This is a genomic window from Micromonospora trifolii (assembly GCF_050516465.1).
Taxonomy (GTDB): domain Bacteria; phylum Actinomycetota; class Actinomycetes; order Mycobacteriales; family Micromonosporaceae; genus Micromonospora; species Micromonospora trifolii.
Genome location: NZ_CP191526.1, coordinates 5,162,002 through 5,390,063, shown reverse-complemented (window position 1 = coordinate 5,390,063; position 228,062 = coordinate 5,162,002). Strand labels below are relative to the sequence as shown.

The following is a 228,062-nucleotide window of genomic DNA, read 5'->3' as shown; positions in this document are numbered from 1 at the left end:
CTGTGGGGTTCGAGTGTCCGGGGTCGCCGGCAGTGCGCCGTCCACGGCCCCGCCGAGCAAGGCCGCCACGACGAAGGCCCCGCCCAAGGCCCCGCCCAAGGCCGCGACGGTGCGGAGCGGCTCCGGTTCGGGCGGCGGCGCGTCGAAGGCCAAGCCGCCGAAGCCTGCGAAGGGTCCCGCGAAGCCGAAGGCCTCAGGTGGTGGTTCGGGAAAAGCGGGAAAATGACCAAGGGGCCGGGTGGTCACCGGAAGAAGTAGGCAGGCCACACCGCGTCGCCATGCTTCGGTGCCGTCGGACCAGTTGGTCCGTCTGCCCCGACCGGTCCGGCAGCAGGGTCAGCGCATCCCCGCGAATTGCTGCACCTGGTCGATCCCACCCTCGACGATGAGCACCCCGCCCTGGGGAAGCGCTGTGTCGTCGGAGGTGTACCGGAAGCGTTCTCCCGGCAGCTTGGCGCCGACCACGCGTACCCCGAAGCGCTCCTCCGGTCTCAGGTCGAGCAGGGTGCGCCCGACCAGGGACTCCGGCACCCGGACGGTGGCGATGGCGAAGTCGTCGTCGAACTCGATGAAGTCGAGCAAGCGGCTGACGATCAGGTGCGCGACCCGGTCCCCGGTCTCCGCCTCCGGGAAGATCACGTGGTGCGCGCCCACCGACGCCAGGATCTTGGCGTGCTTCTGCGAGGTGGCCCGCGCCCAGATCTGGGGCACACCCAGCTCGACCAGCGCCAACACGGTGAGCACACTCGCCTCCACCGAGGCCCCGATGGCCACCACCGCCCGCCCGAAACTGGTGATGCCCAGCTGCCGCAGCGCCCCCTCCTCGGTCGCGTCGGCCTGAACCACCCGGTCGAGCTGCGCCGACCAGCGCTGCACCTTCGCCGGGCTGCGGTCGATGGCCAACACCTCGCGGTCCATCCGGGTCAGCGACCCGGCCAGGTGGCAACCGAATCGACCCAGCCCGATCACCACGATGCCGCCGCTGTCCGCCCGTCTAGCCGACACCTCGGCCCTCCCTGCTTCCATGGGCGCGTTCCCGACCTGCGGGCCGGCCGACACTTTCGAAACACGCCCTAGCCGACAATGGGTTGCTCCTGGGGATAGCGGTAGAGCCGGCGTCGGGTGTTCAGGGCGATCGCCGACCCCAGGGTGAGCGTCCCGACCCGGCCGATGAACATCAGCACGGTCAGCGCCAGTTGGCCGCCGGCCGGCAGTTCGGCGGCCAGACCGATGGTCAGACCGGTGGTGCTGAACGCCGAGGTGATCTCGAACAGGGCCGCGACGAAGCGGACGCCCTCGGTGAGCAGCAGCAACAGCATGGTTCCGGCCATCACCAGCGCGACGCTGAGCAGCGCCACGGTGATCGCCTGCCGTTGGCTCGCGGTGGCCACCCGGCGGTGCCCGATCGTCACGTCGGGCTCACCCCGCAACTCCGCCCAGATGGTGAACGCCAGCAGGAAGAACGTGGAGACCTTGATGCCACCGGCCGTGCTGGCACTGCCGCCGCCGATGAACATCAGCACGATCAGCAGGGGATAGCTCTCCTCCTGGAGAGCGGCGATGTTCAGGACGCTGTAGCCGCCGGTCCGGCTCAGCGCGATCTGGGTGAACGACGCGAGAATCTTCCCGGGTACGTCGTACTGGCCGATCGTGCTCGTGTTGGTCCACTCGGCGGCGAGCAGGCCGGCGAAGCCGACCAGCAGCAGCACCGCGCTGCCCCAGATGGTCAACTTCGTCGCCACCGCCCAGTGCGCCAGCTGACGCCACTCGCGGACCGCCTCGAAGAGCGCGGGAAACCCGAGACCGCCGATGATCGCGCCGAGCGCCAAGGGCAGCGACACCCACGGGTCACGGCTGAAGGCCAGCAGACCGTCGGTGTAGAGCGCGAAGCCACCGTTGTTGAACGCCTGCACGGCGTGGAAGACGCCCGACCAGAGGGCCTGCCCGAAGGGGTAGTCGTAGGTCAGCCAGAGCCGACCGGCGACCAGCACGGTCATCACCGCCTCGCAGGCGAAGACGGTCAGCGCGATCCGGCGGAGCAACCGGCCCACGTCACCGATGCCGAACTCCGCCGTCTCGGCCTGCACCAGCAACCGGTTGCGCAGCCCGAGCTGACTGGAGACCACCAGGATGACTAACGCCGCGACGGTGAGGATGCCGAGTCCGCCGAGCTGAGTGAGCAGGGTGATCACCACCAGTCCCGCGCCGGACCAGTAGTTCGGCGTGTCGGTGATGGCCATGCCGGTGACCGACACGGCCGAGGTGGCGGTGAAGAGCGCGGTGACCACGGGTGGGCGTACGTGTTCGGCAGTCGCCCAGCGCGCCATGAGCAACCCGGTGCCGAGCAGGATCGGCACCAGGAACGCGAACGGCACCAGCCGCACGGGATTGCGGAAAAACCGGCGCACCAGACAATCTTCCTGTCCGCCCGCGACCCTGGAGTGGGAACGGGCATTCCGGAGATTCATCTGCCGGCCAGCCATCGACCAACTCCTGGCAAATCACGGGCGGTCTGCTTACCCGGACCATCGATGACAGGAGACGGCGTTGCGACGTACCCTCTCGACCCTCGGCGTGGCCAGCGTTCTGCTCGCCGCCGCCGTGGCCCTGCCGACCATGGCCGCGGCCGAACCAACCGCCGACGCGGACCGCTCCCGGGCCAACGACCGACCGATCGTGATCGGTCACCGTGGCGCCAGCGGCTACCGGCCGGAGCACACGCTGGAGGCGTACCGGTTGGCGATCCGGATGGGTGCCGACTACATCGAGCCGGACCTGGTCTCCACCTCCGACGGCGTGCTGGTCGCCCGGCACGAGAACGAGATCTCCGGCACCACCGACGTGTCGACCCGCCCGGAGTTCGCGGCCCGCAAGGCGACGAAGACCATCGACGGTGTCGCGGTGACCGGGTGGTTCACCGAGGACTTCACCCTCGCCGAGCTGAAGACGCTGCGGGCCAAGGAGCGGCTGCCGCAGGTACGCGTGGCGAACACCGCCTTCGACGGCCGCTTCGAGGTGCCCACCCTCCAGGAGGTCATCGACCTGGCCCGGACCGAGGGGCGGGCACGGGGCCGCACCATCGGGATCTACCCGGAGACCAAGCACCCGAGCTACTTCGCCTCGATCAAACTGCCGTTGGAGGAGCCGCTGCTGCGGGTGCTGCGGCAGAACAAGCTGGACCGGAAGAACTCACCGGTCTTCATCCAGTCGTTCGAGACGGCCAACCTGCGCCGCCTGAGCCGCCTGACCGACGTGAAGCTGGTCCAACTGCTCGACGCGACCGGCCGCCCGTACGACTTCACCGCCGCCGGTGACACCCGCACCTACCAGGATCTGGTCACGCCGGTCGGGCTGAAGTGGATCGCCGGGTACGCCGACGGCATCGGCGCGAACAAGAATCTGATCGTCCCCCGGAACGCCGCCGGCGCCCTGCTCGCCCCAACCAACGTGGTACGCGACGCGCACCGGGAGCACCTGCTCGTGCACTCCTGGACGTTCCGCGCCGAGAACCAGTTCCTTCCGGTGGACTTCCGGATCGGCGCCGACCCGAACGCGCGCGGCGACATCACCGCCGAGTACGAACTCTTCCTTGGCCTGGGCCTCGACGGTGTCTTCAGCGACCACCCGGACACTGCCGTCGCCGCCCTCGCCGGCCGCTGATCCAAACCTCGGCCCGGAGCTGATCCGCTCCGGGTCGACCACCGGGCCGACCACGCCCGGCCCACACGCTGGCCCGTCGTCCGCCACCCGGACGGCGGGCCAGCGGCACGCATGGGCGGGGTCCGTCGCAAGATCGTGCTCGATCCAGGATTCAGTTCTGTCGTGGCCGCCCGAAGCCACTACAACCAGGATCGAGCACGATCTTGAAGGGGTAGCCCTGACCGAACCGGGCGAATGGCGCGGGGCGACACACGGCTCGGGCGGTCCGTGGGGGTTCGGGCCATCGAGGGCGTGGGCTCGCGGCTGGTAGTGCGGCCCGTTGTAACCTCCGGCCACCTCATTCCTGTTACTTGTGTGTTTCCGCCACATAGCTCGTGGGTGACGTCACTTCTAGCGTGAGCCGTCACGAAGAAGTTCTCTCCCTCTGAGTCCTCATGTGGAGTCGCAATGACGGTCCGGACGACGCGGCGGGCGTTCCTCTCCGCCGCCACGATGATGGCCGCGGCGCTGGCCGCCACGGCCTGTGGCAGCCCGCAGGACACCGCCACCGGCGGCGGCGACAGTGCCGCGCCGGTCAAGGTCGGCCTGGTGTACTCCCAGTCGGGAGCCCTGGCCAGCTACGGAAAGCAGTACGTTGAGGGTTTCAAGGCGGGGCTGGACTTCGCCACCAAGGGCACCGGCAAGGTCGGTGACCGGAAGATCGAGTTGACCGAGGTCGACGACGCGGGCGACCCGGCCAAGGCGGTCTCCGCCGCGAAGGACCTGATCGGTAAGGGTACGAAGATCATCGCCGGCTCCACCGCCTCCGGTGTGGCGCTCCAGGTCGCGCCGATCGCGGCGCAGAACAAGGTGCTGTTCATCTCCGGCCCGGCCGCCACAGATGCGGTGACCGGCGCGAACAAGTACACCTTCCGCTCCGGTCGGCAGTCCTACCAGGATGTGGTGACCGCCAAGTCGTTCATCGGTGACCCGACCGGTAAGAAGGTAGTGGTCTTCGCTCAGGACGGCGCGTTCGGTGACGCCAACGAGGCGGCCGTCAAGGCCGTCATCGGCACCGCGGGTGCGACCGTGAGCAGTGTCCGGGCCCCGGCCAGTGCCACCGAGTTCACCCCGTTCGCCAGCCAGATCAAGGCCGCCAAGCCGGACCTGCTCTTCGTGGCGTGGGCGGGCACGACCGCCCCGGCCATGTGGCAGACCCTCGACCAGCAGGGCGTCCTCTCGTCCACCACTGTCGTCACCGGCCTGGACATCCGCGCCTCGTGGCCGACCTTCGGTGCAGCCGGCGCGAAGATCTCCTTCCTGTCGCACTACTTCGACGGTGCCAGCGACACCGAGGCCAGCAAGGCGCTGAAGGCCAAGGTGAACACCATCGACCTGTTCCACCCGGACGGCTTCGCCGCCGCGCAGATGGTGGTCCGTGCCGCGCAGGAGGGCGGGGAGGACGTCGACAAGATGGTCACCGCCCTGGAGGGCTGGAGCTTCGACGGGGTCAAGGGCAAGATGACCATCCGGGCCGCCGACCACGCGCTGCTCCAGCCGATGTTCCAGGCCAAGCTGACCGGCAGCGGCACCGCGTTCACCGCGACCGCGCAGAAGAGCCTCACCGGTGACGAGACCGCGCCGCCGGCCGTGGCCATGAAGGGCTGACCATGCTCGCCACCCGCGGTCTGACCTGGCGGATCGGTGAGGTCGCCATCGTCGACAGCGTCTACCTCGACCTCGCGCCCGGGGAGTTCCTGGGCGTCATCGGGCCGAACGGCGCCGGCAAGACCTCACTGTTCAACCTGATCACCGGCCTGCGCCGGGCCACCGAGGGCCGGATCGTTCTGGACGGGCAGGACATCGGGGCGCTCCCGCCGCACCGGCGGGCCCGCCTCGGTCTGGGCCGTACCTTCCAGGCGTCCTCCGTCTTCGGCTCGCTGAGCGTGCGGGAGAACGTTCGGCTCGCCGTGCAGGCGCACCGCGGGGGCTCGATGGCACTGTGGCGGCGGGCGGCGGCCGACCGGGAGGTCGCCGCCGCCGCCGACGCGGCGCTCGACCGGGTCGGCCTCGCACACCGGGGTACGGCCCTCGCCGGCACCCTGGCCCACGGCGAGAAGCGCAAGCTGGAGATCGCCCTGCTGCTCGCCGGTGAACCGCGGGTGATGCTGCTGGACGAGCCGATGGCCGGGGTCAGCGCCGAGGACGTGCCGGAGCTGGTCGCCGTCATCAAGTCGTTGACCGGCGACAGCGGCCGGGCCGTGCTGATGGTCGAACACCACATGGACGTCATCCTGGAACTGGCCGACCGCATCGCCGTCATGCACCACGGCGCGCTGCTGGCCTGCGACACCCCGGAGACGGTGATGGCCAACCCCACAGTGCAAGAGGCCTACCTGGGGGAGTCGCTCTGATGGAACCGATCCTCAGTGTGGAGGAGCTGTCGGTCCGGATCTCCGGGCTGCACATCCTCCAGGGGGTGTCCTTCACTGTCGCCCCGACCGGCGTGACCGTCCTGCTCGGTCGCAACGGCGTCGGCAAGACCACCACGCTGCGCGCCATCGTCGGCCTCACCCCGCCCGCCGGGGAGGTCCGCGGCACCATCCGGATGGGCGCGCAGAGCCTGCTGGCCCGGCCGACGCACCGGCTGGTCCGCGGCGGGCTCGGCTACGTGCCCGAGGACCGCTGCGTGTTCGCCGGGCTCACCGTCGCGGAGAACCTGCGGCTCGCCGAGCGGCGCGGCACCACCCCGGCGTACGACAAGGTCTTCGCGCTCTTTCCGGAGCTGGACCGGCGCGGACGGCAACGGGCCGGTTCGCTCTCCGGCGGGCAGCAACAGATGCTCGCCATCGGTCGGGTGCTGCTCAACGACAACCGGCTGCTGCTCGTCGACGAGCCGACCAAGGGGTTGGCGCCGAAGGTGGTGACCGAGGTGGCCGAGGTGTTGGAACGGGTCGCGGAGTCGGTGCCGGTGCTGCTGGTCGAGCAGAACCTGGCCGTCGTACGCCGGCTGGCTCGCGACGCGGTCGTGTTGGCCGCCGGCAAGGTGGCCTGGACCGGCGACGCCCACGAGTTGCTGTTGGAGACCGCGTTGACGAAGTCGCTGCTCGGGGTCGGCTCGGCGGAGGTGTCTCACTGATGGGCACCGTGATCCTGTTGGCGTTGACCGGGCTCGGCCTGGCGGCGTTGTACTTCCTGGTCGCCTCCGGCCTGTCCCTGGTCTTCGGCCTGGCCGACGTGCTCAACTTCGCGCACGGGCTGTTCCTCGGCGTCGGCGCGTACGGGACCTGGTGGGCGGCGGGCAACCTGCCGGGCGCCGGCCCGGACGGGTTCGGCTTCGTGTTCGCTGTCGCCTTCGGGGTGGCCGCCGGCACGCTGGTGGCGATCCTGGTCGAGCTGGTGCTGATCCGCCCGCTGTACTCCCGCACCATCGAGCAGGTGCTGGTCACCGTCGGGCTGTCGCTGGCCGGGGTGGCGTTGCTCCAGGCCACCTGGGGTGCGGACGCCCGGCCGTTCCCGCGTCCGGACTGGACCCGGCAGGTGACCGGGATCCTCGGCGCGCAGGTGCCCAACGGTGGCCTGCTGCTGATCATCGCGGCGGTGCTGGTGCTCGGCGCGATCCTGGCGTTCCTGCGTTGGACGCGGTACGGCCTGGTGATCCGGGCCGGGGTGGAGAACCGGGAGATGGTGACCGCGCTGGGCATCGACGTCCGCAAGGCGTTCACGCTGGTCTTCGCGATCGGTGGGGCGGCCGCCGCGCTCGCCGGAGCGCTCGGCGGGGTCTACTTCGGCACCGTTTCGCCCGGGCAGGGCGGCTCGCTGCTGATCTTCGCGTTCATCGTGGTGGTGATCGGCGGGATGGGCTCGGTGGTCGGCTCCGCGTACGCGGCGGTCGTGGTCGGGTTGGTGCAGCAGTTCGTCAACTACTACGGCACGTCCGGGCTGGGCGACATCTGCGTGGTCGGGCTGCTGGCCGTGGTGCTGCTGCTGCGCCCGCAGGGCATCGCCGGAAAGGTGGCAACGGCATGACGGTGATCGACGCGCCTCGCGCGCAGGTGCCCGACGAACTGAGTCCGCAGCGGGGGCGGTGGCACCGGGTCCGCCCGTTCCTGCCGCTGGTCGCGCTGGTCGTGCTGGCGATCCTGCCGTACTCGACGATCTCCCTGCCGGGGATCTTCGAGGGACCGGTCAACTCACCCGGCACCCTGCAACTGCTCGCCATCTGCCTGATCTTCGGCGGGCTGGCGGCCGGGTACGACCTGCTGTTCGGCCGGACCGGGATGCTCTCCTTCGGGCACGCGCTGTACTTCGCCGCCGGTGTCTACGGCACCGACATCCTGGTCACCCGGGCCGGTCTGCCGCTGTGGCAGGCGGCGCTGCTGACCATCACCGGCGGCACCATCCTCGCCGCGCTGCTCGGCGCGGTGGCGCTGCGGACGGTGGGCATCGCGTTCGCCATGGTGACGTTGGCCTTCGCCCAGGTCGGGGCGATCCTGGTGGCCCGGGACTTCGGCGGGCTCACCGGCGGCGAGGAGGGCCTGCCGCTGGACGTGTCCGGGCTGCCCGCCGGGCTGGTGGGGGTGACGAACACGGTCAACCTGTACTGGTTGGCGCTGGCGTACCTGACGCTGGTGGTCTTCGTGGTGCACCGGGTGAGCGGGTCACCGACCGGTCGGGTGCTCGCCGGGTTGCGCGACGACGAGCGGCGGATCGGTGTGCTCGGGTTGGACCCGTACCGCTACAAGCTCGTGGCGTTCACCCTGGCCGGCGGCTTGGCGTCGGCGGGCGGGGTGGTCTACGTCCTGATCGTGGGGGGCGCGTCGCCGCACATCACGTCCTCCGAGCTGACCCTGTCGCTGCTGGTCATGGTGGTGCTCGGTGGGCCGGGCACCCGGTGGGGTCCGGTGCTCGGCGGTGTCCTCTACATGTATCTGGACCACCGGCTCACCGCCTTCGGTACGAGCGACGCGGTGGACAACCTGCCGGCCGTCCTCAGCCGTCCGCTGAGCCAGCCGCTGTTCGTCCTGGGCACTGTCTTCATCCTGGCCGTCTACTTCTTCCCAGGCGGCCTGACCAGCCTGGCCCCCCGCCTGTCCCACCTGACCCGGTCCCTCCGCCCCCCACGCCGCTGACCCCGCCCACCCCCTTTCGCACTCCGCTCACCCCGTCGATCATGAAGTTACTGTCATGACACGCCGTGTTGATTGGCGATAACTTCATGATCGACGGGGTTCTTCGCACGGGAGGTCGGGAGATGGACTCGCGGGTTGCGGTTGTTAGCGGGGGCGGGACCGGGATCGGGGCGGCCGTGGCGGGAGTGCTCGCCCACGACGGTTACGACGTACTGATCGTCGGGCGGCGGGCGGACGTGTTGACGGCCGCCGCCGAGCAGCTCGCCGCGGACTGCGGGCGGCCGGGCGCGGTCACCGCCGTGACCGCGGACCTGACCGATCCGGAGCAGCTCGCCACGGTCCTCACGGCGGTTGGTGACCGGCCGGTCGACGTGGTGGTCAACAACGCGGGCGGCTACCTGGCCGGGGACACCGGCACGTTGGCCGGGACCGCCGCACACTGGCGGGCCAACCTGGACGCCAACGTGCTGACCGCCGTGCTGCTGACCGAGGCGCTGCGGCCGGCTCTGCGGCGACCCGGCGGGCGAGTGATCCTGGTCAGCTCGATCTCCGCCCAGCGCGGCGGCGGTGGGCCGTACTCGGCGGCGAAGGCGGCCCTGCACGGTTGGGCGTACGACCTGGCCGCGCAGCTTGGTCCGGAGCAGATCACGGTCAACGTGGTGAGCCCCGGCTACGTCGCCGAGACCGAGTTCTTCGGTGACCGGATGACCGCCGAGGGGCATGCGAAGCGGGTGGCGGCGACCCTGGTCGGACGCGCCGGGCTGCCGGACGACATCGCCGAAGCGGTCCGCTATCTGGCCAGCCCGGCCGCCGGCTTCGTCACAGGCCAGATCCTGGGCGTAAACGGCGGCTCAGTCCTCGGCCGCTGACCCCCGCCATCCCCGTTGATCAAGGGGTTTGCGTCAGAATCCGGCCGAATGGTGACGCAAACCTCTTGATCAACAGGGGGATGACGGACGGCGCTGGTAGAAATGCCGGGTGGAGACAGCAGAGCGGGCAGCGGTACGGGAGCGGGCCGAGGCGGTGCTGCGCCGGCTGGCCGGTGACCACGCCAGGCTGCGCGAGGATCAGTGGCGCGCCATCGAGGCGCTGGTCGTCGACCGGCGGCGGGTGCTCTGCGTCCAGCGCACCGGTTGGGGCAAGTCGGCTGTCTACTTCGTGGCCACCGCCCTGCCCCGGGACCGCGAGCAGGGCCACCAGGCCGGGCCGACCGTCATCGTCTCGCCGCTGCTGGCGTTGATGCGCAACCAGGTCGAGGCCGCCGCTCGCGCCGGCATCCGGGCCCGCACGATCAACTCGGCGAACCTCGACGAGTGGGACGAGATCACCGCCGAGATCCAGACCGGCGCGGTGGACGTGCTGCTGATCAGCCCGGAACGGCTCAACAACCCGGACTTCCGCGACGGCGTCCTGCCGAAGTTGGCCGCGACCACCGGCCTGCTGGTGGTCGACGAAGCGCACTGCGTCTCCGACTGGGGGCACGACTTCCGGCCCGACTACCGGCGGCTGCGGACGTTCCTCGCCGAGCTGCCCGAGCGCACCCCCGTGCTGGCGACCACCGCCACCGCCAACGCCCGGGTCACCCAGGACGTCGCCGAGCAACTGGGTGACGCCCTCATCCTGCGCGGCACCCTGGACCGCGAGTCGCTGCGCCTCGGGGTGCTCGACCTGCCCAGCCCGGCGCACCGGCTGGCCTGGCTCGCCGACCACCTGGATCAGCTGCCCGGCTCGGGCATCGTCTACACGCTGACCGTGGCGGCAGCGGGGGAGACGGCCGAGTTCCTGCGCTCCCGGGGCTACCCGGTCGCCTCGTACAGCGGGCAGTCCGACGACGCCGACCGGCGGGCCGCCGAACAGGACCTGCTCGACAACAAGATCAAGGCGTTGGTCGCCACCAGCGCCCTCGGCATGGGCTTCGACAAACCCGACCTGGGCTTCGTCGTGCACCTCGGCGCACCACCCTCACCGATCGCGTACTACCAGCAGGTCGGCCGCGCCGGTCGCGCCGTCGAGCACGCCGAGGTGCTGCTGCTGCCCGGCGTCGAGGACGCCGCGATCTGGCGCTACTTCGCCTCGCTGGCGTTCCCGCCGGAGCAGCAGGTCCGCGCCGTGCTGGCCGCCCTGCACACCGACCGCCCGCTCTCCACCCAGGCGCTCGAACCCCTCGTCGACCTGCGCCGGGCCCGGTTGGAGCTGATGCTCAAGGTGCTCGACGTGGACGGCGCGGTCCGCCGGGTGCGCGGTGGTTGGCTCGCCACCGGCGAGCAGTGGGTCTACGACGAGGCCCGGTTGCGCCGCGTCGCCGAGGCGCGCACCGTCGAGCAACAGGCCATGCGGGAGTACGCGACCACGTCCGACTGCCGGATGCGGTATCTACGGGAACGCCTGGACGACACCGAGGCGGCTGACTGCGGCCGATGTGACAGGTGCGCCGACCCACTCTTCGCCGCGGACGTGTCGACGGCCGCGCTCGCCGCCGCGCAGACCTTCCTGGGCCGACCCGGCGTGGAGATCGCGCCGAAGAAGCTCTGGCCGACCGGCCTCGACGCGGTGGGCGTACCCCTCAAGGGCCGGATCGCCCCCGCGGAGCAGGCGCTGCCGGGCCGGGCCGTCGGGCGTCTCTCCGACCTGGGTTGGGGTGGGCGGCTGCGTGCTCTCGTCGGCCCGGAAGCCCCGGACGCACCGTTGCCCGACGACGTCGCCGGCGCGGTCGTGGAGGTGCTGAAGGCGTGGGCGCACGGCGACGACCCGTGGCCCCGCCGGCCGGTGGCGGTGGTCGCGGTCGGTTCCCGGCGGCGGCCCCGGCTGCTCGGCTCGCTCGCCGAGCGGATCGCCACCGTGGGCCGGCTGCCGCTGCTCGGCGAGGTCACCGCGGCCGGTCCCGACGGCCCGGCCGGGCCGCGCGGCAACAGCGCCCAACGGGTACGCGCGCTGCACGACAGCTTCACCGTGCCGACCGACCTGGCCGACGCCCTGGCCGGGCTGGACGGCCCGGTGCTGCTCGTCGACGACCTGATCGACTCGGGCTGGACGATGACGCTGGTGACCCGGGCCCTGCGCCGGGCCGGCGCGAACGACGTGCTCCCACTCGCCCTCGCCGTGGCCGGCTGACCCGCTGCCCCCACGTCGGTCGCGAGGCCGGTCCTCGGCGCTACTGGGGTCTGCGCCGCCTGCCGTGCTCGGTCGGGGCGTGACCCGGCGCTGCGGCGCGGTCTGCGCCGGTCGGGTGGGGAAAGTTCCCAGGCGGGGTCGAGTGCGACCGTCGCCACGCTCTGCGGGCGTCGGCCCGGCGCGGCCGGACGCGGCGGTACCGTGGGCGGCATGACCGACCAGCAGCCCGTCACCCGTGCGCGCACCGTTGCGGGCAGGACCGCTGGCGGCGAGGCCGGCCCGCGGGGCGTCGGTCGTGGCTGACCAGGGTCCCGCCGGGCCGGACCGGAGCACTCTCCGGCTGGCGCTGGTGGTCGGCGGGCTCGTGCTGGCGGTGCTGCTCGGCTTCGGCCTCGGGCGGCTGAACTCCAACGGTGCCGCCACCGGCAGCCCGTCGTTGGCCGCAGAGCACACCGACCCACCGGGCGTCGCGCCGCACAACCATGGCGGCGCCACGGCCACCGATCAGGGCGCGGCCACCGAGCCGGGCGGTCTGGCGGTCAGCTCGGCCGGGTTCACCCTGACCCCCCTGGCCACCGAGTTCGCGGCGGGTCGCCCCGGTCAGCTCCGTTTCCAGGTGCGCGACGCGCAGCGCCGGCCGGTGACCCGGTTCGCCATCGTGCACGACAAGCCGATGCACCTCATCGTCGTCCGGCGGGACCTGACCGGTTACCAGCACCTGCACCCGACCATGGGGGCGGACGGCACCTGGTCGGTGCCGTTGACCCTCGCGCAGCCCGGCCTCTGGCGCGCGTACGCCGACTTCACAGTTGTCGCCGACGACGGCGCGCAGACCGCTGTGACCCTCGGCACGGACCTGGTGGCGCCCGGCGACTACCGACCCCGTCCACTGCCGGGGCCGGCCACCTCGACGGCCGTGGACGGCTTCACCGTCGGCTACCAGGGCACTCCGCAGGCCGGGGCGACAGTGCCGCTGACCTTCCGGGTCGACGGTGCTGGCGGTGCAGCCTCGCTGGAGCGGTACCTCGGGGCGTACGGGCACCTGGTGGCGTTGCGCGAGGGCGACCTCGGCTATCTGCACGTGCACCCGGAGACCGAGCTGGTGGACGGTCAGATCAAGTTCTGGTTGACCACCCCCGGCCCGGGCCGCTACCGCCTCTACCTCGACTTCCAGGTGAACGCCGAAGTTCGAACCGCCGAGTTCACCCTGACCGTCCCCTAGGCCGCGGCCCCACCCTCTCCCGTTGATCATGAAGTGGATCCCGCGATTACGGCCGCTGGCGGAAGTTGATGCGCATCAGCCGGCTTTCGGCCCAATCTTCGAGCCGTGTCGGCCGGATGGTCCCGGGGTCGTGGGGCTGATTGAGATCCGCGACGATTTCCGCCAGCACGGCCTGACGCTCGGCTGGGTCGGTGACCGGCGTGGCCCGTGCGGGCAGACTTGCGGCGATCCCGTTCTTGAGATGGAAGGTGAAGTTGGGATTGGCGAGAAGGTTCGCGTGCCAGTCGGTCGCGGCGCCGCCGGCGCCGCTACACAGGTAGGTTGCGCCTGCGGCTCGGTAGAAGAAGATCTCGATGCGGCGTGGCCGGCCGGTGCGACGCCCCAGCGTCGTGATGTCGATGATCCGTTCCCTGGTGCCCGCGGCGGGTGTGATCTCGATGGCTCGCCGGATCGGATCGGGCAGATCGGACAAAGACGCGTCGGAGTCGTTCGATCCGGTCGTGTCTGGAGTGCTCATGCGGTCTCGTTCTGGAGAGCGGGGCCGAGGAGGAGCCCACCGTCGATGACGTACTCCGAACCGGTGATGAACGACGCTTCCGATGACGTGAGGAAGAGGAGAAGACGGGTGACGTCGGTCGGCTCGCCGAGGCGGGGGATGGCGAACGGCTCGGGTGAGTAGAAGTCGGCGATTGCTGCGGTGGCGCCAGCCGCTGGTTCCTGGATGAAGGACGTCGCGATCACGCCGGGGTGGATGGTGTTCACACGGATGTGGTCGCGGCCAAGTTCGAGCGCTGCCGTTTGGGTGAGTCCTCGCACCGCCCACTTGCTGGCGACGTAGGGAGCGTAGTGAGCCGTGCCGCCCAGGCCCATGGTCGAGGCGATGTTGACGATGGCTCCCCCTGCCGCGCGGCGCAGGGCCGGGGTGGCGACCTTGATGCCGAGGAAGGTCCCCGTGAGGTTGATGTCGAGGATGCGCGACCAGGTGGCCTGGTCCGTGTTCTCGATCGGCGCCGGCGGGTTCTGGACACCCGCATTGTTGACGAGCACGTTCAGGGCGCCGAAGGCGCTTTCGGCGGCTAGCACAGCGGCGGACCACGAGCTCTCGTCGCTGACGTCGAGGCGGGTGAAGCGAGCACGGGGCCCGATCTCGTCGGCGAGAGCTGCGCCGCGCTCGGCGTCGATGTCGCCGATCACCACGTTCGCTCCCTCTGCGTGAAAGGCGCGTACGTGGCTCGAGCCCTGGCCGCCGGTCCCACCGGTCACGAGCACTGTCTGGTTGTCGAAGCGGTTCATCAGATGTTCCTTCGGCACGGGGGGTCTGACCGGGATCATCGCCGATGAACGCCGGCCGGTGGTGAGCCGGGCGACTCACCATTGCCCCGACGCTACGTCGGCGGCAGTGGCGAGTCAAGCCACTCACCTCGTATGCTCGGTCCATGAACAGGGTCGTGACGACGTACCACCAGCGCGTCGCCCAGGAGAAGCGCGCGCTGATCGTGACGGCCGCGACCGCACTGTTCCTCGAGTTGGGCTACGACCGGACGTCGCTGGCGCGGATAGCGGAGCGCTCGGGCGTTTCGCGGGCCACCTTGTTCAAGCAGTTCCCGAGCAAGGCTGCCCTCTTTGACGCCATCGTCACCGGGTCCTGGTCAACCACTGACGAGGTGGAGCCTCCGCCAGCAGGCAACGTCGTTGCCGGGCTCGGTGCCATCGGTCACCGTTACGCCGAGCTGTTGAGCCGACCCCAGATGACCGACCTGTTCCGGATCGTCATCGCCGAGCTGCCACGGTTCCCCGAACTGGCCCACGCGCAGTTCTCGCACGGGAAGATGCCCTACTTTGAGTCCGTACGCGGCTACCTTCTGGCCGAGCACAAGGCGGGAACGGTGCGGATTGAGGACGTGGACGTCGCAGCCACCCAGTTCCTGGGCATGATCTCCAACTACGTCTTCTGGCCGAAGCTACTCGTGCCGGACTGGGAGGTGAGCGCCGTACGCATCGCGCAGGTGGTCGACGAGGCCGTCAAGACCATCGCCGCACGGTACGGCGCGACCGGCGCATCAGGCGAATGACGTTCCCGGCGCCTTTCGTCAACGATCAACCGCTACTCGATCGGCAGGACACGCCCTAGCCGGCTCGGCGGATGGGGCGGCGGGCCAGGTAGCGGAGCAGGTCGCGGATGTGGTGCTTCTCCTCGGCGGGGACCGTGGGGTCGGCCAGCCGGTCCAGGATGGCCCGGACGTCGGCCTCGACCGGGCCTTCGTCGTGGCGTCGGCGGGTTGCGGGGCCGGCGTCGGGCAGCCCGAGCGCGCGGAACGCGGCGGCGACCGGCAGATCCAGCGCGGCGCAGAAGCCGCGCACCTTGGCCAACTCGGGATAATCCTGCCAGTCACCGGCCAGCCAGCGGAACACGGTGGAACGACCCACGCCCGTGTGTGAGGCAAGATCAGTCACGGTCCAGCCACGTTCGTCGCGAGCGTCATCGATGGCGCGCCGGACGAAGCGGGCGAAGGCCATCTGCGGTGATACGTCGGCTGATCCCATCCCTGTGTGTCTTCCCCTCCTGCCGGAGCACCGGGACGATGCGCCTTCCGAGGGTAGTACGCCAGGAGCCGGAAACAATTGACTGACCGCACAAACTGTCCCGTGGACGAGACTTTTCTCTGGAAGCGTGTGTGCAGAACGAAAATTGCATCGAGCGATCTTCATCGTTCTTCCATTAAGCTCGGTGCCCGTCCCGACATCGCGTCTGTCGCCTGCCGCCGCCGACCGGACCACCGCCGAGGAGCACCATGGCCGAATCGAGCCGCCCCCAGCCGTACCAGCCCGGTGCGGTGAGCCTCTTCTTCGTCGCCAAGGCCGGCGTCTTCGCCGCCGCGTTCTGGATCTGGTTGCTGGTCCTGGTGCTCCGCACCGACTCCGCGACCGGTCTCCAGGTGCTGGCCGCCACCGGCACCATCACCACCACGCTCGTCGCGGTAGTGCTCGGTGCCCGGATGGCGTTGCAACACAACGCCGCCATCCGGCACGCCGAGGTGAAGAAGCTGCTGGTCGACATCTCCTGGAACGCCTTCGCGGCAGCCGGCAACGCCGAGACCGAGGGCAAGGTCGTGCCATTCCCGACCGCCCCGGGCGACGGTGAGCGGGCCGCCCAGCGGCCCGCCGCCGACCGGGTGTCGGTCCTCGACCGTGGCCCCAGCGAGCGCACCGGTGGCCGGGACCGCCGACGCTAGCCCGCCCAGGAGTTAGGGCGTGTGTCGAAGCCCCTTGCCGGACCGCCGCCTGGACTCCGCCTCGGCTCGACCGAGGACTTCGACACACGCCCTAGGCGGCGGACGCCTCTCCGGCGGCCAACAGGGCCTCCAGCCGGGGAGTGACCTGCCACTGGTCCACCAGCTCGCGGTACTCCGCGCGCTGCGGCTCGGTCGCCCCGGCACCGGTACGACGGGCGCGGATCAGCAGGTTACGCGGGGTGTGCTGCGAGTCCACGAACTCCACCACCTCGGTCCGGTACCCGTGCACCCGCAGCAGCCCGGCGCGCAGCGCGTCGGTGAGCACGTCGGCGAAGCGCTCGCGCAGAATGCCCTGCCGGGTCAGCAGCTCGTACGGGGCCGGGGCGGGGTGGGCGCGGAGCTGCTTCGCCAGATCGTGGTGGCAGCATGGCGCGGCCAGCACCCAGCGGGCCTCCCAGCGCACCGCGCGGGCCAGCGCCTCGTCGGTGGCGGTGTCGCAGGCGTGCAGCGCCAGCACCAGGTCGGGGGCGGGGTCGACGACGGCGTCGGCGATCGTCCCGGCCACGAAGCTGACCTGGTCGGCCCAGCCCAGCCGCTGCGCCAACTCGGTGTTGCGCCGTCGCTGGTCCTCCCGGACGTCCACGCCGACCAGTTGGACGTCGAGCCCCCGACTCGTCAGATAGCGGTACGCGGCGAACGTCAGGTAGGCGTTGCCGCAGCCCAGATCGACCACCCGTAGCGGACCGGTCAGGTCGTCGGGCAGGGTAGCGGCCAGGGCCCGCAGGAACGCGTCCACCTGGCGGCGCTTGGCCGCCGAGCCGCCGATCTCCGCGAAGATCGGGTCACCGGGGTCGAGCAGGTATTCCTTCGTCCGGTCGTTCCCGGTGGGCGCCGCCGCCGGACGGGAGGTCGCGGCCCGGTGCACCTGCGCCTCGCCGGACTTGGTCACCCGCAGTTGGAGGGTCGCGTCGGCCGTCTCGACGTGCCAGTTGCCGAACGGCTCGGCGAGCAGTTCGTCGATCGCCGCAGCGGCCTCGGGGCCGGAGGCGAGGTTGCGGGTGTACGGGCGAGCGCCGTCGGACGTGGTGATCTGCATCCGTGGCCCGGCCTTGAGCCGCACCGGCCGCAGTTCGGCCCGCTCAACGGTGGGGCGGCGGCCGCGTCGACGTCCGGCGGCGACCGCCCGGGTCAGCGCGGGGTCGAGCAGCAGCGCCCGAACCTCGGTCAGGGCGGCGTCCAGTGGTTGCGGCATCGTTCCATCTTCGGCAGGTGGGGTGGGAGAAGGGAACATCCCCCGCACCGCGCGAGGCGGTGCGGGGGATGTCAGGTGTGGCTGGTGGTCAGTCTGCGGTCGCCTCGGCCGGCGTACCCGCACCGGAACCGCCACCACGGCGGCGGCGTCGGCGGCGCGGCTTGGACGCCTCGCCGTCGGCGGATGCGGCGGCCGGCTCGGCGGGGCCGGCGTCGGCGGAGATCACCGCGGTCGCCTCGCCCGCGACCACCTCGCCGGCGCGGCGGCGACGCCGGCGGCGGGGGGTACGGGCGCCTTCGTCGGCGGCGTCTGCGGCGTCGGCCGCAGGTGCCTCGGCGACGGCCGGCGTGCCGGCCTCGGAGCGGTCGCGGCGGCCATCGCCCCGGCCACGGCGCTCGCCGCGACCCTCACCACGGCTCTCGCCGCGACCCTCGCCACGGCTCTCGCCGCGTCGGGGGCCCCGACCACCGCTGTCGCCCCGACGGGAGCGGGTCGTCCCACCCAGATCCTCTTCGATCTCGGCGGACAGCCCGGCCCGGGTGCGCTCGGCCGTGGGCAGCGTGCCGCTGACCTCGGTGGGGATGTGCAGGTCCGTGTAGAGGTGCGGCGACGTGTGGTACGTCTCCGGCGGCTCGGGCATCTCCAGACCGAGGGTCTTGTCGATGATCCGCCAGCGCGGCATGTCGTCCCAGTCGACGAAGGTCACCGCGACACCCGTCGCGCCGGCCCGGCCGGTACGACCAATCCGGTGGGTGTAGGTGTCCTGGTCTTCCGGGCAGTCGTAGTTGATGACGTGGGTGACGCCGGTGACGTCCAGCCCACGGGCCGCCACGTCGGTGGCGACCAGGATGTCGATCTTGCCGGCCCGGAAGGCCCGCAGCGCCCGCTCGCGGGCACCCTGGCCGAGGTCACCATGCACCGCGGCGACCGCGAACCCGCGGAAGTCGAGATCCTCGGCGACCCGGTCGGCGGCCCGCTTGGTACGCGTGAAGATCATGGTCAGCCCACGCCCCTCCGCCTGGAGGATGCGCGCCACCACCTCGACCTTGTTCATCGAGTGGGTGCGGTAGACCAGCTGCTGGGTCTGCGGCGACGGGCCGGTCTCGGCGGTGTGGCCGGCGTGGATCGTCATCGGCTGGCGCAGGAAGCGCCGCGACAGGGTGACGATCGGGTCCGGCATGGTGGCCGAGAAGAGCATCGTCTGCCGGTCTTCCGGAAGCATCGCCAGGATCTTCTCGACGTCGTCGAGGAAGCCCAGGTCGAGCATCCGGTCGGCCTCGTCGAGGACGAGTGCGTGCACCCGGTCCAGACGGAGGTGCTTCTGCTTCTGCAGGTCCATCAGTCGGCCGGGCGTGCCGACCAGGATCTCGACGCCCTTGCGCAGCGCGTCGATCTGCGGCTCGTACGCCACGCCACCGTAGATCGGCAGCACCCGGACGCCACGCGTCCGGCCGGCGGCGGCCAGGTCCTTGGCGACCTGGATGCCCAGCTCACGGGTGGGGACGACGACCAGTGCCTGGGGGACGCCGTCGCTGCCCTCGCCCGGGGCGAAGACCCGGTCGAGCAGCGGTACGCCGAAGCCGAGGGTCTTGCCGGTGCCGGTGGGCGCCTGACCGATCAGGTCGACGCCGCGCAGCGCGATCGGGATCGCGTACTCCTGGATGGCGAATGCGCGGGTGATGCCGGCCGAGGCCAGGGCCTCGACGGTCTCGGCACGGGCGCCGAGTGCGGCGAACGTGGGGGCCTCCGGTCGAACCGGGGCGGTGGGGGCCAGTTCCTGGCCGTCCAGCAAATCTTGAGTCAGGTCGCTCATGTGGATGTGGGGGTGCCCTCTCGTGGGTGCGCCCGTCATGTCCTCAGGGCGCGTTCGGTATGACGCGGGCCACACGGTCGGCGGCAGATTGCCGAGCCGGACCGGGCCGCACGCGCGCCGCGGGCTGAGCTTCGATCAGATCGGCGCCCACGGCAACTGCTCCATGTTACCTGAACAGGCATGCCCCCGTCCCGATTCCCAGTCGGCCACCCGCCACGCGGGGCAAGTAAATGTGACCCACGCCACACGGGCTAGGCGCCCGCCCATCTCGTCGACCTTGATCGTGAAGTTGGGCTGGGGTGCGATGTGCGCGGGACGCGCGCGGGGGTCGGCGCGCGGTAGCCTGCCGCTCGTGTCTGCTTTCGCCGTCGCTGACCTGTTGGGTCTCGTCGCCTTCGGCGAGCTGCTCGCCTTCGAGCGGATGGCGGGCGATGCCCGGCTCGCTCCTGACCTGCGCCGCCGGGCCGCGCTGAACGAGATGGCCGCGGCCGAGATCGCCAACTACCGGCGCCTCGCCGACCGACTGACCGCGCTGGGCGTACCGCCGGAGGATGCGATGGCGCCCTATGTCGAGCCGTTGCAGGCGTACCACGACTCGACCGAGCCACGGGACTGGGCGGAAGTGGTCACCAAGGCGTACGTGGGCGACGCGATCACCGACGACTTCGTTCGCGAGATCGCCGATGCGCTGGAGGAACCGGACCGGGCGCTGGTGCTGGACGTCCTGCACGACTCCCGGTACGCGGACTTCGCCGCGGCGGAGATCCGGGTGGCCGTCGCCGACGACCCCCGGATGGCTGGCCGACTCTCGATGTGGGCCCGCCGGCTGGTCGGCGAGGCGTTGTCCCAGGCCGGCCGCGTCGCCGCCGAGCGGGCCACCCTCACCGCGCTGATCGCACGCGACGGCCGGGTCGACGTGCCGGGGCTGTTCGGCAGGCTCACCACCGCGCACACCGCGCGGATGGCCACCGTCGGGCTGAACAACTGACCACCCGGCCGGGTCGGCCGGTGCCGGCCTGCGGCAGGCGGGCCGAGTGCCGACCTGCCGCGATGGCCGGACCGGTCAGCGGACGGTGAACCCGACCGCCCGGGACGACGCCTCAGCGATCTCGACGTAGGCGACCTTCTCGACGGGAACGATGACCCGCCGGCCCTTCTCGTCGGTCAGGGAGAGCGTGCCGCCGTTACCGGCGAAGGCGTCGGTCACGATCTGCTCGATCTCGGCCGGCGACTGCGCGCTGTCCACTACCAGCTCGCGCGGCGCGTACTGCACGCCGATCTTGACCTCCACTGTGCCTCCTCAACTGGGGCGAAAGAACCGCCCTGCGAAGGCTATCCGATCACGGGGTCGGCGGTCAGGCTGACTCACCTTGCAGCGGGAAGCTCGCGATGCCCCGCCACGACAGCGCGGCCACCAACGCCTCGGCCTCGGCCTTCGGCACCTGCCGGCCGCCGGCCAGCCAGAACTGCGCGGCCGTCTCCGCCGCGCCCACCAGCCCGGAGGCGAGCAGCTCGGCGTGCGCCCGGCTCACCCCGGTGTCGGAGATGATGGTGTCGGTGATCGCCGCGATGCAGCCCTGCTCGACCCGCTCCACCCGCTGCCGCACCGCCGGGTCGTTGCGCAGATCCGACTCGAAGACGAGCCGGAAGGCCTCGCTCTCGTGGTCGACGAAGTCGAAGTACGCCCGTACCGACGCGCTGACCCGCTCCTTGTTGTCGCTGGTGCCGCGCATCGCATCCTGCACCTGAGCGACGATGGCGTCACAGTGCGTGTCGAGCAGCGCCAGGTAGAGATCCATCTTTCCGGGAAAGTGTTGGTAGAGCACCGGCTTCGAGACCCCGGCCCGCTCGGCGATGTCGTCCATCGCGGCGGCGTGGTAGCCCTGCGCGACGAACACCTCCTGCGCCGCAGCGAGAAGCTGCTTACGACGCGCGGAGCGGGGCAGGCGGGTGGGCCGGCCGGCGGTCTGTGCACCGTTCCCCGCAGCGGTCATGGGATCCTCCGAGTTCTCCGTACGAGCCGGCATTTTCCCCCCAGACCGGGCGAGGCCCGTGACCTCGGTCGTGGAAATGGCCCGCCGCTGTAACTTATCGCCACTCTCGGCACACGGTAGCCTCAGCGGGGGCGACCAAGGAGCGCGCGGTGAGTGAAACAGGGCAACCCGGAGCCGCCACCCCGGGAGAGCACGGTGACGGAGCGGGTCAGCACGACGACCCGAGCCGTTCCGTCAGTGGGTGGGCGCCTCCGGCGGGTGGGTGGCCCCGAGCCGCCGACCGCGAGGACGCCCGGGACGAGGCGCCGCGCTGGCAGCCCGACCCCGCGTCGGGCTGGCGGACGTCCTCGACACGGCACGGCGACCTGCCATCGCCGCTGGTCGGGCGGTCGGGCGACCCGGAGTCTCCGGCCCGCACCAACGGCCACCACGTCAACGGCGCGCACCACCCGGACGACGTCAACGGCGTCCACCACCCCGGCCTCGAACCGCCCGCGGGACGCCCCACCCCGGTGAGCGCACCGCCCGGGCTGCCCGCCGAGGGCCGCCCCGGGGCGGCCAGCGACCGGCTCGTGGTGCCCGCCCAACGTCCCGCACCGCCAGCGGAGCAGGGTGCCGTCGAGCCCGACCCGGGCCCCGCCCCACACTCCACCGTCGATCCGGCTGCCGCGCACCGTGCCCGCTGGGCCGAGCCCGGCTTGCCCACCTCGGCCCCGCCGGCCGTCCAGGTGCCGCCCGTCGGCACCGCGGCGTCGGGTTTCGAGGTGCCGCCCGGCTTCCACGCGCCGACCGGCGAGCGGCTGGCCGCCGACGAGAATCCGACCGCGCCGCGCGACTGGCGGGACCCGCTCGCACCCGAGCACGCGGCGACCTCAGGACGCACCCCGGGCCCGGCCGGGCCCGCCGACGAGGGCGAGCCCGGTCGCGCTGCCGAGGGTTCCCGGCCGGCGGAGACACACCGCGCGGCGGACACGCATCGCAGCGGGGACGCGCACCGGCCCGGCGAGACACACCGGGCCGGGGAGTCGTCGGCCATCGAGCCCGACTGGTCGGGGCCGAGCTGGAACCGTCCGAGCTGGGGTGGCGGGTGGGCCCCGCCGTGGTCCCGCCAGGACGACGAGCCGGCTGGCCCGGCAGCACGGGACGAGTCGGCCCCGGGCTGGGTCGCCGAGCCCCACCAGCCGTACGAGCCGGTGCGCGCCGAGGTGCCCCGCCCGTACGAGCCGGTGCGCGCCGATCCGCCCCGGGCGTACGAACCCGGCCGGGGCGAATCCGAGTCCACGCCGGAGCTCCCCGCCGAACCGACCAGCGCACCGCCCGCCGATCGTCCGTCGTGGGCTGGTGGTGCGTCGCCGACCAGTGGTCCGCCCGCCGACCGTCCGTCGTGGGCTGGTGGTGCGTCGCCGACCAGTGGTCCGCCCGCCGACCGTCCGTCCTGGGCTGGTGGTGCGTCGCCGACCAGTGGCCCGCCCGCCGACCGTCCGTCCTGGGCTGCGTCCGGGGCGACCGGCGGACCCCGGGCCGACCGTCCGTCCTGGGCCGGCGGGGGCGACCCCGACCCCAGCAGCGCGTCGCCTGCGCGGCCGTCCTGGGCTGGGGGGTCCGATCCGACGCCGACCAGCGTGCCTCCGGCGCGGCCGTCCTGGGCCGGCGGGTCCGAGGCGGCGACCAGCGTGCCGCCGGTACGACCGTCCTGGGCTGGCGGGTCCGAACCGCCCGCGACCAGCGCGGCGTCGATGCGGCCGTCCTGGGCCGGCGGTGCCGATCCGGCACCGGCCAGCTCCCCGCCGACGCGACCCTCCTGGGCCTCCGGTCCGGCACCGGTCGACCCGCCCGCACCGGCCGAGGCGATACCTTCGGCACCCGCCGGGCCACCTCCGGCACCGGCCGGGCCACCTCCCACGCTGACCGACGCGCCACCGGCACCGGCAGGCCCGTCGCTGGTCGCGGAGCGTTCGTCCTGGACCGGCGGTTCGCCGACGGCGAGCAGTTCCCGGGCCGAGCGGCCGGACTGGTCCGAGGGTCGGCTCCCGGCCACCCCGGTCGAGCGCCCGTCGTGGCCGGCCAGCCGGTCGGCCAGCGCCGGTGGGGGCGACGGAGGCGAGACGCCCGGCCGGTCCCGGCCCGACGTCCGGCCGACCGCGCCGTTCCGGCTCCGTCCGGCGACACCCGAGCCCGGCCCGTCACCCGTCGAGTCGCCCCAACCGGCCGCGCCGGTCAACGACTCGCCTTCGACTGACGCCACCCCGTCCTCCACCGCAGCGGTCCCGCCCGCCGCCACGAAGGGTTCCGGCCGCCGCGATCAGCCCGCACCGGTGTCCGCCTCCGCCTACGCGGCGCGCCGATCCGCTCCCGACCCGACGTCGCCGGCCGACGATGGCCGACAGTCGGCCCCGAGCGCGGTGGTGCTGCCGCAGCGCGTCCCTGCGGAACCGGACGTGCCCGTCGTGCCGGAGCCGCCAGCCGTGGAGCCACCCGCCGAAACCCCGGAACTCGCCCGCATCGCCACCCACTTGCGTCGGGACGACGAGCCAGCTCCACTGCGGGAGCGCCCCGAGGGGTTCGATGTCAACGCCATCCTGGACGCCGTCCGGGAGGTGGCCGGTGTCCGCGACGCGGCCCTGCGCCGTACGCCGGCGGGGGCGCACAGTCTGCGACTGGACCTGGCCGACGGCGCCGACCCGGCCGAGGTGAGCCGGCAGGTGGCCCGGTTGCTCCAGGAGAGGATGGGGTTGGCCGCGGCCCCGCAGAACGTGCCCGGCCTGCCCAGCACGCCACCTCCGCCGGTGCGCCGTCGCGCAGCCGAGCCCGCCGAGCGGCGTACCCCGGAGACTCGAAACGCGGCTTTGCGCGATCCCGGCGAGGTTCGGGCGGCCGAACCGCCGACGGTCGTCCGTCCGCCCGGTGGTCGGGCCGAGGCCCCGCCGGCCGGCCCGGAGCAGCGGACCAGCACGGACCCGACGCGCCGCCGCCGGTCGAACGCCCCGCACCGGGGGCGCGCCACGGTGGAGGAACCCGGGTCGGTCTCGGCCGCGCCGGCCGGCGGCGCGACCGGTAGCCCGGCGACGCTGGGTACGTCGTACTCCGGTGGTCAGGTGACCACGACGGAGTCGGCGCCGTCCCGGCCGCTGGAGACCGGCGGTACGCCGGGGCCCCGGGTGGTGATCGACCACGTGCAGGTCAGCACCTTCGGCTTGGACGCGAACGTGGAGGTCCGGCTGCTGGCCGGCGGCGACAGCGCCTCCGGGTACGCCACCGGGCCGGCGGTGGACGGCTACGTGTTGCGGCTCTGCGCGGTGGCGGCGGCCGCCGCCGTGGACGAGTTGCTGCGGGGCGCCGAGAACGCCGAGCAGGGGCGCTGTTTCGTCGAACACGCGGCGGTGGTGCCGTTCGGCAATTGCGAGGTGGCCACAGTGGTTGCGCTACTGGTCTGTGAGGGCTGGGTCGAGCAGCTCGCCGGGTCGGCTCTGGTCGCGGGTGATCCGCGTCAGGCGGTGGTCCGGGCGACGCTGGCGGCGGTCAACCGTCGGCTGGAGGCGCTGCTGTCCTGAGTGGTTCGAGGCAGACTGGAGCAATGAGACGCGCCACCCTCTGGCCGGACCACCTGCTCCCCGACGACCGCGTTCCGCCGCCCTGGCCGGGCCGGGAAGTCCGCCTCGACGGACGGGTCACGTACGTGCGGGACACCCCGGCCACCGCCGCTGGCGCGGAGCCGGCGCTGTACGTGCACGGGTTGGGCGGGTCGTCGCAGAACTGGACCGACCTGGCCGGGCTGCTCGCCGACCGGCTGGACGGTCAGGCCATCGACCTGCCCGGCTTCGGCCGTAGCGAGCCGGGCCCGAGCTACACGATTCCGGCCTTCGCGGATCTGGTCGTCCGCTGGATCGAGCATTCCGGTCGAGGGCCGGTGCACCTGTTCGGCAACTCGCTGGGTGGCGCGGTCGCGGTCCAGGTCGCCGGGCTCCGGCCGGATCTGGTCCGCACCCTCACCCTGGTCTCTCCGGCGCTGCCGTTCCTGGATTTCCGGCGTTCGTTGCAGGGGCGGATGCTGCCGGTGCTCGCCATTCCCCGAGGTGAGCGGCTGGTCGCCCGGCACCTCACCCAGCTCGCGCCCGAGGTGATGGCCCAGCAGGTGCTGGAGGCGTGCGTCGCCGACCTCAGCCGGATCTGCGATCAGCGTCGGGCCGAGGCGCTGGAGGAGATCCGGGTGCGGTACGAGGCCGAGCACTACGCAGCCGCGTACGTCCGGACGTTCCGTGGGCTGGTCTCCAGCTTCCTGCGGGCGTACCTGCCGGGGCCGAGGTCGCTGTGGCGCCTCGCCGAGGCGGTACGCGCACCGACCCTGGTGGTGGGCGGTCTTCAGGACCGTCTGGTCGACGTGCGGGTCGCGCCGCAGACCGCCCGGGTCATCCCGGACAGCCGATTGATGATGCTCGAGGGCGTCGGCCATGTGGCGCAGTTGGAGGTTCCCCGGCTGGTTGCCCGGGCGGTGGTCGGCCTGCTCGCCGAAACGGAGGACGCCGCGGAGCGGTCTGATCTGGCAGGCTGACCTGGATGCCCAGCTCAGCCCGCCATCCTGCTCGCCGTCGGCGACGTTTCGCGCTGTTCGCCCAACTGGTGGCGGTGGTGGTGGCCGTCGGTGCGGCGGTGACCGTGATCGCCGAGGGGCCGGGTGGGCATCCCGGCGCCGACCGGTTGGCCGCCGAGGAGATCGGCGCGCCGCCGCCGCTGGTGGCCGGGCCGCTGCCGCCCGACCCCTCGCCCTCGGACGCGGTTCCGTCCAGCCCGCCCCCGGTGTTGCGGGTGCCCGGCGCGGTCCCGAGCGCCGGCACGGGCGGGTTCGGTTACGACGCCCGCTCGGGTCCGGTGCTGGGTCGGGCGGGTGAGCTGCGGCGTTACCGGGTCGCGGTGGAGTCGGGCAGTGACGAGGACGCCGCCGAGTTCGCCCAGGCGGTTGAGACGGCGCTAGCCGGGCCGGGCAGTTGGGTCGACAGCGGCAGGTTGCGGCTACAGCAGGTGCCGGGGGCTGCGCCTCGGGACTTCACCGTCTACCTGGCCACCGCCCGCACCGCGGGTCGGATGTGCGCGAGGGGCGGGGTGGACATCCGGATCGGCGGTCGCCCGTACACGTCCTGTCGGGCGCCCGGCCAAGTGATCATCAACCTGGATCGGTGGCGGTTGTCCGTGCCGCACTTCGTCTCGGCCGGCGTGCCGTTGACGGTCTACCGGACGTATGTGATCAACCACGAGGTGGGTCACCAGCTCGGGCATCGGCACGAGCGCTGCCCCGGTGCGGGCCGGCCGGCGCCGGTGATGATGCAGCAGACGCTCTTCCTCAACGGCTGCCGGGTCAACCCGTGGCCGTACCTGAACGGGCGTCGATACACCGGTCCCGCCCTGTGAGGTGATCGACCCGACACGACGACCATGAACCCTCCATCAGGCGTCTTGCGGCAATAGCTATGAAAACGGAGAAATGCCCGAATAATCTGGCAGGCTTGCTGTCATGACGCCGTCGTCCCCTCACGGCCCGCCCCGGCCGCCCGACCCTCGGTCGGCGTTACGGGGCGTACGTCCCGCGTTCGTTCGGATGCACCGGCGTCGTCGCCGCAGCATGCTGCTCGGCCTGCTCGTGCTCGCCGCCGCCATCGGCGTGACGGTCACCCGGGGCGGCGAGCCGTCAACCGAGCCTCCGGCCACCACCCAGGGCGGAATGGGCCATGGCGGTGGGGTGGCCGCGCACCCGGCGCCCACCGGCTATCCGTCGGTCGGAGCGGGACGCTTCACGGCAGCCGACGGCGAGACACCCGTGCACGGCACGGACGGGCCGCTGCACCGGTACCGGGTCGTCGTCGAACGCGGCGCGGGCCAGGACGCCGACGCGTTCGCCGCCACCGTGGACGAGGTGCTGGCCGACCCGCGCAGTTGGATCGCGTCCGATGAGCTGCGGGTGCAACGGGTGGCCGACGCCGGCGCCGCCGACTTCACCATCTACCTGGCCACCCCGGTCACATCCGAGCGGATGTGCGCCGAGGGCGGGTTGACCACCGAGCGCTACACCTCCTGTCGGCTGCCCGGTCAGGTCATCATCAACCTGGCCCGCTGGATGGAGGCGGTCCCCGACTACGGCGCTTCGCTGGACACCTACCGGACCTACGTCATCAACCACGAGGTGGGCCACGAGTTCGGCGAGGAGCACGAGGCGTGCCCCGGCCCGGGGGAGCCCGCTCCGGTGATGCAGCAGCAGACGTACGGCCTGCACGGCTGCGTCGCCAACGCCTGGCCCTACCTCGACGGCCGTCGCTACGCGGGGGACATCGTCCCCTGATCGACCGGGTAGTCGGTTATTCCCGCTCCCGCATACCGGACCACGTGTCGTCCCTCATGGCCGAGGGGGGCTCCCGCGAGCAACAATGGCGCGGTTCACACCGCCGATCCCGGGGAGTCCACCGTGTCGTTGCCCCCGCTCGTCGAGCCCGCCGCCGAGCTGACCGTAGACGAGATCCGCCGCTACTCACGTCACTTGATCATTCCGGACGTCGGGGTGACCGGCCAGAAGCGGCTGAAGAACGCCCGGGTGCTCTGTGTCGGCGCCGGTGGCCTCGGGTCGCCCGCTCTGATGTACCTCGCCGCGGCCGGGGTCGGCACGCTCGGCATCATCGACTTCGACACCGTCGACGAGTCCAACCTCCAGCGTCAGATCATCCACGGCGTCTCCGACATCGGCCGGTCCAAGGCCGAGTCCGCCGCCGCGTCGATCCGCGAGATCAACCCCCTGGTCAACGTGGAGATCCACAACACCGCGCTGGACCGCGAGAACGTCCGCGAGATCTTCGCCCAGTACGACCTGATCGTCGACGGCACCGACAACTTCGCCACCCGCTACATGGTCAACGACGCGGCGGTGCTGCTGGGTAAGCCGTACGTCTGGGGCTCGATCTACCGCTTCGACGGCCAGGCGTCGGTGTTCTGGGCCGAGCACGGCCCCTGCTACCGCTGCCTCTACCCGGAGCCGCCGCCGCCCGGCATGGTCCCCTCCTGCGCCGAGGGTGGCGTGCTCGGGGTGCTCTGCGCGTCGATCGGTTCGATCCAGGTGAACGAGGCGATCAAGCTGCTCACCGGCATCGGTGAGCCGCTGGTCGGCCGCCTGATGGTCTACGACGCCCTGGAGATGGAATACCGCAAGATCAAGGTCCGCAAGGACCCGAACTGCGCGCTCTGCGGCGACAACCCGACGGTCACCGACCTGCTGGAAGACTACGAGGACTTCTGCGGCGCGGTCTCCGAGGAGGCCCAGGAGGCGACGCTCGACTCGACCATCACCGCCCTGGAGCTCAAGGAGTGGCAGGACGCCGGCAAGGACATCTTCCTCGTCGACGTACGGGAGCCGGCCGAGTACGAGATCGTCCAGATCCCGGGTGCCACCCTGATCCCCAAGGGCGACATCATCTCCGGTGAGGCCCTCGCGAAGCTGCCGCAGGACCGGCAGATCGTGCTGCACTGCAAGTCCGGCGTCCGCTCGGCGGAGGCGCTCGCCGCGCTCAAGGCGGCCGGTTTCAAGGACGCCGTGCACGTGCAGGGCGGCGTGCTCTCCTGGATCAAGCAGATCGACCCGTCGCTCCCCGCTTACTGACGATCGGGCCGGGGCGGCCACGCGGCCGTCCCGGCAAATCGACGCAGATGACGCCGAGCGGCCGTGCGGCCGGAGCGACGCAGCCATTCCGGGCTGGCCGATTCTCCGAGGCGGCATCGCGTCTGCGCAGGTAGCGTCTCCGCCGTGGTCGACTTGGAAGCCGCGATCGGGTTCGTCGTGGCGCATGGGGATGCGGTGGAACGCGCCCGCCTTTCCTGGCTCCGCAACGGCACCGCCGTGCCCGCCGAATTGCTGGAGACGGCCGAGGTCGGCCAGTCACCAGACGGCGGTTGGCCGGCCACCTGGGGCGGCGAGATCGCCTCTATCGACGCCACCTGCTTCCGGCTCGCCGAGCTGGACGACCTGGGCGCGCTCGGCCGTCCCGCCGCCCGCCGCGCACTGGACTGGCTGGCGTCCCGGCAGCAGGCCGACGGCGGTTGGGAAGAGGACGCGTCGCTGGCCGACTCGGCACCGGAGTGGGCCCGGCCCGGCGACCCGGAGGCCGGGTTCCTCGTGTCGGCCAACGCCGGCTTCTGGCTCACCGTCGCCGGTCTGGACGCCCGGGCCTCGGGCCCGCTCGACCATCGGGTCGGCGGGGCGTACGCCGGGGTGGTGCAGGCGGCGGCCCACTCGCTCGCCGCGCGGCTGCGCCCGGACGGTAGCTGGCCGTCGTACCTCGCCGCCGGCTGGCTGAGCGCGGCCGTGCTGCACCGGCAGGAGATGTTCCAGGAGTCCGCCCGGATCCAGGTGGTGCTCGCCGAGCGGATGCCGAAGATGTCCTCCGGGGACGTGGCGTGGCTGGCGGCCACGTTGCGCCGCGCCGGCGTCGACCCACAGGACTGGATCATGGTGCGGGCGCTGCGCCGGCTGACCGAGACCCAGCGCAGCGACGGCGGCTGGGAGAGCGACGACGGCCACCAGTTCGACGTACACGCCACCCTGTCAGCGATCCGCGCGGCCCGCCCCAAGCCCAGCTGACCCCCGCGCGCCCCCGTCTGCGGCGACCTTGCAGTAGCTGTCGCCGATGTGCGCCGAATGCACCTTATGTCGACGCAGTAAGTGCAAGATCGCCGCGGGGGGTCAGGCGCGGGGCTTAGCGCAGGTGGCCGTCGCCGGTGACGACGTACTTGGTGCTGGTCAGCTCGGGGAGGCCCATCGGGCCGCGGGCGTGCAGCTTCTGGGTGGAGATGCCGATCTCCGCGCCGAAGCCGAACTCGCCCCCGTCGGTGAACCGGGTCGAAGCGTTCACCATCACCGCCGCCGCGTCCACCCGCGCGACGAAGTCGCGGGCCGCACTCGCCGAGTCGGTGACGATCGCCTCGGTGTGCCCGGTGCCGAAGCGGCGGATGTGCGCGACCGCCGCGTCCAGTGAGTCGACCACCGCCACCGAGATGTCGGCGGACAGGTACTCGGTGGCGTAGTCCTCCTCGGTCGCCGGCACCACGGCGGCGGAGTGGGCGGCCACCTCGGGTGAGCCGTGCACGGTCACCCCCGCCTCGGCGAACGCGGCCAGCACCGGCGGCAGGAACGCGTCGGCGATGCCCGCGTGCACCAGCAGCGACTCGGCGGTGTTGCAGGTGGAGAGGCGTTGCGTCTTGGCGTTCAGCGTCACCGCGACGGCCTTCGCCAGGTCGGCGGCGGCGTCGACGTAGACGTGGCAGTTGCCCACCCCGGTTTCGATCACCGGCACTGTCGACTCCTCGACCACGGTGCGGATCAGCGACGCGCCACCGCGCGGAATGAGCACGTCGACGAGCCCTCGGGCGCGCATCAGCTCCTTGACCGAGTCACGGGAGCTGGCGTCGAGCAACTGCACCGCGTCGGCGGGCAGACCGGCCCCGGCGACCGCGTCGCGCAGCACCGCGACCAGCGCGGCGTTCGAGTGCGCGGCCGACGACGACCCGCGCAGCAGCGCCGCGTTGCCGGACTTGAGGCAGATCCCGGCGGCGTCCACTGTCACGTTGGGCCGCGCCTCGTAGATGATGCCGACCACACCGAACGGCACCCGGATCTGGCGCAGCTCCAGGCCGTTGGGCAGGGTGGACCCGCGGACCACCTCACCGACCGGGTCGGGCAACGCGGCCATCTCACGCAGCGCGTCGGCGATGCCGGCAACCCGACCCGCGTCGAGCGCGAGCCGGTCCAGCACGGCCGCGCTCAGCCCGGCCTCACGGCCGGCCGCCAGGTCCGTCTCGTTCGCGGTCAGGATTTCCGGGGTACGCGCCACCAGCGCGTCGGCCATCGCCACCAGCGCGGCGTCCTTGACCGTACGCGTGGCCACGGCCAACTCCGCGGCGGCGTCCCGCGCCCGTCGCGCCTGCTCAACGACGCTCATGCCAGCACTCCTCACAGCAGGACGAGGTCGTCTCGGTGGACGACCTCTCGTTCGTACGCCGGGCCGAGCGCCGCGGCGAGTTCGGACGTGGAGCGGCCGAGCAGCCCGGGCAGCTCCACCGCGTCGTAGTTGACCAGCCCTCGGGCGACCGATGCGCCGGCGGTGTCCACCAGGTCCACCGGGTCGCCGGCAGTGAACGTGCCGTCCACGGCGGTGATGCCGGCCGGGAGCAGCGACTTGCGCCGCCCGACGACGGCGGCGACCGCGCCCGGGTCGAGGTGCAGCCGCCCTCGGGGCGAGGTGGCGTGGGCCAGCCAGAACAGCCGGGCCGTCGGGCGTTGCCGCTGCGGGTGGAAGAGCGTGCCGACCGGTTCGCCGGCCAGCGCCGGCGTGGCCAGGTCGGCGGCGGTGAGCACCACCGGGATGCCGAAGCCGGTGGCGATCCGGGCCGCCTCGACCTTGGTCACCATGCCGCCGGTGCCAACGCCGGACCGGCCGGCCCCGCCGATGGTGATGCCGGCGAGGTCCGCGTCGTCGCGCACCTCGGCGATCCGGGTCGAGCGCGGATTGGTGGGGTCGCCGGTCCAGAGCGCGTCCACGTCGGAGAGGAGCACCAGCAGGTCGGCGTGCACCAGCGCGGCCACCAGGGCGGCCAGCCGATCGTTGTCGCCGAACCGGATCTCCTGGGTGGCCACCGTGTCGTTCTCGTTGACGATCGGCACCGCCCGCAGGTCGAGCAGCTTGCGCAGCGTCCGGTACGCGTTGCGGTAGTGCGCTCGCCGCGTCACGTCGTCGACGGTGAGCAGCACCTGCCCGACGGTGCGGCCGTGTCGGGCGAAGCTGGCCGCGTACCGGCCGATCAGTAGCCCCTGCCCGACACTGGCGGCGGCCTGCTGGGTGGCCAGGTCGCGCGGGCGTCGGGACAGCCCGAGTGGGGCGAGCCCGGCGGCGATGGCGCCGGAGGAGACCAGCACCACCTCTCGCCCTTCGGCGGTGAGCCGACCGAGGGTGTCGACCAGCGTGTCGACGCGCTCGTCGGCCAACCCGCCGGTGGCGGTGGTCAACGAGGAGGATCCGATCTTGACGACGACCCGCCGGGCCGTCGTGACTGCGTCGCGCACCCGACCATTCTGCGTGGTCACGGCCGCACCGCCCGGCGGCGTTCCCATATGGTGGCGGATTGTGACTCCTGACGAGTACGTCGAGGCGGTGCTCGACCTGGTCGAGCGGATCCCGGAGGGCCGGGTCATGTCGTACGGCGGGGTGGCCGACGCGCTGTCCGAGCGCTCGGGACGTGCCTCGGCCCGGCTGGTCGGCAACATCATGGCCCGGCACGGGGGCTCGGTGCCCTGGCATCGGGTGGTTACCGCGAGTGGTCGACTGCCGCCGGGGCACGAGCGGGAGGCGCGGGCCCGACTGCGGGCCGAGGGAGTGCCGCTGCGCGGCGAGGGGGTGGACATCGCGGCGGCGGGCTGGTCGCCGGAGGAGGGGTTGTGATCACCGGCGGGCGTGACCGGTGACGGGCAGGACGTGCGACGGTGCCCCGCCCCGGCAGGGGACGAGGCACCGTGCTGTCGTTCAGAGTGGCAGTGGGGATCGCACCTCGTTGTCGGTCCGTTTCAGGTCGGGCCACCAACGGTCCTGTGCGTCGCAGTGGGCGACGAGGAACCTCCGGGTGATCGCGTCGGGCCCCGGCTGGCCGGGCACCAACTGGACGAACGTGTAGCGGCGCGATTCACCGACCGGCACGCCGGGCAGCAGGCACGACGGTTGATCGGCCTGCGGCGCCGGGTCCGGGTCGCACCGGGACCAGTCTCCGCCGGCCCGCTCGCCGCCCTCGATGGAGTGGAACGCGACCTGGGCCGCCTCGACCGGCCCGGCGTTGGTCACGGTGAAGACCGTTGTGAGTTCGCGTCGGGTGTCCGCTCCCGGAACGTCGACGAGCTGGTGGGTCATGGTCATCCGTAGATCGGTGAGCCGGGGGTCCTTGCCGAACGTCGTGGGGCCGTCCGTCTGGCTGAACCGCTGCCCGTTCCATCGGTACGTCCGCACCTGCTCCCGCCGCAGGTACTCAGGGATGCGGCAGCACGGCACGATGTCGGCCACCTGCACCTTGACCGACCCGGCCGGGGTGGTCTCCACCCCGAGAATGTCGTCGAACCCGTCGCCGGTCCGGACCACTCGGCCCACCGTCACGATCCGGCCGTCCCGGGCCCGGTCGAAGGCCACCACCTGCTTCGCAGACGCCTCCCCGTACCGGCAGGCGACGATGGCGATGGTTTCGACGGCCCCGTCACCGTCGACGTCACCATGCTCGAACGCGTCGTCGGTCAGCATCGACACGTAGATCTTCGTCGTGTCGGTCTGCAGACGTACGTTCGAGGTGGCGCAGCCGCCCGCCGACATGCCCGGCGGCCAGCTCGGCAGGTCGATCCGGGCGGCGAGCAGTTGGGCCCGACTGATTCGCCCGTCGGGGCCGGCCGGGGCATCGGTGCTCGGCGTCGGCGATCCGGTCGGCGGTGGCGTCGGCGGTGCGGAGGTCGGCGGGGCGGTGGGTTGGACGGACTCCGCCGGCACGGGCCTGTTCTGGTCATGGCGCAGTGCGGCGTTGGCGACGACGGGGGCCACCACCAGGACGACCGCCGCAGCGGCCACGGCCGCCACCGTCATCCGTCGGCGTCGGCGGAGGAGCTGCCGGGCCTGGTCGGGGCCGGGGCCACTGACCTTAGTGACCACGTCATTGCGGTACGCGGTGAACCGCTCGCGCAGTCGCGGGTCGAGGTCAGACATCGCACACCCCCTCGGTGTTCTCGTCGAGCAGTCCGGCCAGGGTCGTCCGGCCACGGTGCAACCAGGACTTCACGGTGCCCTCGGCCACCCCTTCCTGGGCGGCGATCTGGCTGACGGGCAGGTCGGCCAGGTAGTGCAGGATGACCGCTCGGCGATGGTTGGCGGGTAGCTGCGCCAGCGCCGCGTCGATCGCCACCCGGTCGGGGGTCGGACCGGCCACCTCCGCCTCGGCGCGTCGCTGCCGTAGCAGGTGGTTGCGGGCGGTACGCAAGCGTCGCCAGCGGCTCCGGGCCAGGTTCCAGGCGACCTGCCGGACCCAGGCCACCGGGTCGTCGTAGCGGACCAGGCGGTCCCAGCGGGCCAGCGCTCGGTAGAACGCCTCCTGGGCCAGGTCCTGCGCGTGTCCCAGATCCCCGGTGTACGCACACAGTTGGGCGGTCACGCTGCCGAAATGCGCGTGGTAGAAGTCGTCGAAGGTGATTGTCGCCGCGACCACTCCACCGGCGGTCCGTGCCGCCGGTGGCTCATTGGCGCGGGCTCCCATCGTTGCTGCCACTGCCCCTCCCCGTTGCCGCCAGGCTGGTCTGCCCTGGGCACCGGTAACACTCCGACACAGTGACGGCGGTTGCGGGCCGGCGCTGCCGTCAACCTGACTGTTCGGCCGTGCGCACCAGGGCCGGCAGGTTGGTCAGCCTTCGACAGAACGTGAGTAACATTCGGGCCCATGAAAACGCCGCCGGGCGCCGGCTCGTCAGCCAACGGCCCGCTGCCCCGATCGGTGCACGCCGGCTACGCGCTCGGTTCACTGGCGACCGGGGCGTTCGGCACCGTGCCCGGCCTGCTGTTGCTGCCGTACCTGACCGACACGCTGGGCGTGGCCGCCGGGCTGGCCGCCCTGCTGGTGTTGCTGCCCAAGGCCTGGGACGTGCTGGTCAACCCGGTCGCCGGGCGGATCTCCGACCGCACCCGGTCGCGGTGGGGAGCCCGCCGGCCGTACCTGCTCGTCGCCGGCCTCGCGCTCGCCGTCCTGTTCGCGTCGATCTTCGCCGCGCCCTTCGGCAACGGTCCGGCCGCCGTGGCGTACGTGGCGTTCGCCTTCCTCGCCACCGCCACCGCGTTCGCCTTCTTCCAGGTGCCGTACGTGGCGATGCCGGCGGAGCTGACCGGCGACTACGCCGAGCGCACCCGGTTGATGACCTGGCGGATCGCGGTGCTGGCGCTCGCCATCCTGGTCTCCGGCGCTGTCGCGCCGCTGGTGGTGAGCGCCGGTGGTGACGGTGTGGCCGGGCACCGCTGGATGGGCCTGTTCGTGGCGGTGCTGATCGCCCTCGGCGCCCTCGGCGCGTTCCTGGGCACCCGGTCCGCGCCGACCGGCACTGTGGGCGAGAGCGAGCCGAGTCTGCGCGCCCAGCTCGCCGTGGCCGGTGCCAACCGTCCGTTCCGGGCACTGCTGATCTGCTTCGTGGTGCAGTCCGCCGGGGTGGCGACGATCCTGGCCGGGGTCAACTACTTCGCGGGGCAGATCCTGCGCGACGAGGAGAGCGGTCCGACAGTGCTCTTCGTCTGCTTCGTCGGGCCGGCGCTGCTGGTGATGCCGATCTGGAGCCGGATCGGTGCCCGGCTGGGCAAGCGGACTGCGCTGGTGGTCGCCTCGCTGATCCTCGCCGTCGGTGCGTTCGCCCTGGTCGCCGCGCCGGTGCTGCCGTCGGTCGCCGTCTATCTCGTGGTCGCGCTGATCGGCGTCGGGTACGCCGGGCAGCAGGTCTTCGCGCTGGCGATGTTGCCGGACTGCATCGCGCACGAGACGGCCCGCACCGGTCGACGGCAGGCGGGCGTCTTCACCGGGGTGTGGACCGCCGGGGAGACCTTCGGCCTGGCGCTCGGCCCGGGCATCTACGGACTGGTGCTCCAGCTCTCCGGCTACGTGTCCTCCGACACCGGCTCGGCGGCGGCCCAGTCCGACACGGCGAGGCTGGGCGTGCTGCTCGGCTTCACGCTGATCCCGGCCCTGCTGATCGCCCCTCCGATCCTCCTGCTCCGCCAGTACACCCTCACCGCTCACAGCGACCTGGTCGGTCATGGAGTTGTGTCGGGGGACGAAAGCCGTGACCGTCACGAGAAGGGCACCGTAACTCCATGATCGACGAGAACAGGGTTGAGGCTGGGGCGCTTTCCGCTACCGGGGTTCCGGCGGAACGGGTTCTTGAAGAGGTACGGGAGCTGCGGGCGAGTGACGCGCCCACCCACGGGGGACGGCTGTTCGCGTACGTCTACGACCCGGCGGTGCCGGGGCTGGACGAACTGGCCGCCGCCGCCCACCGGGAGAGCGCGCACGTCAACGGGTTGGACCCGACCGCGTTCCCGTCCCTGCTGGCCATGGAGAACGCGCTGGTCGGCGCCGCCGGCCGGGTGCTGGGCGCCGGCCCCGGGACCACCGCCCCGGAGGTCGTCGGCAGCGTCACCAGCGGCGGCACCGAGTCACTGATCCTCGCCGTCAAGACCGCCCGCGACGCCCACCCGGAGATCGCCGCACCCCGGATCGTGGTGCCGTCGAGCGCGCACGCGGCATTCGCCAAGGCGGCGCACTACCTGCGGGTGGCGCTGGACGTCGTGCCGGTCTCCCCGGAGACGCTGCGTCCCGACCCGGCCGCGATGGCCGCCGCGATCCGCCCGGAGACGGTGCTGGTCGCCTGCTCCGCGCCGTCGTACGCGCACGGGGTGGTGGACCCGGTCACGCAGATCGCGGCCGCCGCCGCCGAGGCCGGGGTGCGCTGCCACGTGGACGCCTGCTTCGGCGGCTGGACCCTGCCGTACCTGCGCCGGCTCGGGGAGCCGGTGCCGCCGTTCGACTTCGCGGTGCCCGGGGTCACCTCCATCTCGGTCGACCTGCACAAGTACGCGTACGCGCCGAAGGGGGTGTCGGTGCTGCTGCACCGCGACGCCACGCTGCGCGCCCCGCAGTACTTCGCGTACGCCGACTGGCCCGGCTACACGATGATCAACCCGGTGATCGCGTCCACCCGCTCGGGCGGCCCGATCGCCGCCGCGTACGCCACAGTGCGGCACCTCGGCGACGACGGTTACCTGCGGCTCGCCGCCATCACCCGGGACGCGGTAGCCGGGCTGGCCGATGCGGTCCGTGCCGTCGACGGGCTGCGGCTGATCGCCGAGCCGGAGTCGACAGTCGTCTGCTTCACCGCCACCGAGGGTGGCCCCGACCTGTTCGTCCTGGTCGACGAGCTGACCGCGCGGGGCTGGCACACCCAACCCCAGCTGTCGTACGACGGCCTGCCCGCCAGCGTGCACCTCACGGTGACCGCCGCGGTCGCGCCCCGGGTCGCGGAGTTCGGGCCGGACCTGACCGACGCGGTGGCCGCAGCCCAGGCGGCCGGTCCGGTCGCCCTTCCGCCCGAACTGACGGCGCTGGCGACGTCGCTGACCCCGGACGCGCTGACCCCGGAGCTGGTCGCGGGCCTGGCCGCCGGGCTGGGCATGGGCGGCGAACCCGACGGTGCGCCGCTGCCGAAGCGGATGGCGGTGGTGAACACGCTGCTCGACGCCGCGCCGCCGGCGCTGCGGGAGCGGCTGCTGGTCGAGTTCGTCGGCCTGCTGCAACGTCCCACCTGGTGACCGGAGCGCCGGCCGCGTCGTACGCCCCCGTGACGTACGTCGCGGCCGGCGACCGGAGCCTCACCGGTAGGTCATCCGCACCTGGTTGTCGGCGTCGTTGATCTCCAACAGGTTGCGGAATCCGGCGTCCATCGCCCAGACACGCACGTCGGCCTTCCCCGTGCCCAGCGCGACCCCCTCGGCCACCCGGAAGCTGAGGTCCAGCCGCACCTCCGCCCCCGCTGCCAGCCGACCGAGGAGGCAGGTCACCGGCTCGCTGGAGTGCTGGGGCTCGCCCCCGCACGGGGCCCATCCGTCGACGTCCGGACGCACCGCCGCGGGTACGCCGAGCTGTAGGTCCACACGTTCGACCGGCTTGGTGCCCCGGTTGCGAACCCGCACTGTGGCCGTACCCGTGCGGGAGCCGTCGTCCGCCGTGGTCAGCACGAGGTCGGTGGCGGTGACCGAGACGTCCGCCGAGTGCGGATTCTGGCCGAAGGTCCTCGGCCCGGAGACCTGGGCGAAGCCGTCGCCGTTCCAGCGGTAGCCCCGCCACTGCCGCTGCGACCACTCGCCGGGCCAGCCACCCCCGGGAGCGATGTCACCGACCTGCACGCGGACCGTGCCGTCGCTCACGGCATCCAGCGCGAACAGCCACTGCGGCTTGTCGATGGTGGTCGCGACCACCCGGCCGAGCGTGATCACCTTTCCTTCCTCGTCGCGGTCGAAGGCGACCACCTGCATCGGCCCGCGGGTGCCGAGCACGCACTGGACGAGCGCCACCGTCTCCACCGCGCCGTCCCCGTCGAGGTCGCCGTGGTCGAGTGCCAGGAGCGAGTTCTCGCCCTCCCGGCCCTCCGCGGTGAGCCGAGTCTGCGACGTCGGACAGCCTGGTCCGGCCCGCCAGGCCGGCAGGTTCACCGGTGCCCCCAGCAGTTGGGCCCGGCTGAGCCGGCCGTCCGGCACGGTTGTGGTCGGGCTGGCACTGGTCCCGGCAGGGCTGGGGGTTGGACTCGGCGGCGGCGTCGGCGTCGGTGACACCGAGATGCTCGGCGTCGGATCGACCGGACCGGGCCGGTGGTCCGGCCCGCTCAGCGCCGCGTATCCGACGGCCGACCCGCCGAACAGAGCGAGCGCCGTCGTGGCGGTGGCAGCCAGCCGACGCCGGCCGCGGCCTCGTACGGTCCGTCGAACGGCGGCGGGTCCCGGCGCCTCGACCTCCGCCAGCGCGGTACGGCGGTAACTGGCGAACGCTTCGGCGAGGTCAAGGGTCTCCTGCTCAGACATCCCGCACCTCCTCGTTGGTGTCGCGTAGGTAGGTGGCGAGTGCGGTTCGGCCCCGGTGCAGCCAGGACTTGACCGTCCCTTCGGCGACCTGTTCCTGGGCGGCGATCTCCGCGACCGTCAGGTCGGCGAGGTAGTGCAGTACGACGGCCCGCCGCTGCTTCGGCGGCAACTTCGCCAACGCCGCGTCGACGGCGACCCGGTCCGGGCTCGGCTCCGCAACGTGTGTCTCCCGCTGCCGCAGCAGCCACAGCTGGGCGGTCCGCAGCCGCCGCCAGCGGTTGTGGCCCAGGTTCCAGGCGACCTTCCGGACCCAGGCCAGGGGGTCCTGGTATCCGGCGAGCCGGTCCCAGCGGGCGTACGCTCGACAGAACGCCTCCTGAACCAGCTCCTGCGCCTGCCCACGGTCGCCCGTGTACGCGGTCAGCTGCACCACCAGGCCGCGAAAGTGGGCGTGGTAGAAGTCGTCGAAGACCAGCTCTGCCGGCGCGGAGGTTGCGGTTCCCGGTGGGTCCGGCGGGCGTCCACCCACCCGCACATCGCGTGTCACAAGCACTCGTCCTCCCCGTGGCGACTGCGGGCGGTGTGTTCGCCAGCACCGGTCACACAAGCGAGCCAGCCGGTAGGTTGCGCGTCAATCGGCGCCGATCCGTTGTCGGGTACGGGACAACTGGCCCGCGCCACCAGAGAGGCTCCGGCGGCGCGGGCTTTGAACCGGCGGGCCCGGCGACGGTTGCAGGCAATAGGCCCCGTCGGGTTGTCAGGTGCGTGACAGGCGGCGAGACTCCGAGCGCCGGCGGGGATCGTGACCGGCCCCAACGGGTACGCGCCGGAGCTGTGATTGACTGTTCGACGGGGGCAGGAGGGAGGCGGTCGTGCAGCTGCCGGCAGTGCTCGGTGAGCCGATCCGGTTCGTGCTGAACTGGGGGCGCCGCTACTCGCTCTGGGTTTTCAACTTCGGTCTGGCCTGCTGTGCCATCGAGTTCATCGCCACCAGCATGGGTCGGCACGACTTCATCCGACTCGGCGTGATCCCGTTCGCCCACGGCCCCCGCCAGGCCGACCTGATGGTGGTCTCCGGCACGGTGACCGACAAGATGGCCCCGGCGATCAAGCGGCTCTACGACCAGATGCCCGAGCCGAAGTACGTCATCTCGTTCGGCGCCTGCTCCAACTGCGGCGGCCCCTACTGGGATTCGTACTCGGTGACCAAGGGTGTCGACCAGCTCATCCCGGTCGACGTGTACGTGCCCGGTTGCCCGCCCCGGCCGGAGGCGCTGCTGCACGGCATCCTGCGCCTGCAGGAGAAAATCGCCGCCGAGCAGTCCGGCATCGGGGGTGTGCCGCAACGGGACGTGCTGGCCTCGCCGCTGGACGCCCCGCCCCGCGAGGCCGCCGCACCACGCTCGGTCGAATCGCTCACCGCCCCACCGGTACGCCCACCCACCGCGAGCTGAGGGCGGAAAGCCGCCACCCGGCGTTGATCCGGGCGCCGGCCGTCCGCTGGTAGGTCAGCTGGTCGGCAAGGCCAGGCTGAACGTGACGGTGTTGTCGCTCGGGTCGACGTCGGGGATCGTTTCCATCCAGTACCTGTCGCCCGCTCTTGGCAGCGACGCGATCGACCAACGTGACAGTGGTGTCCGGGCCCCCGCGCCGTGACCCAGACAGCATGATCGATGGATGGGCCGTTCGCCGCCCAGTTGTGGACCCGCCGCACTAGCCTGCGCACTATGAGCAGCTCAGCGGACCAGCGGTCCACCCACATCGTCGACGTGCTCACCGAGGAGTTCGGCGCGTCGATGGCGATCGACCCGGCCGCCTTCCGCCGCAAGTTCCGCAAGATGGCGGCTTCGCCGTTCGCCTTCTACCGGGGCAGCGCCGCGCTGTTCTACGCCGACCAGCTCGGCGACTTCGCCGACGACCGGTTCTCCGACGAGCAGACCAGCCGGGTGTGGATCCACGGTGACCTGCACGCGGAGAACTTCGGCACCTACATGAACGCCTCCGGGCAGCTGGTGTTCAACGTCAACGACTTCGACGAGGCGTACGTCGGGCCGTTCACCTGGGACCTGCGTCGGCTCGCGGCCAGCGTGGCGCTGCTCGGCTACGGCAAGGCGCTCTCCGACACGGCCATCGGGGAGCTGGTGGCCGGGTTCGCCCGGTCGTACCTGACCGAGCTGCGGGCCATCGCCGCCGGCGGTGACGACGCGATCGGTTCGATCACCCTGGACAACGCCGACGGGGTGCTGCGCCGGGTTCTCCAACGGGCCCGGCTCAATACCCGCGTCGACCTGCTCGCCGCGCAGACCACCATCGACAACTACGAGCGACGCTTCTCCATCGGCGACGGGGTCTTCGAGATCGACGACGCCACCCGGGACCTGGTCAGCGTCGCCTTCCAGGACTACCTGGGCACCCTGCCAACCGCCTCGACGCAGCTGCGCCCGGTGGCGGCACGGATCAAGGACGTGGTGCTGCGCAAGGGCGTGGGCATCGGCTCGGCCGGGCTGCCGTCGTACAACCTGCTGCTGGAGGGGCACACCCAGGCGCTGGAGAACGACGTCGTCATCTACATGAAGCAGGCGCAGGTGCCGGCCGTCGCGCGGTACGTCACCGACGAGTCGGTCCGCGGCTACTTCCAGCACCAGGGCCACCGGACCGCCGAGTCGCAGCGGGCGTTGCAGGCGCACGCCGACCCGTGGCTGGGCTTCACCGAGCTGAATGGGACCGGTCAGCTGGTCGCCGAGGTCTCCCCATACGCCGCCGACCTGGACTGGTCGGACGTGAACGAGCCGGAGGAGCTGACCGGTGTTCTCGTCGACCTTGGCCGGGCGGTGGCCCGGATGCACTCGGTCGCCGACGACGAATCCAGTCACGACCTGGTGGACTACTCCACCGAGGAGGCGATCGTCGCGGCGGTGGACGCCGACGAGGCGGGCTTCGTAGCCCACCTGGTGGATTTCGCGCACGCGTACGGGGTGCGCGCCCGCCAGGACCACCAGCTCTTCGTCGACCTGTTCCGCAACGGTCGACTGCCGGGCATCTGAGCGGGCGCGGCCTCGCTCAGGACGCGAACTCCAGCACCACCTTGATGTCGTCCGGCCCGGGGGTGTACGCGTCGGCGTACCGGTTCACCGGCACCCGCCGGGTGATCAGCGACTCGAGCCAGATCTGGTCGGCGCGGGCGAGTGCCTGCGCGGCCATGTTCCAGTGCCGCCGGTTGGCGTTCACCGAGCCGAACACCACGTTGTTCTCCAGCACCAGTGCCCGGTTGAGAGCCCCGGCGTCGAAGTCGATGCTCCGGCCACCGCTGGACACCCCCGCCAGGCAGACGATCCCGGTCGGCGCCGCCTTGCACATCACGTCGAGGACCACAGTGGGAGCGCCCGTGCACTCGATCACCACGTCCGGCTCGAAGGGCAGGTCGTTGACCGGCACCGTGTGGTAGGTGGCGCCGAGCCCGGCGACCAGCTCCGGCTTCGGTCCCTCGGTGTTCCGGTCCAGCACGTGGACGGTGAGCCCGCGCTGGGTGCCGAGCAACGCGGCCAGCAGCCCGATCGGCCCAGCCCCGGTCACCAGGACGGTCTGCGGCTGCCACTCGGCCCGGTGCCCGATCCGCTCGATGTGGTCCCAGGCCTTCGCCACCACACTCGTCGGCTCCAGCAGCACGCCCACCTGGGCCAGTGCCGGGTCGAGCCCGACCGCGAATTGCGGCTCGACCCGCCAGCGGTCCCGGGCGAACCCGGCCAGGCCCTTGATGCCGTGTTCGGTGTACTGCCCGTTGCGGCACATGTCCCACTCGCCGACGGCGCAGTTCGAGCAGGGCACCGGGTCGGGGTACCGGACGATCCCGGCCACCAGGTCACCGGGTTGCAGGGTGCCGCTGGAATCCTCGATCACCCGGCCCAGTGACTCGTGCCCGATGACCAGTCGGTCGGCACCCGGCGGCGCCTCGCCGTACTCCCCGGCGATGATCTCGTGGTCGGTGCCGCAGATCCCCACCGCCAGCGCCTCGACCAGGACAGAACCCTCCTCGGCGGCCGGCTCGGGCTGATCCTCGACGAGGCTCAGCGAGTTGGCTACCCCAGGTCTCACCGTCACAGCGCGCACGCCCTTATCTTTCCCCGCCGAGGCGTGCGCCGCGCCCAAAGCCGGCAGATCGCTGGGCATCGGCGGCGCCCAGGCGCGGGCCCGGCCGGCACTAGGATCAGCGGCATGACTCCCGAAGAGGTCGGCGCTCGACTGGTCGCGCTGCTCGCGCCGGTTGAGGCGACCCCGTCGGTCTCCGGCGGGCAACGGTTCGCCCGGGCCACCGTCGATGTGCCGCCCGCGAGTTGGCTGACAGCGGTTTCCGCCGCCCGTGACGACGCCGAGCTGGCCTGCGACTTCTTCGACTGGCTCTCCGCCGTCGACGAGTTGGCCGAGGGCTTCGACGTGGTGGCGCACCTCTGGTCGACGCGACTACGGCACGGCCTGCTCCTGCGTACCCGGTTGCCGCGCGGCGCGCCCACTGTCGCCTCGGTGGTCGACGTCTACCCCGGCGCCGCCTGGCACGAGCGGGAGACGCACGAGATGTTCGGCATCGACTTCGCCGGGCATGGAGAGCTGCTGCCGCTGCTGCTGCCTCCGGAGTTCGAGGGTCACCCGCTGCGTAAGGAGTTCGTGCTGGCTTCCCGGGTGGCGAAGCCCTGGCCGGGCGCAAAGGAGCCGGGCGAGTCCGAGGCCGGCGGCGGACGTCGACCGATCCGCCCGCCGGGCGTTCCCGCTCCGGGCGAGTGGGGGCCCACGCCCACCCCGGCGGGTGCCGGTGGGGTGGGGGAGGGCCCGCGTGGCGGCACCCCGGCCAGACCGGCCCGTGAGCGTCCGGCGCGGCCCGCCCCGGGGGCCCGTCCGGCGCGTACTCCCCGGCCGGCCGGCCCCGCCGACGGCCCGGCCCTGGCCGACCAGCCCGTGCCCGGCGCGGGCCCGGCCACCGAGACCGTGCCCGGCGTTGGCCCGGCCAACCAGCCCGCGCCCGGCGCCGCCGCACCTGACAAGCCCGACGCCGGCCCGGCCGTCGAGCCCGCGCTCGATGCGGGCCCGGCCGCCGAGACCGTGCCCGGGGTCGACCCGGCCGACCAGACCACGCCCGGCGCCGCATCGGACAAGCCTGGCGAGGGCCCGGCCGCATCGGGTGGCGAGCCGATCGCGGACCCGCCGGGCCGCGCTGGCCGGGGCGACCACGACGGGGGTACGGCCTGATGCCGCTCTGGGTGGAATTGGTGCTCCGGATCGGCGGCGTGTTGGTCGCGTTCCTCACCCTGCCGTTGCTTGTCGGCCAGGCCGAGCACAAGGTGATGGCGCACATGCAGGGCCGGCTCGGCCCGATGTACGCGGGCGGCTTCCACGGCTGGGCACAGCTCGTGGCCGACGGGGTCAAGTTCGTGCAGAAGGAGGACATCACGCCCCGCGAGGCGGACCGGGCGGTGTTCCGGTTGGCGCCGGCGGTGGCCCTGGTGCCCTACCTGCTGGTGCTGCTGGTCATTCCGCTCGGTCCGAACGACCTGGTCGGGCAACCGTTGGACATCGGCCTCTTCTTCGTGCTGGCCGTGGTCGGCGTCGGGGTGGTGGCGGTGCTGATGTCGGCGTGGGCGTCGGCAAACAAGTACAGCCTGCTGGGCGGGTTGCGGGGTGCCGCCCAGTTGCTCGGTTACGAGCTGCCGCTGGTGCTGGCCGCCGCGTCGGTGGCGATGGCGGCCGGCACGCTCAGCCTGTCGGGCATCGTCGAGGCGTGGCAGCCGTGGTGGCTGCTCTGGCAGGCACCCGCGATGATCATTTTCTTCGTCGCCGGGCTGGCCGAGATCCGTCGGCCACCGTTCGACATGCCGGTGGCCGACTCGGAGCTGGTCTTCGGCTACATGACCGAGTACACCGGACTGCGGTTCGCGTTCTTCCTGCTCGCCGAGTACGTCGGCATCGTGGTGATCGCCGCGCTGACCACTGTGCTGTTCCTGGGTGGTTGGCAGGGTCCGTTCGCCGACGACCAGCTGGGCTGGCTCTGGACGCTGCTCAAGATCTTCGCGGTGTCCTTCGTGATCATCTGGCTGCGGGTGTCCTACCCCCGGCTACGCGAGGACCAACTCCAACGCCTCTGCTGGCTGGTCCTCGTGCCCGCGTCCCTGGCCCAACTGGTCCTAACCGCAGCCGTCCGCGTAGCCCTGTAGACGACCCCGCGACCGCCCCGCGCCCCGCGACCGCCCGGACCCGACCCGCCCCGACCCGCCGCGCGTCGATCATGGAGTTGTGGTGCCCAAAATGTAGCGGACAGCACCGTTTTGTCACCCACCACAACTCCATGATCGACGCGGAGCAGGCGGGGCTGGGCGAGGGCGGCGGGTCAGCGCAGCGGGGTGTGTGCGGGGTCGACGGGCTCGGCGGGGGGTGGGGGCGGGGTGCCGTCGCCGAAGGGGCGGCCGCCCAGCGTTTCCCGGCCGTGCGGGGTGAGCCAGTTGGACAGGTCGGGGCCGAGCGGCACGATCCCGGTCGGGTTGATGTCGCGGTGCACCTCGTAGTAGTGCCGCTTGATGTGGTCGAAGTCGATGGTGTCGCCGAAGCCGGGAGTCTGGAACAGGTCCCGGGCGTACGCCCAGAGCACCGGCATCTCGCTCAGCTTCTGCCGGTTGCACTTGAAGTGGCCGTGGTAGACCGGATCGAAGCGGACCAGCGTGGTGAACAGCCGCACGTCGGCCTCGGTGATGGTGTCGCCGACCAGGTAGCGCTGGTCGGTCAACCGCTCGGTGAGCCAGTCCAGCCGGTCGAAGAGCTGGTGGTACGCCTTGTCGTACGCCTCCTGGTTGCCCGCGAACCCGCACCGGTAGACGCCGTTGTTGACGTCCCGGAACACCATGGCGTTGACCTCGTCGATCTGCTCCCGCAGGTGCTCGGGGTAGAGCTGCGGGGCGCCCTCGCGGTGGTACGCCCTCCACTGCGTGGACAGGTCCAGGCTCATCTGCGCGTAGTCGTTGGTCACCACCTGCCCGGTCGGCACGTCCACCATCGCCGGCACGGTGATGCCGCGCTCGTAGCCGGGGAAGCGCTTGAAGTACGCCTCCTGGATGCGCTCGATGCCGAGCACCGGGTCCCGGCCGTCCGGGTCGAGGTCGAAGGTCCAGCTCCGGGCGTCGTGGGTCGGGCCGGCCACCGCCATCGAGATGGCGTCCTCCAGACCGAGCAGCCGCCGCACGATGATCAGTCGGTTGGCCCACGGGCAGGCCCGGCTGACCGCCAGCCGGTACCGGCCCGGCTCGACCGGATAGCCGTCGCGCCCGTCCTCGGTGATCCGAGTGGCGATGTACCGCTGGTCGCGGGTGAACTCGCCGCCCGGCTCGACGTACTTGCCGCCTTTTTCCTCGCCCACGTCGCCCTCCCGGTCTGGTCAGTGTCTCTACCCAATCCTCGCGGATCTACGGCGCACAGTGGTCCCGGATACCCTGCCGGCATGACGGATGTGGAGGCGGCGGCCCGGCGGTTCATCGCCGATGTGTGGAATGCCCGCCAGGAGGAGTCGGCGTACGAACTGGTCGCCGAGGAGTGCCCGGGGCTGGGCGGCACCGGGCCGGAGGCGACGTTGGCCTGGCACCGCGAGCGCCGGGCGGCCTTCCCGGACCTCCGCTACAAGATCGTCGACGTGGTCGCGGCCGGCGAGCGGGTGGCCGTGCACTGGCGGGCCGCCGGCACCCACGCCGGGCAGTTCGGGCCGGTGCCGCCGACCGGGCAGGTGGTCAGCTACTCGTGGGCGACGTTCCTGCGCTTCGACGCGGCGGGCCGGATCGTCGAGGTGTGGAGCTGCAACGAGCTGTTCCAGTTGCTGCAACAACTCGGCGTCGAGATGCTCCCACCGGCCGTCGTCAGCGGACCCGGGGCGTGATCCGGCTGATCGGCAGATTGATCGGGAAGGGCTCGCCGGTGTCGACGAACTTCGTCCACCGCCCGGTCTCGGTGTAGACCTCGTTCACCGCGTCGATCCGGTAGGTCACGATCTCCAGCGCGCCTTCGGTCTCGATTCGCCAGTAGAAGGGGATGCCGGCCTGGGCGTACAGCGCCGGCTTCAACACCCGGTCGATCGAGCGCGTGCTCGGCGAGACGATCTCGATGGCAAGGACCACCTCGTGCGGCTCGTACTTCGACGGCTCCCGAGCCGCCGCGGCAGCCGTGGTGATCAGCACGTCGGGGATGAAGGACCGGGTGCGGTTGATTCGCACCTCGACCGCCTGGGTCACGTCGTAGCCGTCGGGGCAGTCTTCGTCGAGCGCGACGCCAAGACGCATCGCGATGGTCTGGTGGGTGCGGGTGGGGGAGGGGGACATCAGCAGCACTCCATCGAGCAGTTCCCGGCGGCGGCCATCCTCGGGCAGCGCATCCAGATCGTCAGTCGTCCATCCGCTCTCGGGCGGGTAGTCGCTCTGCAGCGCGGCGGTCATGGCAGGTCCTTCCAGGTGCGTTCGTTCTCCCCGCGACCACGGTACCGCCGTCGACCTGTGGGTGGTGGTCGCGCGCGCCGTGGCCACAGGGCAGGATGGTCGACATGAGCGACCCCAGCGAGCGCGGCGACACCAGCGAACGCGGCCTTCCCGGCGCGGGCCTGGTGAAAGGGCTGGCGGTCACCCTCAAGACGATGACCAGCCGTTCGACCACCCAGCAGTACCCGGACACGGCCCCCGACCTGCCGCCCCGCTCGCGCGGCGTGATCGCCCTGTCCGAGGAGAACTGCACGGTCTGCATGCTCTGCGCCCGTGAATGTCCGGACTGGTGCATCTACATCGACTCGCACAAGGAGGAGGTGGTGGTGCCCGGCGCCGCCCGCCCCCGCCAGCGCAACGTGCTCGACAAGTTCGACATCGACTTCTCGCTCTGCATGTACTGCGGCATCTGCATCGAGGTCTGCCCGTTCGATGCGCTCTACTGGTCGCCGGAGTTCGAGTACGCCGAGTACGACATCAAGGACCTGCTGCACGACAAGGACCACCTCGGTCAGTGGATGGCCACCGTTCCGCCGCCGCCCGCGCACGACCCGAACGGCGAGCCGGCCAAGGAGGAAACCTCCGCCGCGCGCAAGGCGGCCGCCGCACGTCCCGCTCCGCCAGCGGTACGCCCCGACACCGACCAGGACCCGGCGTCGTGAGCGCCCGCGCCGGAAGGACGCCCCGGTGACCGGGGCGGACGTGCTGCTGCTCGCCCTCGGCGCGGTGGCGGTCGGTGCCGGCGTGTTGGTGGTGACCACGAAACACCTGGTCCGGGCCGGGCTCTACCTGGTGGTGTGCCTGGGCGCTTTGGCGGGCGACTTCCTGGTGCTCAGCGCCGAGCTGGTGGCGTGGGTGCAGGTGCTGATCTACGTGGGCGCGGTGGTGGTCCTGCTGCTGTTCGCGGTGATGCTGACCCGGGCCCCGATCGGCGCCTCCGACGATTTGGACCGGCCCGGCTGGCCGGCCGCGCTGATCGGTGGCGGCTCGGGGCTGGGGCTGACCGCCCTGCTGGTCGACGCGTACCGCTGGAGCACCGTCACCCTGCCTGACGCCGGCACCGCCGAGCGGCTGGGCGAGCAGATCTTCCAATCCTGGGTGCTGCCGTTCGAGGTGCTCTCGGTGTTGCTGCTCTCCGCGCTGGTGGGCGCGATCGTGCTGTCCCGGCCGGACATCGGCCGAGCCGCCCCGCAACGCGACGGCACGGCGGCCGACCTGGTCGACAGCGAGCCCGGGGGGCGCCGGTGAGGCCGGTCATCCCGTACGTCACCGCCGCGCTGCTGTTCGGCCTCGGCGTGTACGGCGTACTGCGCCGACGCAACGCGGTGCTGGTGCTGATGTCGGTCGAGTTGATGCTCAACGCGGTCAACCTGATCCTGGTCACCGCGGACACCACCGCCCGCGCCGTGCTCCCGCACTCGGGGCAGGTCTTCGCGCTGTTCGTCATCGTCCTCGCCGCCGCCGAGATCGGGGTGGGGCTGGCGATCGTCCTTCAGCTCTACCGGCTGCGGGCGACCGTCGCCGTGGATGACGTGCCGCTGACCGAGTCGCCGGATTCCGTCGGTGGACGCGAGCCGGCCGTCCTGGACTCGGAGGCGGGCCGGTGACCGGGCTGCTCGGGGCGCTGCTGCCCGCCGTACCGCTGGTCGCCGGGCTACTCGGCCTGCTGCTGCCACCGGCCCCTCGGCGGGACGGCGCGACCGGCGGCGACCGGGCTCGGATGGTCGCCGTGACGCTCGGCGTCACCGGTGCGGCCGGCGCGCTGGCGCTGGCCGTCGCGCTGCTGCTCACTGTCGACGGGCCGACGGAGACGTCGGCCACCTGGGTCGACTTCGGCGGGCTGATGGTGACCCTCGGCGTACGGCTGGACGGCGCTGCCGCGCTGGTCGCGGTGGCGGTCACCGCGGTCGCCTTGGCCGTGCAGGTCTACTCGATCGGCTACCTGCGGCGAGGTCCCCACGACGACGTCGACGTGGACCACCGCTACCCGCCCTACGCCGCCCAGATCAGCCTCTTCACCGGTGCCATGCTGCTGGTGGTGGTCGCCGGCGACCTGATCATGCTGTTGGTCGGCTGGGAGGTGATGGGCCTCTGCTCGTACCTCCTGATCGCCCACGACCGCCGACTCGCCGGCGCTCCCGCTGCCGCCATGAAGGCGTTCCTGGTGACCCGGGTCGGTGACGTCGGGTTCCTGCTGGGCATCGCGCTGCTGGGTGTGTCGACGGGCAGCTTCCGGATCGCCGACGTGCTCGCCCACGAACACTCCGGCGCGACGTTGACCGCCGCTGGCCTGCTGCTGCTCGCCGGTGTGGCCGGCAAGAGCGCGCAGTTCCCGCTGCACACCTGGCTGCCGGACGCGATGGCCGGCCCGACCCCGATCTCCGCGTTGATCCACGCCGCGACGATGGTCGCCGCCGGGGTGTACGCGGTGGCCCGGCTCTACCCGCTGTTCACGGCCGCGCCGGTGACGCTGACCGTGCTGGGGGTGCTCGGCGCGATCACGCTGCTGCTCGGCGCGCTCGCCGCCACCGCCCAGGACGACATCAAACGCGTGCTGGCCTGGTCGACGGTTTCCCAGCTGGGTTACATGACCGGCGCGCTGGCGGTGGGCTCACCGTCGGCCGCACTGTTCCACCTGCTCACCCATGCCGCCTTCAAGGCGCTGCTGTTCCTCGCCGCCGGCGCGGTGATCCACGCCGTCGGCACCACACTGATGTCGGAGATGGGCGGGCTGCGGCGCAGCATGCCGGTGACGTTCTGGTGCACTGTGGTGGGCCTGGGCGCGCTGGCCGGGGTGCCGCCGTTGGCCGGTTTCTGGAGCAAGGACGGCGTACTGACGGTCGCCGAGTCGGCCGCGCTGGAGGGCACCGGCGCGGCCCCGTCCTGGGTGGGCTGGATCGTCTGGGTCGCCGGGCTGGTCGGCGTGGCGGTCACCGCCTGGTACGCAGGTCGGCTGCTGCTGCGCGCCTTCTTCGGCGCTCCGCGCCTGCCCCTGGTCCAGCCACACGACCCGCCGGCGGTGCTGCGCTGGCCGGTGCTGCTGCTGGCCGTGCCGGCCGCGCTGCTCGGTCTGGTCGGGTTCCTCGGGGCGTTCGCCGACCGCCTGCGGTTCCCCACCGTCCCGGTGGCGGGCTCCGAGGACGGCCTGGTCCACCTCGGGCCCGGGGTGCTGCTGCCGCTCGCGTTCCTGCTGTTCGGCGCCGCGCTGGTGACGCTGGGCTGGCGGCGCGACCCGACCGCCGACCCGGCCGCCGCGCTGGGTCCGCTGCGGCCGGTCTTCGCCCGCGCGTTCCGGCTCGACGACGTCCAGCACACAGTTGTGGTACGCCCCGTCGGCGCGCTGGCCCGCGCCGCGCGCACGAGTGACGAGGTGGTGGTGGACGGCGCGGTCGAGGGCAGTGGGCGAGCCGCGTCCGGTCTGGGCGCGGGGCTGGCCGCGCTGCACCGCGCGGCGCTGCCCCGGGCCGCCGCCGGCGTCCTGGCCGGCGCGCTGCTGATCGGCCTGGCCGCCGCCCTGGTTGGAGTTAACCAGTGAGCGCGAGGAGTGAGCCGGGTTTGCGAGCCCCGCAGTCGCGAACAGAGGCGGTCCAATGACGTTTGGGCAGGGGTTGCTGGTCGCCGTCCTGGCGGTGCCGGCGCTGGGTGCGGTCGCGGTGGCGGCGACGCCCCGGGACCGGGCGGCCCGGTTGGTCGGCACGGTCGCGGCGGCGCTGACCCTGCTGGCCGCGGTGCCGCTGGTGTTCGGCGGTCGGGGCTGGGTCGCCTGGTCGGCGGACGCGCCGGCGGTGCGCCCGTGGCACGAACTGGACCTGCCCTGGGTGCCCGGTCTGGAGTTGCGCTTCCACCTCGGCGTCGACGGCATCTCCTGGCCGCTCGTGGTGTTGACCGCGCTGCTCACGTTGCTCTGCTGCGCGTACACGATGTGGCGGGTGCCGGACGGCGGCAGCGGCCGGGCGCTCGTCGCGCTGCTGTTGGTGGTCGAGGTGGGCATCCTGGGCACCTTCCTCGCCCTGGACCTGGTGTTGTTCTTCCTCTTCTTCGAGGTCGTCCTGCTGCCGATGTACGCGATCATCGCCGGCTGGGGTGGCGCGGACCGGCGTCGGGCGGCCCGGAAGTTCGCGCTCTACACGCTGTTCGGCTCGGTGCTGCTGCTGGTCGGCGTGTACGTCGTGGTCGCCGCCGCCGGCACCGCCGACCTGGTGACGCTGACCGGTGGCGCGGGGATGTCCAGGGGCACCCAGTTGGCCGCGTTCACGCTGCTCGCGTTGGCGTTCGCGGTGAAGAGCCCGCTGTGGCCGTTGCACTCCTGGCTGCCCGACGCGCACACCCAGGCACCCACTGTGGGCAGTGTGGTGTTGGCCGGTGTGCTGCTCAAGATGGGCACGTACGGCCTGATCCGGGTCGCGGTGGGGGTGGCGCCGGAAGGCGCCCGTTGGGCGGCGCCGGTGCTCGGCGTGCTGGCCGTCGCCGCGATCCTGATCGGTTCGCTGGTCTGCCTGGCCCAGTCGGACGTGAAGCGGCTCATCGCGTACTCCAGCGTGGGGCACATGGGCTTCGTGCTGCTGGGCGTCGCCACGCTGACCGCCACCGGCATCCAGGCGGCGTTGATCGGCAACGTCGCGCACGGTGTGATCACCGGCTTGCTGTTCTTCCTGGCCGGGGCGGTGAAGGACCGTACCGGCACGGGCACCCTCGCCGAGCTGTCCGGGCTGCGGGAGACCGCGCCACGGTTGGCGGGGCTGCTCGCGTTCGCGGCGATCGCGTCGCTGGGCCTGCCCGGGCTGGCCGGCTTCTGGGGCGAGGCGTTCGCGGTGATCGCCGCCGTGCAGGTGGGCGGCCCGCTCTGGACCACCCTCGGGGTGCTGGCGGCGGTCGGTGGGGCGCTCACCGCCGCGTACTTCCTGCGGTTGCTGCGCCAGGTCACCCACAACCGGCCGAGCCCCGCCGTCGGTCCGGTCGGCCCCGGCCTGGCCGGTGCGGAGCTGACCGCCTGGGTGCCGCTGGTGCTGCTCGCGTTGGCCATCGGGTTGGCGCCGACGCTGGTCCTCGGCGTCGCCGAGGCCCCCGTCGACGCCCTGATCGGAGTGGTTTCCCGGTGAGCGCGAGGAGTGCAGCGAAGCGGAGCCCCGCAGTCGCGAACGAAGGCGGGCTCAGATGAACGTCGTGCAGAGCGTGGACAGCGTCGCGCTGCTGCCGGCCTACCTGGCCGCCGGCACGGCCGTACTCGTACTCATCACCGATCTGCTCGTGGCTCGGCCACGGGCCACGATCGCGGTGGCCGCGCTCGGCGCGCTCGGCACCGCCGTCGGCTCCGCGCTGGTCGGGGCGGGTGCGGAGCGGCGGACGTTCTGCGTGGGCGCCGACTGCTCCTGGATCTTCGGCGGTCGCGCGGCCCTGGTCGGCGTGGTGGTCGCACTGCTCACCCTGGGCGTGCTCGGGCTGTCGGTGCCCGCGCTACGGGCCGGGCGGTCACCGGTCGGGGAGTACGCCTTCCTGCTGGCCTGCTCGATGACCGGCGGCGTGGTGCTCGGCGCGGCCGGCGACCTGATCACGCTGATCGTCGCCCTGGAGACGCTGACCCTGCCGCTGTACGTGCTGGTCGGCCTGCGCCGGGGGAGTCTCGCGAGCGCCGAGGCGGCGGTGACCTTCTTCGTGGTCAGCGTGGTGGCGACCACGCTGACCCTGCTCGGTGCGGCGCTGCTGTACGCGGTGACCGGTGGGCTGCACCTGGACCGGCTCGGCACGTTGCTCGCCGAGCAGCCGGAGCTGCGGAACCTGCCGTTGACCACCGCCGCGGTGGCGGTGCTGCTGGTCGGCCTGGCCTTCAAGGTGGCGGCGGTGCCGTTCCACGCCTGGGCGCCGGCCACCTACGACGGCGCGCCGCTGCCGGTGGCCGCGTACCTGTCCACCGCGTCGAAGCTGGGCGGCCTGGTCGCCCTGCTCGCCGTGGTGCAGCGGGCGCTGCCGGCGGACCAGACCGGTCCTGTGCTCGCCCTGCTCGCCGTGCTCACCATGACCGTCGGCAACCTGGTCGCCCTGCGTCAGCGGCGGACCGTCCGGCTGCTCGCCTGGTCGTCCGTCGCGCAGGCCGGGTACATCCTCGCCCCGCTGGGAGCGTTGGCGCTGGCCGCCGGGCGCATGGACGAGGCACGATCCGCCGCGTACGCGGCCGCCGTGGCGTACGCCGTCTTCTTCGTGGTGTTGGAGCTGGCCGCCTTCGCCGGTGTGACCGCGCTGCGGCCGGCGGGTGCGGACGGCGGCACGCTGGACGACCTGCGCGGGGCAGCCCGGCGGCACCCGTGGCGAGCTGCGGCGTTCGGTCTCGCGCTGGTGGGTCTGGCTGGTCTGCCGCCGGGGCTGGCCGGCCTGTTCGCGAAGGTGACAGTGGTCCGGGCGCTGCTGGACGGTGGCGCGGCCTGGCTGGCGCTGGTGGTGGCGCTGAACGCCGTGATCGGGCTCGCCTACTACCTGCGGGTGACCGCCGCGCTCTGGGCGCCGGCCACGACGCCCGGCCCGGCCGCGGCGCTCGCCGGTGGCGGAGCGTCGGGCGTGCCCGTGGTGGGTGTGGTGGCGGTGGTGCTGGCGGTGGCGACGGTGGCCGCCGTGGTGCTCGGCGTCGCCCCGCAACTGGTGCTCGACCTGGCCGGCCGCTGACCCCACCTGGGCCCCGGTTTCAGTCAACTCTCAGCGTTGAGACGGATGGTTGGCGGGTACCGGGTTGTTACACCGGTCAGCGGATCCCGGCGATCCGTGCACCGAAGGAGACATCGTGCACCACAACCGTCTGAAGACCGCAGCGCTGCTTGGCCTGCTCAGCGCCCTGATCCTGGCGGTGGGCTACTGGTTCGGCGGCAGCGGCGGCCTGGTCATCGCCGTCCTCGTGTCTCTGGTCATGAACGGCGTCACCTACTTCTACTCCGACAAGCTCGCACTGCGCTCGATGGGGGCGCAACCGGTCACCGAGGCGCAGTTCCCCGAGCTGTACCGGATGGTCCGGGAGCTGGCCACCGATGCCCAGCAGCCGATGCCGCGGCTCTACGTCAGCCCCACCGCGCAGCCCAACGCGTTCGCCACCGGTCGCAACCCGCAGCACGCGGCCGTCTGCGTGACCCAGGGCATCACCGAGATCCTCGACTACCGCGAGCTGCGTGGCGTGATCGGGCACGAGCTGTCCCACGTCTACAACCGGGACATCCTGATCTCCAGCGTGGCGGCCGGCCTGGCCAGCATCATCACCCTGCTGGCGAACCTCGCCTTCTTCATCCCGCTGGGCGGCGGGGACGACGAGGACCGACCCAACCCGGCTGTGCTGCTGCTCACCCTGATCCTGGGCCCGATCGCGGCCACGGTGATTCAGTTGGCGATCAGCCGGAGCCGCGAGTTCCAGGCGGACGCCTCCGGCGCCGAGCTGAGCCGCGACCCACTGGCCCTGGCCAGCGCGCTCCGCAAGATCGACGCGGGGGCCCGACGTCGGCCGTTGCCGGCCCAGGGCCAGCTCACCAGCACCGCCCACCTCATGATCGCCAACCCGTTCCGGGGCGGCGGCATGGCCGCGCTCTTCTCCACCCACCCGAAGATGGAGGACCGCGTCGCCCGGCTGGAGCAGATGGCACGCAACTCGGGGCCGGTGCAGTTCCAACGCTGATCCGCTGATCCACCGCCTCCGCCCGCACCCGGCCGCGCCGGGTGCGGGCGGATCGCTGTGTCGAAGACCTATTCCGCTGTCTTCGTGTCAGGCGGCGGCGTTAGGGTCATAACGGCTCACGCTCATTACACCCTCGGGAGGTTCACGGTGACCGCGCTGCGTCAGTACCTGGGTGTCTGGCGGATCCCCGGCGCGCCCATGCTGCTGATCACCGGCATCATCGGGCGGCTCGGAATCGGCATGACCCCGCTGGCGCTGCTCCTCGTGGTCGAGCAGGTGACCGGGCGCTACTCGCTGGCCGCCATCGCCGGCGGCATCTACGCCCTCGCCGGTGCCGCGCTCAGCCCGGTTGCCGGACGGATCGCCGACCGGGTCGGCCCCAGCCCCGTCCTGCTGCTCACCGCAGTGGCCCACCCGCTGGCGCTCATCGGGTTGCTGCTGGCCAGCCGCTCCGGCGACGACGCTCTCCCCGCTATCTACCTCGCCGCAGGCGTCGCCGGCGCCACCTACCCGCCGCTCACCGCCGCCATCCGAGGCGCCTGGAACGACCTGACCGGCCCCAACTCCGGCCGGTACCACCTCCGCAACACCGCCTTGGCCGCCGAGACCACGCTGTTCGAAATCGTCTTCGTCCTCGGCCCACTGCTCGTCGCCGGCTTCGTACTCGTCGCCGACGCGGCGGCCGCGCTGATCGGTGCGGCCGTGGTCACCCTGGTCGGCACGACCGCCGTGGCCCTCGGCCGGGTAATGCGCGGCTGGCGTCCGCACCCGCAGGAACACCACGCCCGCGGGCTCGGCCCACTGCGGGTCCCCGGCTTCCCGGCCCTGCTGATCTGCGTGGCCGGTCTGGGCATCGCCTTCGGAGCCGCCGGAGTGATCGTGCCGGCGTTCGCGAGCGACCACACCACCGACGACCCGGAGAGCCTCGCCGGAGTGCTGCTCGCGGTCTGGGGGGTCGGCAGTGCCATCGGTGGGCTCTGGTTCGGCGTCCGCAAGCCGGCACCGAACATGACCCGGCAGTTCGCCCTGCTGCTCGCCGCGCTGGCCGCCACCTTCGCCGTGTTCGCGGTGATGCCCACCCCACTCGCGCTGGGTGTCGCGCTGGTCGCCGGCGGGGCCACCATCGCGCCCGCGCTGACCCTGGAGAACACCCTGGTCGGCCGGATCGCCCCGACCGGCATGTTGAACGAGGCGTACACCTGGGTGGTCACCGTCGCGGTGGCGGCGAGCGCCGCTGGCGGCTCGGTGGCCGGCGTGATCGTGGATCACGCCGGCGGCGTCCGCTGGGCGTTCCTGTTCGCCGGGGCGGCGGTCGCCGTCGGGGCCGCGGTCGCCGCACTGCCCGCCGGGCCCATCGCCCGAGCGGAAACCACTGCGGTACGCACCGAACACCCCGTCACCGTCTGACCGCGCAGGCCGGTCGCCTCGTCCTTGATCGACTCGGGTTCCTGAAAGTCGCGGTATCCCAGTCGCCCGGATGCCCCGACTTTCAGAAACCCGAGTCGATCTAAACCGAGACCGGACCGCTGGTGGGGCCGAGGTGGGTGACCCTCAGCGGTAGTTGTTGAACTGGAGGGCGACGCCGAAGTCCTCGCCCTTGAGCAGCGAGATGACGGCCTGAAGGTCGTCGCGCTTCTTGCCGGTGACGCGCAGCTGGTCACCCTGGATCTGCGCCTGCACGCCCTTGGGGCCCTCGTCGCGGATCTTCTTGCTGATGGCCTTGGCCTTGTCCGTCTCGATGCCCTGGATCACCTTGCAGTCGATCTTGAAGATCTTGCCCGACGGGCGCGGCTCCCCAGCATCCAGCGACTTCAGCGAGATGTTCCGCTTGACGAGCTTCTCCTTGAACACGTCCAGTGCGGCGCGAACGCGCTCCTCGGTCTCCGCCTGAAGGCCGATCGCCTCCTCGCCGGACCAGGAGATCTCAGCGCCGGTGCCGCGGAAGTCGAACCGCGTCGCAAGCTCCTTCTCCGCCTGACGAAGGGCGTTGTCGACCTCCTGGCGGTCAACCTTGCTCACGATGTCGAACGACGGGTTCGCTGCCATGTTTCTGCTCCTGCTGTCCGGCGGTCTGGGCCTGCCGTCGGCCGCCGACCAGCGGCACGACCCCCTGACCGTACCCGGTTGCATCGGCACCGGGGGGAGCCGCTATTCTTGCTTCCGCCGCCGCGTTGCGACGCGGTGGGGTGCCCTGGCGGGTTGCCCGAGCGGCCAATGGGAGCGGACTGTAAATCCGTCGCGAAAGCTTCAGAGGTTCGAATCCTCTACCCGCCACCAGGTGCAGACACGGCCCCTGACCAGCAGAGATGCTGATCGGGGGCCATTGTCGTTGATCTAGCCGATTCTGGCTCAGTCCAGCCGATGCGAGACCGAAGGGTGGAGGGCAGCCTGAAGGTGGCGTCGATTCTGAGGCCGGGCCCGCAGCGCCAGGTCAGGGCTTGCCTCGTCGCGGCTCGAAAGGGACGCAATCCGCCACCTTCGATGCCGTGGGCAAGTTGAGCTGCGCTTACGATGCTCGTAGTCTGACTTCGCGCCGGTCGTCGTCCATCTGAAATGAACCCGACGAAGTGCTGCCGGGATGGCGCGGAGCCGGTATGGTGGTCGATGGCCGAGCCGAGGCGTACGTGGGGCGCGCGCTGTATGAATATTACTGAGGGTGATTGTCGGAGCAGGCGTGGCGAGTGTTTACAACTGGACCCGAATTGTGTTGAAGGTCGTATTCGACGCTGCGTGAAGCGGTGAACTGCCCCGCAAGCTCGTGATCTGGCCCGGTACGGCGAGGGCGGTAGGCCGAACGGCGGGAAGTAACAGACGGTGGGGCTAGTCGGGCGACCACCACTTCTCTGGCTGCCCGCACTGTGGCACGATCGTGGAACCTCCACCACCCCCACGAGACCTTCCGACAGGAGCAATCTTATGTCTGGTCGTAGGTTGGGCCGGCTGTATGGCTCGCTCCTCATCCTCGCTGCCGTCGCCACCATGGTCATCGGTAACCACGGTGTCCCCGCCGACCTGAACCTGGGCGACATCATTTGGGTCTGACGGCCCCTGTCTGACGGGTCGCCGGCTTTCAAGGACACGCCACGCAGGCAGGGAGCGGGATGATCGCGCGGGACCAGTTGAGGCGTAGGTCCTCGGAAGACGCCTGGATCATCACCGCTCCGCTGATCCTTCTCGCTGTTACCTGCGTGATCCTCACAGGTCTGGTCGCCGATCAGTCGTTCGGTGACTGGCACTGGGCCGCGCTTCTTCTCGTGGCGATGATCGCCGCGGGCCTTCCGTTGCTGGTGCTGGTCGTCCGCCGGCAGTCGGTGGCCATGACGCTTACCGAGCTGCCGCTCGTACTCGCGTTCTACTTCCTGCCGCCACTGACCGTCGTGGTCATCTACACGCTCGCGTCCCTGGTCACGCAACTGCGGCATCGGATAACGGCGCCAAAGGTCTGGTTCAACGTCGCGCGCGCGGCCGCCGGGACGTCGCTCGCCACACTGGTTCTCCAGGCGTTGCCGCCGAGGTCGGGTGTCGGCCCGGCGACCTGGGTGAGTCTGTGTTGCGCGATCAGTGTGGTGATCCTGGTCAGCCTTACCGGCGTCGCTTCGGTACACACCCTCCTGCAGGGCTGGCAGGCCGGTCGGGAGACGCTTCGCGCAGTGCCGTCGCTGCTCCTGACCGCGGGTATCAACGTGGCCGCCGGCCTGATCGTCCTGATCCTGATCCGGGAGTCTTGGTGGTCGCTGGTGCCGCTGGCCGCGTTGGCGGCCGGCCTCGCGCTGGTCTACCGCTCGTACACCCAGTTCTTCCGCCAGCACCGCACGCTGACCGACATGTACGAGTTGAGCAGGGCGGTGGCGGCCAGCGGACAGGACGGAACCCTTGTCGACGCCCTCCTCGGTCGGGTGCGCGCGTTGATGCAGGCCGAGTACGCCACCCTCTGGCTGCCGGCGCAGGGGCGGCATCCCGAGATTCTGCTCACCGCGAGGGTCGAGGATTCTGGTCTGCTGGACCTGTCCCTGACCCCGTCGGCGTTGCGGGAGAAGGTGCTGGAAACGGCCCGCCCCGTGACGGTCGGCCGTGGAGTGACGAGCGATCCCCAGTTCCGGGCCAGCCTCGCCGAGAGGGGGGTCAAGGACACCGTTGTTGTTCCCCTCCGGTCGGGCGGGGTGGTGATCGGGACTCTCGAGGTCACCAATCGGCTCGCCGACCCGCTGTACTTCACCCAGCGCGACATCTCGGTCTTCGAGACGGTGGCCGCGCACGCGGCGGTGGCGTTGGAAAACTCCCGGTTGGTGGAGCGGTTGCGGCACGACGCGTACCACGACGCGCTGACCAAGCTGCCCAATCGTCGGCGGATCACCGGCGCACTGGACGAGTCGGTCAAGATTCGTCTGCCCGGCGAGGTGGTGGCGCTGCTGCTCTTCGACGTCGACGGTCTGCGCCAGGTCAACGAGTCCCTCGGTCACGCAGCCGGGGACAAGGTCCTCACCGAGGTCGCCAACCGGTTGCGGGCCAGCGCGCCGTCGTCGGCTCTGGTCGGCCGGGCCGGCGGGGACGAGTTCCTGGTGACGCTGCGGTTGGAGAGCGCCGAGGCAGCGCTCGAGTTGGCCGCTCAACTGCGCGAACAGATCCGCGACGAGATGGTCTTCGACGCGCTCACTCTGAATGTGGACACCGCTGTCGGGGTGGCCGTACACCCGGATCATGGCAGCGATGCGGCCACCTTGCTGCTGCGGGTCGACCTGGCCACCACGGCGGCCAAGTCGGTGCCGGGCAGCGTGCAGTTGTTCAGCCCGGGCCTGGAGTCTCGGTCGCTGCGCCGGCTGGGTCTCGCCGGCGACCTGCACCAGGCGCTGGATCAGGGAGAGCTGGAGGTCTACTTCCAGCCCAAGGTGACATTGCGGGACCGTCGCCTGGTCGGCGTCGAGTGCCTGGCCCGCTGGGAGCATCCGACGCACGGCACCGTCGCACCCGAGGACTTCGTGGCGGTGGCCGAGCACACCGGCCAGTTGAGTCGGCTCACCGAGGTGGTGCTCCGGGAGGGGCTGCGCCGCAGCCGCGACTGGGCCGAGGCCAACCAGCCGTTGCCCATCGCGGTGAACCTGGCCGCCCGGACGCTCACCGACCAACACTTCCCGGATCGGGTGCAGGAGCTGCTGACCGAGTACGGGGTGCCGGCGCAGCGCCTCACCCTGGAGATCACCGAGTCGGGGGTGCTGGACGGCACGGACCGGCCCATCCCCACCCTGCAACGGCTGCGGGATCTCGGCGTACGGCTGTCGGTGGACGACTTCGGCACCGGCGACTCCTCCCTGGCACACCTGCGCCGGCTGCCGGTGCACGAGGTGAAGGTGGACCGTTCCTTCGTGCAGGGCATGGCGACCGATCCGGGGGACCTGGCGATCGTCAACGCGGTGGTGACCCTCTCCCAGCAGTTCGGGTTGGCAGTGGTGGCCGAGGGTGTGGAGAGCGAGCTGACTCTCGAGCTTCTGCAGGACATCGGCTGCGAGATCGGGCAGGGCTTCCTGTTCAGCCGGCCGCTGCCGTACGAGCGGTTGGCCGCCTGGTTCGGTGCCCAGGTGGACCCGGAGACGATCTCCAGCGGAGAGCTGCCGCGCCTTCGTGTCGTGCCCTGAGCAGGGCGCGGACGATCACCGGGGATCCGATTTCACCTGTCGAGCCGGGCCGTGTACTCTTACTCCTGCGCGCCCCACGGGGAGATCGCGCAGGCCCCCTTAGCTCAGTCGGCAGAGCGTCTCCATGGTAAGGAGAAGGTCTACGGTTCGATTCCGTAAGGGGGCTCGAGGGTTCAGCTGGACCCATCGCAGCGGTGTAGCTCAGATGGTAGAGCAAGCGGCTCATAATCGCTGTGTCGCCGGTTCAAGTCCGGCCACCGCTACTCTCGTCTTCCGGGCTCGTTGCCGGTGGTCGTAAGAAAATGGGCGCTTCTGGCGCCCACTTTGCATGTCCGCGCTGTCAGCGTCTAGGCTGGCGCGTCGTAGTTGTTTCCGTTAGCGAGGAAGGCACTCCGCCGTGGCGAAGGCTACCGATGTCCGGCCGAAGATCACTTTGGCGTGTGTGGAGTGCAAGGAGCGCAACTACATCACGCGCAAAAACCGGCGCAACGACCCCGACCGCATCGAGCTGAAGAAGTTCTGCCCGCGTGACGGTCGGCACACGGTCCACCGCGAGACCCGCTGACCGCTGGCGGCTTCAGCCGGCCGCTGTCGAAGCTTTTCAATCGCCGATCTGACCGGTTTGGCGCGGCTCCGCCGCCGCCTACCGATCAGGTCGGCGATTGGGCTTTCCGTGTAGGTTCGCGGCATGCCTCTGGACCCTTCCTTTGTCGGCCGGACGTATCCGCCGACCGCCCCCTATCAGGTGGGCCGAGAAAAGATCCGCGAGTTCGCCAGCGCCATCGGCGCCACCGATCCGGCCCATCACGACCCGGAGGCCGCGCGGGCGCTGGGCCACCCCGACGTGGTGGCCCCGCCGACCTTTCCGGTGATCGTGACGATGGCCGCGAGCAGCCAGATCATCGAGGACCCGGCCCTGGGTGTCGACTACAGCCGCCTGGTGCACGGCGACCAGCGGTTCGCGTACACCCGGCCGGTGGTCGCCGGCGACGAGCTGGTCTGCACCAACACCATCGAGGACGTCAGCACCAGGGGTGGGCACGGCTTCCTGACCACGCGCACCGACGTGAGCACCGTCGGCGGGGAACCCGTGGTCGCGGTCTGGGCCAGGTACGTCATTCGCGGGGAGGCGTGAGATGGAGTTGCCAGCACAGACGTTTCAGGTGACCCGTGCGGACCTGGTCCGCTACGCCGGCGCCTCAGGCGACTTCAACCCGATCCACTGGAGCGACCGGGTGGCCACCAAGGTGGGTCTGCCCGGGGTGATCGCCCACGGCATGTTCACCATGGCGTTGGTCGGTCGGGCGGTCACCGAGTGGGCCGGGTCGCCGGACGCGGTGGTCGAGTACGGCGTGCGTTTCACCCGGCCGGTGGTGGTCCCCGACGACGACCAGGGGACCGAGATCGAGGTCACCGCGCGGGTCCGTGAGGTGACCGAGGACGGTCTCACCCGACTCGAGGTGACCGCCACCTGTCTGGGCGAGAAGGTGCTGTCCCAGGCGCGGGCAACCATCCGGACGGCGCGCTGAACCGAGCCCGCCACGCGTGGCGGAGAGACCGGTTGGGAAAGTCGGGCGGCTACCCGTACACTGGTCCGCCGTGGGGCAAGTGACCCCTGCTCGGTCGTCTGTGGCCGCGTGGGGCGAGTGTTGCCACATAGGGGTGTAGCTCAATTGGCAGAGCAGCGGTCTCCAAAACCGCAGGCTGCAGGTTCAAGTCCTGTCACCCCTGCGCCTCAGGCCTGACCGTTCCCGTGGGTCGCGCCGCCAGCTTGGCGGCGTCCGGCCCGTGGTGGTGGAATCGGCGGGGTGGTCCGAGGCAGTCGGGCCCTCCGGGTGATCCACCGGCCGCGGCCCGTCGCGGGACGGTTGGGTCCGGCCGGCGTGACCAGCGCCGCGTACGCCGCTCGGCGTGCGACCCCAGATTCCGCGACGGAGGGCGAAGTGGCCGACAACAAGCGGCGCGACGACGACGGCGACGATCGTCTGGACGACGAGATCGTCGACGACGTGGCCGACGACGACGCCTCCGGCGCGGACGAGCCGGTTTCCCGGGGAGGCACCGCCACGCGGTCCCGCGCCCGGGCGGAGTCGGCGGACAGCCGACCGACCACGCGGTCGGAAACGGGTCGGGTGGGCGTCTTCGGCCGCATCGCCCGGTTCTTCCGCGAGGTCGTAGCCGAACTGCGTAAGGTCATCTGGCCGACCCGCAAGGAGTTGCTGACCTACACCGCCGTGGTGGTGGCGTTCGTCGCGGTGATGCTGACGATCGTGGGTGTGCTGGACTTCGGCTTCGCCAAGGTCGTGTTGTTTGTCTTTGGCAACTCGGACTGACCGGCTGCCTCCAGCCATAGTGACGGAAGTGAGCGAGCGTGCCTGAGTACGACGAGACCGCCGGACCGGTGGACGAGCAGTCCACGGTCGCGACGGCGGCTGGTGACGAGTCGGTTGAGGCCGCCAGCGAGCCGGAGTTCCCAACGACCGAGCCCGCACCGGACGAGGACTACGACCCTGTCGCGGAGCTGAGGCAGAAGCTGCGCTACGCGCCGGGTGACTGGTACGTGGTGCACTCGTACGCCGGCTACGAGAACAAGGTCAAGACCAACCTCGAGACCCGGATCACGAGCCTCGACATGGAGGACTTCATCTACCAGGTCGAGGTGCCGACCCGGGAAGAGGTCGAGGTCAAGAACGGTAAGCGTTCGCAGATCCAGGCCAAGGTCTTCCCGGGCTACATCCTGGTCCGGATGGAGCTGACCGCCGAGTCCTACTCCTGTGTCCGGAACACCCCGGGCGTGACCGGCTTCGTCGGCGCGACCGACCGGGCCGACCGGCCCGCTCCGCTCTCGCTCGACGAGGTGCTGAAGTGGCTGGCACCGGCCGTCGAGACCGAGCAGAAGAAGTCGAAGCCGGAGATCAAGGTCCTCGACTTCGAGGTGGGCGACTCCGTCACTGTCACCGACGGCGCGTTCGCGTCGCTGCCGGCCACGATCAGCGAGATCAACGCCGACCAGCAGAAGCTCAAGGTGCTGGTGTCGATCTTCGGTCGCGAGACTCCGGTGGAGCTCAACTTCAACCAGGTCGCCAAGATCTGATTGGTCGTCGGCGGCGGGCCCGGCCCGCCGCCGACGTCGGCGTACGCGCTCTCGCTCGACCTCGGCGGACGAGTGGGCTGCGGCCTGCGCTACTCTTGAATGTCGCCGCTGTCGCACCGCGCTGACCGTGCGCGCCCGAGGGCGGCGACAGCCGCATTTTCCCAGCTCCAAGCCCCAGGAAGTGACATGCCTCCGAAGAAGAAGCTCGTCAAGACGTTCACGCTTCAGTTGCCGGCGGGCCAGGCCACGCCGGCGCCGCCGGTCGGCCCCGCGCTGGGCCAGCACGGCGTGAACATCATGGAGTTCTGCAAGTCCTACAACGCGCAGACCGAGTCTCAGCGGGGCGACATCGTCCCCGCCGAGATCAGCGTGTTCGAGGACCGGTCCTTCACGTTCGTGCTGAAGACCCCGCCCGCTGCCCGGCTGCTGATCAAGGCTGCCGGTGTGCAGAAGGGCTCGGGTGTTCCGCAGTCCGAGAAGGTCGGCTCGGTCAGCCGCGCCCAGCTGCGTGAGATCGCCGAGAAGAAGATGGCCGACCTCAACGCCAACGACATCGCCCAGGCCGAGAAGATCATCGCCGGCACCGCCCGGTCGATGGGCATCACCGTCAACGACTGACGTCGGCCCCGGCCTTCGACCCGACCGTGGGAGGGCTCGCGCCGAGCGAGCCCGCCAGAGACCACAGGAGTAATCAGCAATGCAGCGCAGCAAGAGCTACCGCAAGGCCGCCGATGTCATCGACCGGTCGAAGCTCTACACCCCCACCGAGGCCGTGAAGCTGGCCAAGGAGACCACCAACGTCAAGTTCGACGCCACGGTCGAGGTCGCCATGCGCCTCGGCGTCGACCCCCGCAAGGCGGACCAGATGGTCCGCGGTGTGGTCAACCTGCCGCACGGCACCGGTAAGACCGCCCGCGTGATCGTGTTCGCCAGCGGCGCGAAGGCCGAAGAGGCCGCCGCCGCGGGTGCGGACGAGGTGGGCACCGATGAGCTGGTCGCCCGCATCCAGGGTGGTTGGCTCGACTTCGACGCGGCGATCGCCACGCCGGACCAGATGGCCAAGATCGGCCGGATCGCGCGGATCCTGGGCCCGCGCGGTCTCATGCCGAACCCGAAGACCGGCACGGTGACCATGGACGTCACCAAGGCGGTGTCGGACATCAAGGGCGGCAAGATCACCTTCCGGGTGGACAAGCACTCCAACCTGCACCTGATCATCGGCAAGGCCTCCTTCACGGAGACCCAGCTGGTGGACAACTACGCTGCGGTGCTCGACGAGGTGCTGCGTGCCAAGCCGTCCGCGGCCAAGGGCAAGTACCTCCGCAAGGTCATCCTGACCACCACGATGGGCCCGGGCGTCCCGGTCGACCCGAACCTGGTGAAGAACCTTCGGGAGGACCAGGCCGACGCCTGAGCCGACAGTTCGCTCCGCCGGGGCGCCGCCACGACCGTGGCGGCGCCCCGGCGCGTTCGAGGTGTGGCAGGCTCGACGTCATGCGGCTGGAGAACGTCTGGTTGCGGTACCACCGGCGGAGGCCGTGGGTGCTGCAGGGCATCGACGTGCGGATCGGTCCCGGCGAGGCCGCGATCGTGCTGGGTCGCAACGGGGTGGGCAAGTCGACTCTGCTTCAGGTGGCCGCAGGGGTCCTCCGGCCGGGCCGGGGCCGGGTCACCGACCGGCCGGCGCGGGTGGGCTGGGTGCCGGAGCGTTTCCCCGCCGACCAACCGTTCACGGTGACCCGCTATCTGACCGGGATGGCCCGGGTGGCGGGGCTGGGCAGGGCTGCGGCCGACGAGGCGGTGACCTTCTGGACGGACCGGCTCGGGCTGTCCGGCTTCCGCTCGGTCCGGTTGCCGGAGCTGTCCAAGGGCACCGCGCAGAAGGTCGGCCTCGCCCAGGCGATGCTGCGCCCGCCGGGCCTGCTGGTGCTCGACGAGCCGTGGGAGGGGCTGGACGCCGCCACCCGTGAGTTGGTGCCCGAGCTGATCGCCGAGGTGCTCGCCGCCGACGGCTCCGTCCTGGTCAGTGACCACCGCGGCGAGACGGTCCGGCTACCGGCCGCGCGCCGCTGGTTGGTGGCCGACGGTTCGCTCTCCGAGGAGACGTCGTCGACGGACGAGACGATCGCGGTGGTCGAGGTCGCGGTGCCGGCCGCGCGGGTCGCCGGCACCGTCGCCCGGTTGCGCGCCGAGGGCCACCAGGTGCTGCGGGTACGCTCCGACGCCTCCACCGCCGCACCCCAGGCCCGACCCGCCGAGCCGATCCGGTCGGCCGGTGCCGCCCGACCCGCCGAGCCGTCGCTCGGGGTCGCCGGGGAGCTGGTAGCGGACCAGCCGGAGGCCGCCGACGCGGTGGTCGAGCCGGCAGCGGGGGAGACCCGGTGAGCGCCCTGGTCCGGATGCGGTTGGCCGGTTTCCTGCGAACCGGCCGGGCGTTGGCACCGTTGCTCGCCGGCCTGATCACGCTCGGCACCCTCTACGGCGGTGGCCGCGCCCAGCCGGCGGAGGCGTACGGGGTCTCCGCGGTGGTGCTCTTCCCGGTGCTCGCCTGGCAGACCAAGATCCTGTTGGACGTCGAGCCGGACGTGCAGCGCCGGCTGGCGCAGGTGACGGTCGGGGTGGCCCGGGAGCGGTTGGCCGGGCTGCTCGCCGCCGCGGGGGCGGCGCTGGTGACGGTGGCCGTCGCGCTGCTCTTTCCGTGGCTGGTCGGCGGGGTGTCCGGCCCGGTCGACCCGGGGGACCGGTCGATTCCGGTCGGGCTCGCGCTGGGATTGTGGGCGCACCTGCTGGTCGTACCCGCTGCGGTTGCCCTCGGGGCGCTGGCCAGCCGGGCGTCGGTGGGCGGCGCCGGGTACGGCGTCGCGGTGTTGGCCCTCGGCGGGGTCGGCGCGGTGGTGTTCGGCCTGACCGGCTCGGTGGCCCCCTGGCTGGCACCGCCGATCATGGCGGCCGCTCGCACCACCGCCGGCGACGCCGCCGCGCTGACCCTGCTGGGGCTGAGCGGGTGGGCGCTGGCCTGGAGCGCTGCGGTCGTCGGCGGCTACCTGTGGCGGCGGCGGGCCGAGGGCTGACCGGCGCAGGTACGGGTGACGTGGCTCACCGGGCGCGATTTGGCGCCGCTGGCCGGTGCGCGTACTCTTCAACCGTCATCCGTGTTCTCATGGATGAGGAACCACCCAGAGACCGCTGGTCACCGTGCTTCGGCACGGTCGAAGGTCCCGCGACAACGGGCGACCCGCGTAGGGCGGCAAGCGTAACTCGGCAGTGAGCATGGTCCGCCGACCATGACGATCCGCCGGCCCTCGCCCCGTGCGCCCTGCGCCGGGGCTTTTTCGTTGTCGCGCTGCCTCCGCCTCCGTTCCGGCTTCGGCCGAGACGGGGACCAGCCTCGAGTAACGAGAGAGGAGGGACATGGCGGACAAGCCGATCCGGGCCGACAAGGCCACGGCCGTCGCTGAGCTGACCGAGAGCTTCCGCAGCTCGGGCGCCACCGTGCTGACCGAGTACCGCGGTCTGACGGTTTCCCAGCTCACCCAGCTTCGGCGCTCGCTCGGCGCCGATACCAGCTACACGGTCGCGAAGAACACGCTGGCCAAGCGTGCTGCGACGGACGCGGGCATCACCGGCCTCGACGAGCTGTTCACCGGTCCTACCGCGCTGACTTTCGTTTCGGGCGACGTCGTCGAGGCGGCGAAGGGGCTTCGCGACTTCGCGAAGGCCAACCCGAAGCTCGTCATCAAGGGCGGTGTCTTCGAGGGCAAGGCCATCACCGCGGCCGAGGTCACGAAGCTCGCCGACCTTGAGTCCCGCGAGGTGCTGCTGGCCAAGCTGGCCGGCGCGATGAAGGGCAACCTGAGCAAGGCCGCGGCCCTGTTCCAGGCCCCGCTGTCGAAGACCGCCCGTCTGGCGGCTGCACTGCAGGACAAGCGCGAGAAGGAGAGCGCCGAGGCGGCCTGAGGCCCCCACGGCGCACCAGTTCTTACTTAACAGAATCAGGAAAGGACGCCAGATATGGCGAAGCTCAGCACCGACGAGCTGCTCGACGCGTTCAAGGAGATGACGCTGATCGAGCTCTCTGAGTTCGTGAAGCAGTTCGAGACGACCTTCGAGGTCACCGCTGCTGCTCCGGTCGCGGTTGCCGCTGCCGGCGGTGGCGGTGGCGCTGCGGCCGAGGCCGAGCCGGAGCAGGACGAGTTCGACGTCATCCTCGAGGCTGACGGTGGCAAGAAGATCCAGGTCATCAAGGTCGTGCGTGAGCTGACCGGCCTGGGCCTCAAGGAGGCCAAGGACGCGGTCGAGTCCGCGCCGAAGGCCATCCTGGAGAAGGTCAACAAGGAGACCGCCGACAAGGCGAAGGCCAAGCTCGAGGGTGAAGGCGCCAAGGTCACCCTCAAGTGACCTGACGTTCCACCAACGCGTACCCGGCTCGTGAGCTGGGACACCATCGCGTCGCGGCGGGCGGTGATCCGACACGGATCACCGCCCGCCGTATTGGTGGATCTGGCTGCGACCGGTCCTGAGCTGGGCTCCGACCACGCGTACCCTTGACTCGAACGAGCGTGGCGGGTCGCCCTCCAGTGGGAAACAAGGGACAACCCGGATACCGGCCCTTGACGCGGCCCGGGGCTGCCAGGCACGCTGACACCAGCAAGACACCGCGCTTGCGACGGCCACGACGTGGGTATGACAGCGGCGGCACCATCGGCCGCTGTAACCCGAGCGGCCCAGTGGGGAGTTGCGTTCTGAGCGGCCCGGCAGACCCCGGTTGACGGGGGCCGAGGCGCGCTCCGCAAACAACCTGCGGGGTGGGCTGGACAGCGGTTAGCCTCTCGGCTACACTGCTAGTTTGCGCTGCCTTCCGACTTGACCCCTGCTCGGAAATGTCCGTTTACGGATATTTCTGGTGGGGTCATTGGAGTGCACGCGTACCAGCCGTTCTGCAGCACCGGTCCTCGGAAGGACGCATCTTGGCAGCTTCCCGCCCTGCGAAGACCAGTCGTACGTCGAGCGCATTCGCTCCCCGCCGAGTTTCATTCGGCAGGATCACCGAACACCTCGAGGTCCCCAACCTCCTTGCCATCCAGAACGAGTCCTTCGACTGGCTCGTGGGCAACGAGGCTTGGCAGGGCCGGTCGGCGGACGACCCGCACGCACGATCGGGTCTCGCGGAGATCCTTGAAGAGATCAGTCCCATTGAGGACTTCTCCGGCACCATGTCGCTCTCCTTCTCAGCGCCGCGCTTCGACGAGGTCAAGGCCTCGATCGAGGAGTGCAAGGAGAAGGACCTGACCTACTGCGCTCCGCTCTTCGTGACCGCGGAGTTCACCAACAACACCACTGGCGAGATCAAGAGCCAGACGGTGTTCATGGGTGACTTCCCGATGATGACGCCCAAGGGCACCTTCGTCATCAACGGCACCGAGCGCGTCGTGGTCAGCCAGCTCGTCCGGTCTCCGGGCGTGTACTTCGACAAGCAGCCGGACAAGACCTCCGACCGCGACCTCTCCAGCGTCAAGGTCATCCCGAGTCGGGGTGCCTGGCTGGAGTTCGACATCGATAAGCGCGACACGGTCGGTGTACGCATCGACCGCAAGCGTCGGCAGGCCGTCACCGTCCTGCTCAAGGCCATCGGATGGTCGGCCGAGCGGATCCGTGAGAAGTTCGGCTGGTCCGAGCTGATGATGACCACGCTCGAGAAGGACCACATCGCCGGCGCCGACGAGGCTCTGCTCGATATCTACCGCAAGCTGCGCCCTGGCGAGCCGCCGACGCGCGAGAACGCCCAGACCCTGCTCGACAACCTCTTCTTCAACCCGAAGAGGTACGACGTCGCCAAGGTCGGGCGCTACAAGTTCAACAAGAAGCTCGAAGTCGGCGTACCGATCACCACCGGCACGCTGACCGAGGACGACATCGTCGCCACCGTGGAGTACCTGTGCCGGCTGCACGCCGGTGAGGACGGCTACGAGGCCGACGACATCGACCACTTCGGCAACCGGCGCCTCCGTACCGTGGGCGAGCTGATCCAGAACCAGGTTCGGGTCGGCCTTTCCCGGATGGAGCGTGTCGTCCGCGAGCGGATGACCACGCAGGACGTCGAGGCGATCACCCCGCAGACCCTGATCAACATCCGCCCGGTGGTGGCGGCGATCAAGGAGTTCTTCGGGACGTCCCAGCTGTCCCAGTTCATGGACCAGACCAACCCGCTGGCGGGCCTGACCCACCGGCGTCGGCTGAGCGCGCTCGGCCCGGGTGGTCTGTCCCGGGAGCGGGCCGGCTTCGAGGTCCGCGACGTGCACCCGTCCCACTACGGCCGGATGTGCCCGATCGAGACGCCGGAAGGCCCGAACATCGGCCTGATCGGCGCGCTGTCCACCTTCGCCCGGGTCAACCCGTTCGGCTTCATCGAGACGCCGTACCGGAAGGTCGTCGAGGGTCGGGTCACCGACCAGATCGACTACCTGACCGCGGACGAGGAGGACCGGTTCGTCAAGGCCCAGGCCAACGCGCGCCTGAAGGCTGACGGCACGTTCGCCGAGGACCGGGTGCTCTGCCGTCGTAAGGGCGGCGAGACCGAGGACGTCGTCCCCGGTGCCGTCGACTACATGGACGTCTCGCCCCGGCAGATGACCTCGGTCGCGACCGCCATGATCCCGTTCCTCGAGCACGACGACGCCAACCGGGCACTGATGGGCGCGAACATGCAGCGCCAGGCGGTGCCGCTGGTCAAGGCCGAGGCGCCGCTCGTGGGTACGGGCATGGAGTACCGGGCCGCGGTCGACGCTGGCGACGTGGTGGTCGCCGAGGTCGGCGGTGTGATCGAAGATCTCTGCGCCGACTACGTCACCATCCACCAGGATGACGGCCACCGCCGGACGTACCTGCTGCACAAGTTCCGCCGCTCCAACGCCGGCTCCTGCGTCAACCAGAAGCCGGTCGTCTTCGAGGGCGACCGCGTCGAGGCCGGTCAGGTCATCGCCGACGGTCCGTGCACCGACGAGGGCGAGATGGCGCTCGGACGCAACCTGCTGGTGGCGTTCATGTGCTGGGAGGGCCACAACTACGAGGACGCGATCATCCTGTCGCAGCGCCTCGTGCAGCAGGACGTGCTCACCTCGATCCACATCGAGGAGCACGAGGTCGACGCTCGGGACACCAAGCTCGGTCCGGAGGAGATCACCCGCGACATCCCGAACGTCAGCGAGGAAATGCTCGCTGACCTCGACGAGCGCGGCATCATCCGGATCGGTGCCGAGGTCGTCCCCGGTGACATTCTGGTCGGCAAGGTCACGCCCAAGGGTGAGACCGAGCTGACCCCGGAGGAGCGCCTGCTCCGCGCGATCTTCGGTGAGAAGGCGCGTGAGGTTCGGGACACCTCGCTGAAGGTGCCGCACGGCGAGACCGGCACGGTCATCGGTGTGCGCACGTTCTCCCGCGAGGACGGCGACGAGTTGCCGCCGGGTGTCAACGAGCTGGTCCGGGTCTACGTCGCCCAGAAGCGCAAGATCCAGGACGGCGACAAGCTCGCCGGCCGGCACGGCAACAAGGGCGTCATCTCGAAGATCCTGCCGATCGAGGACATGCCGTTCCTTGAGGACGGCACCCCGGTCGACATCGTGCTCAACCCGCTCGGTGTGCCGAGCCGGATGAACATCGGCCAGGTGCTGGAGACCCACCTCGGTTGGGTCGCCAAGACCGGTTGGAAGGTCGAGGGTGACGACGCCGACTGGAAGCGCCAGCTGCGCTCGATCGACGCGCACGAGTCCGAGGGCGACACCAACGTGGCCACCCCGGTCTTCGATGGTGCTCGCGAGGAGGAGATCTCCGGCCTGCTCGAGTCGACCCTGCCCAACCGGGACGGCAAGCAACTGATCGGGCGTACCGGCAAGGCGCAGTTGTTCGATGGTCGTTCCGGCGAGCCACTGCCGGACCCGATCGCGGTCGGCTACGTCTACATCCTGAAGCTCAACCACCTGGTCGACGACAAGATCCACGCTCGTTCGACCGGTCCGTACTCGATGATCACGCAGCAGCCGCTGGGTGGTAAGGCGCAGTTCGGTGGTCAGCGTTTCGGTGAGATGGAGTGCTGGGCGATGCAGGCGTACGGCGCTGCCTACGCCCTGCAGGAGCTGCTCACGATCAAGTCCGACGACGTGCTCGGCCGAGTGAAGGTCTACGAGGCCATCGTCAAGGGCGAGAACATCCCGGAGCCGGGCATCCCGGAGTCGTTCAAGGTGCTGCTCAAGGAGCTGCAGTCGCTGTGCCTCAACGTTGAGGTGCTCTCCAGCGACGGTGTGGCCCTGGAAATGCGCGAGACCGACGACGAGGTGTTCCGGGCCGCTGAGGAGCTGGGCATCGACCTGTCCCGGCGCGAGCCGAGCTCGGTCGAAGAGGTCTGAGGTGAGCGGTCGGGGGGGGGGGGGGCCCCCCCCCCCCCCCCCCCCCACCCGAGAATTAGCAGTACAGACGACGACATAGGGGACATAGTGCTCGACGTCAACTTCTTCGACGAGCTGCGCATTGGTCTCGCCACCGCCGACGACATCCGTCAGTGGTCGCACGGCGAGGTCAAGAAGCCTGAGACGATCAACTACCGCACCCTGAAGCCGGAAAAGGACGGGCTCTTCTGCGAGAAGATCTTCGGTCCGCAGCGGGACTGGGAGTGCTACTGCGGTAAGTACAAGCGCGTTCGGTTCAAGGGCATCATCTGTGAGCGCTGCGGCGTCGAGGTGACTCGCTCCAAGGTCCGTCGTGAGCGGATGGGGCACATCGAGCTCGCCGCTCCGGTGACCCACATCTGGTACTTCAAGGGCGTTCCGAGCCGGCTGGGTTACCTGCTGGACCTCGCCCCCAAGGACCTCGAGAAGATCATCTACTTCGCCTCGTACGTCGTGACGAGCGTGGACGCGGAGTCGCGTCACCGTGACCTCTCGACGATCGAGAACGAGATCCTGGCCGAGAAGCGGCAGTCCGAGAACAGCCGCGACTCGGAGATCGAGAAGCGGGCCGCCAAGCTCGAGGCCGACCTGGCCGAGCTGGAGGCCGAGGGTGCCAAGGCGGACGTCCGGCGCAAGGTCAAGGAGGGCGGAGAGCGCGAGATGCGCCAGATCCGCGACCGGGCCCAGCGCGAGATCGACCGCCTGGACGAGGTGCTGGACACCTTCCGCAAGCTGGAGCCGAAGCAGCTGGTCACCGACGAGCTGCTCTACCGCGAGCTGCGCGACCGGTTCGGTGAGTACTTCACCGGTTCCATGGGCGCCGAGGCGATCAAGGCGCTGGTCCAGAACATGGACCTCGACGCCGAGGCCGAGAGCCTGCGGGAGACCATCCGCTCCGGCAAGGGTCAGCGGAAGATCCGGGCGCTCAAGCGACTCAAGGTCGTCGCGGCGTTCCTGAACACCCGCAACTCGCCGCTCGGCATGGTGCTGGACTGCGTCCCGGTCATCCCGCCGGACCTGCGCCCGATGGTGCAGCTCGACGGTGGCCGCTTCGCGACCTCGGACCTGAACGACCTGTACCGCCGCGTGATCAACCGGAACAACCGCCTCAAGCGGCTGATCGACCTCGGCGCGCCCGAGATCATCGTCAACAACGAGAAGCGGATGCTCCAGGAGGCCGTCGACGCGCTGTTCGACAACGGCCGTCGCGGCCGGCCGGTCACCGGCCCGGGTAACCGCCCGCTCAAGTCGCTGTCCGACATGCTCAAGGGCAAGCAGGGCCGGTTCCGCCAGAACCTGCTGGGCAAGCGCGTCGACTACTCCGGCCGTTCGGTCATCGTGGTCGGCCCGAAGCTCAAGCTGCACCAGTGCGGTCTGCCCAAGCAGATGGCGCTGGAGCTGTTCAAGCCGTTCGTGATGAAGCGGCTGGTCGACCTCAACCACGCGCAGAACATCAAGTCCGCCAAGCGGATGGTCGAGCGTCAGCGCCCGGTCGTGTGGGACGTGCTGGAAGAGGTCATCGGCGAGCACCCGGTGCTGCTCAACCGGGCACCGACCCTGCACCGCCTGGGCATCCAGGCCTTCGAGCCGCAACTGGTCGAGGGCAAGGCGATCCAGATCCACCCGCTGGTCTGCACCGCGTTCAACGCCGACTTCGACGGTGACCAGATGGCGGTGCACGTGCCGCTGTCCGCCGAGGCTCAGGCCGAGGCGCGGATCCTGATGCTGTCGTCGAACAACATCCTCAAGCCGGCCGACGGTAAGCCGGTCACCATGCCTACCCAGGACATGGTCATCGGTCTGTACCACCTCACCCACCTCACCGTCGGTGAGAAGGGCGAGGGCCGGGCGTTCAGCTCGGACGCCGAGGCGCGGATGGCCTTCGACAACGGCGAGCTGCACCTGCAGGCGCCGGTGAAGATCCGTCTCCGTGGCGTGGTCGGGGTCGACAACGGCAACGGCTCCGAGGCGTGGAGCGCCCCGGAGGGCTGGGTCGAGGGTGACCCGCTGACCGTGGAGACCACCCTGGGTCGGGTGCTGTTCAACGAGACGCTGCCGCAGGGCTACCGCTTCGTGAACTACGAGATCCGCAAGGGTCAGCTCTCCGCGATCGTCAACGACCTCGCCGAGCGCTTCCCCAAGGTGGCGCTGGCCGCCACCCTGGACGGGCTCAAGGAGGCCGGTTTCCACTGGGCCACCTGGTCCGGCGTGACGATCGGCATGGAGGACGTCATCGCTCCGCCGCGCAAGGCGGAGATCCTGGCGAAGTACGAGAAGGACGCCGACCAGATCGACAAGCAGTACCAGCGTGGTCTGATGACCGCCGAGGAGCGTCGCGGCGAGCTCATCGAGATCTGGACCAAGGCGACCAACGAGGTCGCCAAGGAGATGGACACCGCGCTGCCGCAGGAGAACCCGCTGTGGAAGATGATCAACTCGGGTGCTCGCGGTAACCTGCTCCAGCTCCGGCAGATCGCGGCGATCCGTGGTCTGGTGGCCAACCCCAAGGGCGAGATCATCCCGCGGCCGATCAAGGCCAGCTACCGGGAGGGTCTGTCCGTGCTGGAGTACTTCATCTCCACGCACGGTGCCCGTAAGGGTCTCGCCGACACCGCGCTGCGGACCGCCGACTCGGGTTACCTGACCCGTCGTCTGGTGGACGTCTCGCAGGACGTCATCATCCGCGAAGAGGACTGCGGCACCGACCGGGCGATCCCGATGCAGATCGGCGAGAAGCTGGACGGCAAGCTCGTCGTCCACACCCACGCCGAGACCAGCGTGCACGCCCGGACCCTCGCCGACGACATCAAGGGGCCGGACGGCACCGTCGTCGCCGAGCGCGGTCAGGACATCAACTCCATCGGGGTCGACAAGATCGTCGCCGCTGGTGTGGAGACGGTCCGAGTGCGCAGCGTGCTCACCTGTGAGTCGAAGCTGGGCGTCTGCGCGGCCTGCTACGGCCGGTCGCTGCCGACCGGTAAGTCGGTCGACATCGGCGAGGCGGTCGGCATCATCGCCGCCCAGTCCATCGGTGAGCCTGGTACGCAGCTGACGATGCGTACCTTCCACACCGGTGGTGTCGCGGGTGAGGACATCACCCAGGGTCTGCCGCGTGTTCAGGAAATCTTCGAGGCTCGGGTCCCGAAGGGTAAGGCGCCCATCGCCGACACCCCCGGTCGGATCCGGATCGAGGACGGCGAGCGCTCGCGCAAGATCATCGTTGTGCCGGACGACGGCAGCGAAGAGATCGTCTACGACAAGATCTCGAAGCGCGTCAAGCTCCGTACCCACGACGGTGGTCACGTCGCGGTCGGCGAGAAGCTGACCGAGGGCACCATCGACCCGCACGAGCTGCTGCGGATCATGGGTCCGCGGGCGGTCCAGGTCCACCTGACCAGTGAGGTCCAGGAGGTCTACCGCTCGCAGGGTGTGCTCATCCACGACAAGCACATCGAGATCATCATCCGCCAGATGCTCAAGCGGGTGACGGTCATCGACTCCGGCTCGACCGAGTTCCTGCCGGGCGTGCTCGTCGACCGGGCGCTGTTCGAGTCGGAGAACCGCCGACTCGTCTCGGAGGGTGGCGAGCCCGCCGCTGGCCGTCCGGTGCTGATGGGTATCACCAAGGCCTCGCTGGCCACCGACTCCTGGCTCTCGGCGGCCTCCTTCCAGGAGACCACCCGGGTGCTGACCGACGCTGCGATCAACTCGCGCAGCGACTCGCTGGTCGGCCTCAAGGAGAACGTGATCATCGGAAAGCTCATCCCGGCCGGTACCGGCATCAGCAAGTACCGCAACGTCCGGGTCGAGCCGACCGAGGAGGCCAAGGCCAAGGTCTACTCGATGACCGGTTACCCGGAGACCGACTACGGGTTCGGGCCGGCCAGCGGGCAGGCCGTGCCGCTGGACGATTTCGACTTCGGGTCGTACCGCTAAGCACCAGTCACACGACGAGGCCCCCGGTGAAAGCCGGGGGCCTCGTCGTGTCCGTGCCCACCCACCCCTGGGCCGGGTTCGGCATGATGGGGGGATGACGACCGCACCCGGGCAGGTGTCCGTCGCCCAGCAGGGCGTACGCCACCCGCTGGACCCGGACCCGGCCCGCGCCACGAAGGCACGGGCGGTCTTCGCGCTGGGCCTGCTCGGCATGCTGACCGGGCTGTTCATCGGTGGCGTGGTGCCGGCCACGGTGGCCCTGCAACTGGCCCGGCAGGCGCGCCGCGAGGCGTACGCCTCGGGGGGCTTCCTGACCGGCGGCGTCTGGCTGCGCCGGGGGGAGTGGATGGCCTGGACCGGCCTGGTGCTGGTCGCGGTCAGCGTGGTGGCCGCCGTGGTCATCGGGGTGGTCCGGTTGGCCGGCGCCCCGTTCGGCCACGACTACCCGGCGAACATGGACTGAGCCACCGGTGGCCCCGCCCGGCGCGGGCGGCGGTGCTCGCGGCGGTAGCCTGGCCGGTGTCCGCCATGTGGCGGTGGCGGCCTTTCGACAGGAGGACCTCGTGACGGAACCGGCGCGGCCCCCTGCGGACGAACCGGCCGGCCCGCCGGACCCGCCGGCTCCGCCATGCGAGCCGAGCGACTGGGCGCGACCCGGTCCGAGCGGCGAGCCACACCCACCGGTGTCCACCCCGAGCCCGCCGCCCTCTGCGGCGCCGCCCCCCGGTTGGGGTGCGAACGGCTGGGGCACGACCGAGGCGCCCGGCTCCGGCCAGCCGTACCCGGTCTCCAGCGCACCGACCTCGACGCCGCAGGGCTGGGGCCCGCCGACCTCCGGGCCGGGTGTGCCGCCTGGCTGGGGCCCGCCGGCGGCTGCTTCGGGAGTGCCGTACGGCTGGGGTCCGCCCCAGTCTGTGCCGGCTGGGTGGGGTCCGCCCTCGTCTGGGCCGAGTGTGCCGCCTGGGTGGGGTCCGCCCTCGTCTGGGCAGGCTGCGCCGTACGGCTGGGGTCCGCCGTCGTCCGGACCCGGGGCGCCGCCCGGCTGGGGTCCGCCACCCCCGGGGCACGGCCCCGGGTGGGGTGGCACGCCGGGGCGTTCGGTACCGCCGCCGCCGACCGACGACCAGCGCCGGCCGCCGAAGCGGGTGGAGTCGGTTTCGGGTACGCCGTTCGGCGTCGTGCACCTGGACGTGGCACCGGTCACCTCCGGGCTGGCCATCGGGGCGCTGGTGGCGGGGATCGCGTCGGTTCTGGTCTCACTGCTGGTGATCTGCTTCGGAGTGGCCTTCAAGAACGACGGCGGGGCCTGGGCCTCCGGGGCGTTCGCCGCGCTGGGTGTGCTGGCCGGTGGGGCGGCGGTCGTCATCGGGCTGCTCGGCCGGCGGCAGATCCGGCGGCCGACGGCGCCCTCCGCGGTCCAGTTCACCGGCCGCGGGCTGGCGATGGCCGGGGTCAGCTGCGGCGCGGCGGGGGCACTGCTCAGCCTGCTGGGCCTGGGTCTGGCCCTCCTTCTCACCCTGACGTGAGGGTGATCACCGATAACTCCGGCGCCTGACGGGGGTCTCCCGCGGAAGGCTTCCGGTCACCCCGGGGGCGATGGGTGCTTCTGCGGGGAAGCCGGTACACTTGTATTCGTAGGTGCCCATCGCGGGCGACGGGGCAGGACGAGATCCGGCTGGCGGTTGTGAGACGGTCGCCGGGCCATTCCGTTTTGACCTGGGCGGTTGTGGTAGGTACTCTTTCCCCTTGTGCCCGGGCATGCCCGGGCAACTCGTGCGTGCGCTGTTTCCGGCTTACGGGCGGCGGCACGACAAGCCAAAGATCCGGGGCGGGGCGACCCGCGCGCCGGTGACAAAACCCGGTACGCACGCGAGAGCGTCGCAACGGGGCCGTGACGAGGGCGACACGCCCGACCGCGGGTGCCGGGGTCTCCGCAAGGCGACCCTGGTCGGAATGTAGGAGAGCCGGTCATCAGGCCGGCTAACGAGCAGACGGCGCGGCCGCGAATGCGGCCGAAGGGAGCGGAGAAACCCGGTGCCCACGATCCAGCAGCTGGTCCGAAAGGGCCGCCAGGCGAAGACGACCAAGACCAAGACCCCGGCGCTGAAGGGTTCCCCTCAGCGGCGCGGCGTGTGCACCCGCGTGTACACCACCACCCCTAAGAAGCCGAACTCGGCGCTGCGCAAGGTCGCTCGCGTGAAGCTCAGCAGCCAGATCGAGGTGACCGCCTACATCCCCGGCGTCGGTCACAACCTGCAGGAGCACTCGATCGTGCTCGTTCGCGGCGGCCGGGTGAAGGACCTCCCCGGCGTGCGTTACAAGATCGTTCGCGGCTCGCTGGACACCCAGGGTGTCCGCAACCGCAAGCAGGCGCGCAGCCGTTACGGCGCGAAGAAGGAGAAGAGCTGACATGCCGCGTAAGGGACCCGCTCCGCGGCGGCCACTGGTCGCTGACCCGGTGTACAACTCGCCGCTGGTCACCCAGCTGGTGAACAAGATCCTGCTCCGCGGCAAGCGTCAGCTCGCCGAGTCCATCGTGTACGCGGCCCTCGAGGGCTGCCGCGAGAAGTCCGGCACCGACCCGGTCGTCACCCTCAAGCGGGCGATGGACAACGTCAAGCCGACCCTCGAGGTGCGCAGCCGTCGTGTCGGTGGCGCCACCTACCAGGTTCCGGTCGAGGTCCGCCCGACCCGGGCGACCACCCTGGGCCTGCGCTGGCTGGTCACGTACTCCCGCGCCCGGCGCGAGAAGACCATGGTCGAGCGGCTGATGAACGAGCTGCTGGACGCGAGCAACGGCCTCGGTGCCGCCGTCAAGCGGCGCGAGGACACGCACAAGATGGCCGAGTCGAACAAGGCCTTCGCGCACTACCGCTGGTAACACCCTGGTTCCGGCGCCTCCGGGCGCCGGAACCGCCACCAGTTGAGTCGAGACGACGATAAGTAGGGATTGAAGTGGCCGCCGCAGACGCGCTCGCCAAGGTACGCAACATCGGCATCATGGCGCACATCGATGCCGGTAAGACCACGACCACCGAGCGAATCCTGTTCTACACCGGCATCACGTACAAGATCGGTGAGGTCCACGAGGGCGCTGCCGTCATGGACTGGATGGAGCAGGAGCAGGAGCGTGGTATCACCATCACCTCCGCTGCTACCAAGTGTGAGTGGAAAGACCACACGATCCAGATCATCGACACGCCTGGCCACGTCGACTTCACGGTCGAGGTCGAGCGGTCGCTGCGGGTCCTGGATGGTGCGGTCGCGGTTTACGACGGTGTCGCCGGCGTGGAACCGCAGACGGAGAACGTCTGGCGGCAGGCCGACAAGTACAACGTCCCGCGTATGTGCTTCGTCAACAAGCTCGACCGGACCGGCGCCGACTTCTTCCGCTGCGTGCAGATGATGATCGACCGGTTGAACGCCACCCCGCTGGTGCTCCAGATCCCGATCGGGCTCGAGGGTGACCACATCGGTGTCGTCGACCTGATCGGCATGCGCGCGCTCACCTGGCGCGGGGAGACCCAGAAGGGTGAGGACTACGCGGTTGAGGAGATCCCGGCCGAGCTGGCCGACTCCGCAGCCGAGTGGCGCGAGAAGCTGATGGAGACCCTCGCCGACGTCGACGACGCGGTGATGGAGAAGTACCTGGAGGGCGAGGAGATCCCCGCCGAGGAGATCAAGGCCGCCATCCGGCGTGCCACCATCGCCGGCAAGGCCAACCCGGTGCTCTGCGGCTCGGCGTTCAAGAACAAGGGCGTTCAGCCCATGCTCGACGCCGTGGTCGACTTCCTGCCGTCGCCGCTGGACGTTCCGGCGATCGAGGGTACGGCCACCGACGGTGAGACCCCGCTGCTGCGTAAGCCGTCCAACTCGGAGCCCTTCTCCGGCCTGGCCTTCAAGATCCAGACGGACAAGCACCTGGGCAAGCTCACCTACGTCCGGGTCTACTCCGGCACGCTCGATTCCGGTTCCCAGGTGGTCAACTCCACCAAGGACCGCAAGGAGCGCATCGGCAAGATCTACCAGATGCACGCCAACAAGCGGGAAGAGCGTCCGTCGGCGCAGGCCGGCGACATCATCGCCGTGCAGGGTCTCAAGCAGACCACCACCGGCGACACTCTCTCCGACCCGGCGAACCCGGTCATCCTGGAGTCGATGACCTTCCCGGAGCCGGTCATCTCGGTGGCGATCGAGCCGAAGACCAAGTCCGACCAGGAGAAGCTGGGTACTGCCATCCAGCGCCTGGCCGAGGAGGACCCGACCTTCCGCGTCCAGCTGGACGAGGAGACCGGTCAGACGGTCATCTCCGGCATGGGTGAGCTGCACCTGGACATCCTGGTCGACCGCATGCGCCGCGAGTTCAACGTCGAGGCGAACGTCGGCAAGCCGCAGGTGGCGTACCGCGAGACCATCCGCCGCAAGGTGGACAAGGTCGAGTACACCCACAAGAAGCAGACCGGTGGTTCCGGCCAGTACGCCCGCGTGATCGTGAGCGTCGAGCCGCTTCCGCTGGACAACGACTCGCCGACCTACGAGTTCGCCAACGCCGTCAGCGGCGGCCGCATCCCCCGGGAGTTCATCCCCTCGGTGGACGCCGGTGCGCAGGACGCGTTGCAGTACGGCATCCTCGCGGGCTTCCCGCTGGTCGGCGTGAAGCTGACCCTGCTGGACGGCCAGTACCACGAGGTTGACTCGTCGGAAATGGCATTCAAGATCGCCGGCTCGATGGTGATGAAGGACGCGGCCCGCAAGGCCGATCCGGCACTGCTCGAGCCGATGATGGCCGTTGAAGTCACCACTCCTGAGGAGAACATGGGTGACGTCATCGGTGACCTCAACTCCCGCCGCGGCATCATCCAGGCGATGGAGGAGCGCAGCGGCGCCCGCATCGTCCGGGCCCTGGTGCCGTTGTCGGAGATGTTCGGCTACGTCGGCGACCTGCGGTCGAAGACCCAGGGCCGGGCTAGCTACAGCATGCAGTTCGACTCCTACGCCGAGGTTCCGCAGAGCGTCGCGAAGGAGATCATCGCCAAGGCAACGGGCGAGTAACGCCCTGAGCAGGTGATTCGTGGTTGGTCGCGGGAGGGTTCACCCGCCCGCGACCACCACGATCGGATCGCGTGAGACCGGGCCTGTAGGCTTCATCGCCGCAGAACCCACAAAGGCTCTCCGGCCGTCAGGCCGGAAAGGCTGTCGACAGAGTCCTAAGCGCCGACCGGCGCGCCGGGCGTACGAACCAAGAAGTCCACAGGAGGACACCAGTGGCGAAGGCTAAGTTCGAGCGGACTAAGCCGCACGTCAACATCGGCACCATTGGTCACATCGACCACGGTAAGACGACGCTGACGGCGGCCATCACCAAGGTCCTGCACGACCAGTACCCGGACCTGAACCCCTACACGCCGTTCGACGAGATCGACAAGGCGCCGGAGGAGAAGGCCCGCGGCATCACGATCTCGATCGCACACGTCGAGTACCAGACCGAGTCGCGGCACTACGCGCACGTCGACTGCCCTGGGCACGCCGACTACATCAAGAACATGATCACCGGTGCCGCGCAGATGGACGGCGCGATCCTGGTGGTCGCGGCGACCGACGGCCCGATGCCGCAGACCCGCGAGCACGTGCTGCTGGCCCGTCAGGTCGGTGTGCCGTACATCGTCGTGGCGCTCAACAAGAGCGACATGGTCGATGACGAGGAGCTCCTGGAGCTCGTCGAGCTCGAGGTCCGTGAGCTGCTCTCCTCGCAGGAGTACCCGGGTGACGACCTGCCGGTCGTTCGGGTTTCGGCGCTGAAGGCCCTCGAGGGTGACCCCGAGTGGACCGGCAAGCTGCTGGACCTGATGACCGCTGTCGACACCTCGATCCCGCAGCCGGAGCGCGAGGTTGACAAGCCGTTCCTGATGCCGGTTGAGGACGTCTTCACGATCACCGGTCGTGGCACCGTCGTCACCGGTCGCGTGGAGCGCGGCGTTCTCCTGCCGAACGAGGATGTTGAGCTCGTCGGTATCAAGGAGAAGAGCTTCAAGACCAAGGTCACCGCGATCGAGATGTTCCGGAAGACCCTGGACGACGCCCGCGCAGGCGAGAACGTCGGCCTGCTGCTGCGTGGTACCAAGCGCGACGAGGTCGAGCGCGGCATGGTCGTCGTGAAGCCGGGCTCGAACACCCCGCACACGGAGTTCGAGGCGACGGTCTACATCCTCTCCAAGGAGGAGGGTGGCCGTCACACCCCGTTCTTCCAGAACTACCGTCCGCAGTTCTACTTCCGGACCACGGACGTCACCGGTGTCGTCACCCTCCCCGAGGGCACCGAGATGGTCATGCCGGGTGACAACACGTCCATGTCGGTGAAGCTGATCCAGCCCATCGCCATGGAGGAGAACCTCAAGTTCGCGATCCGCGAGGGTGGCCGCACCGTCGGCGCCGGGTTCGTCACCAAGATTAACAAGTGAACTAGGTAACCCCGATTAGACCCGCCGCCGGTCGTGCGGCATACTAGTCAGGTTGCGTAACGACAGTTCGTCGCCTGTGTTCGGCTTTCGCTGAACCTCCGGGTGGCGAGGCAGTCGAGCGTAGGGTGGTTGGCGGCCCAGTCGCCAACCACCCTCGCACGGCGTTCAGGTCGCGGTAATGCGATCGGCGCCTTGACCCCCCGTGCGGTCAGCACCACTCCGGTACCTAGGGGCGGAGCTCGGCCCGAGGGCGCGACACGCCCGACCGCGGGGGTCGGCGAAGTGGGCCTGTGCCAGCCGGTACAGGCGCCCGCAACACAGCGGCATCGAGAGAAGGAACAGAAGCCACCATGGCGGGACAGAAGATCCGCATCCGGCTCAAGGCCTATGACCACGAGGTCGTCGACTCCTCGGCTCGGAAGATCGTCGAGACGGTGACGCGCACCGGGGCGCAGGTCGCGGGCCCGGTGCCGCTGCCCACGGAGATCAACCGTTTCTGCGTTATCCGCTCGCCGCACAAGTACAAGGACTCGCGCGAGCACTTCGAGATGCGCACGCACAAGCGGCTGATCGACATCATCGACCCGACCCCGAAGACGGTCGACTCGCTCATGCGCCTCGACCTGCCGGCTGGCGTCGACATCGAGATCAAGCTGTAGGGACCGGACAAATGGACAGGCAAGTCAAGGGGATCCTGGGCGCCAAGCTCGGCATGACCCAGGTCTGGGAGAACAACCGTGTTGTTCCCGTGACCGTGGTCGAGGCCGGCCCGTGCGTCATCAGCCAGGTTCGTAGCGCCGAGAAGGACGGTTACTCCGCGGTCCAGCTCGCGTACGGCACCATCGACCCGCGCAAGGTCAAGAAGCCGATCAGCGGGCACTACGCCAAGGCGGACGTGGCGCCGCGCCGGCACATCGTCGAGCTGCGCACCACGGACGCTGGGGAATACTCGCTCGGCCAGGAAGTCACGGTCGAGGAGTTCCCGGCCGGCGTCACCATCGACGTCACCGGCAAGACCAAGGGCAAGGGCTACGCCGGCCCGATGAAGCGGCACGGCTTCCACGGCCTGGGCGCCGGGCACGGCGTCGAGCGCAAGCACCGCTCGCCCGGCTCCATCGGCGCCTGCGCCACTCCGGGTCGTGTCTTCAAGGGCACCCGGATGGCCGGCCGTATGGGTGGCGTGCGGTACACCGTGCAGAACCTCACCGTCCAGGCGGTCGACACCGAGAACAACCTGCTGCTCGTCCGGGGTGCCATTCCTGGTCCCAAGGGCGCGCTCGTTCTGGTCCGTACCGCGGCCAAGAGCAAGGTGAAGAAGGGCGGTGCGGCCAAGTGACCACCGTTGACGTGCGCACCGTCGAAGGCACCACCAGCGGCTCCGTGGAGCTGCCGGAGGACATCTTCGACGTGCAGGCCAACGTCGCGCTGATGCACCAGGTCGTGGTGGCCCAGCTCGCGGCGGCCCGACAGGGCACGCACAAGGCCAAGACCCGCGGCGAGGTCGCCGGTGGCGGCAAGAAGCCGTACAAGCAGAAGGGCACCGGTCGCGCCCGTCAGGGCTCGATCCGCGCGCCGCAGTTCGCCGGCGGTGGCGTCGTGCACGGTCCCGTGCCGCGCGACTACAGCCAGCGGACCCCGAAGAAGATGAAGGCCGCCGCTCTGCGGGGTGCCCTCTCCGACCGGGCCCGCGCCGGGCAGGTGCACGTCGTCGAGGCGTTCGTCTCGGGCGAGAAGCCGTCGACCAAGGCCGCTCTGGCCACGCTGACCAAGCTCACCGAGGCCCGTCGGGTCCTGGTCGTGCTGAGCAGCACCGACGAGCTGAACTGGGTGTCGCTGCGCAACGAGCAGCGGGTGCACCTGATCGAGTCCGGCCAGCTGAACACGTACGACGTGCTGGTGGCCGACGACGTGGTCTTCACCAAGGACGCCCTGGACGAGTTCCTGGGCGTGCCCGCCGAGACCACCGAGGAGGGTGGCAAGTGAGCACGATCGCCGACCCGCGCGACATCATCGTGGCGCCGGTCGTCTCGGAGAAGAGCTACAGCGAGCTGAACCGGAACTGGTACACCTTCCTGGTGCACCCGGACGCGAACAAGACCGAGATCAAGATCGCTATCCAGCAGATCTTCAACGTCCGCGTCCTGACGGTCAACACGCTCAACCGCCAGGGTAAGCGCAAGCGCACCAAGACCGGCTTCGGTCAGCGCAAGGCGACCAAGCGGGCGATCGTGAAGCTGGCTGACGGTGACCGCATCGAGGCCTTCGGCGGCCCGGTCAGCTGAGGGGTGTAGACAATGGCTATCCGTAAGTACAAGCCGACGACGCCGGGCCGACGTGGCTCGAGTGTCGCTGACTTCGCCGAGATCACCCGGTCCACGCCGGAAAAGTCGCTGCTGGCTCCGTTGCCGAAGAAGGGCGGGCGTAACGCCCACGGCCGGATCACCACGCGGCACCACGGTGGCGGTCACAAGCGTCAGTACCGTCTGATCGACTTCAAGCGGGTCGACAAGGACGGCGTGCCGGCGAAGGTCGCTCACATCGAGTACGACCCGAACCGCACGGCGCGCATCGCGCTGCTGCACTACGCCGACGGCGAGAAGCGGTACATCATCGCGCCGAAGGACATGAAGCAGGGCGACCGCGTCGAGTCCGGTCCGGGCGCCGACATCAAGCCGGGTAACAACCTGCCGCTGCGCAACATCCCGGTCGGTACCACGATTCACAACGTGGAGCTGCGTCCGGGTGGCGGGGCCAAGCTGGCCCGTTCCGCCGGCGTCGGCATCCAGCTGCTCGGCCGTGAGGGCGCGTACGCGACCCTGCGTATGCCGTCCGGCGAGATCCGGCGGGTGGATGTGCGCTGCCGCGCCAGCATCGGCGAGATCGGCAACGCCGACCAGTCGAACATCAACTGGGGTAAGGCCGGCCGGATGCGGTGGAAGGGCAAGCGCCCGACCGTCCGTGGTGTCGCCATGAACCCGGTCGACCACCCGCACGGTGGTGGTGAGGGTAAGACCTCCGGTGGTCGCCACCCGGTCAACCCGCAGGGTAAGCCCGAGGGCCGCACCCGCCGTAAGGGCCAGCCGAGTGACCGGCTGATCGTCCGCCGCCGCTACGCCACGCGTAAGCGCGGCTGAGGGAGATAAGACATGCCTCGCAGCCTGAAGAAGGGCCCGTTCGTAGACGACCACCTGCTCAAGAAGGTGGAAGTTCAGAACGACAAGGGCTCCAAGAACGTGATCAAGACCTGGTCGCGGCGCTCGACGATCATCCCCGAGATGCTGGGGCACACGATCGCCGTGCATGACGGACGCAAGCACGTCCCGGTGTTCGTGACCGAGGCGATGGTCGGGCACAAGCTCGGCGAGTTCGCGCTGACCCGCACGTTCAAGGGTCACGAGAAGGACGACCGGAAGAGCCGTCGGCGCTGACGCCGCGGGCATACGGATAGAGGGAACAAGGGGTTACAGCGATGCCAGGAAAGGGCGACGCTCCGGTGCTTCCGGGCGCGCGGGCGGTTGCGCGGCACGTGCGCATCTCGCCGATGAAGGCGCGCCGGGTGGTCAACCTCGTCCGCGGCCTGCCCGCGAAGGAGGCGCTCACGGTGCTGCAGTTCGCGCCGCAGGCTGCGAGCGAGCAGGTGTACAAGGTGCTCGCTAGCGCGATCGCCAACGCGGAGAACAACGAGCGGCTGGACCCCGACGCGCTGCTCGTCAGCGAGGCCTTCGTGGACGAGGGCCCGACGATGAAGCGGTTCCAGCCGCGGGCGCAGGGTCGGGCGTACCGAATCCGCAAGCGCACCTGCCACATCACTGTGGCGGTCGAAGCGGTCGCGCCGGCAGCGCCGAGGAAGGCCGCGGCGAAGAAGGCCGCCCCGGCCACGGAGGCCGCACCGGCCGAAGCGCAGAGCAAGACGGAGGACGCCGAGTAATGGGTCAGAAGGTTCACCCCACTGGGTTCCGGCTCGGCATCTCGACCGACTGGAAGTCCCGCTGGTTCGCGGACAAGCTCTACAAGGACTACATCGGCGAGGATGTCAAGATCCGCCGCATGATGTCCAAGGGCCTCGAGCGTGCCGGGATTTCCAAGGTCGACATCGAGCGCACCCGCGACCGGGTCCGGGTCGACATCCACACCGCCCGGCCGGGCATTGTCATCGGCCGTAAGGGTGCGGAGGCCGACCGGATCCGCGGCGAGCTTGAGAAGCTCACCGGCAAGCAGGTTCAGCTGAACATCATCGAGGTGAAGAACCCCGAGTCGGACGCTCAGCTGGTCGCGCAGGGCGTGGCCGAGCAGCTGTCCAGCCGGGTCAGCTTCCGTCGGGCGATGCGCAAGGCCATGCAGTCGGCGATGAAGAACCCGGTCTGCAAGGGCATCCGGGTTCAGGTCTCGGGTCGCCTCGGCGGCGCCGAGATGAGCCGGACCGAGTTCTACCGTGAGGGCCGGGTTCCGCTGCACACGCTGCGGGCCAACATCGAGTACGGCTTCTTCGAGGCCCGTACGACGTTCGGTCGGATCGGTGTGAAGGTCTGGATCTACAAGGGCGACGCCGTCCCGGGCCGGGAAGCTCCGGCCGAGGCCGGTCCGTCCCGCCCGCGTCGTGGTGAGCGCGGCGACCGTCCCGAGCGTCCGCGCCGTGGCCGGTCGGGTTCGTCCGGCACCACGGCTGGTGGCACCGAGGCCGGTCGGGCTGCTGCGACCACCATCGCGCAGCAGGCCGAGACGCCGAGCGGCGAGCCGGTCGACAGCGCAGCTGTCGCCGCCACTGCTGCTCCGGCAGAAACGCAGCAGGAGGGCTGACAGATGCTGATGCCGCGCAAGCCCCCGAAGGGCTTCCGCAAGCCGCACCACCCGGACCGCAGTGGCGCGTCCAAGGGTGGTAACCGGGTGGTGTTCGGCGAGTTCGGGATCCAGGCTCTCGAGCCGGCGTACGTGACGAACCGGCAGATCGAGTCGGCACGTATCGCGATGACTCGCCACATCAAGCGTGGTGGCAAGGTCTGGATCACGATCTTCCCGGACCAGGCCCTCACCAAGAAGCCTGCCGAGACCCGGATGGGTTCCGGTAAGGGTTCGCCCGAGTGGTGGGTCGCCAACGTCAAGCCGGGGCGGGTTCTCTTCGAGATGTCCTTCCCCAACGAGCAGACCGCGCGAGAGGCTATGCGTCGCGCGATCCACAAGCTCCCGATGAAGTGCCGCATTGTTACGCGCGAAGTGGGTGAATCCTGATGGCAGCGGGCGTTAAGGCGACCGAGCTGCGTGAGCTCTCCGAAGAGGAGCTGGTCACGAAGCTGCGGGAGGCCAAGGCGGAGCTGTTCAACCTCCGCGTGCAGGCCGCAACCGGGCAGCTGGACAACAACCGGCGGTTGCAGGTCATCCGTCGGGAGATCGCCCGGATCTACACGATCATGCGTGAGCGTGAGCTGGGGCTCTCGGCCGCGCCGACTGAGGTGACTGCATCATGACCGAAGAGACCGCCACCGCCGCCGCGCGGTCGCGCCGCAAGGTCCGCGAGGGCCTGGTGATCAGCGACAAGATGGACAAGACCGTCGTGGTCGAGGTCGAGGACCGGGTTCGGCACGCGTTGTACGGCAAGATCATGCGCCGTACGGCCAAGCTGAAGGTGCACGACGAGCAGAACGCCGCTGGCACCGGTGACCGGGTTCTCATCATGGAGACCCGGCCGCTGAGCGCCACCAAGCGTTGGCGGATCGTGGAGATCCTGGAAAAGGCCAAGTAGCGAAGGCTCGAGCTCGCCCGGCGTTGCGTCGGGCGTAGGTTCCGCCAGGCTCCGGCCGCTACGGCGGCCGGAGAACCGGCAGACATAGGAGATAGACGTGATTCAGCAGGAGTCGCGACTGCGCGTCGCCGACAACACGGGTGCTCGGGAGATCCTGTGCATCCGGGTTCTCGGCGGCTCGGGTCGGCGCTACGCGAGTATCGGCGACGTCATCGTGGCCACGGTCAAGGACGCGATCCCGGGTGCCGGTGTGAAGAAGGGCGACGTCGTCAAGGCTGTCGTCGTTCGCACGGCCAAGGAGAGGCGGCGTCCGGACGGCTCGTACATCCGCTTCGACGAGAACGCCGCCGTCATCATCAAGGACGGCGGGGACCCGCGTGGAACCCGTATCTTCGGCCCGGTGGGCCGGGAGCTGCGGGACAAGCGGTTCATGAAGATTATTTCCCTCGCGCCGGAGGTGTTGTGACCGTGAAGGTCAAGAAGGGCGACACGGTCGTCGTCATCGCCGGCAAGGACAAGGGTGCCAAGGGCAAGGTCATTCAGGCCTTCCCGCGGCAGGACAAGGTCCTGGTCGAGGGCGTGAACCGGGTCAAGAAGCACACCCGCATCAGCACCACCCAGCGTGGCGCCAAGACCGGCGGCATCGTCACTCAGGAGGCCCCGATCCACGTCTCGAACGTGCAGGTCCTGGACTCCGACGGCAAGCCGACCCGCGTCGGTTACCGGATCGACGACAACGGCCAGAAGGTCCGCATCGCGCGTAGCACCGGTAAGGACCTGTGATGACCACGGCTACCGAAAAGACCCTGCCGCGCCTCAAGGAGCGGTACCGCAACGAGATCGTGGCCCAGCTGCGTGAGCAGCGCAGCTACGGCAACCCCATGCAGGTGCCGCGGCTGGTCAAGATCGTCGTCAACATGGGTGTCGGCGAGGCTGCTCGCGACGCCAAGCTGATCGACGGCGCGGTCCGCGACCTCGCCACGATCACCGGCCAGAAGCCGCAGGTGCGGCGGGCGACCAAGTCCATCGCGCAGTTCAAGCTGCGCGAGGGCATGCCGATCGGCGCGAAGGTGACCCTTCGCGGCGACCGGATGTGGGAGTTCATGGACCGGCTGCTCTCCATCGCGCTGCCGCGTATCCGCGACTTCCGCGGCCTGGACGGGCGCAAGCTGGACGGGCACGGCAACTACACGTTCGGTCTGACCGAGCAGTCGGTGTTCCACGAGATCGACCAGGACCGGATCGATCGCCAGCGGGGCATGGACATCACGGTGGTCACGACCGCCACGACCGACGACGAGGGCCGGGCGCTGCTCAAGCTCCTGGGCTTCCCGTTCAAGGAGAACTGAGATGGCCAAGAAGGCGCTGATCATCAAGGCGGCCGCGAAGCCGAAGTTCTCGGTTCGCGCGTACACCCGCTGCCAGCGGTGCGGGCGTCCGAAGGCGGTCTACCGCAAGTTCGGGCTCTGCCGGGTCTGCATCCGGGAGATGGCTCACCGCGGTGAGCTGCCGGGCGTGTCCAAGGCTTCCTGGTAAGGGCGACCGCGTCCCGGCCGTCGGCCGGGAACTCCTGCACCGATTAGGTATTGCTCTTCGCCGTAGGCCCGGGGCTGATGCCCCGGGAACCCCGGCGAGAAAGGCTGACGAAATCCATGACGATGACCGACCCGATCGCAGACATGCTCACGCGTCTGCGTAACGCCAACCAGGCGTACCACGATCAGGTGAAGATGCCCTACTCCAAGATCAAGGCGAACATCGCCGAGGTCCTGAAGGCCGAGGGTTACATCGCCACCTGGTCGGTCGAGGAGCCCGAGGAGGGCGCCGTCGGCAAGCGACTGGTCGTCGAGCTGAAGTACGGCCAGAACCGCGAGCGGAGCCTGGCCGGCATCAAGCGCGTGTCCAAGCCCGGTCTCCGGGTGTACGCCAAGTCGGACGGGCTCCCGCGGGTGCTCGGTGGGCTGGGCGTGGCGATCATTTCGACGTCCCAGGGGCTGCTGACCGACCGGCAGGCCCGCAAGCGGAGTGTTGGCGGGGAAGTCCTCGCCTTCGTCTGGTAACGGGAGACAGGTAGAAATGTCGCGAATTGGACGTAAGTCGATCCCGGTACCAGCCGGCGTCGACATCACGATCGACGGGCAGACCGTCAAGGTCAAGGGCCCCAAGGGCCAGCTCCAGCACACCCTCGCCGAGCCGATCACGATCGAGCGGGCCGAGGATGGGCAGCTGAGCGTCAACCGGCCGAACGACGAGCGCAAGGCCAAGGAACTCCACGGCCTGAGCCGTACGCTGGTTGCCAACATGATCGTCGGGGTCACCGAGGGCTACCGCAAGAGCCTGGAGATCGCCGGCACCGGTTACCGGGTCACCGCCAAGGGTTCGGACCTCGAGTTCGCGCTCGGGTTCTCGCACCCGGTGGTCGTCCCCGCCCCGGCGGGCATCACCTTCACGGTGGAGCGGCCGACCCTGTTCCACGTGGCTGGCATCGACAAGCAGCAGGTCGGTGAGGTCGCCGCCAACATCCGGAAGATCCGCCCGCCGGAGCCCTACAAGGGCAAGGGCGTCAAGTACCAGGGCGAGGTCATCCGCCGCAAGGCTGGAAAGGCAGGTAAGAAGTGAGCGCCACGCTGCTCAAGCGCCGCCGCGGTGTCGCCGCCAAGCGCGCCGTTGGGCGTGCGCGTCGACACTTCCGCGTCCGCAAGAACGTCAGCGGTACGGCCGAGCGTCCGCGCCTGGTCGTCACCCGCTCGCTGCGGCACATGGTCGCCCAGGTCGTCGACGACACCAAGGGTCACACCCTGGCGTCGGCGTCGACCCTGGACGCCTCGCTGCGCGGTGCGGAGGGCGACAAGAGCGCCCTGGCTGGCAAGGTGGGCGCGCTGCTCGCCGAGCGGGCCAAGGCCGCCGGCGTCTCCAAGGTCGTCTTCGACCGCGGCGGCAACCGGTACGCGGGGCGAGTCGCCGCGCTTGCCGACGCCGCCCGCGAAGCCGGGCTCGAGTTCTAACAACCCCGTCACGAGAGAGAAGGAAGGCTGCTGATGCCAGGTCAACAGCGCCGTGGCGGCGGGTCCGGTGGCAACGAGGGTGGTCGCCGCGACAACCGCCGTGAGGGCGGCCGCGGAAACGCGCCCGTCGAGAAGACCCCGCACCTTGAGCGGGTCGTCGCGATCAACCGCGTCGCCAAGGTCGTGAAGGGTGGTCGTCGCTTCAGCTTCACCGCCCTGGTGATCGTGGGCGACGGCGACGGCACGGTCGGCGTGGGCTACGGAAAGGCCAAGGAGGTGCCCGCGGCCATCGCCAAGGGTGTCGAGGAGGCCAAGAAGCACTTCTTCAAGGTTCCGCGGATCGGTCAGTCGATCCCGCACCCGGTGACGGGTGAGGACGCCGCTGGTGTGGTGCTGCTCAAGCCGGCCTCGGCCGGTACGGGTGTCATCGCCGGTGGACCGGTGCGTGCCGTGCTGGAGTGCGCTGGGATCCACGACGTGCTCTCCAAGAGCCTCGGTTCGTCGAACCCGATCAACATCGTGCACGCCACCGTGGCGGCCCTGAAGGGGCTTGAGTCCCCCGAGCAGGTCGCGGCGCGTCGTGGTCTGCCGGTGGAGGACGTCGCGCCGGCCGCCATGCTGGCGTCGCGTGCGGGGGTGGCGCGCTGATGGCACGCCTGAAGGTCACCCAGCTCCGGTCCGGTATCGGGACCAAGCACAACCAGCGTGAGTCGCTGCGTTCGCTCGGTCTCAAGCGGATCAACGACGTGGTGGTCAAGGAGGACCGGCCCGAGATCCGCGGCATGATCTTCACTGTGAGCCACCTCGTGAAGGTCGAGGAGGTCGAGTAATGACGATCAAGGTGCATCACCTGCGCCCGGCGCCCGGTTCCAAGACCGCGAAGACCCGTGTGGGTCGCGGTGAGGGTTCCAAGGGCAAGACCGCTGGTCGCGGTACCAAGGGTTCCAAGGCCCGCAAGAACATCTCGGCGGCGTTCGAGGGTGGGCAGATGCCCATCCACATGCGCCTGCCGAAGATGAAGGGCTTCAAGAACAAGTTCAAGGTGGTCTTCCAGGTGGTCAACCTGGACCGACTCGCTGAGCTGTTCCCGAATGGTGGTCAGGTCGGCCCGCTGGAGCTCGTTGAGTCCGGCGCGGTCCGCAAGGGTCACCCGGTCAAGGTCCTCGGCACCGGGGATCTCGGCGGTGTGGCGCTCCAGGTGTCCGCGCACGCGTTCAGTGCGTCGGCCAAGGAGAAGATCGCTGCCGCCGGTGGCTCCGTCACCGAGCTGTAAGGCGTACGACCATGGCGCCCGTCCAGTTGAGAGCAACTGGCGGGCGCCATGGTCTGCCTGGGGCCTGAGCGCCCGGTAACATCGGAATCGATTTATGTAGTCGGGCGCATCTGCCCGGACCGGGGTGAGGCTGTTAGAGTCCCATCCCAGCCATGGATTGCGGGCACTCGCCCGTGATCCACCCCGACCCGCCAGGGATCACCGGCGGCCCGCCTCGCGCAGGAGGAAGAAGTTGCTGTCCGCCTTTCTCAGTGCGTTCCGTACGCCTGACCTGCGCAAGAAGCTGCTGTTCACAGTAGGCATCATCGCGGTCTACCGGCTGGGTGCAACGCTCCCCAGCCCGGGCGTCTCGTACGGCAACGTGCAGAAGTGCCTCGACACCATCCAGGGCGACACCACCGGGGTGGTGAACCTTCTCAACCTCTTCTCCGGCGGAGCGCTGCTACAGCTCTCGGTCTTCGCGCTGGGCATCATGCCCTACATCACCGCGTCGATCATCCTGCAGCTGCTGACCGTCGTGATCCCCCGCCTGGAGCAGCTCCGCAAGGAGGGCCAGGCCGGTCAGGCGAAGATCACCCAGTACACCCGCTACCTGACCCTCGGTCTCGGTGTGCTGCAGGCTTCGGCCTTCGTGGCTCTGGCCCGCTCGGGCCAGCTGTTCCAGAACCGCTGCGACCAGTTCCCGATCATCCCCACCGGCACCGGCATCCCGGACTGGCTGACCCTGACCATCCTGGTGATGACGATGACCGCCGGCACCGGCATGGTCATGTGGCTCGGTGAGCTGATCACCGACCGCGGCGTCGGCAACGGCATGTCCGTCCTGATCTTCACCTCGATCGCGGCGCGGCTGCCCAGCGAGGGCTGGCAGATCAAGACCAGCAAGGGCTGGGACATGTTCGCCCTGGTCATCGCGCTGGTCCTGGTGGTCATCACCGCTGTCACCTTCATCGAGCAGGCGCAGCGCCGGATCCCGGTGCAGTACGCCAAGCGGATGATCGGCCGGCGGATGTACGGCGGCACCTCGACCTACATCCCGCTCAAGGTCAACCAGGCGGGTGTGATCCCGGTCATCTTCGGCTCGTCGCTGCTCTACCTGCCGCAGTTGGCGCTGCAGTTCTTCGACCAGACCGACCCGGGCAAGACCCAGTCGTGGATCCAGAACAACCTGGTCAACCCGAGCAGCCCGATCTACATCGCGGTCTACTTCCTGCTGATCATCTTCTTCACGTACTTCTACGTCTCGATCACGTTCAACCCGACCGAGGTCGCGGACAACATGAAGAAGTACGGCGGGTTCGTGCCGGGCATCCGCCCGGGCAAGCCGACCGCCGACTACCTGGACTTCATTCTCAGCCGGATCACCCTGCCGGGCGCGCTCTACCTCGGCGTCATCTCGATCCTGCCGAACTTCTTCTTCATCTGGCTGGACAACCAGCAGTACCAGAACTTCCCGTTCGGCGGCACCGCTGTGCTCATCATGGTCGGCGTCGGTCTGGAGACCGTGAAGCAGATCGAGAGCCAACTCATGCAGCGGAACTACGAAGGGTTCCTGCGGTAGATGAGACTCGTTCTGGTTGGCCCGCCGGGCGCGGGCAAGGGCACGCAGGCCGAGTTCATCGCCGCGCACCTCTCGGTGCCGAAGATTTCGACCGGAGATATCTTCCGGTCGAACGTCACCCAGGGCACGCCGCTCGGTGTCGAGGCGAAGCGGTACATGGACGCGGGCGAGCTGGTTCCGGACGAGGTCACCATCAACATGGTCCGGGACCGGCTGGCCGAGCCCGACGCCAGCGAGGGTTTCCTGCTCGACGGCTTCCCGCGGACGACTCCGCAGGCGGCCGCACTGGACAAGCTCCTGGCCGATCTGGGCACCGCCCTGGATCTGGTCCTGGAGCTGGTCGTCGACGACGACGAGGTGATCCGGCGGCTCTCCGGCAGGCGTACCTGCCGGGGCTGCGGCAAGATCTGGCACGTCGAGTTCGACGCCACCACCCGGCCCGGCATCTGTGACCGGTGCGGCGCCGAGCTGTTCCAGCGCGACGACGACAAGCCGGAGACGATCGCCACGCGGCTTCGTGAGTACAGCGAGAAGACCGCACCCCTGGTCGACTACTACGGCGCCCAGGGCAAGCTGGTCGGGATCGACGCCACCGGGCCGGTGGAGGACGTCACCACCCGGGCCATCGACGCGTTGCGGTCGTACGGCGGCTGAGGTCCGGCCGGGCCACGGCGGATAGAGTGCGAACAGCGGGGTACGCGTTATGTGCCCCGCTGTTCGGCAACGAAAGGTAACCGCTCCATGCGTCGTCCCCAGCTGGACATCCAGCTGAAGACCCCTGACCAGATCGAGAAGATGCGGGCCGCCGGACTGGTGGTGGCCGAGGCGCTGCGCAGGATGCGGGAGGCTGTCGCCCCCGGTGTGAGCACCGCCGATCTGGACGCGATCGCCGAGTCGACCATCCGTGAGGCGGGTGGCGTTCCGTCGTTCAAGGGCTACCACGGTTTCCCGGCGTCGATCTGCTCCTCGGTCAACGAGCAGATCGTGCACGCCATCCCGTCGCCGAAGCAGGTGCTCCAGGCCGGTGACCTGATCTCCATCGACTGCGGTGCGGTGCTGGACGGGTGGCACGGCGACTCCGCGATCACGGTCGCGGTCGGTGACGTCGACCCGGCGCTGCTGAAGATGGCCGAGGTCGCCGAGGACGCGATGTGGGCCGGCATCGCCGCCGCGGCGCGTGGCGCGGCCAGCGGCAAGGGCCGACTGACCGACATCTCGCACGCAGTTGAGACCGCTGTCCGCAAGGGCGGCCGGTACGGCATCGTCGACGGCTACGGCGGGCACGGCATCGGCACCGAGATGCACCAGGACCCGCACGTGCTCAACCACGGCCGGCCGGGTAAGGGTCCGCGGCTGGTTCCCGGAATGGCCCTGGCCATCGAGCCGATGATCACCATGGCGTCCCCGCGTACGGTCGAGTTGGCCGACGGGTGGACGGTCGTCACCCGGGACGGCTCGGTGGCCGCGCACGTCGAGCACTCGATGGCGCTGCTGCCGGACGGCGTCTGGGTGCTCACCGCGTTCGACGGTGGCCGCGCCCGCCTGGGCGACCTGGTAACCGCTCGCCAACCCGCAGCCACAAAGACCCCCTGATTCCACCCGGCCCCACTTCGCCCCGTTGATCATGAAGTCACTGTTCTGACACGCCGGCGAGGCGGGCAACAACTTCATGATCGACCGATGGTCGGGGGTCGGGCCGGAGTGGCGCGACGGTGGCATGCTTGCCGGCATGGACGGGCGCGACGGGATGCGAGCCGCGGACTCGGACCGTGCGGCGGTGGCCGACCGGTTGCGGGTCGCCCTCGACGAGGGTCGACTGGATCTGCACGAGTACGACGAGCGGTTGCAGCGGGCCTACGCGGCACGCACGTACGCCGACCTTGAGACCCTGCTCACCGACCTGCCGCCGGTGACCCCAGCGCAGCGGTCGGGCCTGGCGCCGGCCGCCGGGTCGACGGTGAGCCAGCTGGGTGACCAGCTTGGTCCGGCCCCCACCGGGGGCGTCACCGCCCGCTGGTTGGCTGAGGTGTGGTTCCCGTACCTGCGGGTGATCGCCATCGTGGTGACCATCTGGGCGGTGACGTCGCTGCTCAGCCAGGACCTGCTCTACTTCTGGCCGGCCTGGGTGGCGGGGCCGTGGGGCGCGGTGCTGATGGTCCGCACGGTCACCGGGCTGGCCGGGAAAGAGCCCCAGCGCCAGGCCGTCAAGCGCCAACGCCGCCGAGAGCGCAAGCAGGCAAAGCGCGCCGCCGAATCGGACGACCTTCCCCCAACCCTCTGATCCGCCCAACCCCCACCCAGCCCCGTTGATCATGAAGTTGTTGCCGTCGGCTCCGGCGTGTCGGGACAACAACTTCATGATCAACGGGCCTGGGGACGGGGCCGGTTGGGGCGGCGCGCCGGTTGGTGGGTGGCCGGTTTGGCGGGGGACCGCGGGCCGGCGTACACTTTCAGATCGGCGCACAGCGTCCACTCCGGCATGCCCACCCTGCGCTTCGGTGGGAGCTGGAGCCGCGGCTGGCGCGGGCTTCTGATTCTGATCAGATTTCCGTGTAAGACGTTGTGGGCCGCCCGGAGCAATCGACGTCAGGACAGCGGAGGACATGCCGAAAAAAGACGGAGCCATTGAGATCGAGGGTCGGGTCATCGAGCCCCTGCCGAACGCCATGTTCCGGGTGGAGCTCGCGAACGGCCACAAGGTGTTGGCTCACATCAGCGGCAAGATGCGGCAGCACTACATCCGCATCCTTCCGGAGGACCGGGTCGTCGTCGAACTTTCGCCGTACGACCTGACCCGCGGGCGCATCGTCTACCGCTACAAGTAGTCCTGACGACGGCCGGGAAGTCCCGTGTCCGTCTTCGACGTCCGGTGTCGCGCAGAGCGCGTCCCCGGGCCAGATGGGAAGTAAGGCAACCGTGAAGGTCAAGCCGAGCGTCAAGAGGATCTGCAACAAGTGCCGGGTTATCCGCCGGCACGGCCGGGTCATGGTCATCTGCAGCGACCCGCGCCACAAGCAGCGCCAGGGCTGACTCAGCCCGTCCGGCCGGAGCACGGCCGGGTGGGTTTGGTCCAGGCAGATCCCCAGCGACACACACATCACACATGCTCGTCCCAGCCACGAGCGGTACGCCAGTCGTACCTCTGCGTGGCTGACCCCCGGTCGGAGGCCGGGGCCCGCTCGGGCAGCGACCGATCCCGGTCGCCGGCGCTCACCGCGTCGGAAAGACGGGACGGCCGGTAGCGGGGTGGGACGGGTCCACACCTCCGCCACACATCACGAGGAGTACGCCCGCACATGGCACGTCTAGTCGGCGTGGATCTCCCCCGCGAAAAGCGGTTGGAGATCGCGCTCACCTACATCTTCGGGGTCGGTCGCACCCGCGCCCTGGAGACACTCGCCGCCACCGGCATCTCGCCGGACAAGCGCGCTCGGGACCTCACGGACGAGGAGCTCGTGCAGCTCCGCGACCACATCGAGGGCAACTACAAGGTTGAAGGCGACCTGCGCCGCGAGGTCGCCGCTGACATCCGCCGCAAGGTTGAGATCGGCTGCTACGCCGGCATCCGGCACCGCCGGGGCCTGCCCGTGCGTGGCCAGCGGACCAAGACCAACGCCCGGACCCGCAAGGGCCCGAAGCGGACCGTCGCCGGCAAGAAGAAGCCCGGCAAGAAGTAGTTCTTGACCGGATGACGGGGTCGGCCGCCGCCGAGGTGGGTCAGGCCGCAACCCAATCCGGAAAGTCAACTAGGAGCGCACAGACTTATGCCACCGAAGGCTCGTGCCGGAGCCGCTGTAAAGAAGGTCCGGCGCAAGGAACGCAAGAACGTCGCCCACGGGCAGGCGCACATCAAGAGCACGTTCAACAACACCATCGTGTCCATCACGGACCCGACCGGTGCGGTCATCTCCTGGGCCTCCGCTGGCCAGGTCGGCTTCAAGGGCTCCCGCAAGTCGACTCCGTTCGCTGCGCAGCTGGCCGCCGAGGCTGCCGCGCGTCGCGCCATGGAGCACGGCATGCGCAAGGTCGACGTGTTCGTCAAGGGCCCCGGCTCCGGCCGGGAAACCGCCATCCGTTCGCTGCAGGCCGTGGGCCTCGAGGTCGGCCAGATCGCCGACGTCACCCCGCAGCCGCACAACGGATGCCGTCCGCCGAAGCGTCGCCGGGTCTGAGAGGTAGAGAGAGATGGCTCGTTACACCGGTGCAGACTGCCGCCGTTGCCGGCGGGAGAAGATGAAGCTGTTCCTCAAGGGCAGCAAGTGCGATGGTCCGAAGTGCCCGTTCGAGTCCCGGCCGTTCCCGCCCGGGCAGCACGGCCGCGGCCGCACCAAGGAGACGGAGTACCTGCTCCAGCTCCGTGAGAAGCAGAAGGCCCGTCGGGTTTACGGCGTGCTGGAGAAGCAGTTCCGCGGTTACTACGAGGAAGCCGTTGGCAAGCAGGCCAAGACCGGTGAGGTCCTCCTGCAGATCCTCGAGTCGCGGCTGGACAACGTCGTTTACCGGGCCGGCTACGCCCACTCGCGGGACATGGCCCGCCAGCTGGTCAAGCACGGTCACTTCACGGTGAACGGCAAGAAGGTCGACATCCCGTCGTACCGCGTCAAGGAGCACGACATCATCGAGGTTCGGGGCAAGAGCAAGGAGCTCACCCCGTTCATCGTCGCGCAGGCTCAGGCCGGCTCGAAGACGGTTCCGGCGTGGCTTGAGGCCATCCCGAGCCAGATGAAGGTGCTCGTGCACTCCCTCCCGGCCCGGCAGGTCATCGACACGCAGGTCCAGGAGCAGTTGATCGTCGAGCTCTACTCCAAGTAGTCCGAGCTCGTTCGGTGGCCCGCCCTTCGGGGCGGGCCACCGGAACAGTTTGTGTCGTGGGCGTCAAATAGCGGGCGCCCCGGAAGAGAAGAGAAAAGATGCTCATCAGCCAGCGACCCTCCCTCTCCGAGGAGTCGATCAACGAGACCCGGTCCCGGTTCGCCATCGAGCCGCTGGAGCCGGGCTTCGGCTACACCCTGGGTAACTCGCTGCGGCGTACGCTGCTGTCGTCGATCCCGGGCGCGGCCGTCACCTCGATCAAGATCGACGGTGTGCTGCACGAGTTCACCACGATCCCCGGTGTCAAGGAGGACGTGGTCGAGCTCGTCATGAACATCAAGGAGCTGTGCGTCAGCTCCGAGCACGACGAGCCGGTCAGCATGTACCTGCGTAAGCAGGGCCCGGGCGATGTGACCGCGGGCGACATCCAGCCGCCGGCCGGCGTCTCGGTGCACAACCCGGATCTCAAGCTCGCCACCCTGAACGGCAAGGGCCGGCTCGACATGGAGCTGACCGTCGAGCGGGGCCGGGGCTACGTGACGGCGGCGCAGAACAAGCAGTCCGGCGCCGAGATCGGCCGGATCCCGGTCGACTCGATCTACTCGCCGGTGCTGAAGGTGACCTACCGCGTCGAGGCGACCCGTGTCGAGCAGCGCACCGACTTCGACCGGCTGATCATCGACGTCGAGACCAAGCCGTCGATGGGTCCGCGTACCGCGCTGGCCTCCGCCGGCTCGACGCTGGTGGAGCTGTTCGGGCTCGCCCGGGAGCTGGACGAGACCGCCGAGGGCATCGACATCGGGCCGTCCCCGCAGGACGCCCAGCTGGCGGCGGACCTCGCTCTGCCGATCGAGGAGCTGGACCTCACCGTCCGCTCCTACAACTGCCTCAAGCGCGAGGGCATCAACTCCGTTGGTGAGCTCATCGGGCGTACCGAGGCCGACCTCCTCGACATTCGCAACTTCGGTCAGAAGTCGATCGACGAGGTCAAGATGAAGCTCGCCGGGATGGGTCTCGGGCTGAAGGACTCGGCTCCGAACTTCGACCCGGCGCACGTCGTGGACACCTTCGGCGAGGCCGACTACGACACCGACGACTACCGCGAGACCGAGCAGCTCTAGTCCGCGCTGCCGCCACAACTGAGGAGCACCAAAAATGCCCACGCCCACCAAGGGCCCCCGCCTCGGCGGCAGCCCCTCGCACGAGCGGCTGATGCTGGCCAACCTGGCGACCGCGCTGTTCCAGCACGGGAAGATCCAGACCACCGAGACGAAGGCCCGGCGGCTGCGCCCGCTGGCCGAGCAGCTCATCACCAAGGCCAAGCGCGGTGACCTCGCCTCGCGGCGTCGGGTGCTGGGTGTCGTCAAGGACAAGGACGTGGTCTACGCCCTGTTCGACCAGATCGCGCCCCGGTACTCCAACCGCCCCGGCGGTTACACCCGGATCGTGAAGACCGGTCCGCGCAAGGGTGACAACGCGCCGATGGCCATCATCGAGCTGGTGGAGGAGCTTCAGGTCGCCGAGCCGAAGGCGAACAAGAAGACCGCCGCCCGCAAGGCCGCGCAGCAGGACAAGGTCGAGGCGCTCGCCCCGGCCGACGAGGCCCCGAAGTCGGCTCCGGCCGACCAGGACTCCGAGGCGCCGGTGTCGGCGTCCGGTGACACCGACGCCGCCCGCGAGGACAGCGACGAGGCCACCGAGAACAAGGCCTGATCAAGGGCATTGTCGGGCCCGGCACCCCATCGGGGGTGTCGGGCCCGACCCGTAACAGGAGGTACGAGGTGGACGAGCGGATCCGGCTGCGGCTGGACGTCTCGTACGACGGCACCGACTTCTCCGGCTGGGCAGCCCAGCCGACCAGGCGCACCGTCGCGGGGGTGCTCGTCGAGACCCTGGACCTGGTCCTCGGCGCCGGTACGGCCACCGGGCTGACGGTGGCCGGGCGGACCGACGCGGGCGTGCACGCCACGGGGCAGGTGTGCCACCTGGACCTGCCCGTGGACGTGTGGCGGCAGCACGAGGGACGACTGCTGCGTCGCCTGGCCCGGCTGCTCCCCACCGACGTGCGGGTACGGGCGATGACCGAGGTGCCGGCCGACTTCGACGCCCGGTTCTCGGCCACCTTCCGGCGCTACGAGTACCAAGTCACCGACGCGCCCTTCGGCGCCGAGCCGCTGCGCCGCCACGAGGTGCTGGCCTGGCCGAAACCGTTGGACCTGGCCGCGCTGAACGTCGCCGCTGCCGGGCTGGTGGGGGAGCACGACTTCGCCGCGTACTGCCGGCGCAAGGAGCACGCGACCACGCTGCGCGAGGTGACCCGGCTGGACTGGCGTCGCGACCCGGACGGCATTCTGGTCGCCACCGTGCAGGCCGACGCGTTCTGCCAGGCGATGGTGCGCAGCCTGGTGGGGGCCATGCTGGTGGCCGGGGACGGCCGCCGCCCGGTCGAGTGGCCGGGCACTCTGCTCACCCAGCGGGAGCGGTCCAGCGAGGTGACAGTGGCCCCCGCACGCGGGCTGACCCTGGTCGCGGTCGGCTACCCGGCGGATCCGGCCGAGTACGCCCACCGCGCCACCCTCACCCGCCGGTTGCGGGTCCCGGTCGAGGGCTGACCGCCCGCGGGGTCAGTTGCCCGGCAGATCGCCCTGGTTGGCGTTGCTGCCGGTCGGTGCCGCGGTCGGTTGCGCGGCGGTGCCACCGTCGGCCCGGCTCTGCAGCACGCCCCGGCTGAGGTGCAGCTCGATCATGTCGAACAGGATCTCGCGGACCTTGGCGTCACCCGCCTTGACCGCCGCCCCGTCCTTGCGGACCACCAGCGCGTACGCCAGATAGTGGCCACGAACCTGCCAGCCGACGCGTGCCGGAGCGCTGGCCAGGACATCGGTGCCGTCGCCCTCGTCGGCGGTGAGGCCACGGAAACGGCCCTGCCGCTCGTCGAGTAGTTGCCGGAGCCGGTCTCGGGCTCGTTCCGCGCTGACCTTGTCGGTGAGGTTGAACAGGCCGGCGGTGACCAGGTGGCTGTCGTCGGGGGTGCTCAGCGTGGCCCGGACGACCTGGTTGCAGCCGAGCCGGACCAGCAGGTCGGCGACCTCGTCGGTGGCGGCGACGGCGCAACTGCCGCTGGACTGTGTCTTGAGCACCTGGTAGCTCGGTTGGCCGTCGGTGAGCTTCAGTTCCTTGCCGGGGAAGAGTTCCTTGGCGGTGAGCGGGGCCTGGTCGGTGTCCCGGGAGTCGAGGGCCAGCCGTTCCGCCGGTGCCGATGTCGGGGCGGCGTTCGGCTGGTACGTCGGGTTGCTCTGCGGCTGCTCGTTGCGGTTGGTGAGCAGCGCGGCGGCGCCGAGGCCGCAGAGGGCGAGCAGCACCAGGACGGCTGTGCCGCCGATCAGCACCTGCCACAGTCGGCCGCCGCCGCGCCGGGTGGGCGGCTCCACCGGCGTCGACGAGGTGTAGATCTGGCTGCGCGGCGGGGCGGGCGGGATGTCGGCACGACTCGGCAGTGGCTGCGGCGCATCGGCGCGGGCGGCCGGCCTGGGCTGCGACACGCCGGCACGAGCCGGCGCGGGCTGCGACGAGGGCAGCGAGAGCTGGTTCGGCCGGGGCAGCGACGGCGTGGGGAAGCGCGACGGAGAGGGCCCTGCCGGCGGGGGCGGACCGGCGCCGAGCACCGACAGGTCGGACCCGGGCTCCGGGTACTCCTCGAAAGCGTCCTCATCGGACTGGTACCGATACACCATGTCGCCCAGAGTAGGAGTCATTGTCCCTTTAGGGGGTAATATCGGGGAAATGTGCGTGTGGGTCGCGTCAGGTCCGCCCCGGACCGATGCGAGAATTGCCGGGTGACCGGCGACCACTACTTCACCGCTCAGCCCACCAGCGACGCCCCGGCGCGCGAGGTCGAGTTCTCCGTCGCCGACCGCGACTACCGGCTCACCTCGGCCGGCGGAGTCTTCTCCGCCAGCCGGCTCGACCCGGGCACCGCGGTGCTGCTGCGCAAGGCCGAGTTGCCCGCCGCCGACACCACCGGCGACCTGCTCGACCTCGGCTGTGGGTTCGGACCGATCAGCTGCGTGCTGGCCGACCTCGCGCCCGCCAGCACCATCTGGGCCGTCGACGTCAACGCCCGGGCCCGCGAGCTGACCGCCGCCAACGCGGCCCGGATCGGCGCCGCGGACCGGGTCCGGGTAAGCGCGCCGGACGACGTTCCGGACGGCGTCCGCTTTGCCCAGCTCTGGTCGAACCCGCCCATCCGGATCGGCAAGGACGGGCTGCACGACCTGCTGCTGCGTTGGCTGCCCCGACTCGCCCCGGACGGCGTCGGCTGGTTGGTCGTCGCCCGGCACCTCGGCGGCGACTCGCTGCAACGCTGGCTCACCGAGCAGAGCTGGCAGGTCGAGCGGTACGCCAGCCAAAAGGGCTTCCGGGTGCTGCGCGTCACCCGGTAATTGGATATACCCCCGCCCCTCCCTGGGGCAGGATCCCGGCGTGGGATACGTGGACGTGGCAGCGGTCGGGCACATCCTGCCCGACGGTCGGGAACTCTTCGCCGACGTGTCGTTCCGGGTCGGGGAGGGCAGCAAGGTCGCCCTGGTCGGGCCGAACGGCGCGGGAAAGACGACGCTGCTGAGGATGGTCGCCGGCGACCTGCCGGTGCGCAGCGGCGTCGTCGCGCGGGCCGGCGGGCTGGGCGTGATGCGCCAGTTCATCGGCATGATCGGCGACGAGTCGACCCTCGCCGACCTGGCGTTGTCGCTGGCCCCACCGGCGCTGCGCGACGCCGGCCGCCGCCTCGGCGAAACCGAGGCGGCCATGCGGGCGGCGGAGGCCCACGGCAAGTTCAGCAACGCCGCGGGCAAGGCCCAGCTGGCGTACGCCGATGCGCTCGGCGCCTGGGGCGAGGCCGGCGGGTACGACGCCGAGGTGCTCTTCGACACCGTCGCGACCATCGTGCTCGGCAAACCGTGGGACGCCGTCCGGGACCGTCCGGTGCGTACCCTCTCCGGCGGCCAGCAGAAGCGCTTCGCCCTGGAGTTGCTGCTGCGCGGCCCGGACGAGGTGCTGCTGCTCGACGAACCGGACAACTTCCTCGACGTGCCCGGCAAGCGCTGGCTGGAGGCGCGACTGCGCGAGTCGACGAAGTCGGTGCTCTACGTCTCGCACGACCGCGAGCTGCTGGCTCAGAGCGCCGACCGGGTGGTTGCCGTCGAGGGTGGCAGTGCCTGGGTGCACCCGGGCGGCTTCGCCAGCTGGCACGAGGCTCGGGTGGCTCGGCACGCCCGCCTCGACGAGCTGCGTCGGCGCTGGGACGAGGAGCACCAGAAGCTGCGCGAGCTGATGCTGATGTACAAGCAGAAGGCCGCGTACAACGACGGGTTGGCCTCGCGTTACCAGGCCGCGCAGACCCGGTTGCGCAAGTTCGAGGAGGCCGGGCCGCCGCCCGTACCGCCGAAGGACCAGGACATCCGGATGCGGCTCAGCGGCGGGCGGACCGGCAAGCGCGCGGTCGTCTGCGAGCAGCTGGAGCTCGACGGCCTTACCTTCCCCTTCGACCTGGAGATCTGGTACGGCGACCGGGTGGCGGTGCTCGGTGCCAACGGCACCGGCAAGTCGCACTTCCTGCGGCTGCTGGCCCGCGGCGGCACCGACCCGGACCCGGCGAACGGGCCGGTCGACGGCGCGGGCGCGCTCACTCCGGTGGCGCACGACGGCTCGGCCCGCCTCGGCGCCCGGGTCCGTCCCGGGCACTTCTCCCAGACCCACGACCGGCCGGAGCTGATGTCGAAGACGCTCGTCGAGATCCTCTGGCGGGGTGACGAGCACCGCACCGGGATGGACCGGCACGCGGCGATGGGTGTGCTCAGTCGCTACGAACTGGCGGCGCAGGGCGACCAGCGCTTCGGCACGCTCTCCGGCGGGCAGCAGGCCCGGTTCCTGGTGCTGCTGTTGGAGCTGTCCGGGGCGACCCTGCTGCTGCTCGACGAGCCCACCGACAACCTCGACCTGGCCAGCGCGGAAGCGCTCGAAGCGGGCCTGGACGCCTTCGCGGGGACGGTGATCGCGGTCACCCACGACCGTTGGTTCACCCGCTCCTTCGACCGGTTCGTGCTGTTCCGAGGCGACAGCGAGGTGGTGGAGACCCCGGAACCGGTCTGGGACGTCGGGTGAGCGGTCCCCGGCGGCGGTGCGTCCGGCCGGCATAGGGTGGATCTCGTGACTGAGATGACCTATCGCCGGCTGGGCGACTCCGGGCTCGTGGTGTCCGTGGTCGGCATCGGCTGCAACAACTTCGGCCGGAAGCTCGACCTCGACGGCACGCGCGCGGTGGTGGACGCCGCCCTGGACGCCGGGATCACCCTCTTCGACACCGCCGACATCTACGGCGAGCCGCAGGGCAGCTCCGAGGAGCTGCTCGGGCAGGCGCTCAAGGGTCGCCGGGACGACGTGGTGGTGGCCACCAAGTTCGGCATGGACATGAACGGCCTCAACGGGCCCGACTACGGCGCGCGGGGTGCGCGGCGCTACATCGCCCGCGCGGTGGAGGCGTCGCTGCGCCGGCTCGGCACCGACCACATCGACCTGTACCAGATGCACGAGCCCGACCCGGGCACCCCGATCGACGAGACCCTCGCCGCCCTGGACGACCTGGTCCGCGACGGCAAGGTGCGCTACCTGGGCAACTCCAACTTCGCCGGCTGGCAGATCGCCGACGCGGACTGGGTCGCCTCGTCCAACGGCCGGTCCCGCTTCATCAGCGCGCAGAACCACTACAGCCTGGTGGAGCGCTCGGTGGAGGCCGAGGTGATCCCGGCGTGTGAGCGGTTCGGCCTCGGCATGCTGCCGTTCTTCCCGCTCGCCAACGGTCTGCTCACCGGCAAGTACAAGCGCGAGGCTCAGCCGCCGGCCGGCAGCCGGCTCTCCGGCGGTGGCCGGTACGCGGAGCGGCTCGCCGCTGCCGACTGGGACACCATCGAGGCGATCGAGGCGTACGCGGCCGAGCGGGGTCTGACGATGCTCCAGGTGGCGATCGGCGGGCTGGCCGCCCAGCCGGCGGTGACCTCGGTGATCGCCGGTGCCACCACGCCCGAGCAGGTGCGTGCCAACGCCGCCGCCGGCACCTGGGAGCCCAGCGACGACGATCTGGCGGCGCTGCGCGCCGTCCTCTGAGCCGCCTGATCCGCTCGCGTTCCTTGAAATCGGGGTGACCTGCGGTCGGGGAAGCCCCGACTTCAAGTATGTCGAGACGATCACTCGTCGATCAGACGAGACCGGGCCGGGCCGCTCGTCGCGGCCCGGCCCGGTCGTTGGATGCTGTTTGGTCAGTCGGTGCGGCGGCGGCCGAACAGCATGGCCACCCCCATCGCGGCGGCGACGAGCACGAGGCCGACCGCTCCGACCGGCCACCACCAGGTGAGCCCCTCCCCGCTGCCACGGTTGGCCGTCGGCGAAATCGAGGACGATTGCGTCGGGGCCTGCGCCTGCGGCTTGGCCTGCACCGTTGCGGTGGCCTTGCTCTGAAGCGGAGCGGGGGAGTTCACCGACACCTTCCACGTGCCGGTGGAGAGCACCGGGCCGCTGCTGTAGAAACCCTGTCCCTCGGGCTGCGGTTCGAGCTGCACCGGCCCGACCCGCTGCCCGTCCGGGCCGGTGGCGGTGAGGACCAACCGCACCACCTGCTCCAGCCGGCGGCCATCGGCGTAGGTGGCCTGGATGGTGACGCCCTGAGCCCCGTCACCGGCCACAGTGAGTTTGAGCTTGTCGGCCTGCGCCGCCGGGGCGGCCTGCGCGGCCTGCGCCGCCGCCGGGGCGGCGGCGGACAGGGTCAGGGCCAGTCCGACGAACACGGCGGCCAACACCTTGCGGATACCCGTCACGGACATCCCCTGCCTATCGAAGAGGGAGGCCCCTCCCCGACGCCGCAGCGCCGGGGAGGGGCCTCGTCGGATCAGAGCTGGCGACCGGGTGCCAGCCGGGTGGCGTCGCCACCGAGCCGCCCGGTGCCCTTGACCGGGTCACCGTCGTTCGCCTTGACCCCGGCCTTGCTGGCCGCGCCGCCGAGCCGAACGATCATGGCGTCGGCGTCCCGGATCAGGACGTCCCGGACCTCCGCCTCGGACACCAGCGTGGCGTCGCTGGCGAGCGTCCGGAACGCGGTCAGCTGCCGGACGGCAGCCTTGTCGTCGCCGGCCGCCTCGGAGGCGCGAACAGCGTCGAGCTTGTTCGACAGCTGCTTGTGCGCCTTGGTCGAGAGCCGCCCCGTCGCCTTGAACCGGTCCAGCAGACTCTGCATGTCCCGGAACGAGGTGGTGACGAAGAACCGGACCGTCGAGGTGGTCTTGTTGCCCGCCTTGTCGGTCGCGGTCACGGTCAGCTCGTGCAGGCCGAGCGACAGGTCGTACATGGCCTGCAGAGTGCCGCTGGCGTACGCCTGGCCGTCGAGCTGACCGACCACGCTCGCGATGCCCGAGGTCGGGTCGACGGCCTGCCAGGCCACCCGGACGTCCTGACTGTCGCCGTAGAGCTGGCCGTCGGCCAGCCCGGACACCAGCAGCGTCGGCTTGGTGCCGTCGATGCGCAGCACCGCCGACTTCAGCGTCTCGACGTTGCCCGCCTTGTCCGTCGAACGGAACAGCAGCTCGTGCTGCCCGTCACCGGTCACCTCGACCGGCGTCGAGTACGGCGTCCACGCGCCACCGTCCAGCGACCACTCGACCGTCTTGACGCCGGAACCGGCGTCGGTCGAGGTCAGCACGACCGGGATGGTCCCGTTGTGCCAACCGGCGTCGTTCGCCGGAGCGAACGTCGCCGAGGTCACCGGCGCGGTGGCGTCGATCTTGACGGAGACGGTCTTCGTCGCCTCCACGTTGCCGGCCTTGTCCGTCGAGCGGAACCGAAGCTCGTGCTCGCCGTCCCCGCTGACCGCCACCGGAGCGGTGTACGCCGTCCAGGTGGTGGCCCCATCCAGCTGGTACTCCGTACCGGCGAGCCCGCTACCGCCGGCCTCGTCGGCACCGGTGAGCGTGATCGTCACCGGCCCGGTGTGCCACCCGTCGGTCGGGGTACCGGACACCGCCGCGGTGGTCACCGGCGCCGTCTCGTCGGCCACCTTCGTGCTGAGCCGGAAGTAGTCGAACGAGGCGGTCTTCGACGCCGTTTGGTTGGCGCCGAGGGTGAACAGCCCCACCTTCGGGGTTGCCCCGACCGCGCTGTTGGTCAGCGCCGTCAACGCGGTCCAGGTCGTCCCGTCGGCCGAGTACGACGCGGTGAACGTGTCGCCCGTGCGGGCCAGCCGCAGGTGCCACACCGCCGAGGTCAGGTTGCCCGCCTCGGGCTGCGGGTTCTGGACCACCCCGGCGATCTCGCTGCGGAACTCGATCCGCCGCGTCACCGCCTGGCCGGCCTGGTTGTCCGCGATGAAGTCGAGCTTCAGGTAGTTGTCGTCGTCCGCCTGCACGAGCAGACCGGCCTGCTGGTACTGCTCGTTCAGCAGGCTGCCGTCGACCTTCGTCTCCAGGGTCCAGTCGCCGGACGGCGCGGTCTGGAGGATGAAGTTCTTCGGCCCGGTGTTGTCGGTGCCGTAGATGTCACCGTTGGGCACGTCGATCCGCAGCGCGCCATCGGTGACCCGGTAACCGCTCGGGTCCTCCCGCGTCACGGCGTCCCACCGGCACTTGTCCAACGTGCTGCCGGCGAACTCGTCCGACGGGTCGACCGGGCCGGCCGGAGCGTCCGGCGTGACCTGGAACGAGTCGAACGCGGCGTCGACAACCGGCGCCTCGGTGCCTCCGTTGAGCGCGAAGACCCCGATCCGCGGGTTGGTGATGCCATCGAGCGCGGCCGAACGGCCAACCGGGGTGAAGGTCTGCCCGTCGCCCGAGGCGGACGCGGTCAGGTTCGTCCCGTCGCTGGTGATCCGCAGGTACACGGTGTCACCCGCCGGTGCGGCGGCGCTGTCGGCGGCCTCGTTGCGAGGCGTGGCCGCCGCCTCCCGGATGAACTCCACCCGCCGGCTGCCGTTGTACAGCAGGTCCAGCTTGGCGTAGTTGTCGTCGTCGCCGTACACCAGGACGCCGGCCTGCTGGTAGTTGGCCGTCACCGGCAGGGTGACCTTGGTGGTCATCTCCCACGCGCCGGTCGGGGCCGCCTGGAGCACCAGGTTGGTGGCGTCGTTGCGAGCGCCGTAGAGGTCACCCACGCCGGTGGGCAGCCGCAGCGCGCCGCCACTGAGCGAGTAGAGCTGGTTCTCCCGGATGACGCTGGTCCAGCGCTCCTTGTCGAGGCTGTTGCCGTTGAAGTCGTCCGAACGCGCCCCGAAGCAGGACGTGTCCGGCGCGTCCACCCGCACCGGCACTGTGGCGTAGGACTTGGCGCCCTTGCTGTCGGTCACCGTGAGAGTGGCCGTGAAGGTGCCCGGGCTGGTGTAGGTGTGGCTGGCGTCCAGTGTGGTCGCCGTGCCTCCGTCACCGAAGTCCCAGGCGTACGTCAACGGGGTGTCGCCCTCGGCGTCGGTGGCCGTGCCGTCGAAGGCGACGGTGACCGGTGCGGTGCCGGTGGCCGGGGTGGCCGTGGCGCTGACCACCGGCGGCCCGTTCTCGGTGACACCGCGGCCGACGAAGTCCATCCAGTTGACGTTGAACAGCGAACCCGTTCCGCCGTTCGGATCGCGGGCCAGGAAGTACAGCGAGCCGCTCGCGGCGCCGGTGACCGGTGCGCTCACGTCCGTGTACGTCTGCCACGCGCCGGTCGACGGTACGACGGCCGTGGCGACCACCGGTCCGTCAACCGCACCCGCGCGAACCTCGATCCGACCGCCAGCGGCGGCGGAGGCGGCCCGGAAGCGGATCTCGGTGATGTTGGTCAGGTCCGCCGGAGCGACCGACCACCAGTCACCATCCTCGATGAAGGCGACGCTCTGGCCGCCACCGGCGGTGTCGGCGCCGGCCTCCCGCTGCACACCGGGGTCTCCACCGCCGGTGCTCACCGGGGCACGCCCGGTTGCGGTGAAGTACTCGGCCTGCTTCTGCTTCGGCTGGAGGATCTCGATCTGCCGGCCGGTCAGGGCACCGGAGCCGCCAGCACCACCCTTGTCGGTGTAGGTGGCCTCGAAGACCGCGAAGACGTTCGCCTCGGCGCCGTGCCCGGAGGCGAGCGACGTCTGGACGGTGCCGGTGCAGCCGGTGTGCTGCTCCAGCGGGTGGGCGTGCTCGTCGTGACCGAGCAGCACCTGAAGCTGCACCCGGTCACAGTCGATCTGCCCGTCCTCGGGGTCGGTCACCTTGATCGAGTAGCGGACCTGGTCACCCCAGTTGAAGAAGCCGCCGTCCGGTGGGAACTCGATGGAGACCGTCGGCGCGGTGTTGCCCACGGTGACCGGCACGTTGGCCACCGCGGTCCGGCCCTTGGGGTTGGTGACGGTGAGCTGGGCGGTGTAGTTGCCCGCCGTGGCGTACGTGTGGGTCGGGTTGGCCTCGGTCGAGGTCTGCCCGTCGCCGAACGTCCAGGCGTAGGTGAGCGTGCCACCGTCCGGGTCCCGGGAGCCGGCGCTGGAGAAGGTCACCGTCAACGGCGCCGGACCCGAGGTCGGGTTGGCGGACGCCGCCGCGATCGGTGCGCGGTCACCGGCGGTGTAGTCGATCCGGTAGACGCCGGAGTTGTCGTTGTTGCCGCCGAAGCCGCTGCCCCACTCGATCAGGTACAGCGCCCCGTCCGGGCCGAACTCGAAGTCCATCGGCCGGACCATGCTCATGCCGGTGAGCAACTGGTTGATGTCCACCAACGACTTGCCGTCGGGGGTCAGCTGCATGGTGTACATCTTGTTCTGGTTCCACTCGCCGAGCAGAGCCTTGCCGTCGTAGTACGCCGGCCACTTGCGGTTCGAGTTCAGGTCGGCGTCGTAGCGGTAGACCGGGCCGCCCATCGGGGCGCCGCCGCCGCCGATCTCCGGGTAACGCGCGTCACCGGCGTACCCGTAGTCGACGGTCGCCGGGACCACCGGCGGGAGATTGGTCAGGCCGGTGTTGTTGGGCGAGTTGTTCACCGGGGCGGCGCAGTCGAACTTCGCGCCGCTCGGGCCGGACGGGAACGTGTAGTCGTTGTACGCCTCGTTCGTGCCCGTGCAGTACGGCCAGCCGTAGTTGCCGGGGGTGACGACGTTCCACTCGACCAGACCGCGGGGGCCCCGGTTCGGGTTGTCCGCGTTGGCGTCCGGTCCGTAGTCCGCGACGTACAGCGTGTTGGTCTTCGGGTCGGTGCCGATCCGGAACGGGTTGCGGAAGCCCATCGCGTAGATCTCGGGACGGGTCTTCTCGGTGCCCGGCGCGAAGAGGTTGCCCGCCGGAACGGTGTACGTCCCGTCGTCCTCGGGGTGGATCCGGATCACCTTGCCGCGCAGGTCGTTGGTGTTGGCGGAGGTGCGCTGCGCGTCGTAGTCCTGGCGGCCCGACCGCTCGTCGATCGGCGAGTACGAGTTCGACTCGAACGGGTTGGTGTTGTCACCGGTGGCCAGGTACAGGTTGCCGTCGCCGTCGAAGGCCATGCTGCCGCCGGCGTGGCAGCAGGTGTTGCGCTGGGTGTCGACCCGCAGCACCTGCTTTTCGCTGGCCAGGTCGATGGTGTCGCCGGTCACCGTGAACCGGGACAGCAGGTTGCGGGTTACCCCGTCGTTCGGGGCGTAGTACAGGTACACCCACTTGTTGGTGGCGAAGTCCGGGTCGAGCCGGATGCCGATGAGGCCGTCCTCGTTACCGGTGAAGACGTCCAGGTCGACGGCGGTGACGGTGTTGCCGGTGTCCGGCTTCACGATCTGCACGCGACCGTCGCGCTCGATGTAGAAGACCCGCCCGTCGGGGGCGACGTCCAGCTCCATCGGGTTGCTGGTGTTGCTGTCCAGCGCGACCTTCTCGAAGTTCGAGGTCTTCGAGGCGCCGCAGTCGGCGTTCTCGACCCCGGCCGCGGTGCGGATGCCGCCGAGCAGGTGGGAGAGGAACTCGGGCTCGGCGTACGACTCCCGGGTGTGCCCCCCGCCGGTGTACCAGGAGCGGCCACCGTCGTAGTCCTGACACCAGGCGATCGGGTGGTCCGCACCCATCGCGCCGGCACCGGCGGTGTAGCTCTTCTCGTCCAGGCTGGCCAGCACGTGCACGTCCGGCCGAGGGTTGGTCTGGTAGTTGTACCACTCGTCGAACCGGGACCACCGGTCCGGCAACCCGGCCGTGGACGGGTGGGCGTGGTCCTCCACCTTGACCGTGGCCTGCTGGTTCTGCGGGTGGTTGGCGAAGTACGCGCCGACCAGGTCGCCGTACCAGGCCCAGCTGTACTCGGTGTCCGACGCGGCGTGGATGCCGACGTAACCGCCGCCGGCCTTCACGTAGCGCTCGAACGCCGCCTGCTGGTCGGCGTTGAGCACGTCACCGGTGGTGGAGAGCCAGATCACCGCCTTGTACTTCGCCAGGTTGGCGTCGTTGAATGCGGCGCCGTCCTCGGAGTTGTCCACGGTGAATCCGTTGTCGACGCCGAGCTGTTGGATGGCGGCGACGCCGGTGGGGATGGAGTCGTGCCGGAAGCCGGCGGTCTTGGAGAAGACGAGGACGGAGAAGGGATCGGCCGCGGCCTTTGGCGCCTTCGGCGCCACCTGGCTGACCGGGGCTGCGGCTTTCGCATCCCGTGGGGGGACCTGGGCGGCCGCCTGGGCGGGCGCGCCGAACAGGGTGGTCGAGGCCATGGCCAGGGAGATCAGGGTTGCGGTGATGGGTACGCGGGCACGACGAGAACGGGACACGCCGCCTCCTGTGTCGTAGTGACAGAGCTCGCGGGAGTCGGCTCGCCGAAGGCCGTCCCTGATGGAGCCGGTGTTCACACCGTGCCAGGGTGCCCCCACCGACATTTTGTCGAATCGCTGAACAAATTAATTCGGCTGGCTCGATGTCGGGCAAGATGCGGACGGGTAACGGTTCTGCAACGGGGGGCGACATTCCGAACAGGACCGTATGAAGTGCCCCATGGATCTCGGTCGTTCTGGTGCGACCCGGTCCGCCGGCCACCGCCGACCCCGCGCCTTGGCAGGCCGGCGGATCTGTCGTACGGTGACACGCAAGTAACCCACGGGAGCCCGGTGTACCGGGCTGAGAGGGGGGCTGACAGCCCCCGACCGTTGAACCTGATCCGGGTAATGCCGGCGCAGGGAGGAGCGTTGCCGTGCCGTCCCTGGGGCGATTGCATCTCATCACCGACACCCGACCCGGTCGCGACCCACTCGCAGTGGTTCGCGCCGCCCTCACCGTGGCCCACGCCGACCTGGTGGTGCAGGTCCGGGTCGAGGATTCCGCCACCGACCGCGAGGCGTACGACCTGACCCGGCGGGTGCTCGCGCTCTGCGCGTCGTACCAGGCGACCTGCCTGGTCAACGACCGGTTGCACGTGGCGCTGGCGGTGGGCGCCGCCGGTGGGCACGTCGGCGCCGACGACCTGCCGGTCGCCGCCGCCCGCCGGGTGCTCGGCCCCACCGGCGTGCTGGGCGCCACCGCCCGCGCGCCGGGCCCGGCGCGCGAGGCCGTCGCTGCGGGCGCCAGCTACCTCGGCGTCGGGCCGTGTCACACCACCAGCACCAAGACCGGTCTGCCGGACCCCATCGGGCCCGCCGGCGTACGCGCCGTCGTCGACGCCGTCGACGTTCCGGTCATCGCGATCGGCGGAGTGACAGCAGCCCGGGTGCCGGCGCTGCGGGCCGCCGGGGCGTACGGGGTGGCGGTGGTCGGCGCCGTCTCCACCGCCGCCGACCCGGCACGGGCTACCGCCGAGCTGATCGAGGCCCTGACGTGCTGACCGGCCGGTCCCCGTCACCGCCGTCGAGCGACCGGGTCCGGCCGGACGTGGCGGTGGTGGGGGCGGGGCCGATCGGGTTGGCGATCGCCTGGCGTTGCGCCGCGCAAGGGCTGCGGGTGGTGGTGCACGATCCGGCGCCCGGCTCGGGGGCGTCGGCGGTGGCCGCCGGCATGCTCTCGCCGGTCGCCGAGGCGTACTTCGGTGAGCGGCAGCTGACCGGGTTGCTGCTGGCGTCCGCGGCCCGCTGGCCGGCGTTCGCCGCCGAGTTGACCGAAACGACCGGAGTCGAGATCGGCTACCGGACCGAGGGCACCCTGATGGTCGGGCTCACCGGCGACGACCTGGCCGAGGCGCGCCGGCTGTGGGCGTACCAGCAGGGGTTGGGCCTGCCGGTGACGCCGCTGCGCCCCAGCGAGCTGCGCGACCGCGAACCGGCGCTCGCCCCACGGGTGCGCGGCGGCGCGCTCGCGCCCACCGACCACCAGGTCGACCCGCGGCTGCTGGTGCCGGCGCTGCGCACGGCAGCACAGCGGGCCGGCGCGGTGCTCGTGCCGCAGCCGGTCCGGTCTCTGTCCGACGTGGACGCGCCGGTCACCGTGGTCGCCGCCGGCTGCGGGGCCGCCGCGCTCACCGGCCTGCCCGTGCGGCCGGTGAAGGGCCAGATCCTCCGGCTCCGCGCGCCCGACGGCGTCGCGCCGGGCTTCCGGCACGTGATCCGGGGGTACGCCGACGGTGAGCACGTCTACCTGGTGCCCCGCGCCGGCGGTGAGGTCGTGCTCGGCGCGACGGTCGAGGAGCGCTCGGACACCACTGTCACCGCCGGCGCGGTGCAGCGGCTGCTGCGCGCCGGGGTCGACCTGCTGCCCGAACTGGCCGAGTACGACCTGGTCGAGGCGGTCGCCGGGCTGCGCCCGGGCACCCCGGACAACGCGCCGATCCTCGGGCCGCTGCCCGACCGACCGGACGTCCTGGCCGCCACCGGGCATCACCGGCACGGCATCGTGCTCACCCCGATCACCGCCGACCTGATCGCCGACCTGGTGCTCGGCGGCGTACCCGACCCGCTGCTCGCGCCCTTCCGGGCCGATCGCTTCGGCGGTGCCGCGCTGGCCGCGTCGGGAGGACCTGAACCGACGATGGAGGGGGACCTGTGGAGTTGACGGTGAACGGGGCCGGGCGCAGCGTCGCAACTGGCGCGTCCGTGGCGGACCTGGTCCGCGACATCGTGGCGCAGCCGCGTGGGGTCGCGGTCGCGGTCAACGGCGAGGTGGTGCCCCGAACCGGCTGGCCGGCCCGTGCGCTGCGCGACGGTGACCGGGTCGAGGTGCTCACCGCGGCGCAGGGCGGGTGAGCGGCGTGCCGTTCGAGCTGGGTGGGGAGACCTTCACCTCACGCCTGATCCTCGGTACTGGCGGCGCCGCGAACCTGCACGTCCTGGAGCAGGCGATCCGGGCGTCCGGCACCGAGCTGGTCACCCTGGCGCTGCGCCGGGTGGGCACGGCGCCGGGCTCCACCGGCGGGCTGCTGGAGCTGCTGGACCGGTGCGGCGTACGCCTGCTGCCGAACACCGCCGGGTGCCACACCGCGACCGAGGCGGTGAAGGTGGCCCGGTTGGCCCGGGACGCGTTCGACACCGACTGGGTCAAGCTGGAGGTGATCGGCGACGAGCGGACGCTCCTGCCCGACGGGGTGGAGCTGCTCCGCGCCGCCGAGGAGTTGGTCTCCGACGGCTTCACCGTGCTGCCGTACACCAGCGACGACCCGGTGCTCGCCCGTCGCCTCGCCGACGTGGGCTGCGCCGCGGTGATGCCGGCCGGCTCGCCGATCGGTTCGGGGCTCGGCATCGGCAACCCGCACCACATTCGACTCATCCGGCAGGGCGTGGACGTTCCGGTGATCCTCGACGCCGGCATCGGCACCGCGTCCGACGCGGCGCTGGCCATGGAGCTGGGCTGTGACGGGGTGCTGCTGGCGAGCGCTGTCACCCGGGCGGCCGACCCGGTGGCGATGGCCACCGCGATGCGGTACGCGGTCGAGGCCGGGCGCCTGGCGGCCCAGGCCGGCCGGATCGAGCGCCGCTTCCACGCGCTCGCCTCCACCCCCGACGAGGGAAGACCCGAGCTGTGACCCCGCCGTCCGGGGTTGTCGTGTTGACCGACCGGCTCGTCGCGCGGGGCGGGCTCGACCGGGTGGTGGCGGGCGCCGTGGCCGGGGGAGTGCGTTGGGTGGTGCTGCGGGAGAAGGACCTGCCCCGTGCCGAACGCGCCTCCCTCGCCGCCGACCTGCGCGCGATCCTCGCCGAAGTCGGCGGAACCCTCATCGTGGCCGGCCCCGACCCGCTCGGCGGCGACGCCGTGCACCTGCCCGCCGCCGGCCCGTACCCACCGCCAACCCACGGCTTGGTTGGTCGCTCCTGCCACCACCAGACCGAGCTGAACCGTCTGACCACCGAGCACTACGCCACCATCTCCCCGGTCTGGCCCACCAGAACTAAGCCCGGCTACGGCCCACCGTTGCTCGTTGCAGGCCTGGGCAGCCTGGTTCGCGCCAGCCCGGTGCCCTTGCTGGCCCTCGGCGGAGTCGAGACACCGGAACAGGTGACTGCCTGCGTCCAAGCAGGAGCCGTCGGAGTAGCCGTACTGGGCGCACTGATGCGAGCAGAAGACCCCGCCGAGGCAGCGGCGAGTCTGACCAGCGCTTATGTCGAGGCGGTCACACCCAAGCTCTCAAAACCCAGCGCGGAGGCAGCCAGGTCCCCACGACGAGGGCTGCGGCCGACCGTGCCCACGCAGGGATCAAGCCTGACCGCCCGGAGTGGGCACGGTCGGCCGCAGCCCCAAACCGCAACCAAAGAGGCCACATGACCCCGCGCACAATCCTCACCATCGCCGGATCGGACTCCGGCGGCGGCGCAGGCATCCAGGCCGACCTCAAGGTCTTCGCCGCGCTGGGCGCGTACGGCACCAGCGTCCTCACGGCGGTCACCGCGCAGAACACCCGGGGTGTCGACGCGGTGCTGCCGCTGCCCCCGCGCACGGTCACCGAGCAGTTGGACAGCGTGCTCACCGATTTCGCCGTCTGCGCGGTGAAGACGGGGATGCTCGGCACCCCGGCGATCGCGGACGTGGTGGCCGAGGCGGCCCGGGACGGCCGGCTGCCTCAGCTCGTCGTCGACCCGGTGCTGGTCGCCACGAGCGGTCACCGGCTGGGCGTGGTGGGCGCGGTGGAGCGGCTGCTGCCGTACGCCAGGGTGGCGACCCCGAACTGCGCGGAGGCCGCGGCGATCACCGGACGCCCGGTGGACGACGTGGCCGCGATGGTCGTGGCCGCCGAGGCCCTGGTGGCCGGCGGCCCGGAGTACGTGGTGGTCACGGGCGGTGACCTGGACGGGGGCGAGGCGGTCGACGTGCTGCACGGCGGCGGCGTCACCACCCTGTTGCGCGCACCCCGGGTGACCACCCGGCACACCCACGGCACCGGGTGCTCGTTCTCGGCGGCGATCGCGGTGCGGCTCGGCCTGGGCGATCCGGTGCCGGCCGCCGTGGGGGCCGCCAAGGCGTACGTGCTCCGTGCGCTGACCGGCGCGCGGGGCTGGGAGCTGGGCGCGGGACGCGGGCCGCTGAACCATTTCGGTTGGTCCGCTTGATCACCAGGGAGGCTGTCATGCACGCACGAGGCAAGGTGTACGTCGAGGGTTCGCGGCCGGATGTCCGGGTGCCGTTCGCGGAGGTGGGGCTGACCGGGGACCTGCCGCCGGTGCGGCTCTACGACACGTCCGGCCCTGGTTCGGACCCGGAGGTGGGGCTGCCGCCGCTGCGCGGGCCGTGGATCGCCGAGCGGGGTGACGTGGCCCCCGTACGGGGTGCGGGCACGCCGCTCGCCGGGGTGGACGGTCACCGGCCCACCCAGCTCGCGTACGCGCGGGCCGGTGTGGTGACGCCGGAGATGGAGTTCGTGGCGATCCGGGAGAACGTCGACCCGGAACTCGTGCGGGCCGAGATCGCCGCCGGTCGGGCGGTGCTCCCGCTCAACGTCAACCACCCGGAGTGCGAGCCGGCGATCATCGGTAAGGCGTTCCTGGTCAAGGTGAACGCCAACATCGGCACCTCGGCGGTCAGCTCGTCGGTCGCGGAGGAGGTGGAGAAGCTGACCTGGGCCACCCGCTGGGGCGCGGACACCGTGATGGACCTGTCCACTGGTAAGCGGATCCACGAAACCCGTGAGGCGATCGTGCGGAACTCGCCGGTGCCGATCGGAACGGTGCCGATCTACCAGGCGCTGGAGAAAGTCGGCGGCGACCCGGTGAAGTTGAGCTGGGAGGTGTTCCGGGAGACCGTGATCGAGCAGGCCGAGCAGGGCGTGGACTACATGACGGTGCACGCCGGGGTGCTCCTGCCGTACGTGCCGCTGGCAGTGGACCGGGTGACCGGGATCGTGTCCCGCGGCGGTTCGATCATGGCGGCGTGGTGCCTGGCGCACCACGAGGAGAACTTCCTCTACACCAACTTCGAGGAGCTGTGCGCGCTGCTCGCGCGCTACGACGTGACGTTCTCCCTCGGTGACGGCCTGCGCCCCGGTTCGATCGCCGACGCCAACGACGAGGCGCAGTTCGCCGAGCTACGCACCCTCGGTGAGCTGACGAAGATCGCCTGGGCGTACGACGTCCAGGTGATGATCGAGGGCCCCGGTCACGTGCCGATGCACAAGATCAAGGAGAACGTGGACCTTCAGCAGGAGTGGTGCCACGAGGCGCCCTTCTACACGCTCGGTCCGCTGACCACCGACATCGCGCCCGCGTACGACCACATCACCTCGGCGATCGGCGCCGCGATGATCGGCATGTTCGGCACCGCGATGCTCTGCTACGTCACGCCGAAGGAGCACCTCGGCCTGCCGGACCGGGACGACGTGAAGGCGGGCGTGATCGCGTACAAGATCGCGGCACACGCGGCGGACCTGGCCAAGGGGCACCCCGGCGCGCAGGCCTGGGACGACGCGCTCTCGAAGGCGCGGTTCGAGTTCCGCTGGGAGGATCAGTTCAACCTCTCGCTGGACCCGGAGACGGCGCGCTCGTACCACGACGCGACCCTGCCCGCGGAGCCGGCGAAGACCGCGCACTTCTGCTCGATGTGTGGCCCGAAGTTCTGCTCCATGAAGATCACCCAAGAGCTCAAGGAGTACGCGGCGCGCGGCATGAAGGACAAGTCGGAGGAGTTCGTCTCCGGCGGGAGCCGGGTCTACCTACCGCTCGCCTGACCCACAGTGTGCGTCATCCCGGGGCGTCCGTCTGGGGTCGCGGGGTGATCGACTCGGGTTCATTGGTGTCGGGGTGTCTAGCAGCTCGGGACAGCCCGGTTTCAATGAACCCGAGTCGATCAACGGCGATCGGTCGTGCCTGAACGTTGGGTGGTGAAGTCAGTCGGGGTGGGTCAGTCGCGGTGGTGCCGACCGGTGGAGCGCAACGACCGGCGGCCGTTCTCCTGCTCGGGCTCATTGTCCGACACCGGCTTGCTCAGACCGGCGACCCAGTCGACGAACTCCTCGTCCTGGGTCGCCAGCGGCTCGGCGGCGTCCGACGTCTTCGGGCTCTCCTCGTCGGCGCGGGACCGGTTGCGGCGGAACAGCCCGCCGAGCCGCCCTCGCCGGGAGGGCTGCTCTGCCACCTTCGGAGGCGTCGGCGTTGCCGACGTGGCGTCAGCAGGCGTCGGATCGCCGGTGCCGGTGCCGGTGCCGGTGCCGGTGCCGGTGCCACTGCCGCTGTCGCTGTCGCTGTCGGCGGTGGCGCTAGTGGTGGTGGCGCTGGTGGTGGCGGAACCGGAGGGCGCGCCCGCCGTGCCCGGGAACTCCGTTGGAGCCGGGTATTCGGCCGGAGTGGTGGTCTCGCTGGCTTCGGTCGGTGCTGTCCGTGCCGTCGAGCTGTCCTGCGATCCCGCCGACCCGCGGCGCCGGGAGGTGTCGAATGCGTTCCAGGTGCCGGCCCGGCTCAGGTCCGGCAACGGTGCCCGATGGCGGGGCCTGGGCGTCGGCCCGGTCGGCTCGTCGGGATTGCTGGACCCCTCAGATGCGGTTGCCTCCGGCTCGGAGGCCTGGGGTGGCACCGTCCATGTCGGGGCGACCGGCCAGGCCGACGGCGCGGGCGTCCACCGCTCCGCGTCCGGGTCACTGGCGGCGGTGGCCCCGAACAGCCCGGCGGTGGGAACGTCCTCGGCGGCGGGCCGCGCGCTGTCGGTGCCACGAGCCCCGGCGATTGCAGAATCGCTTGTCGCCTCGGCCGGTGCTGCCTTGCTGCCCGTGCCGGCCTTCGGGACGCGCGGGGTGGCTTCCGCACCAACCTGGCCGGCCGCGCTGGTCGGCGCCGCCGCTCGCGTCACGCCGGTTGCGGTGCTCGGTGCTGGTGTCGCCCCGGTCGCGGTGGTCTGGGTGGCCGGGGTCTGTGTGGCGTCGGTTGCCGTGGTCGGGGACTCCGGGTTGGTTGGCACCTGCGTCGCGGGGTTGGTTGGCACCTGCGTCGCGCCGGTTCCGGCGGTCGTCGAGGTGGCCGGTGCTCGCTTCGAGCCGGTGACGGGGGTGGCCGGTGCTCGCTTCGCGCCGGTAGCGGATGTGCCCGACCCGCTCGTCGGCGTCGTGGTGGTGGTCCGGGCCGCTGCCGTGCCGGCGGCAGCAGCCGAGTCGACCTCGGAGGTCGAACTCGACCGCTCACCCAGGCTTCCCCGGCTGGGCGCCGGAGTGTCGGCGACCGCGTCGGAGCCGGTGCTGTCGGCGGACCTCCCCGGCCGGGTGCCCTTCGTGGCGCGGCCGGTGGTCGTCTCGCGCGCGGGCGTTGCGTCGGTGGTCGTCTCGTTGGTGGTCGTCTCGTTGGTGGTTGCCGAACCGGCGGGGGACGTGTCGTCAGCCACCCCGGAGGCGGTGGCGCCCGGGTTGACTTTCGACTTACGGCTGCGTCGCGGCTTGATCGTCGGCGGCGCCCCGGGCGTGTCCTGGTCGGCCGTGCCCGCGCTTGTCGCCTCCGTGCTCGCACCCGTGCCGCTCGTGCCCGTGCTGCTCGTGCTGCTCGTGCCTGTGGCGGCGGGACTGGGAGCGTAGGCGCCAGTCGGGACTGTGCTGGTCGCCTCGGTGTCGCTGCCCGTGCTGGTCGCGGCTGCGCTGCTCCGGGCGGTGCTGCCGGTCGCGGGGATGGGCGTGTCCGAGCTGGTCGGAGCGCTGGTCGCGGCCGTGCTGGTCGTGCCGGAACCGGGTGCACCCGTGCTGCTCGGGGTGGCGGCGGACTTGCGGGTGGTGAGCCCATCGGTCGGCCTGCCGCTGGTCGCCGAGCTGCCGCTCGTGCCCGTCGCGGTGCTGCCGCTCGTGCCCGTCGCCGAGCTGCCGCTCAGCTCGTCGGCCGCTCGGCCGCTCGTCGGGGTCGCGGCGTCGACGCGTCCGGCCGTGGTGCTGGTCGCGGTGCCGGTCGCGGAGGCGTCGGTGGCGTTGCTGACGTCGGTGCTGGCCGAGGGCTCGGTCGTGGCCGGGACATCATGTTGGCGTGGGAGCGTGTGCCCTGCGGCGGTGAACTCACCGGTCGGCGCGGTCAGCCAGGTCGCGGGCTGAGTCTGGGCGGCGGGAGTCGGGGCGGCGGGAGTCGGGGCGGCGGGAGAAGCAGTGGCGGGAGCCGGACCGTGCTGTCCGCTCGCTGTGGTCTCCGGCCAGTCCCAGTGAGCCGGGACGGTGCGTACGGGATCGGGGTCGCCCGCCGCCCACGGACCCGCAACGACGCCGCCAGGCTGCGCGGTGGCCAGCTCGGCGTTTGTCGTCTCCGTGTCGGTGCGCTCGGCGCTGTCCCGGTCGTTCGCCGCGCCGGGCAGCGCCGGGCCGGGGGGCAGCGGGCGCAGGATGGCGGTGGGCTCGATGGCCTGCGGATCGGCCGCACGGGTGCCCGTCGGCCAGCGCAGCAGCGCGGCGGCGGCCGCGCCGAGTGCTCCGGCGAGGATCGCGATCAACGAGCCGTAGTAGGGGGCGGTCTGGTAGCGGTCCACCGCGTCGCCCGGGCCGGCGGTCAGGTAGGCGAACGCCACCAGCACCGGACCGGCTACCCCGGTGGCCCCGCTGACCAGTGGTGCCTGGCCCCGCCAGCGAGCCAGCCCGGCGGTCGCCGCGCCGGCCAGCAGCGCCACGATGGGCAGCAGGAGCAGCGCCAGCCGCTGCGCGGCGGCGTCGTCGAGCCAGCTCGGCTCCAGTACGCCGAGCCGGACCGTCGGCAGTGGGCCGACCGTGCCGAGCGACGGTAGGACGGAGATCAGCGCCAGCAGCCAGACCGCGCCGGCCACGGCCGCCATGTTCCAGCCCAGCTCGGGCCGGAACAGGACGGCGATCGCTGCGCCCGCCCCGATCACCGCACCGACCATGGCGCAGATGCCCACCGCCCAGACCGGGTCAACGGAGATCAGCTCCGCCGCGCGGGCGGGCTGCATGCAGAGCGGGGCGATGACTGTGGCGCCGAGCGCTGCCGCGCCACCGACCGCCAACTGCCGGCCGGTGCTGGTCGCCTGAGTGTCGCGGCGAGCGAGGCGTCCGGTCAGGACGGCGCCGGCGACGGCCGCGTTCGCGGCGAACCAGCCCACCCAGACGAGCTGGGCCGGCCACTGGTTGACGGTCGTACCGGTGAAGGCGCCGGTCAGGCGGACGATGCCGAAACCGTACGCGACGCCGAGCTGGCCGGCTCCGGCCAGCACGCTCACCCCGAGCGCCGTGAGCAGCAGTCTGCCCCAGGTCCGAAAGGCCATGTCCGGCACGTTACGCACCCGGTACACCCGATTGCCACCGGCGCGCCGCGCGGCACGCCGGTGGCAATCGGCGGGTCTACTTGAGTTCGACCAGCCGGGCCACGTAAGTCGTATCCCCGACATTGGTCAGCATGTGCACCGCGCCCGGGTCCCGGTAGACCACTCCACCGGTGGGCTCGTCGGCGTCGATCCGGGTGCCGTCGATGGTCTGTACGACGTTCTTGGCGCCCTCGATCGCCACCACCAGGTAGGGGTGGTCGTGCCGGTGCAGCGGTTGCCGCTCGCCCGGCTCGAGGCGGATGTGCCACACCCGGACCCGGTCGTTCTCGTACACGATCTCCTGACCCACCGGTCCGAGTTCGGTTCCGTCGATCACGTCGGTCATCGTGCTCCGTCCAGTTGGGGCAGCACCTCGGCGGCGATCAGCTCGAGGTGATCGAGATCATCGAAGTCGATCAGGCGTAGGTGGACCCGGGTGGTGCCGATCGCGGCGAACTCACCGATCCGCTGCGCGAGCTGCGCGGGGGAGCCGACCACCGGGTCCTCCGGTGGCAGGGCGCTCTTCTCGTGCAGAGGCGCGGCCCGACGCTGGGCCTCCGCGTCGGTCCGGCCGATCGCGACGACGATCCCGGCGGAGAGCACCAGCGGGTCGCGACCGGACTCCGTCCGTCCGGTGCGCTCACACGCCTCGCGCACCCGGTCGTACGCCTCGGCGGTGGCCGCCACGGACTTGAACGGCATGTTGAACTCGTCGGCGTACCGGGCGGCCAGTTCGGGGGTGCGCTTGGGGCCGCGTCCGCCCACGATGATCGGCGGGCCGGGCACCTGCACCGGCTTGGGCAGGGCGGGGGCGTTCACCAGCCGGTAGTGGTCGCCGGTGAAGCTGTAGGTCTCGCCGGACGGGGTTCCCCACAACCCGGTGATCACCTCAAGCTGCTCGGCCAAGCGGTCGAAGCGCTCGCCGACCGCCGGGAACGGGATGCCGTACGAGGTGTGCTCGCGCTCGTACCAGCCGGCGCCGATGCCGAGGTCGACCCGGCCGCCGCTCATCTGGTCGACCTGCGCGACCATCACGGCGAGGGGGCCGGGCAGGCGGAACGTGGCCGACGTCACCAGGGTGCCGAGTCGGATCCGCTCGGTTTCCCGGGCCAGCGCGGCGAGGGTCAGCCAGGCGTCCGTGGGGCCGGGCAGGCCCGGGTCGGCGCCCATCGACTGGTAGTGGTCGGCGCGGAGGAAGCCCTCGTAGCCGCAGGCCTCGACCAGCCGGGCGAACCGGAGCTGGGTGTCGTAGCTGGCGCCACGGTTCGGCTCGGTGAAGACCGACACCCGCATGGTCAGTGTCCTTCCGCGCCGGCGGTGGCCGGCTGCTCGCGTTCCATCAGCAGTTCGTGCAGGTCGGCGCTGACCTGGGCGACGTCGGCCAGGTGGGCGTTGCGGCCCAGGGTGCGGGGCCGGGGGATGGTCACGTCGACGACCTTGCGGATCCGGCCGGGGCGGGGGCTCAGCACGACCACCCGGTCGGCGAGCAGCACCGCCTCGTCGATCGAGTGGGTGACGAAGACGATGGTCGGCTTGTTCTCCATGTGCACCCGCTGGAGTTCGCCGGAGAGTTCCTCGCGGGTGAGCGCGTCCAGCGCGGAGAACGGCTCGTCCATCAGCATCACCCGGGGCTCACCGATCAACGACCGGCACAGCGACACCCGCTGCTGCATGCCGCCGGAGAGCTCGTGCGGTAGCCGCTTCTCGAAGCCGGCCAACCCGGCCACGTCGAGCAGTTGCCGGGCCCGCTCCCGGTGCTTGGCGCGGCTCCAGCCGAAGATCTCCACCGGCAGCAGGACGTTGTCCAGCACGGTGCGCCAGGGCAGCAGTGCCGGCTTCTGGAACAGCATGGCGATGTCCTGGCGGGGGCGGGCGATCGGCGTACCGGCGACGGTGATCTCACCGGCGCTCAGCGGGAGCAGCCCGGCGATCAGCCGCAGCAGTGTGGACTTGCCGCAGCCGGAGCGGCCGAGCACGGCGACGAACTCGCCCTCGGCGACGTCGAGGTCGATGCCGCGCAGCGCCTCCACCCGGCCGGAACGGCCCTCGAAGGTACGGGACACCCCGGACAGTCGGATCATCTCCGGCGCACCTCCGCTGAGTGGACGGTCAGGAATCCGACAAAGGCTAACTGCCCTGTCGAGGTATGACACCGGCTGGGGTGGTCGTCAGGTTGTATCCGTTCCGCAACCCGATACGCCTGGCGTCACAACTGTGGGTTTCTCGTACGCTGTGCCCGCGAAGAGTCCCCTCACGACGGCGGCGCCCGGCTTCCACCCCTCCCGCCGGCCCGTCACGACAACCCCCTCCGGTGGCCTGCCGGCCCCGGTCGGAAAGGACATGGTGCACTGATGAGAAGGCTGACCCGTACGGTCGCTACGGCCGCGCTGGCCACCGCCCTCGCCCTTGTCTCCGCCTGCAGCAGCGGGTCGGATTCGGCCGACGATGCCAAGGGCGGCGACGGCAAGACGCTGGAGAAGGTGACCTACCTCACCTCGTTCGGTAACTTCGGCCGTGACTCCTACGCCTGGGTGGCGAAGGACAAGGGCTTCTTCAAGGAAGCCGGCTTCGACGTCGAGATCAAGGCTGGTCAGGGCACCGGTGGCGTGATCCAGACCGTCGTCGGCGGCCAGGCCGACTTCGGCCCGATCGACCTCACCGGCGGTCTGCTCCAGCTCGGCAACGGCCAGGCCAAGGACTTCACCGCGGTGGCCGCGATCCAGCAGCGCACCATGGCGGGCATCGCCACCGTCGAGGGCAAGAACATCAGCTCGCCGAAGGACCTGGAGGGCAAGAAGCTCGCCGACACCCCCGGGTCCGTGGTCCGCAACCTCTTCCCGACGTACGCCCGGCTCGCCGGGGTGGACGCGACCAAGGTGACCTGGGTCAACGGTGAGGCGCAGAACCTGATCGGCACGCTGGCCGCGGGCTCGGTCGACGGCATCGGTCAGTTCGTCGTCGGTCAGCCGACCATCGAGGCGGTGGCCAAGAAGAAGGCCGTCATGCTGCCGTACAGCAACGTGATGCAGGACCTCTACGGCAACGTGCTGATCACCTCCTCGAAGATCGCCAAGGAGAAGCCCGAGATGGTGAAGAAGTTCACCGCGGCGCTGCTCAAGGGCCTGGAGTACAGCCTGGCGAACTCCAAGGAGGCCGCCGACATCCTGAAGAAGAACGTCGACGCCACCAACCCGGTCTCCGCCGCCGCCGAGCTGGAGCTGATGGCCGCGTACGTCCGTTCCGGCAACACCGGCACCGCGATCGGCACCCTGGACAGCGGTCGGGTCGCCAAGAGCATCGCCATTCTGCAGGGCGCCGGCGCGCTGAAGCAGAACATCACCCCCGAGCAGATCATCGACTTCAGCCTCGCGCCGAAGGCCTGATCGTCCGGTCGTCATCAGGGGGTACGTCCCGCCGATCCCGGTGGGGCGTACCCCCGTCGCTCGTCGGCCCCCGGCGGGCCGTGGGATTTCGAGGAGGACAGAGATGACCGACGTCCGGTCAGCGGACCCGGTGGTGGCGGAACCCGTGCCGCCGAGTGCCGGCCCCGAGGCGGGGCGCACGGGTCGAGGTGCCGGTCTGCGGGCCGGGGCCGAGGCGGTGCTGCCCGCGGTCGGCATCCTGGTCGCGCTGGCGGCGTGGTGGCTGATCGCCCGGCTGGAGCTGGTTCACCCCGCAGCCCTGCCCCCACCCGGCGACGTGCTCACCGCGTTCGTCGACAAGCCGGCGCAGCTGCTGGAGCACACCTGGGACACCACGTTGGAGATCCTGACCGGGTTCGCCCTGTCGGTGGCCGCCGGTGTGCTGATCGGGCTCTCCCTGGCCAGCTCCCGCACTGTGGAGCGGATGTTCACTCCGCTGCTGGTCGCTGTGAACGCGGTGCCGAAGATCACGCTGGGCCCGCTGCTGGTGGTGGCGCTCGGCTGGGGCCAGAAGCCGATCCTGACCATGGTGTTCCTGCTCTGCTTCTTCCCGATCGTGCTCTCCACCGCGACCGGGTTGACCACCACGCCGGCCGACCTGGCCGAACTGGTGCGGTCCTGGAACGCCTCCCGCTGGCAGGCGTTCCGCAAGGTGCGCTTCCCGGCCGCGCTGCCGCAGATCTTCGTCGGGCTCAAGGTGGCCATGCCACTGGCCGCGATCGGCGCGGTGATCGGTGAGTTCCAGGCCGGCGAGAGCGGCCTCGGCTACGTCATCACGCAGTACGCCGGCGTCGGCGACACCGCCACCGCCTGGGCGGCGATCATGCTGGTGGCGCTGGTGAGCATCCTGCTCTACTCGGCGCTCCTGCTGATCGAGCGCTTCGCCCTCCCCTGGGTACGAGAAACCACCAGCAGCCGCTAACCCAACAGAAGAGCTCAACCACAAGAAACGCGAAGGGCCGGCCTCCCACTGGGAGGCCGGCCCGTCTTGTCGACGCTGCTGACGCAAAGGGTGTGGCCTACCGTGCCCGGCTGAGGGATCAAGCCTGACCGCCCGGAGCCGGGCACGGTAGGCCACACCCGCACCCGGCACACGACGAAGAGCGCCGGGACGAAAGAACACAGCAGGCCCGAGCGTTTACCCCGCCAACCGCCAGCGACCGTTGCGGGCGACCAGCGTGGTGAGCGCCTGCGGCATCAGGCCGCTGTGGTTGTCCGGCGTCATGCGGATCGGGCCGGAGAGGCCGTCCATCTGGGACGTCTCCAGCACGTCCCGGATGCCGTTGCGGTCCACCTTGCCGATCTCGCCACCGGCGCGCAGTTCGGCGTCGGCGATCAGCTGGACGGCGTCCGCGGCGAACGACGAGGACCCGTTGTAGCCACCGAAGCGTGCCGTGTAGTCCTGGAACCACTGCCGCCGGGCCGCCTTGGCCGGCGTGGTCGCGATCACGTCGTCGATCACCATGGTCTGGGTGAAGATCAGCGTGGCCTTCTCGGTCGCCTTGGCCGCCGCGCCGAGGAAGAGGTCCCCGGCCGCTCCCGCGTCGAAGTAGATCGACCCACGGAAGGTGGTCTGCTGGGCGCTGGTGGCGGCCAGTGTCGCCTGCTCCGGCGGGGTCCAGAAGACCATCGCGTCGGGCTTGCCCGACGCGAGCTGCTGGACCTGCTGGCTGACGTCGGTCTCGGTGGTCTTGATCCGCTGCTGTCGGAGCGTGATCTTGGCCTTGTCCAGTTCGTTCTTGAGCGCGGTCGCGCCCTCCTGGCCGTAGTCGTCGTCGCTGACCAGCATCCCCACCTTGCGGACGTTGTTGCGGCGCAGTTCGGTGGTCAGCGCGGCGGCGCTGTCCGGGGCGTTGGGGCCCAGCTTGAACACGTAGCGCCGTTCAGCGGCCGGCGCGGCGATCGCGCCGGAAGCGGCTAGCGCAATGGTGGGAATCCGCTTCTCGTTGATGGTCCCGACTGCTCCGACCGCGCATTCGTTGCAGCCGCCCATGATGATGGCGCTGACCTTCGAATCGCTGCTGAAGTCAACGATGTTGCGAAGTGACTCGGCCGAGTCGGAACGGTTGTCCTTCACCTTCAGGTCGATCTTCCGGCCGTTCAGTGCTCCGGAGGAGTTCAACTGCTCGACCTTGAGTTCGAGGGCTCGCTGGTATGTCCGGCCAACAGTGGCCGCGGCGCCGGAGAGTTCGAGATCGGCAGCGATCACGATCGGACTCGTGTCCTTCTCCGCCTCGCCAAACTGGCAGCCGGTGAGCGTGGTGGCCACTACGGCCGATGCGAGCGCCGCGATGGTCGCGGAGCGGATGGGGCTCAACTCAGTCCTCCAGGTGCGGGCGCGGGCGCTGCCCGGTCACCGCCGCTAATCCGTCCTCAGTGGAGGACGGGATCTCCTCTGCCGTACGGTGTGCGCGAAGCCTGCAAAACCTTGCCAATGGCCGGCGCTGTGGTCAAGCGCGGACCCCGGCAGCATTTTCGGGACGGCCATCCCACATGCTGGGGTAACGCAATGTTTGCAAAAGCTCACTTTGCATACACGCGTGACCACTCTGGAGTTACATGCCCTGTTCAGGGGCTTGCGGAAATGAAGGTATCAGTTGCCCGGATCACGGGATGCGCTCCGTCCGACCGTTTCCTACCTCACTGCGGCTTCCCAAACACGATCATCTCTGATGAAATCGCGGCCGTGCCGCGCGTGGTCCCCTCCGCTTACGGCATGGCTCGGCGGCTCAGGCGGGGAAGAAACGACGGAGGCGATGTCGTGAGCACCGGACCGACGACCCTGCCCGCGCTCGGCGATAGCGGTCGGCGTGCGCGCCGACGGATGCCGAGACTGCGTGACGCCCGGATCCGGTCCAAGTTGGCGTTGATTCTTGTCGTCCCGGTGGCGGCGGTGATCGCGCTGGCCACGGTCCGCCTGATCTCCGTCGGCGAGGGCGCGTTCGACGCCACCCGGGCCCGGTCACTGACGGCCCTCTCCGTCGACGTCAGCGCCCTCACCCAGGACCTCCAGGCCGAACGGATGGCCGCGGCCGCCTACCTCGCCGCTCCGCAGCAGCCGGCCGACGCGTACAACCTGCGGGTCCGCCAGACGCAGCAGCAGGTGGACGAGTACCGCGCCGAGCGGGGCCGGATCGGCGACGTGCCGACGGCCCTGCGGGACCGGCTGGCCGCCATCGACGACCACCTGGCCACCCTGGACAGCACCCGTCAGGAGGTGCTGGACCGCCGGCAGATGGCGGTCGCCGAGGCGGTGCTCCGCTACGGAGTCATCCTCACCGACCTGGTGTCGTACGGTGACGGCCTGGCCCAGCTGCCCGGCGACGAGAGCCTGTCGGACAGCCGCCGCGCGGTCGCCGCCTTCGCCCGCGCCAAGGCTTCCGTCGCCGAGGAAGAGGCCGTCGCCTTCACCGCGCTGACGGCCGGCCAGCTCGACTCGGAGCAGTTCTCCTCCTTCGTGGCAACGTTGACCGGCCAGCAGGAGGCCCTGGTCGCCTTCTCGCTGGCCGCCGACCCGGTGCAGCGCGCGCTGGTCGACAGCACGGTCTCCGGCGACGCGGTCGGCCTGGCCGACCGGGTTGCCACCGACATCACCCGCTCGGTCGGGCAGCGCCCCCTGGTCACCGCGCAGGACGCCACCGCGGCCATCGGCGCCGTGAACGACCTGATGCGCTGGGCCGAGATCCAACTGCAGGACCGACTGCTCCAGCAGGCCGACCAGGCCCGCTCGGACGTCATCCGGCAGGCCGTGGTCGAGTCGATCCTGGTGCTGCTGACCCTGATCATCGCCGTGTCGCTGGCCGTGGTGCTGGCCCGCTCGCTCAACCACTCGCTGCGCCGACTGCGTGAGGGCGCGCTCTCGGTGGCCAACCACGACCTGCCCGACGCGGTGCAGCGGCTGCAGAACATGGGCAGCGTGGGTGACGGCGGGGTGGACGAGATCGTCCGCCAGGTCCGGGACCCCATCCAGCTCAACACCCGCGACGAGGTCGGTCAGGTGGCGCTGGCCTTCAACGTCGTACACCGGGAGGCGGTGCGGGTCGCCGCCGAGCAGGCGGCACTGCGTACCAGCGTCTCGGCGATGTTCCTCAACCTGGCCCGCCGTAGTCAGACCCTGGTCGACCGGATGATCGGCGAGTTGGACGCGATCGAGCGCGGCGAGGAGGACCCGAAGCGGCTCGCACAGCTCTTCGAACTGGACCACCTGGCCACCCGAATGCGCCGCAACGACGAGAACCTGCTCGTCCTGGCCGGTGCCGACTCCGCCGCACCGCGTCACGACAACGCGCTGGTGGTGGACGTGCTGCGCGCCGCCCAGTCCGAGGTGGAGCTCTACAACCGCATCGAGTTCGGCACGGTGGACACCGACATCTCGGTGGCGGCGCACGCGGTCAACGACGTGGTACGCCTCGTCGCCGAGCTGCTCGACAACGCCACCCGGTTCTCGCCGCCGAACACCACTGTGGTCGCCGACGGTCGCCGGATCCGCGACTACGTGCTGATCCAGATCGAGGACCGCGGACTCGGCCTCACCGACGACCAGCTCGACTCGCTCAACCGGCGGCTGGCGGCCCCACCGAGCGTGGACGTCGCCGCGTTCCGACTGATGGGTCTGGCCGTGGTGAGTCGGCTCGCCTCCCGTTACGGCATCCGGGTGGAGTTGCGCCGCAACGTCGAGGGCGGCACCGTCGCCCAGGTGACGTTGCCCGCCGCCACCGTGGTGCTGCCCAGCAACCGGGGCCGCGAGCAGGTGCTCACCCGGCCGCGTCAGCCGATGGCCGTGGAGCAGGCGCCGCTCACCCCGGCCGGTCACGCCGAGCAGTTCGCCGGTGCCGCCACGTCGGCGGCGACGCTGCCCGACCAGTGGCGGACCAGCACGCCGACACCCGCCCAGTGGCAGTCGCCGCTGGACTCGCGGGACACCACCCCGGCCGTACAGGCCGGTGGCTACACCGGCCCGCGCTCGACCATGCCACCCGCACCTGCCGCCCCGGCACCCGCCGCCCCGCTCCCGCCGGCCCGGCCGGCCTACAGCAACGGTGCGGGCGCCTCGCTGGGCAGCCCGACCGTGGCCTACCCGACCGTCGACCCGCTGCCTCGGCGTGGCACCACCCCGGACGCGGCGGACACCGCGGATGGGCGCGGCGCTCAGGGCCTCCCGGTCGGGCCGGTCGCCGGCCCGGGCGCGGTGGCACCGCCGGCCGTTCCGTCGGTGCCCGCCGCACCGGTCAGCACCCGGCCCGACTTCCCCGCAGAGGCTCCGATCTTCCGGGAGATGGAGGCGGTCTGGTTCCGGTCGCACGGCGACGACGCCACCGCGATCTTCACCCGGCCCAACTTCGACGAGCCGCCCGCGCCCGCCACCATCGCTGCGGCCGACGCTGGCCTGCGCACCGGCAACGGCGGCCAGCCGAGCGCCGGGTCGGTGCCGGCAGCGTCGCCGGCCCGACCGAAACTGCCGACCCGTACCCCGGGCAGCTCCGGCACCGACGGGACGACCACCCCGGGCGCCGATGGCCTCGGCGCCACCATGGACGGGTTCGGGGCACGGCCGTCGGCGCCGCCGACGTACGCCCCGCCCCCGGCCGGTCGGACGGCTCCGGCCGCACCCGCACCCGCACCCGCCGCACCCGCACCCGATCCGGGGGCATGGCGTACGGCGGCGGACGAAGGCTGGTCCCGGGCCAGCCGGGCTGCCGAGCCGGCTCCCGCCGGGACCACCCGCTCCGGGTTGCCCAAGCGGGTGCCGCAGCAACAGCTCGTGCCGGGTGGCATCGAACCGAAGAGCGGCCGGGACCGCAGCCGGCGGACCCCGGATGAAGTACGTGGTCTGCTGTCGGCCTACCACCGCGGTGTGCAGCGCGGCCGGACGGCCGGAACGGACCTGAACAGCACCTCGACCAAGGAGAGCCGATGAACAGGCCAGCTGCCATGCAGGACATGGGTTGGCTGCTCACCAACTTCGCCGACAGCGTGGCGGGAATCGCCCACGTGGTGGCGGTGTCCGCCGACGGGCTGCTGCTCGCGTCCTCCCGGGATCTGCCGGGGGACCGGGCGGACCAGCTCGCCGCGATCACCTCCGGGGTGGTGAGCCTGACCGAGGGCGCGGCCCGGATGTTCAGCGCGGGCGGGGTGTTGCAGACAGTCATCGAGATGGACAGCGGGTATCTCTTCCTGATGTCGATCAGCGACGGCTCCTCGATGGCCGTGCTGGCCGCGCGCAGCTGCGACGTGGGTCAGGTGGGCTACGAGATGGCGCTGCTGGTCGAGCGGGTGGGTGCCGCGCTGGTGCCGCTGCCGCGAGACGCGGTGCGCTCTTAGCACCGGAAGGCGGCGCTCGTTCCGAGCGCCGGACCAGGGACGAGAGGCGGCACAGTCCGGCTCAGCAGGGAACGAGGAGGTGATCGGGAATGGACCAACGACGCGCTGACCCGCGTGGCGCGCTGGTGCGTCCGTACGCGGTCACCCGTGGTCGTACCGAGCCCCGGCAGGACATCGCCCTCGAGGCCGTCCTCACCGCCTCTCCCACCCAGGTAGCCGAGTCCCGCTTCGCCGGGCACGACAAGCACCGCATCGCCACGGTCTGTGAGGGCCGAGCACAGTCGCTGGCGGAGATCGCCGCGTATACCCGGATGCCGCTGGGCGTCGCCCGGGTGTTGGTCGCCGACATGGTGGCCGAGAGCCTGCTGACGTTACACACTGCTGCTCCCGCCGAGGGGTTCGAGGAGCGGATGGAACTGCTTGGAAGGGTGCTAAGTGGACTTCGCAGGCTATGACCCCGCAGGGGGGCGGCCGGGCCGGGGAATCGTCTCCGCGAAGATCGTCGTCGCGGGCGGCTTCGGCGTCGGTAAGACGACACTGGTCGGGGCGATCTCCGAGATCACACCGCTGACCACCGAGGCGTTGATGACCGCGGCGGGCGTCGGCATCGACGATCCGTCCAAGGTGCCGGGCAAGGAGACCACCACGGTCGCCATGGACTTCGGCCGCATCACCATGGCCCAGGACCTGATCCTGTACCTCTTCGGTACACCGGGTCAGACTCGGTTCTGGTTCATGTGGGACGAGATCATCCGGGGGGCGGTGGGTGCCGCCGTGCTGGTGGACACCCGCCGGATCACCGACGCGTTCGCCCCGCTGGACTACTTCGAGAACCGCAACCTGCCGTACGTGGTGGCGCTGAACAAGTTCGACGGCGCACCGCAGTACGAGGCCGAGGAGGTCCGCGAAGCGCTGGCCATCTCGCCGCAGGTGCCGCTGGTGATGACCGACGCCCGGCAGCGGGACTCGGTCAAGCAGGTGCTGGTGACTGTGGTCGAGCACGCCATGCTCCGGCTCCAGTCCGAGCACGGACGGGGCTTCCCGACGCCGGTCGGCTGAACCGTCGCGTCACGGCCGGCTCGCGACGGCCGGCCGTGACGCCCTCAGTCGACCCGGAGCCGGTAGCCGCGCTTCACCACTGTCTGCACCACGCGGGGCGCGCGTAAGCCGGCCCGGAGCCGGGCGACGGCCATCTCCACGGCGTGCTCGTCCGCGCCCCGGGGCAGCGTCCGCAGCAGCGCCGTACGGGACAACACCCGACCCGGGGACTGGGCCAGCGCCCGCAGCACCGCCATCGGCGCGGGCGCGAGTGGCCGCAACTCGCCGTCGATCACCGCGGCATGCCCGCGCAACGTGAGCAGATGCCCGCCGGCCTTGAACGTCACGGTCCGGCGGGGCAGCTCGTCGACGATGGTCCGCACCAGCGCGCCCAGCCGGGCCCGACCGGGCGCGCTCACCGGCACCCCGTGCCGCAGCAGCGGCTCGGCGGTCACCGCGCCGACGCAGCTGGCCAGCACGTCGCTGCGCAACGCGGACAGCACCGCGTCGGTGCGGTCACCGGCGGCCCGCAGCAACGCCTCGGCCGCCGGCGCCGAGGTGAACGTCACCGCGTCCACCAGCCGGCCGGCGATCAGGTCGATCAGCCGGTGCAGCGGCGCCGGGTCGGTCGGCGGCGCCCAGCGGTAGACCGGCACCTCGATGACAGTGGCGCCCGCCGCTTCCAGCGCGAGCGTGCACTCGGGCTGCCGCTCGCCGTGCAGCTGCATCGCGATCACCTGCCCGGCCACGCCGCGCCGGCGCAGGTGGTCGACCACCTCGTCGCAGCTCTCCGAGGCGGGCGACCACTGGTCGTGCAGCCCGGCCGCCCGGATCGCGCCGCGTGCCTTCGGGCCGCGTGCCACCACGTACGAGCTGGCCAGCACGGAGCGCAGCGGCTCGGCCAGCCCCCAGCCCTCGGCCGCCTCCAACCAGCCGCGCATGCCGATGCCGGTGTTGGCCATCAGGATGTCCGGCGGCTGGTCGAGGCAGGCGCGGGTCGCCTCGCGCAGCTCGGTGTCGTCGGACAGCGGCACGATCCGCAGCGCCGGGGCGAGCACCACCCTGGCGCCCCGTCGTTCGAGCAGCGCGGCCAACTCGTCGCGCCGCCGATCGGCGGTCACCCCGATGGTGAAGCCCGCCAGTTCTTCCCGCATCAACCCTCCTGTCGCAGCCGCACCTCGACCCGCCCGTTGCGGCAACGTGCGTCGTGTCGGGCCACGGCCACCCCGGGCAGGTCGAGGCAGTGCCCGCTGCGCAGGTCGTACACCTGCTTGTGCAGCGGTGAGGCGACCGTCGGCACTCCGCCACGGCTGCCGACGATGCCCCGGGACAGCACGTACGCCCCGGAGACCGGGTCGCGGTTGTCGATCGCGAACAGCTCGTCGGCGGTCCGGAAGAGGGCGATCTGCACCCCGTCGACCAGGGCGGCGACGCCCCGGTCCGGTTCCAACCGGTCGAGCAGGCAGACGGTGGTCCAGGTCAGCGTGAGGGTCTGGGTCATCGCCGTACCTCCGGTAGGCCGAGGGTGACCGGTTGCCGACGGTGACCATTCGTCGGCTCGGATCCGGTCGAGGACTGGTCGCGTACGGGGACCGGCTGGCCGCGTTCCCGGGTGAAGGTGATCGACGGGTCGGGTACGTCGGGGGCGTTGACGAAGGAGGTGTAGCGGCGCAGCCGATCAGGGTCGTCCAGGACGTCGCGCCACTCGTCGGAGTACGACGACACGTGCCGGGCCATCGCCGCGTCGAGGTCCTCGCAGAGCCCGAGCGAGTCGTCCACGATCACCGAGCGCAGGTGGTCCAGGCCGCCCTCCATGGCCTCGATCCAGCCGGCGGTGCGTTGCAACCGGTCGGCGGTGCGAATGTAGTAGATCAGTAACCTGTCGATCAGCCTGATCAGCGCGTCCGTGGACAAATCAGTGGCGAACAGGTCGGCGTGCCGGGGCCGGAAACCACCGTTGCCTCCGACATAGAGATTCCAGCCGGTCTCGGTGGCGATGATGCCGAAGTCCTTGCTGCGCGCCTCCGCGCACTCCCGGGCGCAACCGGAGACCGCCGACTTGAGCTTGTGCGGAGCACGCAGCCCGCGATAGCGCAGCTCCAGCGCGACGGCCAGCCCCACCGAGTCCTGCACCCCGTACCGGCACCAGGTCTCGCCCACGCACGACTTCACCGTGCGCAGCGCCTTGCCGTACGCGTGCCCGGACTCGAAGCCGGCGTCGACCAGCCGCCGCCAGATCTGCGGCAGCTGCTCCACCCGCGCCCCGAACAGGTCGATCCGCTGCCCACCGGTGATCTTCGTGTAGAGCTGGAAGTCTCGGGCGACCTCGCCGATCACGATCAGCTTCTCCGGGGTGATCTCGCCGCCCGGGATCCGGGGCACCACCGAGTAGCTGCCGTCGCGTTGCAGGTTGGCCAGGAAGTGGTCGTTGGTGTCCTGCAACGATGCCTGTTCGCCGTCGAGCACGTGCCCGCTGCCCAGCGAGGCGAGGATGGACGCCACCACCGGCTTGCAGATGTCGCAGCCGCGGCCCCGACCGTGCTCGGCGACCAGCCGGGAGAAGGTGCGGATACCGCGGACGCGGACGATCTCGAACAGCTCTCGTCGGCTGACGTCGAAGTGTTCGCAGAGCGCGCTGGACTGCGCCACCCCGGCCGCGTCCAGGAGCTGCTTCAGCATCGGCACGCAGGAACCGCAGCTGGTGCCGGCCCTGGTGCACGCCTTCAACGCCGGCACGTCCGCGCAACCGTCGGCGATGGCGGCGTCCACGTCGCCCCGGGTCACCGCGTTGCAGGAGCAGACCTGCGCGGCGGCGGGCAGCGCCCCGGCGTCCGCCCCGCCGCCGTCGGGGGCGAGCAGCGCCAGCGGCGCGGCCGGCAGCGGGCCGCCCACACTGGCCCGCAGCGTCGGGTACGCGCTGGCATCACCGACCAGCACCCCGCCGAGCAGGGTGTGCGCGTCGTCGGAGAGGACCAGCTTCGCGTAGACCCGGGTGGCCGGGTCGGTGAACGTGACGTCGAGGCAGCCCTCGGTCGTGCCGTGGGCGTCGCCGAACGAGGCCACGTCGACGCCGAGCAGCTTGAGTTTGGTGGCGGTGTCCGCGCCCGGGAAGGTCGCCGCGCCGCCGACCAGCCGATCGGCCACCACCTCGGCCGTCGCGTACCCCGGCGCGACCAGACCGTGGCAGGTGCCGTCGACCGCCGCGCACTCGCCGACGGCCCAGATCCGCTCGTCGGCGGTACGACAGGTCGCGTCGACCAGCACCCCGCCGCGCGGGCCCAACGGCAGACCGGCGTCCCGGGCCAACTGGTCCCGGGGCCGGATACCGGCGGCCACCACCACCAGCTCGGCGTCGAGGGCCGTGCCGTCGGAGAGTTCCAGGGCCGCGACGCCACCGTCCGGGCCGGGACGGATCGCGGTGGTCGCCACCCCGAGATGGGTCCGTACGCCCAACTCGTCGACGTAGCGGCGGAGCATCGCGCCGCCGGCCTGGTCCACCTGCACCGGCATCAACCGGGGCGCGAACTCGACCACGTCGGTGCTCAGGCCGAGCAGTCGCAGGGCATTCGCGGCCTCCAGACCGAGCAGCCCACCACCGATCACCGCGCCGACCCGCCGGCCCCGCGCGTACGCCCGGATCGCCGCCAGGTCGTCCAGGGTCCGGTAGACGAAGACCCCGGGCAGCTCGGTGCCGGCCACCGGCGGCACGAACGCGTACGACCCGGTGGCCAGCACCAGCGCGTCGTAGCGGTATTCGCCGACGGCGGTGGTCACCACCTGCCGGTCCCGGTCGACGGCGATGGCCGGCTCGCCGAGTCGCAACCGCACCCCGTCGTGCGGGGTGTGCAGGTTGAGTTCGCTCTCACTCACCCCGTCGAAGTACGCCGAGAGCCGCACCCGGTCGTACGCCGGGCGCCCCTCCTCGGCCAGCACTGTCACCCGCCAGTTGCCCTGTGGGTCACGGGCGCGCAGCGCGTCCACGAAACGCTGCCCGACCATGCCGTTGCCGATGACGACCAGTTCGCCGCCGCTCATCGCGTCACCTCCACCGATTCCGCCTGGCTCAGCCAGTCGACGATGCCGCTCACCGCGTCCCGGCATCCGCCGCATCCGGTGCCGGCCCGGGTCGCGGCCACCACCGCATCGACCGTCCGGGCGCCGGAGCGCCAGCTTCTGACGAGTGCGCCCTTGCTCACCGTGTTGCACTGGCAGACCGTGGCCGCGTCCGGCATCAGCGCCGGTGAGGCGGCCGGGGTCGCGCCGACCGTGCCGAGTGCCCGGCCGAGCAGCAGCGCCCGGCGGTCACTCGGCACCGGCTGACCACGGTCGAAGAGTTGGATCACCGTGCCGACCGCCGGGTTGTCGCCGAGCAGGATCGCGCCGATCAGCCGCTCGTCCCGGATCCGCAACCGGGCGTACGTGCCTCTGGTCGGATCGGCGAAGGTCAACTCCTCGCCCGGCCCGCCACTGGCCGCGTCACCCATCGACGCCAGGTCGATCCCGGCGGCCTTCAGCCGGGTCACCACCGGCCGGGGCCGGTACCGGACCAGTGGGTCCGTCCCGGTCAGCACGTCCGCGAGAACCTGGGCCTGGGCCCAGGCGGGCGCGACCAGCCCGGTGAGCACGCCGTCGTGCTCGGCGCAGTCGCCGATCGCCGAGATGGACCGGTCGCTGGTGCGCAGCCGGTCGTCCACCACCACGCCGCGCCGCACGGTCAGGCCGGCGGCCTGCGCGAGGGCGGTGTCCGGGCGTACGCCGCAGGAGAGCACCAGCAGGTCGGCGCGGAGCGATCGGCCGTCGGCCAGGTCGAGGCGGACACCGCTGGCGTCCGCGGCCACGCCGGTCGCCGACACCCCCAGTTGGACGGTGACGCCGAAACCGGCGAGCGTGCCCGCGAGCACCGCGCCGGCAGTCGGGTCCAGTTGCCGTTCCATCAGGTGCTCTCTGGGGTGCACCACCGTGGTGGCCAGCCCCCGGGTGGCCAGCCCCCGGGCGGCCTCCAGACCGAGCAACCCGCCGCCGAGCACCAGCGCGCTGCGGGCGCCGTCCGCCGCGGCGAGGATCCGCCGGCAGTCGTCCAGGGTCCGGAAGGGGACCACCCGCTCCGGCAGGTTCGCCGGGTCGAGGCCGGGCAGTGACGGCACCACCGCGCGGGCGCCGGTGGCGAGCACCAGATGGTCGTATCCGATTCGTTCGCCGTCGTCGGTGCGGACCTCCCGGGCGGACCGGTCGACGGCGGTCACCGGTACGCCGCTGCGCAGGTCGACGCCGTGGCCGGCGGCTTCGGTCAGCTCCACGTCCGGCTCGTCGATCCGGCCGGCCAGCAGGGTGGAGAGCAGGATCCGGTTGTACGCGCGGTGCGGCTCGGCCCCGAGCACTGTGACCTTCCGGTCTCCCTCCCGGGCGTGCAGCTCACCGGCGAGGCGCGCGCCCGCCATCCCGTTGCCGACGATGACCACCCGGGCGGTCATGCCTTCTCCACCCGGACGGCGCAGATCTTGAACTCGGGCATCCCGGAGATCGGGTCCACCGCGTCGTTGGTCACCGAGTTGGCGCGTCCCGCCCCCGCGTAGTGGAACGGGGCGAACACGGTGTCGGGTCGGATCCCGGCGCTGAGCCGGGCCGGCGCGCGGAACTCACCTCGGCGCGAGGTGACCCGCACCGGGTCGCCGTCGTCGATGCCCAGCCGGGTGGCCAGGTCGGGGTGCAGTTCGACGAACGCCTCCGGGGCGGCGCGGCGCAGCGCGGAAACCCGTCGGGTCTGGGTGCCCGACTGGTACTGGGCCAGCACCCGACCCGTGGTGAAGTGCAGCGGGTACGTGGCGCAGACCTGCTCGGCGGCCGGCCGATGGTCGACGGGGTGGAAGCGGGCCCGGCCGTCCGGGGTGGCGAACCGGTCGGCGAAGAGTCGGGGCGTGTCCGGTCCGTCCTCGGTCGGGCAGGGCCAGTAGACCCCGTCGTCGGCGTCGATCCGCTCCCAGCTGATGCCGGCGTAGTCGGCGGCCCCACCGGCTGAGGCGCGGCGCAGCTCGGCGAAGACGGCAGCCGGGTCGGCCGGGAACCGAGCCGCCGCGACGGCGGCCGGTCGCACGCTGGCCGGGCTGGCGTCGACTGGGTCGACGTCCGTCGACTCGGCGTCGGCCAGCCGCACCGCCAGGTCGGAGATGATGGCGAGGTCGGTCCGGACACCCGGCGGGGGCGGCCGTAGCGCGCGCCGACGCAGCACCCGACCCTCCAGGTTGGTCATGGTGCCGTCCTCCTCGGCCCACTGCGCGGTGGGCAGCACCACGTCCGCCAACGCGGCCGTCTCGGAGAGCAGGAGGTCCGCGACGACCAGCAGGTCGAGGTCGCGCAGGCGGCCCTCGATCCGGGCCGCCCGGGGTGCCGAGACCACCGGGTTCGACCCGAACACCAGCAACGCGCGCGGGCCACCCGGCGTGCCGAGCGAGTCGAGCAGTTTATAGGCGGGTACTCCCGGGCCGGGCAGTTCGTCGGCCGGCACGCCCCAGACCCCGGCCACGTGCTCCCGGGCCGCCGGGTCGTCGATCCGCCGGTAGCCGGGGAGCTGGTCGGCCTTCTGCCCGTGCTCCCGCCCGCCCTGGCCGTTGCCCTGGCCGGTAAGGCAGCCGTACCCCGAACCGTCGCGGCCGGGCAGACCGAGGGCGAGGGCGAGATTGACGTACGCGGTGACGGTGTCCACCCCCTTGGCGTGCTGCTCGGCGCCGCGCGCGGTCAGGATGATCACGCGACCGCCGGTGCCCAGCGCTCGGGCGGTCGCCTCCAGGTCGGCCACCGGCACCCCGGAGAGCTGTTCCGCGCGGGCCGGCCACCAGGCGGCGACCCCTCGGCGGACCGCGTCGAATCCGGTGGTGCGATCGGCCACGTAGGCCCGGTCGACCCAACCCTCGGTGAGGGCAATGTGCAGCAGCGCGTTGGCCACCGCGAGGTCGGTGCCGGGCAGCGGTTGCAGGTGCAGGTCGGCCTGGCGGGCGGTGGCGGTGACCCGGGGGTCGATGACGATCAGCTTTCCGCCGTTGCGGCGCTGCTCGGTGAGCCAGCGCACCAGCGGCGGCATGGTCTCCGCCGGGTTCGCTCCGACCAGCAGCAGGGTGTCGGCCCGGCCCAGGTCGGCGAGGGGGAACGGCAGCCCGCGGTCGATGCCGAAGGCGCGCATCCCGGCGGCTGCCGCCGAGGACATGCAGAACCGTCCGTTGTAGTCGATGTGCCTGGTGCGCAGCCCGATCCGGGCGAACTTTCCCAACGCGTACGCCTTCTCGTTGGTCAGGCCACCACCGCCGAAGACGGCGACCGCGTCCCGGCCGGCGTCGTCCTGGACGGCGCGGATGCCGGCGACCACCCGGTCGAGCGCGGTGTCCCAGCTCGCCGGGTGCAGTTCGCCGGTGGCCGGGTCGCGCACCAGCGGGGTGGTCAGCCTCTCCGGGTGGTCGAGCAGTTCGGCGGCGGTCCAACCCTTCTGGCAGAGCCCGCCCCGGTTGGTGGGGAACTGGCGCGGGTGAACCGTCACCCCGGCGTCGTCCGCGCGCAGCGTCATTCCGCACTGCAGTGCGCAGTACGGGCAGTGCGTCGCCACTTCCCGGGGCGTCAGCCCCGGCGGAGTCGCTGACCGTGCACCGTCTGTCATGTCGGGAAAGCGTGCCGCCGGGCGGTTTCCGGTCCGGGTCCCTTCTGTTTCGGTCCTGTCAAGTGGGGCTCACACCGCACAGGGGCAGCGCGTGTGACGGGTGGATGACGGCGGAGATCTTGGACAGTTTCCGTTCCCTCGGTGGGCCCTCCCAACGGAAACTGTCCACGATCTCGGCAGGTCAAGGGCGGCCCCGGCACGAACGCGTCCGCCGGGTTCTGTGGTGCCGTCATTGGCTTATAATGTGGGAAATCTGTCTCAAAAAGTGGGAGTCTGCGATGGGCGTGACGGACGTCTTCGACGCGGTGGCCGGCACGTACGACGAGGCGCGCAGGCGGCTGGTGCCGTGCTTCGACGCCTTCTACGGCACCGCCGTCCAGGTGGCCGCGCCGCCGCTGCGCGCCGCGCTCGCCGCCGGACGTACCCCGGCGGTGTTGGATCTGGGCGCGGGCACCGGTCTGCTCTCCCTGCTGCTGTCCGCCGCGGTGCCCGGAGTCCGGCTGACCCTGGTGGACGGAGCGCAGGCGATGCTCGCCCGCGCCAGCGACCAGTTGGACGCGCGGTCGGTGCCACACCGCACGGTCCACGCCGACCTGGCCGACGAGCTGCCGCCGGGCCGGTACGACGCGGTGGTCAGCGCGCTGGCCATCCACCACCTGGACGACGCCGGCAAGCGCGCGCTCTACCGGCGGGCCGCCGCCGCGCTGGCGCCGGGCGGCGTGTTCGTCAACGCCGAGCAGGTCGCCGGCCCGACCCCGGAGCTGGACCGGCGCTATGACGAGGTGTGGCTGGAGCGGATCACCGAGCTGGGGGCGTCCCCCGACGAGATCGCGGCTTCCCGGGAGCGGATGCGCCACGACCGCCCGGCGACCGTGACCGACCAGTGCCGGTGGCTCGCCGAGGCGGGCCTGGCCGACGTCGACTGCTACTTCAAGGAGTGGCGCTTCGCGGTGTTCGGCGGCCGGGCCGGGTGAGACCGGCGGAATGTGCGTTTCGCCTCCCGGGTGCGAGCCGGCAAGCGCGGGGATGACTGTTGGTCACACCGGTGGGTAATCTGCTCGGCATGACTGCCAAGGTGACTCTCTCGTTCACGGACGAGACGATCGAGGAGGCGCGGCGGTTCGCCAAGCGCGAGGGGCTGTCGCTCTCCGCGTGGATGGACCAGGCCGCCCGGGAGAAGGCGCTGCGCGAGGTCTTCACCGCGCACGCCGCTGCCGTGGGCCGCGCCAGCCTGGACCTGGAGTCCGCCGCGCTCGCCGACGCCCGCGAGGTGGGCATGGTCAACGACCTGTTCTCCGGCGGACGGCCGCGTGCTGCGTAGGGGTGAGATCTGGCGCATCGAGGGCGCCCGGGAACGCCTCGGTCTCGTGATCAGCTCGGACGTCTACAACTCCACCGACGTGCCCATCGTGATCGTGGTCGAGGTGGTCGAGGAGTCACTCCTGCGGGACTCGCCGCTCGCCGTGTCGATGGGCCGGTTCGTGGTGATGCCCGACCGGATCTCCTCGCCCATGAAGAAGTGGTTCACCGCGTGCGTGGACGTCGCCGACACCGACACCATGCTCCGGGTGGGCCGCGCGCTGCGCATCCTCCAGCAGCTCTGACCGTAAGGGCAGCTCGACCGCACGCCCCCGGTGGCGTGCTCACCATCGCCGCCGGCCCGTGGTGCGATCCCCGTTTCCGGCCCGACCCGCGACGGGCACTGCCAGGTAACCGGGCGTTCCTACCGTTTCCCCTCGTCACATCGACGAGGAGGAGCCGCCGTGAGCACGCTCACCAGCACCGTAGTCACCGCCGAGCCGCCTGCCGTCACCGGTCGCCGGCAACCGCTGCACGACTGGCGCCCCGAGGACCCGGACTTCTGGCAGGCCACCGGCGCGCCGATCGCCCGGCGCAACCTCTGGGTCTCGATCTTCGCGGAGCACGTCGGCTTCTCGGTGTGGAGTCTCTGGTCGGTCACCGTGCTCTTCCTCGGCCCCGCGTACGGCATCGATCCGGCCGGGAAGTTCCTGCTCACCGCCGTGCCGGCCGCCCTGGGCGCGGTGCTCCGGCTGCCGTACACGCTGGCGGTGGCCCGCTTCGGCGGACGACGCTGGACGACCATCAGCGCGCTGTTGTTGCTGGTGCCCGCGGTGCCGATGACGGTGCTGCTGGAACCCGGGGTGTCCTACACCACCCTGATGGTGCTCGCCTGCCTCACCGGGGTCGGCGGTGGCAACTTCGCCTCCTCGATGGCGAACATCAACCTGTTCTACCCACAGCGCCTCAAGGGGCGGGCGCTCGGGCTCAACGCCGGTGGCGGCAACCTGGGCGTACCCGCCGTGCAGTTGGTCGGCCTGGCGGTCCTCGCCACGGCGGGCGCCGCGTACCCCCGGTTGGTGCCGGCGGTCTACCTGCCGCTGATCGTGCTGGCCGCGCTGGCCGCGGCCCGCTGGTTGGACACCGTGCCCGGGGCACGCAACGAGCCGGGCGCGTTGCGGGAGGCGGCCCGCGACCCGCACACCTGGGTGATGTCGCTGCTCTACATCGGCACCTTCGGCTCGTTCATCGGCTTCGGTTTCGCCTTCGGTCAGGTGCTCCAGCTCCAGTTCGCCGAGCGGTTCCCCACCCCGGTCGACGCCGCCTGGCTGACCTTCCTGGGCCCGCTGGTCGGCTCGCTGATCCGGCCGCTGGGCGGGCACCTCGCCGACCGGTTGGGCGGGGCCCGGGTGACCTTCTGGAACTTCGTGGCGATGGCGGCCGGGGCGAGCACGGTGCTGTACGCGGCGCGGGAGCGTTCGTTCGGGCTCTACCTCGCCGGGTTCCTCGCCCTCTTCGTGTTCTCCGGCGTCGGCAACGGCTCCACGTACAAGATGATCCCGGCGATCTTCCGGGCCCGGTCGGCGGACGCGGTGGCCACCGGTCAGCGTGATCCGGAGGCCGCCGCGCGGTGGGCGCGGCGGATGACCGGCGCGTTGATCGGCATCGCGGGTGCGATCGGCGCCTTCGGCGGGGTGCTGGTCAACATCGCCTTCCGCCAGTCGTTCCTCAGCTCGGGCAACGCCGACGCCGCCTACCTGGCCTTCATCGGCTGGTACGCGTTGTGCTTCGCGGTCACCTGGGTGGTCTACCGCCGTCCGAGGGTCGGACGACTCGCCAACGTGTGAGCTGAGCCACCCTCGGCGCGTCGCCGCGCGGGACCGCACCCCCGTTTTGACCTGCGGACGGGGCGCCGGGTATCGTTGCCTGCTGTTGTACGACATCCAGAAGCGTGCCCCATCAGGTACGCTTGGTCGTTCGTGCGCGCTGGTCCGGCCTGCTAGATCTGGTCACCTCGGCGCGCGACCCCAGACCGACGACGAGACAAGGTAGACCTGTGCGTACGTACAGCCCGAAGCCGGGTGAGATCGAGCGTCAGTGGCACGTCATCGACGCCTCTGATGTCGTGCTGGGCCGCCTGGCCACCCACGCCGCCACGTTGCTGCGTGGTAAGCACAAGCCGACTTTCGCGCCGCACGTCGACACGGGCGACTTTGTCGTCATCGTGAACGCGGGCAAGGTTGCGTTGACCGGCAACAAGCGCCAGACCAAGGTCGCTTACCGCCACTCGGGTTACCCGGGTGGTCTGAAGCAGATCGGCTACGACGAGCTGCTGACCAAGCGTCCCGAGCGGGCCATCGAGCTGGCCGTGAAGGGGATGCTCCCGCACAACAAGCTCGGCCGTCAGCTGATCAAGAAGCTGAAGGTCTACGCCGGTGCCGAGCACCCGCACCTCGCGCAGCAGCCGGTGCCGTTCGAGATCAAGCAGATCGCGCAGTGAGCGCGGGCGAAGGAAGCAGCATGACCGACATCATCGAGACCGAGGTCGCCCCGGAAGCCCCCGAGGCCCCCGAGGCCACCGAGGCACCGGCGCCCGTTGCCCGCGCGCCTCGTGGTGACCGGCCGATCCAGACCGTGGGCCGCCGCAAGGAGGCCATCGTCCGGGTCCGCATCGTCCCGGGCACCGGCAAGATCACCTGCAACGGCCAGGACCTCGAGGCGTACTTCCCGAGCAAGGTGCACCAGCAGCTCATCAAGGACCCGCTGGTCACCGCCGAGAAGCTCGAGCAGTTCGACGTCATCGCGAACCTGCGTGGCGGCGGCACCACCGGCCAGGCCGGTGCGCTCCGGCTGGGCATCGCCCGTGCGCTGATCATCAACGAGCCGGACGACCGCCCGGCCCTGAAGAAGGCCGGCTTCCTCACCCGTGACGCCCGGGTCAAGGAGAGCAAGAAGTACGGCCTCAAGAAGGCCCGTAAGGCTCCCCAGTACTCGAAGCGCTGATCTTTCCCAGCGCGTTGTACTTCTGACGGACGGCCGGTCCGCCTCCCCCTCGTCGGGGGGAGGTGGATCGGCCGTTCCGCTTTCTCCTCACTGGCAGTGCTCTATCGGAGGTTGGCGGGTATGGGTCGGTTGTTCGGCACGGACGGCGTACGCGGGCGGGCAAACGCGGATCTCACCCCGGAGTTGGCACTGGCGCTCGCGGTGGCCGCCGCGCACACACTCGCCGAGACGGACCGCAGTCATCCGCCGCTCGCCGTCGTCGGCCGGGACACCCGCGCCAGCGGTGAGATGCTGGAGGCCGCCGTGGTCGCCGGGTTGACCAGCGCCGGCGCCAACGTGGTGCGGGTCGGCGTGCTGCCCACCCCGGCGGTGGCGTTCCTCACCGCCGAGGCCAAGGCCGACCTGGGTGTGATGCTCTCCGCGTCGCACAACCCGATGCCGGACAACGGCATCAAGCTCTTCGCCGCCGGTGGGCACAAGTTGCCCGACGAGATCGAGATGCAGATCGAGGCGGCCGTCGAGACGAACGCCACCACCGCCTGGGACCGGCCGATCGGTGCCGGTGTCGGCCGCGTGCACGACCTGCTCGACGGTGCTGACCACTACGTCCAGCACCTGGTGGGCACCGTTCCGCACCGGCTCGAGGGGATCAAGGTCGTGGTCGACTGCGCCAACGGCGCCGCCGCCGAGGTCGCCCCCGTCGCCTACCGGGAGGCCGGCGCGGAGGTCATCGCCATCCACGCGCAGCCCGACGGGCTGAACATCAACGACGACTGTGGCTCCAACCACATCGAGGCGCTGCGCGCCGCAGTGGTCGAGCACGGCGCCCACCTGGGCATCGCCCACGACGGCGACGCCGACCGCTGCCTGGCGGTCACCGCCGACGGCGACGAGGTGGACGGCGACCAGGTCATGGCGATCCTCGCGCTGGCCATGCGGGACGCCGGCACGCTCACCCAGGACACCCTGGTGGCCACCGTGATGAGCAACCTCGGGCTGCGGCTCGCGATGTCCGCCCAGGGCATCCGCCTGATCGAGACCAAGGTCGGCGACCGGTACGTGCTGGAGGAGCTGCGCGCCTCCGGGCTGGCGCTCGGCGGTGAGCAGAGCGGCCACATCGTCATGCCCGCGCACGCCACCACCGGCGACGGGGTGCTCACCGGCCTGCACCTGATGGCTCGGATGGCGGCCACCGGCCAGTCCCTCGCCGAGCTGGCCTCGGTGGTCACCAAGCTGCCCCAGGTGCTGATCAACGTGCCGGTCGGCGACCGGACCGTCGGCGCCGCCGCCCCAGCCGTACGCGCCGAGGTCGAGCGGGCCGAGGCGGAGCTGGGGGAGACCGGCCGGGTGCTGCTGCGCCCGTCGGGCACCGAGCCGCTGGTCCGGGTGATGGTCGAGGCGGCCACCGAGGCGACCGCCCGTGAGGTCGCCGAGCGGATCGCCGAGCTGGTCCGCACCGCGAGCCCGGTCGCCTGAGACCACCTCGGGACGGCGTCACAACCGCAGTTGGGCCGCCCGCTCGTACGTGTCGGCGGGGTCCTCGCCGTCGGTGAGGTCGAGGTCCTCGGTGACGCGTCCGTCGGTCAGCCGGACCAGTCGGTCACAGCGGGCAGCGATGGCCTGTTCGTGGGTGGCGAGCAGGATGGTCATGCCGTGCCGGTCACGGAGGTCGAGCAGCAGGTCGAGGATCTGCCCGCCGGTGGTGGAGTCGAGGTTGCCGGTGGGCTCGTCGGCCAGCAGCAGGCCCGGTGCCCCCATCAGGGCGCGGGCGATGGCGACCCGTTGCTGCTGGCCACCGGAGAGCTGCGCGGGCAGGGCGCGGTCCCGACCGGCCAGGCCGACCGCGTCGAGCAACTCGCGGGCTCGGGTCGCGTGATCGGCCCGGCCCCGGCGGGGGAGGACCGGCGCGATCACGTTGTCCAGCACGGTGAGTGCGGGCAGCAGGTGGTAGCGCTGGAACACGAACCCGACCCGCTGCCGGTAGCGGGCCAGCGCGGCCCGGCGCATGTCGCTGACCACCACGTCGTCGACGGTCACGCTGCCCTCGTCGGGCTGCTCGATGGCGCCGATGAGGTGCAGCAGCGTCGACTTGCCCGACCCGCTCGGCCCGGTAAGCGCCACCACCGCTCCGGCCGCGATGGTCAGGGACACGTCGTCGACGGCCGTCAGTCGGTCCGCGCCGGTGCCGAATCGTCGTGTCAGGTGGTCGACCGAGATCGCGCTGCCGATCTGCTCGCTCATGACTGCTACTCCTCTGCCAGAAGTCGGGCGGGTCGTAGGCGCGGCAACAGGGCGGCGGGCACCAGCGCGGCGACGGCGCTGACCAGCGCGCCCGCCAGCGCGACCAGTGCGGCCACCAGGAGCAGTGCGCCGGGGAGGGCGCCGATCAGCCAACCCGCGCCGGCCAGGCCGACCGCCGCGCCGGTCGTCGAACCGACGAGCCCCAGCGCCAGCCCTTCGTAGCCGATCAGCCGGCCGAGCTCGGCGTCGGTCCAACCGATCGCCCGCAGGGTGGCCAACTCGGCGGCCCGGTCGCGGATGTTCAGGTAGAGCACGTCCGCGACCGCAGCGGCACCGAGCAGCACGGTGGCCGCAGCGGCCACGGTGTCCGCGCCGCGCACGCTCAGCGAGACCACGTCGCCGAGCAGACTGCCGACGATCGCGCCCCGGAAGGCCCAGGCGGCGGCGGTGACCAGCGTCAGCGCGGCCACCCCGATGGCCAGCGCGCCGGCGCCGAGGAGCGTGCGCCCGGGGGTGCGGGCCAGATTCACCAGCGCCAACCCGAAGAGGGTGCGTGGCCGGCTTACCCAGCCGGCGGGAGCGACGATCGGGCGGAGGGCGGCGGCCGGGTGGGCGCGCGCGGCCCGCAGCGCCGGCACCAGGCCCGCGGCCAGCGCGAGCAGCAGGGCGATGGGTACGGCCAGGGCCGACCGCCGCCAGTCGACGTCGATGCCGAGCGCGATTCCGAGCGGCACCGCGAGGGTCAGCGAGAGCAGACCGGCGATGAGCCCGAGCAGGGCGACCTCGCCCAGGATCAGCGCCGCGATGCGGCGGACCGGCCAGCCGAGACAGGAGAGCACCGCCAGTTCGGAGCGCCGGTCCCGGACAGCGGCGCTGACCGCGTTGCCGAGGAAGAGCACGCAGACCACCAGCACCAGCACGAAGAGCACCAGGCTCTTGCGGTCCACCGCCTGGGTGATGATCGAGGCCACGCCGAGTGCCGACCAGTTCTCGGTCAGCCGCAGCATCGGCCGGCCGAACGAGCCGGCGGGCAGTTCCACTGTCTGCGGCGCGCCCGACGAGCCGAGGGTGATGTCGACGTCCAGCCCGGTGCGTGCCGCGATCTGCTCGGCGACCAGTCGGACCCGCTCGGCCGATCGCTCGTTGTAGCCGCCCACGTCGGCCACCCGTACCCGGATCGCGCTGATCGGGGCCTTGGCCTGTGGCCCGCCGCCACCCTGCAAGATTTTCGACACGCTGCCGAGGTTGGTGAGGAGCAGCGGCGGCGCGGAGAGGTAGCCGGCGGGATTGCCGCTGGGCGCCAGCGGTTGACCACCCAGCGCCGCCCGGCTGCGCTCGTCGGCACCCTGTGCCGTCGGCGCCTGGTAGGTCTCCAGCGGCAGTTGGCCGAGGTCACTGAACCCGGCCAGTCGGCCCGGGTCGAAGACACCGACGGCCCGCCAAAAACGATTGGCGGTGTTTGCGCCCACGGGTAGCGGCAGCGCCCGTATCGATCGGGAACCGGTGTCGTCGGCGAGCCAGGGTCGGGGCAGCGGGTTGAACGCCTCCATCTTGCCGTACACCTCGGGGTCGCCGGGCGGTTGCTGGCGGGCCCGCAGGCTGCCGTCGGGTAGCCGGTCGTACTGCACTTCGGCCGACTGCACGACCGTCTGAAGTTGGCCGTTGCAGCACCCGGCCAGGGAAAGCTCCTCGGTGAGCATCGCCTGGTGCCCGGCGGTGAGGTCGTACCGACCGGCCCCGGCGGGAGTCCCCCCGGGGCGGCTCAACGTCTTCTCCAGGTCGATCGCCTCCACCCCGGCGGGGCTGATCGCGAGCCGGGTGAACCTGGCCGCCAGCGACTCGTCGATGAAGGGTCGGTTGGTGACGAGAACCGGGACCTCGTGGTTGTCCGCTGAGCCCCGGCGGTTGACGGCGACCGTGTCGTCGGTGCGGACGGCTCGACCGGTGACGACGGCATCGTCGAGTCCGACGAGGTGTTCCTCGGCCGCCGGGTCCACAGCGGCCAGGAGGAACGGCACGGTCAGGTCGTACGCCATCACCAGCCGGTCGGTGGGTGTAGCGGAGCCGTCCCGGTCGGTCGCGAGGATGTAGGAGTCGGCTTGGAACCGGCCGTCGGGCAGCAGTTGGACGGCGTGCAGGGACCAGTCCTCGCGCTCGGAGTAGGTGCCCGGGTTGCCCAGCAGCGCGTATCCCGGATCGCAGATGGGCAGGCTGCGCCCGTCCGGCTGCACCTCGCGGGGGGTCGGGCCGCAGGTGTCCGACCAGGAGTAGGACCGCCCGTCGGAGTACGGCACGGCGTCACTGTCGGTTTCCCAGTCGATCCTGGGGTAGATCAACGGCTTCTTGGTCACGTACACGTACCGCGGTTTGCCCGGTGCGCTGGAGAGACCGCGTTCGGCGTGGAAGGTTGGGTCGACCCGGATGACCTGCTGGTCCAGCGAGCGGTCGACGGCGTCGGTGAGGTCGATCGGCGTCGGTAGCAGGGTGGTGGAATAGCCGAGCATCGCGATCGGGGCCGCCACCTCGATGCCGGGAACTGTCATCACCTGCTCGTACTGCTGGTTGGTGATGCCGCCGAAGAGCCCGGAGAGATAGTTGGGGCGGACCAGCCCACGCTCGGCTTCCAGCGGGGTGCGGGTCCCCTTCGGACGGACCAGGATCTCGTAGGCGACCTGGGTGTTGCGCTCGACGGTGCCGGTGACGTCCAGACGAGAGGTGGTGGTGGCGCCGGTCAGGACCACGAAGCCGGTGGTGGCCACCAGCACGCCGACCAGCAGCGCCACCGACCGCCCAGCACGGCCGCGCAGCTGTCTCCAGATGAAGCCGAGCATCGCGCCTCCCCGTGTGCTGTCTCCCACTCTGCGCGATACATTGTGACAATGCAAGACCCGTACCGGAGGTGACATGGCGATCCAGCACGCTGTCCTCGCCCTGCTCGCTGGTGGCCCCAGCCACGGCTACCAGCTCAAGGGCGCGTTCGAAGCCGCCGTCGGCCCGCAGTGGGGGCCGCTGAACATCGGCCACCTCTACCAGATCCTCGATCGGCTCTCCCGGGACGAGCTGGTCGTCGCCGAACGGCAACCGCAGCCGATCAAGCCGGACCGGGTGGTCTACGAGATCACCCCGGCCGGCCGCGCGGAGTTGGCGCGGTGGCTGGCCGAGCCGAGCCCGCGCAGCGGCGGATTCCGGGACGACTTCTTCCTCAAGGTCACCGCCGCCGCCCGGTCCGGCTCCGCGGCCACTGTTCGCGCGGTGCTGAGCAACCAGCGTGGGCACCTGCTGCGCGAGCTGCGCAATCTGGACGGCCTACGGCGGGCCGCCGAGGACCCGGTGGTCGGGTTGCTGCTCACCGCGGCCAGCCGGCACGTGACCGCGGACCTGTCGTTCGTGGACGACGCCGAGGCGGTGCTGCTCGGTGACGAGGGTCAACTGCTCACCCGACTCGCGACGTCGACAGCGGATCAGTCGGCGACCGACCCGGGGTCGACCGGCTCCGGGCGGGTCAGCGGCTCGGGCCCAGAGCGTGCAGCCGGCTGACCGCCTCGGTCAGCACCTCCGGGCGCTTGCAGAAGGCGAACCGGACCAGCCGCCGGCCCGCTTCGACGTCGTCGTAGAAGACCTGGGTGGGCACCGCCACCACACCGCAGCGCTCCGGCAACGAGCGGCAGAACTCCACCCCGTCCCGGCCGCCGAGGGCGGTGATGTCGGCGGTGACGAAGTACGTCCCCTCCGAGTCGAGCACCTCGAACCCGGCGTCGGTCAGACCGCCGACGAGCTGGTCACGCCGCTGCTGGAGACTGTCCCGGAAGCCGGTGTAGTAGTCGTCCGGCAGGGCCAGCGCCACGGCCACCGCCGGTTGCAGCGGCGCGGCGTTGACATAGGTGAGGAACTGCTTCACCCGGAGCACCGCCGAGACCAGCGCCGCCGGGCCGCTCGCCCAGCCGACCTTCCACCCCGTGCAGGAGAACGTCTTGCCGGCCGACGAGATGCGCAGCGTCCGCTCCCGCATGCCCGGCAGGGCCGCCAGCGGCACGTGCGGGCTCGCCGCGTCCGTGAAGACCAGGTGCTCGTATACCTCGTCGGTGACCGCGTACGCGCCGAACTCCTGGCACAACTCGGCGACCTGCGCCAACTCGGCCGGGGTGAAGACCTTCCCGGTCGGATTGTGCGGTGAGTTCAGCAGCACCAGCCGGGTGCGCGGGCCGAACGCCGCACGCAACGCCGCCGGGTCGAAGGCGTACCGGCCGTCGGCAGCGGGACGCAACGTCACCGGCCGGCGGACCGCGCCGGCCAGCGCGATCGAGGCGGCATACGAGTCGTAGTACGGCTCGAAGCAGACCACCTCGTCGCCCGGTTCGCAGAGAGCGAGGATGCTCGCCGCGACCGCCTCGGTCGCGCCCGCCGTGATCACGATTTCGCCGTCCGGGTCGTACGCCAGGTCGTGGAACCGCCGCTGATGTGCCGCGACGGCCGCGCGCAGGGCGGGGATCCCCGGGCCGGGCGGGTACTGGTTCTGCCCGTTGCGCAGCGCCTCGGCGGCGGCGGCCAGCATCTCCGGCGGACCGTCGGTGTCGGGAAAGCCCTGGCCGAGGTTGACCGCGCCGGTGCGTACGGCGAGGGCGGACATCTCGGCGAAGATCGTCGTGCCGAACGGCCGCATCCGGGCCACCAGCGGGTCGACATCGGTGCTCGTCGTCACCTGCGCCAGCCTACGGCCACCCGCCGCCCGAACCCCAGCGCCGTTCGGCCTCAGTCGACCCGGCAGGTGGTCCGCCAGTACCCCTGCGTCTTGTCGACTACCGGTTTGCCGGCGCCGGTGACCGTGACCGTGCAGTCGAGTGGCGCGGGGTGATCGATGTCGGGCCAGGTGGCCTCCACCATCACTCTGCTCTTGCCGTTGGTTCGGATGGTGGTCCGCCAGGGCAACTTCGCGTTGTCGACGTGCATGAGATCGCTCTCGGCGTCGTAGTACGCGATGTCCGCCGTACCCGAGCCGGTGACCTCGTAGACCACCGTCAGGGGTGCCGGCCCTGACGTAGGTCGAGTGACCGGCTTCTTGCTGGGGGTGGGAGACGCGGGGGGCGGCGGCGCGGTGGGTCGCTCGGGGATGAGCGGCCCGGCGGTGGGCTCCGTCCAGTCGTCGTCGGGAGTGCCGAAGGGTTGCTCGGCGAACGGGTCCGGGTCGTTCCCGTCGAGTACCAGGCTGGCCGCGCAGAGGCAGCCGCAGACGGTCAAAACCAGCGCCACCAGGACGGCGATGACGATCCCCACGGCCCGGCCGCTGTGCGTGGCCGGGCTGCCCCCGGGCTGCGGATAGCCGGGGTACGCGTACGGCGGCGGATAGCCGGGCGGCGGCGATCCGGCTGACGGCGACCACCCTGCCGGCGGCGGTCCGGCCGGCGTGGACCACCCGCCGGGCGTGGGCCAACCCGGCGACGGCGGTCCGGCGGGCGTCGAGCCGGAGGCGTCGGGTGGGGACGACGGCGTCCACGGGGCTGTCGACGAGTCTGGCGTCCACGGCGTCGCGGGCGGTTGGGGCGTCCACTGGGTCGCGGGCGGGGGAGGCGCCCACGGCGCGGCCGGCGGTGCCGGTGCCCACGGTGCCGGCGGTGCCCAGGGCTGGCCCGGGGCCAGCGGGTCGGGTGCCGGGAACGCAGCCGAGGGCGGCGCCGTCGGATCCGGTCCCGGAGCGCCCGTACCCGGCGAGTACGGCTCGGCCGGCGGCCCCGACGCGCCGCCAGCTGACGGGTCCGGTGAGGTGGAGGGGGACGGATCGGGCGGGGACGCGTCGGACATGGCTGCTCCGGGCGGGAGTGGGTATGGGACGAACGAGCCGAGGACGGGCGCGCCGAACCCGCCGAGAGACTGTCGTACCCGAAGGCGTGCCGCAACCCCGTCGTCCCGGACGGACCAGGAGTGGGCCGCGAAGCTCGTCCCGGTTGCGGCCTCCCAACCACCGATCGCTCAGATTCCGTGATTGATAACCCGACTTTCGAGCACCCATCATGAGTGAAACTGGGTTAGGCTGCGGGCCATGTGTGGAATCGTGGGATACGCGGGCGCGCGCCCTGCACTCGGCATCGTCCTCGACGGGCTGCGGCGGCTGGAATACCGCGGCTACGACTCGGCAGGCGTCGCGATCGTCTGTGCCGACCAGCTGCTGACCGAGAAGAAGGCCGGCAAGCTGGCCAACCTGGAGAAGGTGCTGTCCGAGCGGGCCGCCGACGACCCGACCTCCTGCGCGGCCAGCCCGATCGGCATCGGTGACGGCACCACCGGCATCGGGCACACCCGGTGGGCCACCCACGGCGGCCCGACGGACCGCAACGCCCACCCACACGTCGCCCCCGACGGGCGGGTCGCGGTGATCCACAACGGCATCATCGAGAACTTCGCCAAGCTCCGCGCCGAACTGGAGGCCGACGGCGTCCAGTTCACCAGCGACACCGACACCGAGTGCGCCGCGCACCTGCTCGCCGCCGCGCTGGCCGACCTGCGCGCCGCCGGCCAGCCGGACAGCCCGCAGCTGCTCGCCGCCGGCATGCGCGTTGTCTGCCAGCGGCTGGAGGGCGCGTTCACCCTGCTCGCGGTGGACGCCGCCGTGCCCGGTGCGGTCGTCGGCGCCCGGCGCAACTCGCCGCTGGTGGTTGGCCGCGGCGATGGGGAAAACTACCTGGCCAGCGACGTGGCCGCGTTCATCGAGCACACCCGGGAAGCTGTCGAGCTGGGCCAGGACCAGATCGTGCTGATCACCGGTGACAGCATCGAGATCACCGACTTCGAGGGCCAGCCCGCCGCCGGCAAGGACTTCCACATCGACTGGGACTCCTCGGCCGCGGAGAAGGGCGGCTACGACTGGTTCATGCTCAAGGAGATCGAGGAGCAGCCGCAGGCCATCGCCGACACGCTGCTGGGCCGGCTCACCGAGAGCGGTGAGATCGCCCTCGACGAGGTTCGCCTCAGCGACCAGGATCTGCGCGACGTCGACAAGATCTTCATCGTGGCCTGCGGCACGGCGTACCACGCCGGCATGGTCGCCAAGTACGCCATCGAGCACTGGACCCGGATCCCGTGCGAGGTGGAGCTGGCCAGCGAGTTCCGCTACCGCGACCCGGTGCTCGACCGGTCCACGCTGATCGTGGTCATCTCGCAGTCGGGCGAAACCATGGACACCCTGATGGCGCTGCGCCACGCCAAGGAGCAGAAGGCCCGGGTGCTGGCGATCTGCAACACCAACGGCTCGACCATCCCCCGCGAGTCCGACGCCGTGCTCTACACCCACGGTGGTCCGGAGATCGCCGTCGCCTCCACCAAGGCGTTCCTCACCCAGGTCGTCGCCTGCTACCTGATCGGCCTGCACCTGGCCCAGGTGCGCGGGATCAAGTTCGCCGACGAGGTGGGCGCGGTGGTCGCGCAGTTGCAGGAGATTCCCGGCAAGCTGCGTGAGCTGCTCGACCGGATCGAGCCTGTCCGCGAGCTGGCCCGGGAGCTGAAGTCCGAGCCGACAGTGCTCTTCATCGGCCGGCACGTCGGCTACCCGGTGGCCCTGGAGGGCGCGCTGAAGCTCAAGGAGTTGGCGTACATGCACGCCGAGGGCTTCGCCGCCGGTGAGCTGAAGCACGGCCCGATCGCCCTGATCGACAAGGGCACCCCGGTGATCTGCGTGGTGCCCTCCCCGGTGGGCCGGGGCATGCTGCACGACAAGGTCGTCTCCAACATCCAGGAGGTCCGGGCGCGGGGCGCGCGGACCATCGTGATCGCGGAAGAGGGTGACGAGGCGGTCGTCCGGTACGCCGACCACCTGATCTACGTGCCGCGTACGCCCACCCTGCTGGCCCCGCTCGTCACCACGGTGCCGTTGCAGGTGCTCGCCGCCGAGATCGCCGCCGCCCGGGGGCACGACGTGGACCAGCCCCGCAACCTGGCCAAGTCGGTCACGGTCGAGTAAGCCTCAGCGGCCCAGCACGACCCGGGCCATCCCGTCCAGCGCGGGATTGCCCGGGTCCCAGTAACCGGTGTGCCCGCCTCGCCCACTGCCGAAGACCCGACCGCCGAACCCGGGATCCGACGGGTCGCGCCCGAACCACAGCTCGTGCCCGGTGCGGTCGGGCCAGCCCAGCACGGCGGCGAGTGGAGCCGCGCCGAGCAGGGCGCGTCGGCCCAGCTCGTCCGCCGGGCGGGCGGCGCGGATCACGTCGTCGGGGGCGCTGCTCGCCCACACCTCGCCGGGTGGCACGCCCAGCTCGGCGACGTGCGACGCGCCGACACCGGGAGAGCCGACGAAGACCAGCGCGTCGGCGGCCAGGCCGTGCTCCCGGGCGGCCACCCCCACCACCAGCGACCCGTAGCTGTGCCCGAGCACCGTCTGCCGGGCCGGCGGCCCGTCGTGGCTGACACGCAGCCCCTCCTGAAAGCGGTGCAACGCCGGGCCGGCGTCCCGGGCCTGACCCGCCGAGGCGGCCTCGGTCAGCAGATCCGGGGCGTCGTAGTCCAACCAGAGCACCGCCGCGCTGCGCTCACCCGGGGCGAGCGCGGCGCACCGCTCCAGCACCCGGGCCGCTCTGCCCAGCTCGCCGGAGGCGTCGTCCAGGCCGGCGGTCATCCCCGGCACGTAGGTCAGCACCCGGTCGGCGTGATCCGGGTCGCCGAGCGCCACCACCGCCCGGCCCTCACCCGCCGGATCCAACCCGAGCAGGTACGCCCGCGGCGCCCCGCCGGACGTCAGCCGCCCGACCAGCGCGTCCAGGCCGGCCAACCGTCCGGCCACCCCGCGCAGCCGGATCGACGCGAGCGGCCCCGGCGGCACCCGGGACAGCAGCCGTCGCCGCTCGGCCAGCAGCTCCGCACGCCAGGCGTCGAGCCGTAACCGGTTGGCCTGGTCGCGGGCGGCCACCGGCAGCCCGTCCAACCGGCCGACCAGGGCTGGCTCGCGCCCGATCAGCCACCGTCGCTGCGCCGGGGTCAACCCGGACCACCAGGCGCTGACCAGCGCGGGCGCGGCACCGAGGGCCGGTCGGCCCGGCGGGGGCGGGGACGCCCAGCCGGTGCCGGCGGCCCTGGCGAGGTCATCCAACCGGTCGGCCGCGACCCGGTCCGCGGCGGCTGCCCCGTCGAGCGCGGCCCGCAGGGCGGCGGCCACCCCAGCCGCTGCCACCCCGGCCCGCTCGGTGGGCCGAACCCGGGCGGGATCGACCCGCACCCCGCCCGAACGGTCCACCAGCAGGCCGGCCGCCTCCGCCTGGGCGACCGCCTGGGAAAGCCGCGCCTTCGCCACCGCCAGCCCACCGGCCAACTCGGCCAGCACCTGGTCGACCTCGATCAGCGCGGGTGCGATCGAGGCCAGCTCGTCACGCAGACCGGCGAGCCGAGTGTCCGCCGCCGTGGCTGCCGCACCCGACCAACCGAACCGCAACCGCCCGCCGGCCGCGCGCAGCCCGCCCACGCGACGATCGAGCGGCCCGACCAACCCCGCCCACGCCGCCCCGGCGGCCCGCCACCCGTCCGGATCGGCAGCCCACAGCTGTCGGTAGCCGACGCTGCTCACCTGGGCAGGGCGGCGAACCGGCCGGCGGCCCGGTCGTCCACCGTCTCGTACGACTCGGCCGCCACCCGGACCCCGCCGGAGGTCGCCGCGACCCGGGCACCCAGCCGGCAGCACCAGGCGTGCCCGGCGGCCTCCAAGCCGGCCAGGGCCACGCCAGCCCGCCACTCGGGCGCCGCCACCACCAGCCCGGGCAGCCCCGCGAGGCCCGACGCCAACCGGCGCGCCTCGTCGTCGAGCAGGACGGCGACCGCCCGCAACTCCTCCGGTTGGACGGCGAACGGCTCGTCGGTCATGACCACACCCCCGTGGACGATCGGCATCGACGCGCTGACGCTAGGCGGGTACCGGAGGTCGCGCGGTGCCCTGTGGACAGCCGACGTCGAGGCGTACCCCGGGGTGTCCACAGGCGTTGCCCAGCGCGAGCCCGACGGCTAATCTGCGGCCTCGACCGCCGGTAGGGTGGTGTGGTGATCGTCGCTGTCGGCATCGACGTCGTCCTGGTCGACCGGTTCGCCCGGGCCCTGGCACGGACGCCGCTGCTCGCCGACCGGCTGTTCACCGAGGCCGAGCGGCACACCCGCTCCGGCAGCCCGCGCTCGCCCGAGTCGCTCGCCGCCCGGTTCGCCGCCAAGGAGGCGGTGGCCAAGGCGCTCGGCGCTCCGGCCGGGCTCAACTGGCACGACTGCGAGATCGTGCCCGACCCGGATGGCCGCCCCTGGCTGGCCGTCTCCGGCACGGTCGCGGCGGTGGCCGACGCACGTGGGGTCAACCACTGGCATCTCTCGTTGTCGCACGACGGCGGGATCGCGTCGGCGATGGTGGTCGCGGAACGATGACGTCGGCCGGGAGGGCCGTCAGGTCCGCCCGCTAACGGAATGGGACACGGTGGCATGAGATCGGTGTGGCGGGTGGCCGACGTACGGGCGGCCGAGGCGGGGCTGATGGGCACGCTGCCGGACGGGACGCTGATGCAACGGGCCGCCGCCGGTCTGGCCCGCCGCGCCGCGCTCCTGCTCGCCGAGCGGGGCGGCGTCTACGGGGGCCGGGTGCTGCTGCTGGTCGGCTCCGGTGACAACGGCGGCGACGCGCTGTACGCGGGGGAGCGGTTGGCCCGCCGAGGTGTCCAGGTGTCCGCCCTGCTGCTCACCCCCGGGCGGGCGCACGCCGCCGGCCTGGCCGCGCTGCGAGCCGCTGGCGGCCGGCTGGTGCCGGATCCGACCGGCCCGGTCGACCTGGTCCTCGACGGCATCGTCGGCATCGGCGGCACCGGCGGGCTACGGGCGAACGCGGACGAGGTGGTCCAGCGCCTCGGCGAACTGCGCGGACGCGACGGGGAACGGGCCACCGTGCTGGCGGTCGACGTGCCCAGCGGGGTCGCGGTCGACACCGGCAACGTGCCGCTGTCCGCGTCCGGCCGGCCCAACGCCGTCCGAGCCGACGTGACGGTGGCCTTCGGCGCGCTGAAGCCCGCCCTGGTGGTCGGGCCGGCCGCCGCGCTGGCCGGGCAGGTCGAGTTGGTCGACATCGGGCTGCGGCCGTGGCTGCGCGGCACCCCGGCGCTGCGGGTCACCGAGTGGTCCGACCTGGTCGACTGGTGGCCCCAGCTGGGCCCGGCGTCGGAGAAGTACACCCGGGGCGTGGTGGGGGTGGCGACCGGCTCGGCGACCTACCCCGGCGCGGCGGTGCTCTCCGTGGGCGGCGCGCTGGCCGGGCCGACCGGCCTGGTCCGCTACGCCGGCAGCGCCCGCGCCGAGGTGCTGCACCAGCACCCCTCGGTGATCGCCAGCGGGCGGGTCGCCGACGCGGGCCGGGTGCAGGCCTGGGTCTGCGGCTCCGGGCTGGGCACCGGTGCCGACGCGGCGGCCGAGCTGCGTGCCGTACTGGCCGCCCCGGTGCCGGTGGTGCTCGACGCCGACGCGCTGACCCTGCTGGTGGACGGCTCGCTCGCCGACCGGCTGCGGGGTCGGGACGCGCCCATCGTGGTCACCCCGCACGACCGGGAGTTCACCCGTCTCTGTGGGGAGGAGCCGGGCGCCGACCGGGTCGGCGCCGCGCTGCGACTGGCCGCCTGGATGAACGCGGTGGTGCTGCTCAAGGGCGACCGCACGGTGATCGGCACGCCGGACGGTCGGGCGTACGTCAACCCGACCGGCACCCCGGCGCTGGCCACCGGCGGCACCGGCGACGTGTTGGCCGGGCTGCTCGGCTCGCTGCTGGCGGCCGGGGTGCCCGCCGATCGGGCCGCCGCCTCGGCCGCGTACCTGCATGGGCTCGCCGGACGGGAGGCGGCCCGGGGTGGGCCGGTGACCGCGCCCGACGTGGCGACCGCGCTGCGTCCGGTGCTGGCCCGGCTGGGCTGAACGGGGCGGTTCGGGTGCGATGACCGGATCGCCGCGTCGGGACGTGCGTCGCCGCCCGCGGTGATCACGGCGGAAAGTAGGCTGGGCGCATGTGGCAGGCCGAGGTACGCGTCGATCTTGACGCCATCCGCGAGAACGTGAGCAGGCTCCGCTCCGGCACCACCGCCGAGTTGATGGCGGTGGTGAAGGCCGACGGGTACGGCCACGGCATGCTTCCGGCCGCCCGCGCGGCGCTCGACGCCGGCGCCGACTGGCTCGGCGTCTGCACCCTCGACGAGGCGCTCACCCTGCGGCGGGCCGGAGTGACCGTGCCGGTGCTGGCCTGGCTGCTCGCCCCCGGGTTGCCGCTGCACGAGGGGGTCACCGCCGGGGTGGACCTGGGCGCGGCCAGCCTGGCGCAGCTGGACGAGATGATCGAGGCGAGTCGCCTCGCCGGGCGTCCCGCCCGTCTGCACCTCAAGATCGATACAGGGCTGTCCCGGGGCGGAGCGACAGTCGCCGACTGGCCCGCGCTGCTGGACGCCGCCGCGAAGGCGCAGGCCGACGGCCTGGTCGAGGTGGTCGGCGTGTGGAGCCACTTCGTGTACGCGGACTCGCCCGGCCACCCCACCACCGACCGCCAACTGGCCGTCTTCCACGAGGGGCTGGCCATGGTCGAGCGGGCCGGGCTGCGACCGCGCTGGCGGCACCTCGCCAACTCGGCTGCCACCCTCACCCGCCCGGACACCCACTTCGACCTGGTCCGCCCCGGCCTGGCCATCTACGGGCTCTCCCCGGTCGCCGGCGAGACGTACGGGTTGCGGCCGGCGATGACCGCCCGGGCCCGGGTGATGCTCACCAAGCGGGTGCCCGCCGGCACCGGTATCTCCTACGGGCACGCCTACACGACGGAAGCCGACGCGAACCTGGCCGTGGTGCCGCTCGGGTACGCCGACGGAGTCCCCCGGCACGCGTCCAACACCGGCCCGGTGCAGCTCGGCGGCGTACGCCGGACGATCTCGGGGCGGGTCTGCATGGACCAGTTCGTGCTCGACTGCGGCGACGACCCGGTGGCCGACGGCGACGTGGCGACGCTCTTCGGCAGCGGCGTCGACGGCGAACCGACCGCGGACGACTGGGCCGAGGCGGTCGGCACGATCAACTACGAGATCGTCACCCGGTTCGGCGGCACGCGGGTGCCCCGGGTCTACGACGGCGAGAAACCATGAGTTATCGCATTCCGCGTCCGCGGACGGCCGCCGGCCGGGTCGCGGGGATCGTCGGCGCGGCGGTGGGGGTGGCCGCGGCGGGTCTGGCGGCCGGCGTCGCGACCGAGCGGACCCTGGTCCGCCGGCTCAAGGCCGACCCGGCCGACCGCTACGCGCACGAGACGTTCGACCAGCAGCGGTACGACGAGGCGTTCCGCCTGGAACTGCCGGACGGCACGGACATCCACGTCGAGGTGGTCGAGCCGACCCGACCGGTGCCGGGGCGCCCGACGGTGGTGCTGGTGCACGGCTTCTGCCTGGACATGGGGACGTTCCACTTCCAGCGCCAGATGCTCGCCGCCCGCGGCGACTACCGGATCGTGTCGTACGACCAGCCCGGTCACGGCCGGTCCGGGCGACTGGAGACCGGGGAGTACGACCTCGCCGTGCTCGGCCGGACGCTGCGCCAGGTGATCGACCGAACCGCCCCGGACGGGCCGCTGGTGCTGGTCGGCCACTCGATGGGCGGCATGACCATCATGGCGTTCGCCGAGCTGTTTCCGGAGCTGTTCGGTGACCGGGTGGTGGGCACCGTTCTGATGGCCACGTCGGGCGGGCTCATCGCGGAGACCAAGCTGGTCGCACCCGCGCTGCTCGGCCGGGTCGGTGGCCCGGTGCTCTACATGGTCAGCAACGCCACCCGGTACGGCGGGCCGGTGATCGACAAGGCCCGCAAGTCGACGTCGAACGTGGCCTGGCTGCTGACCCGCAAGTACGGTTTCGGCACCCGCAAGCCCAGCCCGTCGCTGGTGTCCTATGTGGAGACGATGAACTCCCGGACGTCGGCCGACACGGTGACCCGCTACCTGCGGACCCTGGCCACCCACTCGCGCTTCCCGGCGCTGGCGGCGCTGGCGGCGACTCCGGTGCTGGTGGTGGTCGGCGACAAGGACATGATCACGCCGGTGACCCACTCCGAGGAGATCGTCCGCCGGTTGCCGCACGCCGAGTTCGTGAAGATCAAGGACAGCGGTCACGTGGTGATGTTGGAACACGCGGACGAGGTCAACGCCGCCCTGGCGCGGTTCCTGGAGTCATTGCAGAGCGTGGAGGAACGGTGAGTCACGTCGTCAAGCTGCCGACCGTCGAGGACACTCGGGACTTCGGCCGGCGGCTGGCCGGGCTGCTGCGCGCCGGCGACCTGGTGCTGTTGACCGGCCCGTTGGGCGCCGGCAAGACCGCGCTCACCCAGGGCATCGGCGCCGGGCTCGGTGTTCTCGGGGACATCACCTCGCCGACCTTCGTGATCGCCCGGGTGCACCGCCCCGATCCGGCCCGGGGCGGCCGGGTGGCGCTGGTGCACGCCGACGCGTACCGGTTGGGTGACGCCACCGACCCGCGCGCCGAGATCGACGACCTGGACCTCGACGCGTCGGTGGACGACTCGGTGACCGTGGTGGAGTGGGGTGAGGGCCTGGTGGAGCAGTTGGTGGACGCGCACCTGCGGGTTCGCATCGACCGCCGCGACGACGACACCCGCATCGTCGAGCTGGACCCGATCGGCGGCGACTGGGCCCGGCGGCTCGCCGACCTGGGCTAGGTCGGCGGCTGTCGTACCCGATGCCTAGAGTGCGGGAGACCGACCCGCGCTGTGAGAGGTTCCTGATGCCCGACGACGCCCCCGCCCTGGATCTGCTGGCCCTGCTGCCGGAGCAGTGGCGCACCGCGCTCACTCCGCACCTCGACCCGGCACGCACCGCCGCGCTGGGCGAGTTCGTCGCGCGGGAATACGCGACGCAGACGGTCTTCCCGCCGCTGGAGGATTTGTTCTCGGCATACCGGCTCTGCCCGCCGCAGGGCACCCGGGTGCTCATCCTCGGGCAGGATCCCTACCACCGGGCTGGGCAGGCACACGGGTTGAGCTTCAGCGTCCGCGACGGTGTGACGGTGCCGCCGTCGTTGCGCAACGTCTTCAAGGAGCTGGGCGAGGACGTCGGCGTCCCCAAGCCGCGCAACGGCAACCTCGACGGGTGGGCCGCCCAGGGGGTGCTGCTGCTCAACGCGGTGCTGACCGTCCGGCAGGCCACCCCGGGCTCGCACGCCAACGCCGGCTGGGAAGAGTTCACCGACGCGACGATCCGGGCACTGGACGCGGCACCGGAACGGGTGGTCTTCCTGCTCTGGGGTGGCTACGCCCGCAAGAAGGCCGCGCTGGTCACCAATCCGCAGCACGTGGTGCTGGAGGCGGGTCACCCCAGCCCGATGAACCCGCGCGGCTTCCTCGGTAGCCGCCCGTTCAGCGCCGCCAACAAGGCACTCGCCGACGCCGGCCTGCCCACCATCGACTGGGAGCGCACCGCCGGCTGAGCCGGCACTCGGGCCGGCAGTTGGCTCAGCTGTCGCTGGTCAGCTGCCGGTTCCGGTAGCGGCGTAACAGTTCGGCGGCACGCGGCTCGCTCAGCTCCAGCTCGACGAGCGGCATCACCTGGTAAGTCCGCCCGCCGTGCCGCACCTCGATCGTCTCGGGCAGCTCGTCGCACATCGTGGCCCTGATCTCCCCGTACCGGGTTGACCACCGGTGTTCGCCCGGCTCCTCGGGCTCCAACCACACCCCGCCGAACTCGCCCCAGCGGGCGTTCCACCGCTGCCCGTAGTTCGTCTCCAGCCAGCGGGTGAACGGTTTGGAGTCCTGCCAGCGCAGGGCGATCTCCAGCGCGTCGACCGGCACCGGCGCGCCCTGCAACAGCGCCGCGGTGCTCCCGGTGATCGCCTGCGGGAAGTCGGTGAGCTGGTCCAGCAGCTCATCCAGGCCAAGCTCGTCGATCCGCTCGGCGATCGGCCGGGTTGCCAGGTCGTCGATCCGGGCGTCGAGGTGTGCGTCCAACGGCTCAACCCCGACGACCAACTGGACATCCATCGCGGCGAGCAACCGCTCCAGCACGGCGATGCTGGGCGCTCGATCGCCGCCTTCGATCCGGGCGACCGTCGCCTGGCTGACTCCGGCCAACCCGGCCAGCTCACATTGGCTCAGCTCGCGCGACTGCCGTTGCTCACGGATGGCGGCACCGAGTAGACCGGCGAGACGCGTGGATGGCATCCCGGGATGGTGGACCAGGCCGCGCGTGGCCGAAACCGCTGAGGCGGATTCACGACTGGTGGCCTCCGCCCCGCTCTGGAAGCCCGAGGGCGACGTGCCGCCAGCGACCGGGTCTTTCTCTGATGAGCGGTATACCTGTGAGTCATATTTATGACTCACAGGTATACCGCTCACTAAGGAATGCCGCCCGTCACCTCCCAGGTCGGGCCGCCCGGTCGAGCCCTGCGGCAGGTGTGGTGTGGGCGCGCCGAGGGGACGGTGGGGGCGGTTCGTGTGGGTGGGCGTGACCGTGGGTGGTGGCGGGGGCGGGGCGTGACCGGGGCGCGAGGCGGGGCGGCTAGGCTGGCTTACCGTGCTCGTACTCGTGGTGGACAGCTCGACCCCCGCGGTCACCGCGGCGCTGGTGGAGGTCTCGGCAGACGGCGTGGCGTCGCGGGCGCACCGGTGCACTGTCGACGCCCGCGCGCACGGTGAGCTGCTCGCGCCCCAGGTGGATGCGGTCCTCGCCGACGCTGACGCGCGCCCGCGTGACCTGGCCGCCATCGTCGCCGGGCTCGGCCCGGGGCCGTTCACCGGGCTGCGGGTCGGCCTGGTCACCGCCGCGACAATGGGTCAGGTGCTCGGCATCCCCACGTACGGCGTCTGTTCGCTGGACGCCATCGGTTACCCGGCGGCGTCCGGCGCGCCGGTCCTGGCCGCCAGCGACGCCCGGCGCAAGGAGCTCTACTGGGCCGTCTACGACGGCGCCGGCCAGCGGATCGTCGGGCCCGAGGTGTCCGCGCCGGCGGTCGCCGCCGCGCGCGCCCGCGAACTGGGCGCGACGATCGCGGTCGGTGACGGGGCGCACCGGTACGCCGAGGTCCTGGACCTGCCCGTCCGGGTCGAACCCCGCTACCCGGACGCGACAGTGCTGGCTCTGCTCGCCGCCGAGCGGATCCGGGCGGGCGCGTCCAGTGAGCGGCTCACCCCGCTCTACCTGCGCCGCCCCGACGCGGTGGCGGCGACCGGCCGCAAACCGGTCCTGCCATGACGGCGGTACGGCTCGAACCGTTCCGCTGGTGGCACATCGACGACGTGCTGCCGATCGAGGCGGACCTCTTCGGCGCCGAGAAGTGGTCGCCCGCCATGTTCTGGAGCGAACTCGCCAACGGGCACCACTACCGGGTCGCTGTCGACGCGGACGGTTCGGTGCTCGGCTACGCCGGGCTCGCCGGCGTTCCGCCGGACGAGGTGTGGGTGCAGAACATCGCCGTCCGCCGGGACGCCCAGCGGCGCGGCGTGGGCCGGACCCTGCTGGAGGAGTTGCTCGCCGAGGCGGTCCGACGCGACGCCCGCAGCACCCTGCTGGAGGTCGCCGTGGACAACGCCGCAGCCCAGCGGCTCTACGCGACGTACGGTTTCGAGCCGATCGGGGTGCGGCGCGGCTACTACCAACCGAGCAACACCGACGCGCTGGTCATGCGGCGCGACGCCGAGCCGACCGGGGACGGACCACACGACCATGGCTGACGAACCACTGATCCTGGGTATCGAGACCTCCTGCGACGAGACCGGCGTCGGCATCGTGCGGGGGCACACCCTGCTGGCCGACGCGCTCGCCTCCAGCGTCGAGGAACACGCCCGGTTCGGGGGTGTGGTGCCGGAGGTGGCCAGCCGGGCACACCTGGAGGCCATCGTGCCGACCATGGACCGGGCACTGACCGAGGCCGGCGTCACACTGGCCGACATCGACGCGATCGCCGTCACCTCCGGGCCGGGGTTGGCCGGTGCGTTGCTGGTCGGCGTCGCCGCCGCCAAGGGGTACGCGGTCGCCGCCGAGAAACCCATCTACGGCGTCAACCACCTCGCCGCCCACGTCGCGGTGGACACCCTTGAGCACGGTCCACTGCCCGAACCTGCCATCGCGCTCCTGGTGTCCGGCGGCCACTCGTCCCTCCTGCTCGTCGATGACCTGGCCCGGGGTGTCACCCCGCTGGGCGCCACCATCGACGACGCGGCCGGGGAGGCGTTCGACAAGGTCGCCCGGCTGCTCGGGTTGCCGTTCCCGGGTGGTCCGCCCATCGACCGGGAGGCCCGGTCCGGCGATGCTGCCTCGATCGCCTTCCCCCGGGGTCTGACCGCGGCGAAGGATCTGGCCGCCCACCGGTACGACTTCTCGTTCTCGGGCCTGAAGACGGCGGTGGCCCGGTGGGTCGAGGCCCGCCAGCGTGCCGGTGAGCCGGTGCCGGTGGCCGACGTGGCCGCGTCCTTCCAGGAGGCGGTCTGTGACGTCCTGACCAGCAAGGCGCTCGCCGCCTGCCGGGCGCAGGGCATCGAGACCCTGGTCATCGGCGGGGGAGTGGCGGCGAACTCGCGGCTGCGGGCGATGGCCGAGCAGCGAGCCGAGAAGTACGGCATCCGGGTCCGGGTACCCCGGCCGAAGCTGTGCACCGACAACGGCGCGATGGTGGCCGCGCTCGGTTCGCACCTGGTCGCCGCCGGGGTCGCTCCGAGCCGACTGGACCTGCCAGCCGACTCGGCACTGCCGTTGACCACGGTCAGCGTGTGACGGGAGCGGCGGACATGATCGTGCGAATGTGGGAGGCGCGCGCCGAGGCGTACGGAGTCGCCGACCTGATCACCTGGGTGTGCGACATCGCCCTACCCGAGGTGGAGCACGACCCGCTCCACGTCTCCAGCGAGGTCTTCTCCTCCACCGACCACCGGGTGGTGGTGATCTCCAAGTGGCGCAGCAACCCCCGTCCGCTGCCGGACCCGCCAGCCCTGCTGGTGGCCCGCGCCCCGCACTCCTGGGACTTCACCCAGGTAGACCGCTGACGCGAGCCACCATCCAGGCCGCCGGCTGACTGGTCAGCTGCGGCGCAACATCCGGTAGGTGGCGATTCCGCCTGTGCCCAGCGCGGCGAGGAAGACCAGCCAGACGACGGTGCTGCTGACTCCGACCTGCGGGCCGGAGTTGGCGGCGGCGGCGGCCAGGAGCCCGTCCTCACCCGGGGCGGGCAGCGCGGCCGGCGGCAGCTCCGGCCAGCGGACCAGGCCGGTGCTCTCCAGCATCTGCATGTGGTGCATCACGAAGCCGTTGGAGTCGTCGCAGAGCTTGCGGACGGTGGCGTCCCGGGTGCTGGCGCGCACCGCGCCGATCACCGGGAAGATCTTGCCGTGGGCGACCCGGAGCCGGGTGACGAAGATCTGGTCGAACCGAGCGCCGGACGCCTTCTGCATCTCGGCCAGCCAGCCCTTCTGCTCGGCGGTCGGCTCGCTGGGGATCGTCGCGCCCAACTTGTTGGCCGCGTCGACCACGAGCTGGTCGAGCTTCTGGTGCTCGCTGGCGATGCCGGCGCCGATCTCCCGGACCTTCGCCGACTGTCCCTTCTCGGCGGCCATCTGGCCGGCTGGCATCTCCCACAGCCCGGCCAGCCGCACCCCGTTGAGCAGTGTCATGTCGGCGGCGTTGAGCTGCTGGCCGCCAGCGGGCGCGGCGACGGCCACACCGGGCAGGACACCGACCCCCGCGATGATCGCGATGAGCAGCATCGCCGCTCGGTGGGTCCGATTGCCCAGTCGGCGATGGGCGGATCTGAGCGGTGCCATGTCTGTGGTGCCTCCTCGGTCCGGACCGGAACGCGTCTGGACCGGGCAGCCGTACCCTGCCGGTTGCCCGTCCGCCCACTGGTACGGACTGATCGCGTGATCAGTTCACCGCGGAGCGACCCGGATCAGCGGGTGACGGCGAGCAAGCCGCCGAGCAGCAGCAGGGTGAGCGCCGCGGCGGCGAAGACCATCAGCAACTCCTGACGCCCGCGCCCGACCGGCCCGGCGTCGACGACCGAGCTGGGCAGGGCTGGTAGGTCGCGGGTCAGCGCGGCCAGGTCACCGAGGGTGCGTGCCGTCCACACCGCACCGGCCCGATCGGAGAACTCGTCAAGCGTCAACCGGCCCGCCGCTGTGTGCTGGTGCAGCGCGGCGACCACCCGGTTGCGGTCGTCGTCGGAGGCGCGCAGCTCGACATCCACGCCGGACAGCGTACGCGGATCAGCCCACGTCGAGGGGGTCGGCGAGGAGCCGTTCGAAGGCCAGTTCGGCGGCACCGATCAGGGGCGCGTCAGCACCCAGTTTCGGCGTGCGCAGCCGGACGTGTTCCAGGCAGGCGCCGAGCGCGTTGGAGTTGAGCCGGCTGCGGATCTGGGCCGCCGCGGCGAGGTAGAGATCACGCATGGTCCCGCCGAAGATGACCATCTCCGGGTTGAAGACGTTCACCAGGTTGGCCACCCCGAAGCCGAGCCAGTCGCCGGCCTGGCGGACCGCCGTCTGGGCCCGGGCGTCACCGCGGTCGGCCGCGTCGAAGACCTCCAGCAGCGCGTCACGGCCCCGGGCGTCGGAGCGTCCGGCGGCGCGCAGAAGGCCGTGCTCGCCGATCTCGGTCTCCCAGCAGCCCCGGGAGCCGCACTCACAGGGCCTGCCGTCGCGGACCACCTTCATGTGGCCGACCTCGCCGCCGTACCCACCGTGCCCGGTCAGCCTGCGCCCGCCGGCGATGATGCCGGCACCCACGCCGACGTCGCCGTACAGGTAGAGGACGTTGTCGCAACCCGCCGCGACACCTCGTGCGTGCTCGGCGAACGCGGCGACGTCGGCCACGTTGCCCACGGTGATCGGTACGTCGATGCCCAACTCGTCGGCCAGGGCCGCGCCGATCGGCTCGTCCACCCAACCGGTGGTGGGGCCGAGTCGGACCAGGCCGTCGTCCCGGCGGACCATGCCGCAGACCGCGACGCCGGCACCGACGCAGATCGCGTCTGCCGGCACCAGTTGCTGCATCTCCTTGACCGCGCCGGCCAGCAGCGGCGCGGCCTCCGCGGCCAGCAGCCCGCGTGGCCGGTCCAGATCCCGGCGGTCCAGGACCGCGCCACCCAGCCCGATCCGGGCGGCGCGCAGCCGGTCCACCTCCACCGAGTACGCGTACGCGTAGACCCGGGCCGACTCGGGCCGGACGACCAGTGACGGTCGTCCGGCCCGGCCGGTCTCCTTCGGCGCCCCTTCGCTGACCAGCCCCACTGCGGACAGGTCGGCGGTGAGCGCGCCGATGGTGCTGCGGTTGAGGCCCAGCGTGGTGGTCAGTTCGGCACGCGTGGTCGCTCCGTGGACGTGGACGTGCCGCAGCAGGGCCCCGAGGTTCTGCCGTCGGACGTCATCCTGGCTCGGTCCTGGGCGCATGCTGGTGCTACCTCCCGCGCGGTCAGCGGGTGCCGGTGGCTGCCGCGCGGCGGCGGGAGAGCGCGTCGACGCTGGCGGCGAGCAGCAGCACGACGCCCGTGACCACGTACTTGACCCCCGCGCTGTACCCCATCAGGCCCATTCCGTTTTCGATGACCGCGACCACCGCGCCGCCGAGTATGGCGTCGAGGACGCGGCCCTTGCCGCCGAAGAGGCTGGTACCGCCGATCACCGCTGCGCCGACCGCGTAGAGCAGTACGTTACTGCCCCCGGTGTTCGGGTCGACCGAGTTGGCCCGGCTGGCAGCCACGATGCCGCCGATGGCGGCCATCGAGGAGCAGATCACGAAGACGGAGATCCGGATCCGGTCGACTCCGATGCCGGCCCGGCGGGCCGCTTCGCGGTTGCCGCCCACGGCGTAGATGTGCCGGCCGTAGCTGGTGCGTTGAAGCACGAAGGTCCAGATGACCAGCAGCACCGCGATGATCGGCACCACGATCGGCACACCCTTGAGCGAGACGATGAGGACGTTGCGGCTGCGCTCCAGGTTGAGCACGTACACCGCGGTGCCGAGGATGACGGCGAGCCCGCCGATCCGCAGCGCCACCACCGCGAGCGGGTCGGTGATCAGGCCTCGGGCCACCCGGTTGCGGTGGCGCAGCAGTTGCACCGCCGCGTAGCCGATGACCGCGAGGGCGGTCAGCCCCCAGCCCAGCGTGGGGGCGAGGTTGCGGTTGGCGATGGCGACCAGCACCTCGTCGCGGACGGAGATGTTGGTGCCCTCTTTGACGAGCAGCAGCACGACGCCCTGAAAGGCGAGGAAGCCGGCGAGGGTGACCACAAAGGACGGGATGCCGATCTTCGCGACGAGCATGCCGAGCGTGGTGCCGATGACCACACCGGTGGCGACCGCGGCGAGCACGGCGACCCACCAGGGATAGCCGAGCACTGTGACCACATTGGCCAGCACCGCCGCGCAGACGCCGCTGGCGAAGCCGGCGGAGAGATCGATCTCGCCGAGCAGCAGCACGAAGACCAGGCCCATCGCGATCAGCGTGACCGCCGCGCCCTGGGTGAAGAGGTTGGCGAAGTTACCGGCCGACAGGAACGACGACGGCCGCATGATCGCGAAGACGGTGCAGAGCACGATCAGGCCGAGCACGGCTGGTAGCGCGCCGACGTCGCCACCGCGTACCCGACTCAGGTAGTTGCGGAAGTGGCCTCCGACGGTCGGCGTCGGTGTGACGGCCGCGGGGCCGTCCTTCCGCACGGCGGTGGTGGTCATCGGACGCCTCCTGAGATCGAGTCGGCCGGCTGTGGGCCGTCGCCGTTGCTGCCCGGGTCGGTGGCGAGGCCGAGCCCGCCCGAGCGCCCGGCGGTGATCAGCTCGACCACCTGGGCGTGGGTGATGTCGGTGGTCTTCACCTGGGCGACCATCTGGCCGAGGTAGAGCGCGGCGATCCGGTCGGAGACGGCGAAGACGTCGTTCATGTTGTGCGAGATGAGCACCACGGCCAGGCCGTTGTCGGCGAGGCGGCGGACCAGTTCGAGCACCTGGGCGGTCTGTGCCACGCCGAGCGCCGCGGTCGGCTCGTCCAGGATGACGAGCTTGCTGTTCCACAGCACCGCCTTGGCGATGGCCACGGTCTGGCGTTGACCGCCGGAGAGGCTGGACACGTGCTGGCGAAGTGAGGTGACGGTGCGGATGGAGAGCCCCGCCAGGGTTTCGGCGGCGAGCTGTTCCATGGTCGGCTCGTCGAGGACGATGCCGCTGCGCTTCTCCCGGCCGAGGAACATGTTCTGCACGATGTCCAGGTTGTCGCAGAGCGCGAGGTCCTGGTAGACGACCTCGATGCCGAGCGTGGCGGCGTCGCGGGGGCTGCCGATGTGCACCGGTTCACCGTTGAACAGGAACTCGCCGGCGTCGGTGGGGTGGATGCCGCTGATGCACTTCACCAGGGTCGACTTGCCGGCGCCGTTGTCGCCGACCAGTGCGGTCACTTCGCCCGGGTGGACGGTCAGGGCGACGTCGCGGAGCACCTGGACGGGACCGAAGCTCTTGTCGATCCCGCGGAGTTCCAGCAGGGGGGTCGCGGACACGGGGGTCTCCTTCTTAAGGGAGGGTCGGGGCCCGTCCGGCGGGCGCCGCCCGGCACGGGAGGGTTCTCCCGTGCCGGGCGGCGATGGTCGTTCCGGCGGGTACTGCGGCGTCGGTCAGCTGATGCCGGCTTCGGCGCAGAACTTGGTGTACGCCGCGGTGCAGACCTCTTCCTTGGTCACGTAGCCGTCGGCGATGACGTCCTTGACGCTCTCCTTGTAGATGGCCTTCGGGGTGAGCAGCACCGAGGGAACGTCCCGGTCACCGTCCTTGACCGTCTGACCGGTGTCCTTCTTCTCACCCTTGGCGAGCGCGATGGCCAGGTCGGAGGCGGCCTTGGCCTCTTCCCGGACCGCCTTGTAGACGGTCATGCACTGGTCACCGGCGAGGATGTTCTGCAGGCCCTCGGTGCTGGCGTCCTGCCCGGTCACCGGCACCTTGCCGTTGAGCTTGTTCTTCTTCAGGATCGAGATGGCCGCGTTGCCGAGACCGTCGTTGGCGGCCAGCACGCCGTCGATCTTGCCGTTGGCCTTGGTGAGCTGCTGCTCGAAGATCGTCGCGGCCTGCGTGTTGTCCCAGGCCGGCACCGCGTCCTCGGGGCCCTTGACGTATTCCTTGGCGTCGAACTTCGGCTTGAGCACCGAGTCGTAGCCGGCCTTGAACAGGGTGGCGTTGTTGTCGGTGGGGGAGCCGTTCAGGTACGCCACGACGGGGTTCTTGGCGCCCTTCTCGGTCAGGCACTTCGCCAGACCCTCGCCCTGGAGCTTGCCGACGGTCTCGTTGTCGAAGCTGACGTAGTACTGGGCCGAGCCGCCGAGGGTGAGCCGGTCGTAGTCGATGGTGGCGACGCCCTGCGACTTGGCCTTGTCGAGCACGGCCTTGCCGGTGCCGGAGTCCAGGTTGACGATCATCAGGGCGGTCACGCCGCCGGTGATCATCTGGTCGGCGATGGTCTGGAAGGCGGTCTTGTCGTTCTGGGCGTTCTGGATGTCGTACTGGACGCCGGCGGCCTTGAACGCCTCCTCCAGGAACCGACGGTCCGCCGTTTCCCAGCGGGCCGAGGACTTGCTGTCCGGGAGGATCACGCCGATCTTGGGGGTCTTGGCGGAGGCGGCCTTGTCGCCGGAGTCGTCGCCACAGGCGGTCAAGCCGCCGGTCGTGAGCAGGCCCACGGCGGCGATGGTGAGGATCCCCTTACGCATGTGCAGGGTCCTTTCGGAGGTGGGGGAGGTGTTGTTTTGTTGTGTCCGGCAACGTATTTCGCGTCACGCCGGCTCCACAAGACCGCGCAGGTGCATAGTTTGTTGGGAGCGATAACAATTCAGCAACGCGACTGTTACTCCCCGGGTATCCCACGGGGGAGTCGACGTAACGAAGGCCGTCAGTGGGTCTGCAACGGCGCGGTGCGGGCGTCGGTCAGCGCCACCAGATCCGCCGCGGCCAGTTCGAGTTGCAGACCGCGCCGACCAGCCGAGACGTAGATCGTCGGAAGATCCAGCGCGGATTCGTCCAGCACGGTGGGCAAACGTCGACGCTGCCCCAGCGGGCTGATCCCACCGCGTACGTAACCGGTGGCCCGCTCGGCGACCGCCCGGTCGGCCAACGCCGCCCGCTTGCCGCCGACCGCCGCCGCCAGCGCCTTGAGATCCAGCTCGCCGGTGACCGGAACGACCGCCACGGTGAGCGCGCCGTCGACCTCGGTCACCAGCGACTTGAACACGCGCTCCGGTGCCACGCCGAGCGCCACCGCCACCAACGCGCCGTAGTTCAGGGCGTCCGGCGCCACCCGGTACGGATGGGTGCGATGCGCGATCCCGCGCTTGACCAACAGTGCCGTTGCCGGCGTGCCCTGTCCCGCCACAGCGACGAGGCTAGTCGACCGGCGGCCGAGACGACGCTAGGCGACCGGCTGGCCGACGAGCACCGTCGGTGCGCCGTCGACCCGGGTGAGCACCAGACTCGCCGCCGCGTCCCCGGCCAGCCGCAGGTCCCGCCGGAGCTGCTCCGGGGTGAGCGCCGAACCCCGCTTGAGGATCTCCACCCGGCCAACCCGCCGGTCGCGCAGCAGCGCCCGCAGGCGCTTGAGCGAGAACGGCAGCACGTCGGCGATCTCCAGGCAGCGCGCGTACGGGGTGCGGATCGGCTGGTCGGCGTAGAGGTAGGCGATGCTCGGGTCGCCCAGGGTGGCGTCCAGCTCGGTGGCCAGTTCGGCCACGAGGTGCGCGCGGACCACCGCCGGGTCCGGGTCGTACAGGTAGCGGCGCGGCGGCCCGACCGGCGCCTCGGCGGCACCCGAGCCGGTGAGCTGGTGACGGTGAGCCTCGGCACCCCGCTGGCGGTAGATGGTGGCGCGGCGGGGCACCTCCGCAAGCTCGCCGCACCAGAGCGCGGCCTCGACCAGGTCGCCGTCCACGCTGACCCACTCGGCCTCCGCGCCGGCCGGAATGAGCGCGTGGTCCAGGCCCGGGGCGACCTTCACCACGGTGCGCGGCACCCGCTCGGCCAGCCCGGTGACGAAGTCCCACGGTGGCGAGTAGGCGCGCGGGTCGAAGATCCGCCGCCCGGTGCCGGTGGCGCGGCGGGCCGGATCGCAGAAGACCCCATCGACCCCTGACACGTCGAACCCGGTCGCGTCGCCGCACTCGACAGTGAACAGCTCGGCCAGGCCGGCCGCCTCGGCGTTGGCGGTGGCCATCGCCGCGGTCACCGGGTCGGCCTCCACCCCGTACACCCGGATGCCGGCGCGGGCGGCGGCCAGCGCGTCGGCCCCGAGCCCGCACCCGAGGTCGGCCAGGGTGCGCACGCCGGCCGCGTACAACCGGGCGGCCCGACGGTCGGCGACCACCCGGCGGGTGGCCTGCTCCAGGCCGGGACGGGTGAGGAACATCCCAGCGGCGGCCGGGCCGAACTTGCCCACCGCCCGGTGGCGCAGCTCGGCCTGGGTGAGGGCCGCCGCAGCCAACGTCGGCGGCACCCCGGTCGCGCGCAGCGCCGACGCCGCGACCAGTGGATCACCGCCGGCCAGGTCGGCCGCCGCCGTGAGCGCGGCCGACCCCTCAGGGGTACGCAGCGCCGCCAGCTGATCGAGATCCACCCGGCCATTGTCCCGGCCGACCCGGAAATCCTGGCTGGCGGGGCGCGACGCGCTGGCACTCTCCTTGACGGAGTGCTAGCCACGGAATAACCTGCGATTAGCACTCTCACCCTGAGGGTGCCAGCTTCCGGGTCTCGCGACCCGGGTGCGCACGCCAGGCGGACCGGCACCCGCGACGACGGTCCCGCCCGGTGGCATGAGGCAATTGACGCTGGTCGGCCCCGCTGGCCAGCAACGAAACCAGTACCCCAGGAGGGTATGCCCGTGACTACCGCGACCAAGGTTGCGATCAAGCCGCTCGAGGACCGCATCGTGGTCCAGGCGAACGAGGCTGAGACCACCACTGCGTCGGGCATCGTGATCCCCGACACCGCCAAGGAGAAGCCGCAGGAGGGCACTGTCCTCGCTGTGGGTCCGGGGCGCGTCGACGACAACGGCAACCGGGTTCCGGTTGACGTTCAGGTCGGCGACACCGTCCTCTACTCGAAGTACGGCGGCACCGAGGTCAAGTACGCCGGCGAGGAGTACCTGGTGCTCTCCGCCCGCGACGTCCTCGCGGTCATCGAGAAGTAAGCAACCGATCAGTGCCATTGCCCCGGTCCGGCTCGCCGGGCCGGGGCAATGGCGCTTCGAAGGGATATATATGGCGAAGATCCTGAGCTTCTCGGACGACGCCCGGCACCTGCTGGAGCACGGTGTCAACGCCCTCGCCGACACGGTCAAGGTCACCCTCGGCCCGCGCGGGCGCAACGTCGTCCTGGACAAGAAATTCGGTGCGCCGACGATCACCAACGATGGTGTGACCATCGCCAAGGAGATCGAGCTCACCAACCCGTACGAGAACCTTGGCGCGCAGCTGGTCAAGGAGGTGGCGACCAAGACCAACGACGTCGCCGGCGACGGGACCACCACCGCTACCGTGCTGGCCCAGGCGATGGTTCGCGAGGGTCTGCGCAACGTGACCGCCGGGACCAACCCGGCGGGCCTCAAGCGGGGCATCGACGCGGCGGCCATGAAGGTCTCCGAGGCGCTGCTCGGCCGCGCCGCCGAGGTCACCAGCAAGGAGTCGATCGCGAACGTGGCGACGATCTCCGCGCAGGACTCCACGATCGGCGATCTGATCGCCGAGGCGATGGAGCGCGTCGGCCGCGACGGTGTCATCACCGTCGAGGAAGGCTCGATGCTCACCACCGAACTGGACGTGACCGAGGGTCTCCAGTTCGACAAGGGCTTCATCTCGCCGAACTTCGTCACCGACCTGGAGGGTCAGGAGTCCGTCCTTGAGGACGCGTACATCCTGGTCACCACCCAGAAGATCTCGGCGATCGAGGAGCTGCTGCCGCTGCTGGAGAAGGTCCTGCAGAACAGCAAGCCCCTGCTGATCATCGCCGAGGACGTGGACGGCCAGGCGCTCTCCACCCTGGTGGTCAACTCGCTGCGCAAGACCCTCAAGGTCTGCGCGGTCAAGGCACCGGGCTTCGGTGACCGGCGCAAGGCGATGCTCCAGGACATCGCGATCTCCACGGGCGCCGAGCTGGTCGCCCCGGAGCTGGGCTACAAGCTCGACCAGGTCGGTCTGGAGGTGCTCGGCACCGCCCGGCGCGTCGTGGTCGACAAGGAGAACACCACGATCGTCGACGGCGGTGGCCAGAAGACCGACGTCGCCGACCGGGTGTCCCAGATCCGCAAGGAGATCGAGGCCTCCGACTCCGACTGGGACCGGGAGAAGCTGGCCGAGCGGCTGGCGAAGCTCTCCGGTGGCATCGCCGTCATCAAGGCTGGCGCGGCGACCGAGGTCGAGATGAAGGAGCGCAAGCACCGCATCGAGGACGCCATCGCGGCGACCAAGGCTGCGGTCGAGGAGGGCACTGTGCCCGGCGGCGGCGCCGCCCTGGTGCAGATCCTCTCGGTGCTCGACGACGACCTGGGCTTCACCGGTGACGAGAAGGTCGGCGTCTCGGTCGTGCGCAAGGCGCTCGTCGAGCCGCTTCGCTGGATCGCCCAGAACGCCGGTCACGACGGCTACGTCGTGACGCAGAAGGTCGCCGACCTCAAGTGGGGCAACGGCCTGGACGCCGCCAAGGGTGAGTACGTCGACCTGGTCAAGGCCGGCATCATCGACCCGGTGAAGGTGACCCGCAACGCGGTCACCAACGCCGCCTCGATCGCCGGTCTGCTGCTCACCACGGAGAGCCTCGTGGTGGAGAAGCCGGAGCAGGCCGACCCGGCCGCCGCCGGCGGGCACGGCCACGGTCACGGCCACCAGCACGGCCCGGGCTTCTGATCCGGTAGCGACACCCGTTCCGGGGCGCACCGCCGTACGGCGGTGCGCCCCGGCTCGTTCTTGCGGGCCGGTAGGTCATTACCGAACGCTGACGTTGTTGGCGACCGGGCGAGATGATCGCGCACACTGGGCCGATGAGCACCACGTCACGGCGGTACGCCGCGTTGGCCGGAATCACCGCCGCCGCCGTCGCGATCGGGATCGCCGAACCGGTCGCGGTGTTGACCGGCCCCCGGTCGGCGCCCCTGGTCGCGGTCGGCGGGGTCATCGTCGACGCCGTCCCCGAGTCGCTGAAGCAACTCGCCATCGACCTCTTCGGCACCGCCGACAAGATCGCGCTGCTGGTCGGCACGGCCGTGTTGCTGGGAGGCTTCGCCGCCCTCTTCGGCGTACTGGCGGTCCGCCGGCTGGCACTCGGCCTGGCCGGCATCGCCGCGTTCGGCGCCATCGGCGCGGCTGCCGCGTTGACCCGCTCCGGCGCCGACCTGGCCGACGCGCTGCCGTCCCTGGTCGGCGCCGGTCTCGGCGCCCTGGTGCTCTGGCTGTTCATCGGCGGACCGCTCGAGCTGGACCCCTGGTCCTGGTCACCACCCACGCCGCCGCTTGGTCCGGTGTCGTCCGCTGGTCCGGGGTCGCAGGCTGCTCCGGTGTCGCCCGGAGAGTCGGTGCCGGTGTCTCCGGCAGGGCCGGTGCCGGTGACTCCCGCCGGGCCGAAGGCGCCGGTCGAACCGGTCGGGCCTGCCGAAGTGGACCCGGAGTCGCGGCGGCGGTTCCTCACCGGCAGCGGAGTGCTGCTCGGCACGGCCGTGGTGGCCGGTCTCGGTGGGCGGTGGCTAGCGGGGCGGCGTGGCGTGTCCGCAGCCCGCGACGCGATCCGCCTGCCCGCGCCGGTCGCCCCCGCACCGGCCGTGCCGGCGGGCGCGGACCTCTCGCTGACCCAGCTCGCGCCGTACGTCACCCCGAACTTCGGGTTCTACCGGATCGACACCGCGCTGGTGGTGCCCCAGGTCGACCCGGACACCTGGCGGCTGCGGATCCACGGACGGGTCGGCAGGGAGCGCACCTACAGCTACGCGGATCTGCTGGCTCGACCGCTGGTCGAGCGGTACGTCACGCTGGCCTGCGTCTCGAACGAGGTGGGCGGGGACCTGATCGGCAATGCCCTATGGCTGGGCGTACCCCTGCGGGAACTGCTGGACGAGGTCGAGCCGGACGACGACGCCGACCAGGTCGTCGGCCGGTCGGTGGACGGCTGGACCTGCGGCACCCCCACCGCCGCGCTGCGCGACGGACGGGACGCCCTGCTGGCCGTCGGGATGAACGGCGAACCGCTGCCGGTCGAGCACGGCTTCCCGGTCCGGGTGGTGGTGCCGGGCCTCTACGGCTACGTGTCGGCCTGCAAGTGGGTGACCGAACTGGAGCTGACCCGGTTTGCCGACTTCGACGCGTACTGGGTGCCGCGCGGCTGGTCCCCCGAGGGGCCGATCAAAACCCAGTCGCGGATCGACACGCCCCGGGGGCGTAACCGGCTGACCGCCGGACCGGTGACCGTCGCCGGGGTGGCCTGGGCGCAGCGCCGGGGCATCCGCCGAGTCGAGGTACGCGTCGACGACGGCCAGTGGCAGGAAGCCGCGCTGGCCCCGACCGTGTCGGTGGACACCTGGGTGCAGTGGTCCTGGCGCTGGGACGCCACACCGGGCGAACACCGGCTCCAGGTCCGCGCGACCGACGCGACAGGTGAAACCCAAACCGAGCGTACGCAGGACGTCGTCCCCGATGGCGCCACCGGCTGGCACACGATCACCGTCACCGTCCGCTGACCGACGGCGTGACGTCGCCGCCTCGGCTGCGTCCGTGACCTGTACCCGCGACGTGCTCTGCGGGTCGGCTGGTTGACCGGGGATACCCCAGACCGTGCATGCAGATCTTGGACACTTTCCGTTCGCTCGGAACGGAAAGTGTCCAAGATCTGCGGGCTCCGAGCACAGAATTGCCGCTGGCCGGCACCCCGGGCAGGGGGGTGCCGGCCAGCGGTTGGTGTCGTGCTGTGGTGCTGTGTGCTTGTCGTGCGGGTGGTGTGGGTCAGCTGTTCCAGTGCTGGGTGACGAGGTCGGTGGCCTGCTGCTCCCACTGGGCGTAGGCGTCCGGGTAGGCCGACACCTGCACCGTCTGCGCGGCGTCGGTCAGCGGCATGTCCTGCCAACCATCAACCTGCTTCAGACCCTTGAGGAACGCGGTGGTGGAGTACTCGGGGTTGGTGATCTGCTCCGGCGTACCCCAACCGCTGGACGGGCGCTGCTGGAACAAGCCCAGCGAGTCGTGGTCGTTCATGTCGCCCAGGTGACCCAGGTTCTCCAGCTTCGACTCCTGCAGGCTCGTCGCGATCGAGATGACCGCGGCCCGCTCGGGCAGGCCGGCCTTCTTCGTGGCGGCGATGATCGCCTTCACGTTAGCGGTCTGCTCGTCGTTGAGGGTGATGTGGGACTGCTCGCCCTGCGGCTTCGACGCCGACTGCTGCACGGCCACGGCGACGGGCTTGCCGTCGGCCGGGGTGGCGGCGTGGGCGGCGATCGGGCCGGCGAAGACACCACCGGCGAACGCGAGACCAGCAACAGACAGCATGCTCTTACGGAAGATCGTGTTCATGGGGGTAGCTCCTTCGGGGGTAGGACACCCGAACCGCCAGGGGGGTGGCGGCAGGGTGTGAGCACCTCGTCCGGCGCTGCAGATGCAAAGGGGAAAGTCTGGGGGGGTGACGCCCTGTCGGGCGTCGGGTCGGCGGCCTAGCGAGTCGGGGCTCGTGGCGCCGGGTCCAGGTGTAACGACCGGGGGCCGGGGTCATTCCGGGTTGGCCCAACTGCCAGCACCTCATCGAGGCGGTGCCAGGCGATCGGTCGTGGGGACTGCAACGACCGGGTGCGGGCCGGCATTCCAACCTGCGCGACCAGCCGCCAAGGGCCGGGCGGCGGGTCGGTGGTACTGCGATCGTCAGGATATGTAACGACCCCGGCCCGGCCATGATTCCGGCCCACGGGTGCATCCGGTCACCAGACAAAGGCCGCGTACCTCGCAGCAGCCTAAGCCCTGCGCCCGGCCCGAATGCCCCAAATCAGACAAACAGCCCAGGGCGTCGTCTTTGCTTGCCCTCGCGACCGCACACTCGACTTGATCCACTCGAGGTCACTGAAGTCGGCTCGAGGTCACTGAAGTCGGGGTGTCCGGGCCGGCGGGATGCTCCGATATCAAGAAACCCGTGTTGATCATCGCGGCATCGGCGGCGCCAAGGCTCTACCACGCGAAACCGCGTGAACGGCACGAAACCGCGCCCCCGGGGCGGGGGCGCGGTTTCGCGGATGTTGGGGACGCCTCGGGTCAGGCGACGTTGCGTTGGGCTGGGACGGTCGACTTGTGCGGACGGCCCAGGCGGGCCTCCAGCCGTGCGACATCGACCCGAGCGTGCCGGCGGTCTGCCAGGTCCTCCCAGCCGACGGCGAGCAGTCGCAGGCGCTCCGACTCGCTGAAGCCGCCCCACACGCCGTACGGCTCGCGTACCGACAGGGCGTGGGCGGCGCACTCGGCGCGAACCGGGCAGGCGCGGCAGACCGACTTGGCGGCGGACTCGCGGCGCAGCCGGGACGAACCACGCTCACCGTCGGGGTGGAAGAACTGGGCGCTGTCGCGCCCTCTGCAGGCACCGAGTCGCTGCCAGTCCCAGAGATCGACGATGGGTCCGGGCAGTCTACGTACGTTCGACATCAGCACCCCTCCTCCCGCGCGGCTCCGCGAGAATCCTTATGGCCGGCATCCGGGCGGCGGGCCGCGCAGGCGCACCGTTCCCGGCCTGGATCTCCCGGTACCCGGGCTGTCGTCAACTCACACGTCTGTGATCGAAAACGTCCGGGAAATTGCGGCTTTTGCCCCATCTGTCGGAAAAGTTCGAAGGATTGCCGGGAACCCCCTCCCCAGTCGACCGCGTCATGGTCTGCTCGTTGGCGGAGAGGAGACCACAGTGCGTACCGTTCTTGTGTGCGTTCGGACACCACTCGCGGCCCAGCACCTTACTTCTGCTGCCGCGCGGCTGGGGTTGTCCGCGATCGTTCGTACCGCCGTCTCTGATCCCGAGGTGATGCTGCGGCTGGCCGAGCGGCCGGCCGACGTGGTCCTGGCCGACACGGCACTCACCCGGCCGGACAGCGCCGGCTTCGTCCGCCGGGTGTTGGCGCGTGCGCCGCAGGCAGCGGTGCTGCTGCTCGGCACCGAGGAGTCCGAGGCTGCGGCGGCCACCATCAGCGCCGGCGCCCGGGGGCTCATCCAGAATGTCGACCATGACCTGACCAGCGCGGTGGCGAAGGCGCTACTGCTGCTCACCGCGCCCGGTCGAGCCTCCCGGCAGCGGATCACCGATCCGGCTCGCGATGCGGCGGCGGTGGGTGGTTCCGGCCGCTCCGGGCCGTCGCCGCGCGGTTCCGGTGAGCCCGGATGGGCGGCCACGGCCGCCGACGGGCCGGCCGGGGTGGCGTCGGTGCCGGTGCAGCGGGGCGACGACGAGGTGGAGGCGGGGACCGGCGAGTCGGCGTCGCAGACCGACCCGGGCCGTCCCGCCCCGAACGCCCGACCCAGTCGGGCGTCGATCGGCCTCACCGAGCGTGAGCTTCAGGTGCTGCTCGGGATGGCCGAGGGCAAGAGCAACGCGGAGATCGGCCGGGAGTTGTTCGTCTCGGAGGACACCGTCAAGACGCACGCCCGCCGGTTGTTCCGCAAGCTTGGCGCCCGGGACCGTGCGCACGCGGTGGCGGCAGGCTTCCGCGCCGGTCTGGTCGCCTGACATACGCGCGCCGCGCGGCAGTAGGGCACGCCGCGTGGCAGCGGGACACGACGAGCGGCAGCGGAGCACCCGGGACGCGCGGCAGCGGGGGCACCAGCCGCCCGGCGGCGTCACTTGGTGGCGGTCGGGGTGCCCGGCTCGTCCTCGGTGCCCTCGGACAGGGTGTCGTGCACCCCATCCGCGTAACCCCGGGCGTAGTCCCAGGTCACGTAGTGGTCCGGGTCGGGGTCGTAGGCGGGCTCGTGCACCCGGGGGCGACCCGAGTTGAGCAGGTGCCGCAGGTTGCCGCGGAGCAGGTCCCAGTCGAAGTAGTGCGGCTCGCGACAGTCCTCGCATTCGATCACCAACCCGCGGACCCCGATCGGGGCCAGCAGAGCCTGGTAGATCTCCAGGTCAGCGAGGTCTTCCAGCACATCCTGCCGCTCGACGTCGGTCAGCGGATCCGGCGTCGCGTCATCGCCCGGGTCATCCAGACCCGCGGTCGGATCGGCCGGGTCGCCATTGAACGGGTCGATGGGCTCGTCGTGCACCCCCTCACCGTAGACCCAACGCGGGGCGAACGTCCGCCCCCCGGCCTCCGCGCCGGGCCGGCCTGCCACGGACGGGTCGCCCAGCTCACTGGGTACGATGAGGCGACGTGCCGGCACCGTGGCGCGCTCCGGTGCCCGCCCGCGCCACCTCGCTGAAGCCCATCCGAGCAGCTCAGGGGAGCAATCGTGGAAAATTCGCCCAGCACCGATCTTCCGGCCGGCGTCGAGCACGCCGACCTGGGCGGCCACCTGCCCGAGCTGCCGGCCGGCTCCGCCCGGGTGGTTCCGCTCGGCCTCACCTTCGACGACGTGCTGCTCCAGCCGGGCGAGTCGGACGTGGTGCCCAGCCGGGTCAACACCCGGACGAAGCTCACCCGCAACATCGAGTTGTCCATTCCGCTGCTGTCCAGCGCGATGGACACGGTGACCGAGGCCCGGATGGCGATCGCCATGGCCCGCCAGGGCGGCATCGGCGTGTTGCACCGCAACCTCTCCCTGGAGGACCAGGCGCTCCAGGTCGACCTGGTGAAGCGCTCCGAGTCCGGCATGATCACCAACCCGGTGACCGCCAGCCCGGACGACACGCTGCGCGAGGTCGACGAGCTGTGCGGGCGTTACCGCATCTCCGGCGTTCCGGTGGTGGACGGCGACGGCCAGCTGGTCGGCATCGTCACCAACCGGGACATGCGTTTCGTCTCCGAGCCGAACACTCCGGTTCGCGAGATCATGACCCACACCCCGCTGGTCACCGCGCGGGTCGGGGTGAGCAAGGACGACGCCCTGGCGCTGCTGCGTCAGCACAAGGTCGAGAAGCTGCCGATCGTCGACGACTCGGGCCGACTGCGTGGCCTGATCACCGTCAAGGACTTCACCAAGAGCGAGCAGTACCCGGACGCCAGCAAGGACGACGCCGGCCGGCTGCGGGTCGCCGCCGCCATCGGTGTGGGCGAGGACGCGTACAAGCGGGCTCGTGCCCTGGTCGACGCGGGTGTCGACGTGCTGATCGTGGACACCGCGCACGGTCACCAGCGGGCCGTGCTGGACATGGTCCGCCGGCTCAAGGCCGACGTGACGGTCGACATCATGGGCGGCAACGTGGCCACGTACGCCGGCGCGAAGGCGCTGGTCGACGCCGGCGCCGACGGCGTCAAGGTGGGCGTGGGGCCGGGCGCGATCTGCACCACCCGGATCGTCGCCGGGGTCGGCGTGCCGCAGGTGACCGCGATCATGGAGGCGGCCCGGGCCGCCCGCCCGGCCGGCGTGCCGGTGATCGGCGACGGTGGCATCCAATACTCTGGCGACATCGCCAAGGCCCTGGTGGCCGGCGCCGACACGGTGATGCTCGGCAGTCTGCTGGCCGGCTGCGAGGAGAGCCCCGGCGAGCTGATCTTCGTCAACGGCAAGCAGTTCAAGACGTACCGCGGGATGGGGTCGCTCGGCGCGATGCAGTCCCGGGGTCAGGCCAAGTCGTACAGCAAGGACCGCTACTTCCAGCAGGACGTGCTCAGCGACGACAAGCTGGTCCCCGAGGGCGTGGAGGGTCAGGTGCCCTACCGGGGGCCGCTCTCCCGGGTGGCCCACCAGCTGGTCGGCGGTCTGCGGCTGGCCATGGGGTACGCCGGTGCGGAGAACATCCCCGATCTGCACCGCCGGGGCCAGCTCATCCGGATCACCGCGGCTGGCCTGAAGGAGAGCCACCCGCACGACATCCAGATGACCGTCGAGGCGCCCAACTACCACACCCGCTGACCCACCACCCCCAACCACCTGGAGTCCCCCATGCGTGACGTGGTCGAGATCGGGCTGGGCAAGACCGCGCAGCGCGGCTACCACCTGGACGACATCGCCATCGTGCCGAGCCGCCGCACCCGGGACGTCGATGACGTCTCGACGTCCTGGCAGCTCGACGCGTACCCGTTCGGCATTCCGTGCGTCGGCCACCCCTCCGACGCCACCATGAGCCCGTCCTCGGCGGTGCGTCTCGGTCAGCTCGGCGGCCTCGGCGTGCTCAACGTCGAGGGGCTCTGGACTCGCTACGAGAACCCGACGAAGGTGCTGGACGAACTGGCCGGCCTCGACGAGGAGGCCCGCGCCACCAAGCGGCTCCAGGAGGTGTACGCCGAGCCGATCCGCCCGGACCTGATCGCGGAGCGGGTCCGTGAGCTGCGGGCCGGTGGCGGGACGGTGGCGGTGCGGGTCTCCCCGCAGCACACCCTCGCGCTGGCGCCGGTGATCCTGGACGCCGGGGTGGACATCCTGGTCATCCAGGGCACCATCGTCTCGGCCGAGCACGTGTCGACCACCGATGAGCCGCTGAACCTCAAGGAGTTCATCGCCGACCTCGACCTGCCGGTGATCGTCGGTGGCTGCACGGACTACAAGACGGCGCTGCACCTGATGCGTACCGGCGCGGCCGGCGTGATCGTGGGCATCGGTGGCGACGAGTGGTCGACCACCGAATCGGTGCTGGGCATCCGGGTGCCGATGGCCACCGCGATCGCCGACGCCGCGGCGGCCCGCCGTGACTACCTGGACGAGACCGGCGGCCGGTACGTGCACCTGATCGCCGACGGTGACATCCAGACCTCGGGCGACATCGCCAAGGCGCTCGGCTGCGGCGCGGACGCGGTGATGCTCGGTGAGCCGTTGTCGCTCTGCGACGAGGCCCCCGCCGGTGGTGCCTGGTGGCACTCGGCGGCGAGCCACCCGTCGTTGCCCCGGGGTGCCTTCGAGGTTTCCGGTGAGCCGCTCGGGTCGATGGAGCAGCTGCTCTTCGGGCCGGCGGACGAGGCCGACGGCCAGCTGAACCTGTTCGGTGGGCTGCGTCGGGCGATGGCCAAGTGCGGTTACCGCGACCTGAAGGAGTTCCAGAAGGTCGGTCTGGTCCTCGACCGCTGACCGATCCGTCAGACGCCGGAAGGCCGGCCCCGCAGCAGACGGGGCCGGCCTTCGTCGCGTTCAGCCGGGAGTCACTCAGCCGGGAGTCACTTCTCCAGGTAGATGGTCAGGTCGGACATGTTGCGGTAGCTGGTCGCCGCGAAGTCGAGCGACTGGCCCTTGTTGTCCGCGCCGCCGGGGGCGGTGTCCATCTCCCAGTTGGCGTGGTGGAAGTTGCGCTCGCCGATGGTCTGGAAGAACTGCTGGAAGTTGAGGTCGCCGTCGCCCAGCGGGGTCATCTGGTACCCGTTGGGCACGCTGGTGTCCCGGTCGCCGTCCTTGGCGTGGAAGAGCGGGAACCGGGTGGTCCGGTCGGCCACGGTGAGGATCGGGTCGAACAGGTCGGTCACCTCCTGGCCGGCCGGGTTGACGTACTTCTGGTGCTTGTAGCGGGCCACGTAGGCCCAGTAGATGTCCAGCTCGAAGAACACGTACCGCGGGTCGGTGATCTCGAAGAAGTACTCCAGTCGGCGGATGCCGGAAGACCGGGTCTGCCGGCCCTGCGCGTCGCGTGGGCCCCGGTCGATCAGGAAGCTGTACGCGGCGTCGTGGTTGTGGGTGTAGAGCCGCATACCCCGGGCCTTGGCCTGCCGGCCCAACTCGTTCCAGATGTCCGCGGCGGCGTCCCACTCGGCCTTGTACGCGCTGCTGGTCGGGTCGCTGCCGGTGCCGATGTTCTTCATGCCGAGTTCCTCGGCGATGTCCAGTTGTTGCTGGAAGGTGGCCGGCTGGATCGAGGCGTGGGTGCCGTTGGCCACCAGGCCGTTGTCGTCGAGGATCTTGCGGATCTCGGCGGGGGTGATCTGCCGGCCCAGGATCTCGGTGCTCTGGGTGTAGCCGGCGAACTCGATCTCCTTGTAGCCGATCTCGGCGAGTCGGGCGAGGACGCGCTCGAAGCCGTACGGCACCCCGCTGTCGTCGGGCGCGGCGGTTATCCGGTCGCGGACGCTGTAGAGGATGATGCCGCGGTTCCTGGCCGGGATCAGCGGCTCGACTCGCAGCTTGCTCGCGTTGCCGGGGTTGGCGAGCGCGGGGGTGCCGGTGGCGAGGACGGGTAGGCCGGCGGCGCCGATCGCAGCGGCGGCGCCGGCGGAGGCGGCGAGCAGGGATCGGCGGCTGAGCCGGCCGGTGGGGGTGGCGTCGGGGGCGGTGTGGTCTGGCATGGTTCCACCTTTCGCGACGGTGGTCGGAGACAGACACTAACGTCGGTCTAAGTCGAAAGAAAGGTTCGATCGACGGCAGCTTTTGTTTGATTCGACGAAAGTTACTGATGATCGTCGATACCGGCCGCGCGGCCAGCGATGCTGACTACGCTCGTCCTGACCGGAACGCGGCAGAAGGCCGGAACGCGGCAGAAGGCCGGAACGCCGCAAAGGCCGCAACGCCGCAGGAGGGGTGGGCATGGTCCTGACCGGACGGAGACTGCGTGTCGTCGCGCTGACCTGCGCGATCGGCCTGGCCGCCACCGGTTGTACCGGCGACGACCGCGACGGCTTCCGGCCCGGTGCCGCCGACGTCGGCGATCCGTACGTGCCGGGGCACGGCAACGGCGGTTACGACGTCGGGCACTACGGCCTCGACGTCCGCTACGACCCGTCGACCGACCGGCTGACCGGTCGAGCCGTCATCACGGCCACCGCCACCCACGATCTGTCCCGGTTCAACCTGGACCTGGTCGGCCTGGAGGTCCGCGCGGTCAGCGTGGGTGACGCGGCGGCCGAGCACCGCCGTGGCGACGGCGAGTTGGTGGTGACGCCCCGCGACGGACTGCCGCGCGGTCGGCAGTTCACCGTCACTGTCGAGTACGCGGGCGTCCCCACGGCAGTCGACGACGGGGCGTTGGGCGGCGGCGGTTTCCTGCACACCGCCGACGGTGCGGTGGCGCTCGGCCAACCCGACTCGGCCGCCACCTGGTTCCCGGTCAACGACCACCCGTCGGACAAGGCCACCTACGACCTGGCGGTGACCGTGCCGGACGGCCTGGCCGCGCTGAGCAACGGCGTACCCGGGCCGAAGAGCAGCGCCGACGGCTGGACCACCTGGCGCTGGTCGGAGCGCGCCCCGATGGCCAGCTACCTGAGCACGCTCGTGGTCGGTGACTACCGGGTGGTTACCGGCACGCATGCCGGCCGGCCGATGGTCACGGCGGTGGCCGCGAGCCTTCCGGCGACCGGTGGCGCGGCCACCTCGCTGGCCCGCACCGGCGCGATCGTCGACTTCCTGGCCAGCCGCTTCGGCCCGTACCCGTTCGACTCGTACGGGGGGATCGTGATCGCCGACGACCGGATCGGGTACGCGCTGGAGACCCAGTCCCGGCCGGTCTACGGGCCTGGCTTCTTCGCGGACGACCGGCCGAACCCGAGCGTCGTCGCACACGAGCTGGCGCACCAGTGGTTCGGCGACAGCGTGTCGCTGACCAGGTGGGGCGACATCTGGCTCAACGAGGGCTTCGCCAGCTACGCCGAGTGGCTGTGGGAGGAGCACGACGGCGGCCGAACCGCCCAGCGCAACTTCGAGATCCAGTACGCGGCGACCGACTGGACGCAGCCGTCGGTCGAGCCGGGCCGGGAGCAGATGTTCGGCTCGGCCGTCTACAAGCGCGGGGCGCTCGCCGTGCACGCGTTGCGCCGGACCGTCGGTGACGACCTCTTCTTCCGCATCCTGCGTGCCTGGACCACCGAGCGGGCGGCCGGCAACGCGACCACCGCGGACCTCGTCGCGCTGGCCGAGCGGGTCGCCGGGCGGCAACTGCGTCCGCTCTTCGACGCCTGGTTGGTGGGTGGGTCGGCCCCCACACTGCCGTGACCCGGCCCCGCTGCCCGGTCGATATGCTGCCGCCTGCGAACGGCGGGTAGGCGCCCGTTCGCGCGGAACTACGGAGGCCGTGACCGGCCACCGTGCGGAAAGGGTGTGGGATGCGGGGGACGCGGCACAGACTGCGAGTGGCTGCCGGCCTGCTGGTGACCGGTGCGCTCGCACTGTCCGGATGCGACTCGGCGGGCCCGGAGACCGCCCCACCACCGAGCGCGTCCCCCACGCCGGCGCGGACGTTCACCGCGGGCGCCGACGGAGTTGGCGACGCCTACTTCCCGACCTACGGCAACGGCGGCTACGACGTCGCGCGGTACACCGTGAAGGTGCGCTACGACCCGGCCAAGGACCAGCTGACGGGTACGACCACCGTGCGGGCCACCGCGACGGCGGACCTGTCGACGTTCAACCTCGACCTGGCCGGCCTGACCGTCAGCGCGGTCACCGTGGACGGCGCACCGGCGACCCACAGCCGCAAGCGCAACGAGCTGGTGATCAAGCCGGCCTCCGGCCTGATCAACGGCAACGGGTTCGTCGCCGAGATCACCTACGCCGGTAAGCCGAAGCCGCTGAAGAACGAGACGCTCGGTGACGGCGGCTTCCTGCACACCGCCGACGGTGCCATCGCGCTGGGTCAGCCCGAGTCGGCCAGCACCTGGTTCCCGGTCAACGACCACCCGTCGGACAAGGCGGCCTACGACTTCGAGGTCACCGTTCCGGACGGCCTGACCGCGATCAGCAACGGCGTTCCCGGCGGGAAGACCAGTACGGGCGGTTGGACCACCTGGAAGTGGTCGGAGAAGTCGCCGATGGCCAGCTATCTGAGCACGCTGGTGATCGGCAAGTTCCGGATCACCACCGGCGAGCACAAGGGCCGCCCGGTCTACAGCGCGGTCACCACCACCGAGGCCAAGGGGAACGCGGACGCGTCCATCGCGCAGACCGTCGCGGTGGCCGACTACCTGGAGAGTGTGTTCGGGCCGTACCCGTTCGACGCGTACGGCGGGGTGGTGATCTCCGACAGCCGGATCTCCTACGCCCTGGAGACGCAGAGCCGACCGGTGTACGCGGCGAGCTTCTTCCGACAGGGCGAGAACACCGAGGTCGTCGCCCACGAGCTGGCCCACCAGTGGTTCGGCGACAGCGTCGCGTTGGCCAAGTGGGAGGACATCTGGCTCAACGAGGGCTTCGCGACGTACGCGGAGTGGCTCTGGGCCGAGCACACCAAGGCGTACACCGCCAAGGAGGCGTTCGACAGCCGGTACGCCAGCATGTCCGCGCAGGTGTGGCAGACACCGCCGGGCAAGCCGGGCGTGGACAAGTTGTTCAGCGAGTCGGTCTACCAGCGCGGCGGGATGACCCTGCATGCCCTGCGGGTGGCCGTCGGCGACAAGGCGTTCTTCGAGATCGTCAAGACCTGGGCGGCGGAGAAGCGCGACGGCACCGCCACCACGGCCGAGTTCGTGGCCCTGGCCGAGCGGATCTCCGGCAAGCAGCTCGACCCGATCTTCGACGCCTGGCTCTACGCCACGAAGAAGCCCGCCCTGCCCAAGCGGCTCTGACCCACCCCTCCCCGCGATCTTGCACTTGCTGCCCCGGCATAGCGGGCAGAACGGCGCGAATCGCGGACCGAAAGTGCAAGATCGCGGGGGAAGGTGGGGTCAGTTCTTGACGACCAGGGCGGGGTGTGCGGCCAGGTACGCGTCGGCGCGCCCGGCGCGGAGTTCAGTGAGGAACTTGCGGCCCTCGCTGGTCAGCTGTTCGCCCCGGTAGGCACTGCCCTTGCCGACGCCGGAACCGGGCAGCCCGACCAGCGTGAAGCGGTTCTCCGGCAGGCCACTGAGGGCGTACGCGATGTCGACGATCCGGCGCCCGCCCACGTAGACCAGCGTGTCGCCCAGCGCGGAGACCACCTGGTCGACGCGCTCCGGTTGCCGGGCCAGGCCCTCGTCCAGGATCTTGCGGGTCATCGCCTTGATCAGCTGCTGCTGGTGACGCTGCCGCGCGTAGTCACCGCCGGTGATGTAGCGCTGCCGCGCGTAGTCCAGCGCCTGCCAGCCGTTGAGGTGCCGGTCGCCCTTCTCGTAGACCTGCTGCGGCCCCTTGTACCCGCCCGGCGCGCTCTCCCGGTACTTGCCGTCCGGTCGGCGGTGCATCGACTCGACCCGCTGGTCGACGTAGATGTCCACCCCACCCAGGGCCGTGACCAGCCGGTCGAACCCGTTGAAGGTGAGCACCGCGCCCGCGTCGATACGCAGCCCGGTGTAACCGCTGACCGTGCTGCGCAGCAGCTCGTACCCCTGGGCCGTGCTGGGTTGCTTGGGTTTGCCCGGCACCCGGCTGCCGAAGCTCATCGCGTGCGTGAGCTTCGTCTTGCCGCCCTTGTAATCGGCCTTCGGGAACGCCGGGATGTCCACCAGCAGGTCGCGGGGGAGCGAGAAGAGGTACGCACGATCCAACCCCTTGGGTACGTGCAGCACCAGCACGGCGTCCGAGTGCGGCTCCCACCCGGGCACGCTGACCCGGGTGTCCACGCCGACCAGCAGCAGATTGAGCGGGCCGGTGATGTCCGCGCCCGGCGGTGGGCCGCTGGGGCTCGGCGTCGGCGTGCCGACCGGCGACGGGGTCGGTGAGCCGGCCACCGGAGCCCCGCCCGGCTTGTTGTCGCCGGTCAGCCGAGTGATCACCACCGTGCCGGCCGCGATCAGCGCGACGACGGCGAGGGCCGCCAACCCCATCAGCAGCCACCGTCGGCGCGGCGCCATCGACCCGAGAACCATCTTGGATTCCTTCCACCCGTCTGGTGAACAACGCTCCGACGGGTGCTCCGGGTTGCGGCCGGGAGGCGCCGGGTCGGTCGGCCGGAGCATGATCGCGCGAAAAGTGCCGCTGGCGCGAGCGCTACTCGCGAGTAATGATGCGTCCATGCGGTACGACGTGGTCGTCATCGGGTCCGGCTTCGGTGGCAGCGTCACCGCGCTCCGACTGGCCGAGAAGGGCTACTCGGTCGCGGTGCTGGAAGCCGGCCGCCGCTTCGCCGACGACGAGTTCCCGCAGACGTCCTGGCGGGTACGCCGGTTCCTCTGGGCACCGAAGCTGGGCTGCTACGGCATCCAGCGGCTCACCCTGCTCCGCCCGGCCGACCGACGATCCGGCGGCGGGGTGCTGGTGCTCTCCGGCGCCGGGGTGGGCGGCGGCTCGCTGGTCTACGCCAACACCCTCTACGAACCGCTGCCGGCTTTCTACAGCGACCCGCAGTGGCGGGACATCACCGACTGGCGCGACGAGTTGGCCCACCACTACGACCAGGCGAAACGGATGCTCGGCGTCACCACGTACCCGGTGCACACCGGCGCGGACCGCGCCATGCGCGCGGTGGCCGAGCGGATGGGGGTGGGGCACACCTTCCACTCCACCCCGGTGGGCGTGCACATCGGCCGGCCCGGCCAGCGGATCGCCGACCCGTACTTCGGCGGTGCCGGCCCGGAACGCACCGGCTGCCTGCACTGCGGCTCGTGCATGACCGGCTGCCGGCACGGGGCGAAGAACACACTGGTCAAGAACTACCTCTGGCTTGCCGAACAGCTCGGGGTCACGGTCCGTCAGTTGACCACGGTGACCGCCGTCCGGCCCGCCGACGGGGGCGGGTACGAGGTGCGCACCGAACGCACCGGCGCCTGGCTGCGCAAGGGTCGGCAGGTCATCCACGCCGAACAGGTGGTCTTCGCCGCTGGGGCGCTCGGCACCCAGCGGTTGCTGCACGGGATGCGGGCCGACGGTGCGTTACCCGGGCTCTCGCCCCGCCTCGGCGAGCTGACCCGGACCAACTCGGAGGCGATCCTCGGCGCCTCGGTGCCACGCCAACGGGCCCGGTCCGAGCGGTTGGACTACACCGAGGGGGTGGCCATCACCAGCTCGTTCCACCCCGACCCGCAGACACACATCGAGCCTGTCCGCTACGGGCGGGGCTCCAACGCGATGGGGCTGCTCCAGTCGCTGCTGGTCGACGGCGGCCCGCACCGGGTACGCCGCTGGCTGGGCAGCATCGTGCGGCAGCCCCGGTTGGCGGCGCGGATGCTGTCGGTGCGCGGCTGGTCGGAACGGACGGTGATCGCCCTGGTCATGCAGTCCGCGGACAACTCGCTGACCACCCGGTGGCGGCGTGGCCCGCTCGGCCGCAGGTTGGTCACCGGCCCGGGTCACGGCACGCCCAGCCCCACCTGGATCCCGGCCGGCAACACGGCCGCCCGAATGCTCGCCGACGAGATCGGCGGCACCCCCGGCGGCTCACTCACCGAGCCCTTCGACATCCCGATGACCGCGCACATCCTGGGCGGGGCGGTCATCGGGGCCACCCCGGCCGACGGGGTGATCGACCCCTGGCACCGGGTGTACGGGCACGCCGGGCTGCACGTGGTCGACGGCGCGGCCGTCTCGGCCAACCTGGGCGTGAACCCGTCCCTGACGATCACCGCACAGGCGGAACGGGCAATGTCCTTCTGGCCCAACAGGGGCGAGCAGGACCCCCGCCCGACGCTCGGCTCCCCGTACCGCCGGTTGTCGCCCGTGCCCCCGAAAAACCCGGCAGTCCCGGCAGACGCCCCCGGCGCGCTGCGACGCTGACCCCCGGCGATCTTGCGGTTCCGGTCGCTGTTCTGTGGCAATTGCGGTTTTTGTCGGGACGGGAAGTGCAAGATCGCGGGGAAGGTGGTTCGTCGGCGAGCCGGTGCCGGGAGCGGCCGTGACTGTCGGTAGGCTTCGTGCACATGAGCCTGCCTCGCCCCGTCCTCGTGGTGGACTTCGGAGCCCAGTACGCCCAGCTCATCGCCCGCCGGGTCCGTGAGGCGAAGGTCTACTCCGAGATCGTGCCGCACTCGATGCCGATCGCCGAGATGCTGGCGAAGAACCCCGCCGCGATCATCCTCTCCGGTGGTCCGGCCAGCGTCTACGCCCCGGACGCGCCGCAGATCGACGCGGGCGTTTTCAGCGCCGACGTGCCGGTCTTCGGCATCTGCTACGGCTTCCAGGCGATGGCTCAGGCGCTCGGCGGCACGGTCACCAGGACCGGCAACCGTGAGTACGGGGGCACCCCGCTGCGTCCCCGCCTCCTCGAGCCCGGTGTGCTGCTGCGCGACCTGCCGGCGGACCTGCCGGTCTGGATGAGCCACGGCGACGCCGTCACCGAGGCGCCCGAGGGCTTCACGGTGACCGCCGAGTCGGCTGGCGCACCGGTCGCCGCCTTCGAGGACCTGGCCGGCCGCCGGGCCGGCGTGCAGTTCCACCCCGAGGTCGGGCACACCGCCCACGGCCAGGAGATGCTGACCCGCTTCCTCTACGACATCGCCGGCATCGAGCCGACCTGGACTCCCGAGAACATCATCGACGAGCAGGTCGCCCGGATCCGCGCCCAGATCGGCGACAAGGAGGTCATCTGCGGCCTCTCCGGCGGGGTGGACTCGGCGGTCGCCGCGGCGCTCGTGCACAAGGCGGTCGGTGACCAGCTCACCTGCGTCTTCGTCGATCACGGCCTGCTGCGCGCCGGCGAGGCCGAGCAGGTGGAGAAGGACTACGTCAGCGCCACCGGCATCAAGCTGAAGGTGGTCGACGCCACCGACCGGTTCCTCGGCGCGCTCGCCGGGGTGACCGATCCGGAGCAGAAGCGCAAGATCATTGGCCGGGAGTTCATCCGGGTCTTCGAGGCCGCGGCCCGCGAGATCGCCGCACACGGCGACGTCGAGTTCCTCGTCCAGGGCACCCTCTACCCCGACGTGGTGGAGTCCGGCGGCGGCACCGGCACCGCCAACATCAAGAGCCACCACAACGTCGGCGGCCTCCCGGAGGACCTGAAGTTCGCGCTGGTCGAGCCGCTGCGCACCCTGTTCAAGGACGAGGTCCGCACGCTCGGCCTCCAACTGGGCCTGCCCGAGGCGATGGTCTGGCGGCACCCGTTCCCCGGCCCCGGCCTCGCCATCCGGATCATCGGCGCGGTCGACCAGGAACGCCTCGACCTGCTCCGCCAGGCCGATCTGATCGCCCGCGAGGAGCTGACCGCCGCCGGCCTCGACCGGGGCGTCTGGCAGTTCCCGGTGGTGCTGCTCGCCGACGTGCGCAGCGTCGGTGTGCAGGGAGACGGGCGCAGCTACGGGCACCCCGTGGTGCTGCGCCCGGTCTCCAGCGAGGACGCGATGACCGCCGACTGGTCCCGGCTGCCCTACGACGTGGTGGCCCGGATCTCCACCCGGATCACCAACGAGGTCGCCGAGGTCAACCGGGTGGTCCTGGACGTCACGAGCAAGCCGCCGGGCACCATCGAGTGGGAGTGAGCGCTGCTTACGCGGCCGGCGGCATGCTGGGCGGGGTCGTCGGCGGGTAGGGCGGCGTCGGGGCGTACCCCTGCGGTGGTCCGCCGGGCGCGGGCCCGGCGGTGGGCGGCGGGCCGTTCTGCGGCGCGACGCCCGCGGCGTGCGGCCAGGCCGGCGCGCCGGTGGGCTCCTCCGGCATCAGGAACCACATGATCGGGTACGCGAACAGCGCGAGCCCGCCGGTGAGCAGGCCGGTGACCGCGAAGATCACCCGGACCAGGGTGGGATCGACGGCGAAGTAGCGGCCGACGCCGCTGGCGACCCCGGCGACCATGCGGTCGGTGGTGGGTCGCCGAAGCTGCTTGTACGGGGCGCGGGGAGCGGTGGTCGATGTCATACCCCTACCGTCCGCGCTGGCGCCCGGCACGCCCTCGGTGACCGCCCGGATCCTTACCCTGACCAATCCCTGACCGGGACCGGATAGTCAGGAATCCGACTCTTTTCCGTTCCGGTAACCCGGCCCGGGGAGAATTTGCTTCCGTGACCACCTTGCTCAAGCCGCTCCGCAGGATCGCGGCATACGCAGTTTGTGCTGATTCAAGCGGCCGAGTCTTGCTGGTCCGCGCATCGGAGCGCTCCGGCACCCCCGGCGCGTGGTCGCTGCCCGGCGGGGCGGTCGACCACGGCGAGGACCCGAACCACACCGTCGTTCGCGAGACCGCCGCCGAAACCGGCCTCTCCGTCGCCGTCTCCAGCCTGGCCGACGTGCTCGCCGACATGCGGGCACTCCCGGACCGCGGCATCACCATCCACACCGATCGGCTGATCTACCGGGTGGCTGTCCGCGGCGGCACCCTCGCAGACCGGGTCGGTGAGCGCCCCACCGACCTGGCCCGGTGGTACACCCTCGACGAGGCGCGCGAGCTGCCGCTGCGCTCGTTCACCGCACGCGCCCTCGGGCTGCCCGCCTCCTCGGCCGACGTGGTGCCCGACGAGGCACCCGAGTTCCCCTCCTTCTACGCCGTGCCCGGCCCCGACGGGCTGCACCGCGCCCAGCGCTTCGCCGCGTACGCGGTCTGCACCGACCCCGCCGGCCGAGTGCTGCTCACCCGCATCTCCGACGGCTACCCGGGCGCCGGGTGCTGGCACCTGCCCGGCGGTGGCACCGACTACGGCGAGCAGCCCGGCGCGGCACTCATCCGGGAGCTGGTCGAGGAGACCGGCCAGGCCGGCCGCCTCGTCGAGCTGCTCGGAGTCGCCAGCCACCGCGACGCCGCCTCACTCGGCCCCGAGGGCTACCCGATCGACTGGCACGGCGTACGCGCCTTCTACCGGGTCGTCGTCGACCAGCCCAACCCACTCACCGTTGCCGACGTGGGCGGCTCCACCTGCGAAGCCCGCTGGTTCGGCCGCGAGGAGTTGGGCGCCCTCCCCACCGACCGCCTCACCGAGGTGACCGCCGAAGCAGTCCAAGCCGCCCAACTCACCTGACCCCGACCGGTCCGCGAGGGGCCGGCGCCGCCGGCCGGGCCTCGCGCCTCGCGCCTAGATCGTGCTCGAACCAGGATGTAGTGGCCTCACGGACGCGCCGATGCCACTACATCCTGGATATTGCGCGATCTTGAGCTCGGGGACACCCCGCTGAGGGTTCCGCCCGGGCGTCCCGGGCAGGGGTCCTCGGCGCTGCCCATGGAGTCGTCCGGCTTTTGGGGGTCCGTGCCTCCAGCCGCTGATCAACTCGGATTCCTTGAAGGCGCGGTATCCCGGGCGCTGGGATACCGCGCCTTCCGTGAACCCGAGTTGATCAGCGTTCGTCTCGACTGTCACGACGCGAATGGACTCCACAATGAGGGCTAATGGAGTGAAGCGACCACGGCCGTGAATAGGACGAAAAGGTCTCGATAGGCCAAATCATCGTCGTCAAGGGTCGGGCACCTGGGCTTGAACGCCTCGGCTCGCCCAGTTCTGCGGGTTTCCATGCGCTGCCTCGCGTTGATCATGAAGCTATCGTCAGGCGCGAGATGGACGGCGATAACTCATGATCAATAGCTCTGGGTGCGAAGCGGGGGGCGAGCGAGGGTGCAATTTACGCGGCGAGTCGGGGCCTATGGGCTATTGCGGGACTCGGGCCGGGTCTTGGTGGTTCGGGACGGGGTGGAGGGTGAGTTTCCGGGGGTCTGGCGGTTGCCGGGCGGTGCCGTCGGGCATGCCGAGGACCCGGAGCGCGCCGTGGTCCGCGAGCTCGCTGGACAGGCCGGGCTGGCGGTCACTGTGACACGGCTGCTCGCGGTCGTCGCCGATGTCGTCACCTTCCCGGAGGACAAGGTCGCGCTGCATACCGACCGGCTGTTGTTCGACCTCAGCACGCCCCACGACCCACTGTCCGACGGCGCACGGCCGGAGAGCGCGCGGCCCGGGAGCGGGTTGGTTGAGGCGGGGGCTGGACTGATTGATCAAGTTTGCTGGCTCTCACTGGCGGAGGTGGCGCAGTTGCCGCTGACCCCGTTCACCGCCGAGGCGCTCGGCCTGCCGGTCACCCCACTGCCGCCGGGAGCGCACCGGTCGCGGCACCTGTTCCCTCCGGCGCACCCCGACCGTCGGCTGCGCTTCGGGGCGTACGGGCTGGTCACCGACCCTGCTGGGCGGATCCTGCTCACTCAGATCGCGGAGGGCTATCCGGGGGCCGGTCTGTGGCATCTGCCCGGCGGTGGCACCGATCACGGTGAGCAGCCGGCGACCGGGTTGCTGCGGGAGTTGGTCGAGGAGGGCGGGCAGGTGGGCCGGGTCGTGGAGCTTCTTGGTGTCAACAACCTGCACAATCCCGCCGCGGTGGGCCCGGAGGGCCGGCCGCTGGACTGGCATGGCGTACGGGTGATCTATCGGGTGCTGGTGGACGTACCTACTGACGCGGTGGTCACCGAGTCCGCCGGCGGGTCGACGGCGCGGGCGGGGTGGTTCACCCGGGCCGAGGCTGCTGACCTGCCGTTGAGCGACATCGCTGCCGTGGCAATCGGACAGAGTGGCCGAAAGCACTCCGCTCGGTGAGCCGAGTTGGTGACCCTCCGGTACAGTCAAAGGCGGGAATGATGGAGGAAACGGGCGATGAAGCCCGGGATGGGAACAAGCGAGCGGTTCGAGCGGTTTAGCCAGATATAAGTACCGCCGGCAGCTATCGCCAAGCCATGTTCCCCTATGCGATGGTGTACTCCGCAAAACGGCTGCCGGGCCATGCAAGGTCCGGCACGAGACAGCCGGACACCCGCCACTTGGCGGTCAGCAGATCCGGTGATGGAGGAAACGTGCCGAGAGCCCCATGGCGCCGGCGTCGTACTACTGACAGTCCGCGCCCCGCAGGGCGTCGCTGGGCGGGCCGGTTGCGCCGCAGCAGCACGTTCGCCCGCCAGGTGCTGTTGGTCCGGGTCGGTCGCCGCGACGGCGACCTGCACCCGACCGACCTGGCCCCGACCGAGCACCGGTACGCCGATCGGCAGCGCCGTCGCTACGGCCTGGACCGGCTCAGCCGGCCGACACTGGGTGTGGACCCGACACTGGGCCTGGACCGGGCCGACATCGACGCGGTCATGCCGGTCAGCCCGGCGATGCCGCCGATGGCGCAGGCCGACGAGGCCGGCTCGATCCCGCTGCTTCCCGGCGAGCGCTCAATCGCGCGCCGGATGAAGTTCGCCCTGGTCAACGCCTGCACGCTGGCCAGCCTGATGCTCGGCATGCTGGCCATCTTCCTGGCCATGCAGGGCGAGGTGCGCATCGCGGCGCTCTGCCTGATCGCCTGCGTCGGCTTCGACGGTCTGGACGGCGCGCTGGCCCGACGGCTCGGGGTTGCCAGCCCGTTCGGCGCGCAGATGGACTCACTGGCCGACATGTGCTCGTTCGGTCTCGCCGCGCCGGTCGTGGTCTACGCCTCGCTCGCCGGCTCCGTCTCCACGGCGGCGGCGGCGGTGGCGTGCGCCCTGGTCGCGGCGTGTGCCGCGATCCGGCTGGCCCGCTTCAACGTCTCGCCGAAGGACGGCCGGTTCTTCTGCGGGGTGCCCACCACCATGGCGGCCGCGGTGCTCGCCGTGACCGTGGCGATCGGCCTGCCGGTGCCCGGTGCCGTGCTGGTCGCCGGGGTGGCGCTGCTGGCCTTCGCGATGGTCTCCAGCTTCCCGTACGCCAAGCTCGCCCGCCTGGTGAAGTTGCCGCCGTGGCTCTGGTTGGCCCCGGTGATCGGCGCGCTGGTCGACATTCGGCTGACGTTCGCCCTGATCGTGGTGGGCTACCTGGTCAGCGGGCCGGTCCTCTGGCTGCGGCAGCGCCGTACCGCGTGATCTGAGCAGACAGAACGGGGCGCCGCGGACAGCGGCGCCCCGTTCCTCGTTTTGCGGGTCAGCGCCAGCGGGCGATGACCGTGGACCCGCCGACCACCTTGTCGCCCGGCCCGACCTGCGGGTCCGCGGCCTCGGCGGGCAGGTAGACGTCGGTCCGGGAGCCGAACCGGATCAGCCCGAAGCGCTCGCCCCTGGCCAGCAGCGCGCCGATCGGCGCGCGCTGCACGATCCGGCGGGCGATCAGCCCGGTCCGCTGCGCGACCACCACCGTGCCGCGCGCGGTGTCCAGCACGGTGTACGCGGCGACGTTGTGCTCGGCGTCCGGCTTCATCGCGTTGACGAAGCCGCCGTCGGCGACGAAGTAGTCCACCACCTTGCCGGCGACCGGGGCACGGTTGACGTGCACGTCCAGCACCGACAGGAACACCGCGATCCGGAGCCACTCGCCGTCGCCGAAGCGCTCGTCGTGCAGCCGCTGCACCGACAGGACCTTCCCGTCCGCGCTCGCGACCACGGCGCTCGGGTCCTCCGGCACGTCCCGTTCGGGATCCCGGAAGAACGCGGCGACCGGCCCGGCGGCCAGGGCCGGCAGTAGCCACAGCTTGGACGACGGGCGCGCCACCCGGGCCAGCGCCGCGAGGCCCAGCGCGATGCCCGCCGCCGCCACGCCGTTGGAGTCGATGTGCATGCCCCGGGTCACCGGCACACTCGACGGCCGGTACGCGGGGGCCAGGCTGTCGGCCGTGGCCGGGCTGGCCGGGGTGAACCGCAGTCGGTAGACCCGCACCGGTGGCGGGTTGCGCAGCACCAGATCGGCGCCGACGCCGTAGAGGGCGTCCTGTCGGGCCAGTTCGGCGGCGGCACCCTCGGTCCGGCCGGGGGTGGCGACGGTCGCCACGCTCAGCACCGCCCCGTCGGTGAGGTACTTGGCCAACCCCTCGACGCCGCTGCGGGTCGCCTCGGCGGTGCCGGTGAACACCTCACCGGCGATGACGACCGCGGCGGCCTCGGCTTCGGCCAGTGAGTCGACGACGCTCACCCGGTCGGCGACCCAGCGGCCCTGGGCGGTGACGTGCTCGCGGAGCGCCGCGCCGCCGAACGGCTCGGCGGGCACCACGGTGAGCCGGTCGCCGGGGAGCAGCGCATCGACCGCCGCGGCCAGCACCGCGGAGTCCGGGGTCACCCCGACCAGCAGGGCGGCCTTGGCGTCGTTGATCCGGGCCAGCTCGGCGACGAGGGTACGGGCGGCTCGCTCGCCGATGCGGACCGGACCGGACCGGCCGGTGGTACGCACGGCGGGGGACTGGGTCATGTCGGGCGGGCTCCTGACGGGGGTAGAGACGGGAATCGCGGCGGGACCGCCATGGGCGGGACGGGCCGGCCGGCGGAGGCGAGATCTCCACCAGCCAGCATATGCGTCCGTCCGCGCCGGCCGCACCGCCGTGGGGATGCGGTGGAACCGACGCGGACAGCCGCCCGAGGTCAGGCTTCCCTGCGCGGACCCTCCCGCTCGTCACCCGGCCGGTCGCCAACGGCCTCGACCGGTTGGTCGGACCGGGTCGGCTCGTCCCCCTCAGACGGGGCCGGACGGGCGAGCTTGCCGATGGTCGGCTCGTCGTCCCCGTTGCCGGGTTGGTCGGGGATGGGCTCGGTCGGCGGCTCCGACGGCGGATGTGCCAGCCAGGCCGGGTGGATCACGTCGGTGGCCGCTGAATCCTCCGCCCGCACCTCGGTGGTCGGCGTCTCCACCGTCCGGTCCGCGAAGAGCGTCGGGTCCGAGGTGAGCGTCCGGTCCGAGGTGAGCGCCGGGTCCGAGGAGGGAGTGTCCCAGGTGGACCGCTCGGCTTCCCAGACCGGCAGGGCCGCGCCGGAGGTCGACGTGGCGGCACCGGAGACGGACGCGCCGGAGACGGGTGCGCCGGAGACGGACGTGCCGGAGACGGGTGCGCCGGAGACGGACGTGCCGGAGACGGGCGCGACCGCATCGGCGGCACCGGCCTCGGCAATCGGCTCCGGCTGGCTCGGTCGACCCGAGCGCAGCGCGCCGACCAGACCGAAGACCCCGATCAGGATGAGTGCGCCGGCCAGGAACCAGCCGACCGGCGGTAGCGCGAGCCCGAGCAGTTGGGCGAGTAGCCACCAGGCGGACAGGGCCAGGAACACGAGCCCGAAGGCGAACGACACCAGATCCGTGCGGTGAGCCTTCACCGGGTCACCTCCAGGTTGCCGGCATTGACGTGGATGTAGAGGCGCAGGGTCCCGCCGCCGGGCCCGTCCGCGCCGAGGTCGGTGGATTCCCGCAGGCGGCCGTCCAGCCCGCCGGATCGGTTGCCGAAGATGGTGGCGTCACCCGCGTTGACGTCGGCCACGGTGGTGACGTCCACGTTCGGCGGCACGACCACTGTCGCCTGGCCGAAGTTGACGGCCACTGTCACCTGGCTGTCCCGTTTCGCGAAGTCGATCCCGCGCAGGTCGAGCACGGCGTCACCGAAGCTGTTCTCGTACCGGTCCGCCAGGTCTCGGTAGTCGGTGGGCGCCCAGGTAACCGCGCCGTCGACCCCCCGGATCCGGTCGTAGGACTCGGCGACGGTCGCCGTGCCCAGCGCCGCCGCGGTCACCAGACCGAGCGCGATGAGCCAGCGGGCCCGCCCGAACCAGGTGCCGACCAGCAGCCCCAGCGCGATCGTGACCAGAGCGGCCGCGAAGTACGCCGAGGCGCTGATGGCGAAGACGTCCAGCAGGTCGAGCAGGGCGACCAGGCCGAGCACCAGGAAGATCAGCGAGAAGGTCACCGCGCCGAGCGGCGACCGCTCCTTGGGGCGCTTCGGCGGCTTCGGTGGCTTCGGCGGAGGAGGCGCGGCCGGGGTCGGCGAAGCGTACGGGCCGTGCGGCGCGAACGGGGGGCGGTAACCGGAGGGCGGCGGGGCGGTCGGATAGCCGGCCGGGGCAGCGGGTGTGCTGCTCACCGGTGCCGACGGCCAACCGGCGCTGGGCATGGCGGTGCTCGGCCAGCCGGGCTGGGCGGCCGTCGTGCCGGCCGGTTGCCCGGACACCGGGCCGACCCCGGACACCGGCTGCGTCGCGCTGGTCGGCGGCGCGTCGTACGCCGGGATGGTGACGGTGGGGGCCGCCCCCGTCGTCGCGGTGGCGTACCCCGGACCGGTGCTGAACATCGGCGGCGTCGCCGCTGGGCCGGTCGACGGCGCCGCGCCGTACGACGGTGCGGGCCAGGCCATCGGTGGGACGACCGGACCGGCCGGGTTGCCGGACGGTGCGGCCGGCGGCGGGCCACCCGGGGCGCCGGGTCGTGGATTGCGGCCGTCCCGGTTGAGCAGGAGCGCGCCGGCGACCAGGATGGCCGCGCCGAGCAGCACCGCGCGGAAGGCGTCGGTGACGATGTACGCGAAGCTGGCCGCGACCAGGATACCCAGGACGATCACCGTCACCGGCGACATGCTGGAGCGCCCGCGTCCGAGCATGGACTCGACGGGGGACGCGGTGTCGCCCTCGTTCGGGATGATCAGCCAGGCGGCGACGTACACCAGGATGCCGATGCCCCCGAAGAACCCGAGCACCGCGAGCAGCACCCGCCAGAGCACCGGATCGGTGTTGGTGGCGCGCCCGATCGCCGCGCAGACACCGGCCAGGTACCGCCCCTCGCGCGGCCGGACCAGTCCGTACCGCGAGGTGAAGCCGGTGCCGCCCAGCGGCGGTGGCGGCGCGGACGGACCGGGACCACCCGGCCCGGGTGGCGTGCCGCCCGGGCCGTAACCGGTGCCCGCCGCGAACCCCGGGCCGGGGCCGTAGCCCGCCGTGGGCGGCGCGTAGCGGTCGGCCGGCTCGCCGGGTGCGGTGCCGGCTGTCGCGTCGGTGCCAGCGTGCGGACCGAACGTGCTGGGCTCGGTCCATTCGGCGGGCGTGGTGGTGGGCGGGGGCGGTGCTGAACCGCCCGGCTGTGCCGACCCCGGTCGGGGCGGCGGGGCAGCTTCCTCGGTCATGCTTCGATCCTGCTGCCCGGTCCACCCGAACGACCTCAGGACCCGACCCTGACCCCACCCTGAGATCCGGGGGCAGGAATGTCGGGGGCGTCCCCGTGGTCGCGGACGCCGCAGCGTGTGACGATCGAGTCACCGACCTCGACCTGTCCGCCACCGTGACCAGGGAGCCTCCGATCAGCATCGTGACCCCGCCCCCGCGCCTCTACCGCGCCCCGGAGCACCGGATGGCCGCCGGCGTCGCCGCCGGTATCGCCGACCATCTCGGCATCTCGGTGCTGCGGGTGCGCGTCGCGTTCATGGTCCTGCTCGGGCTGAGCGGGCTCGGCCTGCTGCTCTACGCGGCCTTCTGGGCTGTGGTGCCGCTGCGCCCCGGTGACACCGCGGTGCCGCCCCGGCGGGACGTCGCCCAACTCCTGCCGTTCGTGGGGATCGGGCTGGGTGTCCTGTTGATCCAGGTGATGGTCTTCGACTCGGTCGGCGCGGCGGGCACCGCCGGTTGGTTGGTGGCCATCATCGCGGTCGGCGCCGGGGTCATCTGGCACCAGTCCGCGCCCGAGCGGCGGCGACAGTGGGGCGACGCGATGCCGGTGCCCTGGCTCGGCGCGGTCGTCGAGGAGAGCGACCGGCGGGCCTTCGTGCTCCGGTTCATCGGCGGGGGAGTGCTGGTCGCGGTCGGCATCATCGGCGTCGCGGCCGTCTACTCGCCGGCACAGAACTTCGACGCGGTGATCAATGGCGTGATCTTCGCGTTGGTCGGGTTGGCCGGCGTCGGCGTGGTCGCCGCGCCGGTGCTCTGGCGGACGTACAGCCAGCTCCGCTCGGAGCGCGAGGGGCGCATCCGCGAGCAGGAGCGGGCCGAGTTGGCTGCGATGGTGCACGACCAGGTGCTGCACACGTTGGCCCTGATCCAGCGCAACGCCACCGACGTCAAGACGGTGCAGCGGCTGGCCCGGGGGCAGGAGCGTTCCCTGCGCAACTGGCTCTACAAGCCGACGGCTTCGCCGAGCGAGCGCTTCGCCGCCGCGCTGGAGCAGGCCGCGGCCGAGGTCGAGGACACCTTCGCGATCAGCGTGGAGACGGTGGTGGTGGGTGACCGGGAGACCGACGAGAAGGTCGGCGCGCTGATCGCGGCCGCGCGGGAGGCGTTGGTGAACGCGGCCCGGCACGCCGGCGTGCAGACCGTGTCGCTCTACGCCGAGGTGGAACCGGATCAGGTCAGTGTCTTCGTCCGGGACCGGGGGAAGGGCTTCGATCCGGATACCGTGGAGGACCACCGGCACGGCGTACGCGGCTCGATCATCGGGCGGATGAAGCGGCACGGCGGACGGGCCGAAATACGGTCCGGCCCGGGGGAGGGGACCGAGGTCCGGTTGATCCTGCCGATCTCCCGGGACTCGTCCGCAGCGGAGAGGAACAGATGACCATGGCCGAGCAGTCGACCGAGCACCTCGACCCGGCGGATGCCCGCCCCGAGCGGCTGCGGGTGTTCCTGGTGGACGACCACGCCATGTTCCGAGCCGGGGTGCGCGCGGAGTTGGGCGCCCACGTCGACGTGGTGGGCGAGGCGAGCACGGTGGCCGAGGCGGTCACCCGGATCGCCGCCGTCGGCCCGGACGTGGTGCTGCTCGACGTGCACATGCCCGACGGCGGCGGTCGCGCGGTGCTTGAGGCGATGCGGCGTACGCACCCGCAGGTCAAGTTCCTCGCGTTGAGCGTCTCCGACGCGGCGGAGGACGTGATCGGGCTGATCCGCGCCGGTGCCCGGGGGTACGTCACCAAGACCATCTCCCCGGACGAGTTGGCTGCCGCGATCCGTCGCGTGGCCGACGGGGACGCGGTGTTCAGCCCACGGCTGGCCGGGTTCGTGCTGGACGCCTTCGCGGCCCGGCCGGACGCGCCGGTGGCCGACCCGGAGCTGGACCAGCTCACCAACCGTGAGCGGGAGGTGCTGCGGCTGCTGGCCCGGGGGTACGCGTACAAGGAGATCGCCAAGGAGCTGTTCATCTCCATCAAGACGGTGGAGACGCACGTGTCGAACGTGCTGCGCAAGCTTCAGATGTCCAATCGCTACGAGCTCTCCCGCTGGGCGGCGGATCGCCGGCTCGTGTGACGGTGCGTCGCCCGGCGAGGATCAGAGAAACGTCCGGCGCGCCCTCGTACACCTAGCCGGTGATCGTGTCCGGGTAGCCGTAGGGGCCCTCATCCGGATGGGTCGAAACATGAGTGGTGACGGACGTCCCGCCGGGCTCGGGCGACCCCGGGGCTTGCGCACGGGCCGAGGCTGGCTCTTCGGGTTGCGCAACGTATTTCCTGCTCAGTGCCGCCCGCCTCGGCCGTTTTATGATCATTTTTCAAGTATCGGCAACGTGGCGGGCAACTAACGGCTTGATAACGGCACCTTCACGGAAGAGGCCAGTGGGTGTCACAGTGGCAGCACCTCACCATCGGTGTGTGGCACTCCGTACGCCCCACGACCACGATTCCGCCGATCTCGGCGGCCCGTGGCTGTGTCGATTGCGTCGTGTCAAGCCTCGTTGGTGGGGGAGCCCGGCGGATCGGAACATCAGGGGTGTCCCCAACTTCCCTGTGGTCCCGGCGACCCGCGCCCCGGGGTGGTCGGGCGGTGTCACCCCCAAACGTGCGTGAAACCCACGACGGAACCTGGTTAGAAAGAGGAGGCCCCTCGGAATGAGAGTCTCGAAGCGGGCGACGAGCGCGATCGCGCTCAGCGCGGCTGCCGCGCTTGTCGCGAGCGGTTGCTCGAGCGGTGACGGCGACGGCGACGCTGCCGCCAGCAAGGACGGCTCGATCGTTGTCCACGGCGTCCAGCCGGAGAACCCGCTGGTCCCGTCGAACACCACGGAGACCGGCGGTGGCAAGATCATCGACTGGCTCTTCACTGGCCTGGTCGAGTACCCGAACGACGGTGGGGCCCCGCGTAACGCGCTGGCGGAGTCCATCAACACCACGGACTCCAAGGTCTTCACGATCAAGATCAAGGCCGGTACCAAGTTCCACGACGGTACCGAGGTGAAGGCGAAGAACTTCGTCGACGCCTGGAACTGGGCCGCCTACTCGCCGAACGGCGCGCAGAACGGCACCTTCTTCGCGGACATCGCGGGCTTCGACAAGACCTACACCTCGGACCCGGATGGCCCGGACGGCCCGCAGAAGGCCCCGGCGCCGACGGCTGACAAGCTGTCCGGCCTGAAGGTCATCGACGAGCAGACCTTCGAGGTCACCCTCGCCGCCCCGACCGCGGTCTTCCCGACCAAGCTCGGCTACAGCGCCTTCATGCCGCTGCCGGACGTGTTCTTCACCATGAAGCCGGAAGAGTTCGGCCGCAAGCCGATCGCCAACGGCCCGGTGAAGTTCGTGTCGTGGGAGGACAACTCCCTCATCAAGCTGACGCGCTTCGACGACTACAACCTTCGCGACAAGATGAAGGTCAAGGACGTCGACGTCAAGCTGTACCAGGACGACAACGCGGCCTACGCCGATCTGCTGGCCAACAACCTCGACTTCATGGAGGTTGTCCCCACCTCGGCGCTCGCCGGTGACAAGTGGAAGACCGACCTCGGTGACCGGGGCCGCTCGACCGTCACGCCGTCGACCGCGTTCATCGCGTTCCCGATCTACGACAAGCGCTTCAAGGACCCGAAGCTGCGTCGCGCCGTGTCGCTGGCGGTCAACCGGCAGGAGATCTCCGACAAGATCTTCTTCGGCACCCGCAAGCCGGCCGACAGCTGGGCGAACCCGCTGACCCCGGGCGCCAAGCCGGGCAACTGCACCGCCTGCAAGTTCGACCCGGCCACGGCCAAGACGCTGCTCGCCGAGGCCGGTGGCTTCAGCGGTGAGATGGTCTTCTACTACAACGCGGACTCCGCCCACAAGGACTGGATGGACGCCGTCGCGCAGCAGGTCAAGACCAACCTGGGCATCAACGCTCGGGCCGAGGGTGTGCCGACCTTCGCGGTGTTCCGCCAGAACATCAACGCCCACACGATGAAGGGCCCGTACCGTGCTGCCTGGCAGCAGGACTACCCGGACGTCGAGAACTGGGTCAACCCGCTGTTCATCACCAACGGCTCCTCGAACGACGGCCTCTACAGCAACACCGAGGTCGACGCCCTTGCCAAGCAGGCCAGCGGCGCTCCGAGCCTGGAGGCCTCGCACGAGGCGTTCGCCAAGGCGGTCGAGAAGGTCGACCAGGACGTCCCGAGCATCCCGGTCTACTTCTACGGTCAGCAGTCCGGCCACTCGGAGAAGATCAAGAAGCTCGAGCTGAACAACGTCGGCGAGATCGACATCACCTCGGTCGAGCTCTGATCCGAACGGTCTGACCCCGGGTCGGGCTCGCCACATCCGGTGAGCCCGACCCGGGGCCGTTCCGCGATTGGGTGTTACAACACTCCACTCGCACGTTGTCACCACCGTGTCGGCCGTCCGACGCGCCCCCTGTCTGGAGGACCACCCCATGGGCCGTTATCTGTTGAGACGGCTGCTCCAACTCGTGCCGGTCTTCATCGGTACGACGTTCCTGATCTACTGGCTCGTCTGGGCCGTTCCTGGCGATCCGTTCGCCGGCAAGTGCGGTGAGCGTCGCTGCCCGGACCAGTACATCGCCTTCATGACCGAGAAGTACCACCTCGACCAGAACGTCTTCGTGCAGTACGCCAACTACATGAAGAACCTGCTCCAGGGCGACTTCGGTCAGACGTTCTCGCAGCGCGAGATCAGCGACATCATCCTGACTTCGTACCCGAACACCCTGAAGCTGGCCGTCGTGGCGCTCGCCATCGAGGCCGTGATCGGCCTCGGCGCCGGCGTGCTGAGCGGTCTGCGGCGCAACGGCTTCCTGGACAACCTGGTCCTGGTCTCCACCCTCTTCCTGATCGCACTGCCGGTCTTCGTGGTCGGCTTCGTGCTGCAGTGGCTGCTGGGTGTGCAGTGGGGCATCATCAAGCCGACCGTCTCCTCCGAGATGCGGTGGTCCGAGCTGATCGTGCCCGGCTTCGTGCTCGGTAGCGCGTCAGTGGCGTACATCGCCCGGGTGGCAAGAACGAGCATCGCGGAGAACCGTCGCGCGGACTACGTGCGCACCGCCATCGCCAAGGGCCTGCCGATGCGCCGGGTGGTGGGTGTTCACCTGCTGCGCAACTCGCTCATCCCGGTGGTGACCCTGCTCGGCACCGACCTCGGTGCCCTGATGGGTGGCGCGATCGTCACCGAGGGAATCTTCGGCATCAACGGAATCGGCCGCCAGGTCTTCCGGGCGATCATCACCAAGGAAAGCGCCACGGTGGTAGGGATCGTGGTCGTCCTGGTGCTGGTCTATCTCGTGATGAACCTGCTGGTTGACCTGCTCTACGCCGCCCTGGACCCGAGGATCCGTTATGAGTGACCCGAGTACCGCATCGATCGTCAGCACCCCTGGCGCACACCCCACCGACTCCGCCGCTCCCGCCACCCTGGGCCAGCCGCAGAGCAACGAGAAGCCGCGCGGCCTGCTCGGCGACGCCTGGCGGGACCTGCGACGCAAGCCGCTGTTCTGGATCTCGGCCACGCTGATCGTGATCTTCCTGCTGATGGCGGCCTTCCCGGCGCTGTTCGCCCCGGGCGACGCGGTCAACGGCTCGCTGTCCCGCAGCCTCGACAAGCCGTCCGCCAATGGCTGGTTCGGCTACGACGTGCAGGGCCGTGACGTCTACGCCCGGGTCATCTACGGCGCACGGGCTTCCATCGTGGTCGCCGTGCTCTCCGTGGTGGGCACCCTGCTCATCGGTGGAACCATGGGCATCATCTCCGGCTACCGCGGTGGTTGGGTGGACGCGCTGCTCAGCCGGATCGCCGACGTCTTCTTCGGTCTGCCGTTCGTGCTCGGCGCGATCGTCATCCTGACCACGTTCAACGGGTCGGGCGCCGGCAACAGCAAGGCCCAGATCATGGGCCTGGTGATCGCGTCACTGATCGTGCTGAGCTGGCCGGTCGTGATGCGACTGATGCGCTCCTCGGTGCTCGCCACCAAGGAGGCCGACTACATCGTGGCGGCCCGCGCACTGGGTGCCGGCACCGGCCGGATCATCCTCAAGCACCTGCTGCCGAACTGCCTGGCCCCGCTGCTGGTCTACGGCACGATCATGGTCGGCTCGTTCATCGGCGCCGAGGCCACCCTGTCGTTCCTGGGCGTCGGTCTGAAGTCGCCGGTGGTGTCCTGGGGCATCATGATCAGCGACGGGCAGCAGTTCATCCGGGTCGCGCCGGGGCTGGTGTTCTTCCCCGCCGCGTTCCTCGTCACCGCAGTGCTGAGCTTCGTGATGCTCGGTGAGTCGGTCCGCGAGGCCCTCGATCCGAAACTCCGCTAGGGGAGATCCAGTTGTCCGACATTCTCGTGTCCGAGCAGTCAGCGCCGGGACCCGGCGGGTCCGGGCGTCCCTCCGGCCGCCTGCTCGAGGTCGACGACCTGCGGGTGGAGTTCCGCACCCGGGACGGCGTCGCAAAGGTCATCAACGGGGTCACGTACCACGTCGACGCGGGGGAGACCCTCGCCGTGCTCGGCGAGTCCGGCTCCGGTAAGAGCGTCACCGCGCAGACCATCATGGGCATCCTGGACACGCCGCCCGGCTTCGTCACCGGTGGGCAGGTCCGCTTCCACGGCAAGGACATGCTCCGCATGTCCGACGAGGAGCGCCGCCGCATCCGCGGCGAGGGCATCGCGATGATCTTCCAGGACGCGCTCTCCGCGCTGAACCCCGTCTTCACCGTCGGGTTCCAGATCGCCGAGCAGTTCCGGGTCCGGCGGGGCATGAGCCGCGCGGAGGCCAAGAAGCGCGCGATCGACATGCTCGACCAGGTCAAGATCCCGAACGCCAAGGGCCGGTTCAACAACTACCCGCACCAGTTCTCCGGCGGTATGCGGCAGCGCGCGATGATCGCGATGTCGCTGGCGCTCGACCCCGAGGTGCTGATCGCGGACGAGCCGACCACCGCCCTCGACGTGACCGTGCAGGCCCAGATCATGGACCTGCTGGCCGAGCTTCAGCGCGAGCGGCAGATGGGCATGATCCTGATCACCCACGACCTCGGCGTGGTCGCCGACGTCGCGGACCGGATCGCGGTCATGTACGCGGGCCGGATCGTCGAGGAAGCCGACGTGTACGAGCTGTACGCCAAGCCGGCGCACCCGTACACGCTGGGTCTGATCGACTCGATCCCGCGCCTCGACGAGAAGGGGCAGCAGCTCCGGACGATCAAGGGCCTCCCGCCGAACCTGATGAACATCCCGCCGGGCTGCCCGTTCAACCCGCGGTGCCCGATGGCTCAGCCGGTGTGCCGGGAGAAGATCCCGCCGCTGCTGCAGATCGGCCCCGCCCGGGCCAGCGCCTGCCACTTCGCCGAGGAGCTGGTGAACCGTGTCTGAGAACATCCTCGAGGTCAATGACCTGGTCAAGCACTACCCCGTCACCCAGGGTGTGGTGTTCAAGAAGACCGTCGGTCAGGTCAAGGCGGTCGACGGGGTCTCGTTCGGACTTCGGGCCGGTGAGACGCTCGGTGTGGTCGGCGAGTCCGGCTGCGGCAAGTCGACGCTCGCCCGGGTGCTGATGAACCTGGAGAAGCCGACCGCCGGCAAGGTGGTCTACAAGGGTCAGGACATCTCCAAGCTGTCCGGTGGGGCGCTGCGGCGTCTGCGCCGGCAGATCCAGCTGGTCATGCAGGACCCGTACACCTCGCTGAACCCGCGGATGACCGTCGGCGACCTGCTCGGTGAGCCGTTCGAGATCCACCCGGAGGTGGCGCCGAAGGGCAGCCGCCGGGCCAAGGTCCGCGAACTGCTGGACCTGGTCGGGCTCAACCCGGAGCACATCAACCGGTACCCGCACCAGTTCTCCGGCGGTCAGCGTCAGCGCATCGGCATCGCCCGCGCGCTCGCGCTGCGGCCCGAGATCATCGTCTGCGACGAGCCGGTGTCGGCGCTGGACGTCTCCATCCAGGCCCAGGTCATGAACCTGCTGGAGCAGTTGCAGGGCGAGTTCGGCCTCTCGTACGTCTTCATCGCGCACGACCTGTCGGTGGTCCGCCACCTCTCGGACCGGGTCGCGGTGATGTACCTCGGCAAGATCGTCGAGATCGGCACCGAGGACGAGATCTACGAGCGACCGACCCACCCGTACACCCAGGCGCTGCTCTCCGCGGTGCCGGTGCCGGACCCGACCCAGCGGAACAACAAGACGATCATCCGGCTCACGGGTGACGTGCCGTCGCCGATCAGCCCGCCCTCGGGCTGCCGGTTCCGGACCCGCTGCTGGAAGGCGCAGGACGTCTGCGCCGAGCAGGTCCCGCTGCTGGAGATCCGTCGGGACTCGGACCACCCGAGCGCCTGCCACTTCGCGGAGAAGCGCGAGATCGTCGCCACCCACGAGGCGTGAGTCACCGAAACCGCCTGCCGCCGTCGCCACGACGACGGCAGGCGGTTTCGTCTGTTCGTGAGCCGGATCGACCGCGCGGCGCCTGGTAGCCCACGCGGCGTCAGCAAGCTGTGTCGCCCACGACGGGCGGTGTGGCTCACCGGGTAGCCGTGGCCGGTTCAGCGCGGGCTGGGGCGGCTCACAGCGGGCCGCGGCCCGCGCGGAGCAGCAGCAGGGCCAGCTGGGTGCCGTCGGCGCCGAGCGCGACCCGGAACCGCTCCAGGATCTCCCGTTCCCGGGAGAGCACCAGGCGGGTCCCACCGGACGCCATCCGGGTCGCGCCGACCTCCTGGGACAACGCGGCCCGCTCCTGCCAGAGCGTGATCAACGCGTGGTCGATCTCGTCGATCCGTTCCCTGATCTGCACGATCCGCGCTGAGGCGGACGGCTCCTGGGTGCCGGTCTGCTGCTCGGCCGGCTCGGCGTCCGCACCCGTCGGTGGTGTGGCCACCGCCGGCTCAGCCCCCTGCGCGGCGGGCTGCCCCGGTCGGATCGGGCTGCCGCTCTGCTCCATCACGTCTGCCATCATCGGGTACCTCTCGCACTGTGGTGCCCGGTGCCCGGAACCTGGGACGGAAAAAGCCCCGGACTCCAGGAGCCCGGGGCTTTAGCAGGTCTGAATCGATCAGGCGCGACCTACGGCAGCCGGACTCCCGGTGCCATAGTAAAAGTAGAAGCGCGCAGCGATCACGCCGTCGAGTATGCCCACGTCGTTGCCGGGTGCGCAAGCATTCCGCGTCGCGAAGGGCGCCTTTCCCGCCGGTGGGCGTACGGGGTGGTGGTGCGCGCCGTCGGGCACGAGCTGCTGAGCGCCAGAGGCGCAGTGTCCGGCCCGCGGCATAGACTTGTCGGGCGATGCATCCTCTCTTCGACATCCCCGCGTCCCCGCCTGCGCCGGAGTCCGCGCCGGCCCGCCCGCACCGACCCGGGGCGGCCGCCGCGCGCCTCGATCCGCAGCAGCTGCTCGCCGGGCTGAACGGGCCGCAGCGCGACGCCGTCAGTCATGCCGGCTCGCCGCTGCTGATCGTGGCCGGCGCCGGGTCCGGCAAGACCCGGGTGCTCGCGCACCGGATCGCCTACCTGCTCGCCGCTCGGGACGTGCACCCCGGCGAGATCATCGCGATCACCTTCACCAACAAGGCCGCCGGCGAGATGAAGGAGCGCGTCGCCGCGCTGGTGGGCCCCCGAGCCCGCCTGATGTGGGTGTCGACGTTCCACTCGGCCTGCGTGCGGATCCTGCGTGCCGAGCACGAGCACGCCGGGCTCAAGTCGACGTTCTCGATCTACGACGCGGACGACTCCCGCCGGCTGATGCAGTTGGTGACCCGCGAGCTGGATCTCGACCCGAAGCGCTACCCGGCGCGTGGGCTGGCGGCCCAGGTCTCCAACCTCAAGAACGAGCTGGTCGACCCGGAACAGTTCGCGGCGCGGGCCACCGGGCCCAACGAGCGGGCGCTGGCCGAGGCGTACACGCTCTACCAGCGCCGGCTGCGTGAGGCTCACGCCCTGGACTTCGACGACCTGATCATGACCACGGTGCACCTGCTCCAGTCCCACCCGCATGTCGCGGAGAGCTACCGTCGGCGGTTCCGGCACGTGCTGGTGGACGAGTACCAGGACACCAACCACGCCCAGTACGTCCTGATCAAGGAGCTGGTCTCCGGCACCGACGGGCTGGAGCCCGCCGAGCTGTGCGTGGTCGGCGACGCCGACCAGTCGATCTACGCGTTCCGGGGTGCGACGATCCGCAACATCCTGGAGTTCGAGCGGGACTTCACCGACGCCCGGACGATCCTGCTGGAGCAGAACTACCGCTCCACCCAGACCATCCTCAACGCGGCCAACGCGGTGATCGACCGCAACACCTCCCGCAAACCCAAGCGGCTGTGGAGCGAAGCCGGCGCCGGTGAGCAGATCGTCGGCTACGTGGCCGACACCGAGCACGCCGAGGCCGACTGGGTGGCCCGGGAGATCGATCGGCTGGTCGACGCCGACGAGACCCGCCCCGGCGACGTCGCCGTCTTCTACCGCACCAACGCCCAGTCCCGCGTCTTCGAGGAGGTGTTCATCCGGGTCGGCCTGCCCTACAAGGTGGTCGGCGGGGTGCGCTTCTACGAGCGCAAGGAGGTCCGCGACGCCCTCGCGTACCTGCGTTCGGTGGTCAACGACGACGACACGGTGAGCCTGCGGCGGGTGCTCAACACCCCGCGCCGAGGCATCGGCGACCGCGCCGAGGCGTGTGTCGAGGCGCTCTCCAGCCGCGACCGGATCTCCTTCGGCGCGGCGCTACGCCGGGCCCGGGAGGCGCCGGGCATCTCCAGCCGGGCGGCCAACGGCATCGCCGACTTCGTGGCGCTGCTCGACGGCGCCCGCGAGCTGGCCGAGACCGGCACCCCGGAGGAGGTCCTGGAGGCGCTGCTGACCCGCTCGGGCTACCTCACCGAGCTGGAGGAGAGCCTGGACCCGCAGGACGCCGGCCGGGTGGACAACCTCCAGGAGTTGGTCAGTGTCGCCCGCGAGTACACCGAGCGGATCGAGGCGCTGGGCGAGGAGGGCGAGCGGGCCACCCTGGCCGGCTTCCTGGAGCAGGTGGCGCTGGTCGCCGACGCCGACCAGATCCCCTCCGACGACCCCGACCACCAGGGCGTGGTCACCCTGATGACGCTGCACACCGCCAAGGGGCTGGAGTTCCCGGTGGTCTTCCTGTCCGGGCTGGAGGACGGCGTCTTCCCGCACCTGCGCTCGCTGGGCGACACCCGCGAGTTGGAGGAGGAGCGCCGACTGGCGTACGTCGGCATCACCCGTGCCCGACAGAGGCTCTACATGTCCCGGGCGGTCACCCGCTCGGCCTGGGGGCAGCCGTCCTACAACCCGCCGTCGCGCTTCCTGGAGGAGCTGCCGACCGAGTTGGTGCACTGGGAGCGCACCGAGGGGTCGTACACCTCGTGGGCTGGCGGGGGCGGCGGCGTCGGTGGCCGCGCGGACCGCGCACCCGGCGTGCGTGGCAACTTCACCGGAGGTACGCCGAAGGCGGCCCAGTTGGCCCAGCGGCTCGGCGTGGACGCCAGCCGGCTGACCACCGCCAGCGAGCTGCCGCAGGGGCCGAAGGTGTCCGCGGGCGACCGGGTCAACCATCAGCGGTACGGGTTGGGGCGGGTGCTCGCCGTCGAGGGGCACGGCCCGGGTGCCCGCGCGCAGATCGACTTCGGCGACCAGACCATGTGGCTGGTGCTCCGGCACGCCCCGGTCGACAAGCTCTGACCCCGTCGCGCGCCAAGATCGCACTCAATCACGGAGAGAGTGGCCTCGGACACCGCTGAGGCCACTCTTTCCGTGATGGTGCCCGCGGACCGCGCGGGGGTCGTGAATCAGCAGCCCAGGTCGACGCCGTGGGCCCGCATGAACGGGGCCGGGTCGATCTGGTTCCACATGCCCTGGTGCACCTCGAAGTGCAGGTGCGGGCCGGTGGCATCTCCGGTGGCGCCCTCGTAGCCGATGACCTGGCCGGCCTTGACCTTCTGGCCGACCGTGACCGCGATCCGGCTCTGGTGGGCGTAGTGGGTCAGGTAGCCGTTGCCGTGGTCGATGAAGACCGAGTTGCCGTACCCGTCGGAGGCGTCGCCGGCCTGGGTCACGGTGCCGGCGGCTGCGGCGTGGATCGGCGTGCCGGAGGGCAGCGCCAGGTCGATACCGGCGTGCAGGGTGCCCCAGCGCTGCCCGTAGCAGGACGTGACGGCCGCGCCCGGCATCGGGTCGACCCAGGCGGGCGTGGGCTTTGTGGTCTTCTTCGGCTTCGGCTTGGCCTTCGCGGCGGCCGTCCTGGTGGGGGTCGGGCTGGCGCTGACCGCCGACGGGCTGGGTGTCGGGCTCAGCGAGGGGGCGACCGGGGTGCTCGACTCACGGACCGAGCGGTCGGCCCGGCTCGCGGCCTCGGCCCGGGCCTGGGCGTCGAGGGAGACGGCGGCGGGCGCCGGGCGGTCGGTGCCGCTGGTGGCGACGGCGACACCACCGAGGCCGAGGGCTACCAGGGCGGCGGCCCCGAGCACGATGAGGCGGTTCCGCCGGCCGGTGCGCTGTGGCGGCGCGGTCTGGCTGGTGTCGGGGGTGTTCTCGTTCTGGACGGGGCTGTCTTCCTGCACGGCGGACCTTCACAGTCGAGGGGCACTTGACCTCGAAATACTGGTGTCGGGCCGAGGCGGCGCAGACGCGGGGACCGAACCCTCGAACGGAGAGCGGACGGTCGACTGCCCGGATATGACCCGCTGTGCGGCGCTACATCCGGAAAAGTGATCATGTTGGCGGGTGCCGTCGGTCACACTCGTCGCTGTGACCCGGGATACATCCGCCAGGACCGCGTAACGCAAAACCGCCCGGATCGACAGATCCGGGCGGTCAACGGTCGTTACGCACCGTCAGGAGGCGGCTACCTCGCTGTAGATTGCCTCGACTTGCAGCTTGATGTCCACTCCGCGCTCCTGGAGGAACGGCACCGGGTCGATCGGCTGCCCCTTGACATGGATCTCCAGGTGCAGGTGGGTGCCGTACGCGTGGCCGGTCTGACCCACGAGGCCGAGCTGGTCGCCCGCCTTGATCTGCTGGCCTTCCTTGACGCTAACCGCGGAGGAGTGGCCGTAGATGGCCTCGCTGCCGTCGGCGTGCTGGACGATCACCGCGTTGCCGTACCCGCCGAACCAGCCGGCCTTGGTGACCAGCCCGTCGTGGATCGCCACGTAGGGCGTGCCCTCGCCGGCGACCAGGTCCACGCCGGTGTGCAGCTTGCCCCAGCGCATCCCGTACGGGGAGTTGAAGTCGTAACCCTGCAGCGGCAGCAGCCAGACCTCGGGCTCGGCGCTGTCCTTGCTGCGGCTGTCCCGGGAGGCGCGGTCGGCGTTCTCCGAACGGGCCGCGGCGTCCTGGCTGGTGACCGACGCCTGCTTGAGCTCGTCGAGGACCGTCGGGCTGACGTCCTTGGCGTCCGGTAGGGCGCTCGCGCCGAGGGCCACGATGCCGGCACCGACGAACGCGGTGGTGACGACAGCGGCGTAACGGCTGCGGGGTGGGGTGGGTACGCGGCGGCGACCGCGATATCGATCGGGCTCAGACGACAGGCGCTGGCGCACGCACACCCTCCGTTGTCGGGGTTCCGAAGCGGCCGGTGGGCGTCCCCTGAAGCTCCAGTGAACGTCCGCTGACCGCGTCGTCACCCGTCCATGGACCTGATGACAACCGTGGACACGTTAGCCAACCGCCAGGCGAGTCACAAGCTAGACGGAAAAATTGGCGTGTCGATCTGTCCGTTTGCGTCCATGATTGTCATGCATCGCGACGCCGAACGGTGCCCCCGTCGCTGCCCGTTCGTCGCCGAGCGTGACCGTTCCGGCGGAGTCGTCCGGCTTGACTCCGGACGGCACCGGGATGGTGCCCCCGGCCCTGCCGGCGGCGCGGCGGCGACGGAGCCGGGATGGGGACGGGCCGGAGCCCTCCGGGTTGCCAGGCGGGCACGCCGGGTAACGGCCGGTGACAGAGCCCGGATTTCCCGGGCCGGGCCCGCCGGGTTACCGTTCGTTAAGGTGAAGGCGGTCAAGCCGGTGAAAGGTGTGCGCTGATGAGCTCTCGGATTCGGGTCGTCGTCGCCAAGCCCGGCCTGGACGGCCACGACCGGGGCGCGAAGGTCGTCGCGCGCGCCCTGCGGGATGCCGGGATGGAGGTCGTCTACACCGGCCTGCACCAGACCCCCGAGCAGATCGTGGAGACCGCGATCCAGGAGGACGCCGACGCGGTCGGCCTGTCAGTGCTCTCCGGCGCGCACATGACGCTCTTCCGGCGGGTGCTGGAACTGCTCGGTGAGCGGGACGCCCGCGACATCGTCGTGTTCGGTGGCGGCATCATTCCGAACGGCGACATTCCCGAGTTGGAGAAGCTGGGCGTCGCGAAGATCTTCACGCCGGGCGCCACCACCCAGGCGATTGTCGAGTGGGTCCGACAGAACGTGGCCCAGCCGGTTTCCTGAGGCACGCCGATCTGCTGCGTCACCGAATTTTGGGCACGGGGGAGGGGCCGGACGCACCCCTCACACGTCCGGCCCCTCTATGCACGATGCCCCGCCGCCACCCCTCGACCGACAGGGCATCGGCCGTATCCCGTCTTTGCGCTGTTCAGCGCTCCGACATCTGACTCAACGACGCCCCCACGGCAGGGTTACGCAAGCCGGACAACATCGCCCGGACGGTGGATGCCACCCGAGTCATGGCCGGAAACCGGCCACGACCGATGTCCGGTTGTGCATTACCGCACACCGTGCACCCGCTCGGTTGCCGGTGGTGCCGACCTCGCTAGGCTGCGGCCAATGGCCTGTTTCAACTGATGACAGGCGTCAAACTGTTTTCTGAACGCTGGTGGCGGCGCGACGGCGCGCCGCGGAGACGGGACGGGACGCGCAATCGTGGACCTGTACGAGTACCAGGGGCGGGACCTGTTCGAGCGGCACGGCTTGCCCGTGCTGGCCGGCGGCGTCGCCACTACCCCGGAAGAGGCCCGCGCGATCGCCGAACGCCTTGGCGGCCGTGTGGTCGTCAAAGCGCAGGTAAAGGTCGGCGGCCGAGGTAAGGCCGGCGGCGTCAAGCTGGCCGAGGGCCCGGATGAGGCGGTGGCCCGGGCCACCGACATCCTCGGCATGGACATCAAGGGTCACACCGTCCACAAGGTCATGATCACGGTGACCGCGGACGTGGCCGAGGAGTACTACTTCTCGTACCTGCTCGACCGGGCGAACCGCACCTTCCTCTGCATCGCCAGCGTCGCCGGCGGCATGGACATCGAACAGGTCGCCGCCGAGACCCCCGACAAGGTCGTGAAGGCCCCGATCGACGCCGTGAAGGGCGTGGACGAGGCCAAGGCCCGCGAGATCGTGACCGCTGCCGGCTTCCCGGCCGAGGTCGCCGACCAGGTGGTCGAGATCGCCGTCGGCCTGTGGCAGGCGTTCGTCGCCGAGGACGCCACCCTGGTCGAGGTCAACCCGCTCGCCAAGAACGGCGACGGCCGGATGCTGCTGCTCGATGCCAAGATCAGCCTGGACGAGAACGCGGCGTTCCGGCACCCGGACCACGAGGCGCTGGTCGACCAGGCCGCTGTGGACCCGCTGGAGCAGGCCGCCAAGGCCAAGGACCTCAACTACGTCAAGCTCGACGGCGAGGTCGGGATCATCGGCAACGGCGCGGGTCTGGTCATGTCGACCCTCGACGTGGTCGCGTACGCCGGTGAGCGGCACGGCAACGTCAAGCCGGCCAACTTCCTCGACATCGGCGGCGGCGCGAGCGCCGCGGTGATGGCGAACGGGCTGGAGATCGTGCTCTCCGACCCGGCCGTGAAGAGCGTCTTCGTCAACGTCTTCGGCGGCATCACCGCCTGCGACGAGGTCGCCAACGGCATCATCCAGGCGCTGGCCCTGCTGGAGCAGCGCGGCGAGCAGGTCACCAAGCCGCTCGTCGTCCGCCTCGACGGCAACAACGCCGAAGCTGGCCGGGCGATCCTGGACAGCGCGAACAACCCGCTCGTGCAGCGGGTGGACACCATGGACGGTGCGGCCGAGCGGGCCGCCGAGCTGGCAGCTGCGGGGGTCTGATCATGGCTATCTGGCTGACCAAGGACTCGAAGGTCATCGTCCAGGGGATGACCGGTTCCGAGGGTTCCAAGCACACCCGGCGGATGCTGGCCGCCGGCACCAACGTGGTCGGTGGCGTCAACCCGCGCAAGGCGGGCCAGAAGGTCGACTTCGACGGCACCGAGCTGCCGGTCTTCGCGTCCGTCGCGGACGCGATGGCCGAGACCGGGGCCGACGTCACAGTCATCTTCGTGCCGCCGCAGTTCACCAAGGCCGCCGTGGTCGAGGCGATCGACGCCGCGATCCCGCTGGCCGTGGTGATCACCGAGGGCGTCCCGGTGCACGACACCGCGTCGTTCTGGGCGTACAACGTGGCGCAGGGCGAGCGGACCCGGATCATCGGGCCGAACTGCCCCGGCATCGCCTCGCCGGGCGCGTCCAACGCCGGCATCATCCCGGCCGACATCACCGGCTCCGGCCGGATCGGCCTGGTCAGCAAGAGCGGCACGCTGACCTACCAGATGATGTACGAGCTGCGCGACATCGGTTTCTCCACCTGCGTCGGCATCGGCGGTGACCCGATCATCGGGACCACCCACATCGACGCCCTCGCGGCGTTCGAGGCCGACCCGGAGACGGACGCCATCGTCATGATCGGTGAGATCGGTGGCGACGCCGAGGAGCGGGCCGCCGAGTTCATCAAGGCCAACGTCACCAAGCCGGTGGTCGGCTACATCGCCGGCTTCACCGCTCCGCCCGGCAAGACCATGGGTCACGCCGGGGCGATCATCTCCGGTTCGGCCGGCACCGCCGAGGCGAAGCAGGCGGCGCTCGAGGCCGTCGGCGTCAAGGTCGGCAAGACGCCGACCGAGACCGCGAAGCTGATGCGGGAGATCATGTCCGGCAACTGAGCCGGTCAGGCAATACGAAGGGGGTCGACCGATTACGGTCGACCCCCTTCGGCGTACGCGCGCTCCGCGCTGGTCAGTCGTTGTTCCAGAACGGGTAGTTGCCGGTCGAGCGCAGGATCGCCCCGCCGATGATGTTGATCACGCCGAACGCGATGGCGAGGTAACCGAGCAGCGGCGACTGCCCGTACCGCCGGGCGTCGCGGATGGACAGGTAACCGAAGACGATGCCGAAGATGCCGCAGCAGATCAGCCCCAGCACGATGCCCAGCACGCCCCAGAGGGTGGTTCGGTCGCGTCCCTGGGCCGGTGGTGGTGGGGGAGGCGGGTATGGCGTCGTCACAGCTTCCTCCGAGCGGTCATGGGCGACGTGCCGGCCCGGACCGCGACCGGCGGGCCCGTCCCGGGTGGCGGCGACTCGCGCCCCCTCACGGCCGAGGCTAGACCGGCCCGGGTGGGCAGGACGTCGGTTCGGTGAACTCGCCGACCTTAGGAGGGGTTAACGGACTGCCACCGCCCGCGCGACGTGCCAGAGTAGAGCGGATGTCCCCCGTCACCCCTGACCGTCCCAGCCGTCCCGGCGGTGTGCGCGCCGACGACCGGCCGGTCGACCGTGCCGCACCGGCCCGGCGGGTGCCCGCGCCCCGCGCGGGCGGGTCGCCGCGCGGGCGGGCGCCGTTGCCCGTCGCCGCCGGGGTGGCCGCCTGCTGGGCCGCCCTCACCTCGTACCTGCCGGTCGCCATCGTGCTCGGCCTGGTACAGCTCGGCGCGGACTCCACCACCCTCACCGGCACCCTGCGCACCGCGCTGGCCGGCTGGTTGCTCGGGCACGGCGTGCCGCTGCACACCGAGTCCGGGCCGCTCGGGCTCGCCCCGCTGGCGCTGACCGTGCTCGCGCTCTGGCGGCTGACCCGCGCCGGCGTGCACGTCAGCCGCGCGATCGGTGCTCGCGACACCCGCTCACCACGCCGGGCACTGCTCGCCGCGGTCGCTGTCGGCATCGCGTACGCGATGCTCGGCGCGCTCGCGGCGGTGCTGGTCGGCACGGGTGGGCCGAATGTGTCGCTGATCCGGGCGGGCGCCACGTTCGCGGTGGTCGGCGCACTCGCCGCGCTGGTCGGCGCGGTCCGGATCACCGCCGTGACCCGGCTGCTCGTCACCCGACTGCCGGGCCCGGTGCGCGACGGCGTTCGCACCGGTCTGGTGGCCGGGCTGCTGCTGCTCGGCGCGGGAGCGGGCGCGGCCGGCCTGGCGGTGGCCACCGGCGGCGGCGACGCGGCCGACATGATCGGGGCGTACCGGACCGGGGTCGCCGGGCAGGCCGGCATCACCCTGGTCAGCGTCGCGTACGCGCCCAACGCGGCGGTCTGGTCGACCAGTTACCTGCTCGGGCCGGGCTTCTCGGTCGGGACCGACACCGCGGTCCGCACCAGCGAAGTTTCGGTCGGCGCGCTGCCGGCCGTGCCGCTGCTCGCTGGCCTGCCGCGCGGCCCGGTGGACGGCCTCGGCGCCCTGCTGCTCGCGGTGCCGGTGCTGGCCGGGATGGTCGCCGGTTGGCTGCTCGCTCGGCGGGTGGCTCGACTCGCCGGGCCGGAGCGGGCTGCGCAGCGCTGGGCCGAGTTGCTGGCGCCGGCGGTGCTGGCCGGGCCGGTGGCCGGGGTGGTGCTGGGTGCGGCCGCGGCGGTCTCCGGCGGGCCGCTCGGCGCCGGTCGGCTGGCCCAGGTCGGGCCGGTGGGTTGGCAGGTCGGGGCGGTGGCGGCCGGTGTCATCGCGGTCGGCGCGCTGCTCGGCGCCGCCGCCACCCGGGCGCTGACCCGCGGTCCCGCGCAGTAGACGAGCGCGGGGCGCCCCGGGGAAACCCGGAGCGCCCCGTCGAATCCGAGCCGTCAGGGCTGGGTGGGCAGGTTGACCTGCGCCACGACGCTCAGGATGAGCAGCAGGATGCCCAGCCCGACGCCGACCGCGCCGCAGATCAGACCGGCCTTGGCCTGGCCGGCGTTGTTGGCCTGGCCCTGGGCCACCTTCTGCTTGGCGAGGTAGCCGGTCACGATGCCAGCGATGCCGACCGGGATGCCCAGGTACAGGCAGCAGATCAGCGGGATCGACGCGATACCGAGGATCATCGACACCAGGCCGAGGGTGTTGTTCTGCCCCTGCGCCTGCGGGTACCCGGCGTTCGGGTACGTCGGGCCGGCGCCGTACGGCGGCTGCTGCTGCGCGTACGGGTCCTGGTACGGCGGCTGCTGACCGTACGGCTGTCCCGAGGTGGGCTGCTGGCCGTACGGGGCCTGCGGCGCGGCGTACGGGTCCTGCGGCTGCTGGCCGTACGGCTGGCCGGAGGTGGGCTGCTGGCCGTACGGGGCGGCCGGCGGCTGGGGAGCGGTCGGGTCCTGGTTGGGCTGCTGGCCGTACGGGTCCTGACCGGGGTTACCGGGCTGCATTCGAGAAGCTCCTTGGACTGGTTCCGTCAGTTGGTGCTCTTTGTTTCCATCCATGATCGCGGTCAGTCCTCCCAAAGCCCAGTACAGCAGCAGGACGACATGTCTCTCAAAGCAGGCAAACAGGCCCTTGTCGACCGCTTCGTGTGCCGGATCAGGGGCGGTGTGTGGGCCGCTGCGGCGTTCGGCCCGAGCGAGCGGCAGCGTACCGGGTCGACGCACGTCGGAACCGTCGAAGATCGGCGCACCGCCCGGTCGAAGGGCGTCTCTGACCTGCCCGATAGGGTGGCCCGGTGACCGAGCCCGCGCCTGTCGCCCGCATCGTCGTCCTCATCTCCGGCTCCGGGAGCAACCTTCAGTCGCTGCTGGATGCCGCCGCCGACCCCGCGTACGGCGCGCAGGTCGTCGCGGTCGGCGCGGACCGTGACGGCATCGCGGGTCTGGACCGGGCCGACGCGGCGGGGGTGCCGACCTTCGTCGAGCGGGTCCGCGACCATGACACCCGGGAGGACTGGGACCGCGCGCTCACCGCGCACGTCGCGAAGCACCAACCCGATCTGGTCATCTCCGCCGGTTTCCTCAAGCTGGTCGGCCCGCACTTCCTCGCCGCCTTCGGCGACCGCTACCTGAACACCCACAACACGCTGCTGCCGGCGTTTCCCGGCATCCACGGCCCGCGTGACGCCCTCGCCTACGGCGTGAAGCTCACCGGAGCCACCCTCTTCTTCGTCGACGCCGGCATGGACACCGGGCCGATCGTCGCGCAGGTCGCGGTGCCGGTGCTGGACGACGACGACGTCGACACGCTCACCGAGCGCATCAAGGAAGCCGAGCGGCGCCAGCTCGTCGAGCAGGTCGGTCGGCTGGTCCGCGAAGGCTGGACCATCACCGGAAGGAAGGTCACGGTTCCGTGAGTCCCACTCAGGACGGGCGCCGCCCGATCAGGCGGGCGCTGGTCAGCGTCTACGACAAGACCGGGCTGGTCGAGCTGGCTCAGGCCCTGCACGCGGCCGGTGTGGAGATCGTGTCCACCGGCAGCACGGCGGGCACCATCGCCGCCGCCGGGGTGCCGGTGACGCCGGTGGAGACGGTGACCGGTTTCCCCGAGGTGCTCGACGGCCGGGTGAAGACCCTGCACCCGAAGGTGCACGCGGGTCTCCTCGCGGACCTGCGCAAGGACACGCACGTGGCACAGCTCGACGAGCTGGGCGTCGCGGCGTTCGACCTGCTGGTCTCCAACCTCTACCCGTTCCAGGCCACCGTCGCCTCCGGCGCCGGCGTCGAGGAGTGCGTGGAGCAGATCGACATCGGTGGCCCGGCCATGGTGCGGGCCGCCGCCAAGAACCACGCCTCGGTCGCCGTGCTCACCGACCCGGCCGGTTACCCGGCCCTGCTCGGCGCGCTCAGCGAGGGTGGCTTCACCCTGGCGCAGCGTCGCGCACTGGCCGCCCGGGCGTTCGCCGACATCGCCGAGTACGACGTCGCGGTGGCCCAGTGGTGCGCCCAGGAGCTGGCGCCCGCCGACGACTGGTGGCCGCAGTTCGCGGGGCTGGCGCTGCGCAAGTCGACAGCGCTGCGCTACGGCGAGAACCCGCACCAGCCCGCCGCGCTCTACACCGACCCGGACGCCCCGGCCGGGCTGGCCCAGGCCGAGCAGCTGCACGGCAAGGAGATGTCGTACAACAACTACGTCGACGGTGACGCCGCCTGGCGGGCCGCGAACGACTTCGCCGACCAGCCGGCGGTGGCGATCATCAAGCACGCCAACCCGTGCGGCATTGCGGTCGGCGCGGACGTCGCCGAGGCGCACCGCAGGGCGCACGCCTGCGACCCGGTGTCGGCGTACGGCGGCGTCATCGCGGTCAACCGGTCGGTCTCGGTCGAGCTGGCCCGGCAGGTAGCCGAAATCTTCACCGAGGTGGTGGTCGCCCCCGGCTTCGACGAGGGCGCCGTCGAGGTGTTGCAGGGCAAGAAGAACATCCGGCTGCTGCGGGCACCGGCCTGGAAGCCGGCGCTGGTGGAGTTGCGGCCAGTGACCGGTGGCGTGCTGGCCCAGGTCGCCGACCGGGTGAACGCCCCCGGCGACGACCCGGCCAACTGGCAGTTGGCGACCGGCGAGGCCGCCGACGAGGAACTGCTGCGGGACCTCGCGTTCGCCTGGCGGGCGGTCCGCGCGGTGAAGAGCAACGCGATCCTGCTCGCCAAGGACGGCGCCACCGTCGGCGTGGGCATGGGTCAGGTCAACCGGGTCGACTCGGCGCAGCTCGCGGTCAGCCGCGCCGGCGCCGACCGGGCCCGCGGCTCGGTCGCCGCCTCGGACGCGTTCTTCCCGTTCGCCGACGGCCCGCAGATCCTCATCGACGCCGGGGTCCGCGCCATCGTGCAGCCCGGCGGCTCCATCCGCGACGAGGAAGTCATCGAAGCGGCCAAAAAGGCCAACGTAACGATGTACCTAACCAACACCCGCCACTTCTTCCACTAGCCCCCCGGTGCTACCCACCACAGGGTGGGTTGATCATGGGGTTGACGGGCGACAAGCCGGACGAAGCGGCCCGTCAACCCCATGATCAACGTGGTTGGGGGGTCAGGCCGGGGTTACGGGGCGGAGTTCGGCAAAGTGGCAGGCCGAGGGGTGGGGGTCCGCTGCTCTCGGGACTGTTTGGGGGTCCTCGGTGGCGCAGATGTCCTGGGCCTTCCAGCAGCGGGTCCGGAAGTGGCACCCGCTCGGCGGGTCGGCCGGGCTGGGCACGTCGCCGACCAGCCGGATCATGTTGCGCTGGTCGCGGGCCTCCGGGTCCGGCACCGGCACGGCAGAGAGCAGAGCCTGGGTGTACGGGTGGGTGGCCCGCTCGTAGATCTCGTCCTCGGTGCCGATCTCGACGATCCGACCGAGGTACATCACCGCGACGCGGTCGGCGATGTGTCGCACCACGGACAGGTCGTGGGCGATGAAGATGTACGAGAGCCCCAGCTCGCCCTGTAGCTGCTTGAGCAGGTTGATCACCTGGGCCTGGATGGAGACGTCGAGCGCCGACACCGGCTCGTCGCAGACGATCACCTCGGGCTTCAGCGCGAGGGCGCGGGCGATGCCGATGCGCTGACGCTGACCGCCGGAGAACTGGTGCGGGTACCGGTTGATGTGCTCCGGGTTGAGCCCGACCAGGTCCAACAGCTCCTGGACCCGCTTGGCCTTGCTGCCCTTCGGCGCGGCATCCGGGTGGATCTCGAACGGCTCGCCGATGATGTCGCCGACGGTCATCCGCGGGTTCAGCGAGGTGTACGGGTCCTGCATCACCATCTGCATGTTGCGACGCAGCCGGCGCAGCTCGCCCCCGGAAGCCTTGAACAGGTCCTTGCCCTCCAGGGTGGCGCGTCCGGAGGTGGGCGTCTCCAACCGCATCAGCAGCCGGGCGAGGGTGGACTTGCCGCAGCCGGACTCGCCGACCACGCCGAGCGTCTCGCCCCGGCGCAGCTCGAAGCTCACCCCGTCGACGGCCTTGACCGCTCCGATCTGCCGCTGGAACAGCACGCCCTGAGTGATCGGGAAGTGCTTCACCAGGTTGTCGACGGAGAGGATGGTCTCGCCGCGGACCTTGGTGGGGTTAGCGGGCGACGCTGTCATCACGGACCTCCTGCGCGAAGTGGCAAGCGCTGGTCCGGCCGTCGCCGAGGACCAGGTCGTGCGGCACCTCGTCCACGCAGACCTGCTGGACGTACGGGCACCGGGGGTGGAACGGGCAGCCGGACGGGATGCGCATCAGGTTCGGCGGCAACCCCTTGATCGTCGACAGCTCCTGGCCGCGGACGTCCAGGCGCGGGATCGACTCCAACAAACCCTTTGTGTACGGGTGGGCGGGCGCCTTGTAGAGCGAGCGGACGTCGGCGTGCTCAACGATCCGGCCGGCATACATGACGGCGATCCGGTCCGCGACGCCGGCGACCACACCCAGGTCGTGGGTGATCAGGATCATCGCCATGTTGAGTTCCCGGCGCAGGTCGGCCAGCAGGTCCATGATCTGGGCCTGCACGGTCACGTCGAGGGCCGTGGTGGGCTCGTCGGCGATCAGCACCTTCGGGTCCAGCGCCAACGCCATGGCGATCATGACGCGCTGCCGCATGCCGCCGGAGAACTGGTGCGGGTAGTCACCGATCCGCTTGGCGGCACCCGGGATCTTGACCAGATCCATCAGCTCGACGGCACGACGCCGAGCGTCGGCTCGGGACATGCCGGCGCGCTGGCGCAGCGTCTCACCGATCTGCCAGCCGACCGGGAAGACCGGGTTGAGGGCGGAGAGCGCGTCCTGGAAGATCATCGCGATCTCCTTGCCGCGTACCTGCCGGCGCTGCTCCTCGGAGCGGGTGAGCAGGTCCTCACCCTGGTAGAGGATCTGGCCGGAGCGGACGAACGCGGGCGGGGTGTCCAGGATGCCCATGATCGCCTGGGCGGTGACCGACTTACCCGAGCCGGATTCGCCGAGCACGGCAAGGGTCTCGCCGGCGTCCAGGTGGTACGACACTCCGTTGATCACCCGGGCGACGCCCTCGTTGGTGCGGAACTCGACGTGCAGGTCCCGCAACTCCAGCAGGTGACCGCCCTCGGGTGTGGCGGAGGCGGGAGTGGGATTGATGGTCAAGACTGTGCCTGCCTTTCGCTCGCGACTGCGGGGCTCGCTTCGCTCACTCCTCGCGCTCGCATGTGAGGGATCACCGCAGCTTCGGGTCGAAGGCGTCACGGATCGCGTCGCCGAGCATGATGAACGCCAGCACGGTCAGCGCCAGGAAGGCCGACGGGACGATCAACGGGGTGGCCGCCTCCCGCATGTGGATCCGGCCGGTGTCGATGTCCTGGCCCCACGAGATGGTGGGCGCCTTCAGGCCGATGCCGAGGAAGGAGAGCGTCGCCTCGGCCGCGATGAACGAGCCGAGCGCGATGGTCAGCACGACGATCGCCGGGGCCAGCGAGTTCGGCAGGATGTGCCGCCACATGATCCGGCTGTTGCCGGCGCCGAGCATCCGGGCCGCCGCGACGTAGTCCTGCTCCTTCGCGGTGATCACCGAGGACCGGACCACGCGGGCGGCGGTGGTCCAGCCAAGGAGAGCCAACACGAAGACGACAGCGCCGATCCGAGCCCACTGGCTGTCACTGGACACTCGCTTGAGCAGCACGATCGCGGCCAGCAGCAGCGGAATGCCGAGCACCACGTCGATCACCCGGGAGAGCACCGCGTCGACCCAGCTGCCGAAGTAACCGGCCAACATGCCGATCACCAGCGCGATGATTCCGGTGCCGAGCGCGGCGAGCGCGCCGACCAACAGCGACGCCCGGGTGCCGTAGACCGCCCGGGAGTACGTGTCGCAGCCCTGGAAGTCGTACCCGAAGATGGCCCCGCCGGACGGCCCGGCGTGCTGCCGGGAAAGCAGGCAGTCGTTCGGGTTGTTGGCCGTGAAGACCCCGGGGAGCAGCGCCATCAGGGTGAAGATGACGACCAGCGCCAGCGAGATCCAGAAGATCGGGTTGCGGCGCAGGTCGCGCCAGGCGTCCCCGGCCAGGCTGCGGGGCTTGTTCGCGGCGCCGATCTGGTTGGGCGTGCCCGGCTCTCCCGAGGGGCCACGTCGCGCGGCCTGGTTCTCGGTGGCCGCCACAGTCTCAAAGTCACTCATGCCGCCACCTCGCTGCGCTCGGCGCCGGCATGAGAGCCCAGGCACGCTGCGCTGATGATTCGTTCGCTGCGCTCACTCATGCCGCCACCTCGCTGCGCTCGGCGCCGGCATGAGAGCCCAGGCACGCTGCGCTGATGATTCGTTCGCTGCGCTCACTCATAGCGGATCCTCGGGTCGAGTACGGCGTAGAGGACGTCCACCACCAGGTTCGAGACCAGGTAGACCACGACGAGCACGCTGACGATGCCCACCACCAGGGGGCCGTCCTCGGTGCGGATGCCGCGGAAGAGGTTGAAGCCCACGCCGGGGATGTTGAAGACGCCCTCGGTGATGATCGCGCCGCTCATCAGGTTGCCCAGTTCCACACCGAGGAAGGTGACCACCGGGATCAGCGAGTTGCGCAGCACGTGGACGACGACGATGCGCCGCTTGACCAGGCCCTTGGACCGGGCGGTCCGCACGTAGTCGGCGCGCAGGTTCTCCGCCACCGAGGCCCGGGTGAGTCGTAGGGCGGTGGCCAGCGACAGCGAGCCGAGCACGATGCCCGGCAGCAGGAGCGCGTAGAACGTCGGGTCGGAGCCGGCGGTGGGTGGGAAGAGCTGCCACTTGACGCCCAGGAAGTACTGCGCCAGCGGCGCCAGCACGATGGTCGGGATGCCCAGCACCAGCAGGGTC

General features: G+C 71.0%; 215 protein-coding genes, 4 tRNA genes, 2 pseudogenes and 1 riboswitch (2 of these 222 only partly in view). Of the genes and pseudogenes, 156 read left to right on the top strand and 65 right to left on the bottom strand.

Features of this window, described 5'->3' with window-relative positions; genetic code table 11:
• Positions 1-226, top strand: partial view of a protein kinase domain-containing protein gene (locus ACQRWP_RS25095; protein WP_430498190.1) — the 3' portion only. 1,439 nt of this gene lie to the left of the window's left edge; 226 of the gene's 1,665 nt are visible here — the last part of the coding sequence; the start codon falls outside the window, past its left edge; the stop codon is at positions 224-226.
• A 110-nt stretch (positions 227-336) separates the two neighbouring features.
• Here ACQRWP_RS25095 and ACQRWP_RS25090 read toward each other — a convergent pair whose 3' ends face one another.
• Positions 337-1,005, bottom strand: a complete 669-nt coding sequence (locus tag ACQRWP_RS25090; protein WP_430498188.1) for a potassium channel family protein — start codon at positions 1,003-1,005, stop codon at positions 337-339.
• Positions 1,006-1,073: 68 nt separating this feature from the next.
• The gene (locus ACQRWP_RS25085; protein ID WP_430498186.1) at positions 1,074-2,408 is read right to left on the bottom strand and encodes a TrkH family potassium uptake protein; all 1,335 of its coding nucleotides are present in this window, start codon (positions 2,406-2,408) and stop codon (positions 1,074-1,076) included.
• A gap of 139 nt (positions 2,409-2,547) precedes the next feature.
• Here ACQRWP_RS25085 and ACQRWP_RS25080 point away from each other — a divergent pair, with 139 nt between their 5' ends.
• From ACQRWP_RS25080 to ACQRWP_RS25040, 9 genes are all read left to right on the top strand, one after another.
• The gene (locus ACQRWP_RS25080) at positions 2,548-3,660 is read left to right on the top strand and encodes a glycerophosphodiester phosphodiesterase (RefSeq protein ID WP_430498184.1); all 1,113 of its coding nucleotides are present in this window, start codon (positions 2,548-2,550) and stop codon (positions 3,658-3,660) included.
• Between the two features lie 447 nt (positions 3,661-4,107).
• Complete coding sequence (locus ACQRWP_RS25075; protein ID WP_430498182.1) at positions 4,108-5,307, top strand: substrate-binding domain-containing protein; 1,200 nt, start codon at positions 4,108-4,110, stop codon at positions 5,305-5,307.
• A gap of 2 nt (positions 5,308-5,309) precedes the next feature.
• Positions 5,310-6,053, top strand: coding sequence for an ABC transporter ATP-binding protein (locus tag ACQRWP_RS25070; RefSeq protein WP_112584733.1), 744 nt, complete (start codon positions 5,310-5,312; stop codon positions 6,051-6,053).
• Positions 6,053-6,778 (top strand): ABC transporter ATP-binding protein, encoded by a 726-nt coding sequence (locus tag ACQRWP_RS25065; protein WP_181548751.1) that lies wholly within the window; start codon positions 6,053-6,055, stop codon positions 6,776-6,778. The genes ACQRWP_RS25070 and ACQRWP_RS25065 overlap by 1 nt, the downstream gene beginning before the upstream one ends.
• Complete coding sequence (locus ACQRWP_RS25060) at positions 6,778-7,668, top strand: branched-chain amino acid ABC transporter permease (RefSeq protein WP_124815814.1); 891 nt, start codon at positions 6,778-6,780, stop codon at positions 7,666-7,668. Before ACQRWP_RS25065 ends, ACQRWP_RS25060 begins: the two co-directional genes overlap by 1 nt.
• The gene (locus tag ACQRWP_RS25055; RefSeq protein WP_430498179.1) at positions 7,665-8,771 is read left to right on the top strand and encodes a branched-chain amino acid ABC transporter permease; all 1,107 of its coding nucleotides are present in this window, start codon (positions 7,665-7,667) and stop codon (positions 8,769-8,771) included. Before ACQRWP_RS25060 ends, ACQRWP_RS25055 begins: the two co-directional genes overlap by 4 nt.
• Before the next feature lie 122 nt (positions 8,772-8,893).
• Positions 8,894-9,640, top strand: a complete 747-nt coding sequence (locus ACQRWP_RS25050; protein ID WP_430498177.1) for an SDR family NAD(P)-dependent oxidoreductase — start codon at positions 8,894-8,896, stop codon at positions 9,638-9,640.
• A gap of 109 nt (positions 9,641-9,749) precedes the next feature.
• The gene (locus ACQRWP_RS25045) at positions 9,750-11,882 is read left to right on the top strand and encodes a DEAD/DEAH box helicase (protein ID WP_430498175.1); all 2,133 of its coding nucleotides are present in this window, start codon (positions 9,750-9,752) and stop codon (positions 11,880-11,882) included.
• Positions 11,883-12,177: 295 nt separating this feature from the next.
• Entirely contained in the window at positions 12,178-13,104 is a 927-nt protein-coding gene (locus ACQRWP_RS25040) for a hypothetical protein (RefSeq protein WP_430498173.1), read from the top strand.
• Positions 13,105-13,150: 46 nt separating this feature from the next.
• On the opposite strand, the gene ACQRWP_RS25035 is transcribed toward ACQRWP_RS25040, so the two are convergent.
• On the bottom strand, positions 13,151-13,621 hold the full coding sequence (locus ACQRWP_RS25035; protein WP_430498171.1) for a nitroreductase/quinone reductase family protein: 471 nt from the start codon (positions 13,619-13,621) through the stop codon (positions 13,151-13,153).
• Positions 13,618-14,397 carry a glucose 1-dehydrogenase gene (locus ACQRWP_RS25030; RefSeq protein ID WP_430498169.1) on the bottom strand — a complete coding sequence of 260 codons (780 nt, stop codon included), beginning with the start codon at positions 14,395-14,397 and terminating at the stop codon, positions 13,618-13,620. The genes ACQRWP_RS25035 and ACQRWP_RS25030 overlap by 4 nt, the downstream gene beginning before the upstream one ends.
• A gap of 143 nt (positions 14,398-14,540) precedes the next feature.
• Between ACQRWP_RS25030 and ACQRWP_RS25025 the strand changes: the two genes are divergently transcribed.
• Entirely contained in the window at positions 14,541-15,176 is a 636-nt protein-coding gene (locus tag ACQRWP_RS25025) for a TetR/AcrR family transcriptional regulator (RefSeq protein ID WP_430498168.1), read from the top strand.
• Between the two features lie 55 nt (positions 15,177-15,231).
• On the opposite strand, the gene ACQRWP_RS25020 is transcribed toward ACQRWP_RS25025, so the two are convergent.
• Entirely contained in the window at positions 15,232-15,648 is a 417-nt protein-coding gene (locus tag ACQRWP_RS25020; RefSeq protein WP_430498166.1) for a helix-turn-helix domain-containing protein, read from the bottom strand.
• A 248-nt stretch (positions 15,649-15,896) separates the two neighbouring features.
• On the opposite strand from ACQRWP_RS25020, the gene ACQRWP_RS25015 reads away from it, so the two are divergent.
• Complete coding sequence (locus ACQRWP_RS25015) at positions 15,897-16,337, top strand: hypothetical protein (RefSeq protein WP_430498164.1); 441 nt, start codon at positions 15,897-15,899, stop codon at positions 16,335-16,337.
• Positions 16,338-16,428: 91 nt separating this feature from the next.
• Here the strand turns inward: ACQRWP_RS25015 and ACQRWP_RS25010 are convergent, their stop codons facing one another.
• Both ACQRWP_RS25010 and ACQRWP_RS25005 read right to left on the bottom strand, forming a co-directional pair.
• Complete coding sequence (locus tag ACQRWP_RS25010; protein WP_430498162.1) at positions 16,429-17,589, bottom strand: class I SAM-dependent methyltransferase; 1,161 nt, start codon at positions 17,587-17,589, stop codon at positions 16,429-16,431.
• 88 nt (positions 17,590-17,677) lie between these two features.
• Positions 17,678-19,402, bottom strand: coding sequence for a DEAD/DEAH box helicase (locus ACQRWP_RS25005; protein WP_430498160.1), 1,725 nt, complete (start codon positions 19,400-19,402; stop codon positions 17,678-17,680).
• A gap of 352 nt (positions 19,403-19,754) precedes the next feature.
• On the opposite strand from ACQRWP_RS25005, the gene ACQRWP_RS25000 reads away from it, so the two are divergent.
• Complete coding sequence (locus tag ACQRWP_RS25000; RefSeq protein WP_430498158.1) at positions 19,755-20,390, top strand: ferritin-like fold-containing protein; 636 nt, start codon at positions 19,755-19,757, stop codon at positions 20,388-20,390.
• A gap of 75 nt (positions 20,391-20,465) precedes the next feature.
• Here the strand turns inward: ACQRWP_RS25000 and ACQRWP_RS24995 are convergent, their stop codons facing one another.
• Positions 20,466-20,693: a DUF3107 domain-containing protein gene (locus tag ACQRWP_RS24995; RefSeq protein ID WP_088950288.1), complete on the bottom strand. Its 228-nt coding sequence runs from the start codon at positions 20,691-20,693 to the stop codon at positions 20,466-20,468.
• Positions 20,694-20,757: 64 nt separating this feature from the next.
• A complete protein-coding gene (locus ACQRWP_RS24990; RefSeq protein ID WP_030489514.1) occupies positions 20,758-21,396 on the bottom strand; it encodes a TetR/AcrR family transcriptional regulator in 639 nt (212 codons plus the stop codon).
• A gap of 1,736 nt (positions 21,397-23,132) precedes the next feature.
• Here ACQRWP_RS24990 and ACQRWP_RS24985 point away from each other — a divergent pair.
• The 6 genes from ACQRWP_RS24985 to ACQRWP_RS24960 all read left to right on the top strand — a co-directional run bounded on the left by ACQRWP_RS24985 (position 23,133) and on the right by ACQRWP_RS24960 (position 30,007).
• A complete protein-coding gene (locus ACQRWP_RS24985) occupies positions 23,133-24,947 on the top strand; it encodes a hypothetical protein (protein WP_430503283.1) in 1,815 nt (604 codons plus the stop codon).
• A gap of 23 nt (positions 24,948-24,970) precedes the next feature.
• Positions 24,971-25,945, top strand: coding sequence for an alpha/beta fold hydrolase (locus ACQRWP_RS24980; RefSeq protein WP_430498155.1), 975 nt, complete (start codon positions 24,971-24,973; stop codon positions 25,943-25,945).
• A 5-nt stretch (positions 25,946-25,950) separates the two neighbouring features.
• A complete protein-coding gene (locus tag ACQRWP_RS24975; RefSeq protein ID WP_430498153.1) occupies positions 25,951-26,799 on the top strand; it encodes a DUF3152 domain-containing protein in 849 nt (282 codons plus the stop codon).
• Between the two features lie 187 nt (positions 26,800-26,986).
• Positions 26,987-27,724: a DUF3152 domain-containing protein gene (locus tag ACQRWP_RS24970; RefSeq protein ID WP_430498151.1), complete on the top strand. Its 738-nt coding sequence runs from the start codon at positions 26,987-26,989 to the stop codon at positions 27,722-27,724.
• Positions 27,725-27,847: 123 nt separating this feature from the next.
• The gene (gene moeZ, locus ACQRWP_RS24965; RefSeq protein ID WP_196919866.1) at positions 27,848-29,029 is read left to right on the top strand and encodes an adenylyltransferase/sulfurtransferase MoeZ; all 1,182 of its coding nucleotides are present in this window, start codon (positions 27,848-27,850) and stop codon (positions 29,027-29,029) included.
• A 93-nt stretch (positions 29,030-29,122) separates the two neighbouring features.
• Positions 29,123-30,007 carry a squalene--hopene cyclase gene (locus ACQRWP_RS24960; protein WP_430503282.1) on the top strand — a complete coding sequence of 295 codons (885 nt, stop codon included), beginning with the start codon at positions 29,123-29,125 and terminating at the stop codon, positions 30,005-30,007.
• A gap of 115 nt (positions 30,008-30,122) precedes the next feature.
• Here the strand turns inward: ACQRWP_RS24960 and ACQRWP_RS24955 are convergent, their stop codons facing one another.
• Entirely contained in the window at positions 30,123-31,364 is a 1,242-nt protein-coding gene (locus ACQRWP_RS24955; protein ID WP_430498149.1) for a glutamate-5-semialdehyde dehydrogenase, read from the bottom strand.
• An 11-nt stretch (positions 31,365-31,375) separates the two neighbouring features.
• On the bottom strand, positions 31,376-32,533 hold the full coding sequence (proB, locus tag ACQRWP_RS24950) for a glutamate 5-kinase (RefSeq protein ID WP_430498147.1): 1,158 nt from the start codon (positions 32,531-32,533) through the stop codon (positions 31,376-31,378).
• 13 nt (positions 32,534-32,546) lie between these two features.
• Between proB and ACQRWP_RS24945 the strand changes: the two genes are divergently transcribed.
• Positions 32,547-32,861 (top strand): MGMT family protein, encoded by a 315-nt coding sequence (locus tag ACQRWP_RS24945; protein ID WP_354946494.1) that lies wholly within the window; start codon positions 32,547-32,549, stop codon positions 32,859-32,861.
• A gap of 81 nt (positions 32,862-32,942) precedes the next feature.
• Here the strand turns inward: ACQRWP_RS24945 and ACQRWP_RS24940 are convergent, their stop codons facing one another.
• Both ACQRWP_RS24940 and ACQRWP_RS24935 read right to left on the bottom strand, forming a co-directional pair.
• Complete coding sequence (locus ACQRWP_RS24940; RefSeq protein ID WP_430498145.1) at positions 32,943-34,154, bottom strand: hypothetical protein; 1,212 nt, start codon at positions 34,152-34,154, stop codon at positions 32,943-32,945.
• Positions 34,147-34,710, bottom strand: a complete 564-nt coding sequence (locus ACQRWP_RS24935) for a SigE family RNA polymerase sigma factor (RefSeq protein ID WP_430498144.1) — start codon at positions 34,708-34,710, stop codon at positions 34,147-34,149. The genes ACQRWP_RS24940 and ACQRWP_RS24935 overlap by 8 nt, the downstream gene beginning before the upstream one ends.
• 168 nt (positions 34,711-34,878) lie before the next feature.
• On the opposite strand from ACQRWP_RS24935, the gene ACQRWP_RS24930 reads away from it, so the two are divergent.
• Positions 34,879-36,294, top strand: a complete 1,416-nt coding sequence (locus ACQRWP_RS24930) for an MFS transporter (protein ID WP_430498142.1) — start codon at positions 34,879-34,881, stop codon at positions 36,292-36,294.
• Entirely contained in the window at positions 36,291-37,784 is a 1,494-nt protein-coding gene (locus ACQRWP_RS24925; RefSeq protein ID WP_430498140.1) for a pyridoxal phosphate-dependent decarboxylase family protein, read from the top strand. Before ACQRWP_RS24930 ends, ACQRWP_RS24925 begins: the two co-directional genes overlap by 4 nt.
• A gap of 60 nt (positions 37,785-37,844) precedes the next feature.
• Here the strand turns inward: ACQRWP_RS24925 and ACQRWP_RS24920 are convergent, their stop codons facing one another.
• Together ACQRWP_RS24920 and ACQRWP_RS24915 are read right to left on the bottom strand one after the other, a co-directional pair.
• Entirely contained in the window at positions 37,845-39,050 is a 1,206-nt protein-coding gene (locus ACQRWP_RS24920; protein ID WP_430498138.1) for a hypothetical protein, read from the bottom strand.
• A complete protein-coding gene (locus tag ACQRWP_RS24915) occupies positions 39,043-39,603 on the bottom strand; it encodes an RNA polymerase sigma factor (protein WP_430498136.1) in 561 nt (186 codons plus the stop codon). Before ACQRWP_RS24915 ends, ACQRWP_RS24920 begins: the two co-directional genes overlap by 8 nt.
• A gap of 319 nt (positions 39,604-39,922) precedes the next feature.
• On the opposite strand from ACQRWP_RS24915, the gene ACQRWP_RS24910 reads away from it, so the two are divergent.
• Both ACQRWP_RS24910 and ACQRWP_RS24905 read left to right on the top strand, forming a co-directional pair.
• On the top strand, positions 39,923-40,504 hold the full coding sequence (locus ACQRWP_RS24910) for an NADH-quinone oxidoreductase subunit B (protein ID WP_430498134.1): 582 nt from the start codon (positions 39,923-39,925) through the stop codon (positions 40,502-40,504).
• A 273-nt stretch (positions 40,505-40,777) separates the two neighbouring features.
• Positions 40,778-42,094 carry a DUF2252 domain-containing protein gene (locus tag ACQRWP_RS24905; protein WP_430498132.1) on the top strand — a complete coding sequence of 439 codons (1,317 nt, stop codon included), beginning with the start codon at positions 40,778-40,780 and terminating at the stop codon, positions 42,092-42,094.
• A 16-nt stretch (positions 42,095-42,110) separates the two neighbouring features.
• Here the strand turns inward: ACQRWP_RS24905 and ACQRWP_RS24900 are convergent, their stop codons facing one another.
• A complete protein-coding gene (locus tag ACQRWP_RS24900) occupies positions 42,111-43,157 on the bottom strand; it encodes a glucose 1-dehydrogenase (protein ID WP_430498131.1) in 1,047 nt (348 codons plus the stop codon).
• Between the two features lie 105 nt (positions 43,158-43,262).
• Between ACQRWP_RS24900 and ACQRWP_RS24895 the strand changes: the two are divergent.
• Positions 43,263-43,859, top strand: a pseudogene (locus tag ACQRWP_RS24895) (NADH-quinone oxidoreductase subunit C); the annotation flags it as partial.
• A 428-nt stretch (positions 43,860-44,287) separates the two neighbouring features.
• On the top strand, positions 44,288-45,250 hold the full coding sequence (locus ACQRWP_RS24890) for a complex I subunit 1/NuoH family protein (protein WP_430498129.1): 963 nt from the start codon (positions 44,288-44,290) through the stop codon (positions 45,248-45,250).
• Between the two features lie 173 nt (positions 45,251-45,423).
• Here the strand turns inward: ACQRWP_RS24890 and ACQRWP_RS24885 are convergent, their stop codons facing one another.
• On the bottom strand, positions 45,424-46,443 hold the full coding sequence (locus ACQRWP_RS24885; RefSeq protein ID WP_430498127.1) for a glutathione S-transferase family protein: 1,020 nt from the start codon (positions 46,441-46,443) through the stop codon (positions 45,424-45,426).
• A gap of 81 nt (positions 46,444-46,524) precedes the next feature.
• Here ACQRWP_RS24885 and ACQRWP_RS24880 point away from each other — a divergent pair, with 81 nt between their 5' ends.
• Positions 46,525-46,953: an ester cyclase gene (locus tag ACQRWP_RS24880; protein ID WP_430498125.1), complete on the top strand. Its 429-nt coding sequence runs from the start codon at positions 46,525-46,527 to the stop codon at positions 46,951-46,953.
• Here the strand turns inward: ACQRWP_RS24880 and ACQRWP_RS24875 are convergent.
• Positions 46,934-47,506, bottom strand: coding sequence for a Uma2 family endonuclease (locus tag ACQRWP_RS24875; protein WP_430498123.1), 573 nt, complete (start codon positions 47,504-47,506; stop codon positions 46,934-46,936). The two genes, ACQRWP_RS24880 and ACQRWP_RS24875, sit on opposite strands and share 20 nt — an antisense overlap.
• A gap of 104 nt (positions 47,507-47,610) precedes the next feature.
• Here ACQRWP_RS24875 and ACQRWP_RS24870 point away from each other — a divergent pair, with 104 nt between their 5' ends.
• From ACQRWP_RS24870 to ACQRWP_RS24835, 8 genes are all read left to right on the top strand, one after another.
• Positions 47,611-48,207, top strand: coding sequence for a NuoI/complex I 23 kDa subunit family protein (locus tag ACQRWP_RS24870; protein ID WP_430498122.1), 597 nt, complete (start codon positions 47,611-47,613; stop codon positions 48,205-48,207).
• 25 nt (positions 48,208-48,232) lie between these two features.
• Positions 48,233-48,793, top strand: a complete 561-nt coding sequence (locus tag ACQRWP_RS24865) for an NADH-quinone oxidoreductase subunit J family protein (protein WP_430498120.1) — start codon at positions 48,233-48,235, stop codon at positions 48,791-48,793.
• On the top strand, positions 48,790-49,152 hold the full coding sequence (gene nuoK, locus ACQRWP_RS24860) for an NADH-quinone oxidoreductase subunit NuoK (RefSeq protein WP_430498118.1): 363 nt from the start codon (positions 48,790-48,792) through the stop codon (positions 49,150-49,152). Before ACQRWP_RS24865 ends, nuoK begins: the two co-directional genes overlap by 4 nt.
• On the top strand, positions 49,149-51,080 hold the full coding sequence (locus ACQRWP_RS24855) for an NADH-quinone oxidoreductase subunit L (RefSeq protein WP_430498116.1): 1,932 nt from the start codon (positions 49,149-49,151) through the stop codon (positions 51,078-51,080). Before nuoK ends, ACQRWP_RS24855 begins: the two co-directional genes overlap by 4 nt.
• Positions 51,081-51,135: 55 nt before the next feature.
• Positions 51,136-52,644 (top strand): complex I subunit 4 family protein, encoded by a 1,509-nt coding sequence (locus ACQRWP_RS24850; RefSeq protein ID WP_430498114.1) that lies wholly within the window; start codon positions 51,136-51,138, stop codon positions 52,642-52,644.
• A gap of 55 nt (positions 52,645-52,699) precedes the next feature.
• A complete protein-coding gene (locus ACQRWP_RS24845; RefSeq protein WP_430498113.1) occupies positions 52,700-54,199 on the top strand; it encodes an NADH-quinone oxidoreductase subunit N in 1,500 nt (499 codons plus the stop codon).
• A 115-nt stretch (positions 54,200-54,314) separates the two neighbouring features.
• On the top strand, positions 54,315-55,190 hold the full coding sequence (gene htpX, locus ACQRWP_RS24840) for a zinc metalloprotease HtpX (RefSeq protein ID WP_430498111.1): 876 nt from the start codon (positions 54,315-54,317) through the stop codon (positions 55,188-55,190).
• A 147-nt stretch (positions 55,191-55,337) separates the two neighbouring features.
• A complete protein-coding gene (locus ACQRWP_RS24835; protein WP_430498109.1) occupies positions 55,338-56,597 on the top strand; it encodes an MFS transporter in 1,260 nt (419 codons plus the stop codon).
• Positions 56,598-56,741: 144 nt separating this feature from the next.
• On the opposite strand, the gene ACQRWP_RS24830 is transcribed toward ACQRWP_RS24835, so the two are convergent.
• The gene (locus ACQRWP_RS24830) at positions 56,742-57,236 is read right to left on the bottom strand and encodes a YajQ family cyclic di-GMP-binding protein (protein ID WP_124774541.1); all 495 of its coding nucleotides are present in this window, start codon (positions 57,234-57,236) and stop codon (positions 56,742-56,744) included.
• 147 nt (positions 57,237-57,383) lie between these two features.
• Here ACQRWP_RS24830 and ACQRWP_RS24825 point away from each other — a divergent pair.
• The 58 genes from ACQRWP_RS24825 (at position 57,384) to truA (ending at position 101,746) form a co-directional block, all read left to right on the top strand.
• Positions 57,384-57,467, top strand: a tRNA-Tyr gene (locus tag ACQRWP_RS24825).
• Between the two features lie 639 nt (positions 57,468-58,106).
• Positions 58,107-58,232, top strand: a complete 126-nt coding sequence (locus ACQRWP_RS24820) for a hypothetical protein (RefSeq protein WP_425781588.1) — start codon at positions 58,107-58,109, stop codon at positions 58,230-58,232.
• A gap of 59 nt (positions 58,233-58,291) precedes the next feature.
• On the top strand, positions 58,292-60,820 hold the full coding sequence (locus tag ACQRWP_RS24815; protein ID WP_430498106.1) for a putative bifunctional diguanylate cyclase/phosphodiesterase: 2,529 nt from the start codon (positions 58,292-58,294) through the stop codon (positions 60,818-60,820).
• 93 nt (positions 60,821-60,913) lie between these two features.
• Positions 60,914-60,986, top strand: a tRNA-Thr gene (locus ACQRWP_RS24810).
• Positions 60,987-61,010: 24 nt separating this feature from the next.
• A tRNA-Met gene (locus ACQRWP_RS24805) sits at positions 61,011-61,083 on the top strand.
• A gap of 134 nt (positions 61,084-61,217) precedes the next feature.
• On the top strand, positions 61,218-61,385 hold the full coding sequence (gene rpmG, locus ACQRWP_RS24800; protein ID WP_007073056.1) for a 50S ribosomal protein L33: 168 nt from the start codon (positions 61,218-61,220) through the stop codon (positions 61,383-61,385).
• 123 nt (positions 61,386-61,508) lie between these two features.
• Positions 61,509-61,955 (top strand): MaoC family dehydratase N-terminal domain-containing protein, encoded by a 447-nt coding sequence (locus tag ACQRWP_RS24795; protein ID WP_091402433.1) that lies wholly within the window; start codon positions 61,509-61,511, stop codon positions 61,953-61,955.
• 1 nt (position 61,956) lies between these two features.
• Positions 61,957-62,349: a MaoC family dehydratase gene (locus ACQRWP_RS24790; protein WP_091402431.1), complete on the top strand. Its 393-nt coding sequence runs from the start codon at positions 61,957-61,959 to the stop codon at positions 62,347-62,349.
• Between the two features lie 129 nt (positions 62,350-62,478).
• Positions 62,479-62,551: transfer RNA gene (locus ACQRWP_RS24785), tRNA-Trp, on the top strand.
• Between the two features lie 212 nt (positions 62,552-62,763).
• Positions 62,764-63,153, top strand: coding sequence for a preprotein translocase subunit SecE (secE, locus tag ACQRWP_RS24780; RefSeq protein ID WP_030329860.1), 390 nt, complete (start codon positions 62,764-62,766; stop codon positions 63,151-63,153).
• 38 nt (positions 63,154-63,191) lie between these two features.
• On the top strand, positions 63,192-63,914 hold the full coding sequence (nusG, locus tag ACQRWP_RS24775; protein WP_238667527.1) for a transcription termination/antitermination protein NusG: 723 nt from the start codon (positions 63,192-63,194) through the stop codon (positions 63,912-63,914).
• Positions 63,915-64,100: 186 nt separating this feature from the next.
• Entirely contained in the window at positions 64,101-64,532 is a 432-nt protein-coding gene (gene rplK, locus ACQRWP_RS24770; protein WP_091402426.1) for a 50S ribosomal protein L11, read from the top strand.
• 79 nt (positions 64,533-64,611) lie between these two features.
• Positions 64,612-65,328, top strand: a complete 717-nt coding sequence (gene rplA, locus ACQRWP_RS24765; protein WP_238667528.1) for a 50S ribosomal protein L1 — start codon at positions 64,612-64,614, stop codon at positions 65,326-65,328.
• A gap of 80 nt (positions 65,329-65,408) precedes the next feature.
• Entirely contained in the window at positions 65,409-66,299 is an 891-nt protein-coding gene (locus ACQRWP_RS24760) for an ABC transporter ATP-binding protein (RefSeq protein WP_430498102.1), read from the top strand.
• On the top strand, positions 66,296-66,985 hold the full coding sequence (locus ACQRWP_RS24755; protein ID WP_430498100.1) for a hypothetical protein: 690 nt from the start codon (positions 66,296-66,298) through the stop codon (positions 66,983-66,985). The genes ACQRWP_RS24760 and ACQRWP_RS24755 overlap by 4 nt, the downstream gene beginning before the upstream one ends.
• 340 nt (positions 66,986-67,325) lie before the next feature.
• The gene (gene rplJ / locus ACQRWP_RS24750; RefSeq protein WP_328652105.1) at positions 67,326-67,871 is read left to right on the top strand and encodes a 50S ribosomal protein L10; all 546 of its coding nucleotides are present in this window, start codon (positions 67,326-67,328) and stop codon (positions 67,869-67,871) included.
• A 54-nt stretch (positions 67,872-67,925) separates the two neighbouring features.
• A complete protein-coding gene (rplL, locus tag ACQRWP_RS24745) occupies positions 67,926-68,312 on the top strand; it encodes a 50S ribosomal protein L7/L12 (protein ID WP_387177152.1) in 387 nt (128 codons plus the stop codon).
• Between the two features lie 569 nt (positions 68,313-68,881).
• Entirely contained in the window at positions 68,882-72,313 is a 3,432-nt protein-coding gene (locus tag ACQRWP_RS24740; protein WP_091402413.1) for a DNA-directed RNA polymerase subunit beta, read from the top strand.
• An 87-nt stretch (positions 72,314-72,400) separates the two neighbouring features.
• Positions 72,401-76,288 carry a DNA-directed RNA polymerase subunit beta' gene (locus ACQRWP_RS24735; RefSeq protein ID WP_238679504.1) on the top strand — a complete coding sequence of 1,296 codons (3,888 nt, stop codon included), beginning with the start codon at positions 72,401-72,403 and terminating at the stop codon, positions 76,286-76,288.
• A gap of 94 nt (positions 76,289-76,382) precedes the next feature.
• The gene (locus ACQRWP_RS24730; RefSeq protein WP_210784125.1) at positions 76,383-76,751 is read left to right on the top strand and encodes a hypothetical protein; all 369 of its coding nucleotides are present in this window, start codon (positions 76,383-76,385) and stop codon (positions 76,749-76,751) included.
• Positions 76,752-77,433: 682 nt separating this feature from the next.
• Positions 77,434-77,814 (top strand): hypothetical protein, encoded by a 381-nt coding sequence (locus tag ACQRWP_RS24725; protein ID WP_430498096.1) that lies wholly within the window; start codon positions 77,434-77,436, stop codon positions 77,812-77,814.
• Positions 77,815-78,322: 508 nt separating this feature from the next.
• Entirely contained in the window at positions 78,323-78,697 is a 375-nt protein-coding gene (gene rpsL / locus ACQRWP_RS24720; protein ID WP_007465318.1) for a 30S ribosomal protein S12, read from the top strand.
• Between the two features lies 1 nt (position 78,698).
• The gene (gene rpsG / locus ACQRWP_RS24715) at positions 78,699-79,169 is read left to right on the top strand and encodes a 30S ribosomal protein S7 (RefSeq protein WP_007465317.1); all 471 of its coding nucleotides are present in this window, start codon (positions 78,699-78,701) and stop codon (positions 79,167-79,169) included.
• 74 nt (positions 79,170-79,243) lie between these two features.
• Positions 79,244-81,340, top strand: a complete 2,097-nt coding sequence (gene fusA / locus ACQRWP_RS24710; protein ID WP_430498093.1) for an elongation factor G — start codon at positions 79,244-79,246, stop codon at positions 81,338-81,340.
• Between the two features lie 212 nt (positions 81,341-81,552).
• Positions 81,553-82,746, top strand: coding sequence for an elongation factor Tu (gene tuf / locus ACQRWP_RS24705; RefSeq protein ID WP_030489585.1), 1,194 nt, complete (start codon positions 81,553-81,555; stop codon positions 82,744-82,746).
• Between the two features lie 350 nt (positions 82,747-83,096).
• Complete coding sequence (gene rpsJ / locus ACQRWP_RS24700; protein ID WP_007073037.1) at positions 83,097-83,405, top strand: 30S ribosomal protein S10; 309 nt, start codon at positions 83,097-83,099, stop codon at positions 83,403-83,405.
• Positions 83,406-83,416: 11 nt separating this feature from the next.
• Positions 83,417-84,082, top strand: coding sequence for a 50S ribosomal protein L3 (rplC, locus tag ACQRWP_RS24695; RefSeq protein ID WP_091402403.1), 666 nt, complete (start codon positions 83,417-83,419; stop codon positions 84,080-84,082).
• Positions 84,079-84,729: a 50S ribosomal protein L4 gene (gene rplD, locus ACQRWP_RS24690; protein ID WP_430498089.1), complete on the top strand. Its 651-nt coding sequence runs from the start codon at positions 84,079-84,081 to the stop codon at positions 84,727-84,729. The genes rplC and rplD overlap by 4 nt, the downstream gene beginning before the upstream one ends.
• The gene (rplW, locus tag ACQRWP_RS24685; protein WP_007465304.1) at positions 84,726-85,028 is read left to right on the top strand and encodes a 50S ribosomal protein L23; all 303 of its coding nucleotides are present in this window, start codon (positions 84,726-84,728) and stop codon (positions 85,026-85,028) included. The genes rplD and rplW overlap by 4 nt, the downstream gene beginning before the upstream one ends.
• Positions 85,029-85,040: 12 nt before the next feature.
• Positions 85,041-85,880, top strand: coding sequence for a 50S ribosomal protein L2 (rplB, locus tag ACQRWP_RS24680; RefSeq protein WP_030329891.1), 840 nt, complete (start codon positions 85,041-85,043; stop codon positions 85,878-85,880).
• Between the two features lie 12 nt (positions 85,881-85,892).
• Positions 85,893-86,174, top strand: coding sequence for a 30S ribosomal protein S19 (gene rpsS / locus ACQRWP_RS24675; protein ID WP_007465299.1), 282 nt, complete (start codon positions 85,893-85,895; stop codon positions 86,172-86,174).
• Between the two features lie 41 nt (positions 86,175-86,215).
• Positions 86,216-86,674 (top strand): 50S ribosomal protein L22, encoded by a 459-nt coding sequence (rplV, locus tag ACQRWP_RS24670; RefSeq protein WP_007465297.1) that lies wholly within the window; start codon positions 86,216-86,218, stop codon positions 86,672-86,674.
• The gene (gene rpsC, locus ACQRWP_RS24665; RefSeq protein ID WP_091402401.1) at positions 86,674-87,543 is read left to right on the top strand and encodes a 30S ribosomal protein S3; all 870 of its coding nucleotides are present in this window, start codon (positions 86,674-86,676) and stop codon (positions 87,541-87,543) included. The genes rplV and rpsC overlap by 1 nt, the downstream gene beginning before the upstream one ends.
• Before the next feature lie 3 nt (positions 87,544-87,546).
• Positions 87,547-87,972: a 50S ribosomal protein L16 gene (gene rplP / locus ACQRWP_RS24660; RefSeq protein WP_053653940.1), complete on the top strand. Its 426-nt coding sequence runs from the start codon at positions 87,547-87,549 to the stop codon at positions 87,970-87,972.
• Positions 87,972-88,208, top strand: a complete 237-nt coding sequence (gene rpmC / locus ACQRWP_RS24655) for a 50S ribosomal protein L29 (protein WP_007465283.1) — start codon at positions 87,972-87,974, stop codon at positions 88,206-88,208. The genes rplP and rpmC overlap by 1 nt, the downstream gene beginning before the upstream one ends.
• Positions 88,205-88,483, top strand: coding sequence for a 30S ribosomal protein S17 (gene rpsQ, locus ACQRWP_RS24650; RefSeq protein WP_030489590.1), 279 nt, complete (start codon positions 88,205-88,207; stop codon positions 88,481-88,483). The genes rpmC and rpsQ overlap by 4 nt, the downstream gene beginning before the upstream one ends.
• Positions 88,484-88,580: 97 nt before the next feature.
• Positions 88,581-88,949 carry a 50S ribosomal protein L14 gene (gene rplN / locus ACQRWP_RS24645; protein ID WP_007465279.1) on the top strand — a complete coding sequence of 123 codons (369 nt, stop codon included), beginning with the start codon at positions 88,581-88,583 and terminating at the stop codon, positions 88,947-88,949.
• Positions 88,946-89,266, top strand: coding sequence for a 50S ribosomal protein L24 (rplX, locus tag ACQRWP_RS24640; protein WP_184178719.1), 321 nt, complete (start codon positions 88,946-88,948; stop codon positions 89,264-89,266). The genes rplN and rplX overlap by 4 nt, the downstream gene beginning before the upstream one ends.
• Positions 89,266-89,832, top strand: coding sequence for a 50S ribosomal protein L5 (rplE, locus tag ACQRWP_RS24635; protein WP_091402385.1), 567 nt, complete (start codon positions 89,266-89,268; stop codon positions 89,830-89,832). The genes rplX and rplE overlap by 1 nt, the downstream gene beginning before the upstream one ends.
• A 1-nt stretch (position 89,833) precedes the next feature.
• The gene (locus ACQRWP_RS24630; RefSeq protein WP_007465272.1) at positions 89,834-90,019 is read left to right on the top strand and encodes a type Z 30S ribosomal protein S14; all 186 of its coding nucleotides are present in this window, start codon (positions 89,834-89,836) and stop codon (positions 90,017-90,019) included.
• A gap of 116 nt (positions 90,020-90,135) precedes the next feature.
• Positions 90,136-90,543 carry a 30S ribosomal protein S8 gene (rpsH, locus tag ACQRWP_RS24625; RefSeq protein WP_007465270.1) on the top strand — a complete coding sequence of 136 codons (408 nt, stop codon included), beginning with the start codon at positions 90,136-90,138 and terminating at the stop codon, positions 90,541-90,543.
• Between the two features lie 16 nt (positions 90,544-90,559).
• A complete protein-coding gene (gene rplF, locus ACQRWP_RS24620) occupies positions 90,560-91,102 on the top strand; it encodes a 50S ribosomal protein L6 (protein WP_124860508.1) in 543 nt (180 codons plus the stop codon).
• On the top strand, positions 91,099-91,488 hold the full coding sequence (gene rplR, locus ACQRWP_RS24615) for a 50S ribosomal protein L18 (protein WP_091402381.1): 390 nt from the start codon (positions 91,099-91,101) through the stop codon (positions 91,486-91,488). The genes rplF and rplR overlap by 4 nt, the downstream gene beginning before the upstream one ends.
• A 33-nt stretch (positions 91,489-91,521) precedes the next feature.
• Positions 91,522-92,136, top strand: coding sequence for a 30S ribosomal protein S5 (gene rpsE, locus ACQRWP_RS24610; protein WP_007465263.1), 615 nt, complete (start codon positions 91,522-91,524; stop codon positions 92,134-92,136).
• A complete protein-coding gene (rpmD, locus tag ACQRWP_RS24605; protein WP_007465262.1) occupies positions 92,136-92,318 on the top strand; it encodes a 50S ribosomal protein L30 in 183 nt (60 codons plus the stop codon). The genes rpsE and rpmD overlap by 1 nt, the downstream gene beginning before the upstream one ends.
• Positions 92,318-92,761: a 50S ribosomal protein L15 gene (rplO, locus tag ACQRWP_RS24600; RefSeq protein ID WP_030329906.1), complete on the top strand. Its 444-nt coding sequence runs from the start codon at positions 92,318-92,320 to the stop codon at positions 92,759-92,761. Before rpmD ends, rplO begins: the two co-directional genes overlap by 1 nt.
• Positions 92,762-92,993: 232 nt before the next feature.
• Positions 92,994-94,322, top strand: a complete 1,329-nt coding sequence (gene secY, locus ACQRWP_RS24595; protein WP_430498083.1) for a preprotein translocase subunit SecY — start codon at positions 92,994-92,996, stop codon at positions 94,320-94,322.
• On the top strand, positions 94,323-94,976 hold the full coding sequence (locus ACQRWP_RS24590; RefSeq protein ID WP_088950228.1) for an adenylate kinase: 654 nt from the start codon (positions 94,323-94,325) through the stop codon (positions 94,974-94,976).
• A gap of 87 nt (positions 94,977-95,063) precedes the next feature.
• Positions 95,064-95,915, top strand: a complete 852-nt coding sequence (gene map / locus ACQRWP_RS24585) for a type I methionyl aminopeptidase (RefSeq protein ID WP_430498081.1) — start codon at positions 95,064-95,066, stop codon at positions 95,913-95,915.
• Positions 95,916-96,051: 136 nt separating this feature from the next.
• A complete protein-coding gene (locus ACQRWP_RS24580; RefSeq protein WP_430498079.1) occupies positions 96,052-96,603 on the top strand; it encodes a DUF1707 SHOCT-like domain-containing protein in 552 nt (183 codons plus the stop codon).
• Positions 96,604-96,925: 322 nt separating this feature from the next.
• A complete protein-coding gene (gene infA / locus ACQRWP_RS24575) occupies positions 96,926-97,147 on the top strand; it encodes a translation initiation factor IF-1 (RefSeq protein WP_007073013.1) in 222 nt (73 codons plus the stop codon).
• Positions 97,148-97,238: 91 nt separating this feature from the next.
• A complete protein-coding gene (gene rpmJ, locus ACQRWP_RS24570; RefSeq protein WP_043965539.1) occupies positions 97,239-97,352 on the top strand; it encodes a 50S ribosomal protein L36 in 114 nt (37 codons plus the stop codon).
• A gap of 266 nt (positions 97,353-97,618) precedes the next feature.
• Entirely contained in the window at positions 97,619-97,999 is a 381-nt protein-coding gene (rpsM, locus tag ACQRWP_RS24565; protein ID WP_030329917.1) for a 30S ribosomal protein S13, read from the top strand.
• An 87-nt stretch (positions 98,000-98,086) separates the two neighbouring features.
• The gene (rpsK, locus tag ACQRWP_RS24560; RefSeq protein WP_030329919.1) at positions 98,087-98,494 is read left to right on the top strand and encodes a 30S ribosomal protein S11; all 408 of its coding nucleotides are present in this window, start codon (positions 98,087-98,089) and stop codon (positions 98,492-98,494) included.
• A gap of 13 nt (positions 98,495-98,507) precedes the next feature.
• On the top strand, positions 98,508-99,134 hold the full coding sequence (gene rpsD, locus ACQRWP_RS24555; RefSeq protein ID WP_030489600.1) for a 30S ribosomal protein S4: 627 nt from the start codon (positions 98,508-98,510) through the stop codon (positions 99,132-99,134).
• Between the two features lie 98 nt (positions 99,135-99,232).
• A complete protein-coding gene (locus ACQRWP_RS24550) occupies positions 99,233-100,255 on the top strand; it encodes a DNA-directed RNA polymerase subunit alpha (RefSeq protein ID WP_007465227.1) in 1,023 nt (340 codons plus the stop codon).
• A 34-nt stretch (positions 100,256-100,289) separates the two neighbouring features.
• Positions 100,290-100,847, top strand: coding sequence for a 50S ribosomal protein L17 (gene rplQ, locus ACQRWP_RS24545; RefSeq protein WP_091402374.1), 558 nt, complete (start codon positions 100,290-100,292; stop codon positions 100,845-100,847).
• Positions 100,848-100,915: 68 nt separating this feature from the next.
• Positions 100,916-101,746 carry a tRNA pseudouridine(38-40) synthase TruA gene (truA, locus tag ACQRWP_RS24540; RefSeq protein WP_430498068.1) on the top strand — a complete coding sequence of 277 codons (831 nt, stop codon included), beginning with the start codon at positions 100,916-100,918 and terminating at the stop codon, positions 101,744-101,746.
• Between the two features lie 12 nt (positions 101,747-101,758).
• Here the strand turns inward: truA and ACQRWP_RS24535 are convergent, their stop codons facing one another.
• Complete coding sequence (locus ACQRWP_RS24535) at positions 101,759-102,868, bottom strand: hypothetical protein (protein ID WP_430498066.1); 1,110 nt, start codon at positions 102,866-102,868, stop codon at positions 101,759-101,761.
• 102 nt (positions 102,869-102,970) lie between these two features.
• Here ACQRWP_RS24535 and ACQRWP_RS24530 point away from each other — a divergent pair, with 102 nt between their 5' ends.
• The 3 genes from ACQRWP_RS24530 to ACQRWP_RS24520 are packed head-to-tail and all read left to right on the top strand — an operon-like array spanning position 102,971 to position 106,295.
• Complete coding sequence (locus tag ACQRWP_RS24530) at positions 102,971-103,576, top strand: class I SAM-dependent methyltransferase (protein WP_430498064.1); 606 nt, start codon at positions 102,971-102,973, stop codon at positions 103,574-103,576.
• A 40-nt stretch (positions 103,577-103,616) separates the two neighbouring features.
• Entirely contained in the window at positions 103,617-105,296 is a 1,680-nt protein-coding gene (locus ACQRWP_RS24525) for an ABC-F family ATP-binding cassette domain-containing protein (RefSeq protein WP_430498062.1), read from the top strand.
• Positions 105,297-105,332: 36 nt separating this feature from the next.
• Positions 105,333-106,295 (top strand): aldo/keto reductase, encoded by a 963-nt coding sequence (locus tag ACQRWP_RS24520; protein WP_430498060.1) that lies wholly within the window; start codon positions 105,333-105,335, stop codon positions 106,293-106,295.
• 152 nt (positions 106,296-106,447) lie between these two features.
• Here the strand turns inward: ACQRWP_RS24520 and ACQRWP_RS24515 are convergent, their stop codons facing one another.
• Both ACQRWP_RS24515 and ACQRWP_RS24510 read right to left on the bottom strand, forming a co-directional pair.
• A complete protein-coding gene (locus ACQRWP_RS24515) occupies positions 106,448-107,002 on the bottom strand; it encodes a hypothetical protein (protein WP_430498058.1) in 555 nt (184 codons plus the stop codon).
• 71 nt (positions 107,003-107,073) lie between these two features.
• Positions 107,074-112,905 carry a ThuA domain-containing protein gene (locus tag ACQRWP_RS24510; protein ID WP_430498057.1) on the bottom strand — a complete coding sequence of 1,944 codons (5,832 nt, stop codon included), beginning with the start codon at positions 112,903-112,905 and terminating at the stop codon, positions 107,074-107,076.
• 312 nt (positions 112,906-113,217) lie between these two features.
• Positions 113,218-113,327, top strand: a riboswitch (TPP riboswitch).
• Here ACQRWP_RS24510 and thiE point away from each other — a divergent pair.
• From thiE to thiC, 7 genes are all read left to right on the top strand, one after another.
• Complete coding sequence (thiE, locus tag ACQRWP_RS24505; RefSeq protein WP_112676872.1) at positions 113,322-113,948, top strand: thiamine phosphate synthase; 627 nt, start codon at positions 113,322-113,324, stop codon at positions 113,946-113,948. (Overlaps the previous riboswitch by 6 nt.)
• A complete protein-coding gene (thiO, locus tag ACQRWP_RS24500) occupies positions 113,942-115,108 on the top strand; it encodes a glycine oxidase ThiO (protein WP_430498054.1) in 1,167 nt (388 codons plus the stop codon). The genes thiE and thiO overlap by 7 nt, the downstream gene beginning before the upstream one ends.
• Positions 115,099-115,299, top strand: a complete 201-nt coding sequence (gene thiS / locus ACQRWP_RS24495) for a sulfur carrier protein ThiS (RefSeq protein ID WP_430498053.1) — start codon at positions 115,099-115,101, stop codon at positions 115,297-115,299. Before thiO ends, thiS begins: the two co-directional genes overlap by 10 nt.
• Positions 115,296-116,075, top strand: a complete 780-nt coding sequence (locus tag ACQRWP_RS24490) for a thiazole synthase (protein WP_430498051.1) — start codon at positions 115,296-115,298, stop codon at positions 116,073-116,075. The genes thiS and ACQRWP_RS24490 overlap by 4 nt, the downstream gene beginning before the upstream one ends.
• The gene (locus ACQRWP_RS24485; protein WP_430498049.1) at positions 116,072-116,812 is read left to right on the top strand and encodes a thiamine phosphate synthase; all 741 of its coding nucleotides are present in this window, start codon (positions 116,072-116,074) and stop codon (positions 116,810-116,812) included. The genes ACQRWP_RS24490 and ACQRWP_RS24485 overlap by 4 nt, the downstream gene beginning before the upstream one ends.
• Positions 116,809-117,594, top strand: coding sequence for a bifunctional hydroxymethylpyrimidine kinase/phosphomethylpyrimidine kinase (gene thiD / locus ACQRWP_RS24480; protein WP_430498048.1), 786 nt, complete (start codon positions 116,809-116,811; stop codon positions 117,592-117,594). Before ACQRWP_RS24485 ends, thiD begins: the two co-directional genes overlap by 4 nt.
• A gap of 17 nt (positions 117,595-117,611) precedes the next feature.
• The gene (gene thiC / locus ACQRWP_RS24475) at positions 117,612-119,204 is read left to right on the top strand and encodes a phosphomethylpyrimidine synthase ThiC (protein WP_430498046.1); all 1,593 of its coding nucleotides are present in this window, start codon (positions 117,612-117,614) and stop codon (positions 119,202-119,204) included.
• 173 nt (positions 119,205-119,377) lie between these two features.
• Here thiC and ACQRWP_RS24470 read toward each other — a convergent pair whose 3' ends face one another.
• From ACQRWP_RS24470 to ACQRWP_RS24455, 4 genes are all read right to left on the bottom strand, one after another.
• Positions 119,378-122,704: a hypothetical protein gene (locus tag ACQRWP_RS24470; RefSeq protein ID WP_430498045.1), complete on the bottom strand. Its 3,327-nt coding sequence runs from the start codon at positions 122,702-122,704 to the stop codon at positions 119,378-119,380.
• Positions 122,705-122,780: 76 nt separating this feature from the next.
• Entirely contained in the window at positions 122,781-123,089 is a 309-nt protein-coding gene (locus tag ACQRWP_RS24465; protein ID WP_430498043.1) for a cupin, read from the bottom strand.
• Complete coding sequence (locus tag ACQRWP_RS24460; RefSeq protein WP_430498042.1) at positions 123,086-124,036, bottom strand: LLM class F420-dependent oxidoreductase; 951 nt, start codon at positions 124,034-124,036, stop codon at positions 123,086-123,088. Before ACQRWP_RS24460 ends, ACQRWP_RS24465 begins: the two co-directional genes overlap by 4 nt.
• A gap of 2 nt (positions 124,037-124,038) precedes the next feature.
• Positions 124,039-124,824 (bottom strand): ABC transporter ATP-binding protein, encoded by a 786-nt coding sequence (locus ACQRWP_RS24455; RefSeq protein WP_430498040.1) that lies wholly within the window; start codon positions 124,822-124,824, stop codon positions 124,039-124,041.
• Between the two features lie 270 nt (positions 124,825-125,094).
• Here ACQRWP_RS24455 and ACQRWP_RS24450 point away from each other — a divergent pair, with 270 nt between their 5' ends.
• Complete coding sequence (locus tag ACQRWP_RS24450) at positions 125,095-126,126, top strand: ABC transporter substrate-binding protein (protein ID WP_430498038.1); 1,032 nt, start codon at positions 125,095-125,097, stop codon at positions 126,124-126,126.
• A 103-nt stretch (positions 126,127-126,229) separates the two neighbouring features.
• Positions 126,230-127,087: an ABC transporter permease gene (locus ACQRWP_RS24445; protein WP_430498036.1), complete on the top strand. Its 858-nt coding sequence runs from the start codon at positions 126,230-126,232 to the stop codon at positions 127,085-127,087.
• Between the two features lie 216 nt (positions 127,088-127,303).
• Here the strand turns inward: ACQRWP_RS24445 and ACQRWP_RS24440 are convergent, their stop codons facing one another.
• Positions 127,304-128,482 (bottom strand): ABC transporter substrate-binding protein, encoded by a 1,179-nt coding sequence (locus ACQRWP_RS24440; RefSeq protein ID WP_430498034.1) that lies wholly within the window; start codon positions 128,480-128,482, stop codon positions 127,304-127,306.
• Positions 128,483-128,926: 444 nt separating this feature from the next.
• Between ACQRWP_RS24440 and ACQRWP_RS24435 the strand changes: the two genes are divergently transcribed.
• From ACQRWP_RS24435 to ACQRWP_RS24420, 4 genes are all read left to right on the top strand, one after another.
• Positions 128,927-132,082: a sensor histidine kinase gene (locus ACQRWP_RS24435; protein WP_430498033.1), complete on the top strand. Its 3,156-nt coding sequence runs from the start codon at positions 128,927-128,929 to the stop codon at positions 132,080-132,082.
• Positions 132,079-132,486 (top strand): roadblock/LC7 domain-containing protein, encoded by a 408-nt coding sequence (locus ACQRWP_RS24430; RefSeq protein ID WP_007465177.1) that lies wholly within the window; start codon positions 132,079-132,081, stop codon positions 132,484-132,486. The genes ACQRWP_RS24435 and ACQRWP_RS24430 overlap by 4 nt, the downstream gene beginning before the upstream one ends.
• Before the next feature lie 89 nt (positions 132,487-132,575).
• Positions 132,576-132,941 (top strand): DUF742 domain-containing protein, encoded by a 366-nt coding sequence (locus ACQRWP_RS24425; RefSeq protein ID WP_007465174.1) that lies wholly within the window; start codon positions 132,576-132,578, stop codon positions 132,939-132,941.
• Positions 132,922-133,545 carry a GTP-binding protein gene (locus ACQRWP_RS24420; protein ID WP_030329978.1) on the top strand — a complete coding sequence of 208 codons (624 nt, stop codon included), beginning with the start codon at positions 132,922-132,924 and terminating at the stop codon, positions 133,543-133,545. The genes ACQRWP_RS24425 and ACQRWP_RS24420 overlap by 20 nt, the downstream gene beginning before the upstream one ends.
• Before the next feature lie 44 nt (positions 133,546-133,589).
• Here ACQRWP_RS24420 and ACQRWP_RS24415 read toward each other — a convergent pair whose 3' ends face one another.
• From ACQRWP_RS24415 to ACQRWP_RS24395, 5 genes are read right to left on the bottom strand one after another with little or no spacing between them, the layout of a single operon-like run.
• Positions 133,590-134,678 (bottom strand): uroporphyrinogen-III synthase, encoded by a 1,089-nt coding sequence (locus ACQRWP_RS24415; RefSeq protein ID WP_238679479.1) that lies wholly within the window; start codon positions 134,676-134,678, stop codon positions 133,590-133,592.
• Positions 134,678-135,025, bottom strand: coding sequence for a nitrite reductase small subunit NirD (gene nirD / locus ACQRWP_RS24410; protein WP_430498030.1), 348 nt, complete (start codon positions 135,023-135,025; stop codon positions 134,678-134,680). Before nirD ends, ACQRWP_RS24415 begins: the two co-directional genes overlap by 1 nt.
• Positions 135,022-137,559, bottom strand: a complete 2,538-nt coding sequence (gene nirB / locus ACQRWP_RS24405) for a nitrite reductase large subunit NirB (protein WP_430498028.1) — start codon at positions 137,557-137,559, stop codon at positions 135,022-135,024. Before nirB ends, nirD begins: the two co-directional genes overlap by 4 nt.
• Positions 137,556-138,995, bottom strand: coding sequence for an FAD-dependent oxidoreductase (locus ACQRWP_RS24400; protein WP_430498026.1), 1,440 nt, complete (start codon positions 138,993-138,995; stop codon positions 137,556-137,558). Before ACQRWP_RS24400 ends, nirB begins: the two co-directional genes overlap by 4 nt.
• Positions 138,992-141,166, bottom strand: a complete 2,175-nt coding sequence (locus ACQRWP_RS24395) for a molybdopterin oxidoreductase family protein (RefSeq protein WP_430498024.1) — start codon at positions 141,164-141,166, stop codon at positions 138,992-138,994. The genes ACQRWP_RS24400 and ACQRWP_RS24395 overlap by 4 nt, the downstream gene beginning before the upstream one ends.
• 278 nt (positions 141,167-141,444) lie before the next feature.
• Here ACQRWP_RS24395 and ACQRWP_RS24390 point away from each other — a divergent pair, with 278 nt between their 5' ends.
• From ACQRWP_RS24390 to glmM, 7 genes are all read left to right on the top strand, one after another.
• A complete protein-coding gene (locus ACQRWP_RS24390) occupies positions 141,445-142,140 on the top strand; it encodes a class I SAM-dependent methyltransferase (RefSeq protein WP_430498022.1) in 696 nt (231 codons plus the stop codon).
• A gap of 89 nt (positions 142,141-142,229) precedes the next feature.
• Positions 142,230-142,487: a DUF6364 family protein gene (locus ACQRWP_RS24385; RefSeq protein WP_091403518.1), complete on the top strand. Its 258-nt coding sequence runs from the start codon at positions 142,230-142,232 to the stop codon at positions 142,485-142,487.
• Positions 142,477-142,770, top strand: a complete 294-nt coding sequence (locus ACQRWP_RS24380) for a type II toxin-antitoxin system PemK/MazF family toxin (protein WP_430498020.1) — start codon at positions 142,477-142,479, stop codon at positions 142,768-142,770. The genes ACQRWP_RS24385 and ACQRWP_RS24380 overlap by 11 nt, the downstream gene beginning before the upstream one ends.
• Before the next feature lie 159 nt (positions 142,771-142,929).
• Complete coding sequence (locus ACQRWP_RS24375; RefSeq protein WP_430498019.1) at positions 142,930-144,312, top strand: nitrate/nitrite transporter; 1,383 nt, start codon at positions 142,930-142,932, stop codon at positions 144,310-144,312.
• Positions 144,313-144,521: 209 nt separating this feature from the next.
• Positions 144,522-144,965 (top strand): 50S ribosomal protein L13, encoded by a 444-nt coding sequence (rplM, locus tag ACQRWP_RS24370; protein WP_053653864.1) that lies wholly within the window; start codon positions 144,522-144,524, stop codon positions 144,963-144,965.
• A 20-nt stretch (positions 144,966-144,985) separates the two neighbouring features.
• Positions 144,986-145,468, top strand: a complete 483-nt coding sequence (gene rpsI / locus ACQRWP_RS24365) for a 30S ribosomal protein S9 (RefSeq protein ID WP_430498017.1) — start codon at positions 144,986-144,988, stop codon at positions 145,466-145,468.
• A gap of 120 nt (positions 145,469-145,588) precedes the next feature.
• Positions 145,589-146,944: a phosphoglucosamine mutase gene (glmM, locus tag ACQRWP_RS24360; protein ID WP_430498015.1), complete on the top strand. Its 1,356-nt coding sequence runs from the start codon at positions 145,589-145,591 to the stop codon at positions 146,942-146,944.
• Positions 146,945-146,962: 18 nt separating this feature from the next.
• Here the strand turns inward: glmM and ACQRWP_RS24355 are convergent, their stop codons facing one another.
• Complete coding sequence (locus ACQRWP_RS24355; protein WP_430498013.1) at positions 146,963-147,709, bottom strand: ABC transporter ATP-binding protein; 747 nt, start codon at positions 147,707-147,709, stop codon at positions 146,963-146,965.
• Between the two features lie 5 nt (positions 147,710-147,714).
• Positions 147,715-150,540 carry an FtsX-like permease family protein gene (locus ACQRWP_RS24350; RefSeq protein WP_430498011.1) on the bottom strand — a complete coding sequence of 942 codons (2,826 nt, stop codon included), beginning with the start codon at positions 150,538-150,540 and terminating at the stop codon, positions 147,715-147,717.
• A 73-nt stretch (positions 150,541-150,613) separates the two neighbouring features.
• On the opposite strand from ACQRWP_RS24350, the gene ACQRWP_RS24345 reads away from it, so the two are divergent.
• Positions 150,614-151,246, top strand: a complete 633-nt coding sequence (locus tag ACQRWP_RS24345) for a helix-turn-helix transcriptional regulator (RefSeq protein ID WP_430498009.1) — start codon at positions 150,614-150,616, stop codon at positions 151,244-151,246.
• Here the strand turns inward: ACQRWP_RS24345 and ACQRWP_RS24340 are convergent.
• Together ACQRWP_RS24340 and ACQRWP_RS24335 are read right to left on the bottom strand one after the other, a co-directional pair.
• On the bottom strand, positions 151,212-152,369 hold the full coding sequence (locus ACQRWP_RS24340) for a pyridoxal phosphate-dependent aminotransferase (protein WP_430503281.1): 1,158 nt from the start codon (positions 152,367-152,369) through the stop codon (positions 151,212-151,214). The genes ACQRWP_RS24345 and ACQRWP_RS24340 overlap by 35 nt on opposite strands.
• An 89-nt stretch (positions 152,370-152,458) precedes the next feature.
• Positions 152,459-152,980, bottom strand: a complete 522-nt coding sequence (locus ACQRWP_RS24335; RefSeq protein ID WP_430498007.1) for an MmpS family transport accessory protein — start codon at positions 152,978-152,980, stop codon at positions 152,459-152,461.
• A 763-nt stretch (positions 152,981-153,743) separates the two neighbouring features.
• On the opposite strand from ACQRWP_RS24335, the gene glmS reads away from it, so the two are divergent.
• Positions 153,744-155,657, top strand: coding sequence for a glutamine--fructose-6-phosphate transaminase (isomerizing) (glmS, locus tag ACQRWP_RS24330; RefSeq protein ID WP_354944292.1), 1,914 nt, complete (start codon positions 153,744-153,746; stop codon positions 155,655-155,657).
• A 3-nt stretch (positions 155,658-155,660) separates the two neighbouring features.
• On the opposite strand, the gene ACQRWP_RS24325 is transcribed toward glmS, so the two are convergent.
• Together ACQRWP_RS24325 and ACQRWP_RS24320 are read right to left on the bottom strand one after the other, a co-directional pair.
• A complete protein-coding gene (locus tag ACQRWP_RS24325; protein ID WP_430498005.1) occupies positions 155,661-157,253 on the bottom strand; it encodes an alpha/beta hydrolase in 1,593 nt (530 codons plus the stop codon).
• Positions 157,250-157,546, bottom strand: coding sequence for a hypothetical protein (locus tag ACQRWP_RS24320; protein ID WP_430498003.1), 297 nt, complete (start codon positions 157,544-157,546; stop codon positions 157,250-157,252). Before ACQRWP_RS24320 ends, ACQRWP_RS24325 begins: the two co-directional genes overlap by 4 nt.
• A gap of 174 nt (positions 157,547-157,720) precedes the next feature.
• On the opposite strand from ACQRWP_RS24320, the gene ACQRWP_RS24315 reads away from it, so the two are divergent.
• From ACQRWP_RS24315 to ung, 6 genes are all read left to right on the top strand, one after another.
• Positions 157,721-158,089 carry a holo-ACP synthase gene (locus ACQRWP_RS24315; RefSeq protein ID WP_091403516.1) on the top strand — a complete coding sequence of 123 codons (369 nt, stop codon included), beginning with the start codon at positions 157,721-157,723 and terminating at the stop codon, positions 158,087-158,089.
• 54 nt (positions 158,090-158,143) lie between these two features.
• Complete coding sequence (locus ACQRWP_RS24310) at positions 158,144-159,613, top strand: NAD(P)H-hydrate dehydratase (RefSeq protein ID WP_430498001.1); 1,470 nt, start codon at positions 158,144-158,146, stop codon at positions 159,611-159,613.
• Positions 159,614-159,702: 89 nt separating this feature from the next.
• The gene (gene alr / locus ACQRWP_RS24305; RefSeq protein ID WP_091402301.1) at positions 159,703-160,821 is read left to right on the top strand and encodes an alanine racemase; all 1,119 of its coding nucleotides are present in this window, start codon (positions 159,703-159,705) and stop codon (positions 160,819-160,821) included.
• Positions 160,818-161,921 (top strand): alpha/beta fold hydrolase, encoded by a 1,104-nt coding sequence (locus ACQRWP_RS24300; protein ID WP_238679455.1) that lies wholly within the window; start codon positions 160,818-160,820, stop codon positions 161,919-161,921. Before alr ends, ACQRWP_RS24300 begins: the two co-directional genes overlap by 4 nt.
• Positions 161,918-162,400 (top strand): tRNA (adenosine(37)-N6)-threonylcarbamoyltransferase complex ATPase subunit type 1 TsaE, encoded by a 483-nt coding sequence (tsaE, locus tag ACQRWP_RS24295; protein ID WP_112584898.1) that lies wholly within the window; start codon positions 161,918-161,920, stop codon positions 162,398-162,400. Before ACQRWP_RS24300 ends, tsaE begins: the two co-directional genes overlap by 4 nt.
• Positions 162,401-162,465: 65 nt before the next feature.
• Positions 162,466-163,167: a uracil-DNA glycosylase gene (ung, locus tag ACQRWP_RS24290; RefSeq protein WP_430497998.1), complete on the top strand. Its 702-nt coding sequence runs from the start codon at positions 162,466-162,468 to the stop codon at positions 163,165-163,167.
• Between the two features lie 25 nt (positions 163,168-163,192).
• On the opposite strand, the gene ACQRWP_RS24285 is transcribed toward ung, so the two are convergent.
• On the bottom strand, positions 163,193-163,897 hold the full coding sequence (locus tag ACQRWP_RS24285; protein ID WP_430497996.1) for a helix-turn-helix domain-containing protein: 705 nt from the start codon (positions 163,895-163,897) through the stop codon (positions 163,193-163,195).
• Positions 163,898-164,249: 352 nt separating this feature from the next.
• Between ACQRWP_RS24285 and tsaB the strand changes: the two genes are divergently transcribed.
• From tsaB to ACQRWP_RS24265, 4 genes are read left to right on the top strand one after another with little or no spacing between them, the layout of a single operon-like run.
• The gene (gene tsaB, locus ACQRWP_RS24280) at positions 164,250-164,927 is read left to right on the top strand and encodes a tRNA (adenosine(37)-N6)-threonylcarbamoyltransferase complex dimerization subunit type 1 TsaB (protein WP_430497994.1); all 678 of its coding nucleotides are present in this window, start codon (positions 164,250-164,252) and stop codon (positions 164,925-164,927) included.
• Positions 164,924-165,406, top strand: coding sequence for a ribosomal protein S18-alanine N-acetyltransferase (gene rimI, locus ACQRWP_RS24275; RefSeq protein ID WP_112676895.1), 483 nt, complete (start codon positions 164,924-164,926; stop codon positions 165,404-165,406). Before tsaB ends, rimI begins: the two co-directional genes overlap by 4 nt.
• Complete coding sequence (gene tsaD, locus ACQRWP_RS24270) at positions 165,399-166,445, top strand: tRNA (adenosine(37)-N6)-threonylcarbamoyltransferase complex transferase subunit TsaD (RefSeq protein WP_430497993.1); 1,047 nt, start codon at positions 165,399-165,401, stop codon at positions 166,443-166,445. The genes rimI and tsaD overlap by 8 nt, the downstream gene beginning before the upstream one ends.
• A 14-nt stretch (positions 166,446-166,459) precedes the next feature.
• Positions 166,460-166,714: a hypothetical protein gene (locus ACQRWP_RS24265; protein WP_430497992.1), complete on the top strand. Its 255-nt coding sequence runs from the start codon at positions 166,460-166,462 to the stop codon at positions 166,712-166,714.
• Positions 166,715-166,747: 33 nt separating this feature from the next.
• Here ACQRWP_RS24265 and ACQRWP_RS24260 read toward each other — a convergent pair whose 3' ends face one another.
• The 8 genes from ACQRWP_RS24260 to ACQRWP_RS24225 all read right to left on the bottom strand — a co-directional run bounded on the left by ACQRWP_RS24260 (position 166,748) and on the right by ACQRWP_RS24225 (position 174,303).
• Positions 166,748-167,488, bottom strand: coding sequence for a DUF4142 domain-containing protein (locus tag ACQRWP_RS24260; RefSeq protein WP_430497990.1), 741 nt, complete (start codon positions 167,486-167,488; stop codon positions 166,748-166,750).
• A gap of 125 nt (positions 167,489-167,613) precedes the next feature.
• Positions 167,614-167,910 (bottom strand): DUF1707 SHOCT-like domain-containing protein, encoded by a 297-nt coding sequence (locus tag ACQRWP_RS24255; RefSeq protein WP_430497988.1) that lies wholly within the window; start codon positions 167,908-167,910, stop codon positions 167,614-167,616.
• Positions 167,911-167,929: 19 nt separating this feature from the next.
• Positions 167,930-169,111, bottom strand: a complete 1,182-nt coding sequence (locus ACQRWP_RS24250) for an ROK family protein (protein WP_430497987.1) — start codon at positions 169,109-169,111, stop codon at positions 167,930-167,932.
• A gap of 22 nt (positions 169,112-169,133) precedes the next feature.
• Complete coding sequence (locus ACQRWP_RS24245) at positions 169,134-170,396, bottom strand: sugar ABC transporter permease (protein WP_430497985.1); 1,263 nt, start codon at positions 170,394-170,396, stop codon at positions 169,134-169,136.
• Positions 170,393-171,211 (bottom strand): ATP-binding cassette domain-containing protein, encoded by an 819-nt coding sequence (locus ACQRWP_RS24240; protein WP_196919761.1) that lies wholly within the window; start codon positions 171,209-171,211, stop codon positions 170,393-170,395. Before ACQRWP_RS24240 ends, ACQRWP_RS24245 begins: the two co-directional genes overlap by 4 nt.
• 114 nt (positions 171,212-171,325) lie before the next feature.
• The gene (locus ACQRWP_RS24235; protein ID WP_430497982.1) at positions 171,326-172,411 is read right to left on the bottom strand and encodes a sugar ABC transporter substrate-binding protein; all 1,086 of its coding nucleotides are present in this window, start codon (positions 172,409-172,411) and stop codon (positions 171,326-171,328) included.
• Between the two features lie 179 nt (positions 172,412-172,590).
• The gene (gene ybaK, locus ACQRWP_RS24230) at positions 172,591-173,070 is read right to left on the bottom strand and encodes a Cys-tRNA(Pro) deacylase (protein WP_430497981.1); all 480 of its coding nucleotides are present in this window, start codon (positions 173,068-173,070) and stop codon (positions 172,591-172,593) included.
• A 36-nt stretch (positions 173,071-173,106) separates the two neighbouring features.
• A complete protein-coding gene (locus ACQRWP_RS24225; protein ID WP_430497979.1) occupies positions 173,107-174,303 on the bottom strand; it encodes a THUMP-like domain-containing protein in 1,197 nt (398 codons plus the stop codon).
• A gap of 258 nt (positions 174,304-174,561) precedes the next feature.
• Here ACQRWP_RS24225 and groES point away from each other — a divergent pair, with 258 nt between their 5' ends.
• The 3 genes from groES to ACQRWP_RS24210 all read left to right on the top strand — a co-directional run bounded on the left by groES (position 174,562) and on the right by ACQRWP_RS24210 (position 178,407).
• Positions 174,562-174,876, top strand: coding sequence for a co-chaperone GroES (groES, locus tag ACQRWP_RS24220; RefSeq protein ID WP_030330046.1), 315 nt, complete (start codon positions 174,562-174,564; stop codon positions 174,874-174,876).
• A gap of 70 nt (positions 174,877-174,946) precedes the next feature.
• Complete coding sequence (gene groL / locus ACQRWP_RS24215; protein WP_430497977.1) at positions 174,947-176,587, top strand: chaperonin GroEL; 1,641 nt, start codon at positions 174,947-174,949, stop codon at positions 176,585-176,587.
• A gap of 134 nt (positions 176,588-176,721) precedes the next feature.
• Complete coding sequence (locus tag ACQRWP_RS24210; RefSeq protein WP_430497976.1) at positions 176,722-178,407, top strand: molybdopterin-dependent oxidoreductase; 1,686 nt, start codon at positions 176,722-176,724, stop codon at positions 178,405-178,407.
• 262 nt (positions 178,408-178,669) lie between these two features.
• On the opposite strand, the gene ACQRWP_RS24205 is transcribed toward ACQRWP_RS24210, so the two are convergent.
• The gene (locus ACQRWP_RS24205) at positions 178,670-179,233 is read right to left on the bottom strand and encodes a hypothetical protein (protein WP_430497974.1); all 564 of its coding nucleotides are present in this window, start codon (positions 179,231-179,233) and stop codon (positions 178,670-178,672) included.
• Between the two features lie 726 nt (positions 179,234-179,959).
• Positions 179,960-180,343, bottom strand: coding sequence for a WhiB family transcriptional regulator (locus ACQRWP_RS24200; protein ID WP_091406539.1), 384 nt, complete (start codon positions 180,341-180,343; stop codon positions 179,960-179,962).
• A 253-nt stretch (positions 180,344-180,596) separates the two neighbouring features.
• On the opposite strand from ACQRWP_RS24200, the gene ACQRWP_RS24195 reads away from it, so the two are divergent.
• Positions 180,597-181,412, top strand: coding sequence for a response regulator transcription factor (locus ACQRWP_RS24195; RefSeq protein WP_430497972.1), 816 nt, complete (start codon positions 180,597-180,599; stop codon positions 181,410-181,412).
• 110 nt (positions 181,413-181,522) lie between these two features.
• Here the strand turns inward: ACQRWP_RS24195 and ACQRWP_RS24190 are convergent, their stop codons facing one another.
• Positions 181,523-181,942 (bottom strand): DUF5319 domain-containing protein, encoded by a 420-nt coding sequence (locus tag ACQRWP_RS24190; protein WP_357358508.1) that lies wholly within the window; start codon positions 181,940-181,942, stop codon positions 181,523-181,525.
• Positions 181,943-182,128: 186 nt separating this feature from the next.
• Between ACQRWP_RS24190 and guaB the strand changes: the two genes are divergently transcribed.
• Together guaB and ACQRWP_RS24180 are read left to right on the top strand one after the other, a co-directional pair.
• Positions 182,129-183,691: an IMP dehydrogenase gene (guaB, locus tag ACQRWP_RS24185; protein ID WP_091406429.1), complete on the top strand. Its 1,563-nt coding sequence runs from the start codon at positions 182,129-182,131 to the stop codon at positions 183,689-183,691.
• A gap of 30 nt (positions 183,692-183,721) precedes the next feature.
• A complete protein-coding gene (locus ACQRWP_RS24180) occupies positions 183,722-184,840 on the top strand; it encodes a GuaB3 family IMP dehydrogenase-related protein (RefSeq protein ID WP_124778268.1) in 1,119 nt (372 codons plus the stop codon).
• Positions 184,841-184,926: 86 nt separating this feature from the next.
• On the opposite strand, the gene ACQRWP_RS24175 is transcribed toward ACQRWP_RS24180, so the two are convergent.
• Positions 184,927-186,042, bottom strand: a complete 1,116-nt coding sequence (locus ACQRWP_RS24175) for a sugar phosphate isomerase/epimerase family protein (protein ID WP_430497968.1) — start codon at positions 186,040-186,042, stop codon at positions 184,927-184,929.
• Positions 186,043-186,280: 238 nt separating this feature from the next.
• On the opposite strand from ACQRWP_RS24175, the gene ACQRWP_RS24170 reads away from it, so the two are divergent.
• Both ACQRWP_RS24170 and ACQRWP_RS24165 read left to right on the top strand, forming a co-directional pair.
• The gene (locus tag ACQRWP_RS24170) at positions 186,281-187,684 is read left to right on the top strand and encodes a M1 family metallopeptidase (protein ID WP_430497966.1); all 1,404 of its coding nucleotides are present in this window, start codon (positions 186,281-186,283) and stop codon (positions 187,682-187,684) included.
• 110 nt (positions 187,685-187,794) lie between these two features.
• Positions 187,795-189,252, top strand: a complete 1,458-nt coding sequence (locus ACQRWP_RS24165) for a M1 family metallopeptidase (RefSeq protein ID WP_430497965.1) — start codon at positions 187,795-187,797, stop codon at positions 189,250-189,252.
• 99 nt (positions 189,253-189,351) lie between these two features.
• On the opposite strand, the gene ACQRWP_RS24160 is transcribed toward ACQRWP_RS24165, so the two are convergent.
• Positions 189,352-190,470, bottom strand: a complete 1,119-nt coding sequence (locus ACQRWP_RS24160; protein WP_430497963.1) for an LCP family protein — start codon at positions 190,468-190,470, stop codon at positions 189,352-189,354.
• 145 nt (positions 190,471-190,615) lie between these two features.
• On the opposite strand from ACQRWP_RS24160, the gene ACQRWP_RS24155 reads away from it, so the two are divergent.
• On the top strand, positions 190,616-192,313 hold the full coding sequence (locus tag ACQRWP_RS24155; protein WP_430497961.1) for an FAD-dependent oxidoreductase: 1,698 nt from the start codon (positions 190,616-190,618) through the stop codon (positions 192,311-192,313).
• A 143-nt stretch (positions 192,314-192,456) separates the two neighbouring features.
• A complete protein-coding gene (gene guaA, locus ACQRWP_RS24150; RefSeq protein WP_430497959.1) occupies positions 192,457-194,013 on the top strand; it encodes a glutamine-hydrolyzing GMP synthase in 1,557 nt (518 codons plus the stop codon).
• Positions 194,014-194,020: 7 nt separating this feature from the next.
• Here guaA and ACQRWP_RS24145 read toward each other — a convergent pair whose 3' ends face one another.
• Positions 194,021-194,389, bottom strand: coding sequence for a PspC domain-containing protein (locus ACQRWP_RS24145; RefSeq protein ID WP_124822169.1), 369 nt, complete (start codon positions 194,387-194,389; stop codon positions 194,021-194,023).
• A 143-nt stretch (positions 194,390-194,532) separates the two neighbouring features.
• On the opposite strand from ACQRWP_RS24145, the gene ACQRWP_RS24140 reads away from it, so the two are divergent.
• From ACQRWP_RS24140 to ACQRWP_RS24130, 3 genes are all read left to right on the top strand, one after another.
• Positions 194,533-195,483 carry an NUDIX hydrolase gene (locus tag ACQRWP_RS24140; protein ID WP_238679429.1) on the top strand — a complete coding sequence of 317 codons (951 nt, stop codon included), beginning with the start codon at positions 194,533-194,535 and terminating at the stop codon, positions 195,481-195,483.
• Positions 195,484-196,071: 588 nt separating this feature from the next.
• Positions 196,072-197,037: an NUDIX hydrolase gene (locus ACQRWP_RS24135; protein ID WP_430497956.1), complete on the top strand. Its 966-nt coding sequence runs from the start codon at positions 196,072-196,074 to the stop codon at positions 197,035-197,037.
• A 329-nt stretch (positions 197,038-197,366) separates the two neighbouring features.
• Entirely contained in the window at positions 197,367-198,317 is a 951-nt protein-coding gene (locus ACQRWP_RS24130) for a CDP-alcohol phosphatidyltransferase family protein (RefSeq protein ID WP_430497954.1), read from the top strand.
• Positions 198,318-198,375: 58 nt separating this feature from the next.
• Here the strand turns inward: ACQRWP_RS24130 and ACQRWP_RS24125 are convergent, their stop codons facing one another.
• From ACQRWP_RS24125 to ACQRWP_RS24115, 3 genes and pseudogenes are all read right to left on the bottom strand, one after another.
• Positions 198,376-199,629 (bottom strand): phosphatidylserine decarboxylase, encoded by a 1,254-nt coding sequence (locus ACQRWP_RS24125; protein WP_430497952.1) that lies wholly within the window; start codon positions 199,627-199,629, stop codon positions 198,376-198,378.
• A 647-nt stretch (positions 199,630-200,276) separates the two neighbouring features.
• Positions 200,277-200,525, bottom strand: a pseudogene (locus ACQRWP_RS24120) (hypothetical protein); the annotation flags it as partial.
• Positions 200,522-202,315: a PspC domain-containing protein gene (locus tag ACQRWP_RS24115; protein WP_430497950.1), complete on the bottom strand. Its 1,794-nt coding sequence runs from the start codon at positions 202,313-202,315 to the stop codon at positions 200,522-200,524. The gene ACQRWP_RS24115 and the pseudogene ACQRWP_RS24120, both read right to left, overlap by 4 nt.
• Before the next feature lie 155 nt (positions 202,316-202,470).
• Here ACQRWP_RS24115 and ACQRWP_RS24110 point away from each other — a divergent pair, with 155 nt between their 5' ends.
• The 7 genes from ACQRWP_RS24110 (at position 202,471) to ACQRWP_RS24080 (ending at position 210,741) form a co-directional block, all read left to right on the top strand.
• Positions 202,471-203,736, top strand: a complete 1,266-nt coding sequence (locus ACQRWP_RS24110) for a PspC domain-containing protein (RefSeq protein WP_430503280.1) — start codon at positions 202,471-202,473, stop codon at positions 203,734-203,736.
• A gap of 2 nt (positions 203,737-203,738) precedes the next feature.
• Complete coding sequence (locus ACQRWP_RS24105) at positions 203,739-204,425, top strand: response regulator (protein WP_091406380.1); 687 nt, start codon at positions 203,739-203,741, stop codon at positions 204,423-204,425.
• Between the two features lie 578 nt (positions 204,426-205,003).
• Entirely contained in the window at positions 205,004-206,644 is a 1,641-nt protein-coding gene (locus tag ACQRWP_RS24100) for a peptide ABC transporter substrate-binding protein (RefSeq protein ID WP_430497948.1), read from the top strand.
• 148 nt (positions 206,645-206,792) lie between these two features.
• On the top strand, positions 206,793-207,719 hold the full coding sequence (locus ACQRWP_RS24095; protein ID WP_238677478.1) for an ABC transporter permease: 927 nt from the start codon (positions 206,793-206,795) through the stop codon (positions 207,717-207,719).
• Positions 207,712-208,680 (top strand): ABC transporter permease, encoded by a 969-nt coding sequence (locus tag ACQRWP_RS24090; protein WP_430497946.1) that lies wholly within the window; start codon positions 207,712-207,714, stop codon positions 208,678-208,680. Before ACQRWP_RS24095 ends, ACQRWP_RS24090 begins: the two co-directional genes overlap by 8 nt.
• Positions 208,681-208,706: 26 nt before the next feature.
• Complete coding sequence (locus ACQRWP_RS24085; protein WP_430503279.1) at positions 208,707-209,735, top strand: ABC transporter ATP-binding protein; 1,029 nt, start codon at positions 208,707-208,709, stop codon at positions 209,733-209,735.
• Positions 209,728-210,741: an ABC transporter ATP-binding protein gene (locus ACQRWP_RS24080; protein WP_354949264.1), complete on the top strand. Its 1,014-nt coding sequence runs from the start codon at positions 209,728-209,730 to the stop codon at positions 210,739-210,741. Before ACQRWP_RS24085 ends, ACQRWP_RS24080 begins: the two co-directional genes overlap by 8 nt.
• Before the next feature lie 178 nt (positions 210,742-210,919).
• On the opposite strand, the gene ACQRWP_RS24075 is transcribed toward ACQRWP_RS24080, so the two are convergent.
• Positions 210,920-211,309, bottom strand: a complete 390-nt coding sequence (locus ACQRWP_RS24075) for a chorismate mutase (RefSeq protein ID WP_430497943.1) — start codon at positions 211,307-211,309, stop codon at positions 210,920-210,922.
• A 326-nt stretch (positions 211,310-211,635) separates the two neighbouring features.
• Here ACQRWP_RS24075 and pcrA point away from each other — a divergent pair, with 326 nt between their 5' ends.
• On the top strand, positions 211,636-214,041 hold the full coding sequence (pcrA, locus tag ACQRWP_RS24070; RefSeq protein ID WP_430497942.1) for a DNA helicase PcrA: 2,406 nt from the start codon (positions 211,636-211,638) through the stop codon (positions 214,039-214,041).
• A gap of 107 nt (positions 214,042-214,148) precedes the next feature.
• On the opposite strand, the gene ACQRWP_RS24065 is transcribed toward pcrA, so the two are convergent.
• Positions 214,149-214,919 carry a M23 family metallopeptidase gene (locus ACQRWP_RS24065; RefSeq protein WP_430497940.1) on the bottom strand — a complete coding sequence of 257 codons (771 nt, stop codon included), beginning with the start codon at positions 214,917-214,919 and terminating at the stop codon, positions 214,149-214,151.
• Positions 214,920-215,192: 273 nt separating this feature from the next.
• Complete coding sequence (locus ACQRWP_RS24060) at positions 215,193-215,900, bottom strand: M23 family metallopeptidase (RefSeq protein WP_354947888.1); 708 nt, start codon at positions 215,898-215,900, stop codon at positions 215,193-215,195.
• 485 nt (positions 215,901-216,385) lie between these two features.
• Here ACQRWP_RS24060 and ACQRWP_RS24055 point away from each other — a divergent pair, with 485 nt between their 5' ends.
• The 3 genes from ACQRWP_RS24055 (at position 216,386) to sucD (ending at position 219,291) form a co-directional block, all read left to right on the top strand.
• Positions 216,386-216,790, top strand: coding sequence for a cobalamin B12-binding domain-containing protein (locus ACQRWP_RS24055; RefSeq protein WP_030491849.1), 405 nt, complete (start codon positions 216,386-216,388; stop codon positions 216,788-216,790).
• 432 nt (positions 216,791-217,222) lie between these two features.
• A complete protein-coding gene (gene sucC / locus ACQRWP_RS24050) occupies positions 217,223-218,401 on the top strand; it encodes an ADP-forming succinate--CoA ligase subunit beta (RefSeq protein WP_091406357.1) in 1,179 nt (392 codons plus the stop codon).
• 2 nt (positions 218,402-218,403) lie between these two features.
• Positions 218,404-219,291 carry a succinate--CoA ligase subunit alpha gene (gene sucD / locus ACQRWP_RS24045; RefSeq protein WP_430497937.1) on the top strand — a complete coding sequence of 296 codons (888 nt, stop codon included), beginning with the start codon at positions 218,404-218,406 and terminating at the stop codon, positions 219,289-219,291.
• A 73-nt stretch (positions 219,292-219,364) separates the two neighbouring features.
• Here sucD and ACQRWP_RS24040 read toward each other — a convergent pair whose 3' ends face one another.
• Positions 219,365-219,631, bottom strand: a complete 267-nt coding sequence (locus ACQRWP_RS24040) for a hypothetical protein (protein ID WP_091406354.1) — start codon at positions 219,629-219,631, stop codon at positions 219,365-219,367.
• A gap of 200 nt (positions 219,632-219,831) precedes the next feature.
• Here ACQRWP_RS24040 and ACQRWP_RS24035 point away from each other — a divergent pair, with 200 nt between their 5' ends.
• Positions 219,832-221,121, top strand: a complete 1,290-nt coding sequence (locus ACQRWP_RS24035) for a cell division protein PerM (protein ID WP_430497934.1) — start codon at positions 219,832-219,834, stop codon at positions 221,119-221,121.
• A 53-nt stretch (positions 221,122-221,174) separates the two neighbouring features.
• Here ACQRWP_RS24035 and ACQRWP_RS24030 read toward each other — a convergent pair whose 3' ends face one another.
• A complete protein-coding gene (locus ACQRWP_RS24030) occupies positions 221,175-221,729 on the bottom strand; it encodes a DUF4190 domain-containing protein (protein WP_210783383.1) in 555 nt (184 codons plus the stop codon).
• A gap of 12 nt (positions 221,730-221,741) precedes the next feature.
• Between ACQRWP_RS24030 and ACQRWP_RS24025 the strand changes: the two genes are divergently transcribed.
• From ACQRWP_RS24025 to purH, 3 genes are read left to right on the top strand one after another with little or no spacing between them, the layout of a single operon-like run.
• Complete coding sequence (locus ACQRWP_RS24025; RefSeq protein ID WP_430497932.1) at positions 221,742-222,023, top strand: hypothetical protein; 282 nt, start codon at positions 221,742-221,744, stop codon at positions 222,021-222,023.
• Positions 222,020-222,640, top strand: a complete 621-nt coding sequence (gene purN / locus ACQRWP_RS24020) for a phosphoribosylglycinamide formyltransferase (RefSeq protein ID WP_091406347.1) — start codon at positions 222,020-222,022, stop codon at positions 222,638-222,640. Before ACQRWP_RS24025 ends, purN begins: the two co-directional genes overlap by 4 nt.
• Complete coding sequence (gene purH / locus ACQRWP_RS24015) at positions 222,637-224,208, top strand: bifunctional phosphoribosylaminoimidazolecarboxamide formyltransferase/IMP cyclohydrolase (RefSeq protein WP_430497929.1); 1,572 nt, start codon at positions 222,637-222,639, stop codon at positions 224,206-224,208. The genes purN and purH overlap by 4 nt, the downstream gene beginning before the upstream one ends.
• Before the next feature lie 102 nt (positions 224,209-224,310).
• Here purH and ACQRWP_RS24010 read toward each other — a convergent pair whose 3' ends face one another.
• The 4 genes from ACQRWP_RS24010 to ACQRWP_RS23995 all read right to left on the bottom strand — a co-directional run.
• Positions 224,311-225,348: an ABC transporter ATP-binding protein gene (locus ACQRWP_RS24010; RefSeq protein ID WP_430497927.1), complete on the bottom strand. Its 1,038-nt coding sequence runs from the start codon at positions 225,346-225,348 to the stop codon at positions 224,311-224,313.
• Positions 225,329-226,360, bottom strand: coding sequence for an ABC transporter ATP-binding protein (locus tag ACQRWP_RS24005; protein ID WP_430497925.1), 1,032 nt, complete (start codon positions 226,358-226,360; stop codon positions 225,329-225,331). Before ACQRWP_RS24005 ends, ACQRWP_RS24010 begins: the two co-directional genes overlap by 20 nt.
• 70 nt (positions 226,361-226,430) lie before the next feature.
• Positions 226,431-227,387 (bottom strand): ABC transporter permease, encoded by a 957-nt coding sequence (locus ACQRWP_RS24000; RefSeq protein ID WP_430497923.1) that lies wholly within the window; start codon positions 227,385-227,387, stop codon positions 226,431-226,433.
• A 152-nt stretch (positions 227,388-227,539) separates the two neighbouring features.
• Positions 227,540-228,062 carry the 3' portion of an ABC transporter permease gene (locus ACQRWP_RS23995; RefSeq protein WP_238658631.1) on the bottom strand. 416 nt of this gene lie beyond the right edge of the window, so only the last 523 of its 939 coding nucleotides appear in the window; its start codon lies beyond the right edge, outside the window; it ends in the stop codon at positions 227,540-227,542.

Bases quoted from the DNA above. Each gene is read 5' to 3' on its own strand.
- ACQRWP_RS25075 (WP_430498182.1), top strand. From the start codon at position 4,108: ATGACGGTCCGGACGACGCGGCGGGCGTTCCTCTCCGCCGCCACGATG.
- ACQRWP_RS25070 (WP_112584733.1), top strand. From the start codon at position 5,310: ATGCTCGCCACCCGCGGTCTGACCTGGCGGATCGGTGAGGTCGCCATC.
- ACQRWP_RS25065 (WP_181548751.1), top strand. From the start codon at position 6,053: ATGGAACCGATCCTCAGTGTGGAGGAGCTGTCGGTCCGGATCTCCGGG.
- ACQRWP_RS25060 (WP_124815814.1), top strand. From the start codon at position 6,778: ATGGGCACCGTGATCCTGTTGGCGTTGACCGGGCTCGGCCTGGCGGCG.
- ACQRWP_RS25055 (WP_430498179.1), top strand. From the start codon at position 7,665: ATGACGGTGATCGACGCGCCTCGCGCGCAGGTGCCCGACGAACTGAGT.
- ACQRWP_RS25050 (WP_430498177.1), top strand. From the start codon at position 8,894: ATGGACTCGCGGGTTGCGGTTGTTAGCGGGGGCGGGACCGGGATCGGG.
- ACQRWP_RS25035 (WP_430498171.1), bottom strand. From the start codon at position 13,621: ATGAGCACTCCAGACACGACCGGATCGAACGACTCCGACGCGTCTTTG.
- ACQRWP_RS25030 (WP_430498169.1), bottom strand. From the start codon at position 14,397: ATGAACCGCTTCGACAACCAGACAGTGCTCGTGACCGGTGGGACCGGC.
- ACQRWP_RS25025 (WP_430498168.1), top strand. From the start codon at position 14,541: ATGAACAGGGTCGTGACGACGTACCACCAGCGCGTCGCCCAGGAGAAG.
- ACQRWP_RS25020 (WP_430498166.1), bottom strand. From the start codon at position 15,648: ATGGGATCAGCCGACGTATCACCGCAGATGGCCTTCGCCCGCTTCGTC.
- ACQRWP_RS25015 (WP_430498164.1), top strand. From the start codon at position 15,897: ATGGCCGAATCGAGCCGCCCCCAGCCGTACCAGCCCGGTGCGGTGAGC.
- ACQRWP_RS25010 (WP_430498162.1), bottom strand. From the start codon at position 17,589: ATGCCGCAACCACTGGACGCCGCCCTGACCGAGGTTCGGGCGCTGCTG.
- ACQRWP_RS25005 (WP_430498160.1), bottom strand. From the start codon at position 19,402: ATGAGCGACCTGACTCAAGATTTGCTGGACGGCCAGGAACTGGCCCCC.
- ACQRWP_RS24990 (WP_030489514.1), bottom strand. From the start codon at position 21,396: ATGACCGCTGCGGGGAACGGTGCACAGACCGCCGGCCGGCCCACCCGC.
- ACQRWP_RS24985 (WP_430503283.1), top strand. From the start codon at position 23,133: ATGCGGCCGTCCTGGGCCGGCGGTGCCGATCCGGCACCGGCCAGCTCC.
- ACQRWP_RS24980 (WP_430498155.1), top strand. From the start codon at position 24,971: ATGAGACGCGCCACCCTCTGGCCGGACCACCTGCTCCCCGACGACCGC.
- ACQRWP_RS24975 (WP_430498153.1), top strand. From the start codon at position 25,951: ATGCCCAGCTCAGCCCGCCATCCTGCTCGCCGTCGGCGACGTTTCGCG.
- ACQRWP_RS24970 (WP_430498151.1), top strand. From the start codon at position 26,987: ATGCACCGGCGTCGTCGCCGCAGCATGCTGCTCGGCCTGCTCGTGCTC.
- ACQRWP_RS24955 (WP_430498149.1), bottom strand. From the start codon at position 31,364: ATGAGCGTCGTTGAGCAGGCGCGACGGGCGCGGGACGCCGCCGCGGAG.
- proB (WP_430498147.1), bottom strand. From the start codon at position 32,533: ATGGGAACGCCGCCGGGCGGTGCGGCCGTGACCACGCAGAATGGTCGG.
- ACQRWP_RS24940 (WP_430498145.1), bottom strand. From the start codon at position 34,154: ATGTCTGACCTCGACCCGCGACTGCGCGAGCGGTTCACCGCGTACCGC.
- ACQRWP_RS24930 (WP_430498142.1), top strand. From the start codon at position 34,879: ATGAAAACGCCGCCGGGCGCCGGCTCGTCAGCCAACGGCCCGCTGCCC.
- ACQRWP_RS24925 (WP_430498140.1), top strand. From the start codon at position 36,291: ATGATCGACGAGAACAGGGTTGAGGCTGGGGCGCTTTCCGCTACCGGG.
- ACQRWP_RS24920 (WP_430498138.1), bottom strand. From the start codon at position 39,050: ATGTCTGAGCAGGAGACCCTTGACCTCGCCGAAGCGTTCGCCAGTTAC.
- ACQRWP_RS24905 (WP_430498132.1), top strand. From the start codon at position 40,778: ATGAGCAGCTCAGCGGACCAGCGGTCCACCCACATCGTCGACGTGCTC.
- ACQRWP_RS24890 (WP_430498129.1), top strand. From the start codon at position 44,288: ATGCCGCTCTGGGTGGAATTGGTGCTCCGGATCGGCGGCGTGTTGGTC.
- ACQRWP_RS24880 (WP_430498125.1), top strand. From the start codon at position 46,525: ATGACGGATGTGGAGGCGGCGGCCCGGCGGTTCATCGCCGATGTGTGG.
- ACQRWP_RS24875 (WP_430498123.1), bottom strand. From the start codon at position 47,506: ATGACCGCCGCGCTGCAGAGCGACTACCCGCCCGAGAGCGGATGGACG.
- ACQRWP_RS24870 (WP_430498122.1), top strand. From the start codon at position 47,611: ATGAGCGACCCCAGCGAGCGCGGCGACACCAGCGAACGCGGCCTTCCC.
- ACQRWP_RS24850 (WP_430498114.1), top strand. From the start codon at position 51,136: ATGACGTTTGGGCAGGGGTTGCTGGTCGCCGTCCTGGCGGTGCCGGCG.
- ACQRWP_RS24845 (WP_430498113.1), top strand. From the start codon at position 52,700: ATGAACGTCGTGCAGAGCGTGGACAGCGTCGCGCTGCTGCCGGCCTAC.
- ACQRWP_RS24830 (WP_124774541.1), bottom strand. From the start codon at position 57,236: ATGGCAGCGAACCCGTCGTTCGACATCGTGAGCAAGGTTGACCGCCAG.
- ACQRWP_RS24820 (WP_425781588.1), top strand. From the start codon at position 58,107: ATGTCTGGTCGTAGGTTGGGCCGGCTGTATGGCTCGCTCCTCATCCTC.
- ACQRWP_RS24815 (WP_430498106.1), top strand. From the start codon at position 58,292: ATGATCGCGCGGGACCAGTTGAGGCGTAGGTCCTCGGAAGACGCCTGG.
- ACQRWP_RS24795 (WP_091402433.1), top strand. From the start codon at position 61,509: ATGCCTCTGGACCCTTCCTTTGTCGGCCGGACGTATCCGCCGACCGCC.
- ACQRWP_RS24790 (WP_091402431.1), top strand. From the start codon at position 61,957: ATGGAGTTGCCAGCACAGACGTTTCAGGTGACCCGTGCGGACCTGGTC.
- rplK (WP_091402426.1), top strand. From the start codon at position 64,101: ATGCCTCCGAAGAAGAAGCTCGTCAAGACGTTCACGCTTCAGTTGCCG.
- rplA (WP_238667528.1), top strand. From the start codon at position 64,612: ATGCAGCGCAGCAAGAGCTACCGCAAGGCCGCCGATGTCATCGACCGG.
- ACQRWP_RS24760 (WP_430498102.1), top strand. From the start codon at position 65,409: ATGCGGCTGGAGAACGTCTGGTTGCGGTACCACCGGCGGAGGCCGTGG.
- rplJ (WP_328652105.1), top strand. From the start codon at position 67,326: ATGGCGGACAAGCCGATCCGGGCCGACAAGGCCACGGCCGTCGCTGAG.
- rplL (WP_387177152.1), top strand. From the start codon at position 67,926: ATGGCGAAGCTCAGCACCGACGAGCTGCTCGACGCGTTCAAGGAGATG.
- ACQRWP_RS24730 (WP_210784125.1), top strand. From the start codon at position 76,383: ATGACGACCGCACCCGGGCAGGTGTCCGTCGCCCAGCAGGGCGTACGC.
- rpsG (WP_007465317.1), top strand. From the start codon at position 78,699: ATGCCGCGTAAGGGACCCGCTCCGCGGCGGCCACTGGTCGCTGACCCG.
- rpsJ (WP_007073037.1), top strand. From the start codon at position 83,097: ATGGCGGGACAGAAGATCCGCATCCGGCTCAAGGCCTATGACCACGAG.
- rplC (WP_091402403.1), top strand. From the start codon at position 83,417: ATGGACAGGCAAGTCAAGGGGATCCTGGGCGCCAAGCTCGGCATGACC.
- rplB (WP_030329891.1), top strand. From the start codon at position 85,041: ATGGCTATCCGTAAGTACAAGCCGACGACGCCGGGCCGACGTGGCTCG.
- rpsS (WP_007465299.1), top strand. From the start codon at position 85,893: ATGCCTCGCAGCCTGAAGAAGGGCCCGTTCGTAGACGACCACCTGCTC.
- rplV (WP_007465297.1), top strand. From the start codon at position 86,216: ATGCCAGGAAAGGGCGACGCTCCGGTGCTTCCGGGCGCGCGGGCGGTT.
- rpsC (WP_091402401.1), top strand. From the start codon at position 86,674: ATGGGTCAGAAGGTTCACCCCACTGGGTTCCGGCTCGGCATCTCGACC.
- rplP (WP_053653940.1), top strand. From the start codon at position 87,547: ATGCTGATGCCGCGCAAGCCCCCGAAGGGCTTCCGCAAGCCGCACCAC.
- rpmC (WP_007465283.1), top strand. From the start codon at position 87,972: ATGGCAGCGGGCGTTAAGGCGACCGAGCTGCGTGAGCTCTCCGAAGAG.
- rpsQ (WP_030489590.1), top strand. From the start codon at position 88,205: ATGACCGAAGAGACCGCCACCGCCGCCGCGCGGTCGCGCCGCAAGGTC.
- rplE (WP_091402385.1), top strand. From the start codon at position 89,266: ATGACCACGGCTACCGAAAAGACCCTGCCGCGCCTCAAGGAGCGGTAC.
- ACQRWP_RS24630 (WP_007465272.1), top strand. From the start codon at position 89,834: ATGGCCAAGAAGGCGCTGATCATCAAGGCGGCCGCGAAGCCGAAGTTC.
- rpsH (WP_007465270.1), top strand. From the start codon at position 90,136: ATGACGATGACCGACCCGATCGCAGACATGCTCACGCGTCTGCGTAAC.
- rplF (WP_124860508.1), top strand. From the start codon at position 90,560: ATGTCGCGAATTGGACGTAAGTCGATCCCGGTACCAGCCGGCGTCGAC.
- rpsE (WP_007465263.1), top strand. From the start codon at position 91,522: ATGCCAGGTCAACAGCGCCGTGGCGGCGGGTCCGGTGGCAACGAGGGT.
- rpmD (WP_007465262.1), top strand. From the start codon at position 92,136: ATGGCACGCCTGAAGGTCACCCAGCTCCGGTCCGGTATCGGGACCAAG.
- rplO (WP_030329906.1), top strand. From the start codon at position 92,318: ATGACGATCAAGGTGCATCACCTGCGCCCGGCGCCCGGTTCCAAGACC.
- ACQRWP_RS24590 (WP_088950228.1), top strand. From the start codon at position 94,323: ATGAGACTCGTTCTGGTTGGCCCGCCGGGCGCGGGCAAGGGCACGCAG.
- map (WP_430498081.1), top strand. From the start codon at position 95,064: ATGCGTCGTCCCCAGCTGGACATCCAGCTGAAGACCCCTGACCAGATC.
- ACQRWP_RS24580 (WP_430498079.1), top strand. From the start codon at position 96,052: ATGGACGGGCGCGACGGGATGCGAGCCGCGGACTCGGACCGTGCGGCG.
- infA (WP_007073013.1), top strand. From the start codon at position 96,926: ATGCCGAAAAAAGACGGAGCCATTGAGATCGAGGGTCGGGTCATCGAG.
- rpsM (WP_030329917.1), top strand. From the start codon at position 97,619: ATGGCACGTCTAGTCGGCGTGGATCTCCCCCGCGAAAAGCGGTTGGAG.
- rpsK (WP_030329919.1), top strand. From the start codon at position 98,087: ATGCCACCGAAGGCTCGTGCCGGAGCCGCTGTAAAGAAGGTCCGGCGC.
- rpsD (WP_030489600.1), top strand. From the start codon at position 98,508: ATGGCTCGTTACACCGGTGCAGACTGCCGCCGTTGCCGGCGGGAGAAG.
- ACQRWP_RS24550 (WP_007465227.1), top strand. From the start codon at position 99,233: ATGCTCATCAGCCAGCGACCCTCCCTCTCCGAGGAGTCGATCAACGAG.
- rplQ (WP_091402374.1), top strand. From the start codon at position 100,290: ATGCCCACGCCCACCAAGGGCCCCCGCCTCGGCGGCAGCCCCTCGCAC.
- ACQRWP_RS24535 (WP_430498066.1), bottom strand. From the start codon at position 102,868: ATGGTGTATCGGTACCAGTCCGATGAGGACGCTTTCGAGGAGTACCCG.
- thiD (WP_430498048.1), top strand. From the start codon at position 116,809: ATGACCCCGCGCACAATCCTCACCATCGCCGGATCGGACTCCGGCGGC.
- thiC (WP_430498046.1), top strand. From the start codon at position 117,612: ATGCACGCACGAGGCAAGGTGTACGTCGAGGGTTCGCGGCCGGATGTC.
- ACQRWP_RS24470 (WP_430498045.1), bottom strand. From the start codon at position 122,704: ATGGCCTTTCGGACCTGGGGCAGACTGCTGCTCACGGCGCTCGGGGTG.
- ACQRWP_RS24465 (WP_430498043.1), bottom strand. From the start codon at position 123,089: ATGACCGACGTGATCGACGGAACCGAACTCGGACCGGTGGGTCAGGAG.
- ACQRWP_RS24460 (WP_430498042.1), bottom strand. From the start codon at position 124,036: ATGCGGGTGTCGGTCTTCACCGAGCCGAACCGTGGCGCCAGCTACGAC.
- ACQRWP_RS24455 (WP_430498040.1), bottom strand. From the start codon at position 124,824: ATGATCCGACTGTCCGGGGTGTCCCGTACCTTCGAGGGCCGTTCCGGC.
- ACQRWP_RS24450 (WP_430498038.1), top strand. From the start codon at position 125,095: ATGAGAAGGCTGACCCGTACGGTCGCTACGGCCGCGCTGGCCACCGCC.
- ACQRWP_RS24445 (WP_430498036.1), top strand. From the start codon at position 126,230: ATGACCGACGTCCGGTCAGCGGACCCGGTGGTGGCGGAACCCGTGCCG.
- ACQRWP_RS24430 (WP_007465177.1), top strand. From the start codon at position 132,079: ATGAACAGGCCAGCTGCCATGCAGGACATGGGTTGGCTGCTCACCAAC.
- ACQRWP_RS24425 (WP_007465174.1), top strand. From the start codon at position 132,576: ATGGACCAACGACGCGCTGACCCGCGTGGCGCGCTGGTGCGTCCGTAC.
- ACQRWP_RS24415 (WP_238679479.1), bottom strand. From the start codon at position 134,678: ATGCGGGAAGAACTGGCGGGCTTCACCATCGGGGTGACCGCCGATCGG.
- nirD (WP_430498030.1), bottom strand. From the start codon at position 135,025: ATGACCCAGACCCTCACGCTGACCTGGACCACCGTCTGCCTGCTCGAC.
- nirB (WP_430498028.1), bottom strand. From the start codon at position 137,559: ATGAGCGGCGGCGAACTGGTCGTCATCGGCAACGGCATGGTCGGGCAG.
- ACQRWP_RS24400 (WP_430498026.1), bottom strand. From the start codon at position 138,995: ATGACCGCCCGGGTGGTCATCGTCGGCAACGGGATGGCGGGCGCGCGC.
- ACQRWP_RS24395 (WP_430498024.1), bottom strand. From the start codon at position 141,166: ATGACAGACGGTGCACGGTCAGCGACTCCGCCGGGGCTGACGCCCCGG.
- ACQRWP_RS24390 (WP_430498022.1), top strand. From the start codon at position 141,445: ATGGGCGTGACGGACGTCTTCGACGCGGTGGCCGGCACGTACGACGAG.
- ACQRWP_RS24385 (WP_091403518.1), top strand. From the start codon at position 142,230: ATGACTGCCAAGGTGACTCTCTCGTTCACGGACGAGACGATCGAGGAG.
- rpsI (WP_430498017.1), top strand. From the start codon at position 144,986: ATGACCGACATCATCGAGACCGAGGTCGCCCCGGAAGCCCCCGAGGCC.
- glmM (WP_430498015.1), top strand. From the start codon at position 145,589: ATGGGTCGGTTGTTCGGCACGGACGGCGTACGCGGGCGGGCAAACGCG.
- ACQRWP_RS24355 (WP_430498013.1), bottom strand. From the start codon at position 147,709: ATGAGCGAGCAGATCGGCAGCGCGATCTCGGTCGACCACCTGACACGA.
- ACQRWP_RS24350 (WP_430498011.1), bottom strand. From the start codon at position 150,540: ATGCTCGGCTTCATCTGGAGACAGCTGCGCGGCCGTGCTGGGCGGTCG.
- ACQRWP_RS24345 (WP_430498009.1), top strand. From the start codon at position 150,614: ATGGCGATCCAGCACGCTGTCCTCGCCCTGCTCGCTGGTGGCCCCAGC.
- ACQRWP_RS24340 (WP_430503281.1), bottom strand. From the start codon at position 152,369: ATGCGGCCGTTCGGCACGACGATCTTCGCCGAGATGTCCGCCCTCGCC.
- glmS (WP_354944292.1), top strand. From the start codon at position 153,744: ATGTGTGGAATCGTGGGATACGCGGGCGCGCGCCCTGCACTCGGCATC.
- ACQRWP_RS24320 (WP_430498003.1), bottom strand. From the start codon at position 157,546: ATGACCGACGAGCCGTTCGCCGTCCAACCGGAGGAGTTGCGGGCGGTC.
- ACQRWP_RS24310 (WP_430498001.1), top strand. From the start codon at position 158,144: ATGAGATCGGTGTGGCGGGTGGCCGACGTACGGGCGGCCGAGGCGGGG.
- alr (WP_091402301.1), top strand. From the start codon at position 159,703: ATGTGGCAGGCCGAGGTACGCGTCGATCTTGACGCCATCCGCGAGAAC.
- ACQRWP_RS24300 (WP_238679455.1), top strand. From the start codon at position 160,818: ATGAGTTATCGCATTCCGCGTCCGCGGACGGCCGCCGGCCGGGTCGCG.
- ung (WP_430497998.1), top strand. From the start codon at position 162,466: ATGCCCGACGACGCCCCCGCCCTGGATCTGCTGGCCCTGCTGCCGGAG.
- ACQRWP_RS24285 (WP_430497996.1), bottom strand. From the start codon at position 163,897: ATGCCATCCACGCGTCTCGCCGGTCTACTCGGTGCCGCCATCCGTGAG.
- rimI (WP_112676895.1), top strand. From the start codon at position 164,924: ATGACGGCGGTACGGCTCGAACCGTTCCGCTGGTGGCACATCGACGAC.
- tsaD (WP_430497993.1), top strand. From the start codon at position 165,399: ATGGCTGACGAACCACTGATCCTGGGTATCGAGACCTCCTGCGACGAG.
- ACQRWP_RS24265 (WP_430497992.1), top strand. From the start codon at position 166,460: ATGATCGTGCGAATGTGGGAGGCGCGCGCCGAGGCGTACGGAGTCGCC.
- ACQRWP_RS24260 (WP_430497990.1), bottom strand. From the start codon at position 167,488: ATGGCACCGCTCAGATCCGCCCATCGCCGACTGGGCAATCGGACCCAC.
- ACQRWP_RS24250 (WP_430497987.1), bottom strand. From the start codon at position 169,111: ATGCGCCCAGGACCGAGCCAGGATGACGTCCGACGGCAGAACCTCGGG.
- ACQRWP_RS24245 (WP_430497985.1), bottom strand. From the start codon at position 170,396: ATGACCACCACCGCCGTGCGGAAGGACGGCCCCGCGGCCGTCACACCG.
- ACQRWP_RS24235 (WP_430497982.1), bottom strand. From the start codon at position 172,411: ATGCGTAAGGGGATCCTCACCATCGCCGCCGTGGGCCTGCTCACGACC.
- groES (WP_030330046.1), top strand. From the start codon at position 174,562: ATGCCCGTGACTACCGCGACCAAGGTTGCGATCAAGCCGCTCGAGGAC.
- groL (WP_430497977.1), top strand. From the start codon at position 174,947: ATGGCGAAGATCCTGAGCTTCTCGGACGACGCCCGGCACCTGCTGGAG.
- ACQRWP_RS24210 (WP_430497976.1), top strand. From the start codon at position 176,722: ATGAGCACCACGTCACGGCGGTACGCCGCGTTGGCCGGAATCACCGCC.
- ACQRWP_RS24205 (WP_430497974.1), bottom strand. From the start codon at position 179,233: ATGAACACGATCTTCCGTAAGAGCATGCTGTCTGTTGCTGGTCTCGCG.
- ACQRWP_RS24200 (WP_091406539.1), bottom strand. From the start codon at position 180,343: ATGTCGAACGTACGTAGACTGCCCGGACCCATCGTCGATCTCTGGGAC.
- ACQRWP_RS24180 (WP_124778268.1), top strand. From the start codon at position 183,722: ATGCGTGACGTGGTCGAGATCGGGCTGGGCAAGACCGCGCAGCGCGGC.
- ACQRWP_RS24175 (WP_430497968.1), bottom strand. From the start codon at position 186,042: ATGCCAGACCACACCGCCCCCGACGCCACCCCCACCGGCCGGCTCAGC.
- ACQRWP_RS24170 (WP_430497966.1), top strand. From the start codon at position 186,281: ATGGTCCTGACCGGACGGAGACTGCGTGTCGTCGCGCTGACCTGCGCG.
- ACQRWP_RS24165 (WP_430497965.1), top strand. From the start codon at position 187,795: ATGCGGGGGACGCGGCACAGACTGCGAGTGGCTGCCGGCCTGCTGGTG.
- ACQRWP_RS24160 (WP_430497963.1), bottom strand. From the start codon at position 190,470: ATGGTTCTCGGGTCGATGGCGCCGCGCCGACGGTGGCTGCTGATGGGG.
- ACQRWP_RS24155 (WP_430497961.1), top strand. From the start codon at position 190,616: ATGCGGTACGACGTGGTCGTCATCGGGTCCGGCTTCGGTGGCAGCGTC.
- guaA (WP_430497959.1), top strand. From the start codon at position 192,457: ATGAGCCTGCCTCGCCCCGTCCTCGTGGTGGACTTCGGAGCCCAGTAC.
- ACQRWP_RS24145 (WP_124822169.1), bottom strand. From the start codon at position 194,389: ATGACATCGACCACCGCTCCCCGCGCCCCGTACAAGCAGCTTCGGCGA.
- ACQRWP_RS24125 (WP_430497952.1), bottom strand. From the start codon at position 199,629: ATGACCCAGTCCCCCGCCGTGCGTACCACCGGCCGGTCCGGTCCGGTC.
- ACQRWP_RS24115 (WP_430497950.1), bottom strand. From the start codon at position 202,315: ATGACCGAGGAAGCTGCCCCGCCGCCCCGACCGGGGTCGGCACAGCCG.
- ACQRWP_RS24105 (WP_091406380.1), top strand. From the start codon at position 203,739: ATGGCCGAGCAGTCGACCGAGCACCTCGACCCGGCGGATGCCCGCCCC.
- ACQRWP_RS24100 (WP_430497948.1), top strand. From the start codon at position 205,004: ATGAGAGTCTCGAAGCGGGCGACGAGCGCGATCGCGCTCAGCGCGGCT.
- ACQRWP_RS24095 (WP_238677478.1), top strand. From the start codon at position 206,793: ATGGGCCGTTATCTGTTGAGACGGCTGCTCCAACTCGTGCCGGTCTTC.
- ACQRWP_RS24090 (WP_430497946.1), top strand. From the start codon at position 207,712: ATGAGTGACCCGAGTACCGCATCGATCGTCAGCACCCCTGGCGCACAC.
- ACQRWP_RS24075 (WP_430497943.1), bottom strand. From the start codon at position 211,309: ATGATGGCAGACGTGATGGAGCAGAGCGGCAGCCCGATCCGACCGGGG.
- pcrA (WP_430497942.1), top strand. From the start codon at position 211,636: ATGCATCCTCTCTTCGACATCCCCGCGTCCCCGCCTGCGCCGGAGTCC.
- ACQRWP_RS24055 (WP_030491849.1), top strand. From the start codon at position 216,386: ATGAGCTCTCGGATTCGGGTCGTCGTCGCCAAGCCCGGCCTGGACGGC.
- sucD (WP_430497937.1), top strand. From the start codon at position 218,404: ATGGCTATCTGGCTGACCAAGGACTCGAAGGTCATCGTCCAGGGGATG.
- ACQRWP_RS24035 (WP_430497934.1), top strand. From the start codon at position 219,832: ATGTCCCCCGTCACCCCTGACCGTCCCAGCCGTCCCGGCGGTGTGCGC.
- ACQRWP_RS24030 (WP_210783383.1), bottom strand. From the start codon at position 221,729: ATGCAGCCCGGTAACCCCGGTCAGGACCCGTACGGCCAGCAGCCCAAC.
- ACQRWP_RS24010 (WP_430497927.1), bottom strand. From the start codon at position 225,348: ATGACAGCGTCGCCCGCTAACCCCACCAAGGTCCGCGGCGAGACCATC.
- ACQRWP_RS24000 (WP_430497923.1), bottom strand. From the start codon at position 227,387: ATGAGTGACTTTGAGACTGTGGCGGCCACCGAGAACCAGGCCGCGCGA.